Genomic DNA, 224,291 nt, shown 5'->3' with positions numbered 1-224,291 from the left:
CGCGCTCGGTCATCTGACGCTCGACCTCACCAAGCGATACCAAGGCAAACTGCACGACGCAGCCTAAAATGTGTCTCGCATGTATCTAGACACATCTGTGCCACATGTATCTAGACAGCACAGTGGTCCCGCCCTCCGGAAGGACTCACGAGCGGCGAAGCCGCTCTAGGGCTTTGCGGACGATCGCCGGGTCGGAGGTCTCCCAGTACGGCGGCAGCGAGGCCCGCAGGTAACCGCCGTAGCGCGCGGTTGCCAGACGTGGATCGAGGATCGCGACCACGCCGCGGTCGTCGACACTTCGCAGCAACCGACCCGTGCCCTGCGCGAGCAACAGCGCAGCATGATTTGCAGCGACTGCCATAAATCCGTTGCCGCCACGGGACTCGACCGCTCGCTGCCGTGCGACCAGAAGTGGGTCGTCCGGGCGCGGGAACGGGATGCGGTCGAGGATGACCAAACTCAGCGACGGACCAGGGACGTCGACGCCCTGCCACAGGGACAGCGTGCCGAACAGCGACGTCGCCTCGTCGGCTGCGAACTTTGCGACGAGCGCGCCCGTCGAGTCGTCGCCCTGACAGAGGACGGGGGTGTCTATCCGCTCCCGCAGTGCTTCTGCCGCGGCCTTCGCAGCCCGCATCGAGGAGAACAGTCCCAGCGTTCGACCGCCCGCCGCCGTGATCAATTCCTCGATCTCGTCCAGATAGGCCGGCGCCAGTCCGTCGCGGCCCGGTGCGGGCAAATGCTTTGCCACGTACAGGATTCCGGACTTCGCATGATCGAACGGTGACCCGACGTCGAGGGAACTCCACTTGATCTTCGTGTCGTCGGACGGCGGCTCGACGGCCGATGCCATCGCCGTGTCGCTGCGTGCGAGGGTCTGAGCAGGTAGACCCCAGTTGATGGCAAGGCCGTCGAACGATCCGCCGACCTGCAAGGTCGCCGAGGTGAGCACGACGGTCGACTCGGCGAACAGGCGCGAACGCAGCAGACCACCGACCGAGAGGGGTGCCATCCGCACGACCCTTCGCGCGGACTTGCCACGCTGCTCGTCGACGGCGAGCCACACCACGTCGCGACGCTTCGAAGGATCGGGTTCGTCGAACGCCGTCAACGCGCGGACGGCCGAATCGTGAACTTCGTCGATTGCTGACAGCGCGGCGTTGCGTGCTGCCGCGGATTCCGGATCCGCGGCAGCCATGCCACGTGTCGGTGCGAGCGCCGTGCGCACCGACCACGCCGAATCGCGGATCAACGCCAGTGCGGCGTCGACTCCGTTCGGCAAGGAGTCCCAGCGTCCGGCGTTCAGTTCGTCGAGTACGCCACCCCATGCTTCGGCCGCGCCCTCGAGGCGGTCCAAGTCCTGCTCTTCGACGAGTTTGGTGCACCGCCTGGCGGCGATCGCTATTGCCGCTTCGCCGAGTTCGGCAGTCGCGACGGCTGTCACCCGGTCGACGAGTTCGTGAGCTTCGTCGATGACGACGACGTCGTGTTCGGGCAGCACCGCGATCCCCGTGATCGCGTCGATCGCGAGCAGGGCGTGGTTGGTGACGACGACATCGGCCTGCGCCGACTTGATGCGGGCGCGCTCGGCGAAACAGTCTTCGCCATAGGAGCAACGCGATTTGCCGAGGCATTCCCGCGAGGTGACGCTGACCTGACGCCACGACCGATCGGTGACGCCGGGCACGACCTCGTCGCGGTCACCGGTTTCGGTGTCGGACGCCCACTTGTTCAGCCGCTGTACTTCACGTCCGAGCCGAGATACTGCGAATGGGTCGAACAGTTGCTCGTCGGGTGGTTCCTCGACGGCGCTGTTGATCTTGTTGAGGCACAGATAGTTGTTGCGACCCTTGAGTATCGCGAACTCGGGTTTGCGTCCGAGTGCAGGTTCGAGTGCATCTGCCAGGCGCGGGAGGTCGCGATCGACGAGTTGGCGTTGCAACGCGATCGTGGCTGTGGAGACAACGACCGTCCGCCCGGTTTCGACAGCGTGACGGACACTCGGAACCAGGTAGGCGAGCGATTTGCCCGTGCCGGTACCGGCCTGCACCGCGAGGTGCTCGCCCGACTCGATGGCGCCGCCCACGGCGGAGGCCATCGTGAGCTGGCTCGCCCGCTCGGTGCCGCCGAGTCCGCGCACAGCGAGCGACAGCAGCTCGGGGACGGACGGAAGTGCGGGCACCGAAGCAGGTTAGCGCCAGTCACCGTCGCGGGTCGCCAGGCCGGGCCGTCGGGAGGTGATTCGAACACAGCCGATCGAGAAGGAATCGGTTCCGCGGCGTTCTTGTCGGTGGCTCGTGAGACGGTTTGCCGTGCTTGGCGATTGCACGTGATTCACCACGAGAGAGGCGCCGATTCCCCATGGCAGCAACGATATTGTGCTTGGTCCCACGTAGCGGATTCACGCTCCGGCTGGCCGGCGGACTGCGTTGGGAGCTGCGCAACCGCGCGGCGTACGGCGAGGGTTGTGTCGTGAACTCGTGGCCACGCTCACAGGCCGAGGACGCGCTCGAACATTGCTACCGCCTCAACGGTTTCGCAACCCGTGAGGCTGCCGCCGACGCAGAGGCGATCGGCAGCCGGCCGATCAGCCCCGAACCGGCACCTCTCCGGTCAGTACGACGCCAGCCGCGCGCATCTGGTCCAAGGCCGCATCGACCGTCTCCTGTGCGACCCCGGCTGTGAGATCGAGCAGCACCCGCGTGTCGAAACTCGCCGCTGCAGCGTCCAACGCGGTCGCTCTGACGCAGTGATCGGTAGCGATACCCACGACGTCGACAGCGCTGATGTCACGGTCACGCAGCCACGACACCAACGTCTCACCGTCCGATCCCGTGCCTTCGAACCCCGAGTACGCCGCAGAGTAGGCGCCCTTCGAAAAGACGGCTTCGACACGTTCGGTCCGCAGGTTCGGGTGAAAATCCGCTCCCGGTGTCCCGACCCTGCAATGGGGTGGCCAGCTGTCCACATAGTCGGGGTTGTCCGAGAAGTGATCGCCGGGATCGACGTGATAATCCCTGGTGGCGACCACGGCGGCATAGTCGGGATTGCCGCTGAGCAATTCGGTGACACCTTTTGCGACCGCGGTGCCCCCGGCAACTGCGAGGGAACCACCTTCGCAGAAGTCGTTCTGGACGTCGACGATGATCAGCGCTTTTCCAGTCATCTAACGTGCCTTTCCAGCCGGCGGGTTCTAGCTCGAGTAGGTGGTCGGGATGGCAGGTTCGCCGCGCGACAGCTTGAGACCCTCCCAGGGCAGGCTCACCAAGCCGCTTGCGACAAGTTCACGGGATTGCTCCAACGTCGGCAGCTCCGGGACCAGTTCACCGCCGCGGACCAACGGCGTCTGCAGTTCCCTGCTCTGGAATTCCCCGCCATCGGGTTGCGGAGAGGCCGCCGGGAAAATCAGTTCCTCCACGATCGTGCCGGTGTCGCGCGACAACCGCACGGCACGCTTCGTCCCGCCGCGGGATTCCTTGTGGCTGCTGCGCTTGGCAACCGGAACCCCATCGACCTCGACCAGCTTGTAGACCATGTCTGCGGTCGGGGCTCCGGAGCCGGTGACCAGCGACGTTCCGACGCCGTATGCATCGACGGGCTCGGCGCGCAAAGCCGCGATCGCATATTCGTCCAGGTCGCCCGACAGCACGATCTTGGTCTTCGTCGCGCCGAGGTCGTCGAGTTGCTGCCTGACCTGCCTGGCAAGAACGCCGAGGTCACCGGAATCGATTCGCACGCCACCGAGTTCGGGTCCGGCGACCTCGATCGCGGTCTTGACGCCCTCGGTGATGTCGTAGGTGTCGACGAGCAGCGTGGTGCCGACACCCTGTACCTCGACCTGAGTGCGGAACGCTTCCGCCTCGCCTGCACCGTCGGTATCGGAATGCAGCAGTACGAAGGCATGTGCGCTGGTTCCGGTGCCTGGCACGCCGTAGCGCCGCACGGCTTCGAGGTTCGACGTCGCGGTGAACCCGGCGAGGTAGGCCGCACGAGAACTCGCGGGAGCCGCGATCTCGTGGGTCCGGCGAGAGCCCATCTCGATCATCGTCCGACCGTCGGCGGCACTGACCATTCGTGCGGCGGCAGAGGCGATCGCACTGTCGTGATTGAGAATCGACAGCGCCAACGTCTCCAACAGCACGCCTTCGGCAAACGTGGCGCGAACGGTGAGGATCGGCGAACCCGGGAAGTAGAGTTCGCCCTCGCGGTAGCCGTCGATGTCACCGGAGAAGCGGTAGTTGCGCAGCCAGTCGAGGGTGCGCTCGTCGAGGAACTTCCCGACGATCTCGAGTTCGGGCTCGCCGAACCTGAATCGAGCAAGCGCATCCAGAAGTCGTGCCGTACCGGCGACGACGCCGTACCTTCGCCCGTCGGGGAGTCGGCGAGCGAAAACCTCGAAGCTGCACCGACGGCTACCGGAACCGTCGGCCAGCGCAGCGGCAAGCATCGTCAGCTCGTACTGGTCGGTCAGCAGCGCCGTACTGGGCGCGGTATCGATTGGCACCAGACCACCTTACGAGCCCGAGCAGGGACGGGTGGTGTCGTCCACGGAGAAGGTCGTACCCTTGATTTATGGCTCTGTGTATGACTTCAACCCCGACGGCGACGCTATCGGCGACTCCACAGGCCACTCCGGAAACAGCAGAGGTCGAAGATGTGCTGGAATCGGAGGACCGGCCGTGGGTGACCGTCGTATGGGACGATCCGGTCAACCTGATGCATTACGTGACCTACATTTTTCAGAAGCTCTTCGGCTACAGCAAAGCCAAGGCAACCGAACTGATGATGCAGGTACACCAGGAAGGTAAGGCTGTCGTCTCCTCCGGTTCCCGAGACAAGATGGAACACGACGTGCGCAGGTTGCATGCCGCCGGGCTCTGGGCCACGATGCAGCGCGACGACTAGCGAACACGTTCGCCGACACCGAAACGAACGTGCGCAGACACATGCCCCGCTTGCCGGGGTGGTAAGGAACAAAGGGACTTCAGTTGCGGACGTGGAGCCGAAAGAATTCGTTGGGTGGAGTGAAGCTTCGCTCCGAGATGGATGCGCGGGAGGCTGCGGTCCTGCGGTCGCTGGTCTCGTCCGTTCTCGGCTTGTTGCAGGAACGAGCAGACGCGACCCCGCAGGACGACCTCGCAGCGCTCACCGGACTTCGGGTCGGCAGCAGTGTCCCACCCGACGACGCGTCGCTTGCGCGTTTGCTGCCCGATTTCTACCGCAGCGAGGCGGATTCGCCCGAAGCAGACAACGCCGATGTCAACGGCGCGCTGCGCAGTCTGCACGAGCCCGAGATCATCGACGAAAAGTTGACCGCGGGCCACATCATTCTCGACACGCTCCCCGCCGAGGGCGGCCGAGTGCTGCTCACGCCCGAACAAGCCGACGCCTGGCTTGCCGGCCTCAACGACGTACGGCTCGCGTTGGGAACGACGTTGGGAATCGACGCGGACACCCCCGACCATCTCGATCCGTCGGATCCACGCGCACCGCATCTGGACGTCTACCACTGGCTCACGTGGATGCAGGATTCGTTGATCGTCGCACTCTCGCCGTAAGACGTTCCCCATCCGAGCCGAGGACGGCATATGAGACCCGGTCCGCACAACTCGATCACCGACGTCGTCGGAGTGCTCGTCGGCCATCACTACAGACGCGACGCCGATGCCACACTCGGGTCGGGCGCCGCGACCGGTTGCACGGTCGTCCGGGTTCCCGGTGGCGCGACCGCATCGGTCGACGTGCGCGGGGGAGGGCCGGGGACCAGGGAAACCGACCTCCTCGACCCGAGCAATTCGGTCCAGCAGGTCAACGCGATCGTCCTCTCCGCCGGCAGCGCGTACGGCCTTGCGGCAGCGGACGGCGTTATGGCCTGGTGTGAGGAACACCGCGAAGGCATCCCGATGGGCAAACCCGACGAGCTGGTTCCGATCGTTCCCGCTGCGGTGATATTCGATCTGCCAGTAGGTGATTGGCGTATTCGCCCGACCGCGGAATTCGGTTATCGCGCGGCCGATGCCGCAGCCGTCGACTTCGAAACGGGTTCGGTCGGAGCAGGCGTCGGCGCAAGGGCGGGTTCGATCAAGGGTGGCGTCGGGACGGCCAGCATCGTCATCGCCGACGGACCTGCGGCCGGGGTCACAGTCGGAGCGATCGTCGTTGCAAACCCGGTCGGGTCCGTGTTCGATCCCCGGACGGGTCTGCCGTGGGGAGCGGGCAGCGACGGCGCGGATTTCTTCGGACTTGTTGCTCCGTCGGCCGAACAACTCGCTGCCGCAAACGATCTGGGTAAGAAGGACACCAGCCTCAACACGACGATCGGTGTCGTCGCAACCGACGCCCCGCTGAGCGCATCGGCATGTCGACGGTTGGCGGTCGCAGCGCAGGACGGGCTTGCCCGCGCCATCCGTCCAGCGCACTCACCGCTCGACGGGGACACCATGTTCGCTGTCGCGACAGGAACTTTCGAGGTCGCGCCGAGCGCAGTGCCCATACCTGCGGCATTCGCGTCGGAACTGCCGTTGACCGACGCGATCTGCGCAGCGGTTGCCGTTGCCGTCGAGCGGGCCATCGTCGGCGCGATACTGACAGCGACGCCGGTCGCGGGAATACCCGCTTATCGTGAGCTGTTGTCGTCGGCGATCGGGTCCGACGGCCCTGACCGATGATCACCGACCACAAGGGGTGAAGTTTGCTCGTCATCAAGGCTGACCTGGTCGAGGCGATGGTCGCGCATGCGCGCGCCGATCACCCGGACGAGGCATGCGGCATCATTGCAGGTCCAGAGGGCTCGGACCGCCCCGAGCGTTTTGTCGCGATGACAAATGCAGAGCGCTCGCCGACCTTCTACCGCTTCGACTCCGGCGAGCAGTTGAAGCTGTGGCGAGCGATGGACGATGCCGACGAGGTCCCTGTTGTGATCTACCACTCCCACACGGCCACGGAGGCGTACCCGAGCCGAACCGACATCTCCTACGCCTCCGAGCCGGACGCGCACTACGTGCTGGTTTCGACCCGTGATCCCGATGTGCACGAACTGCGCAGCTACCGGATCGCCGACGGAGTCGTGACCGAAGAACCGGTCGAGATCGTGTCCGAATATCCGTCCAAGTAATCAACGCAGCTTTTCTCACAGCCGAACCAGGAGCACACCATGTCTGTCACCGTGTCCATCCCGACGATTCTCCGCACGCACACGGGCGGCGAAAAGCGCGTGGAGGCAACAGGTTCCACACTCGCTGCCATCATCGACGACCTCGACGCCAATCACAGCGGGATCAAGGGACGCCTGATCGCCGACGACAAACTGCACCGCTTCGTGAACGTGTACGTCAACGACGAGGACGTCCGCTTTTCCGGCGGGCTCGCCACCGAGGTTGCCGACGGCGATTCGGTCACCATCCTCCCTGCCGTTGCAGGCGGCTGACGCGTGGCGCGGTACGACTCGCTGATTGCAACGCTCGGCAACACTCCGCTGGTCGGTCTGCAGCGACTGTCACCGCGCTGGAACGACGACGCGGACGGTCCGGCGGTCCGGCTGTGGGCGAAGTTGGAGGACCGTAATCCGACGGGTTCCATCAAGGACCGGCCCGCGCTTCGAATGATCGAGCAGGCGGAAGCCGATGGCACGCTCAGCCCCGGAGCGACGATTCTCGAGCCGACAAGCGGCAACACCGGTATCTCGCTTGCGATGGCGGCGAAGCTGAAGGGCTACCGCCTGATCTGCGTCATGCCGGAGAACACTTCGATCGAGCGTAGGCAGCTGCTGACCATGTACGGCGCCGAGATCATCACCTCGCCTGCGGCAGGCGGCTCGAACCAGGCCGTGGCAATGGCGAAAGGTATCGCCGCCGAGCACCCCGATTGGGTCATGCTCTACCAGTACGGCAACGCCGCGAACGCACTCGCGCACTACGAGGGCACCGGCCCGGAACTGCTCGCAGACCTGCCCGAGATCACCCACTTCGTCGCGGGGCTCGGCACGACGGGAACGTTGATGGGTGCGGGTCGGTACCTGCGCGAGCACAAGCCGGACATTGCGGTCGTTGCTGCGGAGCCGCGTTACGGCGAGCTCGTGTACGGGCTGCGCAACATCGACGAAGGCTTCATCCCCGAGCTCTACGACGCCGATGTGCTGACGTCGCGGTTCTCCGTCGGCCCGTTCGATGCGGTGCGTCGGACTCGTGAGTTGGTCGCCGAGGAAGGCATCTTCGCCGGCATCTCGACCGGCGCCATCCTGCACGCGGCACTCGGTGTCGGGCGCAAAGCTGTCAAGGCCGGTACCAGGGCGGACATTGCCTTCGTCGTGTGCGACGGCGGGTGGAAGTACCTGTCGACCGGGGCATACGACGGTACATTGGAAGAAGCGGAAGACCGGCTCGAAGGTCAGCTCTGGGCCTGAGCGAACGCCGCGATCTGGAATGGACGACGAAGGGGCGCGCACATGACGCAAGGGTCTGGAATAGGCGCGTCGTTCGATCCCGACCGGATCGCTGCACTGCGCGCAGCGCTGGATACACCTGGAACCAGAACGACTTCCGGTCCGGCAAGCCCGCCCCCAGGCGTGAAGAAGGCACCACGTAAGCGGGCGTCGTGGCAGACGGCGGCACTGCTCGTCGGCAGCTTCGCGGTCATGCTCTACGTGCTCGAATTCGTCGACGTCGTCGTCCCGAACCATCCTCTCGACCAACTCGGCATCGAGCCGCGCGAGGCGGACGGGCTGTGGGGAATCGCGTTCGCCCCTGTCCTGCACTTCGGCTGGGAACACTTGATCGCCAACACGATTCCCGTCCTGATACTCGGCTTTCTGACGTTGGTCGCCGGCATCGCACGCGGTATCTACGCGACGGCGATCATCTGGGTGGTCGGCGGCGTCGGGGTGTGGCTGACAGGCGGAGCGGGCACCAACCATGCGGGTGCGTCGGTGTTGATCTTCGGTTGGTTGACCTACCTGCTCGCGCGTGGGTTGTTCACCCGCAGCATCACGCAGATTCTCATCGGACTTGCGGTGCTCGCCGTCTACGGCGGCGTTCTCTGGGGTGTGCTGCCAAGCGATTCCGGCGTCTCGTGGCAGGGCCATCTGTTCGGGGCCATCGGTGGCCTGATCGCCGCATGGGCGGTCTCCTCGGACGATCGCGAGGCACGAAAGCGGCGTGCTGTCGCTGCCTGAGCCAGCTGGGGCGTCGCCGCGTACACCGTGCAAAGGTCACATTTGCGACGCTTTTCCTGATGTGTTGCCGACGAATCTGGTCGAAGCTTTTTGGCAGCGCGCCGAGCATGGCAGCATGACGTTATGCGTCTTACCGTGCTCGGCTGTTCGGGCAGTGTGTCCGGCCCGGATTCCCCTGCGTCGGGTTATTTGCTCACCTCTCCGGGCATGCGATCGGTTGTGCTCGAGTTCGGTCCAGGTGTTCTCGGTGCCCTGCAGCGATATGCCGACCCGGGTGAAGTGTCGATCTTCCTTACCCACCTGCACGCCGATCATTGCCTCGACCTGCCCGGACTGTTGGTGTGGCGTCGATACCACCCGAATCCGCCGAAGGGTCGGGCACTCGTCTACGGACCCTCGGATACGTCACTGCGGATCGGCAACGCGTCGGCCGAATACGGCGGTCAGACCGACGACTGGTCGGACACGATCGACATGCATCCCTGGTCGGAAGGTGTCGAAGTCGACTTCGGCGGCGGCAACGTCGTCACGCCGTATCGGATGGACCACCCGCCGGAGTCCTATGGTCTGCGCTTCACAACCGATACCGGCAAGGTCGTCGCCTACACTGGCGACACCGGGGTCTGCACGATGGTCGATGATCTCGCGAGGGGCGCCGACGTGCTGCTTTCGGAAGCTTCGTGGACCCACGATCCCGGGAATCGTCCTCCCGGCATTCACCTTTCCGGTACCGAGGCCGGTCAGATCGCCGCTCGCGCCGGGGTTGGCGAGTTGTTGCTGACCCACATTCCGCCGTGGACGTCGCGTGAAGACGTCATCGCCGAGGCGAAGGCGGAGTTCTCCGGGCCGGTTCATGCGGTGTCGTGCGGGGAGACGTTCGACTTCTGAGATCACGGCCGATCACCGACCCCAACGGTGGACGGTCTAGGCTCCCGTAGGTGTCTAGAAGAGCCGATGGCCGGGCGGACGACGAACTCCGCGAAATTCGCATAACCCGTGGATTCACAAGTCACCCAGCAGGATCGGTGCTCGTAGAGTTCGGAAACACCAGGGTCATGTGCACTGCGAGCGTCGAGACCGACGTTCCGCGCTGGCGAAAGGGGTCGGGCCTCGGTTGGCTCACCGCCGAGTACGCCATGCTTCCCGCCGCAACGCACACGAGGAACGGGCGCGAATCCGTCAAGGGCAAAGTCGGCGGACGCACCCAGGAGATCAGTCGCCTGATCGGTCGGTCGCTGCGCGCGTGTATCGATCTGGCAGCCATCGGTGAGAACACCATCGCCATCGACTGCGACGTACTTCAGGCGGACGGCGGTACCCGTACAGCGGCGATCACGGGTGCCTACGTGGCGCTCGTCGATGCGGTCGCGTACTTGCGTGCCGCCAACAGGCTCAAAGACCCGCAACCCATCTCGTGCGCGATCGCCGCAGTGAGCGTGGGCGTCGTCGACGGTCGGGTTCGGCTCGATCTCCCGTACGAGGAGGATTCACGCGCGGAGGTCGACATGAACGTCGTCGCGACCGATACCGGAACGCTCGTCGAGATTCAGGGCACGGGCGAAGGCGCGACGTTCCCGCGGTCGACGCTGGACAAGTTGCTCGATTCGGCACTGCTCGGCTGCGAGCGGATCTTCGAAGTGCAGAAAGATGCACTCGCACTTCCGTATCCGGGTGAACTGCCGGAACCGGTCGAGCCGCCGAAGAAGAAGTTCGGTGTCTGAGGCGGCTACGCCGCTCGTGAGTCCTTTCGGAGGGCCCGCCCACCAAAAAGACTCACGAGGCGCGCAGCGCCCCGCGATCCTCGTTGCCAGCCGCAACGCGAAGAAGCTCAACGAGTTGCGGAGGGTGCTGACCGAGAGCGGTATCGAGGGCCTGACCGTCGTCGGTCTGGACGAAGTCCAGGCGTTCGACGAGACGCCCGAAACCGGCGCAACCTTCGAGGCCAATGCACTCGTCAAGGCTGTCGACGGCGCAGCCGCAACTGGTTTGGCTTGTGTCGCAGACGATTCCGGCCTGGAAGTCGACGCGTTGAACGGTATGCCGGGAGTGTTGTCGGCGCGCTGGTCGGGCGTGCATGGCAACGACTCCGCCAATACGCAGCTCTTGCTTGCCCAGCTCGGCGACGTCCCCGACGACCGCCGCGGTGCGAAGTTCGTCTCGGCGTGCGCGTTCGCGATTCCAGGAAGCGAGCCGATCGTCGTTCGCGGCGAATGGCCGGGAACGATCGCCCACGAACCGCGCGGGGACGGTGGCTTCGGCTACGACCCGATCTTTGTGCCCGAGTCCGAAACCAGGTCGGCGGCCGAACTCTCACCGAGCGAAAAGGACGCGGCCTCCCATCGTGGCCGCGCCCTGCGATCGCTGGTTGCCGCCCTGTCCGACTACGCGGCGGGCCGCTAGAAACTCCGCTATTTCACGCCGAAGTCGCGCTTGACCTGTGCCGTGCGCTGGTGTTCGACGACGAACGACAGCAACGGAATCGTGCCCGCAAGCAACGTCCCGATCGTGCGCAGCGCTGGCCATCGCACTTTCACCGCGAGATCGATCGTCACGATGAGATACGCGAAATAAACCCAACCGTGGACGATGCCGACCCAGCCGAAGTTGTCGACGTCGAAGCCGTACTTGGCGATCACTTCGACGGTGAGGACGAGCAGCCACAGGCCGGTCGTCCAAGCGAGTACCCGGTAGCGCAGCAGAGCGCCTGGGATCTTCGAGTCGGCCGGGGTAGCGGTCCGATCGGCCGGATCCTGGGTCGACTGCGCCGATGTGACGTTGTCCGGGCTGGCCATCAAGCCGTACTCCTGTCGGTGTCGCCGGCATGGAGCTCGGCGAGATAGCGGTTGTATTCCGATGTTGCGGGATCGATGTCGTCGCTGACGAGCGCGGCAGGTCGCGGCGGGAGGATGTCTGCGGGTATCTCTCGCGCCTGACTTCGGTCGGCGGTGGCGGCAGCGGACTCGGGTTCGGCGGCAACTTCCTCGAGTTGTACGAAGCGGCGGTAGGCATAGACCGAGAAGGCGGCGAACAGGGGCCACTGCAGCGCGTAGCCGAGATTTTGGCCGGTTCCGCCGGTGGCCTCGTAGCGAGTCCACTGCCACCAGCCGAGAGCGAGACACCCGAGTGCGACGAGAACAACCAGCAGAATCAGTGCTGGTCTCCGCCTTCGGGGCAGTCGTCGGGGCAAGCTCGTCACCCCTAAGACGGTACCTGTGCGCGAGGGGGGACTTGAACCCCCACGTCCTTAGACACCAGAACCTAAATCTGGCGCGTCTGCCAATTCCGCCACTCGCGCGAGCGAATCCAAAGATACGCCATGACGACACCTTCGCCGCTTCCGGCTCCAGTCCTGGTAGGGCGCTTTTCGGTCTACTGGTGAGTACGCGATTTCTATATATAACGAATTGATAACAATCAACATGAGGAATCCCTCAGGTTTTAGTCGGTTGTCCACCGCTGTCGCCTGCGCAAACCCGGCTACTCGTCCGTAAGTTACTGGTTCGTTCGTACCACTTTTGTCACCGTTGGAAACATGCACAGCGAAGAAACCTGAGGGATTCCTCATGATTCTGTGACACCCTTGAAATACCTGATCAAGGCACTCGCAGTCGGCTAGCGCGGTCACCGCAGACCCGTCGGTGGCTCGTTTCATTCCGGCTTGAACACATGTAGTCCACGAGAGGAACCCCCGCGTGACGATAAACGAGAGCGCAGCACCCGGTAACGGACGAGGCTCGCAATCGTCCCCACGCCCAGCCCCCAACGGCTCGAAGCCACAAGCACCGAGCAGGGCACCGCTAATCGACAGATTGCTGGCAGGGGAGCCCTACGCAATCGCATTCGGCGGCCAAGGGTCGTCGTGGCTCGATGCACTGGAAGAGATCACCCGCGACAGCGGCATCGAGCCCGAGATCACAGACCTCGTCAACGAGGCAACCAGACTCGTAGCACCCGTCGCCGACGAACTCCTCGTCGTGCGGCCGCTCGGCTTCGACCCCATCGGCTGGATGTTGGAGCGTGACCTCGCAGAAGAAGGCGAAGGCAACCCCGGTCCGTCCGACACGGTGCTGACGTCTGCGCCAGTGTCGCCTCCCGGAATCTTCCTGTGCCAGCTCGCAGCACTGCGCGCATTGACGCTGCAGGGCATCGACCCGGCTGTCACCCGTCCGGTCGTCTCGGTCGGCCATTCCCAAGGCCTCCTCGGCGTCTACTCGGTAGGTGACGACGCCGCACGTGACGCCGAACTGCTCGCGATTGCACAGCTGTCCGGTGCTGCCGCAGCACTGGTCGGTCGCCGCCGCGGACTGATCGGATCCTCGCCGCGCTCGCCGATGATGTCGGTCGCCAACGTCGACCCCGACGAACTGCGCGCCGTCGTCGCAGAGGTCGCCCATGGCGTCGACCCCAAGATCGCGCCGTTCGTGTCCATCCGCAACGGACGCCGTCGCGTCGTCGTATCCGGCGCACCCGCGCAACTCGAACGACTCCGCGATCGCTGCAAGGAAATCACCGCCGAACAGACGAAGGAACGCGACGCCAAGAAGCGCGGCGGAGCTGTATTCGCGCCCGTCTTCGAGCCGATCGCTGTCGGCCTGGCGTTCCATCACCCCACCATCGAAGAATGTGTCGACATCGCTGGCGACTGGGCAGCCAAGTGCGGCATCGACGTCGAGCGCACCCGCGAAATCGCGTCACGCTGCTTGTTCGAGCCGGTCGACTGGGTCGTCGAGACCGACAAAATCATCGAAAGCGGCGCACGCTGGGTACTCGACCTCGGTCCGGGCGACCTGCTCACCCGTATGACCTCTGCTGCCCTGCGCGGCACCGACATCGGCGTCATCCCCGTCGCGACCCGTGGCGGTCAGCGCAACCTGCTCACCCCGGGCGCGACGCCGGAGGTGCGAGCTGCGTGGTCCACCTTCGCGCCGAAGCCCGTCACCCTTCCCGACGGTCGCGTCGTCGTCGAGACGGCGTTCACCAAGCTCACCGGGCGCTCGCCGATCCTGCTCGCAGGCATGACCCCGACGACAGTCGACGCGAAAATCGTTGCGGCAGCGGCAAACGCAGGCCACTGGGCCGAGCTTGCCGGCGGTGGCCAGGTCACCGAACCGATCTTCCTCGACCGAGTCGCCGAACTCCGCACCCTGCTCGAGCCGGGCCGCGCAGTGCAGTTCAACTCGCTGTTCCTCGATCCCTACCTCTGGAAGCTGCAGCTCGGCGGACGCCGGCTCGTGCAGCGCTCTCGCGCCGCGGGCGCCCCGTTCGACGGCGTCGTCGTCACCGCGGGAATTCCAGAACTCGAAGAAGCAGTCGCACTGATCGAAGAGCTGACCGAGGCCGGCATCGCGCACATCGCGTTCAAGCCAGGCACGGTCGCACAGATTCGGTCCGTCGTCAGGATCGCCAACGAGGTCCCCAACGTCCCCGTGATCATGCACATCGAGGGCGGTCGCGCAGGCGGTCACCACTCGTGGGAAGACCTCGACGATCTGCTCATCGAGACCTACGCAGAGCTGCGGACCCGACCCAACCTCGTGGTCTGCGTCGGCGGCGGCATCGGCACACCGGAACGTGCTGCCGACTACCTCACCGGCCGCTGGTCCACCGCGCACGGCTACCCGGAGATGCCGCTCGACGGCATCCTCGTCGGCACGGCCGCCATGGCAGCGCTGGAAGCCACCACATCGCCTCAGGTCAAGCAGTTGCTCGTCGACACCCCCGGAACGCCGGACTGGGTCGGTGCGGGCACCGCAGAGGGTGGCATGGCATCGGGCCGTAGCCAGCTCGGCGCCGACATCCACGAAATCGACAACGCCGCGTCACGAACCGGCCGTCTCCTCGACGAGGTCGCAGGCGACGCCGAAGCAGTAGCGAAGCGTCGCGACGAGATCATCGCCGCACTCGACGTCACCGCGAAGCCGTACTTCGGCGACATCGCGACGATGACCTACGGCCAGTGGCTGCAGCGCTACGTCGAGTTGGCCGTCGGTCTCGATCCGCACCAGGACTTCGACTGCGGTTCCGACCTCGGCGACGTCCTGAACGCCGCGACGGAATCGCCGTGGCTCGACCGCACCTGGCGCGACCGCTTCGCCGACATGCTGCAGCGCGCCGAGGCCCGCTTGCACCCGGTCGACCGCGGACCCATCCCGACGCTGTTCTCCGATCCCGAAACGCTCGAACGTCCCGTCGCGGCGCTGTGCGCACTGAAGGCGCGCTACCCGGAGACCGACACCGCGATCCTGCACCCCGCCGACGTCTCGTTCTTCGTCTCGCTGTGCAAGACGCCCGGCAAGCCCGTCAACTTCGTTCCCGTCGTCGACGGCGACGTACGCCGCTGGTGGCGATCCGATTCGCTGTGGCAGGCACACGACCCGCGCTACACGGCAGACCAGGTCTGCGTCATCCCCGGCACCGTTGCCGTCGCTGGTATCACCCGCGTCGACGAGCCGGTCGGCGATCTGCTCAATCGCTTCGAGAAGGCAACGACGGACGCGCTCCTCGCTGCCGGTGTCGCCCCGACGAAGGTCGCAAGCCGACGCGACGCCGGCGTTGCCGTCGGACCCGTCGACATCGTGCTCGCGGCACCCGACGTCACGTGGTCCTCGCGCCTCACCCGCAACCCGGTCGGTCGCCTCGGTGACGTTTCCGAGTGGACCGTCGACGCGTCGGGAACCGGTGCAACACATCAGCGCACCGGCGCTTCGCTCGTCGAAATCGACTCGCAGAACGTGCAATTGGAGGTGCCGCTGAACAAGGCCGGCGCCTCGGTGAAGATCCGCATCGCGGTCCCGTCCTCCACCCACGACGGTGGCGCGCCGGTCGTCAGCGACGCCGACGCCGAGTCGTCGATGTCGGCACTGCTCGCCGTCGCAGCCGCAGGCGAGTTGCCGGAGGTGAAGGTCACGGCGGGCAAGCCCGTCGCGCATCTCAACCTCGCCTGGTCGCCCGACCTCGTCGCCGACCACGGTGGTGTGACGTCGTCCGGCCTGCCGGAAAAGCTCGACACGGTAGGCGCAACCGTTCCCGACGTCGTCGTCGGCGCCTGCTGGCCCGCCGTGTTCGCCGTGCTCGGCGCCACGCGAACGGCCGAGGGCACCAGCGTCATCGAAGGCATGCTCGATCTCGTCCACCTCGATCACCAGGTCAACCTCGTTCGCGAATTGCCTTCGGACACATCGATCTTCGCCGTGCGCGCAGAATCGACGTCGGTGCTCGACACCGACCTCGGCCGCGTCGTCGAGGTGCACGTCGAGATCGGCGTGATGCGTGATCACGGCTTGGCAACACCGACCGTCGCGACGCTCGTCGAGCGGTTCGCCATTCGTGGCCGCAGTGGCACAGGCGAATTGACCGATCCGCCGCGCGCCGGTGGCGCACTCGGCGCGGATGCTGCGGATACACCGCGCAAGCGTCGCCGCGACACCACGATCGAAGCGCCGCGCAACATGGCGGCTTTCGCGAAGGTCTCCGGTGACCACAACCCGATTCACACCTCGGGTGCTGCGGCACTGCTCGCCGGGCTCGGCAGCCCGATCGTGCACGGCATGTGGCTCTCGGCCGCTGCGCAGCAAGTCGTCTCGGCCGCCGATGCCGCCGCGGGTGTTCCTGCCCGTCGGCTCACCGCGTGGACCACACGCTTCCTGGGCATGGTTCGCCCCGGCGCCAAGATCGACGTCCGGGTCGACCGGATCGCGATCGATGCAGGTGCAGAGGTCGTCGAGGTGTCGTGCCGTGTCGAGGGTGACCTCGTCATGGTCGCAACCGGCCGCCTCGCCGTACCGAAGACGATCTACGCGTTCCCCGGCCAGGGGATCCAGCGGCCAGGCATGGGCCTCGACGCTCGGACCAGGTCGAAGGCCGCAAAGGCCATCTGGGACCGTGCCGACAAGCACACCCGCAAGGCGCTCGGATTCTCGATCCTGGCTGTCGTTCGCGACAACCCGACCTACATCAAGGCACGTGGAGTCGAACACCGTCACCCCGCCGGCGTGCTGCACCTGACGCAGTTCACCCAGGTCGCGATGGCGACACTCGGCGTCGCACAGATCGCCGAACTGCGTGAGTCGGGTGCCTTCGTCGAAGGCGCACTGCTCGCGGGCCACTCGGTCGGTGAGTACAACGCACTCGCCGCAGCGGCAGGAGTGCTGCCACTCGAGGCAGTCCTCGAGGTCGTCTTCCAGCGTGGCTCGGCCATGCACGCTCTGGTGCCGCGTGACGACAAGGGCAACAGCAACTACCGCATGGCAGCGATCCGCCCGTCCCAGATCGGCCTTGCCGACGCCGACGTGCAGAGCTTCATCGCCGAGATCGCCTCGCGCACCGGTGAATTCCTCGAGGTCGTCAACCTCAACCTCCGCGGTTCGCAGTACGCCATCGCAGGAACGGTCGAAGGCTTGGCGGAACTGGAGACCGAGATCGACGAACGCCGCGCCCAGACCGGCGGCAAGCGGGCATTCATCCTGGTTCCGGGCATCGACGTGCCGTTCCACTCGACCGTCCTTCGTGACGGAGTTCCCGAGTTCCGGCACAAGCTCGAAGCCTTGCTTCCTGCCGACCTGCATCCGGAAATCCTTGTCGGACGCTACATTCCGAACCTGGTACCGAAGCCGTTCTCGCTCGAGCGTGACTTCGTGCAGGAGATCGCCGACCTCGTTCCGTCCGAGCCGCTCGACGAGGTGCTCGCAGACTTCGACGACTGGGCAGCGCGCCCGGCCGACCTCTGCCGCGTCGTGTTGATCGAACTGCTCGCATGGCAGTTCGCCAGCCCGGTCCGGTGGATCGAGACACAGGATCTGCTGTTCACCGACGAGGCGCACGGTGGCCTCGGTGTCGAACGCTTCATCGAGGTCGGCCTCGCGTCGGCTCCGACCGTCGCAGGTCTCGCCACCAACACACTCAAGCTGCCCGGCCGCATCGGCGGTCCTGTCGAGGTGCTCAACATCGAGCGTGACGCCGCAGTCGTCTACGCAACCGACGTCGACGCCGCCCCCGCGGAAGAGGACGATGCGCCAGTCGCAGCGGCCCCCGAAGCAGCGGCAGCCGCCGCACCAGCCGCCCCCGCCGCTGCTCCCGCAGCACCGTCGGGTGGACCGCGTCCGGACGACATCGTCTTCAGCGCAGCCGATGCGACCAAGGTGCTCATCGCACTCTGGACCAAACTGCGTCTCGACCAGATCGGACCGGTCGACACGATCGAGGCACTGTGCGACGGCGTCTCCTCGCGCCGCAACCAGCTGCTCGTCGACCTCGGCTCCGAGCTGTCGCTCGGTGCCATCGACGGTGCTGCCGATGCGGACATGGCAGCCCTTTCGGGAACGGTCGAGAAGCTCGCCCGCACCTACAAGCCGTTCGGCTCCGTGCTGTCGGATTCGATCGGTGACCACCTTCGCAAGGTGTTCGGTCCGTCGGGTCGTCGTCCGGCCGCCATCACCGATCGGGTGAAGAAGGTCTGGGAGCTCGGCGACGGTTGGGCCAATCACGTCATGGCCGAGGTCTCCCTCGGAACCAGAGACGGTGCAAGTGTGCGTGGTGGCAGCCTCGGTGGTCTAGCCGACGGTGCGCTCGCGGACACCGCCGCAGTCGACAAGGTGATCGACGCCGCTGTGGCCGCAGTTGCCTCGCGTCGTGGCATCTCCGTTGCACTGCCCTCCACCGGTGGCGGTGGCGGCGGCACTGTCGACGCAGCCGCGCTCGGTGAGTTCACGGAGAACATCACCGGTCGCAACGGCGTCCTCGCCTCGGCTGCGCGTCTCGTTCTCGAACAGCTCGGCCTCACCGACGAAGTCACCGTCGCGGCACTGTCCACCGAAACCGACCTCGTCGACCTCGTGTCGGCCGAGCTCGGCTCCGACTGGCCACGCCTCGTTGCGCCGTCCTTCGACGGGAAGCGTGCGGTCCTGCTCGATGACCGCTGGGCGACCGCTCGCGAAGATCTTGCACGGCTCTGGATCGGTGACGACTCGATCTCGTCGATCACTGCCGACACCTTCGTCGGCGCAGGCAAAGCCGTTGCAGCGCAGGCACTGTGGTGGCAGCAGCGGGCAACCGCCGCTGACAAGGTTGTGCTCGCCGCGGCCTACGGGCAGATTGCCGACGCCGCCGTACGAACCGAAATCGGGGAGTACAGCAGCGACGTCGCAGTCGTCACCGGCGGCAGCAAGGGCTCGATCGCGGCTGCTGTCGCAGGCAAGTTGCTCGGTGGCGGCGCGACCGTCGTCGTCACGACCTCGCGCCTCGACGACGAACGGCTCGGCTTCTACCGCGAGTTGTACCGCAACAACGCACGGGCAGGCGCAGCACTCTGGGTCGTGCCGGCGAACATGGCGTCCTACGCCGACGTCGACGCACTCATCGACTGGGTCGGCAGCGAACAGGTCGACACCGCAGGTGGTGCGAAGAAGGTCACGAAGAGCGCAATGACGCCGACGCTGCTCTTCCCGTTCGCAGCGCCGCGCGTCGCAGGCGATCTGGCCGACGCCGGAGCCCGCGCCGAAATGGAAATGCGCGTACTGCTCTGGTCGGTCGAGCGACTCATCGGTGGGCTCGGAAAGATCGGCTACGACCACGACGTCGACAGCCGTCTTCACGTGGTCCTGCCAGGTTCCCCGAACCGTGGACTGTTCGGCGGCGACGGTGCCTACGGCGAATCGAAGGCGGCCCTGGATGCCGTCGTCGCTCGCTGGAGTGCCGAACGTAGCTGGGCAGAGCGCGTCACCATCGCGCACGCACTGATCGGTTGGGTCCGAGGCACCGGGCTGATGGGTCACAACGACCCGCTGGTCGACGCCGTGGAAGAAGCCGGAGTGCGGACCTGGTCCACGCTCGACATGGCGAGTGCCCTGCTCGAACTGTGCACGCCGGAAGCGCGTCTGACCGCAGCCGACAAGCCGAACCAGGTCGACCTGACCGGCGGATTGGCCGAGGCGAACCTCGACCTGCCTGCGCTGGCGAAGCGGGCCGCAGAGGCACCGTCCGTCACGCTGACCGAGGAGGACGAAGAAATCCTCGCGACGATCTCCGCACTGGCGGCACCGCCGTCGGTCGCGACCGTGCTGGCTCCGCCGGCCTGGTCGGAGGTCACTGCCGATCCCGCCGATCTCGTTGTGATCGTCGGCGTCGGTGAGGTCGGTCCGTACGGTTCGGCTCGCACCCGCTTCGAGATGGAGGTCGACGAACAGCTCTCCGCCGCAGGCGTTCTGGAGCTGGCGTGGACAACCGGTCTCGTCACGTGGGAGAACGATCCAAAGCCGGGGTGGTACGACGCAGAGTCGGGCGACCTCGTTGCCGAGGCCGACATTGCGGACAAGTACCACGACACCGTCGTCGCACGCTGCGGCATTCGGCGCTACGAAGACGACGGCTCGATGGTCGACAACCACGCGCCGCTGCTCACCTCGGTGTTCCTCGACGACGACCTGAAGTTCGTCGTCACCAACGAGACCGAGGCCCGCTCGTACTACAGCGCGGATCCCGAGCACACCGTCATCGCGCCGGTCGCCGACAGCACCGACTGGCAGGTCACTCGTCGAGCGGGCACCGAGATCAGGGTGCCGCGCAAGATGAAGCTGACCCGCACGGTCGGCGGCCAGATCCCGACCGGATTCGATCCGACCAAGTGGGGCATCTCCGCCGACATGGCGAGCTCCATCGACCGGGTTGCGCTGTGGAACATCGTGTCCACCGTCGACGCGTTCATCGGCTCGGGCTTCACGCCGTCGGAACTGATGCGCTGGGTTCACCCGAGCCTCGTTGCCAACACCCAGGGCAGCGGCATGGGCGGTATGTCGTCCATCAGGTCGATGTACGTCGACACGCTGCTCGGCGAGGCGCACGCGAACGACATCCTGCAGGAAGCGCTCGGCAACGTCGTCGCAGCACACGTCGTGCAGTCCTACGTCGGTAGCTACGGCGCGATGGTTCACCCTGTCGCAGCGTGTGCAACCGCAGCCGTCTCGGTCGAAGAAGGCGTCGACAAGATCAAGCTCGGCAAGGCCGACTTCGTGGTCGCAGGTGGCTTCGACGACCTCAGCACCGAGGCGATCATCGGCTTCGCGGACATGTCCGCGACCGCGGACGCAGATGTCATGCACGCCAAGGGAATCAGCGATCGCCGATTCTCCCGTGCCAACGATCGCAGGCGTGGCGGCTTCGTCGAATCCAACGGTGGCGGCACTGTGCTGCTGGCCCGCGGTGACGTTGCGCTGGAGATGGGCTTGCCCGTTCTCGGTGTCGTCGCGTTCGCCCAGTCGTTCGGCGACGGCGTCCACACGTCCATCCCGGCGCCCGGTCTCGGTGCGCTCGGTGCCGGACGCGGTGGCCGCGAATCGAAGCTGGCGGCAGCGCTGAATGCGCTCGGCGTCACGGCCGACGACATCGCTGTCGTCTCCAAGCACGACACGTCGACCAATGCGAACGACCCGAACGAAGCCGAACTCCACGAACGGCTCGCCGCGGCAATCGGTCGCTCCGAAGGTGCACCGCTGTTCGTGGTGTCGCAGAAGAGCCTCACCGGTCACGCGAAGGGTGGCGCAGCCGCTTTCCAGATCAACGGTCTGTGCCAGGTGCTCAGCCAGGGCGTCGTGCCGCCGAACCGCAGTCTCGACTGTGTCGACGACAAGATGGCCGAGTTCGGTCACCTCGTCTGGGCACGGCAGCCACTGCGCTTCGGTGAAAGCTACGGCCTCAAGGCCGGTCTGGTGACCAGCCTCGGCTTCGGTCACGTGTCGGGTCTCGTCGCGATCGTGCACCCGGAGGCGTTCGTGCAGTCGATCGCGCCGGCACGCCGCGCCGACTACGTGCTGCGCGCCGGTGAGCGTGCGGCCAACGGTAGGCAGAAGCTTGCGCAGTCGATGTGCGGTGGCGACAACCTGTATCAGCGTCCGGCGGATCGCCGCCTCGGTGGCGACGACGTCGCAGCGGGCAAGATCCGTCAGCTCGAAGCGGACATGCTGCTGTCGGAGACCGCACGCCTCGGCAACGACGGTGTCTACAACGCTGGGACGGGTTGCGCGTGAGCATCATCGGAATCGGATTCGACCTGGTGACGGTGTCAGAATTCGGCGAGCAGCTCGAACGCGCAGGTACGACGATGGTTCGGGAAAGTTTCACCCCGGGCGAGCGGCGGTACTGCCAGGGCAAGGGAACGGATCCGGCACGCAGCTACGCGGTGCGGTGGGCGGCGAAGGAGGCGGTGCTCAAAGCGTGGGCGTCGTCGCGGTTCGCCCGCCGTCCGCAGGTCGGTGACAACCCCTATCTGCTGATCGAGGTCGTCAACGACGCATGGGGTCGGCCGAGCATCAGGCTGCACGGTCTGGCGCAGGACTTCTTGCCGCGGGCCAAGATTCATCTGTCGCTGACCCACGACGGCGACACCGCGGGTGCGGTCGTGATCTTGGAAGATCCGGCTCCCGAATAGGGCCTTCGGCCTCGTGAGTCCTTTTGGAGGGCCCAACCTCCGAAAGGACTCACGAGCGGCGAAGCCGCCTACCTCGTCCGGGATTCTTTCTCGGCAACCAGCAGGTAGGCGACCATAAGCCGCTTCAGCTCGGCTACGGCGTCGGCATGGCTCTGGTCGTCCTGAACCGAGAAGTTCAGCATCGAATACACAACGTGGACAAGCACTTCGGCCATCATCTTGCGTCGCTCGCGTGACGTTCGCGGCGTCAGCGGCCGGAGCATCTTCGTGATGACTTCCGCGAATTCCTTCTCGTGAATCGCCCCCGTCGCACGCGTCGACGGGGTCGATTGCATGGCGAGCCATACTTCGCGCCGGGACGGGTCCGAGGTCCACAGTTGCGCAAGGTGATCGACGAAGTTGTTCATGTAGCGCAACCAGTCGAGCGACGGGATCTCACCGTTGAAGTCGTTGAGTTCCTGCGAGACGGCAACCAGGTCTTGACGATTGAGCTCGCACACGATCACGTACTTGTTGGCGAAGAACTGGTACAGCGTCCCGATCGGCACCTCTGCGCGCGCTGCAACTTCCTCGCAGGTGAAGGATTCGAAACCGACATCGGTGAGCAGTTCGCGGGACGACGCGAGCAGTGCGTCGAACTTCTTCTTGCTGCGTTCCTGTGTAGGCCGACGTCTCGGCATCAGCTCTTGAGGGTCGTTCTGCAGCTCGAGAGCGGGGTCCGGACGTCGCACAGGCTTGGTACTGGCTCGCGACTCCACGGTAATAGGCTAGCCGGTTATTCGCTCCGGGCGCGCACCCAGCGCAGGGTCGGGGTGCTCAGCGTGCGGTCTTCTTCCTGAACAGCGCACGTGCCCACAGGTATCCGAGCACCGAAATTCCCACACACCAGGCAACCGCGAGAACCGCGCTGTTGCCTATGGCCGTGCCCATCAGCAGACCGCGGACGGTCTCGATGATCGGCGTGACGGGCTGATTTTCGGCAAACCAGTGCAATGCGTTCGGCATGGATTCCGGTGGCACGAAGGCGCTGCTGACGTAGGGCAGGAACATAATTACGAACGTGAACCCGTTGGCCGCCTCCGGTGTGCCCGCGACAAGTCCGAGCGCGACCGATAGCCACGAAATCGCCAGGATGAACAGAGCGAGCACAGCGATGGCTCCGAGCCAACGCACGGGGTCGGTGGTCGGTCGGAAGCCGAGCAGTACTGCGACGCAGATGACGAGCCCTGTCATCACAAGATTGCGGATCACGCTGCCTGCGACGTGCCCGGTCAGCACCGACGCACGTGATATCGCCAAGGTGCGGAAGCGATCGATGATGCCGTTGGACATGTCGGTCGCGACGCTCACAGCAGTCGATCCAGCACCGAAGCCGGCACACAACAGGATGATGCCGGGAACGACGTAGTCGATGTAAGCGCCGTCGACGTTCATCGCACCGCCGAAGACGTAGACGAACATCAGCAGGATCACGATCGGTAGGGCGATCGTCGTGATCATCGTTTCGGGGCTGCGCAGGGTGTGCCGCAGGCTCCGGCGGAGCATGGTTGCCGAGTCTGTGGCGGCCAGGGTCAGAGTGCTCATCGGGTCGCGGCTTTCTGTGCTGTGGTGTCACCCGTCAACGCGAAGAAGACGTCGTCGAGGTCGGGGGAGTGGATCGAGAGGTCTTCGATTGCAATCGATTCGTCGTCGAAACGCGCAAGCAGCGACTTGAGTGCGCCGACGCTGCCGTCGGATGGCACCTGCAGCGACAACGCGTCGTCATCGCGCTTGCCGATCCCGAGGGTTTGCGTGGCGGCGTCAAGCCCGTCGGTGTCGGCGAACCGCAGCTCGATGTGTCCGCCGGGGACGAGTCGCTTAAGTTCGGCGGAGGTTCCCTCTGCGACGATCCGACCGCCGTCGAGGACGGCGATTCGGTCGGCAAGTTGGTCGGCTTCCTCCAGGTACTGCGTCGTGAGAAAGATGGTGACGCCTGCGTCCGCCAGCTCGCGAATGACGTGCCACATGTTGCGTCGGCTCCGCGGGTCGAGACCCGTGGTCGGTTCGTCGAGGAAGATGATTCGTGGATCGCCGATCAGGCTCATTGCAAGGTCGAGGCGTCTCCGCATCCCGCCGGAGTACGTCGAGACGCGTCGGTCAGCCGCATCGACGAGACCGAATCTGGTGATCAGTTCTGTTGCGCGCCGCCGACATTCGCGCTTGCCCAGATGTGCGAGGTCCCCGAGCAGGGTCAGGTTTTCGGTGCCGGTCAGCACGTCGTCCACCGCTGAATTCTGACCGGTCACGCCGATGGCGGTCCTCACCGCATCCGCGTCGTGTGCCAGGTCGTGGCCAGCCACTCTGCATTCGCCTGCGTCCGCCGCGATGAGCGTCGACAGGATCTGCACGGTCGTCGTCTTGCCTGCGCCGTTCGGCCCGAGCAGTGAAAAGATCGATCCCGCAGCGACATTCAGGTCTATGCCGTCGAGAACTTTGGTGTCGCCGAATGACTTTCGCAGTCCCGTCGCTGAGATGGCGGGTTGGGGAAGTTGGGTGGTCATATCGCCTCGTCTCTAAACTGTGTACTTACTACACTGAATGTATACGGTACACAGTTTTAGACTCGTCGCAAGACCGATGGACAAGAATGGTGAAAATGACAGACAGTGCGGCGCAAGACGGGCCCGGCAGCGACGCGGTCGCGCTACCGATGGCGGTCCAATTGGCATGGGGTCTCGACGAGCCCGGCACGCGCGGACCGCGGAAGGGTCTGAGTCTCGATCAGTTGCTCGACGCGGCGATCGAGGTTGCCGACGCAGAGGGCCTTGCCGCGCTGTCGATGAGTCGGCTGGCAAAGCAACTGGGCTTCACGACGATGTCGATCTACCGATATGTCGACAGTAAGGACACCCTCGTCCAGGTCCTGTCGGACCGCGTGATCGGACCGCCGCCGGCCTTCGACGAAGGTCTGTCGTGGCGAGATGCGTTGAAGGCGTGGGCAGCTGCCGAGTTCGCAGCGATCTTCGCCCATCCGTGGTGGGTCGATATACCGCTGTCGGCCCCACCGACCGGTCCGAACAACATGGCATGGCTGGAAGCCGGGTTGCAGGCTTTGGCTCCAACGGGTCTACCCGATCCGGTCAAGCTGCAGCTCGTGATGAACGTGTCGTTGTACGTATTGGGCAGAGCGCGGCTGATGCGCGGGATGCTGAGCGAAATGCCCCAGGAGGACAACAGCTATCCCGCCATACTTGCCCGAGTGCTCGACCCTGCACGATTCCCAGTGCTGACGAAAGCGCTCGCAGCGCAGATGTTCGAAACCGACGACATCGATTGGGCGGACGCGGACTTCTCGTTCGGCCTCGATCGTCTGCTCGATGGCTTCGAAAGCTACGTCGAGTCCTACGGGAAGTAGGACTCGACGCAGGTTCGTTCAGTGGTGGCAGCTAGGACTAGCCGCGACGACGGCGTGACGCGCCGTCGCGCGAGAATGCCGCGAGCCCACCGGTTGTACCTGCGGCTGCAGCACCGAGAGTGCCGCTGCTGCGTCGAGCGCCCGCAGGCGCCGACCGAGTTGTACTGCTGCCGCCGGAGCGAGTGCCGCCCGCCGAGCTCGCGCCGGCGTGCTGTGGCCGATTGCCGCGCGCGGGATTGCTGCCACGTGCGCCACCGCGGGCACCGCCGCTGCCGCCGCGTGCGCCGCCACCGGTCCGAGGCTGACCGCCGACCTGAGTTTCGATCCGCACCGTCGGCTTGACGTAGGCCGCAACCTCGCCGACCAGCCGAGCGACGGGCGCCGAGTCTGCCGTGACCTGTTGCGGGGTGACCTTGATCGCGGCCTTGCGCATAAGCAGGGCGAGATCCTTGCGCTGTTCGGGCAGTACGACGGTGACGACGTCACCTGCGCTACCCGCGCGGGCCGTACGACCGGAACGGTGCAGGTAAGCCTTGTGCTCGGCTGGCGGATCGACGTGGACGACCAGCTCGACGTCGTCGACGTGGACGCCGCGGGCAGCGACGTCGGTCGCGACGAGGACGCGCGCAGTTCCTGCCGAGAAGGCGGCAAGGTTACGGTCGCGCGCGGGCTGGGAGAGGTTGCCGTGTAGATCGACCGACGGAATGCCCGCTTCGGTGAGCTGCTTGGCCAGCTTGCGAGCCTGGTGCTTGGTCCGCATGAACAGGATTCGGCGACCGGTACCGGACGCGAGCTTGTGCACGAGGACACGCTTCTGCTCGACGCTGCTCACGTCGAAGACATGGTGTGTCATCGCCGCCACGGGGGAGTTGGCCTCGTCGACCGAGTGCATGACGGGATTCTTGAGGAAGCGCTTGACCAGCTTGTCGACGCCGTTGTCCAGCGTTGCGGAGAACAGCAGACGCTGACCGTGCGCGGGAGTGGCGGCGAGGAGGCGGGTGACGACCGGGAGGAAGCCGAGGTCGGCCATGTGGTCGGCCTCGTCCAGCACGGTGACCTCGACGGCGTCGAGGGTGACCAGACGCTGCTTCATGAGGTCTTCGAGGCGGCCTGGGCAGGCGACGACGATGTCGACGCCACCCTTGAGTGCCTGGACCTGGCGTTGCTGGGAGACGCCGCCGAAGATGGTCGTGATCTTGAGGTCGTATGCGCTGGCGAGCGGTTCGAGCGCGGCCGCGATCTGAGTCGCGAGCTCACGGGTCGGGGCGAGTATGAGCCCGACCGGACGATTGGGCCTGCGGTTACCACCGGCGAGGTCGCCCGCGAGACGCGAAACCATGGGGATTGCGAAGGCAAGCGTTTTACCGCTGCCGGTCTTACCGCGGCCGAGGACGTCGCGTCCGGCCAGGGTGTCGGGAAGGGTGTCGACCTGAATGGGGAACGGCGACATGATGCCGGCCGATTCGAGAGCTTTGACGAGAGGTTCGCGTACGCCGAGCGCGGCGAAAGTAGGTGTATTCACAGAGAAGTCGAGGCCTTTCGGGCTTCGGGTTGCGCCCAGGCAAGTGCGAACATCGTCGTTCACGCAAAGCGGGCACAAAGTGGCGAGATTGCCAGTCGGCAATATCGATCGCCGCAAAAGAGCTTGTGCCACTCGGCCGACGGCCGGTGCGAAGGAGAAGCAATCCACGACGGATGGTGCATACGAGCTGCACCGTTGCCGTCAACAGTAACCTAGTCGGCGGCTGTGGCGGTCACGGTGTCGTGCGCATCACGTTGTCGGCTCGCTATTATGGACGGCGTACGAATATCGAGGTGAGAGGCCACGGTGGCGATCGAATACAGCGGATCCGGCGATCCCCGGCGCACGATCGAACTGCTGTGGGGAGTGCAGAGCCGATCCTCGAAAGGCCCGAAGCCGAAGCTGACGGTCCCGCAGGTCACCGCTGCGGCGATAGCTCTTGCCGACGCGGAGGGCCTCGCCGGACTGTCGATGCGGCAGTTGGCCAACCATCTCGGCGTGTCGGCGATGAACCTGTACAGCTACGTGCCGTCGAAGGCCGAGCTCGTCGATCTGATGGTCGACCGTGCGCTGGCAGACGTGGTTGGTCACTACGAGGGTGCGGCCGAGCCAGGGGAGTGGCGCGGCAACCTCGAATTTGTTGCTTGGGCGAATTGGCAACTCTACCAACGGCATCCGTGGCTACTCGGCGTATCAACCGCGCGTGCGCCGCTGGGGCCGAACGTCATGGCGAAGTACGATCGCGAACTCGCCTACATCGACGGCGTCGGGCTGACGGACCTCGAGATGGACTCCGTCCTGAGTCTTGTACTCGGACACACCGAAGCATCCGCGCGCCGCGTCGCCGACGCCGCTGAAGCCGTGCGGCACAGCGGGATCACCGACTCCGAGTGGTGGGCGAAAAGTGCGCCGGTGCTCGAGGAGGTCGTGCCGTTCGACCGGTATCCGATCGCGGGTCGCGTCGGAACTGCATCCGGGCAAGCGCATCAAGCAGCGAGCGACGTCGCCACGGCATTCGAATTCGGGCTCGGTCGAATACTGGACGGCGTCGCGTCGCTGATCGAGGGTCGGAACCAGAACTAGACGGAAATGTCCTTGCGGAGTTTCGCGACGTGCCCCGTTGCGCGGACGTTGTACTGGGCGACCTCGATCTTGCCGTCCTCGTCGACCACGAACGTCGAACGAATGACACCCTTCACCGTCTTGCCGTACATCATCTTCTCGCCGTACGCGCCCCACGCTTCGAGCGTCGTGCGCTCCGGGTCCGACAGCAGCGGGAAGGTGAGCGCCTCGGCGTCGCGGAACTTCGCGAGCTTGGCAGGCTTGTCGGGGGAGATGCCGAGGACCGCGAGCCCGGCACCGTTCAGATCGGCGAGGCTGTCGCGAAAGTCGCACGCCTGCTTGGTGCAGCCGGGTGTCGAAGCCGCTGGGTAGAAGTAGACGATCACTTTCCGGCCGCGGTAGTCGGCAAGCGATACGTCGTTGCCGTCGGCATCGGAAAGGGTGAAGTCGGGCGCGTCGTCGCCCTTGGCAAGTCTGCTGTTCTCGGTCACAGCAAGTCAGGGTAGCGAAGCCGTCAGACACCGTGCTGGCTGTGGGCGCCTGATCTGCTCTACCTTTGGTAGACGGCGCGGTAGGGTCGGGTCGCATCTCAAACGCGGAAGAAAGTTGGAGGGACACGTGTCAAAGGACACCGAGCGCATTGAGCGGGACATCGAGGCCGCTCGTAATCAGCTCGCCAGCACACTCGACGAACTCAGTGTCCGCGCGAACCCCAAGCACATCGCCGCAGGCGCAAAGCAGAAGGCGATTGCAAAGGTCAACGAGCCGAAGATCAAGTACAGCCTGATCGGCGCGGGCGCCCTCGTGGTCGTTCTCGTCGTAGTCAAGATTTTCCGCTAGCAAGACACACACGATCGAGCCCCCGACCCAAAGCTGGGTCGGGGGCTCGATTGCGTGTCGGGTGGTGCGCTGCTGCTGCTCCACTTTCGTCGCTCGTTGGCGGAAACCCGCTCTCCGAAAGCACGAGTGGAGCGTGAGCAGCAGTTCGTCCGCTAGTTCAGGCAGATGCCGTCACGAGGTCGCGATCTCCGGTCGGTTCTTCCTCCGGCGCGATGTCGATCGTGCGGCGCAGTGGCCGGTTCGGGATGGCAACGACCGCGACGAGCGTGACAAGTGCGACCAGTGCCGCGACAAAGAAGATGCGTCCCGTTGCGTCGCCGTACGCGGCACGTACGATCTCCTGGACCGGGCCTGGCAACGCGTTCAGATCGAGGTTCGCACCACTGCCTGCAGCGCTCGTGTCGATGCCGAGCTTCGCGAATCCCGCTGACGAAATGTCTGCGACTCGGGTAGCCAGGATCGATCCGAGGACCGAGACGCCGACCGCGCCGCCGAAGGTTCGGAAGAAGGCGACCGAACTGGACGCTGTGCCGATGTCGTGAACGCCGACCGTGTTCTGCACAGCGAGGACGAGGTTCTGCATCAGCATGCCGGTACCGAGGCCGACGACCGCGGTCATGGCTCCAACGGTCCACAGGTTGGTGGTGTGGTCGATGGTGCCGAGCAGGCCGAAGCCGATGACCAGCAGAATCGAGCCGGTCACGATGAACGGCTTCCACTGACCGAAGCGGGTGATCAGCTGTCCTGACGCCACCGATGCGACGAGCATTCCCGCAACCAATGGGATCGACAGCAGCCCTGCTGTGGTCGGGCTGAAACCGCGTGAGGTCTGGAAGTACTGGCCGAGGAATGTCGTCGCTCCGAAGAGACCGACACCGACTGCGATCGAGGCGATGATCGCGAGACCGGTCGTCCGTTCGGTGACGATCTTCAGCGGGATGATCGGGGCTTTGGCCTTCGACTCGACCCACACGGTCGCCGCCAGCAGAGCAAGACCGACGCCGACGTAGGTCGCGGACTGAGTGGAGAACCAGTCGTAGTAGCCGGCCTTGCCTGCGAAGGAGACCCAGATCAGCAGGATGGAGACACCTGCGGTGAGCAGCAGTGCGCCGAACCAGTCGATAGAGACGTCGTCCTTGCGGTCGGTCTCGATGTGCAATGTGCGCTGCAGTGCGAACAGTGCGATGACGGCAAGCGGCACGCAGACGAAGAAGCACCAGCGCCAGCCGAGCGGACTGTCCACGATGACGCCGCCGAGGATGGGTCCACCAGACATCGATACGGCCATGACCGCGCCCATGTAGCCGGAGTACCGACCGCGGTCACGCGGGGACACGATGCTGCCGATGATGGCGACGACAAGTGCGGTCAGTCCGCCCATGCCGATGCCCTGCACGACGCGTGCGGCGAGCAGTACGGGAACGTTGTGTGCGAAGCCTGCGAGGATCGAGCCGACGACGAAGATGACTATCGCTGATTGGACGAGCACCTTCTTGTTGAACAGATCTGCGAGCTTGCCCCAGATCGGTGTCGATGCCGCGTTTGCAAGCAGCGCCGAAGTGATCACCCAGGCGTACGCCGTTTGCGAGCCCTTGAGATCACCGATGATCGTCGGCAGTGCCGTCGCAACGATCGTGGTGCTCAGCAGCGCTGTGAACAGGGCGGCCAGTAGTCCGATCAGAGCTTCGAGGATTTCCTTGTGGGTCATCGCGGCCTTTGGGCCGACGGCCTTTTCTGGATTCTTGGTCTCCAGTATGTGTGTTTCGGGTCGAGTCATCAGAGCGAGCTCCCACTATGAATTGCTGAATTTGATACTCGAGCTCGGTGTGCGTGCTCGAAAAGAGTGCGCTCGAGTTTGCGGACCGCGTCGAGAGCGACGAGCGCGTCGCCCTCGGTCCAGTGCGACAACGTCGCGCGAAGCAGCGCTGCTTTCGCTTCCTTCGATCGGTGCAGCAATGCGGCGCCCTCGGGTGTGACGCGGATGCGAGAGACACGCCCGTCGGCAGGATCGGAATGTCGGCAGACGTAGCCGGCGTCGACCAACTCCGCGATCTGGCGGCTGAGGACGGACTGGCTGATGCACAGTTCGCCTGCCAGATCACTTTGTCGGCATTCCCCGTAGGTGGCGAGGATCGATAGGACGCCGACCAGCGCCGTCGGGATCGGATCGACACTGCTTGTGATGACAGCCGACCGCAAGGCGCGACCGAACAGGAAGATCTCCTCGACGAGATCCTGCGCTGTACTCGGTGTGACGCTCACGGCTACCTCCGGCTGATGCATGCTTACCGAAGCTAACTATAAATCGTTTGCGTGTACTAAGCAAGTAACATTGGCTCGCTCCGCTCGCGGGCTTCGGGTCTTTTACGCGTGCGCTTCCCTCCTCGTCCAGTCGCTGCGCTCCCTCCCTCGTCAGTCCAGCGCACGCTGACCCTCCGCGGTCGCTACGCTCGCTCCCTCGTCAGTCCACCGAGAGTGGACCCTCGCCGTCACAGTCCCGTGACCGAGAGGCCGTGCTCGATTCGCATGCGTTCGGCGACGAGGGAGCGGTGGCATGCTTCGGGATCGCGCTCGACGCAGAGGAGCGCAGTTACCGAGTTGTGCGGGAGTTCGGCGACCAGTGCGGCGACGTCGAATGGGTTCAGGATTTCGCGCGTGTAGCGCTCGGTGTATTCGTGTGCGAGCGAGATGCGGTTGCGTTTGCCGACGCCCTGGCGGTCGTCTTCGCGGTATTGCAGTTGTCTCAGCTCGGTCGTCGGAGCGAGACCTTTCACGTGGCGGTAGCTGATTTCTGTTGCGCGCAAGGCATTTTGGAGCCGGATCGAGTTGGCCCACGAGTAGTCGGGGCCGCGCACCCCGCGGCGCTGGCGGAGGTCGAGTAGCAACCCCACGCCGGCGCCGGTGAGTTTGTCGAGGAAGGTGTCGGCGGTAAAGCCGTAGACGCCGATTGTGACGACTTCGAGCACCGAAATCACCTGTCCTGTCCGTAGGTTGTCGGTCGGCGGACGCGTCAGGCGACGGCAGTTCCTTCGAGTTCGACCATCAGGACGGGTATTGCGAGCCTGCTGACCCCGAGCATCGTGGTGGTCGGTGCGACCCTGGCGGCGCCCAATCGCGCTGCGAGCACGCCGTAGTGCTGAAACAGCAGGTCGACGTCGGTGGTGTAGACGTTGAGCCGGACCAGGTTCGCCAGCGTCATGTCGGCCTCGTGGAGGACGGCTTCCAAGTTGTCGAGACTCAGTGCCAATTGCGCTGCCATGTCGTCGATGTGTTGTGGCTGGCCGGCGCTGCTCATCGAGGTTTGTCCGGCGCAGAACAGGGTGCGCGCCGGACCGGAGACAATCTCGCCCTGGTTGTATCCCATCTCGAGCGACCAGGTCCACGGGTTGATTGCCGTTCGGCTCACTCGCGCATCGGCTGCGGTCGAGTCGTCGAAGGTGGGTGCGTCGGTGACCATCTTGTTTGTCATGGCTGTGAGCTTTCCAGCGATACACGACATCTTGTGTCGTGTATTGGTGCCATACTTTTCGAATGCGCGCGGACCGGTTGGTGTCACTGGTTCTGCTGCTGCGACAGCGCGGTCGGCTGTCGGCCACCGCGCTGGCCCGCGAGCTGGAAGTGTCCACTCGAACGGTGCTTCGCGATATCGATGCACTGTCTGCTGCGGGCGTCCCGGTATACGCCGAGCGCGGCCGCGACGGTGGCTTCGAGTTGCTCCCTGGTTTCCGGACCGAACTCACCGGACTCAATCACGATGAGGCCCTTGCCTTGTTGGTCGCCGGATCGGTTCGCAGTGCCCAGGCGTTCGGCCTCGGCTCGGCGCTTTCGTCCGCGATGCTCAAGGTGGTCGATGCACTACCCGACAACTTTCGGGACACCGCAACCGATGTGGCCGAGCGCTTGCTCGTGGACCCGCAGACCGACCTGCTCGCTCGACGCGTGGCTACCGAGGAGGTACCCGACGCGGTCGTTGCCGAAGTTCGGCGCGCGGTGTTCGCCGGACACAAATTGCGCATCGACTACGCGGCTCCCGATCAACCACCCGCGTGGCGCACGGTGGACCCGATCGGTCTTGTCTTCGTCCGCGAGCAGGGCTATCTCCTTGCCACGAGGTCCGGCGCCGACCGCACCTACCGACTGTCCCGAATCGTTGCCGCCGAAGAGCTTCTCGAACCCGCAGACCGACCCGACGAGGTCGATCTGGACCAGGCCTGGCAGCAACGCAGCACGCAATTCCGAACCGGCGGCGAGCAGGTCACCGTGTCGGTGCGCATGGATCCGTCGCGGCGCGAAGACCTGGTCGGCACGGCACTGGCGGTCCTTTCGGAAGAGTCCGACGCAGACGGTCGGCTGCGGCTCGACGTGACCTTCCAAGATTCCAGACACGCGATCTGGGCGCTGTGGCAGCTGGCAACGACCGCGGAAGCCATTGCCCCCCAATGGTTACGCGCCGCTCTGCGTGATCGCGCCGCTGCGATCACCACCCTCTATGACCCTTCGTCCTGAGGTCGGTCGGCGAGGAAGCGAAGGTGTGGACGCCGGAGGAACGGCTCCGTACTGGGACGGCCGATCCCGCGGCCTGACTCAGGCGGTCGGACCGCCGCGCGACGGCTCCACGATCCAGGCGTACGCCTCGGCGAGATCGCGGGCCTTACCCGCATCGGCGGGGTAGCTCCCGTCGATCTGCTTGGCCAACTTGACGATCAGGTCGAGTACAGCGTTGCGTGCAGCGGTCGTGCGGTCGTCCTCGTTCATGCGCCCAGCCTAGCCAGTCACGCCTTGCGTCGAGTGCGCACTTACGTCTCTCCCAAGGCCCGGAGGCGACAGAAGGTGCACATTCGTGCCGACCAGAACGCGACTAATGCTGCTCGCGCAGCATCGCAAGCGTGACCGCCCCGCGGCGCAGGGCTTCATTGGCAAGGCGCACGCGTCGGTCCCCTTCCATCGGGATCCCGAACTTGTCGTACATGTTCTGCAGATGTTGCTTGACGGCTGCGTCCGTCACGACCAATTCGAGTGCCATCTGCCGCGTAGACGCGGCTTCGGGAAACGCGTCGGTCGAGACCAGCGGCCGACACAGCGCCAGCAGGACGTCGAGTTCGCGCGGCGTCAGGCGCGGCGGTGCGGCGAGGGGTTCGACAGACCGCGTCGCTTCGTCGTCGGGTGCGCGGTCGAGACGACTGCGACCCCAGAACACCAAGCGTGACTTACCGATTCGAACCTCGTCGCCGGATCGAAGCACGCGCTCGCCTGCAACTTTCTCGCCGTTCACATAGGTACCGTTTCGGCTCCCGATGTCGCGAAGCGACCACGCCGACCCGTGATTCTCGAGCACCGCGTGCAGGCGCGAAACAGTCGCATCGTGGTCGATCGAAACCGCATTGGTGACGGCCTTGCCGATGGTCACAGTCTTGCCGATCGTCGCCGTGTGCTCGGTCAACGAGAACAGCTCCCGTCCAGACGGTCGCCAGATCTCGAGGTGGGAAGCCATGTGCCAATTCTATTTGGCAAGGACGCAAAACTCTGTGGGGAGAAGTACCCCATCTTGCACCGTCCCCACCAGGCCCCCATGTTGCTCCAAGTCCTGACACACGACCACGACTCTGGGGAGCAAGCCGATGACAGCAGGCACCGACGCCGTCGCGACGGACCGGAATTCGATCTTTCGCCGGCCGTGGCGCGACAGCCGTTCCGCGCCGAAAGGACCGGGCAAACTGATCGAGCAGCCGCAGTGGATCGGTGCAGGGCTCGTCGCCCTCGCAGTGCTGCTGTCGGTCGGCGTCGCTGCGGCGAGCACGGTGACCGTCGCCGGCACGGAGGCGTTGCCTGCAGTGACGCAGGGCGACTCGGTCGTGGCGATGCGGTCGGGCGAAGCCGCACCTGAGCTGGGTGCGATCGCCGAGTTTCGTGACTCGTCGGGCAAATCGTGGCCCGCGACGGTCGTCGAGGTGACGACGACGCAGGTTCGTGCCCACCTGACCGGCCCCAGCGCGCTGACGGTCGGCGAACTCGTCGTCCCCGTGGGCCAGGATCGGCTGATCGACATTCTCGTGCCGGGGCTCGGATGATGCCGCGCCGAGGTGCGATTCCGTTCGTCGCGCAAGCCGAGGTCGCCGATTGCGGTGCCGCCGCGTTGGCCATGGCACTCGGCTATCACGGCCGCCACGTGTCGCTGGCAGAGATGCATGAAGCCACCGGGACCGGCCGCGACGGTATCGACGCCCTTCGACTCGCCGAGGCCGCCACCGCCTACGGTATGCGTGCTCGTGGGGTTTCCACCGAGCTCGACGACCTGCGTGTGCTGCCGCGTGGGACTGTCTTGCATTGGAGCTCAGCCCATTTCGTCGTTCTCGTCGCGGCGTCCAAGCGGGGGGTGACCATCGTCGATCCCGCCGTCGGGCGGTGCCGCGTCTCCTGGGACACCGCCAGCGACCTGTACAGCGGTGTCGCGATCATGCTCGAACCGACCGAATCGTTCGTCGCAGGCGGCCGACGGGCGCCCGGCGCACTGCATCACGCGCGCCGGTTGCTGACCCGCTCGAGCGGGATCGGCTCGGTGCTGGCGACGTCGGTCGTCGTGCGGATCATGGCCATGGCCGTGCCGGTGCTGACCGGCGTCGTCGTCGATCGGGTGGTACCCAACGGTGACGGTCACCTGCTGAAAGTGCTCGGCGCCGTGATGGCCGCACTTATCGCGTACTCGATTGTCGCGAGCTACCTGCGGGCCCATCTTCTGCTCCGCCTACGCAGCCGGCTCGACATCACCATGACACTCGATTTCCTCGAGCACCTTGTGGATCTGCCGTACGCGTTCTTCCTGAAGCGGTCGTCCGGTGATCTGATGATGCGGCTGCGCAGCAACGCGACCGTCCGCGAGATCCTGACGACCGGCACCCTCGCGGCGCTGCTCGACGGCGCTCTCGCGACGCTGTATCTGGTTGTGATCGTCATGCTGTCGCCGATGCTCGGAGTGCTGGTGGCAGTGCTCGGAGCAGCCCAGGTATCGGTGTTGCTGGCGGCCCGACGCCGCAACCAACACCTGATGGGTGAGGCGCTGGCGACCGAGGCGCACTCGCAGTCCTACGCGTACGAGATGTTCTCGGCCGTCGAGACACTCAAGGCCGCTGGTGCCGAACGACGAGCCGTGTCGCACTGGACCAACCTGTTCGTCGCCGAACTCAACGTCTCGCTACGCCGGGGCCGCCTCGAAGCCCTCGTCGAGACCGCGATTCACGGTCTGGCGCTGCTGTCGCCGATTGCGGTCCTGCTCGTCGGGGCTCATCTGGTTGCAAGCGGTGCGATGTCGCTCGGCTCCATGCTCGCGCTTGCAGCCCTCGCGTCGGCCTTCTTGGAGCCGCTCGGCGTCCTCGTCGCGACGGCCCTGCAGGTGCAATTGCTCGGCAGCTACCTCGCTCGCCTCGACGACGTATTCGACACACCGACCGAGACCGCTGGGCGCGATCTGCGTCATGCGCCCGAACTTGCCGGTTCCGTGCGGGCAGTCGGGCTCGGCTTCCGCTATCACAAGGACGGTCCTCCGATCGTCGACGATATCGACCTCGCGGTGGAGCCAGGTCAGGTCGTGGCCATCGTCGGACGATCGGGGTCCGGAAAATCGACGCTCGGGCGGTTGCTGCTCGGCCTGTATCCGCCGTCGTCGGGCCGCGTGTTGATCGACGATCTGGACATCTCGACGTTGCATCCGCGCGGCCTGCGCTCCCAGATCGGCGTAGTCACACAGGACCCGTACATCTTCGGATTGTCCATCCGCGACAACCTGCTTATGGCGGACCCGAATCTGCCGATGCACCAACTCGAGGAGGCTGCCGAGGCGGCCGGAATTCTCGACGACATCGACGCGATGCCGATGGGCTGGGAAACCGTGCTCGTCGATGGTGGGGCGTCGCTGTCCGGCGGACAGCGGCAGCGACTCGCCCTGGCGCGAGCGCTGGCACCGCGCCCGCGGATCCTGCTGCTCGACGAGGCCACAAGCAGTCTCGACACCGTCACCGAGGCGAGGGTGCACGCCAATATCGCACGGCTCGGCTGCACCGTCGTCGTCATCGCGCATCGGCTCGCCACCGTGATCGACGCCGACCACATCGTGGTGCTCGACGCGGGCCGCGTGGTCGAGTCCGGTACCCACTTCGAGCTCGTCGACGCGGGTGGCCCATACAGCCACCTCGTTGCCGGGCAACTGGTTTGATTGGGAGTTCTGTAATGCCTGAATCTTTCGCCGCCGACTTCTTCGTGATGCGTGCTCCACTGCTGCCACTCGAAGAACTGGACAAGCTGCGTGCCGACCAGACCTATTGGCGCACAATGGTTTCACGCGCGGACGTGCGGGAGGCGCTGCATCTGGCGTCACCAGCGCTGCTGCGGCGGCTCGACGCTGACGATCCGGACGACCGAGTCGTCGCCTCGGTGACCGCCTACCTCGTGCGGATGTGCACCCGGGCAACGCCTTTCGGACTTTTCGCCGGCTGCGCGCTCGGTACGATCGGAGCCGATACGACCCTGCTGGTCGACGGACCCGACGGCACGACCCGGCGCAGCAGGCCGGACACCGAGGTGCTCACCACACTCGTCGAGCGGCTCGTCGCCGATCCGGCGACGCGACCTTCGATGGTGGTCGAACCCAACTCCAGTCGCTATCACGCGGCGGGCGCGCTGCGGTTGATCGAGAGCCGACTCCAGAAGGGCCGTCGCACACACCATTTGGTTGTCGTCGAGGACGACGCCCCGTTGCGGTGTGCTCTCACTGCGGCGACGGGTGGTGCCGTGGTCGACGATGTCGCCAAGGCTGTCGCGGCCACGGTGGAAGTCGATCTCGACGAGGCACGCGACTACGTCGACGCGCTCGTCGAGGCGAAGGTGCTCACGCCAGTGGCCGAGCCGACGGTGACGGGCCCCGAGCCGCTGGCACACGTCCTGGAGTCCCTGCGTGGGCACGATTCCACGGTGGCTGCGCTGGCTCGGGTATCGAACGACCTTGCCGCACTGGACGCGGCGGGGATCGGCAACCCGCTCTCGTCCTACGAATCCGCCACGGCGACGCTGCGCGAGTTCGCCGATGGCAACGACGCGCACCTGATCCAGGTGGACCTGCATCGCGCGGGGTCAGGCCTGCGGCTCGGCGCCGACATCGTCGAGCTGATCACCATGGGATCGACGCTGCTGCACAAGGTTTCCGCGAATTCCGAGGATCCAGCACTCACGCGTTTCAAGGCAGATTTCGCGGCACGCTACGAGAACCGCGAGGTTCCGCTGATGGAGGCGCTCGACGAGGAACTAGGCATCGGCTTCGACCGGTCGCACCATCCTGCCTCCGACGAATCACCGCTGCTCGCCGGCCTCGACCTCGGTGGTGAAGTACAGCCGTCCGAATTCAGCGAGCGCGACACGGTGCTCCTCGACCTGCTGCTCCGCGCCCGCGAAAGTGGTTCCACCAGTGTCGAACTCGATCCCGACCTGATCAAGCGGCTGGAAATACCCACGCGGTTGCCGTTGCCCGACGCCTTCGCGGTGAGCGCGAACCTGCTCGCCGACGGCGTCGAGATCGAGAGCGTCTGCGGTCCGTCCGGCGCAGAACTGCTCGGGCGGTTCTGTCACGGCGACGCCGCGCTGGAGCAGGCGGTTCGTAAGCACCTGAGCGCCGAAGAAGCCCATGCGCCCGGCGTCGTGTTCGCCGAATTGGTCCATCTGCCCGAGGGGCGCATCGGCAACATCCTGACCCGCCCGGTGCTGCGGGACCACGAGCTGATCCTGCTCGGCCGCTCGGGCGCGCCTGCGGACCGGCAGATCAGCGTCGACGAGCTGACCGTGCGCCTCGACGGCGACCGGATCGTCCTGTTCTGCCCGCGTCTGGGCGCCGAAGTGCGACCCCGCCTGACGACCGCGCACAACGCCGCATGGCGTGGCTTCGGGGTCTACCGGTTCCTTGCGGCACTGCCCGGCGATGGCGTAGCCGATGCCTTCGGCTGGGACTGGGGTGCGTGCAAGTCGGCGCCGTGGCTGCCAAAGGTTACCGCGGGTCGCGTGGTGCTCAGCCGTGCCCGCTGGCGTCTGTCGGCGGCTGAGATCGCCACTGTGACAGGCGGTGACCTGCTCGCCGGTTGGGCCGCTGTGAGCAGCGGCCGCGGCCTGCCGACCGAACTGCTCATCGTCGACGGTGACAACCGGCTGTACGTCGATACCGCCAGCGCTGCGTTGACGGCCATGGCTGCAAAGGTGTTGCGCGGCCGTAAGTCAGCGCTTATCGAGGAGGTTCTGTCGACCGGCGTGGCAGAGGGCCCGCAAGGTCGTTTCGAGCAGGAACTGATCGTCCCGTTCGTGCGCCGCGCCGAGCCCGTGGCGGCCAACGAGGACCGGCCACGCAGCACCGCGCCCGCCGTGCGTCGAACCTTCACACCCGGCAGCGAGTGGCTTTACCTCAAGGTCTACACCGGGACGGCGACAGCGGACCGCGTGCTGACCGGCACTCTCGGACCTGTGCTCGCCGGACTCGCCGATGCGGGCATCGTGGATCGGTGGTTCTTCCTTCGCTACGGCGACCCCGACCACCACCTGCGGATTCGCCTGCACGGCGAACCGTCGGCGCTGCTCGGCACGGCGATGCCCGCCCTGTCCGATGCGCTGGCACCGCGGATCGAGGACGGCACCGTCTGGAAGATCGTGGTCGATACCTACCAACGCGAGGTCGAACGCTACGGCGGCGGGGTCGGCATCGAGCTTGCCGAGCAGATCCATTCGGTCGACAGCGTTGCCGTGGTTGCGGCGCTGGGCATGCTGGACGGCGACGCCGATGCGCGGTGGAAGCTGTGCCTGTATGCGACCGATCGGCTGCTGGCCGACGCCGGGCTCGACATCGCGGCTCGGCGCGCCTGGGTCAGGGACGCCGCCGCCCGATACCGAACCGAATACCCGAACGCTCCTGGGCTCGACCCGGGCATCGGTGCGCGTTGGCGCACCGAGCGGGCGGATCTCACCCGGCTTCTCGACGACACCGTCGATCATCCGTACGAGCCTGTGCGCGAGGTGTTCCGGGGACGATCGGTTGGGTTGACGCCGCTGCTGGCCGAGTTGGCCGCGCGGGGTGAGGAGTTGACGGCGCCGTACCTCGACGTCGTGCACAGCATCAGTCACCTGAACGCTGTGCGGCTGCTCCGCTCGGCTGCGCGTACCCACGAACTTGTCCTGCTGAGCTTCCTCGACCGCTACTACGTCAGCCGGCTCGCGCGAGGTTCGGCGTAGCCTGATGACTCGTCAAAAGCATTGGTTAGCAAAAAGATTCGCGAAAAAATTGTCTCCCCCAGACCGATTCGATGCTCTTACCTATGAGCGAGGCCCACGGGGGCAACGCCGACACAACACCCCAAGGAGAAGAAATGAACACCAACAGTGAGAAGCTTGCCCTTCGTCGCAGCAGCATCCGTTCGCTGACGGTCGACGAGTTGCGGACCGCACACGGCGGCAAGCCCAAGTTCTCCGAGCACGGCACCCAGTGCGCGACGTCCGACAAGTGCAAGACCAAGTAGTGGTTCGCCGGTCTGAATCCTGAGTGAAGTCGACGCACCCCCCACCGCCCCATGGCCCCACGGTCATGGGGCGGTCGTCGTGTGCGCGACGTTACTTGCCGCGCGGATAGGAAAACCTTCCCTGTCAGGGGGTTGATTCTGGTGTTGGGGAGATTCTGCGACCAGCCAAGTTCGGCGACCATTTCTTTTATGACATCGACATCCGGACGGCCCAACGGCGAGTGTCGCAACGACGCCGACCTGGCCATTGCAGCCGCTGCAGGTGACCGCGCCGCGTTCGCAGCGATCTATCAACGCTATTCCGTTCGGCTGCAAAACTATTGCGTGACCGTCGTGCGCGATCACCACCTCGCCGCCGACTGTGTCCACGACGCCTTCTGTGCTGCGGCGGTGGAACTGCCGAAGCTGCGGGACCCGGACAGGCTGGCACCGTGGCTGTATTCGATCGTTCGCCGGAACGCGTTGCGCGCCCTGCGTCATCGCAACCGTGAAGCCGCGTGCGACGAGGTCGCCGACAGTCCGTCGTCCGAGCCGGACCCGTTCGCCGTCGCGTCACGAAACGAGCTGGCGAACTTGCTGACTCAGGCCACAGATGGCTTGTCGGAGCGGGATCGTCGAGTGCTCGAGCTCGCCTACCAGCAGGGCCTTACGGGTCCGGAGCTGGCGAACGCCCTTGGTATAAGCCATGATTCGGCCAAGAAGATGTTGCAGCGGGTGCGCGCTACTGTCGCGCGATCCATCGGCGCGCTGTTGGTTGCGCGCCGGGCCGAGCACAACGGCTGCGCCACGCTTGCCGCGACGCTCGCCGGTTCGGACGGGAAGTTCACCGTCCTGCTCCGCAAACGCGTTGCGCGCCATATCGAATCGTGCTCGCGCTGTGACGACTATCGGCGCAGCGTCTTCAACGCCGACACCATTCTCAGCGATGCGGCCTGAACCGATGTCGCCGTGGCACGGGCTGCTACGCACTGACGAACGCGACCGTGCGTTGCGGGTCGTCGATGACATCGCGCAGCGGTTGCGGTCGCTTCGTCCCGACGCGCTCAATCCGTCACTGTGTGACGGTTCGGCGGGAATCGCACTCGCACTCGCCTACGTCTCGCTTGCGACCGGCGACGACGGGTCGACCGCCGACGATTTCCTCGGCTCCGCCTACGACGCGCTCAGCGCAGACCCTGCTGCCGCGGGTATCAGCCTCGCCGCCGGGGCGTGCGGTGTCGGGTGGGTCGGCGCGCACTTCGACCGGCTCGCGGGCGTGAAACCGACGTCCGGCGACATGGACAACCTGGTGCTCCCACTGCTCGCGGAGTGGGCCGGTCCGTGGGAACTGCTCTACGGGTTGGTCGGCGTCGGGGTCTACACATTGGAGGCCGGCGGGGGCTGCCTGGATACGGTGCTCGCGCGACTGTGCGAGGTCGCTGCCGACGACTGGGTGACCGACACCCTGACGTTGTTCGGCCCCGCCTCGCAACGGCCCCCGCGGTACGTCGACCTCGGTCTGGCGCACGGGGTGCCGGGAGTGCTCGCGCTGACGAGTGCGGCGGCGCGGCCGGGCGACGATCTGGCCCGCGCCCTTGCTGCCTCGGCGGCGCAAAGTCTTCTCGCACACGAGTTTCCGCTCACCTCGTCCGACAGTCGCTACCCTGCGACGATCGAGCCGGGCGTGCAGCCGGCACCGACCCAGGTGGCGTGGTGTTACGGCGACGCCGGTGCGGCACTTGCGCTTGCTGCCGCAACCGACGTGTTGGCGGACCCCACGATCGGGCAGGCCGCGTCCCGTGCCGCCGCGGCCGCGGCCGCGAGGCCCCACGAGACATCGGGTGTGACCGGCCTCGGGCTGTGTCACGGAACTGCAGGCGTCGCGCACGCAATGGGCAGGCTCGCGGGTTTCGACGAGTCCGTCGCACCCGTAGCGCGGGAGTGGGTGCTCCGCCTGCTGCGCGAAGCCGAATCCGGCCCGTTGCCCGACACTCCGGGCATTCTCAACGGACAGGCCGGCGTGGCGCTCGCGCTGCTCGCCGCGGCGACCGACATCGACCCGAGTTGGGATCGTGCGCTGTTGTTGTCGTCTGTCTGACTCGGGGCACCCAGACGATCCCCGCTGCAAAGTATCGAAGCGCGGTGATCGACCGACCATCCGCATTGCCGCAAGCTGGTGTCAGTCGAGCAGAGGCGATCGACTACCAGCTTCCCGGCAGGACTGCGGACCATCCGCCGTCGACGACGAGATTGGCTCCGGTGACGTAGGAGGCATCGTCGGAGGCGAGGAAGAGTGAGCATTTGACCACCTCGTTCGCATCACCGATCTGTCCGAGCGGGATGTGTCGGGCGATGGTGCGCATGGGGTGGTCGGAGGCGAGGAGGTCCGCGGTCGTGGCGGGGGTGCGGATCATGCCCGGGCTGACGCAGTTGACCCGGATACCGTGTGGCGCACCTTCGGCGGCCAGTTGCTTGGTCAGGGCGATGATGCCGCCCTTGGTGACGGAGTGCGCGACGCGATGGTTGGTCATGGATCCGGTGAGACCTGCGGTGGATCCGACGAGCACGACTGCCGGCGCGCTCGATTTCTTCAAGTGTTTCCAGGCGTGCTGGATGGGGAGGAGCGCTACGTCGAGTTCGTGCCGCAACACGAAGTGCCAATCTTCGACAGTGACGGCTTCCAAGGGTGCGAAGCGGGTGGCGGCGGCGCTGGCGTAGAGGATGTCGATCCCGCCGAACCTAGCGGCGGCCCCATCGACCCACTGTCCGACCGCGCGCTCGTCGGTGAGGTTCAACGGTGCGGTCGACTCGAAGCTCCCGCCTGACTGTTCGACCAGTTCGGCGGTCGCCAAGGAGTCCGCCTCGTCGAGATCGCAGCCGACAACGGTCGCGCCTTCGGACGCGAAAAGGAGGGCCGCCGCACGACCTTGGCATCGGGCGGTGCCCGTGATCAGTGCGACTTTGCCCGCTAGGCGTTGCGTCATCGAACGGCGATCGGGTTGACCGGTGAGCCGACCGCCCCGGTGACGGGAAGTGGTGCGGCGGTGAGGAAGAAGTCGTACACGCCGTCTGTTGCGCAAGCGTCGGCCAGGGCGTCAAGGTCCCACATCTCGCCGAGAAAGAGGCCGATGTGCGGGATCGCGACCTGATGCAATGGTTGGAAGGCGACGTCGAATTCGTTGGGTCTTACTTCGAAACCCCAGGTGTCGGTGGCGATCGCTGCGATCTCGGTGCGGTGTAGCCAGTCGGCGGTGGTGAACGACAGGCCTGGTGAATCTCCTCCGGCGTAGTCGCCCCAGCCATCGCGCCGTGCGCGGGCCAGTCGTCCGGTGCGCACGACGACGATGTCGCCGCGACCTACCGTCGATGACGATCCTTGGGCTGCGATGGTGTCCTGCAGGTGGTTCTCGGTGATCGCGAAACCGTCCGGAAGCTCGTCACCCATACCCAGCGAGTTACCGACGACGCGGCCGACGTCGAGGAGGACACCCCGTCCGCTGACCACGTCTGCGATGGTCTCGATCCCGGTGACCGCGTCGCCGAGACTGGTGACCACCTTGTCTGCAGGTCGGCCGTTCCAGGCCACACCGTGGTCGAAGATATGACCCAATCCGTCCCACTGCGTGGAGCACTGCAGAGGCATCGCGATGACGTCGTCGGCGCCGCCGATGCCGTGCGGGAAGCCTTGCGCTCCCGCAACGGCGTCGGTGCCGGTATCGAGCATGGTGTGGATGGGGTTTGTGCGTCGCCGCCACCCTTTCTGCGGTCCGTCCATGTCGAAAGACTGTGACAAAGAATAGGATTCACCGGTCCGGACTAGGTCGGCGGCCGCTCGCCGCTTCGCGGAGTCGAGGAAGTTCATGGTGCCGCGGACGTCGTCGCCACCCCACCGACCCCAGTTGGAGACACGTTTTGCGGCTGCTGCGATCGCCGCCTCCGGATCGGTGCGGTCGAGTTCTTCGGGCGTCATGTCAGCTCCGCGAAGGTATCGGTGATCCAGTCCGCGATGTATGCGCCGACGTGGGGGAGGTGGTCGAGTCCGATGTGTTCGGTGGCGCCTTCCTCTGGTGTGAAGATGCGCAGTTCGCGTTTCGCGCTGTTCACGGCCTGGTCGAAGGAGCGGTGCGCGTATTCGACGGGGATCTGTCGGTCGTTCTGGCCGTGCGCGATGAGGAACGGTGCGGTGATCTTCTCCACGACACTATCGAGGTGCACGGCCTCGGTATTCGCGATGAAGGTGTCCAGGTCGGTCTCGCCCCAGACCCACATGACGTGGTCCCAGTAGTGCGGCACGGGGTTTTCGCCTTCCCGGTCGAGGCGCCGCTTCTGCACCGCGCCCCAGTTGTGGTTCGCCCCCCACGCGACGCACAAAGCGAGTCGCTTCTCGAACGCCGCCGCCCGGGGTGCGTAGTAACCGCCGAGGGACCAGCCGACGATCCCGATGCGGTCGGCGCGGATATCGGTGCGGGTCTCGAGGTAGTCCACGCAGGCGCTCGCCCAATGCTCGGTCTCCACTTGTGCGGTCAGGCCGCGCAGGCGCAGTGCCTCGCCGCTGCCGGGGCAGTCGACCATGAGGGTGGAGATGCCGCGGGCGGCGAGTTCGGCAGCGAATCCGGAGGTGTACATGTGTTCTTTGGTGCTGTCGAGCCCGTTCCACATGATCATCACCGGAACTGGGGACCCGTCGGGAGAGGCGTTGGTGAAATAGGCTGGTAGCGAACTATTTTCGTAGGCAACCTCGACACGTGTGGTGGCGGGGTCGAGGAGCGACCACGTCTTTTCGACCAAGTCGAGGCAATGGCGGTAGACATCGGCGCGGCCGGAATCCTTGGCGCTCAACATGCGTTCGGCTTGGGCGAGGTAATTGGCTGCGCGCAAGTATTTTTGGCCGGCGGTTCGCAGATGTCCGGCCTTCTCGGCCTCCCCGGCCTGCCCTTCGAGCTGACCGGCGACGGCGGCCCAGGAAGCCATGAATTCGCTGGTCCCGACGTCGGAGCCTTGTGCAGCGAGGTCGCGGATCGGTCGACAGGCGCGGTCGACCTCGTCGATGGTGCCGCCGCTGTTGAGTGCGGCGACAACGCCGAGGTTCCATACGTAGTTGCCGGGAAAGTATTCGAACATCGGAGATCCTTCGGGTTGGTCAGACGGGTGAGCGGTAGGTGGGGCGCAGGGCGTCGGAGATGGGTTTGGCCCCGCCGTGTGAGCTGGCGCCACCGTCGACGGGGATTTCGGCGCCGGTCACGAATGACGCTGCGTCGGAGAGGAGGAACGCGACGACCGCGGCGACCTCGTCGACGCGGCCGGCACGACCGAGCGCGGTGGCGTCGATCGACGCCGTACGGAACTCTTCCGGTGCGGAGGCGGTCATCGGGGTGTCGATGAAGCCGGGATGTACTGCGTTGACACGGATTCCACGCGACCCCAGTTCAAGAGCTGCGGCATGGGTGAGTCCGCGCAGCGACCATTTGCTCGCGGTGTAGGCGACGGGGTAGTGCCCTTGGAGTGCGGCCAGCGAGCCGATATTCACGATCGACGCGTCGTGGGGCATCAGCGGAGTCAGCGCCTGGATGCCGAGCAGGGGACCGAGCACGTTGACCGCCTGCACGTCGGCGAACGCTTGCGGGGTCACGTCTGAAAGCCTTGCGCGCCAGGTGATTCCGGCGCTGTTCACCAGACCGTGAACGGCGTCGAGTTCGGACGCGAGCTGGTGCCAAAGTAATTCGCTACTGACGTCGAAGGAGCGAACGCCGGGTGCCTCGCTGCGGTCCAGGCGGATCGTGGTCGCGCCGAGTTGCTCCACCAGGTCGGCGACTGCGGCACCGATGCCGGATGCTGCGCCGGTGACGACGATCGCGCGACCACCCAGGTCGATCATGACGCCACCGACCTGGCGTGCTCGGCCGAGCGCCGACGTACGGGCGGGAGGACGGGGGCGGGTCCGGCGGTGCCGACGCGGTTGGTGAGTGTGCCGATGCCCTCAACGGTGAGCGTGACGACATCCCCGTCCCGCAGTGCGGGTGGGTCTTGGCGTCCGTTGCGCCCCCAGAGTTCGGCCAGGCAGCCACCGTTGCCGGTTGTTCCGGACCCGAGCACGTCACCGGGAACGACGCGGCTGTCTCGGGAGGCGTAGGCGATCATCGTTTCGAACGTCCAACCCATGTTGGACAACAGGTCCCGACCGACCTGCGCGCCATTGACCTCGGCCGAGCACCACAGATCCAGGAAACCGTCGCTGTCGCGGTAGGGATCGAGTTCGTCGGCGGTGACGATCCAGGGGCCGAGCGTGGTGGCGAAGTCTTTGCCCTTGGCCGGTCCGAGGCTGACCTGCATCTCCCGTCGCTGCAGGTCACGAGCCGACCAGTCGTTCATGATGGTGTATCCGAACACATGGTCGCGAGCAGTGCTGACGTCGAGCGATGTCCCGCCGCGGCCCACCACGACGGCGACCTCGAGCTCGAAGTCCCGGTCGACACTGGAGGCCGGAAAACGCACCTGCGCGCCGGTGCCCAGGATCGCGTGCGGGTTGGTGAAATAGAAGGTCGGTGCGTCGAACCACGCGTCGGCGACACCGACGATCCCGTCGATGCTGCGTCGCACACCCTCGACGTGCTCTTGGAATGTGACGAAGTCACGAACGCTGGCAGGTTCCAGAGGTGGCAGCAAGTGCACGGAATCCAGTGGAACCCCCGGCGAACCTAGCGCGTCATTCCCCAGTGACCTGGTGTGGCCGAGGCCCGCGTCGATCAGTCCGCGCATCGTCAACTCGCTTGGGAGCGAATGGATTCGGTCATTCTGCACGACACCGACGCGATCGCGACCGGTGTCGTCGAGGTAGGTTGCGAGCTTCATCGGGCGCGCTCAGACCGGGGGTGCAACGAAGACGCCGCGGTCGGGGTCGTTGAAGGACTTCTTCGCGACGAACTCACTCATCGGGTTCGCCGTGCCCCATTGGTCGGTGACCATCGGGTCGGAGAAGTCGTAGAGGTGGGGGTGCCAGGTGTCCTCGTCGAGTTGCTCGAGTTCGGTGGTGTATTCGATGGTGTTGCCGTGCGGGTCGAGGAAGTAGCTGAAGGTGTTGTTGCCGGCCATGTGTCGGCCGGGACCCCAGACCTTCTCGACGCCGGCGCGGAGTAGACGGCCGGTGCCGCGCATGTATTCGTCGATGCCACGCAGTTCGAACGAAGCGTGGTGCAACGAGACGTGCGGGCCACGGGCGATCGCGAGACTGTGGTGATAGATGTTGGTGCGCATGAACCACATGACCTCGCCCATGTGCGGCGACATCAGCGTGTCCGACAGTGCGAAAGCCAGATGCTGCTGGTAGAAGGCCACTGTCGCTTCGGGATTGGGCGAGTTGATCACCACGTGCGACAGTTTGACCGGAATCGATTCGCCCTCTTCGACTTTGCGGTGTTGGCGGACGGCGACGTCGGAGGAGACCTCGATCGTGCGGCCGTCGTTGTCGAAGAAGCGGAAGCCGTACCCGCCGCCGGGAGTCTGGAGTTTGTCTGGCTCGGAGACCAACTGCACTCCGGCGCTGCCGAGTCGGTCGGCCATGGCGTCGACGTCGCCGGCGGTGGCCGCGCCGAACGAGATCAGGTCGAGCCGTTTCTCGTCGGCTTTGCGGAGCCGAACGGAGTACTGCTCCGGAGATCCCGCAGCCGCGAGAAACGCGATGCCGTCGTCGGTGGTCTCGGGTTCGAGGCCCCACGTGTTGGTGTAGAACTCGAGTTGTTTGTCGTAGTCGGGCACGGCCAGGTCGACGTGCCGCAGGTGGGTGATCAGTCGCTCGTTCATCTCGGGTGCTTTCGTTTGGGTTCGGCGGTCAGCGAACGATTCGGCGGAACTGTTCTTCCACGCGATCGATTTCGGCTATCTGGCTGAGGATTTCGCGCGGGGACGATTCACCGACCGCCTTCTGCAGGAGGGGTGTGTGGTCGAGGATCAGGTCGCGGACGGGTTGTAGTGGACGCGGGGCGCGGTGGAACACCTGCCCGAGGACATAAGCCTGCTGGGACTGGCGGGCGGTGTGCGGTTTGCGCGGTGCCTCGAAGGCGTCGAGGACCGTGCGTACCGCTGCTTGGTCGGAGAGATCCACTCCTGCGAGGCGGCGGCCGAGGAAGTATCCGTCCTCGGTCGCCATGCCGGCGCCGTAGGCGGCGTAGGGGGAGGTCGAGTGTGCTGCGTCGCCGACGAGGGTTGCGCGGCCTTTCGACCACTGTTTGAGAGGCTTGCGGTCGCGTAGCACCCACCGTTGCACGTGTGCTGGATCGGTCGTCGAGATGAGTTGTGGCAGTGGCGCAGTGAAGCCAGCACCCATCCGGGTGGCGGTCGCGTGCAGGTCACCGGTGAACTCGTCTTCGGCGTTGTGCTCGCCTAGGACCCACCACTGGAAACCGTTGCGGCCCTTGTTACGGATCGAGGTCCAGCTGCCCTGGATGGTCCGGTCGTGTGAGACGACGCAGAGTCCGCGCTCGGCGTCTATGTCGTCGTCGAAGGTGTAACCGCCGAAGATGTGCAGGTTGTGCTCACGCTTGGGCGAGTCCCCCCAGAGTGTGCGGCGCACAATCGAGTCGATTCCGTCGGCGCCCACCAGGACATCGGCCTCGAGGACCTCGCCATCGGCCATATGCACGCGGACGCCCGTCTCGTCCTGCTCGAAGCCGTCCACGGCCCGGTTGAGCTGAAGCACGCCAGGGGGCATGGCAGCGAGCAGACGCTGGTAGAGCTCCGGGCGCAGGAGGCCGATGAAGCCACCGCCGTAGTCGCGCACCACCTCGTCGGGCAGATTGACCGCGACTCGACGGCGACCGTCCGCCCGGCGAAACTCCGAATAGCAGGGCGCGCCCAGGTCGTCGATGTCCACGCCGAGCAGGCCGAGTGCTTTGATCGGCGGCGGCCACAGGTTCAGGATGTTGCCCGCCGGGCGCGCTTCCCGGTAGCGCTCGAGCAAGGTCACCTGGTGACCTGCTTGGTGGACCGACAATGCGGTGGCCATGCCGGCGGGTCCGGCACCGATAACGATGACTTTGCCGGGTCGAAAAGCGTTCGTGCTCATGGTGATCTGCCTGCGTTCCGTTGTTGTGGTTCAGCTGGTGTGGGTCTGGATGTCCATGTCGGGTTCGCCGTCGACGACCGTGCCGGCGACGGCGAGGAAGTCGGTCGTGTGTGCGTGTCCCATGTGTTCGTCGAGCGCGGCTTGGTCGCGCCAGACCTCAACGCTCACAATGAGTTCTGGGTCGGTGAGGTTCGCGTAGAAGCCGTAGGACAAGCAGCCGTCGTCAGCCCGTGTCGCGGCGACGATGTCGATGGAAGCGGCCACGAGTTGGTCGCGGCGACCTGGTAGTGCGCGGGCCGAGCCGGTGATGATGATCATGAAAGGTGCTCCTGTGAGTCGCTGTGGGGTCAGGCTGGGGTGGCGAGCAGGTGGGACACGCTGGCCATGAGACCGGGGACGTCGCCTTGTTCGTGATCGAGCAACCATCGGCCGAGCTGCAGTGATGCCTCGACAACCGTGCCGACCCGCTTCGCGCGGCGGTCGGTGAACGTGGCCCACAGGTCGTCGGTGAGTGCGTCGGCGGCGAGGAGCAGCTCTGCCAGGACTGCGGCATCTTCGAGTGCCTGCGCTGCGCCTTGCGCGAGGGTTGGTGGGCAGGTGTGGGCGGCATCACCGATCAGTACGACCCGGCCACGGTTCCATGGCCCGTCGAGAAGGTGCTTTTCGAACCAGGTGTAGTTCACTCTCGACGGGTCGGTGATCGAGTCGCGGATCTCGTCCCACGGTCCGTGATAGGACTCGGCAAGGTCGCGGACCACGTGGAGAGATTGCTCGGGAGTCAGCGAGCTGCGGTCCTGTGCTTCCTCGACCAGGTACGCGTAGAGCGAGTCTTCACCGGTGGGGCAGTAGCCGGCGATGTAGCAGGGCCCGCCGTAGTACAGATCGGTGCGCGTGACCGATGTCGGCCGGGGAGCGAACACCCGCCAGATGCCCATACCGGTGCTCTCGGTGGCCAATTCGATGCCCAGTTGGCGACGAGTGAACGATCGGATGCCGTCTGCACCGACGACAAGGTCATATCGACTGGTCGACCCGTCCGCGAAGGTGACGTCGACGCCGTCAGCGTCTTGCACCAACGCCGTGAAGGTGGTGCCGAAACGCACCGTGGCGCCGGCCTGTGCTGCGCGATCGACGAGGATCGACGCGAGGATCGGCCGATACATTCCGACAGTGGCGGGCAAGTCGGGGCCACCGGTACGTACGTCGTCCAGTTCGGCGAGAAGGGTGCCGTGCGGGTCCGGTGCCCGCAGTCCCAATGTCGTGAAGGGGTAGCCATTCATCTCTATCTCGTTCCAGACCCCGAGTTGCCGCAAGACGCGAAGTGCATTGCCCTGCAGTGTGATTCCGGAGCCGTGCTTAGCGATGTCCGGTTTGACGTCGATCAGGTCGACGGCAACACCACGCTCGGCGAGCAGGATTGCTGTCGCGGTGCCGGCGGCGCCGGCGCCAACGACGAGGACGTTTCGCACGGCGGACATCGAGGCCTCCATCGACCAGAGTGAGCGGTAGGTCACAGTGCTGAAGAATTTGTGACTCTCACCACTGTGGAGGTTCCAGAGCAATCACGGAAGCGCGAGTTGCCGATGAGAGGTATCCACGCCATTTATACTTGCGGGGTGGAGCGCAGCCTGCGAAACCTCGACCTCAACCTGCTGCTGTCCCTCGACGCGTTGCTCGCGGAACGTAACGTGACGAGGGCTGCTGAGCGGCTCGGGCTGAGTCAGCCCGCTGTCTCCGCGGCGCTGGCACGGTTGCGACGGCACTTCGGTGACGAGCTGTTGCGCCGCAACGGAAATCGCTACGAGCGCACACCGCTGGGGGAGCAGCTCGCGTCGCGAACACCCGGCGCCGTGAATGCCGTCAAGCGAGTTTTCGACACGGTGCCCGACTTCGATCCCCGCACGGCTGAGCGCGAGTTCACTCTGGTGGTGTCCGATTACGGTGCCACCGTCCTAGGGGATCACGTCGCGACGGTCATCGGTCAGGATGCGCCCGGTGTCCGGTTGCGATTTCAGCAACAGACCCCCCACGACGTCGACCACGCGATCGAAACCCTGCGAAGCGTGGACGGCATGGTGCTGCCACACGGATTTCTTCGCGATATTCCTGTGGTGGACCTCTACGAAGATTCCTGGGTTTGCATTGTCTCCCATGATAATTCCCGCGTCGGGGACAGCCTGACCATCGACGATGTCGCAACCCTGCCGTGGGTCGTGACCTACTCCCGGCCCACCGCGTTCACGCCCGCCTCACAACAACTCCGCATCATCGGCGTAGAGCCGGACATACAGATCGTCGTAGAAAGCTTCCTCGCTGTCCCGTTTCTGGTCGCGGGCACCTCGCGGGTGGCGCTATTGCAGGCTGAGCTCGCCCATCGTCTCGCAGACGCAGCCGGTGTTCGCATCTTGGCGTGCCCCTGGGACGTCGTGCCATTGAAGGAAGCATTCTGGTGGCATCCCTCTTTTCGAGCGGACCCGGCTCACATCTGGCTCCGGGAGGTCCTGCAGCAGGCAGGTCGCCGGATCACCGCCGATGCCGCGATCCGCGCGAGCGGAGACTGACGTCATGGCACGCGTGGCGACGGGGGAGTCGGTGTTGGCGCGTGCCGTGCGGATCGTTGAGGCGTTTGGCCTCGACGATTCCCTGTTGTCGGTGACGGAGATCGCCCGCCGTTCCGGTCTGCACGTTTCGACGACGTCACGCTGATCGACGAACTGGCGCAGTGTGGTTGGCTGGAACGCGAAAGTCGTCGGGTGGGGATCGGTGTGCGCTTGTGGGAGGTGGCGCACGTTCTGCGGATCGTCACGGACGAGATCGACCACATGAACCCCGCGAAGGCGGATTGGGAGTTGATTTGCTCCGATGGGCGTGCGACGCGCTGACCTGGGCGTTTTCGATCGGCTGCCGCACGTCGTCAACACTGTCGTCGCGCGAAGGGTTGAGGAAAGTGTTCAGTTGGAAGACCAGTGCCGATCTCGAAACGCAAAAAACCCCTGCTGAGCAGGGGTTTTTGGTGCGCCATCAGGGACTTGAACCCCGAACCCGCTGATTAAGAGTCAGCTGCTCTGCCAATTGAGCTAATGGCGCCGGAACTTGTTGTTTTGGTGCGGAAGAGACGATAACAGGGGAGAGGCGCGGAAGTGAAATCGGTAAGTTCACGCGCTGGCAGCAGTGTGAGACGTCACGTTAACGATCACCAGGCAATGTCCGATTTAAGTGATTGAACTCCTATCGCGACGGGCCGTCGTCAGGTTGGATCACGACGGTGCTGACTGGCAGAATGGGTTAGCACACGCTCTCGACGCGGGTAACCCCGGGGATGTTGGGCTCGCCGATTGTCGGCTAGGAACGTGTTCGTTCTATCGAGAACCTGAGGTGGTTTCACATGAAGGTACAACGCGGCAGTAAACGCCGGTCCGGAGCGCGGTCGGGTCGCGCAATGGTCGTTCTTTCATTGGCGGCAGCAGGTGTAGGCGCAATGCTCGTCGGTTGCAGTACGTCCGACAAGAGCGATGCGCCGATGGTTCCGATCGAGTCGAACCCGCTTTCGGAGCTGATCAAGCCCAAGCTCACGACCGTCGTCAAGGATGGTGAGGTCGGTGTTTCGCCGAGCATTCCCGTCACCGCGACCGTTGCGGACGGCAAACTCGGCAAGGTCGAGCTCTTCACACCCGACAACAGCCTGGTCGCAGGGGCGATCACTCCGGACGGCCTGTCGTGGCAGAACACCGAGCCGCTCGGCTACAACCGTGAATACCGCCTGGTTGCGGAGGCATACGGGCTCGGCGGCCGGACTTCCACGGAGCTGAACTTCACCACAAGCGTTCCCGAGAATCTGACGAAACCGTATCTGCTGACCGGCGACGGTGACGTCGTCGGCATCGGCCAGCCTGTCGGCGTGCACTTCGACGAGGTCATTTCCGACCGGAAGGCTGCGGAGAACGCGATCAAGGTCGTCACAGATCCGCCCGTCGAGGGCGCGTTCTACTGGGTGAGTGGCAGCGAGGTCCGCTGGCGGCCCGAAAACTACTGGGCACCGAACACCAAGGTGAGCGTGAAGGTCGAGGTCTACGGCAAGGACCTCGGCGGCGGTCTCTTCGGTTCGGAAGACGTATCCGCAGACTATTCGATCGGCGACGCGGTGATTCTGACTGCCGACGACAACACGAAACAGGTGACGGTCACCCGCAATGGTGAGGTCGTCATGACCATGCCGACCTCGATGGGCAAGGCGGGCGACGAGACGCCGAACGGTACCTACATCGTTGCCGAACGGCACGAGAAGATCATCATGGATTCGGCCACCTACGGCGTGCCGAACACGTCTCCCGACGGCTACAAGACGCCTGTGGACTGGGCCACTCGGATGTCCTACAGCGGCATCTTCTTCCACTCCGCGCCGTGGTCCGTCGGTCAGCAGGGTTACTCGAACGTGAGCCACGGCTGCTTGAACCTCAGCCCCTCGAATGCATTGTGGGTGTTCAACAACACCAAGCGTGGCGACATCGCGATCGTCAAGAACACCTCTGGCGGAACGCTTTCCGGCACCGACGGTCTCGGTGACTGGAACATCCCGTGGTCGACCTGGAAGGCCGGCAACGCAAACCAGCAGTAGGCCCGCCTCGAGCTGGGCACGGACGAATTCACACGTCGCCAATGCATTACCGACCTCACACGCCTGATCAGGCGTGTGAGGTCGGTAATTGGTAGGCGAGGTCGCAGCCGGCATGTGAGGTCGCTGCCGAGCTGTCAGGGTGACGAGTCCACCGAGCGGTCGGGTGCGGTCGGCTGACGCGGTGGGAGACGCGCTTTGCCGCAGAGGAAGACCGCGCTCTCGAGCATCGCTTTGGTGATCCGAACGCCGGTCAGCCGTTCGGCAAGGGCGAAAGCAGCCGGTGTAGTCGGGCCGATGTCGTCGAGGTTTCCGACCATATCGAAGCCGATCTGCTCCATGTCATCGCGGCATGCGTCGGGGTCGCTCCCGGAGCGGTGAAAGGCGAACAGAGGCTCGAAACCAAGTTGCAGTTCGCCATCTTCGAACCAGCGGAACGAGCCAACACCATTTCCACCGTTGTAGCGATGCGATACGAGTGTTGTCCCGGCGGACGCGGCGGTCGCCAGTTCGCGTGTGACACCGAGTTGGCCGTTAAGTTCGACTCCCAGTGTCCAATCGCCAGCATCCCCAGGCACCGTGGTCGCCCCGATGAACTGCATTTTGCCGAAGTCCGGTGCCTCCCACAGGTCATAGGAGCTTTCCGTGAACTGCGGGCCTAAAGGCAGTGCATCGAAAAGGATCTGCGCCCCGATACGGTTCATGAACTCATCCGGCGTGATTCCGCGGACAAGCGTCAAACAGTAAGCATAGAAAAGATCGGGATTCCCGCTTTCGGATTCGACCCACGCGTAGTCGGCAGCAACGGCATTCGAAGGTCCGAAGCGATGCGGCATACCGCACAGCTTAGGTAGCGAAAAGGCCCCTGATCGCGTGATCAGGGGCCTTCTCTATGGGGTGAGTGACGGGACTCGAACCCGCGACATTCAGGATCACAACCTGACGCTCTACCAGCTGAACTACACCCACCATGTGGCGCGAGATGAGCTACTGCCCGCCAAGTGCCGTCGTCGATACTAGCGTGTCCGGTGCGTAACTCGCCAATCGGTTAACCGGCCTCGGCGCTGCGTGCACCGAGTGCGCTGGTGATCGCGGAGATCTCGCTGGTCGACGGACCTGGCTCGGCGACGAATGCGGTGCGGCGGTAGTACTCGAGCTCGCGTATCGACTCTTTGATGTCCGCAAGCGCGCGGTGAGCGAGGCCCTTTTCCGGCTGCCCGAAGTAGATCCTCGGGTACCAGCGGCGGCACAGCTCTTTGATCGAGCTGACGTCGATCATGCGGTAGTGCAGGTAGGCGTCGAGCTCGGGCATGTCCCGCGCGATGAAACCGCGATCGGTGGCGATCGAGTTGCCGCACAGCGGAACGGTTCCCGCGACGGGGACGAACGTGCGGATGTAGTCGAGGATCTGCTTCTCGGCTTCCGCCATGGTCACCGTCGACCTGCGTACCTCTTCGGTGAGGCCGGAATGTTCGTGCATCGCAACGACGACGTCCGGCATGTCCGCGAGTGCCGCGTCGTCGGCGTGAATGACGATGTCGATGCCGTCACCGAGGATATTGAGATCACTGTCTGTTACCAGCGCGGCCACCTCGATGAGCTTGTCGCTCTCGAGTCGCAGACCGGTCATTTCGCAGTCGATCCATACGAGTTTGTCTTGCACGGGGACCACAGTAGTCACTGGCGCGGCGCGTTCGGCGAGTCTGTGGGCGGTGCCTTTTCGAGCCATTCAACACCTTGTCTCAAATATAGTATGAGTGCTACATTTCGCAGTGAACATGAGACAGATTGGGGAATGTCCGTGACTCTTCCAAATGCGACCTTCATCGCGGCGTCGTCGGCATCTCGCGGGGAGCGAGATCTGGTGCTCGACGTCCGTGACCTGCGAATGCGCTACGGCACCACCGACGTGCTGCAGGGGGTTAACTTCACTGCTCGCCGCGGCGAAGTCCTTGTGCTGCTCGGCCCGAACGGCGCAGGCAAGACCACAACCATCGAGGTCCTCGAAGGATTTCGGATGCGGTCGGCCGGCGACGTGTCGGTGCTCGGCGTCGATCCCGCGCGCGGCGACGAGGGGTGGCGCGCGCGGATCGGCGTCGTACTTCAGTCGTGGCGCGATCACGGCAAGTGGCGCGTGCGGGAACTACTGGACCATTTCGGCCGCTTCTACGCCCCCTACGATTCGGGCGAGGTGACCAGGCCGTGGGACACCGATGCGCTGATCGACGCCGTCGGGCTCACCGAACATGCGAACAAGAAGCTCAAGGACCTGTCGGGCGGTCAGCGCCGCAGGATGGACGTCGCGATCGGTATCGTCGGGCGACCCGAGCTGCTCTTCCTCGACGAACCAACTGCCGGTTTCGATCCCGAAGCGCGTCGCGAATTCCACGACCTGATCCACCACCTCTCGGACTCGAGTACAACGATTCTGCTCACGACGCACGACCTCGACGAGGCGGAGAAACTGGCGGATCGGATCCTCGTGCTCGCCGGCGGCCGCATCATCGCCGACGGGTCGGCAGACGAACTCTCGCGTCGGGTATCGACCGAAGCCGAGGTGAAATGGCGGCTCGGACCGGAGCGATTCGTCCATTCGACAACGGACGCAACGAAGTTCGTCCGCGAACTGCTCGCCGAGAATGGCAGCGCCGTGACCGACCTCGAAGTGCGGAGAGCAAGTCTCGAAGATACCTACATGAAGTTGGTGCATGCAGTGGAGACCGGACGAGACGCCGCCGACGACAACGTGATTCAGATATTCGGTAATCCGGTGCAGGAGGATCGGCTGTGAACACGCGCGCCAACGCAGTTCGGGCCGGCTTCAGCAGAGGCTGGATCGAGTTCAAGCAAACCTTCACCAACGGCCAGGACATCTCCAATTACCTGATCTTCCCGATCATCTCGCTGATCGTGATGATCTTGATGCGGAACTCCGACGCACCGGGAACGACGTATTCGCTTGCATTGCTGACACTCCCGAGTGTTCTCGGTATGAACGTGGTCTTCAGTGGGTTGATGGGCGCGGCAGCAACGCTCATCGTCGGGCGCGAGGACGGCACCCTACTGCGGGCGAAAGCGTTGCCACACGGCATTATCGGGTACTTGGTCGGCGTTGTCGTCTACCTGGCCGGCACGACGGTGGTAACGGTCGCCGTCGTCTTCGTACCGGGTCTGCTGATCTTCGACGGACTCGAAATCAACAGCGCAGCAGCGTGGTTCGGCCTCGTTGCGATCATCGCATTGGGCTTCGCGGCAACCCTTCCGCTCGGCGCGATCATCGGGTCGCTCGGGAACAATCCGGCGAACATGGGACTGCTGTTTCTTCCTGTCATGGCAATGGTCGGTGTCTCCGGAATCTTCTATCCGATCACCTCGCTGCCCGGCTGGCTGCAGGTAATCGGTCAGTTGCTGCCGATGTATTGGGTCGGTCTCGGCATGCGGTCTGTTCTGCTGCCGGACGCGATGGCGAGCGTCGAGATCGGTGAATCCTGGCGAACCCTGGAAATGGTTGGGATGCTTGGCCTCTGGGCGGTAGTCGGCTTCGTGCTGGCGCCGGCAGTGATGCGACGGATGGCGCGTCGAGAATCCGGCTCGAACCTGGCGGAACGTCGTCAGCGCATCATGCAGCGGGTCCAGTGATGACAAGCACGCGGACCGCAGCGGTACGGGCGGGCATCGAGGGCGGCTGGGTGGATCTTCGAAACAGTTTCACCAACGCGCAGGACATCACGTACTACCTATTCATCCCGATCGTGTCGATTGCGGCGTTGGTAGTGATGGGCGATGCGACGTTCCGTGACAGTGGCGCAGCACTGCAGACGTTGGCATTGCCGAGCATCCTTGGCATGTCCATTGTGTTCAGTGGTATCAGCACGGCTGCAATGTGGCTGCACCTCGACAGGGACGACGGAACCCTACTGCGAGCAAGAGCCACTCCGAACGGCATTGCCGGCTACTTGGTCGGAAAGTCGCTGTTCATAACGGGATCCGCGGCCGTCACGGCTGTGCTCGTCGTCGTACCCGGCCTGATCTTGTTCGACGGTTTCGAAGCGAGCGCAACCGCGTGGGTAACGCTGGCAGCGGTCTTCGTATTCGGAATGCTCGCAACCCTGCCGATCGGTGCCGTCATCGGCTCACTCGGCGACGACCCCAAGAAGATCGACCTGATCGCATTTCCCATACTCGCGACGATTGCCATCTCGGGGATCTTCTATCCCATAACGGCACTACCAGGCTGGTTGCAGGTCATCGGGCAAATCTTGCCGACGTATTGGATCGGGCTCGGCATGCGGTCGGCACTGTTGCCCGACTCCATGGCAGCTGTCGAAATCGGTGGTAGTTGGCGCCACCTCGAGATGATCGGAGTGCTGGGTGTGTGGACGGTGATCGGGTTGATACTCGCTCCGATACTGTTGCGCCGCATGGCGCGCCGCGAATCAGGCGCAAACCTGGCCGCGCGCCGCCTGAAAGTTCTGCAGAGGGTCCAGTGAGGGTGCGGTGAGGTTTCATGAGTGACTCCATCTACAACCGAATTGCGATGCTGCGAACCGAACGTGGCATCTCGCGGCGGGACCTCGCCGAGGCGCTCGACGTGCACTATCAGACGATCGGCTACCTCGAACGCGGCGAGTATTCGCCAAGCTTGCAACTTGCGCTGCAGATCGCACGCTATTTCGATGTGAGCGTCGAAGTGGTGTTCTCGCTCGACCCGTTCCCTCGAATCGGCGAGCGGACGGGATAGCCGTCACGTCGCTGGCGTGGCCGCTAAGGTACTCCCCATGACGAGTCCGGACGAGAAGTTGGCCGCTGCGCGCAAGGCGGCGGCCGACGCTGCCGCCGCACTGGAGGCGGCCGAGAAAGAAGCTGCCGAGCAACAGCAGGCCCCCGCCGCCGCGCCCGCCGCGGCCGGCGGTTCCGAGAAGGCGAAAGCGATTGCCGCGGGGTACGCGTCGGAAGGCGCTGCGCTCGAACTCGGCACGATTATCGTCGACGGCCAGATCGATCCCGAAGCGCGAGTTCGCATTCCGCTGGCCACAGTCAACCGGCACGGCCTCGTCGCCGGCGCCACCGGAACCGGCAAGACCAAAACACTCCAAGGTATCGCCGAGCAGTTGTCGCGCGCGGGTGTGCCGGTGGTGCTCGCCGACATCAAGGGCGATCTCTCCGGGCTGTCGCGGCCGGGGGAGGACAACGACAAGATCAAGACGCGCGCCACCGAGACCGGCGCGACCGACTGGGCGGCCGCGGGCTTCCCAACCGAGTTCGTCTCCCTCGGCACCGGCGGCACCGGCGTTCCCATCCGCGCGACCATCACGTCGTTCGGTCCGATTCTGCTGAGCAAGGTGTTGGGGCTCAACGAAACTCAGGAATCCACCCTCGGTCTGATCTTTCACTGGGCCGACACCCAGGGGCTTGCGTTGCTCGACCTGAAAGACCTGCGTTCGGTCATCCAGCACCTCACGAGCGACGAAGGCAAAGCGGACCTCAAAGGCATCGGCGGTGTCTCCTCGGCGACCGCGGGCGTCATCCTGCGTGCCCTGGTCAACCTCGAAGCCGACGGTGGCGACACCTTCTTCGGCGAGCCAGAACTCGAAACCGAGGACCTACTGCGGTCGGTCGGCGGCAACGGCATCATCACGCTGTTCGAACTCGGCGCCCAAGCAGCCCGTCCCGCGATGTTCTCGACCTTCCTGATGTGGGTGCTCGCGGACCTGTTCCAGTCGCTACCCGAGGTCGGCGATGTTGACAAGCCGAAGTTGGTCTTCATCTTCGACGAGGCGCACCTGCTGTTCAACGACGCGTCGAAGGCGTTCGTCGACCAGGTCGAGCAGACCGTCAAACTGATCCGCTCGAAGGGCGTCGGCGTCTTCTTCTGCACCCAGTTGCCGACGGACATCCCGAACGAGGTGCTCAGTCAGCTCGGCGCCCGCATTCAGCACGCGTTGCGCGCGTTCACGCCGGACGACCAGAAGGCGCTCAACAAGACTGTCCGCACGTATCCGAAGACCGACGTCTACGACCTCGAAAAGGCGCTGACGTCGCTGGGAATCGGCGAGGCCGTCGTGACCGTGCTGTCCGAGCGCGGAGCGCCGACGCCTGTTGCGTGGACTCGCCTGCGGCCACCGCGTTCGTTGATGGACACCATCGGTGCGGACGCGATCAAGGCCGCGGCGGCATCGAGCCCACTGCAGGGCAAGTACGGCCAGACGATCGACCGAGAGTCGGCCTACGAGAAGCTCAGCGCGAAGATCGCGGCGACGCCCGAACTGCAGGACGCCCCGCCGCCACCCCCCGCACGCGAGGACAACGAACCGACCGCGGCCGAGAAGATCATGAAAAACCCTGCGGTCAAGAGCTTTCTGCGGTCGGCAGCATCGGCGGCAGGTCGAGAGATCAGTCGCAGCATCTTCGGAACCCGTCGCAGGCGGTAGATCAGTCCGCGTCGCGAGCCATCAGGTCGGCGATGGTCTCGCGGCGGACGAGTTGCGTTGTTCGTCCGTGCTGCACTGCAACGATGGGCGGCCGACCTACGGACGTCGTTGTCGCGAAACCGTTTCGAAGATCGCCCGCGCCCGCGACTGCCAGGACCTCGCCGGGGTGCACATCGGCGGGCAACGTGACGACGACGCCCTGCTGCGGTTCGTCGCGACTCCCGACGAGCGTTGCGGTCATGACCGGTCCGGTCGGGTGCCGGTTGGCCAATGCAACGGTGGCGACGGGGCTCGATGGATCGGCGTTCCGTCCGCCCTCCACGGCGACGACTGTGCGGCCATCGCCGACCCCGACGACCGAGACGACCCGGTGCAGAATTACCCCAGCACTCGCGACGATCGCTCTGCCCGGTTCGAGCGTGATCCTCGGTCGCGGGAAGCGGTAGGTGGCACAGGCGCTGTCGAGTGCGTCGTCGATCGTGGCCGCCAGGCCCGGAAGATGCACGGACGTACCATTCGGCGTGGGAGACACGGAGCGGTCACCACCCAGGACAAGTTCGGTGAGAACGGTTCCGTGCTCGCGGCGCACCAGATCGAGCTGTGTGACAAGCTCGTGGATTGTCGACGCGATCCGGTCGGTGTCGGACGAATGGGAGCCCAGGTGGCAATGCAGCCCAACAAGATTGAGGTTGGATTGGCGAACGGCGGCGCGAATGGCGTCGTCCGATTCGTTGCAGTGTCGCGCGTCGGGCTGAACCTGAATCAGCACGTTCTGCGAGTTGCGCGTCGCCGCAGAGACATGGGCGATGCAGGCGAGGGAGTCGACGACTGTTCTTCCGGCGCCGATGGCAGCTGCTGATTGTGCTTCCTCCGCGGTCATCGCATTGCAGTGCAGGATGATTCGCTTCGGATCGACGCCAGCGGACAACGCAATCGCGAGTTCGCTCGTGGATCCGATCCCGATGGACAAGCCCTCCTCGGTTACCCACCGCACGACCGCGCGAATGGGTAAAGCCGCTGCGGCGTAGGCGATATCGGCTTCCGGGAAGATCTTGCGATAGGCACGGCAACGGTGTCGGACGTCGTCTTCGTCGATCACGTGGGTCGGGGTGCCGAATTGATCTGCGATGTCTTGCAGCGCAACTCTTCCCACTGTGATGCGGCCCGACGAATCGTAGTGCGTTTCGCTCGGCCAGAACGCGTGGTCGAGTCGCGCGGACATCGCCGAATGCATCGAGGGGAGCAGATCGAGCAGGGTCACCGGGTCTCCTTGGGCGGGTCCGCTCGCATAATGCGGGCAGGTGCGCTTACAGGACTACGCCCGGATCTAACCTCCGAACCAGATCTTGACGACGTCTTGACGCCGGACCGGCCGCGTTTGACGCAGTTTTGACGCTGCTCAGCCGCCGAGCTTCTTGTAGAAATTGCCCACGATCGGCGCAACGATGGCACGCGGACTGTACTGGCCCGCGACGGACATACTCTTGCTGAGGATGCCCGGTACAACACGCATCTTGTTGCGCGCCAACGCATCCAGTGACACACGGGCCGCCGATTCGCTGGACGTCCAGAGGAATCCGGGAACAACCTTGTCGACGATGGACGCTTCCGCAGGATCGGGAATCTCGGTGCGAACGGGTCCGGGTGCGAGCAGCGTGACGTTGACACCGGTGCCTTTGAGTTCGCTGCGCAGCGATTCGGTGAAGGTGTTGGCGAAGGCTTTCGTCGCCGCGTAGGTCGCGTTGTTCGGGATCGGCATGTTGCCTGCGGCCGAGCCGCTCGTCAGAATTCCGCCCGATCCGCGACTCAACATTCCAGGAAGCACCGCCAGCGTGAGATCGTGCACGGCAACGGCATTCAGTTCGACCTGGGCACGCTCGTAGGTGGGGTCGAGGCTGGCGACGGGACCGAAGGTCGCAATGCCTGCGTTGTTGCAGAGGATCGAGATGTCACGCTCGGCGAGCTCAGCCGACAGCGCTGAACGGGCGTCACGATCGGACAGGTCGATCGCCCGGACCTCGACTTCGACGTTGTGCGCGGCGCGTAGTTCGGCAGCTAGCGCTTCGAGCAGCTCACCACGTCGCGCAACGACGATGAGGGAGTAGCCGCGGGCGGCCAGTTCACGGGCGAGGGCGTCGCCGATGCCCGACGATGCGCCGGTGACAACAGCCCGGCTGTCCGATGTTGGGGTAGGCAAACTCATCCGCGCAGCGTATCGGTCGTGCGTCCTTTTGGAGGGCGGGCCCTCCAAAAGGACGCACGAGGGCCGGAGGCCCCTACAGTTTTGCGGCCAGGCGCGTGCCCTGATCGATCGCACGCTTGGCATCGAGCTCGGCGGCCAGGTCGGCTCCGCCGATGATGTGCGTGCTGACCTGGGCATTCTGTAGATCGTCGAGCAGATCGCGGACCGACTCCTGACCTGCGCAGATGACCACGTTGTCGACCTCGATGATGCGACGCCGTTCCCGCTTTTCACCGAAGCTGATGTGCAGGCCCTTGTCGTCGATCAGTTCGTAGTTGACGCCGCCGATCTGCTCGACGCCCTTCGCCTTGATCGCCGCGCGGTGGACCCAGCCGGATGTCTTGCCGAGGCCCTTGCCGAGCTGACCGTTCTTGCGCTGCAGCAACGTCACCGCACGTGGCGACGGCGACGGCTTCGGAGTCGTGAGCGCACCAGCGAAATCTTCTGGATTGCCGACACCCCATTCTTCCTTCCAGTCGTCGAGCTTGAGGCTGGGGGAGCCCTCGACCGTCAGGAATTCGCTGACGTCGAACCCGATGCCACCTGCACCGATCACGGCGACCTTCTTGCCGACCGGCTTTTCCTCGCGGACCAGTTCGGCGTAGGACAGGACCATCGGATGGTCGATGCCCGGGATCTTCGGGATGCGCGGCTTCACGCCCGTGGCGAGGACAACCTCGTCGTACTTGGCGTCGATCAGTTGCTGCGCGGTGACGCGGGTGTTGAGGTGCACGGTCACCCCGGTGACCTCGAGGCGACGTGTGAAGTAGCGAATCGTCTCGGCGAACTCTTCCTTGCCTGGGATGCGGCGTGCGATGTCGAACTGGCCGCCGATCTTGTCGTCCGCCTCGTAGAGGTGCACGACGTGGCCGCGGTCCGCGAGATTCACAGCAGCGGACAGTCCGGCGGGCCCGGCCCCGACGACCGCTACCTTCTTGGTCCGTCGCGTCGGCAGCAACTTCAGTTCGGTCTCGTGGCCGGCCTGCGGATTGAGCAGGCAGGAGACGGTCTTGTGGACGAAGGCGTGATCGAGGCAGGCCTGGTTGCAGGCGATGCAGGTGTTGATCTCGTCGGCGCGATCGGCTGCGGCCTTGTTGACCCAATGGGGGTCAGCGAGCAGTGGACGGGCCATCGAGATGAGGTCCGAATCACCGCGCGTCAGAATCTCTTCCGCTGTCTCGGGCATGTTGATGCGGTTGGACGCGCATACCGGAATCGAGACGTGCTTCTTCAGCTTCGCGGTGATGTCGACGAACGCTGCGCGGGGGACCGAGGTGACGATGGTCGGCACCCGGGCCTCGTGCCAGCCGATGTCGGTGTTGATGATCGTGACGCCGGCCTTCTCGATTTCCTTTGCCAGCGTGGTGATTTCGTCCCAGGTCTGGCCGCCTTCGACGAGATCGGCCATGGATAGGCGGAAGACGATGATGAAGTCGGGGCCGACGGCCTTGCGCATGCGGCGCACGATCTCGACAGCGATGCGACGCCGATTCTCCGACGAGCCACCCCACTTGTCCTTGCGCTTGTTGACCCGTTCGGCGAGGAACTGGTTGATGAAATAGCCTTCACCACCCATGATCTCGACGCCGTCGTAACCTGCGATCTGGGCTAGCTTGGCGCAGTTCGCGTAGTCGTCGATGGTGGACTCGACGCCCTTGCTGGACAGCGCGCGCGGCTTGAACGGATTGATCGGCGCTTTGATGGCCGACGACGACACACTCAGCGGGTGGTAGGCGTAGCGACCCGCATGCAGGATCTGGAGTGCGATCTTGCCGCCGGCGTCGTGGACGGCTTTGGTGATGACGCGGTGCCGGTAGGCGTCGTTTTTGTTCGTCATCTTCGCCCCGAGGGGCAATAGCCAGCCAGCACGGTTGGGGGCGTAGCCGCCGGTGATGATGAGCCCGACACCGCCGCGAGCGCGCTCGGCGAAGTACTCGGCCAGTCGCTTGGTGTCCCACGCGCGGTCTTCGAGACCGGTGTGGATCGAGCCCATCACGACGCGGTTTTTCAGCGACGTGAATCCGAGGTCGAGAGGTTCGAGGAGATTGGGGTACGTGGTCATCGTTGGGTCGGCCTTCCTTGGCTGTTGCCGAGTGCATTCAGTACTTCGTCGCACCACTGGGTGAATCCCTCTTCGACGCGAATGCCTCCGCGTAGCACGAGGTATTGGTGCAATTCGGTACCGGAGAGCTGCTCCGGTGCCGAAAAATCGTGTTTCTCCATCAGGCGGTAGAGGTCGAGTCGCTCGGCGTGGGTGTCGCGATGGCGGGCGACTTCGGTGCAGAGTGCTTCGATGTCGCCGTGGGCTGCGCCGCGGATCTTCACGGCAAGCTCGCCTCGTAGGACCCCGATCTCGGCGGGTTCCGCGATCCAGCGCGACAGTTCGGCGCGGCCCGATTCGCTCACGCGGTAGACCTTCTTGTCGGGGCGACCGTCCTGTGCGACTGCCTCACCGTCGACCCAGCCTGCCTCGTCCATTCGCTTGAGGACGCGGTAGATCTGCTGGTGGGTTGCGCTCCAGAAATAGCCGATCGACTTGTCGAATCGGCGCGCGAGTTCGTAGCCGGAGCCAGAATGCTCCGTCAACGCCACCAGAATCGCGTGCTCGAGGGCCATGGCGAGAAATTTATATGCAACTAGGTGCCTATGCAACTAAGTGCACACTAAGTGCTGCGAGCGCGTCGTACCTTAGTACGACGCTCGCAAGCGTCCAGTCCAACTACGCTCCCGTGGCATGAGCACATTGCCCGCGGGCATCGGCGCAGCCGCAACCCGGCGCCAGATCGTGTCGTGGGGCATCTGGGATTGGGGCTCGTCGGCCTTCAACGCCGTCATCCTGACGTTCGTCTTCTCCGTTTATCTCACCGATGCGGTCGGCGACAATCTCGGCGGTTCGATCTCGGCGAGTACGTGGCTCGGCTGGTCGCTCGGTATCGCGGGATTCTTCGTCGCCGTGCTCGCACCGGTCAGCGGGCAACGATTCGACGCGACCGCGAAACGTAAACGCGCGCTCGGTCTGCTCACCGCTGCCACCGTCGTCGCGATGGCGGCCATGTACTTCGTCGTCGATTCCCCCGGCTACCTATGGCTCGGATTGGCGCTGCTAGGCATCGGTACGGTGCTCTTTGCAGTCGCCGAAGTGCCGTACAACGCGATGATGCGTCAGGTCTCGACGCCGGAAACGATCGGACGAGTCTCTGGATTCGGTTGGGCGATGGGCTATTTCGGCGGCATCGTGCTGTTGCTGATCTGCTACTTCGGCTTCATAGCCGGCGACGGCGACACCCGCGGACTGTTCGGCATCAGCACCGACGGCGGCCTCAACATCCGAGTCGTCGCGCTGCTCGCGGCCGCGTGGTTCGCGATCTCGGCGATCCCGGTGCTGATCGCCGTTCCGGAAGTACCGCAGACCGACGCCGACCCCGACGCCGCGAAGGTCGGCTTCATCGGGTCCTACAAAGTGCTGTGGCGCGACGTCCGCGAACTGTGGTCGGTCGACCGCCGGACCGTCGAGTTCCTGATCGCGAGCGCGCTCTTCCGCGACGGACTCGCGGGGGTGTTCACCTTCGGTGCGGTGCTTGCCGTGAACGTGTACGGCATCGCCAGTGCGGACGTGCTGCTGTTCGGCGTTGCCGCGAATGTGGTCGCTGCACTCGGCGCTCTCGTTGCGGGTCGATTCGACGATCGGATCGGACCCAAGCGCGTCATCACCGTCTCGTTGATCTCGATGTTGGTCGTCGGCGCTGCACTGATTCTCGTCTCCGGTCCACTGCTGTTCTGGGTGTTCGGCCTGTTGCTGTGCCTGTTCGTCGGGCCAGCACAGTCGTCGTCGCGAACGTTCCTCGCGCGGATCACACCGCCGGGACGGGAGGGTCAGCTGTTCGGTCTGTATGCGACGACCGGTCGGGCTGCGTCGTTCCTTGCACCCGCGCTGTTCGGTCTGTTCGCGTTCCTCTTCAGCAACGACCGTGCCGGGATCCTCGGCATACTCGTCGTTCTCGGAGTCGGTCTCGCGGCGTTGTGGCGAGTCCGTCCTCCTGAGCAATCGCTCGAGACGAAGTAGGTCAGTCCGACTTCGGACGCCAGGCGGCGATACCGAGAACGATCAGCCGCAGTTGCTTCTCCGTACGTGAGATGATCTCGCTCTCGGAACGGTTCCCAGGCTTGCGAGCGTCGACGAATGCGCCCATCGCCTGCATCGTGGAGTTGACGAGAAGGTCCGACACCATTTCCAGGTCGTCGGTCCGCCACTCGGTCATGCCGGGTGTGCGAGCCAGGTCGACGGTGAGTTCGCGGCCGATCAGCCCGAGTTCCGCCTCGATCGCGTGTCCGACGACCGTCGAGCCGCCGAAGCGTTCGCGGTAGAGAAATCCGAAAAGATTGCGATTGGCGTCGACATGTCTTGCCAGAATCTCGAGGGACAGCCGCGCGTTCGCCATTGCGGACAGATGTCTGGTTTCCCGTAGCGCTACCCGCAGCGCACGCATGCCGTCGTCGACGAGTGCGAGTCCGAGTTCGTCCATCGACGTGAAATGGCGGTAGAAGGCGGTCGGAACGATGCCGGCAGAACGGGCGATTTCACGCAAGCTGACGTTCGCGAAACCGCGGTCGCCTGCCACTTCGAGCGTGCCGTCCAGCAGCGCGCGGCGCGTCTGCTCTTTACGTTCGGCCCGGGATTGCACCTCAGTCATGGCATAGAGCGTACAACCGTGCACATTCGTCTTTGGAAAGTATGTGTAACTCGGATCACGAAAGTTCCTGTTGACAGCCCTACCTATCGGGGTGCGACACTAGTTCAGTGCACGGACGTGCACTGAAAACTCGAGGAGCCAGCCCATGACTTCTACCTTGCCGAGAAAGCGCCTTCGTAACCGAATCCTGACCGGAAAGCGTTTGCTTTCCCTCGTCGAGACGATGGCGACACCGCACGAACTGGACCGCTACCTGGAGCTCGTCAATCCGATGGCTTCGGTGCGTGACTTGCGTGCGGAAGTGACCGACGTAGTCCGACAGACCAACGACACCGTGACGCTGACCCTCCGCCCGACCTGGCAGTGGGAAGGATTCGCAGCAGGTCAGTTCGTCCAGATCGGCGTCGTCATCGACGGAGTCCGGCACACCAGGTGCTACTCGCCCGCGTGCTCGGAGTACCGAACCGACGGCCACATCGAACTGACCATCAAGGCTCACCCCGAAGGCCTGGTGTCGCAGTACCTGCACGCCAACGCCAAGCCCGGCCTCGTGGTCAGCCTGTCGCAGGCCGGCGGAGTCTTCCGACTGCCTGCCGACCGACCGAAGAACGTCCTTCTCGTCAGCGGCGGCAGCGGCATCACTCCAGTGCTGTCGATGCTGCGGACCTTGGTCGACGAGGGTTACCCCGGCGCCATCACCTTCCTGCACTACGCGGACAAGCAAGCCGACGTTCCCTACCACGCGGAATTGGCCACGATCGCGGCCGCGAACGACAACGTTTCGCTCGTTCTGGCCTATACCGCGGATGAGCAGGGCGCCGATCTGGTCGGTTTCTTCGGAACCGAGCATCTCGAAGCGGCGGCACCGTGGCATCGCGACGCACACACCTACCTGTGCGGTCCGCCCGGGCTGATGAAGGGTGTGCAGACGGTCTACGCCGAACTCGGACTCGCAGAACAGTTGTTCACTGAGGAGTTCGCCGCTCCGATCGCTGTCGGTGACGCGGACGCCACCGGCACCATCGCCTTCGCCGCTAGCGGGGTCACCGCGGACAACAAGGGCAACAGCCTGCTGGAGCAAGCCGAAGCCGCCGGCCTCACCCCCGAATTCGGCTGCCGGATGGGGATCTGCTTCTCCTGCACCGCAGTCAAGACATCAGGGTGCACCAAGAATTTGAAGACAGGCGAGACCGACAGCGACCCGGATCAACCGATTCAGCTGTGCATCTCCGCCGCAGTCGGCGACGTCACGCTCGACATCTGATTCCCCGAACCAGCCAGCCACCCAAAACTCAGGAGGACACGCAATGTCCGTAATCAGCCTGCCGCGCCGCGGTAGCAAGCCCGACAAAGCCGACGGACCGGTCGTACTGACCGTCGATCAGGTCGACGAGATCGGCCGCGAACTCGACGCACTCCGTGCCCGCATCGTCGCCGATCTCGGTGAAGAAGATCGCGAATACATCTACAAGATCATCAAGGCGCAGCGTGGTTTCGAGATCGCAGGCCGCGGCCTGATGTACCTCGGCTTCCTGCCGCCGTTCTGGCTCGCCGGTGTCGGCGCGCTCGGCATCTCCAAGATTCTCGACAACATGGAGATCGGCCACAACGTCATGCACGGCCAGTACGACTGGATGCGTGAGCCCGGTCTGAACTCGCGGGTATTCGAATGGGACACGGTCTGCCCTGCGGATCAGTGGAAGCATTCACACAACTACATGCACCACACGTACACCAACATTCGCGGCATGGACCGCGACATCGGCTACGGCATCCTGCGTATGGACAAAGAGCAGAAGTGGAATCCGTACTACCTCGGTAACCCGGTGTGGGCGTTCCTGCTGATGGTGTTCTTCGAATGGGGCGTCATGCTGCACGACCTCGAAGCCGAGAACGTCGTCCAAGGCAAGCGCAAGTGGAAAGACATAAAGCCGCTGCTCAAGGGCATGGGTCGCAAGTCGGGACGGCAGATCCTCAAGGACTACGTCGTCTTCCCAGCGCTCACCGGCCCACTGTTCATCAGCACGCTGCTCGGCAATGCCGCAGCCAACCTCGTCCGCAACCTCTGGACCTACTCGATCATCTTCTGTGGTCACTTCCCGTCGGGCGTGCAGACGTTCTCCGAGGAGGAGACCGCGAACGAGAGCCAAGGCGAGTGGTACGTGCGTCAGATGCTGGGTTCGGCGAACATCGAGGGCGGCAAGCTCTTTCACATCATGTCGGGCAACCTCTCGCACCAGATCGAGCACCACCTGTTCCCGGACGTACCTGCGCACCGGTACCCGCAGATGGCCCCCGAGGTCGAGGCGCTGTGCAACAAGTACGGCCTGCCGTACAACAAGGGTGGCTTCTTCAAGCAGATCGGATCGGTCTGGGCGAAGATCTTCAAGCTGGCACTGCCGCCTTCGCTCGTTCGGTCGGATTCAGCGCCCAGTGTTATCGTGCAACGTCAACAAGCTGCAGCCTGAGGGGTTAAGCGATCATGGTTGGAAAATTCGAAAGCAACAAAGACTTGGTGCAGGATCTGACCGAGACGACCGCAACCCGAGTCGGCAACATCGCCAGCATCATCACCGACGCGGTGAAGGGTGTGGCGCGTGAGGTCGGCGATCTGATCTCCGACGGTCTCGAAATGCGCGAGGCAACGAAGAAGGCACAGGACGACGACACCGTCGACTGACTTTCGGCTACGCCGCCCGTGCGCGGTTGAAGGGTCTATGGACCCCTCGACCGCGCTCGAGCGTGAAACGCCCAACTGGCCGTTCCGAGACATCGGAGCGGCCAGTTTCGTCAGCTTGTCCCGCCCTGACCTTGTTTCGCAACGACACACAGCGAACGTCCGCTGCCGAGGTCGGCAATCTTGACGTCCTCGACGACAAAGCCGCTATCTCTCATCGACGTCGACAGTCGATCTACAACAGCGGGTGTTGTCGCAGGTTCGAGCGGTTGGTAGCTCAGGTGCAGGCGTCCATCCGGAACCAGATGCTTGCGAAGGACCGCGAACTCGCGTTGCGGCTCACCCCGGGCGAACACGGGAACGTGGATGCCGAAGACGACCTCGAACGCCGTGTCGCCGAAGTTCGTATCCGCGAGCTCGCTGCAGTGCAAACGCACGATGCCTTCCTGTATCGCCGCCGCATTCCGATTCCGTGTTGCCGCAATCATTTTCGCGGAGCGGTCGACGGCGTCGATGGTGCCGCCGGTCAGCTTCGCCGCCACCAGCGATACTGCGACGCCGTGTCCACAGCCGATCTCGAGAACCCGATCGGTCGGCCGGATCGCGAGAGTGTCGACCGTCCAGACGATCCGCTCCGCTGCGGACGGCGGCACTACTTGCTTCCGCCGATTCGTGCGCCGAAGTCCTCGGGCATTCCGAACGGTAGTTCGCGTTCGAACTGCAATGCTTCCGCTCGGCTTGTGGTCGCATGGTGTGCGAACAACGACTTGTAGATCCTGTTCGTGCCCGCCGAGTTCGAGATGATCTGCGCGGCAAGTTCTTCGACCGCGTCGTCGAGTCGATCATCCGCCGCACAATGGTCTGCAAGACCCATGTCCGCCGCAGATCGACCGTCGATCCGGCGACTCGTGAAACTGATTTCCTTCGCCTTCGAGCGGCCGACTCGTTCCGGGAGACGTACCGACATTCCCCAGACCGGCGCGAGCCCCCACTTACCGTGTGTGTCCGCAAACTGCGCAGACTGACCGGCGACGATGAGGTCGCATCCCAAGGCGAGCTCGAGCCCGCCCGTCATGCAGTGACCGCGGATCTTGCCGATGGTGGGCTGAGGGAAGGCCTCCAACTGATCGACGATTTCCGCCGCACGCTTCAGATGGCCCGGGTCGTCGGTATCGGACAGTGCGCTCAGGTCGTGGCCTGCGCAGAATGATCTGCCTGCTCCGGTGAGTACGAGACATCGAACGGCAGAGTCCTGCGCCAACGCCGTCAAATGTTCGGCGAGTTCCTCGAACACCGCAGGCGTCAGTGCGTTCAACTTCTCTGGTCGGTTCAAGGTCAACGTGGCGAGACCGCCGGTGACGTCACACAGAACGAGGGGATCGGTCATGGCAGAAGAGCCTCCAGTCGTCGTGATCGCGTCCCGCCAATATTGCCCCGCCAGCGGATATGACCGTCAAGGGGTCCTGTGACCGACTTCTCCTGCGACGACGGTCAGCAGCACAGGGGCATCGGCGAGTTCGTCGGGTGGGGCTGTCAGCGGGTCGACGGCGAAGGCGGTCAGGTCGGCCCGCATCCCCACAGCGATCCGGCCGGCGACAGCGGATTGGCCTGCGGCAGCAGCCGAGTGAGTTGTGTAGCCTTCCAACGCCATTCGGGCCGTCAGCGATTGGGCAGATCCGATCGGGTCGACATCGGGTGCGCCCGCGGGTCGCCGCAGCTGCGCATCGGCCATGATCGAGCGCGCGTCGTACGGGGCAATCGGCCAGTCGGACCCGAGCGCAAGCGTTCCGCCCGAATCCCGAATATCACGGGTGCGAAAGCCGCGCGAGGCGCGGTCGTGCCCGAGTCGGCTCGACCAGTTGTCCGGCTGATCGGCTTTCGTGTAGTGAGTGCAGTGGGTCGGCTGCATACTCGCCGCTCGATCCAGCGACGAAAAGTCGAAAGGGAAACCCTGACGGTTGGAGTCGCCGCGGCGGACGATTGCGGGCACGTGGCCGTCGAGTCTTTTTTCTATCACGAAAAGGTTACGAAACGGTCTCGGGTCCCGTATTGTCAGTTTCATCAACCGAACGCCTCGCTTCGCGAGGCCGGACGAAGGTCAAGAACATGGGCCGTCACAGCATCGAGGCAAGCCCGGCCGTCGGGCGCCATTCCCTCGCATTGCCCACATTGGTTCCCTCGGGTCTCGTACCCGCGGGGGTCGGCACCGCCATGCCCTTCATGGTCACCCACCACGCCGTGGTCCGCGGCCGCCAAACCTGGAGCAGGGGACACATTTTCGCGGCCGCAGCCGTTGCCGCGATCGGCGCCGGCGCTGTCGGGACGGTGTTGACAGGCGCGTTCGTCGACGATGCGACGCTCGCCTCGGCAACCCAAGCCGCCGGACCTGCCGTTGTGCCGCCGCTGGACCTACCGTCGATAGCAGCACTGGTACCGCAGATTCCCGCCGCTGCCGCATTGCCGCCGGTAGAAGTTCCTGTGGCCGAGGCTGCCGCGGCACCGGTCGTGCCCGGTCCAGTCGTCGCACCCGTCGTTGCTCCGCTGGTCGTTGCACCTGTGGTGGCACCACGGCCGGAGGTTCAGGCCGCAGCGCCGCCAGCTGTGGAGGCACCGGCTGCACCCGTTCCCGCTGCGGCCGAACCGACCAAGGTCGGGCAGCCGGAGAGCGGCACACTGTTGTTCCCGGGGGAGACCCCGCCACCTCCGCTGCTGTCGGAGCCCGCAGAGTTCCAGCAGTGGCTCGGCAACCACATGGACATGAAAGTTCGCTGGCTGGAAGGCAAGTAGTCCTACGCGATGGAGCTGGGATGCCCCGTCAACGGCAGTACTTCCATCGTCATGTAGGCGAACAGCGGTAGGTTCCAGAGGATCTCGTGCAACTCGTCAGGTGACTCGACGTCGAAGATGCTGATGTTCGAGTACTGACCCACAACTCGCCAGATGTGTACCCATTTGCCGGCGCGTTGCAGCTCCTGTGAGTATTCCTTTTCGCGCGCAAGGGTTTCCGTGCGAACGGTCGGGTCGAGATCGAGCGGAATGTCGACGTCCATACGGACATAGAACAGTGCCATGGTGTGTCGTCGCCTTCGCTAGTTTCTTGTCCAGGTCTTGACTGCGTCGAGGTTGAGTTCGACGCCGAGACCGGGCCCGTCGGGCAGATGAAGTTGTCCCTCGGAGTAACGAAGTGGCTCTTGCAGCAATTCCTCGTCGAACAGCAGCGGACCGAAAAGTTCGGATCCGAAGTCGATTCCGGGTTCAGCGCAGGCGAAGTGCAGTGAGGCTGCTGTGCCGATCGGACCCTCGATCGAGGTAGCCCCGTGGCACGAGATACCCGCCGCCTTCGCCACTGCTACGACGTCGCGGCTGCGTTTGAGGCCACCGCACTTCGTCGTCTTGATCGCGATGACATCGGCAGCCCGACGACGGACGACCTCGAGTGCGTCGTGCGGCGTCAGGACGCTCTCGTCGGCCATCACCGGAATCGGCAGCAGCGCATTGATTTCGGCGAGAACCTCGAGCTGTTCGCCTGGGGTCGGTTGTTCGACGAGTTCGACGCCCGCTGTCGCAAGGCGAGGCAGGTACTTGAACGCGGTCAGCCGATCCCACCGAGCGTTGATATCGACTCGGACGCCCGCCTTGCCCTGCAGTGCCTGCGCGATTTCGATGATTCGTCGGGTATCGGTCTCCGGATCCAGGGCGCCCATCTTGAGTTTGAAACTGAAGTTCATCCGAGCGACCAGCTTCGCTTGTGCTTCCTCGACGATCTCGGCCGCAGGCGCGGCGCCGAGTGCCCACGTGACGTCGATGCTGTGCCGAAATGCGCCGCCGAGCAATGTGTGTACGGGCACTCCGAGGCTGCGTGCCCAGGCATCGTGCATGGCGACATCGATTGCAGCCTTTGCGAATTGCGCTTTGGCAACAACCCGGTCGATGTCGGCAAGCACGCCCGTGATCTCGTCGACCCTGCGGCCGAGCAGTATCGGCACCATGTAACGCTCGATGAGGACCTGCATCGTTTCGACCGACTCGCCACCCCACCAGGGTCCGCCGGGCACGACACCTTCGCCGTAGCCGATGGCTCCACCTGACGTCCTGATCGCGACGAGCAGCAGCGGTTGCGCCGACATGGACGTGGTCGCGAACTTGTGCGGCCGGATGAGTGGGACGTCGAGAATCGTCGTCTCGACGGAGGCGATGGTCAGGTCGTTCATTTACCGATCCTTTTGTGTGACGGGCGGTTTCGTTCAGGCAGGATCGAGCACGAAGTTGTACGTGACGTGGTTCTTGCCGTCGTCGCCCGTGGTGGGATCGAGGATCAATTCGGGCTTGGTCGCCGATGCGACATCGCTGTCGAGCCATTCGCCGCCTGCGAAGTAGAGCTGGGTGGTCACCGATTCCTTGCCCGGCGCCGAGACGATGAGGTGCAGGTGGGCAGGACGCCATGGATGCCCGTTCTGCGCCTCGATGAACTGACCGGTCGGGCCGTCGGTCGGAATCTGGTAGGGCGCAGGCTGAATCGTCGTGATCTCGTAGCGACCGTCTTCGTCGGTGATGATCGTGCCGCGCAGATTCCAGTCCGGGAGGTGCGGGGCGAAGTGGGAGTAGTAGCCATCGTTGTCGGCATGCCAGAGTTCGAGGCTTGCGCCGGCGAGTCCGTTGCCGTCGAGGTCGGTGACTTGGCCTGCAAAGACCAACGGCGTGATCTCGCGGTCTTCCGCACGCATCGGCAGCGTCGAGACCGAAGGAAGGATCGGTGCGTTCGCCACGTAGTACGGACCCTCGATGCTGCCCTTCGTGCCCTTACGACTACGAGCGAGGACCTCTTCGACGGCATGCTCGATGAACACGTCGAGGAACAACGGCCACTCGCCACCTTCGCCGACATCGATGAGCCACTGCTTGAACACGCGGTACTCGGGATAGGTGACGCCGTGCTCGAGGATGACGTTGTGTAGTGCGCTCAGTGCGTCCTTCGCGATTGCGGCCAGGCGCTCGGGAGAGGTGTCGGCGGTTGCGCGTTCGTTTTTGAACTTGTCGGTCGCGGCACTGCCGGATCCTGCAGCGGTCGGGCTCGGCAGTGCAGTGTCGGTGTGGGTTTCGATGGTGGTCATCGGGGTCTCCTTGGGCTGGAGGTCGGCGGTGCCGGTGAGGATTGTGATGTAAGGTCTTGTGATGTACGCTATGCGTACTTGTAAACCGCAGTGCGTACACCTCTACTGTGCGCGCTGTCACAACGGATTGTCAACCGTGTGGAGGGGTGAATGACGTCGGAGAAGTTGCCCGAGAACGACCGCGACTACATCCAGAGCATCGAACGTGGATTCGCTGTCCTGCTCGCCTTCGACGCGGATCGCCCGAATCCGACGCTCGCTGAGTTGGCGTCGGCAACGGACCTGTCCAGGCCTGCCGTGCGTCGCATACTGCTGACCCTGCAACGTCTGGGATACGTGACGGGTGCGGGAACCCGGTGGTCGCTGACGCCACGTGTGCTGAGCATCGGCCAGCACTATTCGGCGACCAACACACTGCTGGAGTCCGCAATGCCGCGACTGCTCGAAGTTGCCGAAAAGACCGAAGAGTCAGCATCTCTCGGAGTGTTGGACGGGGTCGACGTCGTGTACGCCGCTCGGGTTCCTGTGCGCCGAATCATGAGCATCAACGTCTCGGTCGGCACCAGGGTGCCTGCCTACGCCACATCGATGGGCCGCGCCCTGCTCGCATGGGCGTCGGCGGAGACGGTCGACGATGTGGTCGCGAATTCCCGTTTCGAGAAACTTGTCGAAGGCACCATCACCTCGCCCGAGGCGCTGCGAATCGAGTTGGCTCGGGTCCGCGAACAGGGTTACGCGCTGACGTCGGAGGAACTGGAGAAGGGCCTGATCTCCGTGGCGGCGCCCGTGCGAGATGCGCGCGGCACGGTCGTCGGCGTCATCGCGTGCTCGACCTCGACGGCCCGCAACACACCGGAGCAGTTCCGCGAACACGCTGTGCCGATCGTGCTGCGTGCGGCGGCCGATTTGAGCGCCGATTTAGGCTTCGCCTCGTGAGTCTTTCAGGAGGTCAGGCCCTCCGGAAGGACTCACGAGGCGCGTAGCGCCCTGAAAACCGCGGCGAGGCCCTGGCCACCGCCGATGCACATGGTCTCCAGCCCATAGTTGGCGTCGCGACGTTCCATCTCACGCAGCAGGGTCGCCAGAATTCTGCCGCCGGTCGCTCCGACCGGATGCCCGAGCGAGATACCCGATCCGTTCGGATTCAACCGGGCATCGTCCGGCGCCAGGTCCCACGTCCGCAGCACCGCAAGCGTTTGCGCCGCGAACGCCTCGTTCAATTCGATCACGTCCATGTCGGCGAGCGTCAAGTCCAAGCGCGCCAACGCCTTTGCAGTCGCAGGCACCGGACCGATCCCCATCGTCCGCGGCGGAACACCCGCCACCGCCCAACTTGCCAGCGTCGCCAGCGGCCGCAGACCGAGCTGCCGAGCACGCTCCGGCGTCGTCACGATGCAGATCGCCGCGCCGTCGTTCTGTCCGCTTGCGTTACCCGCGGTCACCGTCGAGTCGGGATCGATCTTGGCCCGTATCGCTCGCAGGCCGCCGAGGGTTTCGACTGTTGTATCGGCTCGCGGGTGTTCGTCGGTCTCGACGAGCACGGTGCCGGATTTACGCTGGGGGACATGTACTCCCACGATCTCGTCGGCAAAACGGCCAGAAGTCTGCGCGGCCACCGCGCGCTGATGCGACTGGACTGCGTACGTATCCTGGTCGGCGCGGGAGATCGAAAACTCGGCGCGCAGATTCTCTGCGGTCTCGATCATGCCGCCAGGCACCGGATAGTGCTTCCCGCCGGCTGTGACGCGGGCTCGCGCCAGTCGATCGGACAGCGCAACTCCGTCACCTTTGATGCCCCACCGCATACCGGTCGCGTAGAACTCGGCTTGACTCATCGACTCGACGCCACCGGCGAGAACGAGGTCGCTCGCGCCGGTCGCGACCTGCATGCAAGCGTGAATCACTGCCTGCAGACCTGACCCGCAACGCCGATCGATCTGCATGCCGGGCACGTCGATGCCGAGGCCCGCGTCCAGCGCGGCGACCCGACCGATCGCGGGCGCCTCGCCGTTGGGTGAGGATTGGCCGAGGATGACGTCGTCGATATCGGCTCCGGAGATACCCGTCCGTGTCACGATCTCTGTGATGAGTGTCGACGCAAGAACCTGCGGCGCAATGTCTTTGAACACTCCGCCGAAGCGTCCGACCGGGGTTCGTACTGGCTCGCAGATGACGGCGTCGGGCATGATCTGTCCTAAATCTTGATGTGGGTGGTTCTTGATGTGGGTTAATTCACGAGTCGGGTGAGGTCGACGTGTATTGCGTCGGCGGTGGCGAGGAGAGCGGGTAGCAGGTTCTTGCGTACCTCGGTCGCCGTGTAGCGCGACGACTGTGTCGAAATATTCACGGCCGCAACAACGGTGCCGTGGTGATCGCGTATCGGCGCGGCCAGCGAGCGCAGACCCTGTTCCAGTTCCGAGTCGACGACGCAGAACCCTGCACCGCGAACTCGCGAGATCTCCTTGCGTAGAACATCTTTGGACGAGATCGTACGAACGGTCAGCGGTCGGAGGTCGGCATCCGCAAGGTAGGCATCGAGATCATCGCGCGAGAGTCCCGCGAGTAGGACGCGTCCCATCGAGGTGGCATACGCGGGGAATCGGGTTCCGATGGTGATGGACACGGTCATGATTCGGCTGACCGGAACTCGCGCGACGTAGACGACATCGGTGCCGTCGAGGATCGATACCGACGCGGATTCGTTGACACGCTTGGCAAGTGCCTCCAGATGCGGGCGCGCGACCTCGGGCAGCGTGAGGCTCGACAGATAGCTGTAGCCGAGCTCGAGTACCCGCGGCGTCAGCGAGAACAGCGAACCGTCGGATCGCACGTAGCCGAGTTCGGTCAGGGTCAACAGGAAGCGCCGCGCAGTGGCCCGGGTGAGGTCGGTGGCTTTGGCGACGTCGCTCAGCGTCTGATGCGGATGTTCAGCGTCGAAAGCTCGAATGACGGCGAGGCCACGGGCGAGGGACTGGACGTAATCGGTCGTCGGTTCCGTCATGTTCGCGCTGCCGTCGTGATGTGGTCGGTGACCAATGCGTTCACGCGATCGGCCTGCTCGACGCTGGCCAGGTGCGCGGCCGGATCCAACACGTGGAGAACGGAATTCGGGATCACTTCGGAGATGATCCGAAGGTCGGCAGGAGTTGTCGCTGGATCTTGTTCGCCCGCGATCACGAGAGTGGGAGCGGAGATACGAGCGAGATCGTCACGACCGTCCCAGCCGGCGATGGCCTCGCAGCAGGATGCGTAACCTTCGTCGTCGGTGTTCTCGATCATCGAGACCGATCGCGCGATCAGGTCGGGATGTTGTGCGGCGTAATCCGTTGTGTACCAACGGCTGACGACAGTAGCGGCAATCGACCCGGTTCCGTTGGAACGTACCGCCGCGGCGCGATCGATCCACCCCTGCGGTACGCCGAAGCGTGCGGCCGTGCAAATCAGCGTCAGAGTGCGAACCCTGTCGGAATGGTCGACGGCAATCGACTGTGCGATCGCTCCGCCGAGAGACAACCCGACGAGGTCGACCGACGTCAGCTCCAGTTTGTCGAGCAACGCGACGACGTCGCCGGCGAGGGACCGGATCGAATACGGCCCGGTCGGAGTTGGTGATTCGCCATGACCGCGCAGGTCGACCGTCAGCACTGCGTGCGTTGCGGACAGAGCTGTCACCTGCGGATTCCACATCGACCGGTCGGACCCGAGTGAGCCGAGCAGCACGATCGTCGGATTGTCGACCGAGTTGCCGGTGAGTTGGTAGGCGAGTTCGACGGACACTCTCGGGACCTCATGTTCGGTATCTGGACGGGTATGCGCTATGTGAACAAGATTAGCTGCCGAGAGAGGTCGCACGCAATCGCGTGTTCACTATACGAACGCTAGTTCACAATACGCACCGACCTGGGTATGCTCGATTTTATGATGGACAAGGTTGTTACCACCGCGGCGGAAGCCGTCGCAGATATTGCGGACGGCGCATCTCTCGCGGTCGGCGGATTTGGTCTGGTCGGCGTACCGGAGGTGCTGATCAACGCGCTTCTCGAACAGGGTGCGACGGACCTCGAAACTGTCAGCAACAACTGCGGCACTTCAGGATTCGGTCTCGGGGTGCTGCTGGCCGAGTACCGTATTCGGCGCACGATCAGCTCGTACGTCGGCGACAACAAGGAGTTCGCCAGGCAGTATCTCTCCGGTGAACTCGAGGTCGAACTGACGCCGCAGGGCACGCTCGCCGAACGGATGCGTGCGGGTGGTGCCGGCATTCCGGCGTTCTTCACGCCCGCAGGCGTCGGCACGCAGGTGGCAGACGGTGGACTGCCACTGCGCTACGACGGCAGCGGCGGGATCGCAGTTGCGTCCTCGCCGAAGGAGACACGCGAATTCGACGGAACGACCTACGTCATGGAACGAGGCATCGTCACCGATTACGCACTCGTTCATGCCTGGAAAGGCGATAGGCACGGCAATCTCGTCTACCGACGGAGCGCGCGGAACTTCAATCCGCCTGCGGCGGCCGCGGGCAGAATCACTATCGCGCAGGTCGAGCATCTGGTCGAGCCAGGAGAGATCGATCCCGACGAGGTACACACGCCGGGCATTCATGTGCAGCGAGTCGTCCACGTCGGCAAAGTGACCGTGGGAATCGAGAAGAGGACGGTGCGGTCGTGAAACTGACTCGTGAGCAGATGGCGGCAAGAGTCGCACAGGAACTCGAAGACGGGCAGTACGTCAATCTGGGCATCGGCATGCCGACCCTCGTTCCCGGCTTTCTCTCGCCGCACATCACGGTCGTGCTGCATTCCGAGAACGGCGTCCTCGGCGTCGGTCCGTATCCGACCGAAGACGAACTCGACCCCGAGCTGATCAACGCGGGCAAGGAGACGATCACCGTGTTGCCTGGTGCGTCGTACTTCGACTCGTCGGCGTCGTTCGGAATGATCCGCGGCGGTCAGGTCGACGTCGCCGTGCTCGGTGCGATGCAGGTCAGCGCGAAGGGCGATCTAGCGAACTGGATGATTCCCGGCCACATGGTCAAAGGGATGGGTGGCGCGATGGATCTGGTCCACGGCGCGCGCAAAGTCATCGTCATGATGGAACACGTCTCGAAGAGCGGTGCCCACAAGATCCTCGACGAGTGCACCTTGCCGCTGACCGGATTGGGTTGTGTACAAAGGATTGTCACCGATATGGCGGTACTCGACGTCACTCCCGACGGTCTCGTTCTGCTGGAGACGGCGCCGGGAGTGACTGTGGACGAGGTCCGAGCCGCGACGGGAGCTCGGATCCTCGATCACGTTCACGCGAGCTGAGCGAACTACTTCTTGAGGAAGTTCTTCGGCAGCAGTCGGCCGCCGATCTCGGCGAATGCACGCTGGTAGGACGAACCGCTGAGTCGAATGAGCAGATCGAGTGCATGTGCGTCGTAGCCGACGAGAATCTTCGCGTCGCCGCGCTCGACGCCCTTGAGGATGGTCTTGGCGGCGGAATCTGCACTGGTGGTGGCGATTTTGTCGAAGAGTTGATTGAACGCCTCGAGCCCGTCGCCATCGGCGGTCGTACTGTTCTTCGCGATGTCGGTCTTGATGCCGCCGGGGTGGACACACGTCACCTTGATCGGCTGCTTGGTGAACAGCATCTCCTGGCGGAACGACTCGGTGAAGCCGCGCACCGCGAACTTGGCGGCGTTGTAGGCACTCTGGGTCGGCATGGAAAACAGGCCGAAGACGCTCGATGTGTTGACGACATGTCCGTCACCGGTTGCCAACAGGTGGGGAAGGAAGGCCTTCGTGCCGTTGACGACGCCCCAGAAGTCGACGTCCATGACGCGTTCGAAGTCTTTGAATTCGGTCTTCTCTACGGTTCCGCTGAATGCGATGCCTGCGTTGTTGAACACGTAGTGCACCGCACCGAAGTGCTCGGCCACGGCATCAGCCCAGCTCAGCACGTTTTCGCGTTCTGCGACGTTGATGAGGTCGACCTTCACCTCCGCGCCGAGGGCCCGACACTGCCGAGCTGTTTCTTCGAGACCTGCGGCGTTCAGGTCGCAGATGGCGAGTTTCGCCCCGCGGCGAGCGAGTTCGACCGCCAAGCTTCGGCCCATGCCTGCCGATGCTCCGGTGATGACGGCGACTTTGCCCTCGAACTTGCCCATGCGGTGGTTCCTTACGTCGTTGAAAAGGCTTACTGAACAGTGCTCAATAGACTAGCGGGTGGTCGCTACCGTGCGCTAGTGGTCCACGCGACGAGTGCATAGTTTTGCAGGCTGCGGCACCGCCCCGCACCTGCAAAACTATGCACTCGATGTGGGTCAGCGATTCTTGAAGTACGAGACGTCGTCGTTGCCGATCAGGTCGGGCACGGTCCAGCCGTCGAGGTCGTACTCGGCGAGGAACTTGTCGGCAAGACCCTTCATCGCTGTGGTTCCGCCACGAGCCTCTGCGGCGAACAACAGCTCCGCCTTCACGTTCTCGTGGTTACCGGAGTAGTTGCGCTCGTAGAGTTCGTGCCTGCCGCCGAACTCGGATCCGATCGAATCCCACAGTGCCTTCATGACTTTCACCCGGTCGACCGCGGTGATGCCGTCGCTACCGCGGACGTACTTGTCGAGGTAGGGGCGAACCACAGGGCTCTTGAAATCGGCTGCGCTGGATGGCAAGTAGATCAACCCGGAGGCGACGTCCTGCTCGATGATCTCCTTGATCCGCGGGTAGCCGTGGATCATGAACATCCGGTAGGTGAGGCCGTATTCGAGCTTCGGAATGACGGCCCCGTTGAGCCACGGCTCGGGATCGCGTGCCATCGATTCCGTGAGCGACCACATCAGGTTCCGCCAGCCGATCACTTCGCCGACTCGCGTCTGGACACCGCGGAAGCCGCCCGACCCGGTGATCTCCAGCGCCTTCAGCAGCAGGCCGGCAATGAAGTCGAGCTTGACGGCGAGACGCGTGCAACCCTGGAAAGTGAAGCGCGGCAGGAAACCCGACTGCGGGAAGAACGCATTGATCTTCTCGACGTCGCCGTACATAAAGACGTTCTCCCACGGCACCAGCACCTTGTCGAAGACGAAGATGGTGTCGTTCTCGTCCATCCGTGACGACAGCGGGTAGTCGAACGGGGTGCCCATGACTGCTGCGGTCTGGGTGAACGACGTGCGGCAGATCAGCTTGACGCCTGGCGAGTCCATCGGCACCGTGCAGATCAGCGCGAACTCCTTCTTCTTGATCGGCAAGCCGTAATGCGCGATGAAGTTGTAGTTCGTGATCGCCGAGCCGGTCGCGACGACCTTCGCGCCACTGACGATCAGCCCGGCGTCGGTTTCCTTCTCCACCTTCATAAATACGTCGCCGACCTCGTCGGGAGACCGTTGGCGATCGACCGGTGGGTTGATGATCGCGTGGTTCCAGTACAGGACCTTCTCCTGCGATTCGCGGTACCAGCGTTCGGCGTTGGCTTGGAACGGTGAATACAGCTCCTTGTTGGCGTGCAGCGTGCCGAGGAAGCTGGCCTTGTAGTCGGGGGAGCGGCCCATCCAGCCGTAGGTCATCCGCGCCCATTCCGCGATAGCGTCGCGTTCCTTCAGTAGGTCCGCAGACGACGTCGGCGTCTTGAAGAACGGCATGGTGACGCCACCGTTGCCGGTATCCGTTGGGGCAGTGACCTTGTCGACGTGTTCGCCGGTGTGCATCGAGTCGTACAGGCGAGCGGTCATGCGGATCGGATTGCGGAACGCCGGATGTGTCGTCACGTCTTCGACGCGTTCGCCGTGGATGTAGATCTCGCGGTCGTCACGCAGCGATTCGATGTACTCGTCTCCGGTCATGGGACGGGTTGCGTAGTTCTGTTGCTGATTCGCGGGAGAGTTCTCCGCAGGATTGACCTTGCTTGTATCGACTGCGACGTCCTCGACGGGTCGCGATTCTGTTGTGGTCATGGCTGAGTTCCTTTGGTGAGGTGGGGATTTCGGACTGTCAAACGGCAGCGGTGTGAAGGTGGAACGGGGTGAAGCTGGTACTTGCTCCGAACCAGCCGATTTCGGGGTCATCCATCGAGCCCTGCCACGTCGCTGTTGCGCTGGTCGGGCCGAGGTCGTGAAAAGTGCTGCGATAGAACAACAACGGGTTCTTCAGTGTCGTGGTTGCTTCGACGATCTCGCCGATGAAGATGATGTGATCGCCGCCGTCGTACTCGGCCCAGGGCACACACGACAACGTCGCCGATGCGCCACAGATGACGGGCGCAGTCGGCCCGTCCGCCCATACCGGCTCGGGTGATTGCGGGCGGCCCGCGAAGTGCATTGCCGTGTCGACCTGGTCCGCGGCGAGAATGTTGACCGCGAACGGTGCGCCGCTGAGGTAGGCGCACGCCTTGGACTTTTTCGTCAACGTCACCTGGCACAGTCGCGGTTCCATCGATACGGCCGTGAAGGCTGTAACCGTCGCACCGTGCGCGTCGCCCTCGGAGTTCTTGCAGGTGATGACGGTGACTCCGCTGGCGAATTGGCCGAAGATGTTGCGAAGTTCGCGTTGTTCCATCGCTGGCCTCCTTCCGGATTTCGGTTCGATGTGACGTAGAACATAAAGTGGCGGGTCGGTGTCGGCGATCCGCAAAGCGCGGCCACGATCCTCTTTGCGCGGGCATCTGGATCGAGGCTTGAACGAAGCCGTAGTTGCCATGAATAGTGGCGAGCGCCACACTCGAAAGAACGCGCCCGACTACGGACAAGGAGGTTCGCCGATGACGTCGCTTCCGGAAGCGAACCCGCCGCAGGACTGGGACGAGGCCTGCCACGCCGTCAGCGACGCCTACTTTCCGCACACGTTGACGCCGCTGTCGAAGGACGACGCGACCCACACTTTCGTCAACGCCGTCGAACTCGGACCGGTGGTTCTCGCCAAGATCGGGTGGGGCGCAGACGTCGCCGTCGCCTCCGATCACCCCGGCGCGTACGCGGTGAACATTCCGATGTCGGGACACATCGAGTCGGTATCGGGCGGGGAACCCGTCTACTCGTCGAACGGCATGGCCACGATCTGCCCGCCCGATACGTCGACGCGGATCATCGAATGGACGAAGTCGTGCGCGATCCTCGGCGTCAAGCTCGATCGCGACTATCTGAGTGGTGAAATGACGCGCGTGTTCGCACGGCCAGGTATGCAATTACCGCCGCAGGTCGATCTACGAAACGAACGTGGCGCGAGCTGGCTCGAATTCGTCAGATTTGTTGCAACGCAAGCACAAGGCGATCAGAGCGTGCTGCGGAACAAACTCGTCTCCGATCAGCTCGCGGGAGCGATCACCAGTGCATTCCTGCTTGCTGCTGTGCACGACGACGAGGTCGCGGGTGCGGTTGTTCGGCCACGCATCGTCAAGCGTGTGATCGATCGCATGCAAGCCGATCCAGCGCGGGCCTGGACCGCCGCGGACATGGCCGAGGTGGCCGGCATCAGCGTGCGGCGGCTGCAGGAAGGCTTCCGCGAGTACGTCGGCATGAGCCCGATGGAGTACTTGCGTGAACTCCGCTTGGAACGCGTCTACGCCGACCTGTCCGAGGGCGGCCCGGGCCTCTCGGTGACCGACGTCGCGATGCGGTGGGGGCTGATGCACACCGGCCGATTCGCGGCCGCGTTCCGTCGCAAGTACGGAATCTCGCCATCCGAGGCGTTGCGCGGGCCGTAACTCGGGTGAAGGTTCGGCGACCAGGGACTGCCAAACCGACCCTTTCGCGCTGTTCCCGGTACGTACACTATTGCGGGGCGAGACGTCTGTGAGGTGTTGTTCTGATGGTCGGATACACCCTGCGGCCGGGAGATGTGTTCGTTGGCTACACCATCGAACGAGTGTTGGGCGCGGGGGGAATGGGCGCGGTCTACCTTGCCAAGGATCCGCGCCTACCCAGACGAACGGCCTTGAAGTTGCTCGACCGCAATCTGACTGCGGGGGACGAGATCCGGGTGCGATTCGAACAAGAAGCTGATCATGCCTCGCGACTGGAGCATCCGAATATCGTCGCGATCTTCGACCGCGGGCGCGACAGCGACCAAGACTGGATCGCGATGCAGTACGTTCCCGGAACGGATGCGAGCGAAGCTGTCCGCGACCGTCCGATGGATCCCGAACGTGCTGTTCACATCATTACCGAGACGGCGAAGGCTTTGGACTACGCGCACGAAAACGGCGTTATCCACCGCGATGTCAAGCCCGCCAACATTCTGCTCGGAAACGCGGGATCCGGTCAGCCCGAACGTGTGGTCCTCACCGATTTCGGGATTGCCAAGGCGCTGAACGACACTCAGCAGTTGACGAAGTCCGGTTCGCTGGTCGCCACGCTGCTGTACGCGGCACCGGAGGTGTTCGAGGGAATACGGCTCGACGGCCGGTCGGATGTCTACTCGTTGGGGTGCACTCTCTTTCGACTACTCACCGGTCGCGTGCCGTATCCAGGTCCGGACCTTCTTGCTATCGTCCGCGGGCATCTGGAGGCACCCATTCCAAGTCCGTCGGCACTGCGTCCAGAACTGCCGCAGGAGTTCGACGAGGTCATCCGGCGGGCGCTCGGTGAGAATCGCGACCTCCGCACACCGAATTGTTTGGCACTTGCAGAAGCCGCGCGACGCGCGCTCGCTGTGCCCAGCGTGCCGATCCCAGAGGCCAGGTACTCACGAACGCAGCCGACAGCAATCCGGCGCGAGGTCCCGTATCAACCACCACCACCACAACAACAACAACCACCGACACGATCACCGCTGACGAATTCCCCAGCGCCCAACAGTCGACCGCGGCGCTTACGCATCGCATTCGCCGGCGCAGTGCTGGCGAGCATCGGACTTGTTGCGGTCGTTGCGTTCGTGTTCTGGCCGGATTCGAAAGCCGTACCGGCGCAGTCGGTTTTGGCGTTCAGCGGGCTCGACTATCCGGTCGGTCTGGCGGTGTCGTCCACCGGGGATGTTTTGGTGGCCGACAACAACAACAATCGGATCGTGAAACTAGCGGTCGGCGCCGATACCCAGACTGTGCTGCCGTTCACCGGCCTCGATCACCCGACCGGCGTGGCGATCTCCTCTGCAGGCGATGTCTTCGTCACCGACACGAAGAACAACCGTGTCTTGAAACTAGCTGTAGGACAATCCGATCCGACCGAGTTGCCGTTCACCGACCTGGCCGGTCCGGTGGGACTCGTAGTGACCGCACGCGGCGATGTATTCGTTGCAGACAACAACAACGACCGAGTCGTCGCACTCCCTGCCGGGTCCAACCGGCAAACCCAACTACCGTTCACCGGTCTCGCTGGTCCGACCGGCATCACCGCAAATTCGGCCGGTGACTTGATCGTCGCCGACACCGACAACAACCGGGTTCTTCTTCTTCGATCCGGTTCCACGAGCCAGATAACTCTTCCGTTCACAGGGCTGGCCAGCCCCACCGGCGTCGCCGTGGATATCGCGACCGGCGACATCGTCGTCACAGACAACAAGAACGGTCGCGTCGTCTCACTGCCGCGCGGTAGTGAACCGCCGACCGCGGTGCCGTTCACCGATCTCGCCCGGCCGATCGGAGTTGCCGTCAGCGAGCTCGGCGACCTGTTCGTGACCGACAGCAGCAGAGTGCTGAAACTGCCTGATGCGCTGACCAATTCGCGGTAGCCGGAGGCTTCAGAAGCTGCACATTTTCACCACACCGTTTTCGTATACGACGGAATGGCCGTCGGTGTGAAAGTCGCCGAAAGTCCCGTTGATCGATGTCTTGATGTCGTACCTGATTTCGCGATTCGGCCCGCCCGGGGTCGATTTGTCGAACCGGTAGTCGGCGAACCGAAAGTCGTTGCCCTGGCCTGCGCGTATCCCCCGGATGCGGTTGCGCCACTCCTCGAAAAAGTACGAGGGCGTCGAACAGAACACGGCCGCAAGTGCTGCTTCGTCGCGAGCGTTCACGGCGGCGTAGAACGCCTCGATTACCCGCCGACCATCCGCCTCGGACGGAGCAGAGTTGTCGTCCGTTGTCGTGGCTGTCGTGCGTGGAATTGTCCGCGTCGTCGTCACATCCGCAGTCGACGGTCGTGCCGCCGTTGTCGTCGTCCGTTCCGCAGTGCCGGTAGGCGACGGTGATCCGCCGATTTGGATCACCAACGGACCACCGATGACCACGTTGATCACTGTGATCTCCGTTATCGGCGCGGGAGCCGCTTGGACGACGACAATCACATTCGGGTCGAACCCCGGCCAAGGCTGACCGGCGTACTTCGGTTTCGTACTGGAAAGCACGGGCGGTAACAATGGGTTGCCGCACTGGCAGCGCACCCGCGGCACCCCACGATCGTCGAGAAGAACCGCGGTGCCGGCCTGCAGAACGGACTGGAGCGAGAACGCGGCACCGTTCTTGAATCCGTGATTGGTGACCCGAGTGTCAGCTGCCAGTAGGACTTCGGTGAGGGAATCGATGTAGCCGTCGACGTCGGAAATACCGAGCACACCTGCCCACGCTCTTCGCTGCGCATCATTCCTGGCAAGGAATGATTTCAGCTTCGCCTTGTCGCATACCGTCAGTTCGTCCGAGCCACCGAAGATTCCGGTTCTGTCGCCAGGAACAGCAACCAACGGCGCCTTACCAGCCTCCGTCGCAGCGGGCACGGCAACCGGCGCGGTGGTCGGCACAGTGGACGGAGCGCCCGTCGGGACTGCCGACTCGGTCCAGGGAAACTCGCCTTCCGACGCCGCAGCCTCGAGCAGAACTTCCCCACCTTCTTCGTCGCCACCTCGCACGAAGATCAGATAGGCGCCGACGAGCAAGGCGATGATCGCAACTGCCAAAGCGAGTAGCGGCCACGCCATCGTCCTCTTGCGTTCGGGTGGTGGTGGCGGTCCTTGCCACGGGGCGCCGTGATGCTGCCACGACGGAGGTTCAGGCGGCCCGGAATAGTAGCTCATCGGTCGTTCTCCGATGCATGTTGCGAAACCGGCGTGATGGGGCCCGACCCAACCAATGTTGCGTGAATGACGATACGCGCATCGCGACCTCGAATGGTCTGGTTGAAGCCATATTTACGCGGCCGATTGCGGTGTTCGTCCCCATCGGTCAGGCATATCCTGAGTTGAGCTCGACATCCCCGGGAGCCTCGCATCGTGCGCGTCCGTTCCGCTACGGATACCGGAGAGAACACATGACCGACGAACCGTCGCGCAGAAGTCCGATCATGCTCGGGCTCATAGCTTTTGTGGCCGCGTGCGCAATTCTCGTCGTTGCATTCTCGATCGGTTTTGCGGTGCTGTTCGCACGTTCGAGTTCGGGGCCCTCGATTCACGACGCGCAGGCAAGCGCGACCATCGAAGTGGGGGAGGCGCCATGGGGCGTCGCTGTCGACACTGCGACCCACACCGTGTACGTCACGAACAAAGATTCGGACACGGTGTCGGTACTCGACGGCGTCACCCGCACAGTCATTGCCACCATTGGTGTCGGCGACAATCCGAGGGGCGTGGCGATCGACGCGGCAACACATTCGGTCTATGTCGCCAACTCGCAGAGCAACTCTGTCTCCGTGATCGACGGCGCAAGCTTGACGGTAGTCGCCACTGTTCCGGTCGGTGATCGGCCCCTTGGCGTAGCGGTCGATTCCGCGGAGCAGTCGGCCTATGTTACGAACTACCGCAGCAACAGCGTGTCGGTGATCGACACGCTGCGCGTTGCCGTCGCGGCAACAATTCCAGTCGGCACGAATCCTTCAGAGGTCGCCATCGACACCACCACCCACACGGCCTACGTCACGAACGTGGACGATAGAACGGTTTCGGTGATCGATACCACCAATAACACTGCGGCCGAACACATTTACATCGGGGGATCGCCTTATGGCATCGCGGTCGACCCGGCTACTCAGACGATCTACGTCGGCGTTCGGAAAGTCGACTTCGAAGAAGAACACACCTTCGTCTCGATCATCGATGCGAGGAGCCGAACCAGCACAGGTGTCGTTTCTCTGGATGGCGACCCCGTTCGGACCGCGGTGGACACTGACAGTCAAGTGCTCTATGTAACGGTTTCCGACCCCGACGGTCTCGTCGTGATCGACCTCCGAGGTCGTAGAGTGACCGACATATTCAGGGTCGGGCACTTTCCCGGCGGGATCGCGATCGATCCGGATACTCGCACCGCCTATGTGGCGAGTTTCGCCGACGGAACGATCACTGTCGTCACCCGCTGAAGCACACCGTCCTCGAATGCGAGTCAGTCCGATCGCTCTGCACCGAAGACCCGGCCAACCTTCATGGCCGACGCAACAACAAGGGACGCAACAGGATCGGGTGACCCACGCAGCAGCAGCCGCGTCACAACATACCTACCCGGGACCGCATACTTCTTCTGTTCCACGGTGGTCGTGACACTTGCTATCTTCTTTCCGGATTCATCGACGACGGAGAAGTCCGACCAACGGGACTTCTCGCGGTGAATCGAGCCGACTCGTCGACCGCCCGCGCGCAACGACAGCTTTGCCGCTCCAAGCACGTTGTCTTGGATGATCTCGCCGACCGGTCCAGCCCAAGGTCGTTCGACGACGAAACGGTATGTACCGAAAGACTCGTCAATGACGCGCAGGATCGGCCGGCCACTCGTATCTACGACATGAAGTTCGTTCGCCAGCCAGGTCGTCGACGCACCGTTGCGTTGCTCGACGAGGGACCCGATCCGCCGGTCGTTCTGGTCGAGGATCGTCGTGTCGCCCTGTGCAAGGAGACCGGCTTTGGTGACGAATTGCAGAATCGGTTCCGCCAACACGGTGCTGACTTTCGAAGGCTGCGTGTGCGATGTCCATGCCGAACCGTCCCACCACCGGAACCCACTATCGTGCGGATACCAGCCAGCAGGGGGCGGCGAAGTCGCCATCCCCGTAGGATACGTCCGCTCGGCGTCAGAGTGCCCCCGGCAGGATTCGAACCTGCGACCAGCGGATTAGAAGGCCGCTGCTCTATCCCCTGAGCTACGGAGGCGCGGATGAATCCTATCGTCTCGGCGTCTACTGGTGTTCGCGTGTATCGACAGCCCGCCTTTCCCCGCTCCAGGATTGCCCAACGAATTCGCTATCTTCGCTGGTAGAACGACAGCAACCCGGCGGCCGGGACGCACTGTCGCAACGGCGTGAACCGACCTCTGACCATGTTGAGCGACGTGAGCGAGGCCCTGACTCCGGCAATATGTCCGGAAGCTATAACCACCGGCCGGGTGACCGCTGACACGGCTCTACTCTGAACGTATGGCACAGCCCGACACCGACTCAGCGTCGGCACAGCTCGACACCGCGAAGTCACCACAGCTCGAGCGTTCGAGTTCGGCTGCGGTGTTCGTCGTTGCAGGCCTGATAGCCGGCGCGGTCGCTGCCGTCGTCGTCGGATTCTCGGCATCGGATGCGTTGGTTCTGCTCGGCATCCCCGACCCCGGACCGCTGACGACCTACGGCCTGCCTGCTCTGCGCGCGATCGGCGAACTCGGTGCCGTCGTCGCAGTCGGCTCGCTGTTGCTTGCAGCTTTCCTTGTGCCTCCACAGAGCAACGGTGTTCTGGACGTCGACGGTTATCGCTCGGTGCGGATCGCGTTCTACGGGGCGCTCGTCTGGGCGCTGTGTGCAGCGATGTTGGTTCCGTTGACGCTGTCGGACACGTCCGGTCTCCCGCTTGCCGAAGCGCTGAAGCCCGAGAACCTGTGGAGTGCGATCGGGCAGGTCGAGATGGCCAGCGCATGGCGGTGGACCGCGATTCTTGCGGCGCTCTTGGCCGTCGGGTGTCGACTGGTACTGCGCTGGTCGTGGACGCCGTTGCTGCTCGGTCTGGCCTTGCTGACGCTGATGCCCCTCGGGGTGAACGGACACTCGTCGTCGGGTGGTTCGCACGATCTGGCGACCAACAGCCTGATCCTGCACCTGGTTGCCGCAGCGTTGTGGGCAGGCGGCTTGTTCGCACTCTTCGCCCATGCTCGACGCGGCGGCGCGCACACCGACGTTGCGGCTCGACGGTTCTCGACCGTCGCCGGTGTTGCGTTCGTTGTGATGGCTGCGAGCGGCGTGATCAATGCGTTTGTGCGACTCCCGCTGTCCGACTTGTTCACCAGCGACTACGGCCGCCTGATACTCGCCAAAACCGCTGCACTCGTCGCGTTGGGCGCGTTGGGTTTCGCGCAACGCCGACGTGCATTGCCTGCCCTCGCCGCCGACCCGACCTCACGTTTCGCGTTGGTCAAGTTCGCCGGCATCGAGACGATCATCTTTGCGACGACCATCGGCATCGCCGTCGGTCTCGGCCGCACGCCGCCACCGGCGGATGCCAACCTGAACCCGTCGGTCACCGAGGTCGAGCTCGGCTACGACCTGGACGGTCGGCTCACGGTCGCCAGGATCTTCTTCGATTGGCGCTTCGACCTGATCTTCGGCACGGCGGCGATCGTTGCCGCAGTCCTGTACGTGGTCGGCGTGCGACGGTTGCGCCAACGCGGCGACTCGTGGCCGGTCGGTCGTACCATCGCGTGGGTACTCGGTTGCGTTGTCTTTCTGATCGCAACGTCGTCGGGCATCGGTCGCTATTCGCCCGCCCAGTTCAGCGTTCACATGATGTCGCACATGTTGCTATCGATGCTTGCGCCGGTCCTGCTGGCCCTCGGTGGACCGATCACCCTTGCATTGCGAGTACTCAAACCCGCAGGCAAAGACGGTGTTCCAGGTGTGCGCGAATGGCTGCTCATCGGCCTGCACAGTCCGGTGTCGCGCTTTCTCACACAGCCACTCGTTGCAGCGACGCTGTTCGTCGGCGGGTTCTACGGCCTGTATCTGGGTGGCATCTTCGACTCGACCGTCGATTCCCACCCCGCGCACCTGTTGATGAACCTGCACTTCCTGGTGAGCGGCTACCTGTTCTACTGGGTGGTGATCGGGGTCGATCCAGCGCCACGGCACGTCGAGCCGATCACCAAACTCGCAATGGTGTTCGGGTCGCTGCCTTTCCACGCGTTCTTCGGCATTGCGCTGATGAGTATGGACACGGTGATGGGCGGCTGGTTCTACCGCAGCCTGGGCCTCGACTGGAACTCCGACCTGATCGCCGATCAGCGCCTCGGTGGTGGAATCGCCTGGGCGACAGGTGAAATACCGCTCGTACTGGTGATGCTTGCACTGCTGATCCAGTGGTCGCGCGCCGACGGTCGCGCCGCGAAACGGTACGACCGCGCGGCAGAACGCGACGACGACGCCGAATTGGCCGCCCACAACGCGATGTTCGCCGAACTTGCTCGCAGGGAGCGGGAAGCGGGCAAGTGATCGATCGCTCCGTTATCGACCGCTCCGATGTCGAAGCAGCGCGCGCAAGGATCGGTGATCGTCTGCGACTGACGCCGGTGCTCGACGCCGTCGTCGACACCGTGCACGGTCCGGTGCCGGTCTCGTTCAAACTCGAGTATCTGCAATTCGGCGGTTCGTTCAAAACGCGCGGGAGCCTGAATGCACTGCTGCACAGTGCTGTCGATGCATCCGGTGTGGTCATCGCATCGGGCGGTAACGCAGGCATCGCAGCGGCGACCGCGGCCGCGATGCAAGGCGTCGACTGTGCCGTCGTCGTACCGGAGAACGCACCTGCGGCCAAAGTCGCTGCGCTGCATACACTCGGCGCCGACGTCGTCCAGCACGGCACGAGCTACGCCGAAGCATTCGAGTGCGCAACAGCTTTGGCGATCGAACGTGGTTCGGTCCAGTTGCACGCCTACGATCTGCCCGACATCGTCGCGGGCGCCGGAACCACCGGACTCGAGCTCGACGAGCAGGTGCCAGGGTCGAATTCTGTCTTGGTCGCGGTCGGTGGCGGCGGTCTGATCGCAGGCATCGCGACTGGTATCTCGTCGGATCGCTCGGTCGTCGGCGTCGAGCCGCAGGGCATCCCGACATTGCACTCCGCTCTGGGTAACGGCTCTCCCGTCGATGTGGCTGTCGACAGCATCGCGGCTGATTCGCTCGGCGCCAAGCGAATCGGCGACATCGCGATGAGCGTTGCTGCAGCACATGGCATTACGTCGATTCTGGTGACGGACGCTGCGATCGTTGCCGCGCGCGACTATCTCTGGCGACACTTCCGGATCGCCGTCGAATACGGCGGCGCCACGGCGTTGGCCGCGGTGCTGAGTGGTGCATACGTCCCTGAGGAGGGCGAGCGGCCTGTTGTCGTGCTGTGCGGCGCGAACACCGACCCCGCAACGTTGTAGTCGTTACCTGGCGACGGGGATATCGGTTTTGCTGACGAGCCACCGACCGTCGATCTTCGTCATCGTTGCGACCAGCGTTATCGAGTTGGTCGCGGGTATCGGACTGACCAGGCTCGTAACGGACTGCATCTGGGACAGCACGATCTTGGCCTCCGTGCCCGATGCAGATTGCACACCGCAGATCGGCTTGCCCTCGGCGCGCGAACGCACCTGACTCCCGACGATCGCCTGCTTCAATTGGTCACGGGTGGAGGAGAATTCACGCGCGAAGTCGCCTGTTGCCCGATCGAGCACATCGTCGAAGTAGTCGTCGATCGTTGCGTAGTCGTACGTTATGAAGGTCGGCGCCCAGTCGCACAGCTCGGCCATGGCCTCGGCGCCGGGGATCGAGTTGTTCGAGTCGTCGTCCGCGCGCGCAAGTAGCAACCAACCGATGGCGACCGCTGCGGCCACGAGCAACACACCGAGTACGACGACGACCGGTACGGCCCAGGATCGCCGTTGGACGACGGGTGGATAGTCGACGGGTGGATAGCCACCGAATTGGTTGCCACCGTGCGGAAATTGTGGGTTGTCAGTCATCAGTTCCCCGGGCCATGGCCGAATTCTAGGTGCCTGGCGTTTCGACCGTGACCCCTACTCCGACCCACCGACAGGATCCATCGAAAAACGCGGCCGATCCGCGAGTTGTTCACATGCGCCGAATCCATCCACAGATTTCCTTTCGCGCGCTTATCGGCCCATTCGTCGACCACTCTTGATGCAACGGCGCGAGCACGTGTCGAACTACGAAGGGGGCGGAGCATGTACGAGGTAAATACGGCAGTGGTCGGAACTGTGATCACGAATCCGGTCAAGCGCAGTGCCAACGGCGAGGAGGTCATCAGCTTCCGCATGGCGAGTAACGCACGCCGACAGGACCGCGGAACAGGGGAGTGGGTCGACAGCGGGACGCTGTACCTGAGCGTGAGTTGCTGGCGCCGCCTCGTTGCTGGTGTCGGAGCATCGATCATGGTCGGCGATCCGATCGTCGCCTACGGGCAGCTGCGAACCAACGAATACACGAGCAAGGACGGGGTCGCGCGTTCCGACCTCGAAATGCGAGCCAGTGCAATAGGTCCTGACCTGGCGCGTTGCATCGTCAAGATCGAGCGCCCCAAACTGCCTGCGAGTCAGGATCCTGCTGCGACGGCGTCTACCACCGACCGTGAGATCGAACAGTCGACGCCGAGGCCCGAGCGTCATCTCGAACCCGTAGGTACCTGACCGGGTGACGCTGACCGCCTACTAGGCGAGTGTCGGGACGGGATTCGGTACCGAAACGCAACGAATGGGTCAGGAGCGTCACGGGTACGTCCGATTCACGCAACAACCGCGACGAATCGCCAATCGAGGACAGCGTGCGGTCCGTCGGATCCGTCCACGGAGACAAGCGAGCGCAGATCGACCAAGCCGCCGCCCGACTGCAGCGGGCGTAGGCGCTCGATCGCGATCTCGCTGCGCACGGTGTCGCCCTCGTAGACGGGCCGGGTGTGATCGCAGGAATACCACGCCGGGATGGTGACGACAGACGGGAGGCAACGAGACACCTGAGCGAGAGCGAGCGCGATCGTGTGCCCGCCGAAGACCAATCGCCGACCGCCGCCGGCGCGGGAATCATGATGCACCTCAGCGATATTGAGGGTCAGCCGGGCCAGTTCGGGTGCATTGGTGACGACGTCCGCGCCGGCCGATCCGAACCGCATCCCCTCCTGAAGATCTCCGAAGGCGAGGCCGCTGCTTGCGGCTTCGAATTCGGCGAGACGCCAACCACTGATCGACGTGGTGAGGTCTTGATCGGCGACCAACCCGATTGCTGCGCTGTCGTCGTCGAATCCGGTTTGTGCGCGGCTGTCGCGTAGGGAGATCATCGCGCATCGGTGGAAGTCGAGCACTCGACGATCCTGCTGATCGACGGTGACGATTCGCAGCACGGCGAGGCCCGTCGGGGCGCGACCTGCTTTGCCTCGGTTCTGGCGAAGGGCGACGACCGTGGTGGTCGTTCGGAGCGTGTCGCCGATCATCGGGGCGTGGTGAAACATCAAGCCGCGGTAGAACAGGTTGGCTTTCACCTTCCTTGTCACAACCGTCGACTGACCGATCGCCACGTTCCAGACCAAAGCGGGATGCGCGAGCCGTCCACCCGCGACGCGTTCGCTGAGATGGGCGTCCAACGGGAGCCGTAGGCGGTCGCCGACTATGGCCTGGTGCGCAGCCGCGTGACCGTCGGTGAGTGTCATTGCTGGGGCGTCGTCGAAACTCTGGCCGACCCGGAGATCCTCGAAATACGGACCGTCGATCAGGGTCATCGTGTCAGTCCGCCGCGGCTGACGAGTTGTGCGGCAATGACATTGCGCTGTATCTCGTTGGTGCCTTCGCCGACGATCATGAGCGGAGCATCGCGAAAGTATCGCTCGACGTCGTAGTCGGTCGAGTAGCCGTACCCGCCATGGATGCGCACAGCGTTCAGCGCGATCTCCATGGCGACCTCGGATGCGAACAGCTTGGCCATACCTGCCTCCATGTCGCACCGCTCGCCCGATTCGAACCGCTCGGCGGCATGCAACACAAGCTGTCGCGCTGCCGTGAGTTTCGTTGCCATGTCTGCCAGATAGTTACCGACCGATTGGTGCTTCCACAATGGTTTGCCAAAACTCTCCCGCTCCTGCGCGTACCGAAGCGAGTCGTCGAACGCGGCCTGTGCGACACCGAGAGCCCTGGCCGCGACCTGAATACGCCCGGTCTCGAGGCCCTTCATCATCTGGGTGAAGCCCTTGCCGACGACCCCACCGAGAACGGCCGACTCCGGAACTCGACAGCCGTCGAAGGCGAGTTCGCACGCCTCGACGCCCCTGTAGCCGAGCTTGGGCAGATCCCGGGAGATCGTCAATCCCGGAACCTGCTCGACCAGCAGGATGCTCATTCCAGTGTGAGGAGGTGAAGCCTCAGGATCGGTCTTGCACAGCAGCGCAACGACTTGCGACCGGCGAGCGTTGCTGATCCACGTCTTGGAACCAGTGATCACGTACTCGTCGCCGTCTCGCAAGGCGGTCGTCGTCATCGCCTGCAGGTCGGAGCCGCCGCCTGGCTCGGTCAGAGCCATCGTCGCGCGGACGGCACCGGTTGCCAGCAGCGGCAGATAGTGATTTTTCTGCTCGTCTGTGCCGAAGCTGTCGATGAGTTTTGCAACGACGGTGTGCCCGCCCATCGCGCCGGCGAGGCTCATCCAGCCACGCGAAAGCTCCTCGGTGACAGCGACATAGCAGGGCATCGACACCGGAGCCGAACCGTACCGCTCCGGAACGGCAAGGCCGAAGATGCCGAGCGCCTTCATCTTTTCGATGAGCGCTTCGGGGTAGGTGTCGGTTCGCTCCAGCTCACGCACGACCGGGCGGACGTCGCGATCGACGAAGGCGCGCACGGTCGCTACGATGCCCTGCTCGTCCGGCGACAGTCGTAACACGACTATCCGAGCGGATTCTTGCCCAGTGTCGCACCAGTGAGATCGGTTATCTCGCTCCATTTTTCGGCAACGCCGTCGATCGTGGGCGGTTCGGAGAAGTACACGCCGGCCGATTCGAACTGCGCGACTCGCTTGACCGAGCCGCCACCGACGACGAGAACGGTTGCGGTATCGGTGCATTCGTCGCTGACGAGGTAACCGATCACCGGGGCGACCTGAGCCGGCGGGAGCTTCTCCAGGAACTCGGGTGGCGCGATGTCTTCGGTCATCCGCGTCGCGGCAAGGGGTGCAACCGCATTGGCGAGGATGTTGTACTTGGCACCTTCCACGGCGAGGGTGTTGACGAGCCCTACCAAGCCGAGTTTCGCTGCACCGTAGTTGGCTTGGCCGAAGTTACCGTAGAGGCCACTCGTCGAGGTTGCGACCACAACTCGACCGTGGCGCTGCTCGCGGAAGTGCGGCCACGCGGCGCGAGTGACGTGGTAGCCGCCCCAGAGATGAACGCGCTGAACGGATTCCCAGTTGTCGGTCGACATCTTGTGGAACGCACCGTCGCGCAGAATGCCCGCATTGTTCACGACACCGTGAACCGCGCCGAACTCGTCGATGGCTGTCTTGATCAGTGCGGCGGCACCTTCTTCGGTGGCGACGCTGTCGTAGTTGGCCACTGCGGTGCCACCTGCTTCGCGAATCTCGGCGACCACACTGTCCGCCATGGTCGAGCCGGCGCCGGAACCGTCGCGGGCGCCACCCAGATCGTTGACGACCACCAACGCGCCTTCTCGGGCAAGAAGCATCGCGTATTCACGCCCGAGGCCGCCTCCCGCTCCGGTGACGACGACTACGCGGTCTGTTACTCCGGGCATGTGCTTACGTTCCTTTCGAGGTGGGGGAGTCGGAACCGTTCAGGCCATGAACCTGGCAATCGATTCGGCGACGCATGCGGGCTTCTCGGAGTTCTCGAGTTCGATGGTGACGACGACCTTCGCCTGCACGCCGCCGGGGATCGGGGTCACCGACGCGATCACTGCGCTGGCGCGCAGTCGCGAGCCGACCCGCACGGGGGAGATGAACCGGACCTTGTCGAAGCCGTAGTTGATGCCCATCGTGATGCCGTCGACGGTGTAGAGCTGGTGCGTGAGCAGGGGTAGTAGCGAAAGTGTCAGCAGCCCGTGCGCGATGGTCGTGCCGAACGGTCCGGCGGCGGCCTTGTCGGGGTCGACGTGGATCCACTGATGGTCACCTGTGGCCTCGGCAAATGTGTCGATTCGGCCCTGGTCGATCGTGATCCAGTCGGTCGTACCGAGGGATTCGCCCTCGGCGCTCACAAATTCGTCGATGCTGGCGAAGACCTTCACTTGCACTCCCATCGTCGGTGCGGCAGGTGCCCAGGTGGAATGTAGCCGAGGGACCGGGCGCAGTGCATCCGCCGAGTTCCGGGCAGGTGCGCCGCACCGATAGGGTGGTCGGCATGGCTGAGTTCATTTACCAGATGCTGAAGGTGCGTAAGGCGCACGGCGACAAGGTCATCCTTGACAACGTCACTTTGAACTTCCTCCCGGGCGCGAAGATCGGCGTCGTCGGCCCCAACGGCGCTGGTAAATCCAGCGTCCTCAAGATCATGGCCGGACTTGACCAGCCGAACAACGGCGAAGCTTTCCTCGCCAACGGCGCGACCGTCGGCATCCTCATGCAGGAACCGAAGCTCAACGAGGAAAAGACGGTTCGCGGCAACGTCGAAGAAGGCCTCGGCGAGATCAAGGTCAAGCTGGATCGGTTCAACGAGATCGCCGAGCTGATGGCGACCGACTACTCCGACGAGCTGATGGAAGAGATGGGTCAGCTCCAGGAGGCGCTCGATCATGCCGACGCCTGGGACGTCGATTCGCAGCTCGAGCAGGCAATGGACGCGCTACGCTGCCCGCCGCCCGAGGAGCCGGTCACCCACCTGTCCGGTGGTGAACGCCGCCGCGTCGCGCTGTGCAAGCTGCTGCTGAGCAAGCCTGATCTGTTGCTGCTCGACGAACCGACCAACCACCTCGATGCGGAGAGCGTCCTCTGGTTGGAGCAGCACCTCGCGGATTACGCAGGCGCCGTCCTCGCCGTCACCCACGACCGGTACTTCCTCGACAACGTCGCCGAGTGGATTCTCGAACTCGACCGTGGCCGCGCGTTCCCGTACGAGGGCAACTACTCGACCTACCTCGAGAAGAAGGCCGAACGCCTCTCGGTGCAGGGCAAGAAGGATCAGAAGCTGCAGAAGCGGCTCAAGGACGAACTCGCCTGGGTGCGCTCGGGAGCCAAGGCGCGTCAGGCGAAGAGCAAGGCCCGCCTCGACCGCTACGAGGAGATGGCGACCGAAGCGGAGAAGACGCGCAAACTCGACTTCGAGGAAATCCAGATTCCCGCCGGTCCCCGGCTGGGCAGCGTCGTCGTCGATGTCAGTCACCTCGACAAGGGCTACGGCGGCCGGACGCTCATCAAGGATCTGTCGTTCACCCTTCCGCGCAACGGCATCGTCGGCGTGATCGGACCCAACGGTGTCGGTAAGACGACGCTGTTCAAGACGATCGTCGGACTCGAAAGTCCGGACAGCGGCGAGGTGAAAGTCGGCGAGACGGTCAAGCTCAGCTACGTCGACCAGAACCGGGCGGGCATCGATCCGAAGAAGAACGTCTGGCAGGTCGTGTCCGACGGCCTCGATTTCATCCACGTCGGCCAGCAGGAAATGCCGTCGCGTGCCTACGTCAGTGCGTTCGGTTTCAAGGGTCCCGATCAGCAGAAGCCCGCGGGTGTGCTGTCGGGTGGTGAGCGGAACCGCCTGAACCTGGCCATGACGCTCAAGCAGGGTGGCAACCTGATCCTGCTCGACGAACCGACCAACGACCTCGACGTCGAGACCCTCGGCTCGCTGGAAAACGCCCTCGAGCAGTTCCCCGGTTGCGCCGTGGTGATCTCGCACGATCGCTGGTTCCTCGACCGCACCTGCACCCACATCCTGGCGTGGGAAGGCGACAGCGACAACGACGCGAAGTGGTTCTGGTTCGAAGGCAACTTCGAGGGCTACGAGAAGAACAAGATCGAGCGGCTCGGTCTCGAAGCGGCACGCCCGCATCGAGTTACGCACCGCAAGCTGACGCGTGACTGAGCCCTACACGTGCCGGGTCGAGGTCCGCTGGGCGGACCTCGACCTGCTCGGTCATGTGAACAACACGAAGTACTTCGAATACGGCATGGAAGCTCGCGTCAAGTTCTACGAGCATTGCGTGCTGCATCCGGACGGAGTCCGGCGCCCCGCGCTTGTCCTCCGCAAGGCCGACATGGACTACCTGAGGCCGATTCTGCTCAGCTCGGGACCACTGACCATCGAGACCTGGGTGACCCACATCGGCACGACCTCGTACTCGATCCGGCACCGTATGCGCGACAAGCACGGCGAACTCTGTGCCGAGGGCAGCGCGGTGATGGTCGGCTTCGATCTGAAGCAGCAGAAGCCGCGCCCGCTGAGCGACGAGGAACGCACAGCCCTCGGCTCGTATCTGATGTCGAACGTCTGACTCGGCCAACCGGTCGTGGCGGCGGGGTAACCGGTCGGTGTTTCCACACTGTTACGAGGCCCTCCCGGCTAGGCTCGTTTCGGCAACGCTAGTACGCAAAAAGAGACCAGAGGGTGGGCTCCGATGACCGCTTCGCCAGGCACGTTGGATACCGAGTGGGCAGCCGAGCTGCCCGATGGGCTTCGGGCCGACATCGCGAATCTCGAAAGCGCGTACTTCAGGCATGTCGACGCAGGTGATGCCGACTGCGCAATCGCAGGTTCGTCGGAGAACGTCTTCCAGCGACACGTCGACCTGGCAATGGTTCGTCAACCGGGGCAATCGATTTCGAAGTTGTACCGAGTGACGACCGACGGTGTCGATGATCGATTCGGTGCCGCATTGCAGATCGTCAACGACGATATGCCGTTGCTGGTCGAGTCGATAACGTCGATGCTGAGTCGCATCGGAGTGAGCCTGAGTGAGGTCATCCACCCGATTTTCGACGTCGAACGAGACAGCGACGGACGTCTTCTGCGTGCCGTCCCGCACGACCCCGAAACGTCGCACGAAGGGTGGCAGCGCGAGTCGTGGATGCACGTCCAACTGCACCCGTCGACCGATCCGACTCTGCTCGACCGAGTCGAGACCGCGACCCGTGACGTGCTGGACGACGTACGCCAGGTTGTCAACGACACCGACGCCATGCGCGCCGTCCACCGCGAACTCGCGGACGAGATGGACCGGGCGGCCGCGGCAGGGATCGGTCCGTACACAAAGGCAGACCTCACCGATTGCGCAAACATGTTGCGCTGGTTGGCCGAAGGGCACTACACCGTGCTCGGCTACACGCGCTACGAGCGCGAGGGCGCAGGCGAACACCGCGTGCCTGGCAGCGCGCTCGGTGTTCTTCGCAGCGATACCCGATCGGCCGCCGGCGCGGACATCGCAGTCCCGGTGTCGGGCGGCGACCGACCCCTGCTCGTCCTGACTCAGGGTTCGGTGCCCGCGACCGTGCATCGCTCCGTGTACCCGTACTTCGTCGGGGTCGCGTCGTTCGATGCCGACGGCAACGTCACCGGTGAGCACCTTTTCGTCGGGGTCTTCACCGTGACGGCCTTGCACGAGAACGTGCTCGATATTCCCGTGATCGAACGTCGCGTCCGAGCTGTGATCGATCGTGCAGGCTTCGACATCAACTCGTTCTCCGGGCAGGCGATGCTCGAAGTCATTCAGTCCTTCCCCCGTACCGAGTTGTTCTCCTCCGATGCCGAGCGGCTGTTCCGCACAACGTCGTCGGTGCTCAATGTCGGTCTGCGGCGCCAGGTTCGGCTGTTCCTGCGGGACGATCAGTACGGGCATTTCGTGTCCTGCCTCGTGTACCTGCCGCGTGATCGCTACACGACGAGGGTCCGGCTCGCGATGCAGGACATTCTGACCCGCGAGCTCGGCGGCAGTTCGATCGAGTACTCGGCGCGCGTCACCGAATCCGATCTCGCGAACGTGCATTTCACGGTGCGACGCGACGACGCGCACGCGCAGGTGGGTGTCGACACCTCCGACGAGAACAGGCTGCGGATCCAGGAACTGCTTGCGAACGCAACGAGGTCGTGGGACGACCACCTCGGCGACGCTGTCGGAGCCGGCGAGGTATCGGTCCCGCCCGCGTTGGCGCAGCAATACGCCGACGCCCTACCTGAGGCGTACAAACAAGACTTCACCGCGCAGCGCGCACTTGCGGACATCGCGCGCCTCGATGGCCTCGAAGAAGGTTCCATCGACCTGCATCTGTACCGAAACGAGAAGGCGGACAAAGGGTATTGGCGCTTCACGCTCTACATCGGCGGTAGCGGTGTCTCGCTGAGCCAGGTGCTGCCCGTACTGCAAAGTCTCGGCGTCGAGGTGCTCGACGAGCGGCCGTATCAGGTGAATCTGCTTGGCAGTACCGAACGTTGGATCTACGACTTCGGTCTCGTCGCGAGGCCGGAACTGCTTCGCGGCTCGCTCGACCAGAACATGGACTCGACCTTGGCGGAAGCCAACGGTGCGGGTGCCACGCTCGATCTGCAGGAACGTTTCACGGACGCGTTCAGGGCGGCGTGGTACGGCCTGGCCGAGTCCGACAGCTTCAACGAACTCGTGTTGCGGGCGGCGCTGCACTGGCGCGAGGTAGCAATATTGCGCGCGTACGCAAAGTACTTGCGGCAGGCAGGTTTTCCGTACAGCCACTCGAACATCGGGCGCGTACTGCTCGCCTACCCGGAGACCGCGCGGCTACTTGTGGACCTGTTCAAGGCGTACTTCGATCCGGACTCCGCGTCGGTCGATCGTGCTGCCGACATCGACGCACAGTTGCGCGAGAAGATAGATGCCGTCGTCAGCATGGATGCCGACCGAATCCTGCGTGCGATCCTCGGGCTGATCCGAGCGACGTTGCGCACCAACTACTTCGTCCTCGACCCCGACGGGGAGCAGCGCAGCTACCTCTCCTTCAAGGTCGAACCACGCGAGATCGCCGAATTGCCCAAGCCACGGCCACGTTTCGAGGTGTTCGTCTATTCGCCGCGCGTCGAAGGTGTGCATCTGAGGTTCGGCACCGTCGCCCGCGGCGGTCTGCGATGGTCGGACCGACAGGAAGATTTCCGTACCGAGATTCTCGGGTTGGTCAAAGCGCAGGCCGTCAAGAATGCCGTCATCGTGCCGGTCGGTGCGAAAGGTGGCTTCGTGGTGAAGAATCCGCCTGCACCGACCGACGATGCCACCGCAGATCGGCAGGCCTTCCGTGACGAAGGCATCGCCTGCTACACCCTCTTCATTTCCGGCCTGCTCGATGTGACCGACAACGTCGACCGAGCGACCGGCGCGGTTGTCCCACCGGAACGGGTCGTGCGGCGTGACGGTGACGACACCTACCTCGTCGTCGCGGCCGACAAGGGAACGGCGACGTTCTCCGATATCGCGAACGGCGTCGCCATGAAGTACGGCTTCTGGCTCGGCGATGCCTTCGCCTCCGGCGGTTCGGCGGGCTACGACCACAAAGCGATGGGCATCACCGCCAAGGGTGCATGGGAGAGCGTCAAGCGGCACTTCCGCGAGATGAACATCGATACCCAGACCGAAGAGTTCACGGTGGTCGGCATCGGAGACATGAGCGGGGACGTTTTCGGCAACGGAATGCTGTTGAGCGAGAAGATCCGGCTCGTTGCAGCCTTCGATCACCGCCATATCTTCCTCGACCCGAATCCTGTTGCCGCACCGTCGTTTGCCGAACGTGAGCGGCTATTCGCGTTGCCGAGATCGTCGTGGGCTGACTACGATACGTCGCTGATCAGCGAAGGTGGCGGCGTCTTCGACAAGACGGTCAAGTCGGTACCGATCAGCCCGCAGGCGCGAGAAGCGTTGGGCCTCGACGAATCCGTCACCTCGCTGTCGCCGCCGGAACTTGTCAAGGCCATCATCCTCGCGCCGGTCGATCTGCTCTGGAACGGCGGCATCGGCACCTACATCAAGGCGAGCACCGAGTCCAACGGCGACGTCGGTGACAAGGCGAACGATTCGGTCCGGGTGAACGGTAGCGACCTTCGGGTCAAGGTCGTCGGAGAAGGTGGCAACCTCGGCGCAACTGCGTTGGGCCGCATCGAGTTCTGCCAGAACGGCGGCAAGATGAACACCGACGCCCTCGACAACTCCGCTGGCGTCGATTGCTCCGACCACGAGGTCAATATCAAGATCATGCTCGATCGACTGGTCAGCAGTGGCGAACTTGCCGAGCAGGACCGAAATCCGTTGCTGGCGTCGATGACCGATGAGGTCAGCCGACTGGTGTTGGAAGACAACATCTCTCAGAACTTCCTGATGGGACTGTCCCGCTCCGATGCCGGGCCGATGCTCAGTGTGCATCGCAGGGTGATCGGCGAACTCGAATCGCATCACGGTCTCGATCGCGAACTCGAAGCCCTGCCGTCCGAAGCGGAGATCACTCGCAGGCGCCAGGACGGTACCGGACTCACGTCGCCCGAGCTATCGAATCTGATGGCGCACGTGAAGCTTTCGCTGAAGGACGATCTGCTCAAGAGCGATCTGCCCGACCTGGAGGTGTTCGCGCGCAGGCTGCCGTCGTACTTTCCCACGCCGCTGCAGGAGCGGTTCGGCAAGGCGATCAAGTCGCATCCACTACGTCGCGAAATCGTCACGACGATGATTGCCAACGAGACGATCGACTACGGCGGCATCACCTACGCCTATCGGTTGTCGGAGGAAGCGGGGGCGACGAGTACCGACTCCGTGCGCGCCTACAACGCCTCCGTCGAGATTTTCGACCTGCGGAACCTATGGCAGGAAATCCGCAATTCCGACAAGGGTGTGCACGTACTCGACGACCTCGAACGTGAATCCAAGCGGACCCTCGATCGTGCGTCACGCTGGCTCCTGATCAACCGGCCACAGCCGATCGCAGTCGGTGCCGAGATCAACAGATTCAGCAGGGGAGTGCGCGAACTCGCGCCGATCGTGCCGAGCCTGCTGCAGGGCCACCGTGCGACCAGCTTCCACGAGCGGACGGCCGCGAGCGTGAAACTCGGTGCACCGCAAGAACTTGCCGAGCGCGTGTACGGGTTGCTCGACCTGTTCGCACTACTCGACATTCTGAACATCTCCGACATCACCGAGCGAGAGGGCGACGAGGTCGCGACGCTGTACTTCGCGCTCGACGCACACCTTTCGATCGACTGGTTGCTCACACAGGTCGACCATCTGGCGCGCGGCGATCGTTGGCACGCTCTTGCTCGACTCGCACTGCGCGACGACCTGTACGCATCGTTGCGGTCGTTGACTATGGACGTACTCGCCTCGGGCGAACCGGACGAGTCGCCGCAGGAGAAGATCGAATACTGGGAGTCGACCAACCAGTCGCGGTTGGGCCGCGCCCGCAACGCGCTGTCCGAGATCTTCGAGTCCGGCACCCACGACCTTGCCACCCTGTCGGTGGCCGCACGGCAGGTCCGTAGCATGGTCAGCGGTGTCGGATCGCAATCGGAGGCAAATCGTTGACAGAGCCAGTCGGCTTGAACGGCTCGGAGGCAGTTGGTTTTCACACGAAGGTCGAGGTCCGCTGGTCGGATATGGACGCCTTCCAGCACATCAACCATGCACGCATGGTGACGTTGCTCGAAGAGGCCCGAATCCCGTGGTTGTTCTACGACGACCGACCGACGAAAACGCTGCGTGACGGCGCTGTCATCGTCGATCTGCATGTGCGGTACCGCGGTCAGTTGCGCCACGACGACACCCCGCTCGACATCGTCATGTGGGTCGACAAACTGCGAGCCGTCGACTTCACCGTCGGTTACGAGGTCCGCGCGGTCGGTGCCGCGCAGGATTCGCCTGCCTCCGTCACCGCGACAACGCAGATCGCAGCGTTCGACATCGAGGCACAACGCCTTCGCCGGTTCACCCCGGAAGAGAAGGCCTACCTGGAGAGCTGGCGACGGGTGTGACCCGTGCATGAACGGTATTTCGACGTTCCCGATCCGATCGAGCGTGCGAACCTGGCCACTTTCGTCGGCAGAGCGATCAGGCTCGACGACGCTGCGGTAGTGCGGTTTCGGCAACGTCCCGACAATCGCGTCGGAGCCTGGACCACAACGGGTTTCGATACATTAGCCGTGCGAGTTATCGAAGGCGTCGTGCGACCGAACGACACCACCGCCGCTGCCGATGCACTGCAGCGAAATCTGAGCGAGTTGCAATCGGGGTCACGTATCGACCTCGGTTACTCGATGGATTCGTCTTGGCGCGGAGCGTTGCCGCCGGACAAAGGGTTCGCACACGTCGACGACGTCCCGGCCCGCGTGCTGGTCGACCTCGCCCAGCGCGGCGCCGCATTGGCGAAAGAACACGGCAGTAACCAGGGCCCGCCAGTCTCGTTACTCGACCAGGAGGTCCTCGAGGTCGAGGGCGGCGGCGAGCAGTTCGGTGTGTCGATGCGCATCGTATTCGCGCTCACCGCAATGGGTTTCATCCCACACACGGGCCAGGAGCAGATGACGGCGGGTCTCGATCTGGACCGTATCGACGCCGACGAACTGGTCCGCGTGCGAGCAAGCAAGTCGTGGATACGCCTCGATGCGCGCTACGGATCCGTCCTCAAGCACCGCGGAACCGGATTGCAGTTCGCCTAGACCGTGCTTTCCAACTCCGCGCTGATTACACCAGCCAGGCTGCGGCGTCGGCGGGTAGGCGACCACCCTCGATCGGCACGCTCGACAGCAGGACCTCGCCGGGCGGCAGCGGTATCGGCGCTGTCGTGGTGTTGAGTGCACAGATCAGCCCGCCGCGCCTGCGGAAGGCGAGGCAGCCGGAAGGGCTTCCGTACCAGTCGATGTCGTCGCCGGAGAACTCCGGACGTACGGCGCGCAGTTCGATCGCGTGTCGATAGAGCGACAACGTCGACGCGACGTCCTCGATCTGTGCCTCGACGGAGCAGTCGGCCCACTCGGCCGGCATCGGCAACCACGACCTGTCGGCAGTTGTGAAACCGAACGGCGGAGCGGAACCCTCCCACGGGAGTGGAACCCGGCAGCCGTCGCGGCCCCGCTCGGTGTGCCCAGAGCGCTCCCACACCGGATCCTGCAACACCTCGTCGGGTAGGTCGACGTTGGGCAGTCCGAGTTCGGACCCGTTGTAGACGAATATCGTTCCGGGAAGCGCGAGTTCGACCAGAGCCATGGCACGGGCGCGGGCGAGTCCGATCTCACCGTCACCGTAGCGGGTGACTTCGCGCTCGACGTCGTGGTTGGACAGCGTCCAGGTCGGTGCGCCACCGACGCCGGCGACCGCTGCCATCGAATTCTCGATCGCGGCGCGAACGGCGGCAGCGTCGAACGCGACCTCGGCAAGGCGGAAGTTGAAGGCGAGATGGAGTTCGTCCGGACGAACGTAGGCACCGAAACGATCGTTGTCTTCGACCCACACCTCGCCGACGGTTACCGCGTCCGGGTACTCGTCGATGATGCTGCGGATACGGCGATGGATGTCGTGCACCCCATCGTTGTCGAAACGGAGGTCGTTGTCGGAGTTGGCGAGAAGTTTGTTTTCGGAGATGTCCATGTCAGGCATGCCGGCAGGCTTCGCCATCCCGTGTGCCACATCGATGCGAAAGCCGTCGATGCCGCGATCGAGCCAGAAGCGCAGCGTCTTCTCGAGGTCGTCGAAGACCTCGGGGTTTTCCCAATCGAGGTCGGGCTGCTCCGGCGCGAAAATATGCAGGTACCACTGGCCGGGTGTGCCGTCTGCTTCGGTGATCCGGGTCCACGCGGGGCCGCCGAAAATGCTCGGCCAGTTGTTGGGCGGTTCGGAGCCGTCGATGCCACGACCGTCGCGGAAGATGTAGCGGTCACGTTCCGCGCTCCCGGGTGCTGAAGCAATAGCGGCTTGGAACCACGGATGTTCGATGCTCGTGTGATTGGGCACCAGGTCCATCGTCACGCGAATCTTGCGGGAATGTGCTTCGGCGAGCAGCGCGTCCATGGTCTCCAGGCCGCCGAACATCGGGTCTATGTCGCGCGGATCCGAGACGTCGTAGCCGCCGTCGGCCATGGGGGAGCGCATGACGGGGGAGAGCCAGAGCGCGTCCACTCCGAGCAGTTCGAGATAGCCGAGCTTGTCTCTGACACCACCGAGGTCGCCGATACCGTCACCGTTCGAGTCAGCGAACGACTTCGGATACACCTGATAGAAAACGGCACTGCGCCACCACGGATCGGTGGGCCGCGGTGCAGCCGCCGGTGTCGCCCCCGAGTTGTTTAGTTCCTCCACAAGTGGTCATAGTGCCAAACAACGGCGACATCGACGACATTGCAGTGCTGTAGGTCCACCGTGCCGCTCGCGCCAAGCCTGGCAAATGCCAAGCAAATTCACGGTCGGCGGACTCAGAGCGGCGAGTTGACCATCGATTGCGCGGCCATCTCCATGTAGTCGGTCAATGCCTTGCGATGCTGGTCGTCGAGGGTTTCCGGCTCGATCGACGCGATCGCGACGTACATGCACCGCAACCAGGCGTCACGTTCGATCGGCCCGATTCGGAAAGGATTGTGTCGCATCCGCAAACGTGGATGCCCACGCTCGTCGGAGTACGTCCGCGGGCCGCCCCAATACTGCTCGAGGAACATGCGGAACCGACGCTCCGCCGGGCCCAGATCTTCCTCGGGATACAGCGGGCGCAGAATTTCGTCCACCGCGACCTCGCGGTAGAAGCGGTTGATCAGTCGGCGAAAGGTCTCGGCCCCGCCGACTGCTTCGTAGAAGGTCTCTGCGCTAGTCACCGTGTTGGATCGCCCCGTCGGATTGTCTTGTTCGGTCAGGTCCCATTGTGCCCGTTGGACAAGTCCGCGCGATCGTCGAGGCACGTCACCATCTGTTCACCGGACAGCCTGCGACTTTGTTGGAAATCAGCGTGCATCTGTCGGATATCCGTGTTCCACTGGTGGCAATCTCCGAGAGGCTCACCTCTAGTGCTCGATCGAGGCGGGTCGGCTCACTCTGCACCACCGGGAGGTCGTATGAAGCACCGGCATGATGCTCGGACGCATCGACAACTCGAGCCCACCGGCGCCCACAGCGCAGCGTCGGGGGCTGCTGTTCTTCACGTCATCCCTGAAAGTCCATCGTCGGGTCCCGCTTCCGCGACCCTGACCGACGACGCCGTACCTGCCTGGGTCAAGCGCCGGGTGTTGCTTCTGAATGCCACCTACGAGCCGCTGACCGCACTTCCCGTTCGTCGCGCCGTCGTACTTCTCGTCTGCGAGAAGGCACTCGCCGTGCACGAGGATCCGGCAGGCCCGGTGATTCATTCCGCTGGCTGTTCGATCCAGGTTCCGTCCGTGATTCGCCTTCGCACCTATGTCCGTGTGCCGTATCGCGCGCGAATTCCCATGACCCGCGCGGCCCTCATGCATCGAGATCGCTTCCGTTGCGCCTACTGCGGTGGCAAAGCCGAGACGATCGATCACGTCATCCCGCGCAGCCGCGGCGGCGAGCACACCTGGGAAAATTGCGTCGCAAGTTGTGCGCCGTGCAATCACCGCAAGGCCGACAAACTGCTCAGCGAGCTCGGCTGGCCGATGCGCGCACAGCTTGTCCCGCCCAAGGGGCCGCATTGGCGCCTGCTTGCCACGACCAAGGAACTCGACCCGATGTGGCTGCGCTACCTGGGTGAGGGTGCGGCGTAGCAGGTTTGGGCACGTTTCGACACGTTTCGATAGGAATCAGCGGATCTCTCGACTAGGTTTGGTGCGTGAGCATTCTCGAGACAACGCTGATTTTCGGAGGGATACCCCTCCTGGTCATAGCGGTCGTAGGTGGGCTTTCCTACCTCAGCAACCCGATACCGGGTAAGCATCCGGAGCACTACGACCTCGGCAAGTCGTGGACACACGCACCGGTGTTGTGGAGCGCGACCGACGAGGTCACCTCGCACGGCCACCATGGCGGGCATGCTGCGATCGCGGCCGCCCCCGCAGACTTGATCGGAGGTAAGGGAAGTGGCAAGTGGTAGCCAGCATTACCCCGCGGTCGTCGAATCGGAGCTGCCGCTCGGCTCGGTCGTGACAGCGAGCGGACGCGTATCCGCAGTTCATCGCGCAGGCGAGGAGTTCCCGGAACTGCCGTTCACGGATATGGAAATGGTCAGGCTCGACAACGCGCTCACCGATGCGACGCGGTCGACCAAGGTCCGATTCAACGTCTACCTCGGCGATCTCGGCAACAACCCTGCCGCGGGCGCAGACGAGCTGTTTCCGACGACGCCGGAGTTCGAACGCTCGGCTCTGATCGCGGTATCGCCCAATCAGAGAGTGGTCGAGATTCGGTCCGGCAAAGCTGTCGCGGCTCGCGTCAACGATCGTGTTGCGCAGCTCGGCGTCACCGCAGCCGTCGCGTCGTTCGGGGCCGGTGATCTCATCGACGGGATCGTCGCTGCCGTCCGCGTGATGAGCGCAGCAATCAAGGCTCCATAGGCGCTTCGCGTTCGAGCGCGGTCGAGGGGTGCGTAGGCCCATCGACCGCGCTCGAGCAGTCAGCTGCTTATGGGCAGCTTGCGCGACTTCGGACCCTTGAACAACCGGCGCAGCGAGAACCTGCCGAGGTCGGGGTCGTACGGACGATGTGTCAGGTAGACGAAGACGTGGTACTTCCTGTGTTGCCGTAGCGCCTTCTCGATCAGCGGCGTCATCATGCCGTGCAATTCGAAGGTCTTCGTACCGGAATCTATGTAGCTCGTGAACTCGCGTGGCGGTGTGTAGGCCCGGCGCGGGGAAATGTCCACACGCATGTCCGACAGCTGCAGGATCAAGATGTCCTTTGCGCGGATGCACAGTGCGAGGTCGAGGTCTTCGTGGATCTCTCTGTCGGTGCTCGTCGCATCGCGAACTTCGATCCACGTCGACTTTCGAATGGCCATGTTCGCGCCGTGCAGATTCCTGATCTCTCGATCACCGCCCATGGCACCGAGGCGGACCTGGCGATCGACGAACCAGCCCTTGAGCTTTCGGTACGGCGAGTCGTAGGAGTTGTTCAAACCGCTTATACCGCCGACGGATTCGATGCCATCGCGTTGGAAGAACTCGAGGACCGTCGAGGTCCAGTTGGGGTAGACCCGGGAGTCCGCGTCGATGCGGCCGAGGATTTCGCCTGTGGCAGTGTCGAACCCGAGATTGCGTGCGAAGGCGACGCCTTGCCGCTCCTCGTTGAGGTAGGTCAATTTCGGATGATCAGCTAGATAGCGGCGAACGACCTCCGCGGTCGCATCGGTCGAATTGTTGTCGACGACGATGATTTCGTGGAGGTCGTCCTCCTGGGTGAGGAGGGCATCGAGGCACGGTCCGATGTAGTGCTCTTCGTTGTATGCGGGTATGACAACCGAAAGTGTTGGTACGGGCATTACATCGACGCTATCGGACGCGTCGCGACGCGGTCAACGACGCTACTGGGCTGTCGGGGTCCAGCCGGGTCCACGGAAGACGTAGCCGAAGCGGGCCCGCCAGTCGGTCGCGGTGCGTACGTCGCGAACGATGTTGCGGTATTCGCCGAACGCAACTGTCACCGGATTGTGGGTCTCGATGTTCTTCGTCAATCCGTACCGAACCCGCGCACCCTCCGGTTCGAAGGTACCGAAAAGCCGGTCCCAGACGATCAGAATTCCGCCGTAGTTCGTGTCGAGGTATTCGGGGTTCGAACCGTGATGGACGCGATGATGCGACGGCGTGTTGAGGACGAACTCCAACGGCCGCGGCAGCTTCTGAACTCGCTCGGTGTGCAGGAAGAACTGGTAGACGAGGCTGATGGCCTGCTGGGTCAGGATCATCCACGGCGAGAATCCGAGGAATGCGAGAGGCAGCCAGAACGGTAGTGCCGTCATCGGTGTCCAGGTTTGGCGTAGCGCGGTGCTGAGGTTGTAGAACTGGCTCGAATGATGGACGACGTGCGAGCCCCACAGCACGCGGACCTCGTGGTGCAGTCGGTGATACCAGTAGTAGGCGAAGTCGTCAGCGAAAAAGAGCGCGACCCAGACGAGTGGGTTGTCGGCCGGTAGGTGAAACGGTGCCACCGAGTAGGCGGCGGCGAAGACGGCAAGGACGACGAGTTTCCAGCCGATGTTGATGAACACCTGGCCGAGGCCCATCGACAGGCTCGTCGTCGCGTCGCGAAGTTCGTAACCCTTTTCGTCGTCGTCCGGCAGGAAGTGGAACGAAACAGCTTCCAGCGCAAGGCAGATGGCGAAGACGGGAATGGCGTGCAGGATCAGGTCGAACATCGTTCATCCTTCTGTGTGGAGTACTCGGTCGCTAGTTGTCCAGGGCGACGACGACGCGCCCCAATAGTTGTTCTGCGAGATCGCGAGCGGCCAGGCCATCCCGCGCGACGATGCGGTCGGCCAAGGCGATGTGCGCGTCACGGTCGGCGAGTTCGGCGGGAAATCCGGTCAGGTGGTGTGCACCGATTTCGTCGATCGCACCGACGATCGTGTTGAGACCGAGGCGATAGGCCAGATTGTCCGAACCGTCGATGACGGCGGTCCAGAAGGTCCGGTCGATAGCGCTGAGTTCGGCGAACGTGCAGGTGCCGACGGGGTAGCGATCGGCGCTGGTGGCAACGAGGGCGAGTTGGGAATCCGTCGCGCGCTCGGCGCACAGTCGCGCCCCATCGGTACCGACCGATCGGCGCATCTCGGCCATGTCGCGCAGTAGTCGAATCGGTGGCACGACACCCGAGTGGGTCAATGCGACAAGAACATCGAGTCCGGCGTTCGATCGCCAATCCAGTACTCGGGTCTTGCCGCCCTGCGTGATCCGGATCAAGCCGGTCTGCTGAACCCGCTTGAGTGCCTCCCGGACTGCGTGGCGATTGACCTCGAATGTCTCGGCGAGATCGCGCTCGGCAGGCAATGCGTCATCGGGCAGCAACCGGCCGGACAGGATTTCGTCGACCAGTCTGCCGAATACGGCGTCGGACAGGGCGGCGCGAGGGATCGGGCTGATCGACATGAACAGAGGATGACGGCTAGAGGTCAACTTGTCAACTGATTGTACCAGTTTGTTCAGTGTACGGGTGTACCGTTTGTGAGCGGCGCTGTTAGCATCGAAGGACTGACACCTGTGTCAGCCGCACGATTCCCGACGCACGCCTTCGGAGCTGCACTTGCATGCCGAGGACACGGACCGACCGAAGAGAGCCTGCATTGAGCGTCCGAGTTGATGTGAACTCCGGGTGGACACCCGAACCGACACTGCCGAAGCCGACGGGTCGGCCGCGCCTGCCTGCACACGATCCCTTCTACGATCCGCCGAGCGGTTTCGCCACTCTGCCCGAAGGCACGTTGCTGCGCAGTCGCGAGGTGGAGTTGGCCTTTCTCGGCGTCATCCGTCAGCAGATCACCGCCTGGCAGCTGCTCTACCGCACGTCCGATCTCAACGGCGTTGCCGAAGCAGGCATCACGACCGTGCTGCTGCCGTCCGGCGTGGAACCCGGCGACGATCGGCCGCTCCTCGCCTACCAGTGCGCGATCGACGCTGTCGCGGACAGCGCGTTTCCGTCGTATGCGCTCCGCCGCGGCGCCTGGGCGCCCGGGGCCGTGCCGCAGCTGGAACTGCTGGTCATCGCCAGTGCGCTCGACCGTGGTTGGGTTGTCTCCATCGCGGACCACGAGGGGCAGAACGGGTACTTCGGCGCGGCACGCGAGCCGGGCTACCGGGTCCTCGACGGCATCCGTGCCGCACTCGGATTCGGCCCGCTCGGCCTTCGCGACGACACCCCGGTGGGTGTGTGGGGCTATTCCGGCGGCGGTATGGCCAGTTCGTGGGTCGTCGAGATGGCACCCGACTACGCACCGGAGCTCGACATCGTCGGCGCTGCCCTCGGCGCACCGGTCGGTGATCCGGGCCAGACGTTCATTCGGCTCAACGGCACGTTCCATGCGGGGCTTCCGGCTCTCGTCGTCGCGGGCCTGCGGCACATCTACCCGGGGCTCGACAAGGTGATAGAGCAGCACGTCGACAACGACGGTCTCCGCAAGCTCGATCTGATCGAGAAACTCGGTACCGTCGCCGCGATCGTCCGTTTCGCCCGCGACGATTTCGACGATTACACAGATATTCCGCTCGCTGACCTGCTCGCCACGCCCGAGGTGCTCGAGGTCTTCGAAGATATCCGCCTCGGGGAACGCACCCCGACCTGCCCGCTGTTCGTCGTCCAGCCGATCCACGACCAGATCATCCATATCGAGGATGTCGACGGTCAGGTGAATCGCTACGTCGACGGTGGCGCACACGTCACCTACCGCCGCGACCGGTGCAGCGAACACCTGTCGTTGATGGTCCTAGCCGCGCCGACCGTTCTCGACTGGTTGTCGGATCGGTTCGCGGGACGTGCGCTGCCGGACGCAGGCACCAAGACAGTGCTCTCGATGGCATTGAATCCAAGCGCCATTCGAGGCTTTGTGGCTCTCGCACGGGCCGCGGGCAAGGTAGTGCTCGGCCGCAAGCTCGGACGCAATTCGGAACCGACGACGATTCGCGAACGCGTCCGAGCTCGTAATGCCAGAAGGCTCAGCGCCTGAGCGCGTTATCCCTTACTCGCTGTCGAAGGCCCGCGCCTTCAGTGAACGAACCGTTCCGGCGCGGCCTTCGACGACGAGACGACGCAGCGCCGGCGGATGGTCACCAGCGAGGAATTCGTCTGCAGCAGCGACTGCTTCGTCGCTCACCGCCCACGACGGGTACAGCCCGATGACGACGGTCTGAGCGACTTCGCTCGACCGACGCGCCCAGACGTCGGTGATGTCGTCGAAGTACTTCGCGAGGTACGGCGCCAACAGCTCACCCTGGCCGTGCGGTGCGAAGCCGCCGATGATGGCCCGAGCGGTGATGTTCGGGATCGTGTCGTCGGAGACGACGCGCGACCACACATCTGCCTTGACGTCGGCCTGCGGTCGTGCGGCAGCGGCCATGCCACCTTGCCGCTTGCCTGCCGCGGTCGGATCACGCTGCACCTCGGCATCGATGAACGGCGTTGCGACACCGTCGGAATCGATTTCGCCCGCCGCAGCGAGCGCATAGACGAGTTTCCAGCGCAGGTCGGTGTCGATGACGAGTCCGGGTAGGCCAAGCGTCGCGGGATCGGCATCCAGAAGTTCCTGGATGACCTCGACATGCCAATCCGACAGCAGCGACGACGTCAGTGCATTCACGAATGCGAGCTGATGATCCGAACCGGCCTCTGCCTCACGGGCAAGCTCCAGCAGACGATTGGCGAAATTCGGCCAACCCTGCGTCGCTGCCCATTCAGGATCGGCATACGCGCCGATCGCGGTCTGGGCTTGGAGCAGAATCCGCTGCACCACACCGACTTCGGTCTCGGTTCCGATGCCACGCTGGACGAGCGAGACGAAATCGCGCGCCTTCATCTCCGCCTGGCGCGTCATCTCCCATGCCGCCGACCAGGCGAGGGTCCGGGGGAGGGGTTCGCCGATGTCGCCGATGCGGTCGATCAGAACGGCAAGCGAATCGGGGTCGAGCCGCACCGAGCAATAGGTGAGGTCGTCGTCGTTGACGAGAACGAACTTGCCGCGTGGCGTGCCGATCAGCTCGGGGACCTCGGTGCGTTCGACTGCTTCGACATCGAGTTCGACGCGATTGGTGCGCAACAGTTTCCCGTCTGTGTCGTCGTAGACACCAACGGCGAGGCGATGCACACGACGCTCGCCGGCGCCGGGCGCGGCACCGTCCTGCACGACAGCGAAAGACGTGAAGTTGCCGTCGGCGTCGGTCTCGAACTCCGGGCGCAGTGTGTTGAGGCCCGTGGTCCGCAGCCACTGCGAACCCCAGTCGGAAAGATCACGGCCGGAGGACTTTTCGAGCGCGGACAGCAGATCGCTGAAGGTGGCGTTGCCGAAGGCATGCTCGGTGAAGTAATCGCGCAGCCCCGCAAGGAATGGCTCGAGCCCGACGTATGCGACCAACTGCTTGAGGACGCTTGCGCCCTTCGCGTAGGTGATGCCGTCGAAGTTCACTTCCACCGCAGCAAGATCGGGAATGTCGGCGGCGATCGGATGGGTCGACGGCAATTGGTCCTGCCGGTATGCCCACGCCTTCTCGACGTTGGCGAACGTCGTCCACGCATTGACGTATTCGGTCGCCTCCGCCTGGCACAGCACCGAGGCGAACGTCGCAAACGACTCGTTGAGCCAGAGGTCGTCCCACCACGTCATGGTCACGAGGTCGCCGAACCACATGTGCGCCATCTCGTGCAGCACGGTCTCGGCGCGGCGTTCGTAGGAGTAGCGCGTGACCTTGGACCTGAAGACGTAGTCCTCGAGGAACGTCACTGCGCCTGCGTTTTCCATTGCGCCGGCATTGAATTCGGGCACGAAGAGTTGGTCGTACTTGCCGAATGCGTACGGTGTGCCGAAGTTGCGGTGGTAGAACTCGAAGCCCTGCTTGGTCTCGGTGAACAGTCGCTCCGCGTCCATGTGCTCGGCGAGTGAAGCTCTGCAGAAGATCCGCAACGGAATCGTGCCGTGTTCGTCGGTGTAGCTGTCACTCCAGTGCGCGTACGGTCCGGCGATCAATGCGACGAGGTAGGTGCTCATCTTCGGTGTCGTCGCGAAGTGATGCTTGTCGGCTGCGCCGCCGTCGTTGCCGAGCGTCGCCGAATTCGAGATCACCTTCCAGCCGTTGGGAGCCGCAACGGTCAGATCGAAGGTGGCCTTGAGGTCGGGCTGGTCGAAGCAGGCGAACATCCGCTTCGCGTCCGCGGTCTCGAACTGTGAATACAGGTACACGCTGTCGTCGGTCGTATCGACGAACCGGTGCAGGCCCTCGCCGGTATGGGAGTACTCGCAATCCGCTTCGACGACGAGTTCGTTGCGCTGAGCCAGATCTCGCAGCTCGATGCCTGTCGACTCGTTGTAGTCGCTCACGTCGATCGACTTTCCGTTCAGCGTCGCCGAACGAACGCCCGCAGCGACGATGTCGACGAACGTGTAGCCGCCAGGCATAGCGTCGAAGGTCACCGTTGTCCGGGAGAAGAAGGTCTTCTCACCTGGTCCGCCTGCGCCGTCGGTGAGATCGAGTTCGATCCGGTAGTTGTCGACGGCCAGGAGCGTGGATCGCTCCGCTGCTTGGTCGCGCGTCAAATTCGGTGGCGCCACAAGGGTTCCCTTCACGTCGTATGTTCGGTTGTGCTGGATCGAGTATGGCCGTCAAAGCCGAGCCTGCGTCGCTGCCTGCTCGGCGTCAAGATTTTCCAACGCTTCGCGCATCACATCGTCGTCGAGCTTTCGTTCGTCCCGCGCGGCGATGAGAGCGCGCCGCTGTTCCGTCTGTACCCGGTGCCGCAGCTGATTCAGCGCTGCTCCGAACTTGGCGTTGCGAGCGGAACGTTCCTGCGCCTCTTCTGCTTGTTCTGCTTCTTCGGTGGCGGCACGCGCCGACGTCCAGCGTTTCATGATCTGAGTCATCGCCTCGGTTTGGGCCTTGGTGAGTTTCGCCGGTGGGTGCTGCCTCAGCTCCTCGAGCGTTGCTATGGCCGCGTCCGAACTGATCTTGCGCGCTAGGTGACGCTGGTCGGCGAGCCACGCGGCATCGGCCGCACCGTCGACGCCGAGGCGACGGATGAGGACCGGCAGCGTGAGGCCCTGGATCAACAAGGTGCCGACCGCCACGACGAACGCGACCGCCAAGATCACGCCGCGGCCAGGAAACTCCTCCGACCCCGCGGCAAGTGGCACACCACCCGCGGCCGCAAGTGTGACGACGCCACGCATACCGGTCCACGAGACGATGACGTCGCGGCGCCAATCGAGCGGCCGCGGTGGTCGCCCGAGGGTTTTCGACACCGCCCACTGCACACCCCGGACGGCCACGATCGTGAGCGGTCGGATTGCAATGACGATCACCAGGATGACAAGCGCCCACGCGAAGACGTGGTGGGTCGGCAATCCCTCGCGCTGCACGTCGTCGATGACGAACTTCAGCTGCAGGCCCATGTAGGCGAACACGAAGGTCTCGAGCAGCAGACTGACGGTATTCCAGACCTGGCGTTCCGAGATACGGGTGCCGACCGAAGCGTCGGTCGCGTTGTGGCCCATGGCGAAACCCGCCATGACGACGGCGAGCACACCCGAGCCGTTGATCTCCTCGGCAGCCAAGTAGGCAGCAAACGGGAGGACAAGTCCGAGCACGGTTTCCAGCGACGGATCGTCGATTCGGGACCGAGCGAACCGGACGAGCGTCGACAGTACGAAACCGACCGCGAGGCCGATCGCCGAGCTGTAGACGAAGAACAAGCCCGGTGCGGCCGCCAGTCCTTTCGTACCGGTGACGATCGCGACGAAAACGGTGAACAACGTCAGCGCCGCGGCGTCGTTCACGAGGCTTTCGCCGGTCAGCACCGTCATCGTCCGACGAGGCAACCCGAGCTTCTGCCCGACCGCCGCAGCGGTGACCGCATCGGGCGGTGCGACAACCGCGCCGAGTACAAGCGCGGCGCCGAGCGTGAGCTCGGGGATGAGCCAGGCCGCCGAATAGCCGACCGCAAGCGCCGTGATCACAACCATGCCGATGCCGAGCGAAAGTATCGACCGCACGTTGCGCAGGAAACTGAAGAGTGAGAACTTCAACGCCGTCGAGTACAGCAGCGGCGGCAGCACGACACCGAGAATGACCTCGGGCGCCAACTCCAGCCGATGCAGGCCCGGTATGAACGACGCCGCGGAGCCGACGGCAACAAGAACCAACGGCGCCTGCAGGTTTCGGCGTTCGGCAAGACCGGCGACGATCACCGCGACGACGATGACGATCAGTAGTTCGGCTCCACGCATCTGACGATTATCGAATGCGCCTAGGCCGTGTCTCTCATTCTTCGAGACTCGGCCAGACTTTTTTTATGGTCGCTCCGCAAGCTACGCGCCTAGGCGTAGACGGAGTCCAATCCGACCTCCGGATTCGCAAGGAGTTCCGGATCGACCGGACGACCCGAGGCGACGAGCGCCTTCACCGCGTCCGTCACGTCCCAGATGTTGACGTTCATGCCCGCCTTGACGGTGTTGTTCGCACCGAGCCAGAAGGCGACGAACTCCCGCTTCGCCGTGTCGCCGCGGACCACCACCTGCGCGTAATCGGTTGCGTGGCCGACGTATTCCATACCGAGGTCGTACTGGTCGGTGTAGAAGTAGGGGAGCTTCTCGTAGGTCGCCGACTTGCTGAGCATGGTCGCTGCCGCAACGGCGGGTTGGTTGAGTGCGTTCGCCCAGTGTTCGACGCGGATGCGGTGGTGTAGCACCGGATGGTCCTGTTCGGCGATGTCGCCGACGGCAACGATGTCGGGGTCGCTCGTGGTCAACGAAGCGTCGACGAGTACACCGCTGTCGGTGGCCAACCCGGCAGCGTCGGCGATCTCGATATTGGGCGCTGCGCCGACCGCGACGAGGACGGCGTCGGCGTCGATCGTGGTTCCGTCGCCCAGTCGCAGACCCGTCGCTGTGCCGTCGGAGACGGTGATCGCTTCGACCTTTGCGCCGAAGCGGAAGTCGACGCCATGCTCGCGGTGCAGGTCTGCGAACACCGCTCCCATCTCGGAGCCGAGTGCCGCGAGCAGCGGTAGCTCGGCGGCTTCGACGATGGTGACGTCAACGCCCTTCTCGCGGGCATTGGCTGCAATCTCGAGTCCGATCCAGCCTGCGCCGACGATGGCGAGACGTCCGCCACGTGCGAGCACGTCGACGAGCGCATCGGACTCGTCGACGGTCCGCAGGTAGTGGACGCCGTCCGCATCGGAGCCGGGAATCGGTGGTCGGCGTGAGCGTGATCCGGTCGCGAGTGCAAGTTTGTCGTAGGAGATCGTCGAACCGTCAGGTAGCGAGACCGTCTTGGCGGATCGGTCGATCGCAGTCACTTCGGTACCGAGCCGCAGATCGATGTGGTGATCGCGATACCACTGCCGCGTGAGGACCGTGAAACCGTCGAGCGATTTCTTGCCCGCCAGATGTTCCTTCGACAGGGGCGGCCGATCGTAGGGGAGGTGTTCCTCCTGGCTGAGCAGGATCACTGTTCCTGCAAAGTCTTTGTCTCGCAAAGCTTCCGCAAGTTTCGCTCCGGCGAGTCCGCCGCCGACGATGACGAAGGTTGGCTGTGTGCTCATCGGTACCTCCAAGGTAGGGCGCTGCGCGCCTCGTGAGTCTTTTCGGCGGGCCGGCCCACCGAAAAGACTCACGAGCGGCTTGCCGCCTCAACGCTACGCGGGAAGAGATTCGTTGGGTGTGGTGTTGCGTCGTGTGGGTAGACCTAATTGCCGACCCAGAAAATCGATACGACGCACAAGGGAGCCACGCGTGAGCGAGGACGTCAAGACGAACGGAAAAGACACAGCCGACTTCTGGTTCGACCCGCTGTGTCCATGGTGCTGGATCACCTCGCGCTGGATCCTCGAGGTCGAGAAGGTCCGCGACATCGAGGCGAACTTCCACGTCATGAGTCTGGCCGTGCTCAACGAAGGTCGGGACCTACCCGACAACTACCGCGAGATGATGGATCAGGGTTGGGGTCCGGTCCGGGTTGCGATCGCCGCCGCGGAAGCCCACGGCGACGAGGTGCTGCTCCCGCTGTACACGGCGATGGGTGAGCGGATCCATCAGCGTAAAGACGAATACGAGCGCGACACCCGAGCCGAGTCGCTTGCGGCAGTGGTCGCGGATTCGCTCGCCGAGGTCGGGCTGCCTGCCGAACTCGCCGACGCAGCGACGTCGACCGACTACGACGACGCGCTTCGCAAGAGTCACCACGCAGGCATGGATGCCGTCGGCGACGACGTCGGCACACCGACGATCCACGTCAACGGAGTCGCGTTCTTCGGACCGGTCCTATCGAGGATCCCGCGCGGGGAAGACGCCGGGCGCGTCTGGGACGGCGCTGTTGCCCTCGCGTCGTACCCGCACTTCTTCGAGCTGAAGCGCACGCGGCACGAGGATCCTGTATTCGATTGAGTTGGTTCGGTTGGGCTACAACGTCTTCGGTGGCGCTGTCGGATACTGCGTAGGCGGGGGCAGCGCCGCCGTAGGGGTCGGGAGTCGGTCCGCGGTCGGCCGGAAGAACAACTTTCCGTGCCGGCTGCGATCGCGAAGCGCTGCGGCCCGCCACGTCAGGACCGGGTGGCTCGCGAGAATGTTGACCAGCCACACGAAGAATCCGCGTTCGGTCATCGATCGGTCGGCAAGTTCGTCGAATCCGACTCGGCCGACCAGATATTTGCCTGCGCCGAGCACCCCCATCACGCCGGGCGCTCCTTGCGGGCGTACGCAGAAGCCGTGGTTGTCGGCCGTGTATTCCATCGATCGCGAGAGTGACGACCCGACGACCGGGATGTAGTTCGAGGCGAACATTCCGAGTTGCCGCCAATAGGACGCGTGCCCGGCTGCGATGTGGCCGACTTCGTGTCCGATGATGAAGGCGAGCGCATCGGGTTGCCTTGCCTCACCGCCAACTTCGAACAGGTCGCTGTAGACGACGACGAATCGTCGGAAGCCGTGGCCGGACGCGAAAGCGTTGATCTGGCCGTTGCCGAGCACCACGTAGGCATCGGGTGCAGTTTTCATACCCAGCCTGGCCGCGGCGTCGGCAACCAGCGCATACCCCTCGGGGAACTGGGTCGGTGTCATCCGAATCCCGTTGACGCGCTGGGTCGCATAGTTCTGTCCACGTAGGACGTAGAGCAGGATCGGCGCGACAAGCAGCACCGCCGCAATGTCGGACACCTGACCGGAAATCAGCATCACGCCCGAGACGGCGTACGCGACAACGGTAATTACGATCGCGAGCACCAGCAGCGGGATCTCCCAGTTGTGCCTGATCGGCCGCCCGTGCGGTGACAGGCCTCGCGGAGGTAGTTCGACGGGCGGTGGCCCCCACGTCTGCTGCGGAGCGAGTTGCTCGGGTGGATACATGGCGAAAACTGTATTGATCGACCGCGTCGCCGACATCTTGAAACGCCGGATCCGCTACCTACGTCGGTCGGGCGCGGATCACGCCTGACACAATCTCCAGTCATGCGCGTATACCTGGGTGCCGACCACGCCGGCTTCGAATTCAAGAACACGATCGCGGCTCATCTCACCGCCGCTGGACACGAGGTCGTCGACTGCGGCGCCTACACCTACGACGCGGTCGACGACTATCCGCCGTTCTGCATCGACGCCGCGCGTCGCACGGTTGCAGACGAAGGCAGCCTCGGCATCGTCCTCGGCGGCAGCGGCAACGGTGAGCAGATCGCAGCCAACAAGGTGCTCGGCGCCAGGTGCGCGCTCGCGTGGAGCGTCGAAACCGCGAAACTTGCTCGCCAGCACAACAAAGCGCAACTGATCGGCATCGGCGGTCGTATGCACACCGAGGAAGAGATGCTGGCGATCGTCGACGCCTTCATCGCCGAGCCCTGGTCGGGCGAGGAGCGCCATCAGCGTCGCATCGATCAGTTGCTCGACTGGGAGAAGACCGGCGTGCTTCCCGCGAAGCCGGAACACTGATCGCGATCTTTACGCCGGGGACGACGGTGCGCGGTGCCTGAAGGGCATACGCTGCACCGTCTTGCCCGGTTGCATCAACGTCGGTTCGCGCGCTCGGAGATCAGGGTGTCGAGCCCGCAGGGCAAGTTCGCCGAAGGCGCGGCACTCGTCGACGGACGAACCTTCGTCAAAGCCGAGGCCTGGGGCAAACACCTTCTGCACCATTACGATTCGGGCCTCGTCGTCCACATACATCTCGGTCTCTACGGCAAATTCACCGAGGTTGCGCTGCCGATGGGACCTCCCGTCGGTCAGGTCCGGATGCGTATGGTTGGCGCCGATTTCGGCACGGATCTACGTGGCCCGACGGCATGCGAAGTGCTCCAGAAGGCCGAGTTGAAAACGATCGCAGATCGGCTCGGTCCGGATCCGCTGCGTCGTGGTGAAGATCCCGATCGGGCTTGGGTACGGCTACATCGCTCGCGACGTCCGATCGGCGCACTGCTGATGGATCAATCGGTCGTCGCGGGGATAGGCAACGTCTATCGCGCGGAACTGCTTTTCCGACACAACCTTTCACCCATGCTGCCCGGCGAATTGATCTCGCGCGAGGTATGGGACGACATGTGGACCGACCTCGTCGCGCTGATGAAGGTCGGTGTCAGGCGGGGCAAAATCATCACCATCCGACCCGAGGACGACCACGGCGAAACGTATGCAAAGGGTCGGCCGCGGTCCTACGTGTACCGGCGCGCGGGTCTGCCGTGCCGCATCTGTTCGACGCCGATCGCGCACTCGGTACTGGAAGGTCGCAACCTCTTCTGGTGCCCGACCTGCCAGCCGGGGTAGGTCTGTTCGGCTGGCGGCATCAATCGCCGCCGCCGCCGCCACCGCCGCACCCGCCGCCGCCCGAATCGCTGTCGCCGCCGAACCAGGACTCGCCGTCGCTGGAACCGCCGCCGCGCGAGCGACCGCTACCGCCCGAGCGACCGCTGCCGCCCGAGCGACCGCCGCCGCGCGAACCACGCCGGAAGTAGCTGTACGACGCTCCAGCGACGATCAACACGATGAAAAATACCCAGATGCTCATAGCCGATTCCTCCCGAATCCGCAGGGCGCTCCGCGCATCGTGAGTCTTTTCGGAGGTCGGACCCTCCGAAAAGACTCACGATTCGAAGCCTTGATCATGCCCGATTTCGGTAATAATTCGCACAGTTGGCTGGACAGCAACGCGCGGCAGGAAGTAACCGACGAGTGGTCCCATCAGCAGGGCGACGACGACAGTGCCGATGCCGGGGGTCCCGCCGAACAGCGGATGCCACACCGGTCGTGAGTCTTTTCGGAGGTCGGGCCCTCCTAAAGGACGCACGAGGCGCGGAGCGCCGCTGGTGATTTGCGTCACTCGATGGAGTCATTGGTGCGTCGCGAGGAAGAAGACCGACCCGAAACGACAAACGCTCGCCTCCGAGTTGGGAGGCGAGCGTTTGTGCTGGTGGAGCCGGTGACGAGAATCGAACTCGCGTAGCCTGTTTGGAAGACAGGGGCTCTACCATTGAGCTACACCGGCCTAGCAGAGCAGCTTAATAGCTTCAGAGAAAATCTGAGGCCTACCATTGAGCTGCGTCCGCAGGCATACGACATCGGATGGGATCGCCACCGGAGATGTCGTGTGCGTTGAGACTGTACCGAACACCGCTTTGGAATCGGTAATCGGGTAACCGTAGGATTACGTCCTGGCTCTCCAAAGAGTCTGGTTCGACGGGCGCTCTGCTCGCTGAATCAGGTGAGGTGTGGAGTTGAACGGGGTGTAGCGCAGCTTGGTAGCGCATCCGCTTTGGGAGCGGAGGGCCGCAGGTTCAAATCCTGTCACCCCGACCAGCAAGACCGCGTGCTGTTCTGCAGCCGCACGATCGACTCGCCCGACCGGGCGGCACAAGAGCGAACGTATCCAGAAGACGATTGCTAGGAAACGATTTAAGGAGTTATTTCGGTGAAGAGCACCGTCGAGCAGCTGAGCCCGACGCGAGTACGGATCAACGTTGAGGTGCCCTTCGAGGAACTCAAGGGCGATTTCGACCGCGCATACAAGTCGCTCGCACAGCAGATCCGGATTCCGGGTTTCCGTCCTGGCAAGGCTCCGGCCAAGCTCATCGAGGCACGCGTCGGTCGCGGCGCGATCCTCGAGCAGGTCGTCAACGACGCGCTGCCCGGTAAGTACAGCGAAGCTGTCACCACCGCAGCGGTGAAGGTGATCGGCCAGCCCGACATCGAAATCACCAAGATCGACGACGGCCAGCAGCTGGAGTTCACGGCCGAGGTCGACATTCGTCCGGAGATCGCATTGCCCGACTACTCGGCAATCAGCGTCACCGTCGATCCGATCGAAATCAAAGACGAAGACATCGACGAGCAGCTGCAGTCGCTGCGCGCGCGCTTCGGCACGCTCACGGGTGCCAACCGCCCCGCGCAGAACGGCGATTTCGTCTCCATCGACCTGTCGGCAACCGTCGACGGCAAGAACGTCGAAGAGGCCAGCGCGACCGGGCTCTCGCACGAAGTTGGCTCCGGCGAACTGATCGAGGGCCTCGACGAAGCGATCATCGGCCTGTCGGTCGGCGAGTCGAAGGAATTCACCTCGACCCTCGTCGCAGGCGACTTCGCCAACCAGGAGGCCGTCGTCACGGTCACGGTCGGCACCGTCAAGGAGCGCGAGCTGCCCGAGGCCGACGACGAGTTCGCCCAACTGGCGAGCGAGTTCGACACCCTCGACGAGCTGAAGGCAGACCTGCGTGAGCGCGTCGGTCGCGTCCGCAAGGTCGAGCAGGCCGGCGCGATCCGCGACAAGGTCCTCGAAAGCCTGTTGGAGTCCATCGAGATTCCGGTGCCGGACGCGGTTGTGAAGGCCGAGGTCGACGCCGCCATCCACGACGCAGTGCACGGACTCGACCACGACGAGGAGAAGTTCGCGGAGCTGCTGGAGTCGCAGGGCAGCAGCCGCGAAGAGTTCGAAGCCGATGCTCAGAAGTCGGCCGAGCGCTCGGTGAAGATCCAGCTCCTGCTCGACGCAATTGCCGAGGCCGAGAACACGCAGGTCGGCCAGGAAGAGCTGACCGAGCGGATCATCTTCCAGGCGCAGCGCTACGGAATTGCTCCCGAGCAGTTCATCCAGCAGATCCAGGAAGCGAACCAGCTCGGAGCGATCTTCGCCGACATCCGTCGCGGCAAGGCTCTCGCGAGCATCGTCGACCGTGTCAGCGTGAGCGACACCGAAGGCAACTCGATCAATACCGCGGAGCTGTTCGGCAGCGAGTCGGGCGAAACGATCGAGGTCGACGACGAGGACGACGACATCGAGGTCATCGAAGCCGCCGACGTCAACGCACTCGAAGAAGCAGCTTCGGACGACGAGAAGTAAGTAGCGGAGTTTTCCGCTTATAGCGAAGAAGGGCGGCGCCGGGACTCCGGCGTCGCCCTCCTTCGTTAGTGTTTGTGTCAGCGAAGTCAATGCAAGGGAGAAAGCAGGTAACCGTGACACCGCATAACGAGTTTGCACGCATCGATGGGGCCAGTGGTAGCGCGTCGAATGGGGGTGCATTGATCGGTGCACCGACGATGCGGTCGGCAACGTCAGGCCTGAATCTGAGCGACTCGGTCTTCGAGCGGCTGTTGCACGAGCGCATCATCTTCCTTGGCACTCAGGTCGACGACGATATCGCCAACAAGATCTGCGCGCAGATCCTGCTGCTGACCGCCGAAGACCCGACCAGGGACATCTCGCTTTACATCAACTCACCCGGTGGCTCGGTCACTGCGGGTATGGCGATCTTCGACACCATGCAGTTCGCCGAGTGCGACGTTGCGACCTACGGCATGGGCTTGGCAGCGTCGATGGGGCAGTTCCTGCTGACCGCCGGTGCGAAGGGCAAGCGCTACGCGCTGCCGCACGCGCGGATCATGATGCATCAGCCGTCCGCGGGTATCGGTGGCACCGCTGCCGACATCGCGATCATGGCCGAGCAGTTCGTGCAGACCAAGCGTGAGATGAACGAACTCAACGCGCTGCACACCGGCAAGTCCGTCGAGCAGGTCACCGCCGACGCCGATCGCGACCGCTGGTTCACAGCCGCCGAGGCCCTCGAATACGGCTTCGTCGACCACGTCGTATCCCGCGCCCAGCAGGCCGGCGGCACGGGCAAGTAGCCCGCCCTTTCGCCGTTCACCCACAGACCTTTTTGGAGAGAAGATGGCCGAATTGTTCATCCCGCGCCTGCCAGGCTCCGCGGCACCCCAGGGTCCGCAGTCGCGCTACATCCTGCCCCAGTTCACCGAGCAGACCACCTACGGCGTCAAGACGTCCGACCCGTACAACAAGCTGTTCGAGGAGCGCATCATCTTCCTCGGATCGCAGGTCGACGATGTGTCCGCCAACGACCTGATGGCTCAGTTGCTCGTGCTCGAGTCGCAGGATCCCGATCGCGACATCACGATGTACATCAACTCGCCCGGTGGTTCGTTCACCGCGCTGATGGCGATCTACGACACGATGCAGTACGTCCGTGCCGACGTCGTGACCGTGTGCCTCGGTCAGGCGGCCTCGGCTGCCGCCGTGCTCCTTGCTGCGGGAACGCCGGGCAAGCGCGCTGCGCTGCCGAACGCTCGCGTGCTGATCCACCAGCCGTCCGTCGAGGGTGGCATCCAGGGTCAGGTTTCCGATCTGGAGATTCAGGCAGCGGAGATCGAACGTATGCGTCGTCTGATGGAAACCACGCTTGCTCGCCACACCGGTAAGGATGCGGACGTCATCCGCAAGGACACCGATCGCGACAAGATTCTGACGGCCGAAGGTGCAAAGGAATACGGCATCATCGATACCGTGTTCGATTACCGGAAGCTCAGCGCGCAAAAGTAATTGGTGAATCGCTCATCGGCGACACGCCGGTGTGATCGATTTGCGGGAGAACCGCGCATTCGCAAGCAACGCTTGGGCACCGATCAGGTGCCGCTCGGCACCGAGAGATCGAATCGAAAGTTCGGGTCGTGCGGTATCGGAACGAAATGCGGGAGGTGAGCGACGAAATGCGCGGTTCTCTGTGTGAATCACCCGTAAGAAGTCGACCACATTCCCGAATCGCGGGTACGGTCACATCATGGCCCACCGCTCCTAGATTGTCGGACCGATTCGATCGTCCACAATCGGGAGCGACGGTCGCACGCGGAGAAGGAAGTAGGGACCTGAAAGATGGCGCGCATCGGTGACGGCGGCGATCTGCTGAAGTGCTCGTTCTGTGGAAAGAGCCAGAAGCAGGTCAAGAAGCTCATTGCGGGTCCTGGTGTGTACATCTGCGATGAGTGCATCGACCTCTGCAACGAGATCATCGAAGAGGAACTGGCCGAGTCGAGCGAGGTCAAGCTCGACGAGCTGCCGAAGCCGATGGAGATCCGGGACTTCCTGGAGAACTACGTCATCGGTCAGGACACCGCCAAGCGGACCCTCGCAGTTGCGGTCTACAACCACTACAAGCGAATCCAGGCCGGCGACAAAGCCCGTGACGCACGCGGCGAGGTTGTCGAGCTCGCGAAGTCCAACATTCTGATGCTCGGCCCGACAGGTTGCGGCAAGACCTACCTCGCGCAGACGCTGGCGAAGATGCTCAACGTCCCGTTCGCGATTGCCGATGCCACCGCGCTGACCGAAGCCGGCTACGTCGGCGAAGACGTCGAGAACATTCTCCTCAAGCTGATCCAGGCCGCGGATTACGACGTCAAGCGCGCCGAAACCGGAATCATCTATATCGACGAGGTCGACAAGATCGCTCGCAAGAGCGAAAACCCGTCGATCACGCGTGACGTGTCCGGCGAAGGTGTGCAGCAGGCATTGCTGAAGATCCTCGAAGGCACGCAGGCAAGCGTTCCGCCGCAGGGTGGTCGCAAGCATCCGCATCAGGAGTTCATCCAGATCGACACGACCAACGTGTTGTTCATCGTGGCTGGTGCCTTCGCAGGCCTCGAGAAGATCGTCTCCGATCGGGTCGGCAAGCGTGGTATCGGTTTCGGTGCCGAGGTGCACTCGAAGGCCGACATCGACACCCAGGATCATTTCGCCGACGTCATGCCTGAAGACCTGATCAAGTTCGGCCTGATTCCCGAGTTCATCGGCCGTCTTCCGGTCGTCGCTTCGGTGACGAACCTGGACAAGGCTTCGCTGGTCAAGATCCTCTCCGAACCGAAGAACGCGCTGGTGAAGCAGTACACCCGCCTGTTCGAGATGGACGGTGTCGAACTGGAATTCACCGACGATGCGTTGGAAGCCATCGCAGATCAGGGCATTCTGCGCGGCACGGGCGCTCGTGGTCTCCGCGCGATCATGGAAGAAGTTCTGCTTCCGGTGATGTACGACATTCCGAGTCGCGACGACGTCGCGAAAGTGGTCGTGACCGGCGAGACCGTCGTCGACAACGTCCTTCCGACCATCGTGCCGCGCAAGCGTGAGCGGCCGGAGCGTCGCGACAAGAGCGCATAACGCAAGGCGCGCAACGCAATTCATCGAAGCGCGGTCGAAGGTCAGATGACCTTCGACCGCGCTTTGTTATGTCGGGCATTGCTTGCCGTGCTTCTGCTTACCGGTCGGTAGTACTGTCCGATGGTGGCAAAGGACACGACGGACAGTCGCTCCCGGTTGCTCGACGCGGCGATGAGCGAGTTCGCCTCGTGTGGTGTCGCCGGCGCTCGCATCGATCGAATCGCGGCTCAGGCGGGTTGCAGCAAGGGTCTGATCTATACCTACTGGGGCAGCAAGGAAGCCCTGTTCGACGCAGTTCTCGAACAGTTCGTCGATGCCACCTTCACCGACATCACGTTGGATCCGAGCGACCTCGGCGAATACGCGGGCCGCCTGTACGACTCGGGCGCGGCGAATCCGAACCTCGTCCGACTCGTTACCTGGTACCGGTTGGAGCGCGCGAACAGCGACGTTGCTCCTCCCGAGGCAGTCGCTGCGCTGGAATCACACATCGCAACAGTGCGCGACGCCCAACTAGCGGGCCACGTGACCGACCGATTGGACCCGTTGCAACTCGTGCTGCTGGCACGCCACATCGCCGCTGTCTGGTCGGTGCAGGGGCCGGAGGTTCTGAACTTCACCGAGTCGGTGTTCCGGCGGCGAACAGTCGTCGACGCGGTTCGTCGGCTCGCCGCACCCTGACAGCTGCGAGGCTCGTAACGCACAATTCACGACCGCGCCGGTAGAAGTCACATTTGTCGGGTTCACTCTCGGATGACGGTGATTCACCGCATCAAACGGCACGCGCATGCGCGCCCTCGTCCGCGAAGGTGAACAAATATGGATCCATTAGCTGCAGCCAATACCGCTTGGATGTTGGCCGCCACCGCTGCTGTTGCCCTGATGATTCCGGGCCTCGCGCTGTTCTACGGCGGCATGGTAAGCGTCCGCAACACCCTCAACATGGCAATGATGACGTTCGGCGCATTCGCCGTCGTCGGCGTCCTGTGGGTGCTGTTCGGATACTCCGTCGGCTTCGGTGATTCGGTCGGCGGAGCCGGTCTGATCGGTGACCCGTTCGAGTACCTCGGGTTGGGCAAGTTGCTGACCGCCTCGGACCCGGCTGCGTTGCCACCTGCGTTGTTCGCGGTGTTCCAGCTGTTGTTCGCGGCCATCACGGTCGCGCTCATCTCGGGAGCTTTCGCTGACAGGATGAAGTTCGCAGGTTGGATGGTCTTCGCGGGAATCTGGGCAACACTCGTCTACTTCCCGGTCGCGCACTGGGTGTTCGCATTCAACTCTGCCGACGGATCCGTCACGGGCGGCTGGATCGCCAACAAGCTCAAGGCGATCGACTTCGCCGGTGGCACCGCGGTCCACATCAACGCGGGCATCGCGGCGTTGGCCGTGCTGTTCGTCCTCGGTAAGCGTCACGCGTTCCCGCATCCGCATCGCCCGCACAATCTTCCGCTGACGATGCTCGGTGCCGGCCTGCTGTACTTCGGCTGGTTCGGCTTCAACGGTGGTTCGGCATTGGCTGCGTCCAACAGCGCATCCGTCGTCGTCCTCAACACGGTTGCCGCGACGTGCGCGGGTGTCTGTGGCTGGCTGGTCATGGAACGCATCAAGGCCGGTCACGCTACGTCGCTCGGTGCAGCATCAGGCATGATCGCCGCACTCGTCGCGATCACACCCGCCTGTGGTGCGGTATCGCCGATCGGTGCTCTGATCATCGGTGCCGCAGCCGGTGTCGTCTGCTGTGCAGCGGTGTCGCTCAAGTACAAGCTGGGATACGACGACGCACTCGATGTTGTCGGCATCCACCTCGTCGGCGGTGTCCTCGGCACGCTCCTGATCGGCCTGCTGGCGACCGACGAAGCTCCCAACGCCGTTGCCGGATTGTTCTACGGCGGTGGGTTCGGTCAGCTCGGTAGGCAGACGGTCGCGGTGCTTGCCGTGCTCGCCTACACCTTCATCGTCACCTTCATCATCGCGAAGGTGCTCGACATGACGATGGGTCTGCGAGTCGATGCAGAAACCGAGTCCGGCGGCTTGGACTCGGCGATCCACGGTGAGACCGCCTACGTTCTCGAGGCGCTGGAACTTGCCAGCGTGAGCGGTTCCGAAGCCGAGGTCAGTGCTGCTGCGGAAGCACTCGCTGCGGATGCGGTCGAGTCCAAGGCCTGACAACCGATCGAGAACACGTGACGCCGGGACCGCAAGGTTCCGGCGTCACGTGTGTTCGTCATTCCTCGTGCAGGTCCGGATACGCGCTAACCGCAAGGAAGCGGAGCGGCAGACGCACGAGTTCGCTCGGTCCGGGTCCTTCGGTAGTTGAACCCCGGTCGGATTGTCGTGACGCGCGTCTATTCGCGCCCCGACGACACCCAGGACGCCACGGCGGACCGCTCTCCGCTCACCAGCCCTGCTATCGAATCCAGCTCGGCAACCTGCGCTGCCGAAAGGTCGACGTCCAGCGAGGAAACGTTCTCGTCGATCCGATGCTGTTTGCGCGTCCCAGGTATCGACACAACGGGCAAACCGAAGTCGCTGCCCTTGTGCCGCAGCCACGCCAGGCTGACCTGCGCGGCCGTGGCGCCGACCGCGTCCGCGACCGTCTGAATGGCCGCGACAGCCGCACGATTGGTGTCGATGCTGCCGTCGTCGAATCTCGGAAAGTGGTTGCGGATGTCGTTGCTGCTGATCGTGTCCGCGGTGACCGTTCCGGTGAGAAATCCCCGCCCGAGGGGCGCATACGGAACGAAGCCGACGCCGAGTTCGGCAGCTGCGGGAACGACGTTCGATTCGACGTCTCGACTCCAAATGCTCCATTCCGATTGCACGGCGGCAATCGGATGGACCGCCACCGCGCGGCGCAATTCGGCCGCGGTGACCTCGGACAGGCCGAGATGGCGGACCTTCCCCTCGGTCACGAGCTCGGCCATGGCCGCGACTGTGTCTTCGATCGGTGTGTTCGGATCGAGTCGGTGCAGGTAGTACAGGTCGACCGTGTCGGTACCGAGACGCTGCAGACTTTCGTCGATGCATTGCCGAACATAATCTCGGTCGCCGCGTACTCCGCGATCGCCGGCCGCAGGATTGCCGGTGATGCCGAACTTGGTTGCGAGTTGCACCTCGGCACGACGATCGCGGAGAACAGCGGCGATGAGTTGCTCGTTCGAACCGCCGCCGTACACGTTGGCCGTGTCGATGAATGTCACGCCGACATCGATCGCGTGGTGCAGCGTCGCCAGCGCGTCGGCGGGTTCGACGGCACCGTAGACGGGCGTCAATGCCATGCCACCGAATCCGAGTTGGCTTGTCGTCAGATTGTCGCCGAGAGTGATGGGGGAAGCAGTCATGACTCCAAAGTAGGCCGCCCGACCGAAGTCTGTTTGAGTCGATCGCTTCGGCAGTAGACGTTCATCGTCTCGCCACGGAGAAACCCGACGAGTGTCAGTCCGTTGTCCGCCGCGAGATCCACTGCGAGCGACGACGGCGCCGACACTGCGCCGAGCATCGGTATGCCTGCCATCACGGCCTTCTGTACGAGTTCGAAGGAAGCTCTGCCGCTGACGATCAATACGCAGTCGCTCATGGGCACGCGGCCTTCGGCGATGCCCCAGCCGATCACCTTGTCGACGGCGTTGTGGCGGCCGACGTCCTCGCGGACGACGAGCAGGGCGCCGTCGGCGCTGAACAAACCAGCCGCATGCAGGCCGCCCGTCGCGTCGAACGTTCGCTGGTTCTTACGAAGTGTCTGCGTCATCGACGCCAGAATCCCGGCCTCGACGGCAAGTTCCGTCTGCGCGATATCGAATCGCGACGTCGCCGCGACGTCGGCGAGCGATTCCTTACCGCACACTCCGCACGCGCTCGATGTCATGACGTGCCTGTGCCCCAATGCATCCGGCCGTGCGGTCGCGGCGAGTGTCACGTCGAGAACGTTGTAGGTATTGACACCGTCTTCGTCCGCACCGGCGCAGTAGCGAACAGCGACCACATCGCCCGCGTCAGCGATCACACCCTCGCTGAGGAGAAATCCGTGCACCAGGTCGATGTCGTTGCCCGGGGTCCGCATCGTCACGTTGACCGGCGTGCCCGCAATCCGCAGCTCGAGCGGCTCCTCGACAGCGAGTGTGTCCGGTCGGCGGACGGACCCTGTTGCGGTGATCCGCAGAACCTGGCGACGTGAGGTGATGCGGCCCATCAGTCCGCCCGTTCGAGCCGGACTGTAATCGCCTTGGATACCGGCGTATTCGATTTGTCCGCAACATGATCCAGTGGGATCAGCGGATTCGTCTCGGGATAGTAGGCCGCGGCGTTGCCGCGCGGAGTGCTGTAGGCGACGATTCGGAAACCGTCGACGCGACGTTCCTCGACGCGGCCCTCGGTCGGCCATTCGGAGACGATGTTCACCAGATCGCCGTCGCTGAACCCGAGTTCTGCGATGTCGGCTGCGTTGACGAAGACGACCTGCCTGCCGTTCTTCACGCCGCGGTATCTGTCGTCGAGACCGTAGATCGTCGTGTTGTACTGATCGTGGCTGCGCATCGTCTGCAGTACGAGGCGTCCCGGCGGGGTAGGCACCCAGACCAGTTCGTTGACTGCAAAATTGGCTTTGCCTGTGGCTGTGACGAATTCACGTGAATCGCGGGGCGGGTGCGGTAGCTGGAAGCCGTTGCGCTCGCGGACACGTGTGTTGTAGTCGGCGCAGCCGGGGATCACTCTGGAGATCGCGTCGCGAATCAGGTCGTAGTCTTTTTCGAACTCCGACCACCGAACCTGGTGGTCGGGTCCGAACAGTTCGGTCGCCAGTTGGCACACGATCGCGACCTCGCTGCGAAGGTCCGAGCTGACCGGTGCCAACCTGCCGGTGGACAGGTGGACCATCGACATCGAATCCTCTACGGAGACATGCTGTTTGGTGCCGTCCTGCAGATCGAGGTCGGAACGGCCGAGCGTGGGCAGGATCAATGCGACTTCGCCGGGGACTACGTGACTTCGGTTGAGCTTCGTCGAGACCTGCACGGTCAGAGCACAATTGCGCAACGCTGCCTCGGTCACGTCGGTATCCGGCGTTGCGGAGACGAAATTGCCGCCCATGGCCATGAATATCTTCGCCGTCCCGTCGCGCATCGCGCGGATCGAATCGACTGTGTCCAAACCGTGTTCGCGCGGACTGGACATCGCGAATTCGGCATCGAGTGCGTCGAGGAAGGAGTCCGGCATCCGCTCGAAGATGCCCATCGTGCGGTCGCCCTGCACGTTCGAGTGTCCTCGTACCGGGCACACGCCTGCGCCGGGTTTGCCCATCATGCCGCGAAGCAGCAGCAGGTTGGTCGCCTCTTCGATGGTCGCGACAGCGTGCCGCTGCTGCGTCAATCCCATTGCCCAACAGGTGATGGTGCGCTCCGAGGCGATGAGTGCTGCAGCGGTCTCGTCGAGCTGAGTCCGGGTCAAACCGGTTGCCTCGAGCACGGCGTCGAGGTCGACCGCACGCATGTGCGCTTCGTATTCGGCGAAACCGGCGCAGTGTGCGTCGACGAAGGCCCTGTCGACCACGGTCCCCGGCGCGCGATCCTCGGCCTCGAAGAGCAACCTGCCGAGCCCTTGGAACAGGGCCATGTCGCCACCGATGCGGATCTGCAGGAACTCGTCCGCGATCTCGGTGCCGCCACGCAGTAGGCCACTGAGGCGCTGGGGGTCCTTGAAGCCCTTCAGGCCCGCCTCGGGAAGCGGATTGATGGCAATTATTTTGGCGCCGTTGCGCTTTGCCGTTTCCAAGGTCGACAGCATGCGCGGGTGGTTGGTACCCGGATTCTGGCCGGCGATGAGGATCAGGTCCGCCTTGGTCAAGTCGTCGATGGACACCGACCCCTTGCCGATGCCGATCGCTGCGGTCAGGGCGGTGCCGGACGATTCGTGACACATGTTGGAGCAGTCGGGCAGATTGTTGGTACCGAAACTGCGGACCAGCAACTGATAGAGGAACGCGGTTTCGTTGCTTGTTCGTCCCGAGGTGTAGAAGATCGCTTCGTCGGGGGAGGACAGCGCGCGCAATCCGTCGGCGATCAGCCGGTAGGCATCGCGCCACGAAATCGGTTGATAGTGCGTGGCATTCGGGGTGAGAACCATCGGATGGGTCAGGCGCCCCTGCTGGCCGAGCCAGAAGCCGGACTTGGTCGCCAGTTCCGCGACCGAGTGCTCGGCAAAGAACTCCGGTGTGACGGTCCGTAGCGTCGCTTCCTCTGCTACCGCCTTGGCGCCGTTCTCGCAGAATTCGGCGGGACGCCGATGGCCGAGCGGCTCGGGCCATGCGCAGCCTGGGCAATCGAAGCCGTCGTGATGGTTCAGGCGAGCGAGCGACCTCGATGTGCGCAGCAGACCCATCTGTTCGAGGCTGCGTCGCATCGAGACGGCGACGGCGGTGAGCCCGGCCGCCTTGTTCTTCGGCGACGTGACCGCAAGCGCGGACTCGTCGATGTCGCTTGTCGGTCCCGTGCGGGTCATTGCTCCATAGTGCCTCGTTGCTCGGACGCCTCCAACCCAGGGCTCGGCCGAATCTAGAACAAGTTCTAGTTTGTCCCGTATGATCTGCGGCAAGGACGTGGAGAGGAAGAAAAGTATGACTGTGGCGGTGACGGGTGCGAGCGGATATCTCGGCGTCAATCTGGTCAGACAGCTGGTGGCCGATGGCGAAACGGTCCGCGCATTGGATGTAGCCCGCTCGCCGCACTTTCCGTCCGGTGTGGAGTTCCGAAAGGCGAACGTGCTCGACCCGGAGTCGATCCGGGCCGCGTTGACCGGTGTCGACACCGTCTACCACCTCGTCGCGAAGATCACCCTGTCAGAACAAGACGAGATCGCTTGGCGGCTCAACGTCGACGGTGCGCGAAACACCGCCGAAGCGGCATTGGCGGCAGGCGTCCGACGCTACGTGCACTGCAGTTCCATACATGCCTTCGACCAGTATCGATGCCAGGAAATCGACGAGACGAGCCCGCGGTCCGAGGATGGGAAGATTCCCGTCTACGACCGCTCGAAGTGGGCGGGGGAGCAGCAGGTTCAGGAGGTCGTCAAAGCCGGCCTCGACGCCGTGATCTGCAATCCGACGGGCGTCTACGGCCCGACCGATTTCGGCATGGCCGGCCTGTCGAGGATCAACGGCTTGATTGCGATGGCCACCCGCGGCCGGATGCCGGTCACGCTGGAGGGCGGCTTCGATCTGGTCGACGTCCGCGATGTCGCAACGGGCCTCGTCGCCGCTGCCGACCGGGGACGAACCGGCGAGAACTACCTGCTTGCGGGCGAATTCTGCGTCATGGCCGACGTGTTTCGGCGGGCCGCCAAGAAGGCAGGACGAAGCGGACGTATCGCCGCCGTTCCACTGCGCGCGGTGCTACCGATGATCCCGATCGCGGAACGAATCGGTAAGCGCTTCGGGTCGGATCTGATCAGCGCAGGCTCGTTGGCGGCACTTGTGGCGAGCCCACGGATCGACAATGCCAAAGCAGTCACCGAACTCGGCTACCGGGCGCGTACGTCGGCGCAGACGGTCGACGATCTGGTCGAGTTCCTGCAGTTCTCACGCACGCAGAGTCAGCGCGCGTGACCGTGGCGGTGACCCCCGACGACCTACTCGAGTTCGTCGAGCGTTCGCCGCTCGCCGTCGCCGCGCACGACAAGGCCGCGTGGCTCGCGCTCTTCGCTCGCCACCACGTCGTCGAGGATCCGGTAGGCGGGCGCCCGGTCGTCGGCGGTCTGTACGACCGACGTGGCGGCAGTCGTGGCCCGCACGCGCTATCGCGATTTTGGGACACCTACATCGCGCCGCGGTCCATCCGATTCCACTACGACGGTCCCGATATCGTCCGCGGCCTCGATGTCGTTCGAAACGTCACGATCGAGATCACCGACACCGCGGGTGTCGTACTTCAGACGCCGGCCTATCTGCTGTACGAACTGACGAACGACGGTGGTGTGCTGCGTATCGGACGACTCGCCGCGCACTGGGAGGTCGGGCCTGTTGTTGCGCAGCTTGCCGGGTTCGATCGTGCGCACGCCCGATCGATCGCGCAGACCAATATTCGCCTACTGAAGTACCAGGGCCTCGGCGGGGCTTTCGCGTTCGGGCGAGCTGTGCGCAGCGTCGGAAATCCCGGTAAAGCCGCTGTAGCCGACCTTGTTTCGAAGGCACAGGCGGGGTCCGACCACGCGGTGCAACTGCTCGGCGGGACTGTCGTCGGGAACCTCAGGAAGGTGATTGCTTCGGGCGATGTCGTCGTCTCGACATGTGTTGCGGGCGAAGGGCCCGCGGTGTTGTTCTGCTATCTGGATCGACGCAGCGGAACCGTGGTCGGAACCGACCTTTTCATCGCACCGGAGGGTGTCGGACCGCCTCGGTAGCCTGTTCCCATGACCATCGTGCGCCCGACACAGAAGTCGGACATCGCAGAAGCTTCCCGAACCCTCGCGCGGGCGTTCTTCGACGACCCGGTTATGACCTTTATGCTGCCCGACGACGCCAAGCGTGAGAAGGGGCTCACGAGGTTGTTCGGCGCGATCGCGCGCTACCAGTACCTGTCTCAGGGTGGCTGTGAAGTGGCAACCGGTGCCGACGGTGCAATTGGGGGAGCGACCCTGTGGGCGCCGCCCGGCGGCTGGAAGTCGTCCGGTTGGACGGAACTGCGTTCGATGCCCGCGATGATCATGGCTTTCGGAAGTCGGATGCAACTCGGCGGCGAGGTCAACGAGACGATGAAAGCAAACCATCCAGAAGAGCCGCATTGGTATCTGTCGGTTATCGGCACCGATCCGTCTGTACGCGGTGGCGGCTTCGGGCACAGCCTGATGACGTCACGTCTGAGTCGATGCGACGCCGAGCACGCACCGGCCTATCTGGAATCGAGCAAGCCCGACAACGTGCCGTATTACGAGCGATTCGGGTTCGAGGTCACCCGCGAGGTCGTGCTACCCAAAGGTGGTCCCACCCTCTGGGCGATGTGGCGTAATCCGCGCTAGCGCCGCAGCTCACATGCTTGCGGTCCGGATCGTATCGGCCGCGTCGTGTAGGTCGGCCGCTTCGTGCACCGCTGCTTCATGCACCGCTTATGAAGCGACCGACCGATCACGAGGCAGTCAGAGAATTCCGCCGAGCAGGCCGAGGAGTCCTCCGAGAAGGCCGCCGCCGCCACTTTCACCGCCACCACCGCTGCCCGAGCTACCGGTTCCGAACAATCCGCTGAGCAGTTCCGTTGATCCCATGACATCTCCTCCGTATTCGGTTGAACCTGAGTAGGCGACCAAGGTATCGGTGTCTCAGGTGTCACGATTTTATTACGAAGAGGTCTCGACGCGCGTGATTATTGCGAAATCTTTATCTGAAATGTCTTGCGAATGTGCTCACGATGAGGTTCTACGTCGAATAGGCGGCGACGAAGTGGACCCAGAGTCGTAGTCGATCGGCGATGCTCAACGCTTGCTGGGTGTTCAGCGGCGTAGCCGCGGGGTCGCAGCCGGGTCGGCGCGAAGCGGCTGACTCGCGGTTCGAGAAAAGTCTGCCCGTCGTGCAGATTTAACGTGGCAGGCGGTCTACTATTGCGGAGGAAGGGCGGGGGATTCAGTGACCCTCATCCATTGAATCCTCCACCCTTCTGCCAAATCTCCCGGTCCTGGTTCGTTTGCGCATCGTTTGCGCGGCCACTCACGCAGCGACCAGAGCGACCGAACCACCTGCGCGAGAAGCGCTTTCGTCGACGACAAGCCATGCGATCGAATCCGGCAGCGAGGCGAGCTGCGCCCGAGTCGTCAAGCCGATGCAGACACGCCGACCTGACACCACGATCCCGGCCATCGTGGCCGATTCCGCTGGATCGATCGACGCGAGACCGGCTCCCGTCTTCGCGACCGCCCACATCGCAACCACGGACTCGATCGAAGGCGGCAATGCCATGACGACGTGGTTGTCGGATCCTGCGCCCATATCGACCAGCAGCTGGGAAAGAGTGGTCGACCACGCGTCGACCTCGGCAAAAGTGAGGCTGCGATCGCCGGAGGAGACGGCGACACCGTGCGGATCGAGTTCCGCGGTCTCGGTGAAATGCTCGGGGCGGTTGCGGATGAACGACGTTCCCACCGGTGAATCGACCAGTACGTACATTGTGACCTCCGTTTGTCCGACTCTGCGGGAGTCGGTGTGCGTGTTTCTCTTGACGGCAAATCTGGTCTATTCCGGAGGTCGGCGACAGCAGCCCGAGTGGTGGTGCTCGCGACCCAAGGGTTATCGATGTTGCACCCGAGGGTGGTCGGCTCGTGGCTACGACGACGATGCGAACGGTTGCCACCAGCTAGCGCCGATGAATCGCGTCGTCCGTCGCCGACTAGAATCGCCGAGTGACCAGCGCAGCCCCCGATAGTTCCGACAGTCGAGCCGATTCGCTACCGAAGAGCTGGGATCCCAGCGCAGTCGAGGAAGACCTGTATCAGGGCTGGGTAGCTGCAGGATATTTCGCGGCGGACCCGACCAGCGACAAGCCGCCGTACTCGATCGTGCTGCCGCCACCGAACGTCACGGGCAGCCTGCACATGGGCCATGCGCTCAACCACACGCTGATGGATGCGCTCACTCGCCGTAAGCGGATGCAGGGGTTCGACGTCCTGTGGCAGCCGGGGATGGACCATGCAGGTATCGCGACGCAGAACGTCGTCGAGAAGCAGCTCGCCGTGGATGGCAAGACGAAAGAGGACTTCGGCCGGGAGCTGTTCATCGACAAGGTGTGGGACTGGAAGCACGCTTCCGGCGGCACGATTCAGGGCCAGATGCGCCGGATCGGTGACGGTGTCGACTGGAGCCGCGACCGGTTCACGATGGACGACGGCCTTTCCAATGCTGTGCAGACGATCTTCAAGCGGATGTTCGACGCCGGCCTGATCTATCGCGCCGAACGGCTCGTGAACTGGTCGCCCGAGCTGCGTACTGCCATATCCGACATAGAAGTTCGATACGAGGACGTCGAGGGCGAGCTGGTTTCGTTGCGATACGGCTCGCTTCGCGACGACGAGCCGCACGTGATCGTCGCGACCACGCGGGTGGAGACGATGCTCGGTGACACAGCGGTCGCCGTGCACCCCGACGATGCTCGCTACCAGTCGATGATCGGCACCACCGTCGAGCACCCGATCACGGGTCGGGCGATACCGATCATCGCCGACGACTACGTCGACCCCGAGTTCGGTACCGGCGCAGTGAAGATCACCCCTGCGCACGATCCCAACGACTTCGAGATGGGGCTACGACACAGCCTGCCGATGCCGTCCATCATGGACGAAACGGCTCGGATCGTCGGGACCGGAACCGAATTCGACGGCATGGATCGTTTCGAGGCACGTGTCAAGGTTCGCGAGCGTCTGGCCGCGGAAGGGCGTGTCGTCGCCGAAAAGCGTCCGTACCTGCATAGTGTCGGTCACTCCGAGCGCAGCGGTGAAGCCATCGAGCCGCGCCTTTCGTTGCAGTGGTGGGTGAAGGTAGATACTCTCGCCGCCGCCGCAGGCGACGCAATTCGTAACGGCGACACAGTGATTCATCCGAAGAGCCTGGAACCGCGGTGGTTCGCGTGGGTCGACAACATGCACGATTGGTGCATCTCGCGTCAGCTCTGGTGGGGTCACCGCATCCCGATCTGGTACGGGCCCGACGGCGAAACCGTGTGCGTCGGTCCTGACGAGACGCCGCCCGCCGGCTGGACCCAGGATCCCGACGTGCTCGACACCTGGTTCTCGTCGGGGTTGTGGCCGTTCTCGACACTCGGTTGGCCCGAGAAGACGCCTGAACTCCAAAAGTATTACCCGACAAGCGTTCTCTTCACCGGCTACGACATCATCTTCTTCTGGGTCGCCCGCATGATGATGTTCGGCATGTTCATCGCCGAGGACGAGCAGATCGCAGGACCGGGCAAGTCCGGCCTACAGGTGCCGTTCAAGGACGTCTTCCTGCACGGCCTCATCCGAGATCAGTTCGGCAAGAAGATGTCCAAGTCGCGTGGCAACGGTATCGATCCACTCGATTGGGTCGAGTTGTACGGAGCTGACGCGTTGCGTTTCACACTCGCTCGCGGTGCCCAGCCCGGTAGTGACCTCTCGATCGGCGAGTCGCACGCCTCGGCGTCGCGCAACTTCGTCACCAAGCTGTTCAACGCAGTCAAGTTTGCTTTGATGAACGGTGCAGTGTCGACCGAGTTGCCCGCTCGCGACGCGCTGACCGATGCCGACCGCTGGATCCTCGATCGGCTCGAAGAGGTTCGCGCCGAAGTGGATTCGGCATTCGACAGCTACGAGTTCGGTAAAGCGTGCGAAGGTCTCTACCACTTCGCGTGGGACGAGGTGTGCGACTGGTATCTCGAACTGGCGAAGGTGCAGTTGGCCGATCCGGAGCGTGTTGCCGCTACCCGTGCCGTGCTCGGTGTCGTCCTCGATTCGCTTCTGCGCCTGCTGCATCCGGTGATCCCGTTCGTCACGGAGACGCTGTGGAAGGCGCTGACGGGTGGTGTGTCAGTGGTCGTCGCGCAGTGGCCGACGGCATCGGGAACTGCGGCGGATACTGCGTCAGCGCAACGTATCTCGGATATGCAGCGCTTGATCACCGAGGTGCGCCGCTTCCGCAGCGATCAGGGTCTCAAGGACAAGCAGAAGGTCGCAGCCCGTCTGGTCGGTGTGGAGTCGGCCGATCTGGTTGCCCAACTCGACTCGATCAGCTCACTTGCCAGGCTGACCACTCCCGCAGACGATTTCGCCGTAACCGCATCGTTGGAGGTGCGCCTCAGCAACGCGACGGTCACCGTCGAACTCGATACGTCGGGCACCGTCGACCTGGAGGCCGAGCGACGCAGGCTGGAGAAGGAACTCGCGGCTGCCGAGAAGGAACTGGTGGCGACGGCCGCGAAACTGTCGAACGAGGCGTTCCTCGCCAAGGCACCCGATCAGGTGGTCGACAAGATTCGGGCGCGGCGCAGCCTTGCCGAAGAAGAGGTCGCCAGAGTCGGTGCGCGCCTGCGCGACATGGGGTCCAAGTGAGCACCGAGGGTGATCCAGTCGCGCTCGAGGCGCCGTCTGCGGTCGATCTCGCAGAGCTGACCCTCGTCGAGGCCGAACTCGACAAGCGTTGGCCCGAAACGAAAATCGAGCCGTCGACTGCTCGGATCTCGGCACTGATGGATCTGCTCGGCGCGCCTCAGCACGGCTATCCGGCAATCCACGTTGCCGGCACGAACGGCAAGACGTCGGTCACCCGAATGGTCGACGCGCTCCTGCGGAGTCTGCATCGCCGTACCGGCCGAACGACGAGCCCGCATCTGCAATCGCCGACCGAACGGATCAGCGTCGACGGCCTACCGATTTCGCCTCGTCTATACGTCGATACCTATCGAGAGATCCTGCCGTACGTCGAAATGGTCGACGCGTCCTCGGAAAGCGCAGGCGGACCTGCGATGAGCAAGTTCGAGGTCGTCACAGCGATGGCCTTCGCCGCGTTCGCGGAAGCGCCGGTCGACGTGGCTGTCGTCGAGGTCGGTCTCGGCGGTCGGTGGGACGCGACCAACGTGATCGACGGGCAGGTAGCTGTGATCACGCCGATCGGACTCGACCACGTCGACTACCTCGGTCCGGATCTGACGAGTATCGCCGGTGAGAAGGCCGGAATCATCAAACGCGCACGCGAGCAACTCGTTCCGATCGATACCGTCGCCGTCATCGCGCAACAGGAACCCGAAGTGATGGACGTCCTGCTGCGCCGCGCCGTCGAGGTCGATGCTGCCGTTGCTCGGGAGGGGTCAGAGTTCAAGGTGCTCGGTCGCCGCATCGCGGTCGGCGGACAGGAACTGCAACTACAGGGGCTCGGCGGGGTCTACGACGAGATCTTCCTGCCACTGCACGGCGAGCACCAGGCGCACAACGCAGTACTCGCACTCGCGGCTGTCGAAGCGTTCTTCGGCGCCGGAGCCGATCGTAGGCTCGACGTCGATGCGATACGCGAGGGTTTCGCGTCGGTCACGTCGCCGGGTCGCCTCGAACGTGTTCGGAGTGCCCCGACCATATTTCTAGACGCGGCACACAATCCGGCTGGCGCCAAGGCGCTGGCGGCGGCCCTTGCCGCCGAGTTCGATTTCCGCAAACTTGTCGGCGTCGTCGCCGTGATGCGGGACAAGGACGTTGCGGGCATTCTCGAAGCGCTCGAGCCGGCATTCGACGAGATCGTCGTCACGACCAACGGATCGCCGCGCTCGATGGAAGCCGAAGAACTCGCCAATCTCGCGGTCCAACGCTTCGGCGACGAGCGCGTCGTCGTTGCGGCAACGTTGCCGGATGCGCTGGAGACGGCGATAGGGCTCGCAGAGGATGTCGTCGAACCGGGGGAGGCGGTCTCGGGTGCCGGGGTCGTCGTGACCGGGTCCGTGGTGACTGCCGGTGCTGCGCGTGCATTGTTCGGAAAGGATCCCGCGTGAGTTCCGACAGCCCCGCAGACGGGGAGACGACCCAGTTCGGCGAGCCGACCAAGGATCCGTGGAAAGCCTTCCGCGGCGTGCTGGCCGGGGTACTGATACTCGAGGCGATCGTCGTGTTGCTCGGTCTGCCGATCGTGGCGAAGCTCAGCGGTGGCGTCACGTGGGTGTCGGGCGGCTACCTCGTCGGTCTCGCGCTGCTGATGATTGCCGGTGGCGGATTGCAACGGCGGCCGTGGGCGATGTCGTACAACCTTGCGCTGCAGGTGGCGTTCGTTGTCGGCTGGTTCGCGCATCCCTCGATCGGCGTCATCGGTCTCATCTTCGCGGGAGTGTGGGGCTACCTGCTCTGGCTTCGGCGTGACGTCCAGTCGCGGATGAAGAGGGGGCTGCTCCCGGGGCAGCGAGACTAGACCTCTAGGCTGTCGGCCGTGACTGAGCGCACCCTTATCCTTATCAAGCCCGATGCCGTTTCTCGCGGATACATCGGCGAAGTCCTCGGTCGGATCGAACGCAAAGGTCTGACCATCGCCGCGCTGGAGCTGAAGAACGTCTCCAACGAACTAGCAAGCAGCCACTACGCCGAGCACGCCGAACGGCCGTTCTTCGGTTCACTGCTCGAATTCATCACCTCCGGACCGGTCGTCGCGGCCGTCGTCGAGGGTCCGCGCGCGATCGCCGCATTCCGGCAGCTCGCCGGTGGCACCGATCCCGTCGAGAAGGCAACACCCGGCACGATTCGTGGCGATCTCGCCCTGGAGACCCAGGAAAACCTCGTGCACGGATCGGATTCCGCCGAGTCCGCAGCACGCGAGATTGCCCTGTGGTTCCCAGAACTGTCCAACGCCTGAGACAACACGACACGTTCGCTCCGGACGCCGATGGCGAGCGCCGGAGCGAGCGTGTGGGATACTGGTGACGGTTACACCACATAAGCTCCACTTGTTCGTCATGTTGATGTAACCGGGATGACTCCACAGTTCGATGCCGTCATCGCTGCCACGGACAACGCAAGAAGATGTTGGTTGCCCGCGTCGGCACGCTCGATGATCAGCGCGCGAACCACGGCACAGCCATCCAAGCCAGGCACCGCGTGCCCAGCAAGCCCACACAGACCAGATTCATCGGACATTACCGAGTACGCGGAGCGAGACCACACAATCTCGCGCCCTCAGGCGCGGGTACACATGTAACCCCTGAGTGGCCGCGTCACCTCCCGATTGCTGGGCGGACGCGCCCGGGGGTCCGAGGGAGACCACGTGGCCGATCAAGTGCCGCCCGAGACATCCGAAGAGCTGAACGAAGTTGATTCAGCCGAGACACCCAAGTCCGCGAGCGGTGATTCGCAGGACTCGGGATCGTCGATCGCAACCACCGAACCGACGCCGGATCTTCCGGATCGCATCCGGGTGCATGCGCTTGCCAAGTTGCTCGGCGTCAAGAGCAAACAGGTCCTCGCTGCGCTGACCGAGGTCGGCGCCGAAGCGAAGAGCCCGCAGTCGAGCCTGAATCGCGACATCGCGGAATCTGTGCGCGACCTGCTTACCGGCGTCACCGATCCCGTCGCGGCTCCCGCTGGCACAACTACTGACGACGCAGCCGTCGCGTCGGTGGTAGCCGAAGCGCCGGTCGACACGGAGACTCCGGTCGCCGTCGAATCCGCCGTCGAGACCCCCGTTGTTGCCGAGGCCGTCGACACGCCAACCCCGGTGTCCAACGACATGAACCTGTTCTCCGGTCCGGTCCGGTCCGACGCAGATGCTGAACTTCCGCCGATCTTCGTAACGCCGGCGGTTGTGCACGCGCCGTTGTTCCTGCAGCCCGACACCGCGGCCGTCGAAGAGACCCGCCGACGCCGCCGGACCCGAGTTGCCGCGACGGACAAGTCCGACGATCAGCAATCAGACGGTGCCGATGCCGAGTCCTCGACGGCTGGATCCGGGAGAGCTGCTAGCAAGTCGACAGCCGGCAACGCCCAAGCCGACACCCCCCAAGCCGACACGGCCGGATCCGACTCGGCCGATTCCCGCAAGGGTGACCGGACGGTCGTCGACGACAGTGCCGACCAGGCAGCCGAGGCAACGTCGGACGACAGCACCGATGCGGCCGACGACGACAAGAACGACGGTGCCCAACCGAAACGACGCCGCCGCGGACGCCGTGGTCGTGGCCGTGGCCGCGGTGAGCAGGCAGGTGGCGACGCCGACTCCGAGGACGATTCCGACGACTCGACGGATGCCGACGAGCAGGCCGGTTCTTCGGACGCAGCAGACTCGGCGGATGCAGCTGGTTCTTCGGCCGACACCGACTCCACCGACGCCGACTCCACGTCGGGTGCGGACGCCGACGATTCCGACGATTCGGACAGTGACGACGACTCCGACGACAGCGGCACCGGCGATGGACCCAACCGCCGCAGGCGTCGTCGTCGGCGTCGCAAGGTCACCGGAGACGCTGCAACGGGTGACGCCGCAGCATCGGAGGACGATCCGCCGAACACGGTCGTTCACGAGCGCGAGCCGCGCAACAAGCCCCGTGTCGTCAAGGACGAAGTTCAAGGCATCACCGGCTCGACCAGACTGGAGGCCAAGCGTCAGCGTCGCCGGGACGGCCGCGATGCCGGTCGTCGTCGCCCGCCGATCCTGACCGAAAGCGAATTCCTGGCCCGCCGGGAGGCTGTCGACCGCGTCATGGTCGTGCGCGAGAAGGCTTTCGGCGATCACCCGTCCGCAACGCAGGTCGCTGTGCTCGAAGACGACATCCTCGTCGAGCATTTCGTCACCAACACCAGTTCCGGCTCGATGGTCGGCAACGTCTACGTCGGTCGCGTCCAGAACGTGCTCCCGAGTATGGAAGCGGCGTTCGTCGATATCGGCCGCGGCCGCAACGGCGTGCTTTACGCGGGTGAAGTCAACTGGGAAGCAGCAGGTCTCGGCGGTAACTCGCGCAAGATCGAGCAGGCACTCAAGCCTGGCGACCAGGTGCTCGTCCAGGTCAGCAAGGACCCGGTCGGCCACAAGGGCGCACGTCTGACGACTCAGATCAGCCTTGCCGGGCGATTCCTCGTCTACGTTCCCGGCGGTTCGTCGACCGGTATCTCGCGCAAGCTGCCGGACACGGAACGCAAGCGGCTCAAGGAGATTCTGCGCGACATCGTGCCCAACGATGCCGGCGTCATCATCAGGACCGCGTCCGAAGGTGTCAGCGAAGAAGAACTCGCTCGCGATGTCGAGCGCCTGCAGAACCAGTGGCGCCAGATCGAAGAACAGGCCGCCAACGCAGGCAAGGGCAACACACAAACGTTGTACGAAGAGCCCGACCTGCTGGTCAAGGTCATTCGCGATCTCTTCAACGAGGACTTCGCCAAGATCGTGATCGAGGGCGAGAAGGCCTGGAGCACGGTCGAGACCTACATCGGCACGGTGGCACCCGACCTGTTGCCACGGGTGCATCGGCACGACACCAACGGCGGACCCGACGTCTTCGAGACGTACCGGATCGACGAACAACTCGCGAAGGCACTCGATCGCAAGGTCTGGTTGCCGTCGGGCGGAACGCTCGTCATCGACCGGACCGAAGCGATGACCGTCGTCGACGTCAACACCGGCAAGTTCACCGGTGCAGGCGGCAACCTCGAAGAGACGGTTACCCGTAACAACCTCGAAGCTGCCGAGGAAATCGTTCGGCAGATGCGTCTGCGTGATATCGGCGGCATGATCGTCGTCGACTTCATCGACATGGTGCTCGAATCGAACCGCGACCTGGTGTTGCGCCGGTTGACCGAGGCGCTCGGGCGCGACCGGACCCGCCACCAGGTGTCGGAGGTGACGTCGCTCGGCTTGGTGCAGATGACGAGGAAGAAGCTCGGCACCGGATTGGTCGAGGCGTTCTCGACGACGTGCGAGCACTGCCATGGCCGCGGCATCCTCGTGCACTCCTACCCCGTGGAGATGTCGACGTCGTCCGACGACAACGGTGCACGGTCGGCGGCTCGTGGCGATTCGACGCCACGGAAGCGGCGTGGTCGCGAACGTCCGACGGCCGAAACCCCTGCTGATGGTGCGTCCAACGGACAGTCGACGGTCGAGGTCGATCCGTCGGTCAAGCGCGCTCATCCGGTCGCACTCGCGATGGCCGCCCACCACGGTGAACATCCGGCAGACGGCGCCCAGGCAGCAGAAGGCGCACCGGCGGACACAACTGCTGTCGAGGTAGCGGACGGCCGAGACGGTACGGTTGCCGCCGCGATCGACACCACGGAAGCGGCTGTTGTCGACGACGTGGTCGCAGGCGGTGCAACGACCGACGAGCCGACCGCGGCCGTTGTCGTCGAGGAGCAGGCTGCGAACGCCGTCGAGCCGGAGCCCGTCGACGTGCCCGAACCGGTGTCGGAGCAGGCGCCTGCGGCAGCTGGTGACGAGCCGAAGAAGAAGTCGTGGCTGCGCAGACGGGTTTCTCGCCCAGCGGCAGCACCGTCGGGTGAGTCCACTGCCGGAACGGTTTTCGTTCTTCCAGCAGCAGGCTCCGAGCCGCAGGCTCGGGTTGTGACGAGCGAACCGGAACCGCCGCCACCACCGCGTGAACCGCGGCGACGCAGGGCGGCGGGACGCCCTGCCGGTCCGCCGGTGGATGTGGACGCCTGACCGGTCCTTGTTACCTCGCTCGCAGTGGCTCCGGCCGGCGGTGGTCAGTTTGACCCTCGCACCTGCGTTCCCGTAACCTTGACCAGTCGCTGCCAGGCGGCATCGCTTCGCCACGTCCGCTGAGTTCACCGAAGGTGATTTCATGCGGGGGATCGAGTTTCGAGCTCGAGGCGGGTGCGCCACAGGCAGCAAGCACACCAGACCAGTCGCACGACGTTTGTCGCGCGAGCAAAGTTCGACAGCACGACTTTTGGGAAAGAAGGTAGCCGTCCGATGGCAACGTACGCGATCGTCAAGACCGGCGGGAAGCAGTACAAGGTCGCAGTCGGCGACCTCGTCAAGGTCGAGAAGATCGAGGGTGAGCCCGGAACGGCCGTCTCGCTCGACCCGGTCCTCGTCGTCGAAGACTCACAGCTGACCACCGATGCCGACAAGCTGGCCAAGGTTTCGGTCACCGGCGAGGTCGTCGAGCAGGTCAAAGGTCCGAAGATCCGGATCCACAAGTTCAAGAACAAGACCGGCTACCACAAGCGCCAGGGCCACCGTCAGAAGCTGACGGTCCTCAAGGTCACCGGTATCAAGTAACTCGAGCTCTACTGATCCTGGAGGGTCGAAGACATGGCACATAAGAAGGGTGCATCCAGTTCGCGCAACGGTCGCGACTCGAATTCACAGCGCCTCGGAGTCAAGCGGTTCGGTGGCCAGGCTGTCAGCGCGGGCGAGATCCTCGTTCGTCAGCGCGGCACGCACTTCCACCCCGGCGTGAACGTCGGCCGTGGCGGCGACGACACGCTGTTCGCACTCGCCGCTGGTGCGGTCGAGTTCGGCGCCAAGCGTGGCCGCAAGACCGTGAATATCGTTCCGGCACAGGCCCAGGCCTGACACCGAAGCTTCACCAAGCTCCACAGGGGCGGGCCAGGGTCGCAAAACCCCGGCCCGCCTTTTGTCTTTTTTATCGCCGTGTCGCCGACAGCGCACCAAACACACGAGGAGGATCGGTTCCTATGTCCCGATTCATCGACCGCGTGGTGCTGCACGTCAGCGCCGGTAAGGGCGGCAACGGCTGCTCGTCCGTCCATCGCGAGAAGTTCAAACCACTCGGCGGTCCCGACGGCGGCAACGGTGGCCGCGGCGGCAACGTGATCCTCGAAGTCGACGAGAACGTGCACACGTTGCTCGACTTCCACTTTCACGGCAACGCCAAGGCCAGCAACGGCACCCAGGGCATGGGCAGCAATCGCGACGGTTCCACCGGCGACGACCTGATCCTGCGCGTCCCTGACGGCACGATGGTCCTCGACAAGGACGGTCGCATTCTCGCCGACCTCGTCGGACCCGGCACCAAGTTCGAAGCTGCACTCGGCGGCCGCGGCGGCCTCGGCAACGCCGCGTTGTCATCCCGTGCACGTAAGGCGCCCGGCTTCGCGTTGCTCGGCGAAGACGGCGTCGAGCGTGAACTCGTTCTCGAACTCAAGTCCGTCGCAGACGTCGGTCTCGTCGGGTTCCCGTCGGCTGGCAAGTCGTCGCTGGTGTCGGTCTTGTCGGCCGCCAAGCCGAAGATTGCCGACTACCCGTTCACGACCCTCGTTCCGAACCTCGGTGTCGTGTCCAGCGGCGACACCACCTTCACCGTCGCCGACGTCCCCGGTCTGATTCCGGGTGCGAGCGAAGGACGCGGACTCGGACTCGACTTCCTCCGCCACCTCGAGCGCTGCGCCGTGCTTGCTCACGTCGTCGACTGCGCGACCCTCGATCCGGGTCGTGATCCGATTTCCGACATCGATGCGCTGGAAGCCGAACTCGCCGCATACAAGCCGGCGTTGTCCGCGGACTCGACGCTCGGCGATCTGGCCGACCGTCCTCGTGTCGTCGTGTTGAACAAGGCCGACGTTCCGGAAGCAGCCGAACTTGCCGAGATGGTCACCGCCGACATCGAGGCTCGCGGCTGGCCGGTCTTCACGATCTCCGCAGTGAGCCGTACGGGCCTGCGGCAGTTGACGTTCGCGCTGGCGAAGATGGTCGAGGACTATCGCGCAGCGCACCCGAAGGCCGTCGCGCGCCGACCGATCATTCGGCCGATCGCCGTCGACGAAACCGGTTTCACCGTGATTGCAGATCCGGAGACGCCGGGCGGGTTCATCGTCAAGGGCACCAGGCCGGAGCGGTGGGTCAAGCAGACACAGTTCGACAACGACGAAGCAGTCGGCTACCTCGCGGACCGGCTTGCCCGTCTAGGAGTCGAGGATGCGCTCGTCAAGAAGGGTGCCGAGCCTGGCGCCTCGGTGACGATCGGCACCGTGACGTTCGACTGGGAGCCGCAGACCCCGGCAGGTGTGGACATGGTCCGGACCGGACGCGGTACCGACGCGCGTATCGATCAGGTCGAGCGGATCGGCGCGACCGAACGTAAGCACGCGCACCGCATCCGTCGTGGCTTGGAAGGTCTGGAACCGGAGGACCAGTGACAGCGGAGTTGGGTGGGACGGAAAGTCCTGCGCGGCAAGCTATTTCGTCGGCACGCCGAGTTGTCGTGAAGATCGGGTCGTCAGCATTGACGAGTTTGGCTGGTGGCATCGACCTGCAGCGACTCGACCTGTTGGCCGATGCTGTCGAGGCGCGCATGCAGGCGGGCTCCGACGTTGTCGTCGTCTCGTCCGGTGCCATCGGCGCGGGTATGGCTCCGCTCGGATTGACAAGGCGACCAAAGGATTTGGCGACCAAGCAGGCTGCGGCAAGTGTCGGCCAACTTGCGCTGGCGCACGCATGGGGCACCTCGTTCACGCGGTACGGACGCACGGTCGGTCAGGTACTGCTCAGTGCAGACGACTTCGGTCGCCGTGAACACCATCGCAACGCGCAGCGCACGCTCGATCGCCTCCGCTCGCTCGGTGCCGTCGCGGTGGTGAACGAAAACGACACCGTCGCAACGGAAGAGATCAGGTTCGGCGACAACGACCGCCTCGCCGCCCTCGTCGCGCATCTTGTGGGAGCCGACGCACTGTTTCTGCTGTCGGATGTCGACGGCCTCTATGACGGCGATCCTCGAAAAGGTGCGGCGACGATGATTCCGGAGGTTCGCAGCAGCGCGGATCTCGACGGCGTGATCGCAGGATCGGGCGGTGCTCTGGGAACGGGCGGTATGGCGTCGAAGCTGTCGGCCGCCCGCCTCGCCGCCGACGCGGGCGTGCCGGTGCTGCTTGCCGCTGCGTCGGATGCTGCGGCAGCGCTCGGCGGCGGGCAGGTCGGCACTGCGTTCACCGCACGAGGAGTTCGGTTGTCCGCGCGCAAGTTCTGGGTGCGGCATGCGGCAGACGCACGCGGCGTTCTGGTTCTGGATGCGGGTGCGGTGCGGGCGGTGTCGCGCCGGCGCAGCTCGCTGTTGGCCGCAGGCATCACGTCGGTTCGTGGCAGGTTCTACGGCGGTGACGTTGTCGCTCTCGTCGGTCCGGACGATGTTGTCGTCGCCCGCGGTGTCGTTGCCTACGACAGCACCGAGCTCGCGAACATGCTCGGTTCGTCGACTGCAGATCTGCCGTCCGAACTGCAACGGCCCGTTGTACATGCCGACGATCTGGTGGCAGTGGAACCGGCCTGAGGGCCACCCATTTCGGGCGCTCAGCCTGCGGCGAGGCTTTCGAGTACATCGGAGCAGCCTGCGTGCAGTTTCAACGTTGCGACATCGTCGCCGCGGGTGTAGCCACGGTTGACGATCGCGATCGGCAAGCCGAGCTTGGTTGCTCGTTTGACGAATCGCAGGCCGGACATGACGGTCAGCGAGGATCCCGCTACCAGCAACGCCTCGGAGTTGTCGACCATCTCGTACGCCGCGGCGACACGTTCGCGTGGGACGCTTTCGCCGAAGTAGACGATATCCGGTTTGAGCAGGCCGCCGCAGCGTTCGCAGTCGGCCATCCGGAAGTGCGCTGTGTGCTCGATCACCGCGTCGGCATCAGGTGCGATCTCCACACCTGTTGCGGCGGTGACAGATTCGGCGAATCCGGGATTGAGCTCGTCGAGTCGGTCGGACAGGGAATGGCGAGAAACCCTGTGGTTGCACGTCAGGCAGCGCACCTGAGCATAGGTGCCGTGCAGATCGATGACGTTGCGTGAGCCCGCTTTGGTGTGCAGCAGATCCACATTCTGCGTGATGATGCCGGTGACCTTGCCGTCGCGTTCGAGGCGCGCAAGTGCACGATGACCAGCGTTGGGTGCGGACCCATCCATGAACCGCCAGCCGATGTGATTGCGCGCCCAATAGTGCTTGCGAAACTCCGGGTCGCCGAGGAACTGCTGAATCGTCATCGGGTTTCTCGGCGGCGAGTCGGGACCGCGGTAGTCGGGAATACCGGAGTCGGTCGACAGTCCTGCGCCGGTGAGCACAACCGTCCGCTTGCCGTCCAACAGGTCGCGCAAGCCATCGACGCTGCGCTCGAGTGTGTCGCGAATGTTCAATCCAGGGCTACTTGTCGCCGTCGAGAATTGGTCTATGACAACAGTGAACCCCATCCCAGCCGGTTACCGCACCTTGACCCCGTTCCTCGCGGTCGCAGACGGTCCAGCGGCGCTCGACTTCTACGTTCGTGGCTTCGGCGCCGAAGTTGTCGACCGTATGGACGCACCCGACGGCAGCCTTATGCACGCGGAACTGCGTATCGGCGATTCGATGCTGCAGATGTCCAACGACATGCCCGATTACGGAATCAAAGCCCCGGAAGCGGGGTGGGTGCATTCGTCGGTAGTCGTGTACGTCGAGGACACCGACGCTTTCGTCGACCGGGCCGTTGCGGCAGGCGCCACCCTGGTCGTGCCCGTTTCGAACGTGTTCTCGGGTGATCGGCACGGCGTCGTCATCGATCCTTTCGGTCACCGCTGGGCTGTGTGCACCAAGATCGAAGATGTCCCAGCCGACGAGGTTGCCCGGCGGGCGCGCGACATGTTCTTCCCTGATGCTGCGTCGGCTCAATAGCCGGAGTTCCGGTCGACCTTGGCGATGAGATCCTGTCCGCTCGAGAATCTGGCGACGTTCGCGGCTACGTGATCCGCGAACGCCGCCACTCGGCGCTGCGGCGGATTCGAATCATGGGGCGTCACGATGGCGTTGGGTAGGGCCCAGAGTGGGTGGCCGTCCGGGAGTGGTTCCGGATCGGTGACGTCGAGGCCTGCGCCGCCGATCGAGTTGCTCGCGAGCGCATCGACAAGAGCATCGGTGTCGATGAGGCTGCCACGTGCAATGTTGATCACCCACGACGTCGAGCGCAGGGCAGCGAGTTCCTCAGCGCCGATCAGGTGCTTCGTCGCCGGTGTCGCGGGCGCAGCCACCACGACATGGTCGGTGCGCGACCAGATTTCACCGAGCCTGTTGACGGGCAACGTCTCGACCGCGCCGGGCACGGGTCGGCCCGATCGTGACACCGCGATGACGTGCGCACCGAGCGCGGCAAGCATCGGGATCAACGCTCGACCGATACCTCCCGCGCCGATGATCGTGACCGTCGAGCCGCGCAGGGTGCCGATGTGGGGGAGAAATTCCTGCTGACGCCAGCTGTCGGCGAGGATCTGCTCGGGCAGATAACGTACACCGGCAAGAAGTAGTGCCAGTGCGTGTTCGGCAACCGTCGGCGCGAATATCGCAGCAGCAGAAGTGAATTGAACATCGGGGTGGTGGTCGATCACGCCGGCGGCGAAGAACTCCTCGATCCCCGCCGACGACAGCTGCACCCATTCGATCGACTCGGGCAACTGCGGGAAGTCGGCGGGTCCTGCGGCCCACACCAACCCCCGAGCCTTGTCGAGGTCGCCGACCGTGGCGTTCCCTCGCTCGATGGCATCGACGAGCACCGGTTCGTGTTTCGGTCCGAGCGCAATCACAGTCGAGGGCACGTGAGCAACTCTATTCGTTCGATCAGGTCGAGCGCAGGGGAGTGAAGTCGTGTTTGGCCAGAAACTCCGGACGCGGCGCCGGTGCCGAAAAGGGTTGGGCCAGCGTGTTTTCGACGCTGTTGAACACGAGGAAGATGTTCGAACGCGGGTACGGAGTGATGTTTCCGTTCGAGCCATGCATGCAGTTGGAGTCGAACACGGTTGCCGAGCCCGCAGGCCCGGTGATCTGCTCGATGCCGAACTCGTTCGCCAACTCCGTCAGTGTCGCGTGATCGGGCGATCCGGTCACCGGGATGTGCTCGACCAGCGAGCGCTGAAAATAGTCCGCAGGGGTCTCGCCGGCGCACGACACGAAACGTTGATGCGAACCAGCGATGATCATCAGGCTGCCGTTGACTTCGTAGTTCGGCGTCAACGCGATCGACATACTCATCGCGCGTGGCCGGGGCATGCCGTCCTCGGCGTGCCAGGTCTCGAAATCGGAGTGCCAGTAGAACGGTCCGCCCGTGAAGCCAGGCTTGAAGTTGAGTCGGCTCTGATGGATGTAGACGTCGCTGCCGAGGATCTGTTGCGCAACTCCGAGAACGTTGGGCCGTCGAGCCACCTCGGCGACCATCGGACTCAGCAGGTGCACGTCGAAGATCGACCGCACGTCGCCGGTGCCCTGCTCGCGGATGACGCGTGGATCTGCGGCGAGGTCGGGCGACGTGGCTAGCCGCCCGATCTCGGAGTAGCAGGCCGCAACCTCACCCGACGAGAGAACGGACGGCAGGACGTGAAAACCCTTGTCCTCGTAGCGCGCAAGTTCAGCGGCGTGCAGCGACCCGTCCGTCAGACCCGACCAGACCACAGGATCCGGCCGGTCGACGACCGTGCAGACCGGACCCTTGCGGGTCGGGTAGAGATCGGTCGAAATGGTGTGCGGTGTAGATATCGTCATTCACTTCACGCTCCGGCAGGCTCGACTTCGACCAGTGGGTAGACACCGTTCTCGTCGTGCACCTCTCGCCCTGTGACGGGCGGATTGAATACACACAACATGCGCATCTCGGTGCGTGGCTCGAGACGATGCCGTTCGTGGCCGTTCAATAGGTACATAGACCCCGGGCCGAGTTCGTAAACCTGCTCGTTGTCGAGGTCGGTCAATGTCCCTTCACCCTCGACCAGCCAGACAGCTTCGACGTGGTTCGCGTAGTGGAAGTTGTTGACCGTCCCGGCTTTGATCGTCGTCTCGTGAAACGAGAAGCCGACGCGATCGCCGCCGAGCACGATCCGCTTGCTGCGCCAGTTGCCGTCGTCGCTGGTGATGTCGCGGTCGGTGCCGGTGATATCGGCAGTTGTTCGAACAATCATGGATTGCCTCCTCAGCTGCAGACCTTGGCCGTTGCGTCGGCGATGATGCGCAGACCGTGGTCGAGTTCGTCGTCGGTGATCGTCAATGGCGGAAGCAGTTTCACAACCTCGTCGGACGGACCCGATGTTTCCGTCAGCAGGCCTGCCTCGAAGGAGTGCTGGCACACCTTGCCAGCGAGGTCGGCATTCTCGAAGACGAGACCCTGGACCAGCCCGCGTCCACGCGTCGACACGCCGTCGAAAGCTGCTGCGAGACCGGCGAAGGATTCGTGAATTTTCTCGCCTTTCGCCATGGTCGACAGATGCAGGGCGTCGTCGGACCAGTAGTGATCGAGCGCGGCCTTGGACGTCACGAACCCTGGATTGAAGCCGCGGAACGTGCCGTTGTGCTCGCCAGGGCCCCAGATGTCGAGTTCGGGCTTCATCAGTGTCAGCGCCATCGGCATGCCGTACCCGCTGATCGACTTGGACAGCGTGACGATGTCCGGCGTGATGCCTGCGATCTCGAAGGAGAAGAACGGTCCGGTGCGACCGCAGCCCATTTGCACGTCGTCGACGATCAGCAAGATGTCGCGACGTGAGCACAGTTCGGCGAGCGCGCGAAGCCATTCGGCACGCGCGACGTTGACGCCACCCTCGCCCTGCACCGTTTCGACGATCACGGCTGCGGGATGGTTCAGGCCGGAACCCGAATCGTCGAGCAACCGCTCGAACCAATGGAAGTCCTCCATCGTGCCGTCGAAGTAGTTGTCGAACGGCATCGGAGTGGCGTGCACCAGCGGGATGCCTGCGCCGGCGCGCTTCATCGAGTTGCCGGTGACCGACAACGCGCCGAGCGTCATGCCGTGGAACGCGTTGGTGAAGTTGATGATGGATTCGCGGCCGGTGACCTTACGAGCCAGCTTCAGTGCTGCTTCGACCGTGTTGGAACCGGTCGGACCGGGGAACTGGACCTTGTAGTCGAGCCCGCGCGGATCGAGAATCCTCTGCTTGAACGTCTCGAGGAATTCGCGCTTGGCCACGGTCGACATGTCGAGTCCGTGTGTGATGCCGTCGCTGACGATGTAGTCGACGAGGGCCTGCTTGAGGACCGGGTTGTTGTGCCCGTAGTTCAAGGCACCGGCACCTGCGAAGAAGTCGAGGTATTCGTTTCCGTTCTCGTCGCGAATCCACGAGCCCTGCGCTGTCGAGAAGACTGTTGGCCAGTCTCGGCAGTAACTGCGGACCTCGGATTCGAGCGATTCGAAAATGGTGGGTTCTGAGATGGCGTTCATGATGTGCCGAGTTCCTTTCGGTTTTCAAACGGACCGACTGTGTAGAGCTCTTCTGCCTCATGAGCGTCGGGAAATACTCCTGCATCGAACAGGTCTTGCTTGTGGATCGACGTATTGCGCCGTTTGGCAAGCGCAGTGAACAACGCGATCGACGCCGGGTTGTCCGGGCTGATCGTTGTTTCCAGCCGCGTAATCGCTTGCGGCGCAGCTGCTTGCGCGGCGTTGTCGATGAGGCGATCCAACATTCGTACCGCTAGGCCTTTGCCTCGCTGGCTGGAATCGACAGCCACCTGCCAGACGAAAAGCGTATCCGGGGCGTGTGGCCGGATGTATCCGGTGACAAATCCGACGACGTCGCCCGCGACTTCGGCGACGATCGATGTGGTGTCGAAATCCCTGCACCACAACAGGTAGGAATAACTCGAGTTGACGTCGAGAACCTTGGACGCTTTCGCGATCTGCCAGAGCCGGACTCCGTCTGAGATCTGTGGACTACGTAACGCCGTGTCCGGCACGGCGGCTGAGGTCGTTCTATCTGAGGTCTGGGTCATCGGTCGATACGAACGTAACAAGTGGGTGAGACGAATTCATGTCTCGTTCGACTTGGTTACCCGTTAACTCGGATTTAATGCAGGTGGAGCATCGATTGTGATGTTCATCACGATTCGGTGGCGACTTCGTGGCTACTTCGGAGTGGCCAAGGCCAGCGGAAGGACGGCGTCCGCACCCGCAGCACGCAGCTCCCGCGCGGCGACAGTGAACGTCCACCCGGTGTCCGTCAGGGCGTCTACCAGCAGAATCGGCCCGTCGACCCCGGAGAAGTCGGGAACATCCCACGCCCCGACCAATCCGGCGACTCGATACGCGGAGTTCGCGGCCGAGACCGGCGGATGATCGGGGCGCTCTCGCAGCACGCCCAGATCGTTCAGCCTGCCGATCTCGGCAAGCTTGGCTGCCAAGCTTGCGACAAGGATCGGATGCGTCGGCGATTCGAGCGCGAGGACCGAGGTCGGCCGCTGCGCCCAGTCCCACGCCTTGAGGACCTGAATGCACGCGGCGACGACGGGATCGGGGACGGGCGCGTCCGGAGCATCCAGCAGACTGCGCAGACGTTGCCCCCACCCGAGGTCGGCGAGTCGTCCGAGCACCCGACCGGTCTCGGGTCCGTCGGTGATCTTTCCCGACAGTTGCACGCCGAGTTTTGCCATCCCGGTCGGCCATTGCTTCCGCGGCGGTAGATCGATGCCAGGCCGGTCCAGCCGTTGTTTTGTCGCATCCAGTTCCGCGGTGTCGACGGTGGGGTCCAGCCGTGTGCCGGTGCAGTTGTCGCAGCGTCCGCATGGCGCAGGTGCGTCAGTCAAGCCTGGATCGTCGAGCTGCCGCCGCAGAAACTCCATGCGGCACACAGTGGTTCGCTGATACTCGAGCATCGCCTGCTGCTCGGACTCGCGTGCCTGATCGAGCCGTGCGTAGCGTTCCTCGTCGTAGGTCCACGGCTCGCCTGTCGCAATCCACCCGCCGCGCACACGTTTGACGGCACCGTCGACATCGAGCACCTTCAGAACCATTTCGAGCCTGGTCCGATTCAGCTCGACAAGCGGTTCCAACGCTTGGGTCGACAGCGGCTTCGCGGTGTCGAGTACGTCGATCACCTTCCGAACGAGGTGCTCGCGTGGGAACGCGACCGATGCGAAGTAGCTCCAGATGCGCTGATCCTCGGCACCGGGAAGCAGCACGACCTCGGCTCGGTCGGTCGAGCGGCCGGCGCGTCCGACCTGCTGGTAGTAGGCGATCGGCGACGACGGCGCTCCCACGTGGACGACGAAGCCGAGGTCCGGTTTGTCGAACCCCATACCGAGCGCCGATGTCGCGACCAAGGCTTTGACGTCGTTGTTCAACAGCGCGATCTCGAGCATTTCGCGCTCTGCCGGATCGGTCTGTCCCGTGTAGGCGGAGACCTTGTGGCCCTGGTCGGAGAGGAGGTCGGCAAGATCGCGCGCCGCCGAGACGGTCAAGACGTAGATGATGCCCGAACCCGGCAGGTCGGCGAGGTGCTTGGCCAGCCAGGCCGCGCGTTCGAGTGCGTCGTCGAGGCGAAGTACCGACAGATGCAGCGACTCCCGCTCCAAGGTGCCACGCAGCACCAGCGTGTCCGCACCGCCGACACCGACCTGCGCAGCGACGTCTGCGACGACCCGATCGTTCGCGGTCGCGGTGGTCGCAAGGACGGGAATGCCGTTGCCAAGATCGGAGACGAGGGTCCGTATGCGGCGGTAGTCGGGTCGAAAGTCGTGGCCCCAATCGGACACGCAGTGCGCTTCGTCGACGACGACTAGGCCCGCGTCGGCGGCGAGCGAGGGGAGTACCTGGTCCCGGAAGTCCGGGTTGTTCAGCCGTTCCGGACTGACGAGCAGCACGTCGATCTCACCGGCAGCAACCTTGGCGTGGATCTCGTCCCACTCGGTCATGTTGCCGGAGTTGATGGTTGCCGCACGGACCCCCGCGCGTTCTGCGGCGACGACCTGGTTGCGCATCAACGCCAGCAGGGGCGAGACGATGACCGTTGGTCCCATGCCGCGCGCTCGCAGCAACTTGGCCGAGATGAAGTAGACAGCCGACTTGCCCCAACCGGTCCGCTGCACAACCAGCGCACGCTTACGTTGCACGACCAAAGCCTCGATAGCGGTCCACTGATCGTCACGGAGCGTGGCCTTCGGACCCGCAAGCTCGCGAAGCAGTTGCTCGGCATCGGCGCGGAGGTCGGTGGTCGGCTGCTCGGCGTGCAGGTCGGGGGAGGTCATTGCCCCAACGTTAGGCGGCCCCGCCGACACAAGGGCCTTCGGCCTCGTGAGTCTTTTCGGCGGTTCCGCCCTCCGAAAGTGCTCACGAGGCGTCAGCCCTTTACGCAGACCACCTGGCGCAGCGTAGCGACGACGTCGACGAGGTCGGACTGCGCAGCAATCACCGCATCGATGTCCTTGTACGCAGCCGGAATCTCGTCGATGACGCCTGCGTCCTTGCGGGACTCGACGCCTTCGGTCTGGCTGACGAGGTCGGCGACGGAGAACTGCCGCTTCGCCGCGTTTCGGCTCATCCGCCGACCCGCGCCGTGCGACGCGGACTGGAACGAATCCGGATTTCCCTTGCCACACACGACGTAGGACCGCGTACCCATCGATCCAGGAATCAGCGCGAGTTGACCCTCGCCTGCGCGCACCGCACCCTTACGCGTCACCAGCATCGGCTCGCCGTCGATGATCTCCTCGGACACGTAGTTGTGATGGCACGAAATCGGCTCGTCGAAACGAACATTCGGGAACTCGTCGCGCACTGCCGAACAAATCAGCCCGAGCATGACAGCACGGTTGCGCGCGGCGTACTCCTGAGCCCATTCGAGGTCGCGACGGTACGCGGCCATTTCACTTGTGCCCGAGACGAAGACGGCCAGATCGCGATCCGGGAGGCCGGTGTTGTGCGGCAGCTGCCGAGCGATGTGCATGTGCCGCTCCGCCAGCTCCTTGCCGATGTTCCGGCTACCCGAGTGCAGCAGAATCCACACCGCATCGTTCTCGTCGAGGCAGACTTCGATGAAGTGGTTGCCACCACCGAGGGACCCGATCTGCTTGTGCGCCTTGCCTTCCAGCTTCTGGACATCGCCGTGCAGCGAGCCGAAGCTACCCCAGAACCGATCCCAACCCGTACGCAGTCCCGGCACCGAGAAGCTCAGCTTGCGCACGTCGACCGCGCTCTTGTGCGAGTTGAAGCCCACCGGGACGGCAGCTTCGATCCGCGACCGTAGCCGCTTCAGGTCGTCGGGCAGGTCGGACGCGGTGAGGTCGGTCTTGACGCTCTCCATGCCACACCCGATATCGACGCCGACCGCAGCGGGCGCGACCGCGTCCTTCATGGCGATCACAGATCCGACGGTCGCGCCCTTGCCAAGGTGGACGTCGGGCATGACGCGGACGCCGTGCACCCACTCGAGGTTCGCGATGTTGCGCAGCTGCTGTAGTGCTGCCTGCTCGATTTCGTGCTCGGGCGCCCACATGAGCGTCTTCGCACGCGTACCGCGCAGCTCTACGGGAAACATTGGTTCGGTCCTTTCATCTGTCGAATTCGATCAACAGTAGGGACCGAAAAGCGTTGGCGCATCTGAATTTCGCGCGCAACGGCATCAGGGTGCACCGAGTCGGGTCGGGGTGCACTCGACTGGAGGCACCCCGACCCGAATGGATGCACCCTGATGGACTACGAATGGGCGGTGAGCGTGAGTGCTGCCTGTATCTGCTCCTCGGTCGGCAGTGAGGTGCTGGCTCCCGCGCGCGTGGTGGCGATGGCACCGGCCGCGCAGGCCCAGGTGAGCGCTCGTTCGGGTCCCTGCTCCCAGGCCACCGCGAGTGCACCGGCAAAGGCATCGCCCGCGCCTGTCGTGTCGATGGCCTCGACAGGCAGCGACCGCACGACCACTTCTTCACCGTTGGGTCCGCGGTAGGTTGCGCCGTCCGCACCCAACGTTGTGACCACATGCGGGACCGCGGCGAGTACGGCCGGACCGAGTTGCGCCGATTCGATGCTGTTGAGGATCAGGACGTCGATGACTTCGAGGAGTTCCGGCGGAAGTGGTTGCACCGGTGAGGGATTGAGCATCACGGTGGTGCCGTTCGCTCGGGCGTGGGTTGCTGCCGCTGTCACTGTCTCCAGCGGAACTTCCAGCTGACACAGCAGCAGGTCGGCCTGACCGACAGCCGAGAGTTCGTCCGCGGACAGGTCGGTGACGGTCGCGTTGGCTCCTGCGACGACGATGATGCTGTTCTCGCCTGTGCGGTCGACGGTGATCACCGCGACGCCACTCGGACCTTCGACCTCGCGGAGGTACTGCGTGCCGACGTCGTTGAGGACGAGGGTTTCGCGAAGTTCGAGTGCGAAGGTGTCGTCGCCGACCGCTCCGATGAACTCGACTTCGGCTCCCGCTCTGGCCGCAGCGATAGCTTGATTGGCGCCCTTGCCGCCGGGCGTAAGCGCGAACGTCGCGCCGAGAATCGTTTCACCAGGCGCCGGCAGAGTGTCGGTCGTGGTGACCAGATCCATGTTGACGCTTCCGAGGACCGTGATCGTACGAGCCGGCCCGTCCACATTGGTCATACTTCCCCAGGTTACGGGCGTATCGGGCATTCCGTCGGAGGCGCGACGGGGTCGCGTGTGCCACGGTGGCTACGCTGTACCCATGACGGCTGCGACCGATTCCAAGTCCGCCTCCGAAGCCGGTGCAGACACCGCGTCTTCGCAGGTGAGCGCCACTTCCGAGGGCGTCCGCGAGGTTGTTCACGATGCTGCGCGAAAAGCGCGAGTCGCGTCGCGAATCCTTGCTTTGCTCACGACCGCCGAGAAGAACGCCGCGCTGCACGCGGCGGCCGACGCGGTGCTTGCCAACGCAGAAGCGGTGCTGGCGGCCAACGCGGCGGATATCGACACCGCTCGTGACGGCGGAACCGGCGAATCTCTGCTCGATCGACTTCGGCTGACCAGCGCGCGCATCGACGGTATTGCTGCCGGATTGCGCCAGGTAGCGACCCTGCCCGACCCTGTAGGCGACGTCGTTCGCGGTTCGACGCTTCCGAATGGACTGGAAATTCGTCAGGTCAGGGTCCCGCTCGGAGTGATCGGCATGGTCTACGAAGCGCGCCCGAACGTGACTGTCGATGCCTTCGGACTCGCCTTGAAGTCAGGAAATGCTGCGCTGCTGCGTGGGTCCTCGTCGGCCGCGCAATCGAACCTTGCGTTGGTGACGATCTTGCGCGAGTCGTTGACCGCGAGTGGCCTGCCCGCAGATGCGGTCCAGCTGCTGCCGATCGCCAACCGCTCCAGTGTCACTCACCTCATCCAGGCGCGTGGCCTGGTCGATGTCGTCATCCCACGCGGTGGCGCCGGCCTGATCAACGCCGTCGTTCGCGATGCGACCGTGCCGACGATCGAGACCGGAACCGGAAACTGCCACGTGTACGTCCATTCCGCTGCCGACCTGGATATGGCCGAGAAGATCCTGATCAACTCCAAGACCCGGCGAACGAGCGTGTGCAACGCCGCCGAGACCGTCCTCATCGACGACGCGATCGCCACGACAGCCGTTCCGCGGCTGATCGAGGCGCTCGAGCGCAACGGCGTCACGATCCACGGCGACCTGCCCGGTCTCGTGCCTGCCAACGACGACGACTGGTCGAACGAATATCTCTCGCTCGACGTTGCGCTGAAGGTGGTGGCAGACCTGGACGAAGCAGTCGCGCACATCGACCGCTACGGGACCGGACACACCGACGCGATCGTGACCGGCGACTTCGCTGCGGCGCGCGAATTCACGGCACGCGTCGACTCCGCGGCGGTGATGGTCAACGCATCGACGGCCTTCACAGACGGCGAGCAGTTCGGCTTCGGTGCCGAGATCGGCATTTCGACGCAGAAGCTGCACGCGCGCGGGCCGATGGGGCTACCCGAGCTCACCTCGACGAAATGGATCGTCTGGGGCGACGGACAGACCAGGCCCGTCTGATGGAGACCACAGTGCCGGAAGCACCGGCGATGTTCGCCTCTGTCGACGACGTCATCGAGCGGTTGGCGCAGACCGGTTATCTGGCCGACAAGGGCACTGCGACAGCTGTTTTCCTTGCCGACCGGCTTGGCAAACCACTCCTGATCGAGGGGCCTGCAGGCGTCGGAAAAACCGAACTCGCCAGGGCGGTCGCGCAGACTACCGGTGCCGAGTTGGTCCGGCTGCAGTGTTACGAAGGCGTCGACGAGAGCCGCGCGCTGTACGAGTGGAATCACGCGAAGCAGATCCTTCGGATCCAGGCCTCCAGTGAAAACCACTGGGAGGAAACGAAACAGGACGTCTTCTCCGAAGAGTTCCTGCTTTCGCGGCCGCTGCTCACCGCGATCCGCCGCACCGAGCCGACCGTGTTGCTCATCGACGAGACCGACAAGGCCGACGTCGAGATCGAGGGTCTGCTGCTGGAGGTGCTCAGCGACTTCGCGGTCACCGTACCGGAATTGGGCACCATCGTCGCGACCCGCAAACCCTTTGTCGTGCTTACCTCCAACGCGACCCGCGAACTGTCGGAAGCGCTCAAACGGCGCTGCCTGTTCCTGCATCTCGACTTCCCTGACGAAGATCTGGAACGACGGATTCTCGCCAGTCGCGTACCGGAACTCCCCGAAGCTGTTGCACAGCAAATGGTCCGGACCATACGGGTGCTTCGTGGAATGCAATTGAAGAAGTCGCCGTCGGTCGCCGAGACCATCGACTGGGGTCGGACGTTGCTCGCGCTCGGAATGACAGCACTCGACGACAAGGCCGTTCACGCCACACTCGGGGTCGTCCTCAAACACCATTCCGACCATCAGCGTGCGATCTCGGAGCTGAAACTGAATTGACCACTCCGCTTGCGCCGCAGGGACTTCCAGCGCACCTCGTCGGATTCGTCGGGGCGCTGCGCAAGCGCGGAATTCCGGTCGGTCCGTCTGAGACGGTCGATGCGGGACAAGTTGTCGCGGTGCTCGACCTGCTCGATCGCGACGTTCTGCGCGCAGGCCTGGCCGCCGCGTTGTTGCGTCGGCCTACGCACCGCCCGACCTTCGACGGCTTGTTCGATCTGTGGTTCCCGGCGGCGATCGGAGCCAGGTCGGTCGATTCCGACGAACTCGAGCTACCCCGGGACGCGAAGGGTGAACTCGACCTCGAAGCGATAAGGGAGATGCTCGCGAACCTGCTGATCGACGACTCGGCGGAGGCCGCGCTGCTCGCGAGTCAGCTGGTCGAGCAACTCGGGCAGTACCAGTCGGCGAACGGTCCGTCGTTCTCCGCCTACCAAACCCTGCGCGACCTGAAGCCGGAGGAGTTGCTGCAGAAGATCCTCCAGGGCCTGCTACAACGCAGCGGTGCAGGCAAAGACGACCCGGACGGCGATGTCGCCTCCGAGGTTGCGAGAAGGACTGCAGCGCAACGTATTGCGGACTTCAGAACAATGGTGGAGGTGGAGACCAGGCGACGGTCGGCCGAACGCCTCGGCAAAGAACGTGTCGCCAAGTACGGCGTTCCGAAGCAGGCCGACGAGGTCGACTTCCTGCGCGCTTCCGATGCCGAACTCGCGTTGCTGCGTCGCAGCGTCACCACCCTTGCGCGGCTACTCGCGACCCGCTTGGCTGCGCGACGCCGGCGCGCCCGCCACGGCGAGATCGACTTACGCAAGACGCTGCGCAAATCGATGTCAACCGGGGGAGTCCCCATCGATCTGGTTACTCGCAAGCCACGTCCCGGTCGTCCCGAGCTGGTGATCCTGTGCGACGTGTCCGGGTCGGTCGCGGGCTTCAGCCACTTCACACTGTTGCTCGTGAATGCGCTGCGTGAACAGTTTTCGCGCGTGCGGATCTTCGCGTTCATCGACAGCGCCGACGAGGTGACCCGGTTCTTCGATCCGAACGCGGACTTCGCGAAAGCGATGTGGCGAATCATGAACGAGGCGGATGTGATCCGCTACGACGGCCATTCCGACTACGGCAGCGCGTTCGGCGTCTTTCTCGACAAGTTCGTCGGCACCGTCACCGGACGGACCTCGGTGCTCGTCCTCGGCGACGCCCGCAACAACTACAGGGACCCGAACTTGGCGGCCGTCCGAGCACTCGTTTCGGTCAGCAAACATGCGCACTGGCTCAATCCCGAACCGCGCAACCAGTGGGGTTCGGGGGACTCGGCGGCCGACGAGTACGCCGAGGTTATCGATATGCACGAGTGCCGCTCGGCGAAGCAATTGACAGCTGTGGTCGCCGGTCTGCTGCCTGTCTAGGTAGGCGGGTTCATCGCCGCTGGGTAAGCTCGACAATCGTGCAGAAGGCCGGTAACCGCAAAGTGGGCGTGATGGGTGGAACGTTCGACCCCATTCACCATGGACACCTCGTGGCGGCAAGCGAAGTTGCAGACCGATTCGACCTCGACGAAGTGATCTTCGTGCCGACGGGAACGCCGTCGCAGAAGGAATCGAGCAAGGTCAGTCCCGCCGAGGATCGTTACCTCATGACCGTGATCGCGACTGCGTCCAATCCCCGCTTCTCGGTGAGCCGCGTGGACGTCGACCGCAAGAAGATCACCTACACGGTCGACACGCTGCGCGATATTCGTGCGCAGCATCCCGGCGCCGACCTGTACTTCATCACCGGCGCCGACGCTCTTGCCAGCATTCTGTCCTGGCAGCACTGGGAAGAGTTGTTCGATCTTGCCAACTTCGTCGGCGTCAGCCGTCCAGGCTACGAGTTGGGGGACGAGCATCTTGCCGACTACCTCGACAAGTACCCACCGGGTGCGTTGACGCTGATCGAGATACCGGCTCTGGCCATATCGTCGACGGACTGCAGAAAACGCGCCGTCGAAAATCGGCCCGTCTGGTATCTCGTCCCCGACGGCGTCGTCCAGTACATCTCCAAACGTCAGCTCTACGGCACCCGCGCCCAGCCGTCGTCGGAAGGCGCGGCACCGATGTCGTCGCCCGTGGCAGCAGCGGTGCCCGACCAACCGGTGGACGACGAACCGGTGCACCAGAAACCAACGATCGAAAACAATACGAAAGGCACCAAGTGAGCGCATCGAACGAGGCCATCGAGATAGCCCGGATTGCCGCCTTGGCCGCCGACGACAAGCTCGCCGCCGACGTCGTCGTCCTCGATGTCTCCGAGCAGTTGGTGATCACCGACTGCTTCGTGATCGCGTCCGCGCCGAACGAACGCCAGGTCAACGCGATCGTCGACAACATCGAAGAGAAGTTGAAGGAAGCTGGGCACAAGCCTGTCCGGCGCGAGGGCACCCGCGAAGGTCGATGGACTCTGCTCGACTACATCGACGTCGTCGTCCACGTGCAGCACAACGACGAGCGCAACTTCTACGCGCTGGAGCGGCTGTGGAAGGACTGCCCGACCGTCCCCGTCGAGGGTCTCGGATCGGGCGCGACCCGCGCTGCAGCGGCAGCCGCCAGTGCGAGCGAGGATGAGTAGCCCCCGCATCCGCCGGTTGATATTGCTGCGCCACGGTCAGACCGAATGGAATGCCGGTGATCGGATGCAGGGTCAGTTCGACACCGACCTGTCCGCGCTCGGGCGCACGCAGGCGAAGGAGGCAGCGCGCGAGTTGTCGACGCGTAAGCCACGGATCGTCATCTCCTCCGACCTTCGTCGTGCGTCCGACACGGCCGCTGAACTGGCGACCGCCGCGGGCGTCGGCGTGAGGTTCGACGAGCGACTTCGCGAGACCCATCTCGGTGATTGGCAGGGTCTTACCCACACCGATGTCGACGACGGTTACCCCGGTGTCCGCGTCGCGTGGCGTCGCGACGCTACGATGGCGCCGCCGAACGGCGAGAGCCGTATCGACGTTGCGAAACGGTCCCGACCTGTGGTCGACGAGTTGCTGGAGCAGGATCCGGCGGAGTGGTCGCAAGCGCCGATCGTCCTCGTCGCGCACGGTGGTCTGATTGCCGCGTTGACGGCGTCGCTGCTGGAACTGCCTGTCGATCGGTGGTCGATACTCGGTGGCCTGGCGAACACGAGTTGGGTGCAGCTGGGAGCGCACGGTGACGGCACGGTCGTCGACTGGCGTCTCGACGTGTGGAACGCCTCGGCGAGGGTGGCATCGGATGTCCTCTGAACGTCCGGTGCTGCTGATCATCGCCGATTCGCTGTCCTACTACGGACCCAAGGGCGGGCTCCCCGTCGATCACCCGCAGATCTGGCCGACGCTGGTCGCGAAAGAACTCGGCTGGGATGTCGAACTCATCGCGCGAATCGGCTGGACCTGCCGCGACGCCTACTGGGCGCTGACGCAGGATCCGCGGGTGTGGGCGACCGTCCCGAAGGCAGGCGCGATCGTGTTCGCGGTGGGTGGGATGGACTCGCTGCCGTCGCCGCTACCGACCGCCCTGCGAGAACAGATTCGCTACATTCGACCGCCGACGTTGCGCCGCTACGTGCGCGCCGGCTATCAGTGGCTGCAACCACGTTTGTCGAAACTCGGTAGGCCTGTCGCGCTGCCGCCGCGGTTGAGCGTCGAATATCTCGAAAAGTCCAGGGCCGCTTTGGCGTATCTGCGGCCCGAACTGCCGGTCATCGCGACGTTGCCCGCGGTACACCGCTGCGATGCGTACGGCCGCGTGCATGCAGGCCGCGAGCCGGCCGTCCGTGCGCTGACCGCCTGGTCGAGCGAGACCGGAGTCCCGCTCGTCGATCTCGGCGACGCCGTGCGCAGCAACATCTTTTCCGACGACGCCAATCCGGACGGCATTCACTGGGGTTGGGATGCGCACGTCGCCGTTGCTGCCGCGATGGTCGACGAGATCCGTAGAGCCCGAACGGCGCCCAACGATTCGACCAACGAAAGAGTCCGGTAGCGCTGTGCCAGTAGTGGTTGTCACCGATTCCTCGGCGTGTCTGCCGGTCGAACTGGCCGAAGACTACGGAATCATCGTCGTGCCCCTGCACGTGCTGGTCGGCGACGACGCAGTGCTCGAAGGTGTCGACGAGATGCCCGGCGAACTCTACGACGGCGCCGCCACCACGTCGGCGGCCTCGCCGGGTGAGCTGAAAGTGGCCTACACCAGGGCGATGCGAGCGAGCAAGGGCGACGGCGTCGTCGCGGTGCACCTGTCACGGCATCTGTCCGGCACGTGGGAAGCAGGCAGACAGGCAGAGCTTGCTCTCGACGACAACGTCCGCGTCGTCGATTCCAGAGGCGCAGGCATGGGGACGGGGTTCGCCGCTCTCGCTGCCGCACGCAAGGCGGCGGCCGGGGCATCGCGAGACGAGGTTTTTCAAGCTGCGGTCGACGTCGCCAAGCGGTCGAAGTGCTACATCGTCGTAGACCGTCTCGACCAGTTGCGACGCGGTGGCCGGATCAGCACCGCCGCTGCCGTGCTTGGAACCGCGTTGGCAATGCAGCCGGTATTTCAGGTGGTCGACGGCAAACTCGCGCTCAAAGAGAAGACCCGAACGTCGTCGAAGGCGTTGGCAAAGCTGGTCGAGGCTGCGGTCAAGGCGAGTGGCGACACCCCGACGGCACTCGCCGTGCAGCATCTCGATGCGGCCGATCGTGCGGAGCAGATTGCCGACGAACTCAGGTCGCGCATTCCCGATGTCGACGAGGTCGTCATCTGCGAATTCGGACCGACGCTCGGCGTCCATCTCGGTAGGGGTGCGGTCGGTGTGGTCGTCGTACCTGGTGGAGCCTCGTTCGACAGCGCTTCGACAGTCGATGGTGAACCGTAAACCGTTGTACAGCACTTGATTTCGGAGTTATCCACAGCCGATCACTTATCCACAGGGCAATTCGTAACGCCAGGTCGGCACGATCGGCGCGCCGGGTCCCCGATCTAACGTCGCGTGCATGCGCAGCAACAACGACGCCCGCGACCGAATTCGCGGTCGCCTCGACGCCGTCATCGGTGGCGAGCAACCGACGACGGTGGACGTAGCAACGTCCGACGACCAGGTGTCCGACCTCGACACCGACCGACCACGTTGGCTCGACGACGCGGAGTCTGCTCCTGCCGAATCCGGCTGGGTCCCGGACAGATTCCGCGGCGCTCGGTTCGATCCAGGGCGCCGCGGGATGATCGCGCTCGCTGTGGTCGGTGTAGTCGTTGCTCTCGTCGGCGGCGGGGTTGTCTTGCGCGATCGCGACCGACCGCACTCGGTTCCCGCTCTTCCGGCGGTCGCGGCATCGGAGGTGGCATCGGGAGAGGTGCCGTCGGGTGCGGTGCCGTCCGATCCCGCTGTCGAAACGCCGGCCCACGTCCCCGCCACCGAGGAGCTTGTGGTGAGCGTCGTCGGTTTGGTGCACAAGAACGGCCTGGTCCGGCTGCCACCCGGGTCACGCATCGCCGATGCGATCGCGGCCGCCGGGGGAGCCAAGGACGGTGCCGACCTGTTCAGTCTGAACATGGCGCAGCGGGTCGCCGACGGCGATCAGATCCTGGTCGGGGTAGCTGCGACGGACGGTGGTCCTCCCGTACTTGGGAGCGGTGTTGCGCCCGCCGGCGGGCGATCCGCACCGCCTGCCGGTGCGCCGGTAGCTGCAGGCAAGGTGAACATCAACGACGCATCCGAAACCGAACTCGACGGGTTGCCCGGCGTTGGTCCTGTGACAGCCGCCGCAATCATCGCGTGGCGCAACGCAAACGGCAGGTTCACCGAGATCGAGCAACTCGGCGAGGTCGACGGCATCGGACCGACGCGGTTGGCGAAACTGCGCGACTCGGTGACGTTGTGAGCATGGCAGCCGTCGATGTCGACACCCCGCCGCTCGACGTCAGGTTGCTGCCTGCCGCCGCATTGTGTTGGCTGGCAACGCTGTTCGGCATCCTGCTCGGTTGGCACTTCGCGCTCGGCACGTCTATCGCGCTGACGGGCAGCGCGGCTGTCGTATTCGTGGCGTTCCGTCGTCGGTCCGCGTTGGCACTGCGTGTCGGTGCCGGTGCAATCGCCGCCCTGCTACTTGCCGCAGGCTTCTCCCTCGCAGTCTGCATGCGAACCCACGCGTCGGCGACTCATTCACTCGCCGAACTCGGTGAGGGTGCGTACGTGACCGCAACCGTTGTGCTGTCCGACGATCCGAAGCCGATGCGGTCACCAGGCGGACCGGCCTGGGTAACCGTGACAGCGCAGTTGCGTGAGATCCGCGTCGCCGCCGGTGCCAGCGCGATCGGTGGTGCGGTTGTGGTCATGGCACCCGCCGACTCCTGGCGCATGCTGCTGCCTGGTCAGGAAGTGGAAGTGCGTGGCTCGGTTCGTCCGCCACGCCACAGCGACCTGACGGTCGCGATGATCCGAGCTACGGGTCCGCCGCGTCGTGTCGAGGCGCCGTCTCGGCTGCAGCGGTTCGCCGGCGATGTGCGTACCCGGTTCGCGGCGGCAGCGGGCGAGGCCCTTCCAGGGGCGGAAGGTGGTTTGCTCCCCGGCTTGGTCGTGGGGGACACCTCGGGTCTCCCCGACGGAGTTCGGGAGGAATTCAGGGCCGCCGGGCTGTCCCACCTGACGGCCGTCTCCGGCGCGAATGTGGCGATTCTGCTTGGCGCAGTGCTGCTTTCGGTGCGAGGAATGACACTCGGTCCGCGCACGGGTGTGGTGCTGGCTGCACTCGCGCTCGCCATGTTCGTCGTCATCGCCCGGCCGTCACCCAGTGTGCTGCGGGCCGCGGTGATGGGTGCGGTCGGGTTGCTCGCGCTTGTGACCGGTCGGCGTAAACAGGCGATCCCGGCACTTGCGACCGCAGTCATCGTCCTCCTCGCGGTGTACCCGGCGCTGGCCGTCGATTTCGGTTTCGCGCTGTCGGTGTTGGCGACGGCCGGTTTGATCTTGCTCGCTCCGACGTGGGCGGACTGGTTGCGAGCGCGTGGGGTGCCGCGTGCTGCTGCGGAAATGCTCGCCGTGGCGACTGCTGCGTTCGCGGTGACGACACCCGTGGTCGCAGCGATGTCGGGGACGGTAAGCACGGTATCGATTGTCGCGAATCTGCTTGTCGGCATTGTCATTGCGCCGATCACGGTCGTCGGCGCAATCGCGGCGGTGCTCGCCTCTGTCTGGTTTCCCGCCGCGGTGGTCGTGGCACGGTGTCTCGGCCCGCCGCTGTCCTGGCTCATCTGGGTTGCCGAGCAGGCTGCCGCGCTTCCCGGTGCATCGATCACCGTTCCCAGTGGCATGCCGGGGGCGGTGTTGGCGCTCTCAGGTGTGGTTGCGGTCGGTTTCGGGATCCGGTTCGCCCTCGGGCGGACGCGGTGACACCGACCGCCCAACGTCGCTGTCGGATGTTCGTGCAACGATCGTCGGCGTGAGCGAATCGGAGCAGCTCGACCAATTGCATCTAGTACTCGGCGAGGAGGAACTGCTGATCGAGCGGGCGGTCGCCGATGTGATCGCGACCGTGCGTAAGGCGGGCGGTGGCGACAACCTTCCCGTGACTCGGCTTCGCGCGGGTGATGTGACGGTGTCGGAGCTCGCCGAGATGCTGAGCCCGTCACTGTTCGCCGAGGATCGTGTGATCGTGCTGGAAGCCGCGGCCGAGGCAGGCAAAGATGCCGTTGCGCTGGTGCTCGATGCGGCGACCGACCCGCCGGACGGCGTTGTGCTGGTTGTACTACACACCGGCGGTGGGCGTGCGAAGGCACTGGCGCCCGCGCTGCAAAAGGCGGGAGCGGTGGTCCACGAGGCCGCCAAGATCACCAAGCCCGCCGAGCGGGTCGATTTCGTCCGCGGCGAATTCCGGGCACTCGGCGTCAGGGTGTCGGTAGACGTCGTCCAGAGCGTGCTCGAGTCCGTGAAGAACGACCTCCGCGAGTTGGCCGCTGCTTGTTCTCAGCTGGCGGCGGACACAGGCGGCAAGATCGACGTCGCGGCGGTTCGGCGGTACTACTCGGGCAGGGCTGAGGTCACAGGCTTCGAGGTTGCGGACCTCGCCGTCGCCGGTGATCGGGCAGGCGCCATGGAAGCGCTGCGCTGGGCGATGCTGCGCGGTGTGCATCCGGTTCTACTCGCCGACGCTCTCGCCGATTCGGTGCACACGATCGCTCGGGTCGGGTCCGCAGGCGGCGGAGATCCGTTCCGACTGGCAGGTCCGCTCGGGATGCCGCCATGGAAGGTCAAGAAAGCGCAGGCGCAAGCCCGCGGCTGGAATCCGGACACCATCACCTCGGCTTTGAAGGCAGTTGCCGAACTCAACGCCGACGTGAAAGGTGCGTCCGCCAACACCGACTACGCGGTGGAACGAGCGGTCGAGACGGTCGTTGCGCTTCGAGCGCGGAAGTAACGGGGAAATCGGATGCTGTTGGTCGCGAACCGTGGTGAGATTGCGCTCCGAATCATCGATACCGCCCGCGATCTAGGGATCGACACCGTCGCGGTCTACGCCATCGACGATGCGGACAGTCCGCATGTCCATGCCGCAACGACCGCCGTGGCCCTTGCCGAGTCCGGTCCCTCCGCCTACCTCGATCACGCTGCGATCGTCTCCGCAGCGACGCAGGCCGGCGCCGAACTGGTCCACCCCGGCTACGGGTTCCTCAGCGAGAGTGCTGAATTCGCAGAGGCCTGCGCAACGGCAGGGTTGACGTTCGTCGGTCCGAGCCCAAGCGTGCTGCGCTTGTTCGGCGACAAAGCCGCGGCACGCGAGGCAGCCGTCGCTGCCGACGTCCCGGTCCTCGCCGCGACGACTGCGGACGCATCGCTCGAACAGGTTCGTGAGTTCTTCGACGAGCACACTGCGGGCATCATGATCAAGGCGCTTGCGGGTGGCGGCGGCAGGGGTATGCGGGTCGTGCGCGATCGGGCCGACCTCGATGCGGCTTACAGCGCATGTGCAGGCGAAGCTCTGCACGGCTTCGGACGCTCCGAGTTGTTTGCAGAAGCGTTGTGCGACAACGCTCGTCATATCGAAGTGCAGATCGTATCGGCGGCGTCCGGCGCCACGACGACCGCCCTCGCGATCGGCGACCGCGATTGCAGCGTGCAGCGCCGACAGCAGAAGCTGATCGAAATCGCACCGGCACAGGGGATTTCCGACGCCTTGCGCAGGGAGTTGCACAGCAGCGCAGCACGGCTGTGCGCGTCGGTGGGCTACGTCGGGATCGGCACGGTCGAATTCCTGCTCACGGCAGAGGGATTCGTGTTCCTCGAGGTGAACCCGCGGATTCAAGTCGAGCATACGATCACCGAGGAAGTGACCGGTATCGATCTGGTTGCCGTCCAGCTCGCACTCGCGCGCGGCACAGAGTTCGCGGGACTTGCTCTCCCACAGGGCGTTCACGCAACCAGCACCGACAATGCTGCGCCGGTCGTCACCGGAACCTGTGCAGCTTCGGTCGGCATTGCAGTGCAAACCCGCGTCAACACGGAGACGATGACACCCGACGGCGATGCACTACCGTCGACCGGCACACTCGCCACGTTCAGTCCGCCGACCGGCCCTGGAGTGCGCGTCGACACCTACGGCCGACCCAACCTCGTGCTGAGTGCTCGCTACGACTCACTGCTCGCGAAGGTGATCACACACAATCGCGAGCCGCACCTGACGGCCGCAATTCGCAAGGCCCACAACGCACTTGGGAACTTCGCCATCGGTGGCGTGGCCACCAACGTCGCGTCTCTGCGAGCGATACTGTCCGACAACGAGTTCGGTGCAGGACCGGTCTCCACGACCTGGCTCGGCGAGCGTATCGCCGACTTCGCGGTCCCGGTGTCGACCCGACCAGTCGCGGGTCGTGCAGTCGAATTGCACGCGGGGGAGGAGATGCTCCGCGCACACCTCGTCGGAACGGTCGTCGAGACGGCGCGTGAAGGCGACGACGTCCCCGCGGGCGCACCCGTTGTGGTACTCGAGTCGATGAAGATGCAGCATGTCGTTCTGGCCCAAGGGGATTCGCGCGTGGTCAGGATCCTGACGGCGCCGGGGTCGACGGTCGGGCCGGGAGACGCCCTCGCGGTGGTTCGTGGCGTCGATACGTTGGCATCCGATGCCGAAGCTGCCTTCGATATCGACCACGTGCGCGACGACCTCGCCGAGATTCTCGACCGCCACGAGCGGACCCTCGATGCGGCTCGTCCCGCAGCTGTGGCGAAGGTACACGGCCGCGGTCGACGTACCGCTCGGGAGAATGTCGCCGACCTCGTCGACGACGGAACCTTCGTCGAATACGGCGCGCTCGTGCTGGCTGCGCAGCGCAGTCGACGCAGCGAAGACGACTTGATCGCCAATACGGCCGCGGACGGTTTGGTCGGCGGAATCGCGCGAATCGGCGGTGCCGAAGCCGTCGTGATGTCCTACGACTACATGGTGCTCGCAGGCACCCAGGGTGCGCGCAATCACGCGAAGACCGATCGACTGCTCGACCTGACGGCTCGCAGGCGGGTCCCGCTCGTGCTGTTCGCCGAAGGTGGTGGCGGGCGGCCGGGCGACACGGATGCCGGTGCCGCTTTCGGTCTCGACCTCGACACGTTCAGGTCGCTCGCTGCGCTGAACGGCACAGTACCGACCGTCGCCGTCGTGTCCGGCCGGTGTTTTGCGGGCAACGCCGCACTCGCCGGTGTGTGTGACGTACTCATCGCCACCCCGGACGCGAACATCGGAATGGGCGGGCCCGCGATGATCGACGGCGGTGGGCTCGGTTCATTCCGACCCGAAGACATCGGCCCGATCGACGTCCAACGAGCAAACGGTGTCGTCCATCTGGCGGCCCGCGACGACGAGCACGCCGTTGATCTGGCCAAGCGCTACCTCTCCTATTTTCAGCCGAGCGCGACCGAATGGAGCGCACCCGACGAGCGGACCGCGCGCCACGTCGTTCCCGAGAATCGGTTGCGCGCCTACGACGTCCGCACCGCCGTCGAATCGATCGCCGACATCGGGTCGGTGCTGGAACTGCGATGCGACTACGGCGTCGGCGTCGTCACCGCGCTGATCCGCGTCGAGGGTCTGCCGTACGCCGTGCTGGCAAACAGCAGTCATCACCTCGGTGGCGCGATCGATGCCGAGGCCGCAGACAAGGCCGCAGATTTCCTCACGATGTGCGAGGCGCACCGATTGCCGGTCGTTTCGCTGTGCGACACGCCCGGGTTCATGGTCGGACCCGATTCGGAAGAGGACGCGACAGTTCGTCGGTTCGGACGGTTTTTCGTCGCAGGCGCTCGACTGACGGTGCCCTTCGGAATGATCATTCTGCGCAAGGCTTACGGGCTCGGCGCCATGGCGATGGCGGCGGGATCATTTCACGCACCCGACTTCACGATCGCGTGGCCGACCGGTGAGATCGGGCCGATGGGGTTGGAAGGCGCCGTGCGTCTCGGCTTCCGCAAAGAGTTGGACGCGGCGGCCGACCCGGCGGCTCGCGAGAAGTTGTTCGAGCAATTGGTGGCGATGGCCTACCAGCACGGGAAGGCGCTGACTGCGGCGACGACGTTCGAACTCGACGACGTCATCGATCCTGGTGCGTCGCGACAGTGGATTCGCCGACTCGGAAGGCGCTGAGGTCGAACCGGGTCTGCCAGGATGCTCTGGACACACCAAAAGCCGCCGCGGTCATGTGACCACGGCGGCGCAGCGTCGAGTGTTCTAGATCAGAGCTTGTTGAACGCGAGCGAGAGTGCGGACTTCTTGTTCGCAGCCTGGTTGGCGTGGATAACGCCCTTGCTCGCGGCCTTGTCCAGCTTGCGGCTTGCCGAGAGCAGCGCGACGCCGGCCTTGTCCTTGTCGCCCGCTGCAGCAGCCTCGCGGAACGTGCGGATCGACGTACGCAGCGCCGACTTCACGGACTGGTTGCGCAAACGGCCCGCCTCGTTGGTGCGGATCCGCTTCACCTGGGACTTGATGTTTGCCACGCGTGTGTTCCTTCGTTTGTTCGGGGGAGCTCGCTCTTGGTGCTCGAGAAAGCGATACTTTTCCAAGACGTTGGGCGCGGTGACGCGCCGACAGTCGAGAATACCAGCATCGGCACGGCCATCCCAATCCGGCGCCGACCGCTGTGGACTCGGAGTCCAGGATTCCAGAATTTAACACCTCCCTGCCCACGCCCACTGGCCATCTGTAGCACCATGACCGAATGACCACCCGATCGACGACGAAGCAGTCCAGGTCGCAGCTGTCCCGAATCCGATCATCGGACAAGCCGTCGCAGGTATTCGACGACTACGACTCCGCCGGACGGTACGGCCGCGCTTTCGACGAGATGTTCGATGCAGACGGCAAAGTCCGAACGCCGTACAGAGGTATCTACGACGGACTTGCCCCGTCCGACGTCGACGATCTCGCAGCCCGCGCCGAAGCTTTGGGTCGCGCGTTCATCGACCAAGGCATCACCTTCTCGCTCTCCGGCCAGGAGCGGCCCTTCCCACTCGACCTCGTTCCGCGTGTCATCGCGGCCGCGGAGTGGGCTCGGCTGGAACGTGGCATCAAACAGCGCGTCAAGGCACTCGAAATGTTCCTCGCCGATATCTACGGTGAGCAGTCGATTCTGCGTGATCTCGTCATTCCGAAACGCCTGGTTACCTCCTGCGAGCACTTCCACCGCGAAGCTGCAGGCTTCGTTCCGCCGAACGGTGTCCGGATCCACGTCGCAGGCATCGACCTGGTCCGAGACGAGAAGGGCACCTTCCGGGTGCTCGAAGACAACCTCCGGTCACCGTCCGGAGTGTCGTACGTGATGGAGAACCGCCGAACGATGGCGCGGGTTTTCCCCGATCTGTTCTCGTCGCATCGGGTTCGCGCGGTCGGTGACTACGCGACCCATCTGCTGCGCGCCCTGCGTGCGTCGGCTGCGATCAACGAGGCCGACCCGACGGTCGTCGTGCTGACCCCCGGTGTCGCGAACTCCGCCTACTTCGAGCATTCGTTGCTCGCGCGGCAGATGGGCGTCGAGTTGGTCGAGGGCCGCGACCTCTTCTGCCGAGACAATCTCGTCTACATGCGTACGACGGAAGGCGAACGTCAGGTCGATGTGATCTATCGGCGTATCGACGACGACTATCTCGATCCGATGCAGTTCCGACCCGATTCGGTGCTCGGCGTCGCGGGCCTGCTGAATGCGGCGCGGGCCGGCAACGTCGTCATCTCCAGTGCGGTCGGCAACGGCGTCGGCGACGACAAACTCGTCTACACCTACGTGCCGACGATCATCGAGTACTACCTCAACGAGAAGCCGCTGATCGCCAACGTCGACACTTTCCGATGCTGGTTGAGCGACGAACGTGAAGAAGTGCTCGACCGTGTCGACGAACTGGTCATCAAGCCGGTCGAAGGGTCTGGTGGGTACGGCATCGTCTTCGGACCCGACGCGACTCCCAAGGAACTCGACGTCATCTCCCGCAAGATCAGGGCGGATCCGCGCGGCTGGATCGCGCAGCCGGTCGTGCAGTTGTCGACCGTCCCGACGAAGGTCGGCGACAAGTTGGCACCACGGCACGTCGATCTGCGCCCTTTCGCGGTCAACGACGGCGACAATGTCTGGGTGCTGCCCGGCGGTCTGACCCGAGTAGCGCTGCCGGAGGGATCGTTGATCGTGAACTCGAGCCAGGGCGGCGGTTCCAAGGACACCTGGGTACTTGCGAGCCGAGCCTCTGTGGCCGAGCGTGAACTTGCCGGTGACGAGCTGGTCGCGGAACCGTCGGCGCAGAACCTTGCCGAGAACGGTCCGGAGCTGAGTCCGTCGCAGATCCAGCAGCAGCAGCAACAACAGCAACAGCAGCTCGCCGTGCCGAGCGACGGGAAGGTGTGACGCCATGCTGGCCCGCAACGCAGAATCACTCTTCTGGATCGGCAGGTACGTCGAACGTGCCGACGACACCGCACGCATCCTCGACGTGGCAGTCCATCAACTGCTCGAAGATGCGACCGTCGACCCCGACCGGACGTCCCGACTGCTACTCCGCGTCCTCGGTATCGACCCGCCCGACGGTCCGCTCGACGTGTGGTCGGTGACCGACCTGGTTGCGTTCAGCCGAGATCACGGCGGCTCGATCGTCGACTCGATTTCGAGTGCCCGCGAAAATGCTCGCGGCGCTCGTGAGGTGACGTCGAGTGAAATGTGGGAGTGCCTCAACACCACGTTCAACGGTCTGGCCGAACGTGAACGCGCTGCTCGGCGCCTCGGCCCGCACGAGTTCTTCCAGTACATCAAGGCACGTGCAGCAATGTTCGCCGGCTTGGCCGACTCGACGCTGAGCCGCGACGACGGGTATCGCTTCCTGCTGCTCGGGAGGTCGGTCGAACGAGTCGACATGACGGTTCGAATGTTGCTCTCGCGAGCAGGCGACCGAACGTCGTCACCGGCCTGGGTGACGGTGCTGCGGTCCGCGGGCGCGCACGACACCTACCTACGGACCTACCGAGGCGCGCTCGACGCTCACCTGGTCGCCGAATTCATCCTCCTCGATCGCTTGTTCCCGAGGTCGGTGTTCCATTCGATCAGCGTCGCCGAAAGCTGCCTCGACGAACTCGATCAGCGACCCAACAGTCGCGTCGGCGCACGTGACGAGGCCCAACGTCTGCTCGGCCGGGCCCGTAGTGAGCTCGAGTTTCTGCCGCCCGGTGTGTTGTTGGAGGATCTGCAAGCACGCTTGCTGTCATTGCAGAAAACGTGTCGAGATGTCGGAGAGGCGATCGCGTTGCAGTACTTCCACGCGGCGCCGTGGGTCGCGTGGACCGACGCAGGCATTCCCATCGAAGACATGGCAGAAGTGGAGGGTGAACTGTGAGCTGGCGGATGCGAGTCGTCCACACGACGGGTTACGCGTACAACGCGCCCGTGACGTCGTCCTACAACGAAGCGCGCCTGACGCCGCGTGCCGACTACCGGCAGAACGTCATTCTCAACCGCGTCGAAACCGATCCGGCTACGCGCTCGTACCGGTACCGCGACTACTGGGGTACCGCCGTCACGGCGTTCGACCTGCACGCGCCGCATACCGAGCTCGAGGTCACCGGTTCGTCGGTCGTCGAGACGGAACCCTTTGTCCCACCGACGGAAACGTGGTCGTGGGACGACTTGAAGAGCGACATGCTGCTCGACCGGTTCGACGAACTGTTGACGCCGACGAAGTATGTGCCGCGCGACCGCAAACTCAACGGTGTCGCAAAGCAACTCGCCAAGGGTGCCGAGCCTGCCGAAGCCGTCGTGAAGGCCGCCGAGTGGGTGCACTCCGAAATGTCTTACGTTGCAGGTACAACGGGCGTTCACACGTCCGCGGTGCAGGCGTGGGACGAACGTAAGGGTGTCTGCCAGGACTACGCACACCTGACGCTGCTACTACTGCGCAGTATGGGCATTCCGAGCCGCTACGTCTCCGGATACCTCCATCCCAAGCGTGAAGCCGACCTCGGCGAGACCGTTGCCGGTGAGAGCCACGCGTGGATCGAGGCGTGGACGGGTACGTGGTGGGCTTACGACCCGACGAACGCTGTCGCCATCAGCGAACAGCACGTGTCGGTCGGTCTCGGCCGTGACTATGCCGATGTTCCACCGCTGAAAGGCATTTACTCCGGCGGTGGCTCGACTGCACTCGATGTTGTTGTGGAGATCACCCGGCTGGCATAACGTTTCGAGCGGAATGCGGGGTCGCAGCAACAAACGAGCGAGCAAAGGTGGGCAATGTCTCCGACTGCACAGGAATTCGTGGAGAAGGAACAGATATCGGAGTTCAAGAAGTACGTTGCGGAAGCGATCGGTACGTTCGTATTGCTCTTCGGTGGCGTCGGTACCGCGGTCCTCGCGGGCAACAACGTGACCTGGCTCGGTATCGCGCTGGCTTTCGGGTTGACCCTGTTGTTCCTCATGTATGCGATCGGCCCGATCTCGGGTTGCCATCTGAACCCGGCGGTCACGCTCGGCAATCTGTTGCTCGGGCGAATCAGTCCGCTCGTCGCGGGTCTCTACGTCGTGGCGCAACTTGTGGGCGGGTTCATCGCCGGCGTCGTGCTGTACGCGGTCGCGCAGAACAATCCGGGATACGACCGCGCGACGAAGGGGCTTGGTGCGAACGGGTGGGGCGATCACAGTCCGTCGGCGTTCTCGGTCGGTGACGGGTTGATCCAACCTGGTTACAGCGTGGCGGCGACGATCATCATCGAGGTCGTACTGACCGGCTTGCTCGTCTTCGTGTTCCTCGCTTCGACCGACCAGATCTCGGATGTGCCGATGGCAGGCATTTCGATCGGTCTCACGTTGACCGTCGTCCATCTCGTCGCGATTCCCGTCGACGGTGGCTCGTTCAATCCGGTCCGCAGCCTCGCTGTGGCGCCCTATCAGGACGGTGCGCTCGCGCAGGTGTGGGTGTTCGTCGTGTTCCCGCTGATCGGCGGTGCGTTGGGCGCTCTCGTCTACGGGGTGCTCTACGGACGATCACGCGAGATGCGTAGCTGACTTTCCCGTAGCTGACTAACGAGGGTGGCCTCGACGACGCCAGGCGACGTCGAGACCACCCTCGCCTTGTATCCGAGCGTCTAGTGCCAGCTGTACTCGTGGCACAGGCGCGCGGCGACCTCGTCGAACACCTTGCGCTCCAAAATTGCGCCTTCACGCCGGATGCCCTGCTCGGGGACGTCCAGCACGCGGTCGAGTCGTACCCAACTCGGCCGTCCCTCGTGATCCCAGCCGCCCTTACCGATGCTGATCCAGTTTCGGTCGGCGGCGTGCGATGCATTCGACGACAGCATCAACCCGAGCAGCGTGTCGCGATCACGTCCGACCACAAGCACCGGGCGATCCTTGCCGTTGTGCGGATCTTCTTCGTAGGTCACCCAGGTCCACACGACTTCGCCCGGATCGGCGCGGCCGTCCAGTCGCGGTGCGTAGACGATGCGACGGGCACGCTCGGAGGTAGGCACAGCGTTCGAGGCGACCGGACGGACGTCGATGGCGGTCCTCGACCTGGCAGGTGCGCCGTTTGCAACATTCGGGAGCACGCCCGACTTTTGCAGCCGTTCGACCAGCTTGGGCGCCTGACTGCGCACCAATTTGGGGGCTTGTTCCTTGGCAATACTGGTGAGCTGCTTGCCGATTGCGTTCCACGGTCGGGCCATAGGAATCGAGTTTAGTAGCGTCCGCGCACGTTCTCATCCCCGCTCCGGCCAGTGCAGGTCACAGCCCGGAATGTCAGGACGCGGCGCAATGGCGGATACGCTGTTATCCGGCGGTGACCACCGTCGACTTCCGAAGGAGACGAGTGCCAAGCTTCGCCGATAAGACGTTCACCGATCCAGCGCGGATCCGGAACTTCTGCATCATCGCGCACATCGACCACGGAAAGAGCACGCTCGCAGACCGGATGCTGCAGCTGACCGGCGTCGTCGAAGATCGCCAGATGCGTGCCCAGTACCTCGATCGGATGGATATCGAGCGCGAGCGCGGCATCACGATCAAGGCGCAGAACGTCCGTCTGCCGTGGGTCGTCGACGGCGACGAGTTCGTCATGCACCTCATCGACACCCCAGGTCACGTCGACTTCACCTACGAGGTCTCCCGCGCGCTCGAAGCCTGCGAAGGCGCCGTGCTGCTCGTCGACGCCGCCCAGGGGATCGAGGCGCAGACCCTCGCCAACCTCTACCTCGCGCTCGACAAAGAGTTGACGATCATCCCCGTCCTCAACAAGATCGATCTTCCCGCTGCCGATCCGGATCGCTACGCCGAGGAGATCGCGCACATCATCGGCTGCGAGCCGGGCGACGTGCTGCGTGTGTCGGGCAAGACCGGCGAAGGCGTCCGCGAGTTGCTCGACCATGTCGTCAAGATGGTCCCGGCTCCGGTCGGCAACGCTGACGGTCCTGCCCGCGCGATGATCTTCGACTCGGTCTACGACACGTACCGCGGCGTTGTCACCTACGTTCGTGTGGTCGACGGCCGGATCGTTCCGCGCGAGAAGATCAAGATGATGTCCACCGGCGCGACACACGAACTGCTCGAGGTCGGCATCGTTTCGCCGGACCCGAAAGCGTCGGTCGGGCTCGGTGTCGGCGAGGTGGGCTACCTCATCACCGGAGTGAAGGACGTCCGTCAGTCGAAGGTAGGAGACACCGTCACCGCCGCGCGCAACGGTGCAACCGAAGCGTTGACGGGATACCGCGAGCCGCGACCGATGGTCTATTCGGGCCTCTACCCGGTCGATGGGTCGGACTACCCGGATCTGCGGGACGCACTCGACAAGCTACAACTCAACGACGCGGCACTGACCTACGAGCCCGAGACGTCGGTGGCACTCGGCTTCGGGTTCCGCTGCGGATTCCTCGGACTGCTGCACATGGAGATCACCCGCGAACGCCTGCAGCGCGAATTCGACCTCGAACTGATCTCGACCGCGCCGAACGTCGTCTACCGCGTCGAGTTGGAGGACGGCAGCGAACACGTCGTCACCAACCCCTCGTACTGGCCGGAAGGCAAGGCACGCACCATCTTCGAGCCGGTCGTCAAGTGCACGATCATCTCGCCGAGCGAGTTCATCGGCACGATCATGGAACTGTGCCAGCAGCGTCGCGGTGAGCTCGGCGGCATGGACTACCTCTCCGAGACTCGCGTCGAGCTGCGCTACACGCTCCCGATGGCCGAGATCATCTTCGACTTCTTCGATCTGCTGAAGTCGCGCACCCGTGGCTACGCCAGCCTCGATTACGAGGAGTCGGGCGAGCAGGCGTCGCAGCTGGTCAAGGTCGACATCCTGCTGCAGGGTGAAGCGGTCGACGCGTTCAGCGCGATCGTGCACAAGGACGCGGCTGCCGCCTACGGCAACAAGATGACGTCCAAGCTGCGCGAACTGATTCCCCGCCAGCAGTTCGAGGTGCCGATCCAGGCGGCAATCGGTTCGCGAATCATCTCTCGCGAGAACATCCGAGCGATCCGCAAGGACGTTCTTGCCAAGTGCTACGGCGGCGACATCAGCCGTAAGCGCAAGCTGCTCGAGAAGCAGAAGGAGGGCAAGAAGCGGATGAAGACGATCGGCCGCGTCGAGGTCCCTCAGGAAGCTTTCGTCGCTGCATTGTCGTCGGACTCGGACAAGCCCAAGAAATAGCTGGGGGTGCGGTGATGCTCGAAACGTGGCTTACCAAAAGTCTTGGTATCGAGCTGCCGATCATCGGTGCACCCATGGGCGGTCGTGCAGGTGGCCGACTCGCGGGTGAGGTGTCGAGGGCAGGCGGCCTCGGGATGCTCGGTGCCGCGCGCTACGCAACACCGGAGTGGATCGCCGACGAGGTTGCCATTGCACGTGCGGGCGGGGGAGACGTCGGCATCGGCCTGATGACGTGGTCGCTCGACGACGACGCGACGCTTCTCGACGCAGCGCTCGAGTACACGCCGAAGCTGATCTCGCTGTCCTTCGGCGATCCCGCGCCCTATGTTGCGCGGATCCACGATGCCGGGATTCCTGTTCTCGCACAGGTCAATACGATCGACGACCTGCGAATTGCCGAACGCGCCGGCGTCGACATCATCGTCGCGCAGGGCGGCGAGGCGGGCGGTCACACAGGACGGGTTGCGACACTACCGCTGCTGCAAGAGATTCTGGAGTCGACGTCGCTGCCTGTGCTCGCGGCCGGTGGGGTGTCGACGGGACGAGGTCTGGCAGCAGTGCTCGCGGCAGGCGGCGAAGGTGTACTCGTCGGAACCATCCTGCTCGCGAGCCCGGAGACCATCGGACCCGACTATGCACGTACGCGGGTCCTGGCGGCGGGCAGCGCCGACACCGTCTACACGCCGGTCTTCGACCGGGCCCGCCACCAGCCATGGCCGGAACGCTGGTTCGGCCGAGCGCTGACCAACGACTTCACCGACAAGTTCCACGGCGGTGGCGTGGACGACGACGTCATCGTCGATGCCTACGACCCTGCCGACCCGAACGTCGGCGTCGTCTATGCAGGTCAGGCAGCCGGGATGGTGACGTCCGAACGTGCAGCCGGGGACGTCATCCGGGCAATGGCGGCGCAAGCGGAGCAACTGTTGAGTGCAGCCGGTGCGAAGGTGCGAAACAACGGTCGGTAGGTGGCATCGATTTCGATGGAACCGATCGGGGTGACTGAACGTCGAAGTAGTCGAGGGGGACAAATGACGGTGACCACGCGGGCAGTTGCGGCGCTGGTCGCCGTCGTTTGGTCGTTGAGTGCCGTGGGATGTGGATCGACGACGGATGGGAAGCCGGTCGAAGCGACGAGCACGCCGACGGCCGATCCCGACGAGCCGGCGGGGTTGTTCGATCCATGTACGGAGATCTCCGACGACCTACTCCGGCAAATGGGGGTGGATCCGGCGACTGAGGAAGCCGACCTCGCTGGTGTGGAATACCCGGGTTGGAAAGTCTGCTCGTGGAGCGGACCGTGGTATTTCCTCACTGTGTTCGTCGGTGATAAGTCTCTAGATCAGATGCGTGAAAACAAGAGCTTCACAAAGTTTCGCGATATCAAGATCGGCACACGCGATGCTCTGCAGTATCAGTCGACCTCCTCAATGCAAGACGAAGACTGCTTTATTGGATACGCAGTAAATGGCGGCGTCGTAATGATTGAAGTCGCGACGATGTTTTCCGAGGAAAAGGCGGAAGATCCCTGTGATGTGGTCATTCGCGACGCAATCGCACTGAACTCTGTGCTCCCGAACTAGTTCGCTTCACCTTGAATTTCGGAGGAACCGAATGCCCGACGAAGAGCCCGGTGTGGCACTCTGGCGAGATCTGTCTAATGAGGCCGCTACTGGCCAGTTGAATCTGGACCCGATCGTCGCGAAAAGTGTGCATGATGCCTGCGAGGCATTCATCGAGGAGCTATCTCGTTTGCGTCAGACCGCGACGAATCAGCATGTACTAACCGGCTATGGCGACCTACCGTCCGCGGCGGCTTTGGCTGGAAAGTTCGAGCGCAAGGCCGTCGGTGGGGTCGACGCCCTCGTTACTCGGTTCGAGCAGAACATCACCGTGGTGAAGCTCATCCAAGAGACTGTCTCGCATTCGGTGTCGCGACTTGTCGAAGAGGACCGCGACCTCGCCGGCGCGCTGCCGAGTGTCGAGGGTCCCCGATGACGTACGACGATCTGCAGGACCCCATTCATCGCAAATTCATCGACGGACTCGTCCAGAGTGATATCGACGTGTTGTCCGGTGAATGGGGCTCGATTGCGCCGCGATTCACCGGAGCTTTCGACAGCGAACTCGCAATAAAAGCGGAAGAACCGTTCGAAGGTATGTCGCACGCCGAGATCTACAGCCAGGTGCGGGGAATTCAGTCGAACGAGGTCAATGCCATAGCCGATGTGTGGCGTGCGTTGGCGGGCCGTTCGGCTGAAGCAGCAACAACATTTGCGGCCGTTGCCCAAGCTGCAATCGGCGAGAAGTGGCAGGGCGCATCGGCGACGAAGGCCGCGCGGGGGATAGCGGCTTTCTCGAGCGGTTTCGCCGATCTGCCGCTGGCTATGCAGATGACGGCCAACGGTCTGGACCTACTCGAAGCACGGCTTGCCGAGGCGAAGGCGAACGTGCCACCACCGCAGCAGTCGGCTGCCGCCGATCCAGGCTCGTTCAACCCGTTCGAGCGCGATTCCGGATGGAAGACGCAGTACGACAGGGAGACCGAGCTAGAAGAACAGGTCCGAACGGCGATGATCACGCAATATCGGCCAGGTGTGCGTGTCATCGATTCGCAGACACCCGTCTTGCCGGTGCCGGAGAACCCCATCGCCGGCTACGCGATCAGCCACAGCAGCGATCGATCGAGCACGACCAACTCCGGACTGTCCTCGGGTGGGCCGAACCTGCCGACCGCCCCGAACAACGGCCAGATAGGCACGCCGAGCGAGCAGCCCGACCCGACAGGCACGCAGACCGGTCCAGCGTCGACCAGCCCGGCAGCCGCTGTGCCCTCAGTTATCCCTAGTTCGGCAGTTCCGGCCGGACCAGCCTCCGACGACCCCAGCCGTACACGTCCGACCACTCTCGACGACCCACTCGCGACAACGCGCACCGATTCGCCCACCGACCGAAATCGCCGATCGACCGGCAATCCGACGACGCCCGGACCTGCCCGCGACAGCGATCGCAATGGCGTGCCGCTCGCAGCCGCACCGATCGCAGGATTGCCGACCTCGGCAGGCGGACCGGACACCAGAAGCAGCACGCCGAGCGGCGTTCCCGCTGGCCGCCACGGTATGCCGGGTATGGGCGGCATGGCGCCGGGCGCAACGAGAGGGAAGGGCGACGACGACGAGCACAAGATTCCGTCGTATCTGATCGATGTCGACAACGGCAACAAGTTGATCGGCAAGATCGAAAAAGTGTCTCCGCCTGTGCTCGGCGCATGATCGTCGCGGATGGTTGGCAGCTCAGCGCACTGGAGTTCTCGGTCGCTCTGCATGCTTTGGGACGAGACCGGATGCCGTATCCATTCACCTTTCGCGCGCCGGGCAGCAGCGCCGAGGAGGTCCGCGCCCTGCGATTGGATGCAGGTAAACAGCTCGCGGTCCAGGCAGACGGCCTGTTTCGCACCACACTGACACTGCTGCTCGAACCACAGATCCGCGTCGAGGTCCACGGCTTTACCGGCCCCGAACTGCGTACACCGATCAGGATCCACGCGGGCATCAGCGGTCGGACCGCTGTGCTTGCGGTTCAGCGCCCGGATTCACAAACGGCTAGCGGCGAGGTGACCATTCGCCGGTGCAGCGTAGACACCATCGCCCAGTGCGTCGTCGCCGAGTTGCCGCCCGCTGCGGCGGGCGACCGCAGGGCCTTCATCGCGGAAAGATCGGCAGGAGCAGCAGCCGAGGAGAGCTATGTGCGACCGGCAAACGAGGTGACCTCGCGCGAACAGCTCGACCGCTTCTTCCGCAGACCGCGCACGTGTGTCGGCGAGATCGGTGTCTTCGACGGTGTCGCCGTCGATGCCAGAGCAACCTCAGGCCGAAGGGCGCATTGGTTCGATTTCGTCGACGACGGTCGGTATGTGGTCAAGGGTGACAAGGCCAAACGTGTGGTTCCTGCTTCGGCAGAAACGTTCGCTGCCGAAATCGACACGCTCGTCGCTCCGCGTGTCGCGTCGGGCGCTGTACTGGGACGACGCGCCGAAGTGAAATGAATCACTCCGAAATACTACGATCGGTGTCCGAGGCGCGTTATGTTGTCTCGGCATACCATCCGGGCGGAACCAGTGCCCGGGTTGTATATGCCGGTCACGCAGCAGGTTTCGGCCCATGCAGCGGTCGGCTGCAGCGGTTGATCCATCGCTGAGCATTGACCTGGCAAATGATCGCTTTCAAGCATGGGTGAGGAGCTGTTCCCACGTGGTGACAGATACCGGAACGCCTGGTCGGCTACGTCGACTGACGAAGGCAGCAATCCACGCAGACTCGGCGATCATGCAGGCCGATGGTCTTGCGACAACCGCGACCCAGATTCTCGACGACATCGCCGATATCGTCGACCGTCTCGACGTCACCCCCGATCGTCTCGACCAGCTGATCGTCGATTGCCGTCGTGAGGTTGCCGGTATCGGCAACACGCGGCGTGAAGTTCACGCTGTCGTCGAGTCGGTGCAGCGGATGGTCGACCTTGTCGAGTGGATGTTGACGCCGGCGTTCGTTGCGCGTGAGCAACTCGACCGCGCGGTCGGCGTGCTCACCGAGTTCCGCCACTCGCTCCGTATGAAGATCATCGGTTCGCCGCTGCCACCAGCGCCGCAGGTCGAACTCGCAGAGGTCCACCTCCTCGCAGGCTGACCGGTTCAACCCGACTTCCACAAACGAAGAACAGTGGCGGCGCCCGATGGGCGCCGCCACTGCTTGTTTCGAACGCCTACGTCGAGTGCGCAGGCTTGAACTGGCCACTCCGGTCGGCTTCCTCGGCCCGAATCACGTGCACAACAGCGTTGATGAGCGCCAGGTGTGTGAAGGCCTGCGGGAAGTTGCCGAGATGACGGCCTGTCTTGGTGTCGATCTCTTCCGCGTAGAGCTTGAGCGGACTTGCGTAACCGAGCAATCGCTCGCAGAGTCGTCTCGCTCTGTCGAGTTCACCGATCTCGACCAGTGCGGATACCAGCCAGAACGAGCAGATCGTGAACGTGCCCTCTTCGCCGGATAGTCCGTCGTCTGTCGTCTCGACTCGGTAGCGCAGAACGAGTCCGTCCTCGGTCAGTTCGTCGGCGATTGCGATAACCGTCGCTCTGACTCGTTTGTCGGTCGCGGGCAGGAATCGAAGCAGCGGTACGAGCAGCAACGATGCGTCGAGGGATTCGCTGCCGTAGGACTGGGTGAAGACTCCGCGGGAGTCGACGCCGTTTTCGAGGATGTCGGCTTTGATCTCCTCGGCCAGTTCCGCCCATTGCTCGGCGTACTTCTTCTCACCATGGAGTACGGCCAACTTGGCGCCACGATCCAGTGCTACCCAGCACATGACTTTCGACGACGTGAAGTGCTGCGGTTCGCCGCGGACCTCCCAGATACCGCGGTCGGGTTCGCGCCAATGCTTGACAGCTTCTTCGACCTGACGCTTGAGCAATGGCCACAGGGTCTCCGGCACCTGTTCCTTCGACCGCACGTGCAGGTACACCGAGTCGAGCATGGTTCCCCAGATGTCGTGCTGTTCCTGGTCGAAGGCACCGTTTCCTATCCGGACGGGCTTGGCGCCGTCGTATCCGGACAGATGACCTAGCTCCTCTTCGTGGAGCGTCCGTTCGCCGCCGACGCCGTACATGACCTGCAGCGGGTTGAGGTCGCCGTTGCTGCCCTGGCTGACGTCGGAGATGAAGGCGAAGAAGTCGTTGGCCTCGCGGTCGAGGCCGAGGGTGTAGAGACCCCACAGAGCGAAGGTCGAATCGCGGACCCACGCGTATCTGTAGTCCCAGTTACGTTCGCCGCCCGGGGTTTCGGGCAACGAGGTCGTCGAAGCGGCGAGCAGGGCGCCGGTTGGGGCGTAGGTGAGGCCCTTGAGGGTGAGAGCGCTGCGTTGCAGATAACCGCGCCACGGGTGATCGGGGAACCGGCCGATGGTGATCCACTGTCGCCAACACTCGGCCGTCTGCCACATCTTCTTTTCTGCTTCCGCGAAAGACTGCGGCGCAGGCAGGTCGGACCACGACAATGCGACGTAGACGTTATCGCCTTCCACCATGCGGGTGCGGGCGCGGGCTTCGCGGCCTTCCAGACCGATGCGAAGGTCCGTCGTCAAACGCAACGTCGGGTGATCGCCTTCCGCGCTCACTTCGCAGGTTGCAGTCGCTTCTTCGTAGACCTTGCCGGTGTACTCCCAGTTGGCGGGCAGTCGGTGGTAGTCGAAAGCAGGCTCGCAGCTCATCTCGAGTTCGACGACACCGCTCACGCACTTCACCGTGCGCAGCAGGATGTGTTCGGCATCCCAGTCCATCGGTGTGCGCTTGTGCGTCTTCGATCGTTCGTCGGTGTTGTGCCAGGGACCGAGGACGAGCGCGTCACGAACGATCAGCCAGCCGGTCTCGGTCTGCCACGTCGTCTCGACGATCAGACCGCCGGGCAGATACCGGCGGGCCGCAGGCACGTTCTGCCCGTACGGCCCGATCCGGAAATGTCCTGCGCTGCGGTCGAGCACGGCACCGAAGACGCTGGGGGAGTCCGGGCGTGGCACACACATCCACTCGACAGCGCCGTTGCGCGCGATCAAGCAGGTGACTTCGCAGTCGGACAGGAACGCGTAGTCGTCGATCGGCGGGAATGTACTGCGGTGCGGCGGAATGAGAGCAAGTGCCTTGCCCTCGGATTCCAGGCCGCTGGCCGCAGCACCGTTGCTACCTACGGAAAGGGACAAATCACCCGGATGAGCCAGGGATTCGGTCTCGGAGGGCTCGTCTGTTGGCGCCATTCGCACATCATCGCCGACGGATGTCCGTCGCCTGGCGCGAAACGCGTTTACACGTCGTTAAAAGTCGGTGCGGTCGGTGCCGGGTGCGGTGAACGATAGGCTGACGGCGTGGATCGTATTGCTGGTTGGTGGGACGAATTCGAACTGTGGATTGCGGGGTTGCCCTTCATCCCGCAGTTCATCTTGGTGATGGTGTTGACTGTTCCGCTGGCCTTGGCAATCGCAACCGGACTGGATCGTGGGCTCGACGCTCTGCTCCGTGTCCTCGGCCGTGGCTCGGATCAGTGATGCCGCGCTCACGTGTGACCTTGGCCCTGATGGCCCTTTTGCTTCTGGTGATAGTCGCCTGGCTGTTGACGCGATAGCTCAGTTGTCGTCGTTACGATCCCGATTGACGCGCCAGTCGGCTAGCTTGCTCGAGATGTTCGACACGACGTCGTTGATACCGTCGCCGACCGTCTGAGCTGCTGTGCCGAAATCGCGACCGACGTCGCGGACCGTGCGGATCAGCGGGTCTTCCGACTGATCGAACGACTCCTTGTAGCTGCGCGCCGCACCACGAATCTCGTCGCCGATCGAGGCTGACTTGTCGTCGGCTCGCAGTGGGTAGTCGCCCTCGAGAATGCGGCGGTATTCGCCGCTCTTCACCCACTTCCGCAATTCAGCTGCCCGCAACACCGAGAACGGGTGGGTCTGCAGCTCGAGATTGAGCAGTTTGAGGACGCCGTCGCGCAGATCGCCGGACGCCTCGTATTCGGCGGCCTGTTCCAGGAATGCGACTGTGTTCATCGATGCGAGCCGTGGTCCGCCCGCAAGTTTCATCTGGACACGGATAGCAGCGTCGGGATCCTGGCTGCAGAGCAGACCGGCGCGGTCGCCTGACAGCTCGGACTTGCGACTCCACTCCATCAGCGCTGCCACGATGGCGCGTAAAGCCCAGCCGCCCACCGGCATCCACCCGATACTGCCTGCAAGGCGCATCAGGTGAAGCAGGACGGTCCGGTAAACGGCATGCCCCGAAAGGGCATGGCCCAGTTCGTGACCGACGACGAACCGAAGCTCCTCGTAGTCCATCAGGTCGATCATCCCGGTCGTGAGCACGACGAACGGCGTGTCCATCCCGATGGTGAACGCATTCGGCTGCGGGTCTTGCAGTACGAAAAATTCCGGTGTCGTGCTCGCGTCCAGTATCGAGACACAGTCTTCACGCAGGTCGTGGATGCTTCTGAATTGCCGAGCATCGACTCGAACCGACGTCGCCAGATACATCAGGCGATGCTGACGCTCCCTGAACAACCCGGACAGGGTTTTGAGGACGGTGTCGAAACCCGAAAGCGACCTCAGCGTCACCAACGCGGTCCGATCCGCGGGATGCTCCCACGCGCGCGAGCTGATTCCCGGCAACCGCGTCCGCGTCCGATCAGGACTCTCAGCCATGTTTCCCCCGTCGTTGTGACCCCCGACATACCCCGGCATGCACCGAATCCCAGCCTAGCTCGTCGATTCGAGGCGTCGACCGTGCTCTGCTAAAGTCTGCCGCGTGTCTGCTGACGTCGTAGGTAAGGTCCGCCATCGTTTGGCGTTGATCGCTATCGGCATGCTTGCAGTCGCTGACGTCGACTGTCGCTGACCCTTCCGCGTCGCGCGCCTCGGCCGGTGAATCCATTCCCGCGCCTGCTCTGACTTCGCCCAGTTTTGCGTGCGCACATGTGCGGCAACCTGCGCCGTGCCCGTTCGGGGCACTTCGCACACCAGTCCTTTTTGAATCAGCTCCAATGAATTCGGCTCCAACGAAACGGCTATGAAAGGCTCAATTTCCATGAGACGCAGTTCTCGTTACTTCGCTACCGCTCTGGCAACGATCGGTGCGGTCGCCCTCACTGCGTGCAGCGGCGGTGCCAGTGACACGGTCGGCGCCGACGGTGGTTCGGGCGACGGCAGCGGTGGCACCATCAACCTCTTCGCCTACGCGGTGCCGAAGGTTGGCTTCGACAAGGTCATCCCGGCCTTCAACGCCACCGAAGAGGGCAAGAACGTGACGTTCCAGCAGTCCTACGGTGCCTCCGGGGACCAGTCCCGCAAGGTGAAGGACGGCGCCGAGGCGGACGTCGTGAACTTCTCGGTCGAACCCGACGTCACCAGGCTCGTCGACGCAGGGCTCGTCGAGGCGAATTGGAACGAAGACGCCAACAAGGGTGTTCCGTTCGGATCGGTTGTGACGATCGTCGTTCGCAAGGGCAACCCGAAGAACATCAAGACGTGGGACGACCTGCTGCAGCCCGGCCTCGAGGTGGTCACCCCGAACCCGTTCAGCTCGGGCTCGGCCAAGTGGAACCTGCTCGCCCCGTACGCGGACAAGAGCGAAGGTGGCAAGAACCCGCAGGCAGGCCTGGACTACCTGTCCAAGCTGGTCGGCGAGCACGTCAAGGTGCAGCCGAAGTCGGGTCGTGAAGCGACCGAGACGTTCCTGCAGGGGACGGGCGACGTGCTGCTCAGCTACGAGAACGAAGCACTTTTCGCCGAGCGCAACGGCGATCCCGTCGAGCACGTGACGCCGGCAACGACCTTCAAGATCGAGAATCCGGTCGCTGTCATCAAGACCAGCAAGAACCTCGAAAAGGCCAAGGCGTTCAAGGACTTCCTCTACACCAAGGAAGGCCAGCAGGCGTGGGCACAGGCAGGATTCCGCCCGGTCGATCCGGCCGTCGCGGAAGAATTCGCCGCAGACTTCCCGACCCCGGAGAAGCTCTGGACGATCGCCGATCTCGGTGGCTGGAAGACGGTCGACACGGAGCTGTTCGCCAAGGACACCGGTTCGATCGCCGTGATCTACGACGCGGCGACGAAGTAGTCGGTCGGCTGTAGCACGGGATCAGCTGTGACAAACATCGATCGAACGGCGACGGAGTCCGGCGCGAACGCGCCGGGCTCCGGCCCCGCCGTCATCAAATCTCCCGGGTCACCCGGCGGCGGGAAACCGCGCCGCGTCTTGTTCAAGGTGACCGGCACCGTCGGACCCCTCGGCATCGCGGTCGCGATGTTGTGGCTCAGCGTCATCGTCCTGTTGCCGCTCGCGGCGTTGACGGTGACGTCGTTCGAAGAGGGCATCGGCGGATTCTGGGACGCGGTCACCGCTCCCGTCGCTCTTGCTGCGCTGCGGGTCACGATCGGTGTCTCGATCGTCGTGGCGCTGATCAACGTCGTGATGGGCACACTCATCGCTTGGGTGCTGGTGCGCGACGAGTTCCCGGGTAAGCGAATTGTCAACGCGCTCATCGACTTACCGTTCGCGCTGCCGACGATCGTGGCGAGCATCGTGCTGCTTTCGCTCTACGGTCCGGAAAGTCCGATCGACATTCATCTGAATGCGACCAAGCCCGGTCTTGTCGTCGCATTGACCTTCGTGACGCTGCCCTTCGTCGTTCGGTCCGTCCAGCCCGTGCTGATCGAAGCCGACCGGGAAGTCGAAGAGGCGGCGGCGTCGCTCGGCGCCGACAACTGGACGACCTTCCGCAAGGTGCTGTTGCCGACCTTGGCGCCTGCCATCATCAGCGGCGCCGGTCTCGCGTTTGCGCGCGCTATCGGCGAGTACGGATCGGTTGTCCTGATCGGTGGCAACATCCCGCGACTGACCCAGGTGACGTCGCAGCACATTCAGCAGCAGATCGAGATCGACCGACCGTTGAACGCCGCTGCTGAATCGGTCGCGTTGCTCGCGGTCGCATTCGTCACACTGTTGCTGCTGCGGGTGTTCGCCGAGCGGAGCCTTCGGAAAGAACAGGCGGCACCGTGAACATCTCCACGAAATCTCGCATCACGATGCGCGTCATCGCGCTCGGATATCTGTTCATCCTGCTGCTGTTGCCGATCGGCCTGATCCTGTTTCGGACGTTCGAGCGCGGTATCGGTGCGTTCATCGACTCGATCAGCACGCCTGCCGCCATTTCCGCGTTCAACCTGTCGCTGCTGATCGTGGCGATCGTCGTTCCGATCAACGTCGTCTTCGGGATCGTGACGGCGTTGGCGCTCGTCCGCGGTCGATTCCCAGGGCGAGGAATCGTGCAGGGGATCGTCGACCTGCCGTTCGCAGTGTCGCCCATCGTCGTCGGCGTATCGCTGATCCTGCTGTGGGGTGTGAACGGCTGGTTCGGAGGCATCGAAAGCCTCGGGTTCAAGGTGATCTTCGGCTTGCCAGGAATGGTGATCGCGACGATCTTCGTCACGTTGCCGTTCGTCGTTCGCGAGGTCGAACCGGTCCTGCACGAGATCGGCGACGATCAGGAGCAGGCAGCGGCAACGCTCGGTGCCAATACCTGGCAGACCTTCTGGCGTATCACCCTGCCCGCCATTCGGTGGGGCCTGACCTACGGCGTCGTGCTGACCGTCGCACGCTCGCTGGGTGAGTTCGGCGCTGTCATCATGGTGTCGTCGGGCTTCCCCGGCGTCTCGCAAACGTTGACGTTGCTCGTGCACTCGCGCTACATCGACGACCACAACACCTTCGGCGCCTACTCGGCGGCGACGTTGCTGATGGGAATCGCGTTGATAGTGCTGTTGGCGATGACCGCCTTGGACCGCAAGAGGAGTACCAAATGATCACCGTTACCGGTGCGAACAAGCACTACGGGAGCTTTGCGGCACTCGACGACGTGACGTTGGATATCCCGTCCGGCTCGCTGACCGCCCTGCTCGGACCGTCCGGTTCCGGCAAGTCGACGCTGTTGCGCTCGATCGCCGGTCTCGAGTCGCTCGACAGCGGTGTCGTGATCATCGCCGACAAGGACGTCACTCGGGTGCCGCCGCAGAAGCGCGACATCGGCTTCGTCTTCCAGCACTACGCGGCGTTCAAGCACATGACGGTGCGCGACAACGTGGCCTTCGGCCTCAAGATTCGCAAGCGCCCGAAGAACGAGGTCAACAAGCGGGTCGACGAACTGCTGAAGATCGTCGGCCTGGCCGGATTTCAGCACCGCTATCCAGCGCAGCTTTCAGGCGGACAGCGGCAGCGGATGGCGCTGGCCCGTGCGCTCGCCGTCGATCCGCAGGTCCTGCTGCTCGACGAGCCGTTCGGTGCGCTCGACGCGAAAGTCCGAGCCGACCTGAGGACATGGCTGCGCCGACTGCACGAGGAAGTGCACGTCACCACGGTGCTGGTTACACACGATCAACAGGAGGCGCTCGACGTCGCCGACCGGATCGCCGTGCTGAACAAAGGGCGGATCGAACAGGTCGGCACACCGGAGGACCTCTACGACCGTCCCGCCAACGAGTTCGTCATGTCGTTCCTCGGCGAGGTCGCGAAGCTCAATGGGCACCTGGTCCGTCCGCACGACATTCGTCTCGGCCGGGATCCGAGCATGGCACTGGTCGAGCACGAAGGTACGCAACATTCGGCAGGTGTCACCCGTGCGACGGTCGAGCGAGTCGTCTATCTGGGATTCGAAGTCCGTGTCGAGCTACGTAACGAAGCGACGGGCGATCTGTTCTCCGCGCAGGTGACGCGCGGCGACAGCGAGGCCTTGGGTCTGCGCGACGGCGAGACGGTCTACGCACGGGCGACTCGTATTCCGAAGTTGCCAGAGCGGGTAGCCGACGCCGCCGGCGATTCGGCGCCCGACGAAACGTTGTCGCTGTCGAAGTGACAACTCCTGACTGAGTAGACAATCGGGCCTGCAGTCGAATTACTCGACCACAGGCCCGATTTCGCAGGTCAGCTCGAAAGCTGACGCGGTATCAGACCACGACTCGCTGCGCGGCAACGGCAGCTGTCAAGGCGTCGGCAAGGACCGGGCCTAGTACTTCGAGCGCGGCCGGTGTCATCATTTCGCCGTGCCGCACGGGAACGTCGATGTTGGTGATGCGGCCTGCGACGTACGGCTGCCAGGTGGCAGCGGCGTCGGCAGCGGTCGGGTGATCGCGGGCAGCGCTGAAGAAGGTGACATCGCCGTCGAAACGGGCGGGCCTGTGATGGGCCATCGCCACGGCGGAGTCGAGCGCGCAACTCAGTAGCCGTCGAACCTGACCGGACTCGAGACCGCCGAGTTCCTCGACGTCGGTCCCTGCCTGCTCGATGGTGACGCCGAACTGTCGTGCCGTGGCAGCGACGTCGGCGCGGACGACCTCGGGATCGGTCTCCCGCACCGAGTCGACCAACGTCAACGATGCGACCTCGGCACCTGCGGCCTGCAGCTTGGCTGCGATCGCGTGTGCGATGACACCACCGAGCGACCAGCCCATCAGCTGATAGGGCCCACGCGGTTGGATGCGTCGAATCTCGGTGACGTAGCGAGCCGCGAGCGCGTCGATCGAGGTGGTCGACGCACTGGCCTCGAGGATCGCGGGGGATTGCAGACCGTAGACCTGGTGGGTTCGCCCCACGTAGGGAACGAGGCCCGCGTATGCCCACGCGAGTCCGCTGATCGGGTGGATGCAGAACAGCGGTGGCCGGTTCGACGGCTGTCCCAACGGGACGACGATCCGAAGCATGGCGGCATCGTCGTCGGCACCCTGCCAGTCGCAGACGCGCGCAGCAAGATCGCCGACCGTGCGGTGGCTGAAGAACCACTGCAACGCGACTTCGGTCCCGAGGGCGCGGCTGAGCCGCCGGCGCGCCTGAGCGGCCAACAGCGAGTGCCCGCCGAGTTCGAAGAAGTCGTCGTCGAGACCGACCTGCTCGCGACCGAGCAGTTCGGCGAAAACCGCTGCGACGGTTTGCTCTACGAGGGTCTGCGGCGCGCGATACGGCGTCGTCTGCACACCCGGCGCCGGTAGTGCGTTGCGATCGAGTTTGCCGTGTGCGGTCAACGGGAGTTCGTCGAGAATGACCGATGCGGACGGCACCATGTGCGGCGGGAGTTCACGTGCGAGCCGCGACCGCAGGCCTGACGCCTCGATGCTCGAGCCCGCTGTCGGCACGACGTACCCGACGAGCTGATCGCCCGAACGCTCCGTGTGGTGGGTGACGACGGCGACCTGCGCCACGTCTGTCAAGCGCAGCAACGTCTGTTCGATCTCGCCGAGCTCGATGCGGAATCCGTGCACCTTCACCTGGCAGTCCGAGCGACCGACGTATTCCAGTTCGCCTGCGCTCGACCACGATACGACGTCGCCGGTCCGATACAGGCGACTGCCTGCAGGTCCGTAGGGGTTTGCGACGTACCGTTCCGCGGTCAGGAACGGGCGGCCGTAGTAGCCGCGCGCGAGCTGGCTACCGCCGAGGTAGAGCTCGCCCGCGACGCCTGCCGGAACGGGATTGAGCCGCGAGTCGAGGACGAACACCTGGGTGTTCCACTCGGGAGCGCCGATCGGAACGGCGGTGTCGTCGGTGTCCGACACGATGTGCGAAGTGACCGACACCGCGGCTTCGGTCGGTCCGTACAGGTTGACGAGGGTTCCGTCGTTGCGCGCCCGGAAGCGTTGCGCGAGAGCGGCAGGCATCGTTTCGCCGATGACGAGGACGTTGCGCAGCGACGAGGAGAGCAGGCCGTCGGAGTCGATCAGCAATGCGTCGAGCATGGTGGGTACGGCATGCAGCACGGTGATGTGGTGACGATCGATCACCGCGTTGAGGTAGGACGGATCCCGTTGCATCCCTTGGGCTGCGAGCACCATCCGGCCACCCGAGGTGATCGCGGACCAGTATTCCCACACCGAAAGATCGAAGGTGGCAGCGGTTTTGACGAGAACCGCATCGGAGGAGTCGAGTTCGTACTCCGCGCGCTTCCACTGCAACTGGTTGACGATTGCTCCGTGGGAGATCGCGACGCCCTTGGGTCGACCTGTCGACCCCGACGTGAACACCACGTAGGCAAGGGATTCCGGTCCGAGCGTGCCGATGCGGTCGACGTCGAGGACGGGGCTGTCGGCGTAGGCCGAGGTGTCGAGTAGATCGAGGAGGACCGTACGAATCCCGCTCGGGGGAGCGAAGTCGTCGGCCGAGGTGGTGAGCACGCAGACCGGTTCGACGGTTGCGAGCTGGTAGTCGATTCGTTGGCGCGGCTGGTCGGTGGCGAGTGGGACGTACGCGCCACCTGCTTTGGTCACGGCGTACATGGCGACGACGAGTTCCTCGCCGCGGCCGAGCGCGAGGCCGACGGTCGACTCCGGGCCGACGCCGATCTCGATGAGATATCTGGCGAGTGAATTGACCTTGCGATCGAGTTCGGAGTAGGTGAGCGTTCGCGGTTCTGCATCGACGGTATCCGCCACCACCGCAACAGCATTCGGTGTTGCCGCAACCTGATCGTCCAACAGTGTGACCAGCGTCGCCGAGCGATCGGTCGCACGTTCGGTGCTGTTCCATTCGACCAGCGAGCGGTGGCGTTCGGTGTCGTCCATGAGGTCGATGTGCCCGACCGGTGCGCCGGCGTCGGCCACTACCGCTGCGAGAATACGTCGGTAGCGTTCGCCGAACTCGACGACTGTGCTCTCGTCGAACAGGTCTGTGGCGTAGGAGAATTCGAGTTCGATGGAACTGGGTTCGCCGGCCGCGTCGTGCAGGTCGGCGACGGTGAGTTGCAGGTCCGTCTTCGCGAGATGTGCATCGAGGTCGATCGGCGCGACCGCAAGACCGGGGAGTTCGACGCTCTTCACAGCGAAGTTCTGGAACGAGAAGCCGATCTGATACAGCGGATTGCGGTTGGTGCTTCGAGCCGGCTTGAGTGCCTCGACGAGTCGCTCGAACGGAACGTCGGCGTGGGCATATGCCTGGAGATCGGTTTCTCGAACCCGTGCGAGGAGATCGTCGAAACTCTCACCCCCGTCGACGACGGTCCGCAGAACCAGGGTGTTGACGAACATGCCGATCAGCTCGTCGAGCGCTTCTTCGCCACGACCTGCGATGGGTGTGCCTACCGCAACGTCGTCGACGCCGGACATCCGCGCAAGCAGAACGGCGAAGGCCGAATGCATAACCATGAAGAGGGTTGCGCCCGAACCCTTTGCGAGCGTGAGTAGTTGCCGGTGTAGCTCGTCGTCCAACGAGAACCGAACGGCTGCTCCGCGGAACGATTGCCTGGTCCCGCGCGGTCGATCGGACGGCAGGTCGAGCTGTTGCGGCAGGTCCGCGAGCGCGGACTTCCAGTACTCGATCTGCCGGGTGGTCAGCGAATCGGGATCGTCGTCTGCTCCGAGAGCTTCTCGTTGCCAGAGTGCGTAGTCCGCGTACTGAATGCTCAGCGGCGTCCACTGCGGGGCCGTGTTCTGCGCCCGGAAGGCGTATGCGACCGCGAGGTCGTTCGCGAACGGGGCGATCGACGAGCCGTCGGCGGCGATGTGATGCACGACGAATGCGGCGACATGATCTGCACCGACGCGAAACACGTTGACCTGCAGCGGTATGTGCATCGACACGTCGAAGCTGTGCCCTGCGACCGTGAGCAACCGGGCTGTCAGGTCGGCTTCCGGAACATCTTCGACCTCGATCGTCGGAACAGCTTCTGCCGCAGGCACTATGACCTGGTAGGGACCGGAGTCGTCACCGGGATAGTAGGTGCGGAGCGATTCGTGGCGCGCGACCACGTCGGCAACGGCAGCCCGGAATGCCTCGATGTCCAGTTGGCCGGTGATGCGCAACGCGATCGGGATGTTGTCGACCGCCGATGCTGTGTCGAACTGGTTCAGGAACCAATACCGTTGCTGCGCATAGGAAAGTGGCAGGCGGTCGGGCCTCGTGCGGGCGGTCAGCTGTGGTGTCCCGCCGGACTTCAGCGGTGCGACCGCTGCTGCCATCGCCGTCACGGTCGGTGCTTCGAACAGCACACGTGCGGGAATGGAGGTGCCGAGCGCAGACCCCAGCCTGGTCGCAACCTGTGTTGCGTTGAGGGAGTTGCCGCCGAGTTCGAAGAAGTCGTCGTCGCGCCCGACCCGGTCGCTGCCGAGTACCTGGCCGAAGATCGTCGCGACAAGTTCCTCGAGCGGTGACTGCGGGGCGTGGTACCTGCGCTGCTCGAATGCCGGTCGGGGCAAGGCAGTTCGATCGAGTTTCCCGACCGGCGTCAGCGGAATGCTGTCGAGGACCAAGATCGCTGCGGGGACCATATGGGCAGGAAGCGTGCGAGCGACGAAATCTGCCAACTTGGCCGGGTCGACTTCGGCGCCATCGGAGGCAAGTACGTACGACGCGAGAATTGTTGCGCCGACCGCACTGTCGGCACGGTCCTGCTGTGCCCACGCGCGTGTGACGGCGAATTGCACACTGGGATGGGCGGTGAGTGCGGTATCGATCTCGCCGAGTTCGATCCGGAAGCCGCGCACCTTGACCTGATGGTCGTTGCGTCCGAGGTATTCGAGTTCGCCCGATTCGGTCTGCCGCACGATGTCGCCGGTGCGGTACAGACGGTCACCGGGGTTGCCGAACGGATTGGCGACGAACCGCTGCGCGGTGAGTCCCGGTCGTGCGTGGTAACCGCGAGCGAGCTGAACCCCCGACAGGTACAGCTCGCCCGCGACGCCGACCGGCACCGGATGCAGGCGAGCATCGAGAACGCTCGCTCGCATCTCCCTGATGGCGGATCCGATCGTGATCGCCTCGCCGGGGCGCAGCGGACTGCTGATGTTGCTCATGATCGTGGTCTCGGTGGGTCCGTAGCCGTTGTGGAAGGCCCTTGGTTTGTTGTCCGCCGGCGTCGCCTGCGCGCCGATCGGGACCGACCAGCGTGCGACGAGTTCCGGTGGGCACGCTTCGCCGCCCGCGATGACGACTCGGAGGTCGTCCAGGCCGGTCGGGTCCACCGACGCCAGTGCCGCAGGTGTGATGAATGCGTGGGTCACTCGTTCCCGACGTAGCAGGTCGGCGAGTTCGGTGCCGCCGTAGACGTCGGTCCCGACGATGATCATCGTCGCGCCGGCGCCGACCGCGAGGAGGAGTTCCAACATCGAGGCGTCGAAGGACGGTGACGCGAAGTGCAGGGTTCGGTCGGCAGCCGTGACGCCGTAGCGTTCGCGCTGCTCGTCGCAGAACGTCGCAAGACCCGCGTGCGTGACGGTGACGCCTTTCGGCTTACCGGTCGAACCCGAGGTGTAGATGACGTACGCGGGATGCTCGGCACGAAGCGGCGCGAGTCGGTCGCTGTAGGAGACGGCTTCGGCCGACATGGTTGCCAGTTCTGCTTCCAACGCCGGGTCGTCGAGAACCAGCCAGCCGACACCGGCAGGCAGTGAGTCGAGGCTCGCCTCGACGGTCACACCGACGCGGACGCGGGAATCTTCGACCATGTGCGCGACCCGCTCGGCCGGGTAGTTCGGGTCGACCGGTACAAATCCGGCGCCCGACTTGGCCACGGCCCACACCGCGACGACGGATTCGATCGACCGCGGGATGCCGATCGCAACGAGGTTCTCGGGCCCGACCCCACGCTCGATGAGGACACGAGCGAGACGCGAAGACCAGCGATCGAGTTCGGCGTAGGAGACGTTGCGCCCCGCCATAGAGAGCGCGATTGCTGCTGGATCTGTTTCGACAGCGGATGCAAGCAGTTGCGGCAGGGTGACGGTACGGGTGCGACCGCGACGGACAGGCCTCGGGCGGCGTCCGCCTGCGTTTTCACGTCGACGTGGCCCCTCCATGGGAGGGGTTGGCGTGTGGTGCGCTGAAGCGGCCCCGGGTTCGAGCGTCATAGATGTCACTCCTGTTGCTGGCAAATGTGTCGACCTATGTGTCGGGCATCGATCGACTACGTCATCGTTGAACGTCGAGTGGCTTTGTCTGAATATGGGCACAGATCTGGTCGTTGGGGAATTTACCTCATTTATGCCGTCGCTAAACATCGCTCGTTTTTGTGGGTCCGGTAATTGAATAACGAAGGTTGTCTTACCAGCACTGGGTAGTATTCGAAGTAGGTTCTCGACCTACCGTCTCGGCACGTGTAGGAGGCTAAACAGATTGCTATGCAACAGTTCTCGATTCTGGACGGAGAAACGGCATGCGGATCGAAAGTCGGTTGGTTAGTCGATTGCCGAGGTTTGCCCGCTTGATTATGGCAGGAAAAATTATCGGAGTTTCTATTATTGCGTGTGTGCCGACTGCGCCGTAATGCAATTTCGTACATTGAAGTACTGGCGTGCGGTAAAGGACGCCAACACGTACCTGTGGTTTGTTTCTCTTGCTAATTGCGCATAGGCGTGAGTCGGAGGTGGTCCAAAACCGAATCGTTTCCGCATCGATAGGTCGGATGTCCAACAATCACGCAGAGAGCGAAAATTTCCTGTTCAACCGCGCGGCAGCGTGCTCGTAGCGGTCGACGACAACCTCGATCAGTTTCGAATGCGAGCCGATCGGCTCGGTCATCGGCGTGCCACGCAAGGCCGACTCCACGCGGTCGGTGAGCAGGCCGTGAGCCAGGAACCACGGCGCGACGACGATATGGCGTGCCCCTCGAGTCCGCAGCCGGTGCGCTGCTGCTGCCACGGACCGGTCATCGGAGGAGGTGGCGAAACCGGTCTCGGCGGCCCACCGTGTGCCCGTCACGAGGTCACGGGCGAGCGCTTCGGTTCGACGATTCGCTGCAGCCGAGGACGACCCAACGGCAGCGACAACGACCCCGAGCTTGTCGTCGTCCTCGGTGAGGCCGGTGTCGAGAACACGCGCGCGCAGCGCCGACACCAAGCGCGGGTCGGCACCGAGCACGTCCGCCTGCGCCAACCGAAGTTGCGGATGCCGCGAATGTGCCGCGGCAACGAGCGCGGGGAGATCGACTCGGGCATGAAAAGCACTGCCGAGCAGCAGGGGCACTACGACCGCGCCGGTGTGCCCGTCGGCGGCGACTGCATCGATAGATCGGTCGACGGACGGCGCATTCAGATCGAGGAAGCACAGCCTGGCGTCGAGGTCCGGTCGCGTGGTCCGAAGCTGCGCGACGACCGCGGACATCGTCGCCGCGGACCGAGGATCGCGGCTCCCATGAGCAACCGCAATGAGCGGGACCGTCGCGTCAGACATCGTGGCTCAAACTTTGTCGCCGACCTCGACGGCGCTGAGCACATCACCGACGAGGCCCGCAGCGAGGGTGTTTCCTCCTGCCGGGTCGATCAGCAGGAAGCTGCCGGTGTGCCGGTTGACGCCGTAGTCGTCGGCAACGAGAGGCTCGGCGACGCGTATCGAGATCCGGCCGATGTCGTTGAGCTCCAAAGTCTCCGGGCTCGGCGCAGCGACGAGCTTCTGCTCGTCGAAGCGTTCGACCAGAGTGCCGACAATGGCCTGCGTCGTGCGCGTTCCGTGCTTGAGTAACAGACGAGCGCCGGGACGAAGCGGCTTCTCGGCGAGCCAGCACACGGTCGCGTCGAAATCGGCGAGCGGTTCCGGTGCGTCGACGGGGGAGGCGATGGTGTCGCCACGTGAGATGTCGACGTCGTCGGCGAGGACGAGGGTCACGCTGCGACCCGCCTGCGCGAGCGGCAGCTCGCCGTCTGCGGTATCGATCCGCTCGACCGTCGTCCTAATGCCCGATGGCAGTACGACGACCTCGTCGCCGGGAGCAACTGTTCCTGCCGCAACCTGGCCTGCGTAGCCGCGGTAGTCGGGGTAGTCGGCGGTCCGCGGCCGGATCACGTACTGCACGGGAAAGCGCAGGCCGATCGAGTGGCGCCCAGCGCTGTCGGCATCGACGGGGACCGATTCGAGATGCTCGATCAACGAGGGACCGTCGTAGTACGGGGTGTTGCTAGAGCGCGACGCGATGTTGTCACCGTGCAGCGCCGATACCGGAATCTCCGTGACGTCTTCGGTCGCCCAACCCAAGGTCGAGGTCAGCGAATTGAACTCCGACGAGATCTCGGCGAACACTGCAGCCGGATCGTCGACCAGATCGATTTTGTTGACTGCGAGAACAAGTTTCGGAACACCGAGCAGAGCAAGAACAGCGGCGTGGCGACGGGTTTGTTCGATGACGCCCTTACGCGCGTCGACGAGCAGGATCACGAGCTGCGCTGTCGAGGCGCCGGACACCGTGTTGCGGGTGTACTGCACGTGACCCGGCGTATCCGCGAGGACGAACGATCGGGTCGGTGTTGCGAAGTAGCGGTAGGCAACGTCGATGGTGATGCCCTGCTCGCGCTCGGCGCGGAGGCCGTCGACGAGCAGTGACAGGTCCGGCGTCGCGAGACCCTTGTCGACGGACGCGCGGGTCACCGCATCGATCTGGTCTGCGAGAACCGATTTCGTGTCGTACAGCAGCCGACCGACGAGGGTGGATTTACCGTCGTCGACGCTGCCTGCGGTCGCAAGTCTCAAAAGGTCGCTCATGATCAGAAATAGCCCTCACGTTTGCGGTCTTCCATGGCGGCTTCCGACACTCGGTCGTCGCCGCGAGTAGCACCGCGCTCTGTCAAACGCGACGCCGCCACTTCGGCAAGAATCGCTTGGTTGTCGGTCGCGTCGGACAGGATTGCGCCGGTCGACGATCCATCCCCGACGGTGCGGTAACGCACCGAAAGCGTTTCCAGCAGTTCGTTGTCGGCTGGACCGCCCCACGATCCTGGTGTCATCCACATGCCGTCGCGCTGGTACACCGGACGCTGATGGGCGTAGTAGATGCTTGCGAGCGCGATGTCGTCGCGAGCGATGTAGCGCCAGATGTCGAGTTCGGTCCAGTTGCTCAACGGGAACACCCGCACGTGCTCACCGGGTGCATGCTTGCCGTTGTAGAGGTTCCACAGCTCGGGACGCTGACGCTTGGGGTCCCACTGCCCGAAACCGTTGCGCAGCGAGAAGATTCGCTCCTTCGCGCGTGAGCGCTCCTCGTCGCGGCGGCCGCCTCCGAAGACGGCGTCGAAGCGGTGCTCGGCGATCGCATCGAGGAGGGGCACCGTCTGCAACGGGTTGCGGATCCCGTCGGGACGCTCGGTCAGGCGGCCGTCGGCGAGGTAGTCCTCGACCTTCGCGACGTGCAGACGCAAGCCGTACCGCTCGACGATCTCGTCGCGGAAGTCGAGCACCTCGGGCAGGTTGTGCCCGGTGTCGACGTGCAGCAGCGAGAACGGCAGCGGTGCAGGCCAGAACGCCTTCAGTGCAAGGTGCAGCAGAACGGTGGAGTCCTTGCCGCCCGAGAACAGGATGACGGGACGCTCGAATTCGCCTGCGACCTCACGAAAAATGTGGATCGACTCGGACTCGAGTGCCGTCAAGGTGTCGTACTCGGGATTTGCGAGGGTACGAATTTGTGCGGTCATGATGCGTGAAGCCCACATTCGGTCTTGGCGAGGCCGGCCCAACGGCCGCTTCGCGGATCGGCGCCCGGGGCGGGCTTAGCGGTGCACGGAGCGCATCCGATGGACGGATACCCTTCTTCGACAAGCGGATTGACGAGAATCCCATGTGTCTCGATGTAGGTCTGCATCTCGTCGTCGTCCCACGCCGCGATCGGGTTGATCTTGACCAGACCGAAGGCGTCGTCGAAAGAAATCAAAGGGGCGTTGGCTCGCGTCGGTGCTTCGACACGACGGATACCGGTAACCCACGCGCTGTAGTTCTTCAGCGTGTTCTGCAGTGGAACGACCTTGCGCAACCGGCAGCATTCACCGGGCTCGCGTGCGAACAAGTCCTTGCCGAGCAGACGATCCTGTTCGGCCACACTGTCTTTCGCCTGCGCGTTGATGACGTTCACGCCGTAGACGGCCTCGACCGCATCGCGGGTCCCGATGGTTTCCGCGAAGTGGTAGCCGGTCTCTAGGAACAGGACGTCGACGCCGGGGTGCACCTGCGTTGCCAGGTGCACGAGGACGCCGTCCTGCATGTTGGACGCGACGATGAAGTCGTCACCGAAATTGTCTTCGGTCCACTGCAGCAGCTCGAGTGCCGAGGCACCGTCGAGTTCGGCAGCGCCCTTGTCGACCAGTGCGCGCAGGTCTTTTTCCGCAAGCTTTGTACTCATCGGAGATCAGCCTCTTCAGCTCGTACGGCCCACTCCGCGAACCGCTCGCCTTCGTTGCGATGTTTGATGAAGTTTCGAACCACACGATCGATGAAGTCGCCCATTTCGAGTGAAGTCACCTTGTGCTGCCGTAGCTTTCGACCGAAGGCGCTGTCGAAGCCGAGGCTGCCCCCTAGATGAACCTGGAAGCCCTCGACATGATTCCCGGTGCCGTCGTCCACGAGTTGACCCTTGAAGCCGATGTCCGCGATCTGGCTGCGGGCGCACGAGTTCGGGCAACCGTTGATGTTGATCGTCACCGGCACGTCGAGTTCGGTGTTCAGGTCGGCGAGGCGCTGCTCGAGTTCGGGCACCAAAACCTGTGAGCGCTTCCGGGTTTCGGCGAACGACAGCTTGCAGAACTCGATTCCGCTGCACGCCATCAGGTTCTGGCGCCACCGCGACGGCCGAGCAGGCAGGTCGATGGCATCGAGGTCGGTGAGCAACTGTTCGAGCTTGTCGTCTGCGACGTCGAGGATGATCAGCTTCTGATACGGCGTGAACCGGATTCGGTCCGATCCAGCGCGCTCGGCTGCGTCTGCGACGGCGAGCAATCGAGTGCCGGACACCCGGCCTGCGATCGGCGCAACGCCGACCGAGTTGAGCCCGTTCTTGAGGCGCTGGATACCGACGTGATCGATCGGCTGCTTCGGTGCCTCCGGCGCCGGACCGTCGATGAGCTTGCGGTTCAAATATTCGGTCTCGAGCACTTCCCGGAACTTCTCGATGCCCCAGTCCTTGATCAGGAACTTCAAGCGGGCTTTCGCGCGGAGGCGGCGGTAGCCGTAGTCGCGGAACAGGCGAACGACCGCTTCCCAGACATCGGGCACTTCGTCGAGCGGGATCCACGCACCGACACGCTGGGCCATCATCGGGTTGACCGACAGTCCACCGCCGACCCACATGTCGAGTCCGGGTCCGTGCTCGGGGTGCACGACACCGATGAACGCGACGTCGTTGATCTCGTGTACGACGTCCTGCTGTCCGGAGATCGCCGTCTTGAACTTGCGTGGCAGGTTCGACAGTTCCTTCCTGCCGATGAACCGGCGCACGATCTCGTCGATCGCCGGAGTCGGGTCGAGCACCTCGGTGAGCGATTCGCCCGCGAGCGGGGAGCCGAGGACGACGCGGGGGCAGTCACCGCACGCCTGTGTGGTCTGCAGACCGACACTTTCTATCCGGCGCCAGATCTCGGGGACGTTCTCGATCTCGATCCAGTGGTACTGCACGTTTTCGCGATCGGACAGATCAGCGGTGTCGCGACCGAAGTCGACCGAAATCTGGCCGAGCGTGCGCAACTGCTCGACGTTCAGCGCGCCTGCGTCGCAGCGGATCCGCATCATGAAGTACTTGGCTTCGAGCAGGTCGATGTTCTCGTCGCCGGTCCAGGTGCCGTCGTACCCCTGCTCCCGCTGGGTGTAGAGGCCCCACCAGCGCATGCGGCCGCGCAGGTCGGCTTTGTCGATGCTGTCGAACCCGTTCTTCGAATAGATGTTCTCGATGCGGGCGCGCACGTTGAGCGGGTGATCGTCCTTCTTGGCCTGCTCGTTGGCATTCTGCGGCTCGCGGTAGCCGAGCGCCCACTGCGCTTCGGCTTTGCGGCGGACCGGTCGGGCCGAACGCTCACGGGGACTGGCAGGTGCTGCCGCGGCGCGAGGGCGGTCTGCCCTGACGCGGCGCTCGGACGCAGGCTTGTCCGGTCGGGTGTGATGCGCTGGTGCCGGCTTTTGGGTGTCGTCCGTCTCCGGGGCACTCGACGTCATAGATCGCTCCTGCAAATTCGAGGTCGCGTGGTGCGGTAGGAACGCGAGGGCTGGTCGCGCCTGTCAGAGAACCGCAGCCAGCGGAAAGTCTTGGATGAAACGAGTTTCTCGGGCTGGTCTAACGAGTGGTCGAGGCCAGACAACACGAGCTGCAGACACGCTTGAGGTCGACGTGGCGACGCGCCACAAGTCGCACTCCGGGTCCGGTCATACGGCCATTCTGCCATGTCAGAACCTCGAAACCGACCATCAGCGGCACATTCCCCTCGAATTCGGGGGAAATGCCACGTCAATACCCTGCGCGCGGTGGATGCGGTGCCCGCACTGTGCCCAGGAGAGTCAGCAGCACGGCACACGGCGTCCGGTCGGTCGAACTGCGGCGACAATAGGGGAGTGACTACTACATCGACCTTCGGCCTCGAGCTGCCAGCGGCCGCAATCGCGGGTGTCGGCTCACGCCCGTTCGGCGTGTATGTCCACGTGCCGTTCTGCGCGACGCGCTGCGGCTACTGCGACTTCAACACTTACACCGCAGGCGAACTCGGCACCTCGGCCTCGCCCGCGAGTTGGCTCGAAGGGTTGCGGCGCGAACTCGACCTCGCAGCCGAAACGCTCGGGTCTGCGCCTGCTGCCGACACGGTTTTCGTCGGCGGCGGCACCCCGTCGCTGTTGGGTGCCGCTGGATTGGCCGACGTCCTCGACGCGGTTCGCGGTGCGTTCGGGCTCGCTGCCGACGCGGAAGTGACGACGGAATCCAATCCCGAGTCGACGTCGCAAGAGTTCTTCGCTGGCATACGTGATGTTGGTTACACCCGGCTTTCCCTCGGCATGCAGTCCGCCGCGCAACATGTGCTCGCCGTGCTCGATCGCACCCACACCCCGGGCCGTGCAGTCGCCGCGGTCGGTGAAGCGAAGGCCGCCGGGTTCGACCACGTCAACCTCGACCTCATCTACGGGACACCAGGCGAACGACCGGAAGATTTGGACGCATCCCTCGACGCGGTCCTGTCCGCGGGCGTCGACCACGTCTCCGCCTACGCGTTGATCGTCGAAGACGGCACCGCTCTGGCGCGCAAGGTTCGTCGCGGCGAGCTGCCGATGCCCGACGACGACGTCTTCGCGCAGCGTTACGAGCGCATCGATGCCGTGCTCTCGGCGGCGGGTCTCGAGTGGTACGAGGTGTCGAACTGGGCCGCGAACGACGCAGCCCGCTGCCGGCACAACCTCGGCTACTGGGACGGTGGCGATTGGTGGGGAGCCGGACCCGGCGCGCACAGCCACGTCGGCGGCGTGCGGTGGTGGAACGTGAAGCACCCGGCCCGCTACGCCGATTCGCTTGCGACAGGGACCCTTCCGGTCGGCGGCGTCGAGCAACTGACCCCCGACGAGAGCCACATGGAACGGGTGATGCTCACGACGCGGCTGCGTTCGGGTTTGCCACTCGATGTGCTCGATGCCGACGAGCGTCGTGCGGCGGAGGTCGTCGTCGCAGACGGACTGCTGACCCAGGTGGACGACACCTTCGTCCTCACCGACCGCGGTCGGCTGCTCGCGGACGGCGTGATCAGGTCGATTTTGCGCTGATGGCGCTCCGCGCCTCGTGAGTCTTTTCGGTGGTCCCGCCAGCCGAAAGTGCGCACGACCCCGAAGGCCCTAAGCTGGGACGACATACGTGTGGAGGTGGAATCGATGTCAGGAACAGAGGACAGGCGCTTCGAAGTCCTTCGCGCGATCGTCGCCGACTACGTCGCAACGAAGGAGCCCGTCGGGTCGAAGGTGCTCGTCGAACGACACAACCTCGGCGTCTCGAGCGCGACCGTCCGCAACGACATGGCTGTGCTGGAAGCCGAGGGCTACATCACGCAGCCGCACACCAGTTCCGGCCGCGTGCCGACCGACAAGGGCTATCGCCAGTTCGTCGACCGGATTTCCGAGATCAAGCCGCTGTCCTCGGTCGAGCGTCGAGCGATACTCGAATTCCTGGAGTCCGGCGTCGACCTCGACGATGTCCTTCGGCGCGGCGTTCGCCTGCTCGCCCAGCTGACCAGGCAGGTCGCGGTCGTGCAGTACCCGTCGCTGTCGGCGTCGTCGGTCCGCCACCTCGAGGTCGTCGCCCTGACGCCCGCAAAGCTGCTGCTGGTCCTGATCACCGACAGCGGTCGCGTCGATCAGCGCATCGTCGAACTCGGCGACGTGATCAACGACGTCGAACTGTCCGAACTGCGTGCGCTGCTCGGTGCTGCACTCGAAGGCAAGCGACTCGCCGCGGCGTCCAGTGCGGTCGCCGAACTCGCCGAAAACGCGCCACCGAACCTTCGCAACGTCGTCGTGCGCGCCGCGACCGTCCTTGTCGAAACCCTCGTCGAGCACCAGGACGAGCGGCTGGTTCTCGGCGGTACCGCCAACCTGACCCGCAACGCTGCCGACTTCAGCGGCGTCAACGGGTTCCCCGGCTCGTTGCGAGCTGTCCTCGAGGCTCTCGAAGAGCAGGTCGTCGTGTTGAAGATCATTGCGGCGACCCATCAGCCGGGAACGATCACCGTCCAGATCGGCGAAGAAACCCAGGTCGAGCAGATGCGCGGCACGTCGGTGGTATCCACCGGGTACGGCGCGCAAGGTACGGTTCTCGGCGGTATGGGGGTACTCGGACCCACACGCATGGACTATCCGGGAACAATCGCAAAGGTTTCCGCCGTTGCCAGGTACATCGGAGAGGTACTGGCAGAGCGTTAGGTCCAGGCGGGGCGCACATTTCGAAACATTTGACAGGACGAGAGATTTATCGTGGCACGCGACTACTACGGAACACTCGGCGTCGGTAAGGACGCAAGCGATCAGGAGCTCAAGCGGGCCTACCGCAAGCTCGCGCGCGAGTTGCACCCCGACGTCAACCCCGACGAGTCGGCGCAGGCCAGGTTCCGCGAGATTTCGACCGCGTACGAGGTGCTGACCGATCCGGAGAAGCGTCGCGTCGTCGACCTCGGTGGGGATCCGATGGAATCCGGCGGCGGCGGTGGCGGCTTCGGGAACGCAGGCTTCGGCGGCGGTCTCGGCGACGTGTTCGAGGCATTCTTCGGCGGCGGCGCCCAGGGCGGCGGCCAACGCCGACCCCGTGGTCGCGTCCAGCCGGGTGCCGCGTCTCTGCTCCGCACTCGACTCACCCTCGAAGAGTGCGCAACCGGCGTCACCAAGCACATCACCGTCGAAACGGCGATCCTGTGCGACGTGTGTACCGGGTCGGGCACAAACGGAAATTCGAAGCCGGTCCGCTGCGATACCTGTGGTGGCGCAGGCGAGGTCCAGAGCATTCAGCGGTCGTTCCTCGGCCAGGTCATGACCTCACGCCAGTGCCCGACGTGCCGTGGTGCAGGCGAAGTCATCCCCGATCCCTGCCGCAAGTGCGGCGGCGACGGACGGGTTCGCGCCCGCCGCGAAATCACCGCACGCATCCCGGCCGGAGTCGCGAACGGCATGCGCGTTCGGCTCGCGTCGCAGGGTGAGGTCGGTCCGGGCGGTGGTCCGGCCGGTGACCTGCACGTCGAGGTCGTCGAGCAGCAGCACGACGTGTTCGTCCGAGACGGCGACGATCTGCACTGCTCGATCCGGATACCGATGGTCGACGCTGCGCTTGGCACGTCCGTGTCGGTCGATACCATTCTCGGCGGTCCTACCGAGATCACGATCGACGCGGGAACCCAGCCTGGCTCGGTCAAGACTTTGCGTGGTCACGGCATGCCGAAACTGCGGTCGGGCGTTCGCGGTGATCTGCACGCGCACCTCGAGGTCGTCGTGCCGACGAAGCTCGATGCGAAGCAGACCGACCTACTGCGCGACTACAAGGGCTTGCGTGATCGCGAGCGCGCCGAGGTCGTCTCGTCGCAGACGGCGGCGCCGGGTGGCTTGTTCTCCAGGTTGCGGTCCACCTTCAGCGGTCGCTGATCGAGAAGACGCTGTGGCCGCCACAGTCTTCTACCTCGATCCGCTACCCGACGTCGGCGGCATCGCCGTGCTCGACGGCGACGAGGGACACCACGCCGCGACTGTCCGCCGGATCAGAGTCGGCGAACGGCTGACGCTCTCCGATGGGCGCGGTGGCATTGCCGAGACGGAAGTTGTTGCGGCTCAGCGTGATCGGCTGGAATTGGCGGTACACACGCGTTCGGAAGCGCAACGACCGCGACCGTACGTGACGCTGGTGCAGGCGTTACCGAAGTCCGAGCGTTCCGAACTTGCCGTCGAGCTTGCGACCGAAGCCGGCATCGACGCGATCGTGCCGTGGCAGGCGTCGCGATGTGTCGCGCGCTGGGAGGGAATGAAGGCGGGCAAAGGTGTCGCGAAGTGGCGAGCGACCGCACTGTCCGCGGCCAGGCAGTCCCGGCGTGTGTTTGTCCCGCCGGTCAGCGAGTTGTCGAACACTGCCGCTGTCGAAAAGCTGATCGACGACGTTGTCCGCCGGGGCGGAGTGGCCGTGCTGCTGCACGAATCGGCCGCTGCACCGTTTGCGTCGCTCAGCCTTGCGGTCGACGACGTGGTGCTGGTCGTCGGTCCCGAAGGTGGACTGGACGATCGCGAGTTGGATCGGTTCACCGCCGCAGGTGCGGTGACAGCGTTGCTCGGCCCGACAGTGCTGCGGACCTCGACCGCCGCCGCCGTCGCGTTGGGTGCGCTCGGCGCGTTGACGTCGCGGTGGGATTCAGCGCCGCCGCAATAGGGTCTGCGGTCGGGTCAGTTCAGGTTGCCGTGCAGGGACGGCTCGATCGTCAGGCCGAAGCCGGGAACGTCCACAACGACGGGTTGCAGCGCGGTGCTGTCGGAATTCGGCTGCTCGAAGTTGGCGCCCTCGAATAGGCAATGACCGTTCGGGTTCACGGTGATGGTTCCGCCGGTAGCCGGGTTGGGCAGCGTCACACGGGCCGCGCCGCTGATCTCGACCGCGCTGTTCGGGTCGATCGGAACGGCGTTGTGCACCCAGGGCGCGAGAAACGGATACGCCGTGATCTGCGTCGAACCTTCGGTTGTCGTCACTCGTGGCGCCGGAACCTGCACCGGTGAGACAACGCCCGTGAGCAGCGGGTCTGTCGGGTAGGCCGGAGCCGAAAGGCCGTTGGGCGGTTGATCGGGGTCGGGTTGCACCGGATCCGCCTGTGCTGCACCCGCACCGAGGACGGCGAGTGCAAGACTTGCGACGACAGGGAGCAGTTTCCGCGAGATCATCCGGCGATAGTGCGCCGAACTCGGCAGGAGCAACAGATTTGCGCTCACCACGTTTCGAAGGTTATGTCGACTGCAGCACCCGTCCACATCAACGCCGAGGACCCATATGACGTCGCTACCGTCCGTCGCAGTCACAGGTTCGACAGGATTCGTCGGCAACGCGGTTGCTCGTAGCGTTGCCGATGCCGGTGTCGCTCAACGATTGTTGGTCCGTTCGGTTGCGAAGGCACCGCAGCTGCGGAATGCAACCGTGCTGCCGTTCACCTACGCCGACCGCGCCGCTGCGACGAGCGCGCTCGACGGAGTGCAGACGTTGTTCATGATCTCGGCGTCGGAAAGTGCCGACCGGATCGACGAACACCGCACATTTGTCGACTCCGCCGTCGCGGCGGGCGTCCAACACGTCGTCTACACCTCGTTCGTCGGCGCGGCGCCCGACGCGACCTTCACACTCGCTCGCGATCACTACGCGACCGAGACCTACATCAAGGAGAAGGGACTCGGGTTCACGTTCCTGCGTGACAACTTCTACCTCGACTTCATGAGTGCAATGGTCGGCGACGACGGAATCATTCGCGGACCTGCGGCGGACGGTAGGGCGGCGATCGTGGCGCGGGCCGACGTCGCGCGGGTCGCCGCGGCAGTCGTTCTCGCACCCGAGCGGCACAAAGACGTGACCTACAACCTGACCGGACCCGAGGCGTTGACGATGACCGAGATCGCAGCGGTGCTCGCGGCCGCGCGCCGGTCGCCCGTCACCTTCCACAACGAATCGATTCCCGAGGCCTACGAGTCCCGCAAGCGGTGGCCTGCCCCGGATTGGCAGTACGACGCCTGGGTGTCGACCTATACGTCGATCGCGTCCGGCGCGATGGCCGCGATCAGCACCGACGTCGAGACCGTCACGGGCAGGCCTCCGATGTCGTTGGAACAGTTCCTCGCTGCGACCCGTTCGCCTGGCGAATAACTCACGGGATCATCTCCTTCGATTGGCCTAGACTCGAGGTAGATGCCATGAACCCGAAAGAAGGCTTCACCCTTTGACCGCACAAAACGATATCGGCGGGTCCTCGTCGAGCCGAACCTCGGCTGGTCCCGCTGCGCGGACGGTTCGCTCCGGAATCGAACTCGCACCCGAATCGGTCTTCGGTTTCCTCGGATCTGCCGACGCCAACTTGCGGCAACTCGAAAAGCTGCTCACCGCCGACATCCACGTGCGTGGCAACGCGGTCACGCTCACAGGTACTGCACCGGACGTCGCGTTGGCCGAGCGGGTGATCGAGCAGCTCGTGTCGATGGTCGGGCGCGGCCAGTCGATCTCGCCGGAGACCGTGCGGCACACGTATTCGATGCTTACACAAGGTGTTTCGGAGTCGCCCGCCGAGGTGCTCAGCCTCGACATTCTGTCCAGGCGCGGCAAGACGATCCGACCGAAGACGCTCAACCAGAAGCGCTACGTCGATGCGATCGACGCGAACACCGTGGTGTTCGGTATCGGCCCCGCTGGTACGGGCAAGACGTACCTCGCGATGGCGAAGGCCGTCCAGGCGCTGCAGACCAAACAGGTGACGCGAATCATCCTGACCCGGCCAGCCGTCGAGGCGGGGGAGCGGCTCGGCTTTCTGCCTGGCACGTTGAACGAGAAGATCGACCCGTATCTGCGTCCGCTCTACGACGCGTTGCACGACATGATGGATCCCGAGGCAATCCCCAAACTGATGGCCGCCGGTGTCATCGAAGTCGCGCCGCTGGCCTACATGCGTGGCCGCACGCTCAACGATGCCTTCATCATCTTGGACGAGGCACAGAACACCACTGCCGAGCAGATGAAAATGTTCCTGACCAGGCTCGGGTTCGGTTCGAAGATCGTTGTGACCGGCGACGTGACGCAGGTCGACCTGCCCGGTGGCAATCGGTCCGGTCTGCGTGCCGCGGCCGAGATTCTTACCGAGATCGACGACATTCATTTCGCCGAGCTCAACAGCAGCGACGTCGTGCGGCATCGTCTTGTCGCCGACATCGTCGACGCGTACGAGCGGTTCGAAGCAGACGGCGAGCGAGCGGCGCTCGGCAATCGTGCGCAGCGGCGCTCGGCGCAACCGCGCTCTGCTCGGCGTTGATGCGTCGAACTCCTCCCGCCTGGCCCGTTAGGGTTGTCGGATGAGCATCGAGGTCGCCAACGAGTCGGGAATGGACGTTTCCGAAGAAGACTTGATCGCGGTCGCGCGTTTCGCGATCGCACGGATGGACGTCCATCCAGCGGCCGAGCTGTCGATGGTCCTCGTCGACCTGGACACGATGGCCGACCTGCACATGCGCTGGATGGACCTGCCCGGTCCGACGGACGTCATGTCCTTCCCGATGGACGAACTCGAGCCGGGTGGTCGGCCGGACAGCCCGATGCCGGGTCCGTCGATGTTGGGCGACATCGTGTTGTGTCCGGCCTTCGCCGCCACGCAGGCGAAGAAGGCGGGACATTCGCTGGCACACGAGCTCGCGTTGTTGACCGTGCACGGCGTCCTGCATCTCCTCGGCTTCGATCATGCGGAACCCGAAGAGGAGAAGGAGATGTTCGGCCTGCAGAACAACCTCCTCGCAGAGTGGTACGAGAGCATCCGCAAGGCCGAACGGGAGGCCGCTCTCGCCGAACGCGATCGGCGTCTGCTCGGCAAGGCGGGCTTCTTCGATGCCTAGGCATGGACGCGGCCTGTGACCGGGCCGATAGGCCTGCTGGTACTGGCAATCGTTCTGGTTCCTGCGGGTGGACTTTTCGCTGCTGTCGATTCGGCGTTGAACACCATCTCGCCCGCACGTGTCGACGACATCGCACGGGCGGGCAGGCCGGGTGCGACGATGCTGATCCGGATCGTCTCCGATCGCCCGCGCTACATCAACCTGATGGTGCTGCTTCGCATTCTGTGCGAGATCACGTCGACGGTCGTACTGGCGGGCGCGCTGATCGAAATCATCGGTCCGGGATGGGCGTTGGTTGTGAGCGCTGTCGTCATGGTGCTCGTTTCCTATGTCGTCATCGGTGTCGGTCCACGTACTCTCGGCCGCCAGCACGCGTACACGATCTCGCTCGCGGCGGCTATTCCGTTGCACGCCATCGGTTTTCTACTAGGTCCGCTCAGCAGGTTGCTGATCCTGATCGGTAACGCGATCACGCCGGGTAAGGGTTTTCGCAACGGCCCGTTCGCATCCGAGATCGAATTGCGCGAAATCGTCGACATGGCGCAGGAACGCGGTGTGGTGGCAGACGACGAACGACGGATGATCCAGTCGGTCTTCGAACTCGGCGACACCGCCGCCCGCGCGGTTATGGTGCCGCGAACCGAGATGGTCTGGATCGAATCGGACAAGACACTGGGGCAGGCGATCTCGCTCGCGGTCAAGAGTGGTCACTCGAGGATTCCGGTCATCGGCGAGAACGTGGACGACGTGATCGGCGTCGTCTATCTCAAAGATCTTGTACAACGCACGAATACGTCGTCCGGCCGCGATCGCGACCTTCCCGTCGTCGACGTGATGCGCCCCGCGGTCTTCGTCCCGGACTCCAAACCTCTCGACACGATGCTCTCCGAGATGCAGCGCGACCGCAATCACATGGCTCTCCTTGTCGACGAATACGGCGGCATCGCCGGACTCGTGACCATCGAGGACGTCCTGGAGGAGATCGTCGGCGAGATCGCGGACGAGTACGACACCGACGAGACCGCACCGATCGAGGACCTCGGCAACGGGAAGTACCGGGTGTCTGCACGGTTGTCGATCGAAGACCTCGGCGACCTGTTCGGTCTCGAACTCGAAGACGACGACGTCGATACGGTCGGTGGTCTGATGGGCCACGAGCTCGGCCGCGTACCGTTGCCTGGATCCAAGGTCGTCAGCAACGGATTGGTGCTTCGCGGCGAAGGTGGTGTCGATCAGCGCGGTCGCGTCCGCGTCCACACGATCCTGGTTCGGCGCGCACCGACGAAGAAGTCCAAAGAAGCAAAGGGCACAACCGATAACGCGGAATCCGCGGAGTCGACGGACTCGACGGAGTCGCAGGACTCGGTGGATTATGGGCAGGACGAGGGACGAGATGACTGACGAAGGCCGAACGGAACTGTCGCAAGAGGACGCGAAGCTTGTTGTGCTCGCTCGCGGGGCGATGGCGCGCACAGGACGCGGCCACGGTGCCGCAGTTCGCGACACCGACGGGCGGACCTACGCGGCGGGGGACGTGACGCTCACGGCGCTCACGTTGTCGGCGTTGCAATCCGCTGTCGCCGCGGCCATTTCGAGTGCTGCCGAAGGCTTCGAGGCCGCGGTCGTCGTCGGTGCCGATACGTCGGATCCCGGTGTCGACGCGGTACGCGAGCTGTCACCGAGCGCGGTTGTCATCGTCGCCTCCTCGAGCGGATCGGTTCTGGAGGTGTCCGGTGTCTGAATTCCATTCCGGCTTCGTCTGTTTCGTCGGTCGGCCGAATACCGGCAAGTCGACGCTCACCAACGCGCTCGTGGGTCAGAAGATTGCGATCACGTCGTCACGTCCGCAGACCACGCGACACACCATTCGTGGCATCGTCCATCGCGAGCACGCCCAGTTGATTCTCGTCGACACCCCTGGCCTGCATCGGCCACGTACCCTGCTTGGTCAGCGACTGAACGACCTTGTGCGCGATACCTATTCCGAGGTCGACGTGATCGCGCTGTGTATCCCGGCGGACGAGAAGGTCGGGCCTGGCGACCGTTGGATCCTCGAGCAGATCCGGCACATGGCGCCGAAGACGACGGTTGTCGGCGTCGTCACCAAAATCGACAAGGTCGGCAAGCAGCAGATTACGGAACAACTTCTCGCGGTCTCGAAATTGCTCGGCCCGACGTGCGAAATTGTGCCCGTTTCGGCGACGAAGGGTGAGCAGGTCGAGGTCCTCGTCGACGTGCTTGCTTCGGTGATGCCCGAAGGTCCGGCGTTCTACCCGGACGGCGAACTGACGGACGAGCCCGAAGAGACTCTGATGGCGGAGTTGATTCGTGAGGCGGCGCTGGAAGGTCTCGGCGACGAACTGCCGCACTCGCTTGCGGTTGTCATCGAAGAGGTCGTCGAACGCGAAGGCCGCACCGACATGCTCGATGTGCATGCTCTGCTGTACGTGGAGCGATCGAGCCAGAAGGGCATCGTCATCGGAAAAGGTGGAGCGAGGCTCCGCGATGTGGGCACGGCTGCCCGTGCCCAGATCGAGAAACTACTTGGTACGAAGGTCTTTCTGGAGCTGCATGTCAAGGTCGCGAAGGATTGGCAACGCGACCCGAAACAGCTTGGCAGACTCGGCTTTTAGCTGAAACTGCCCGGGCGGGTTCAGCGTCGGCGCAGTGCCGAAACGCAACTTGGGCAGAGGTCACGATCGGAGACGATCCAACCCTTGGATTGTGCGCTCCGGATGGCGGAGGCGGCTGCCGAACGTGCCGGCGAATAGGTCCAACGTTCGCATCTGTCACACCGAATTCCCCAGCTGAGGGACCCTGTGCTACTGCGCGCCGACTGCATTCCCATGTGCTTTCTCCGTTGTTCGTAGCCCAGTCGACGGGCTGGTCAAATAGGAATGATGTGGTTCACACCACGCAAGAAGTGTGACACATTCGTGACCATTCCGATACCGCATCGAAGTAACAAAGTTTCGAGTTCGTTATGTGGGTATCCGGACAACGGGAAGGCAAACGAGCCGTCGAACGCAGCCTGGTTGCGGCGTTCGAACGGCTCGTCGGTGCAGAGAATTCAGGATTCGCGGGCGAGGTCGCTGTCGTTGCGAAACACGAGTGAACCCGTGTCGAGCGCAACTGCCCAGCGCTTCGAGATAGCCCAGGTGCGACCGTAGTCGTCCTGAGGCGGCAGGCCCGGGTTGAAGTCGTCGACGATGACGCCGGAGACGTTCGGCCACAGGTCTTCCGGCATAGCGGAGTCGGAGGAGTGGCGGGTGACGACGCGGTTCCCGACCGCGAAGCCAGTTGTCGCCGGCTGAGCAGACTTCGGAAGGGGATTGGCGTCGCGTTTTTTAGCCATGGCGCGATCCTGCGTTCCGCGATCGTGTGTTCTCTGTCTTTGACGCACTAGGTTTCGTCACGCGTCGATGATCCTCTCTGGCCGGGCGATCGCAGTATCGCCACGCCGGAAATGGACGTGCCGACGGATCGGGTGCAGGTCTGCAACAGGGTTTCGTTGCAGGTCAGGTGGTGGATTGCAGTTTTGTGGGCGATTTGCGACACAGTGAGCCGCGAGAGCGCCTCACCGACGTTGTCGGTGTCGCATGAAACAATGACCTTCGACCGAAACGGGAGTTGGGCAGTTTATGCGGCTGTATCGGGACAACGCCGTCGTCTTACGTCAGCACAAGCTTGGCGAAGCCGACCGTATTGTCACGCTGCTCACACGCCAGCACGGGTTGGTGCGTGCGGTTGCCAAGGGTGTTCGACGGACCCGGTCCAAGTTCGGCGCCCGGCTCGAACCGTTCGCACACATAGATGTGCAGCTCTATCCGGGGCGCAACCTCGACATCGTGACGCAGGTCCATACGGTCGACGCCTTCTCCGGTGACATCGTCGACGACTACGGCCGCTACACCACCGCGTGCGCTGTTCTCGAGACGGCGGAGCGGCTCGCAGGCGAGGAACGCGCGCCGGCGCTGCAGTTGCATCAGCTCACCGTCGGCGCGCTCCGTGCGGTCGCAGGGCAGACCCGAGCGCCGGAGCTGATTCTCGATGCTTTTCTGCTCCGCGCAATGGGATTCGCGGGCTGGGCGCCCGCGCTCGACGAGTGCGCGCGCTGCGCGACCCCGGGTCCGCATCGGGCGTTCCATGTCTCGGCAGGTGGCGCGGTGTGTGTGCATTGCCGACCGCCCGGAGCCGCAACTCCGTCGCCCGGTGTCCTCGATCTGATGGACTCGCTGTGTCGGGGAGCGTGGGCCGACACCGACGCGGCGACGGATGCGGTGCGTCGACAGGCGAGCGGTTTGATCGCCGCACATCTGCAGTGGCACCTGGAACGCCAGTTGCGCACGCTTCCGTTGATCGAGCGCGCTCAGCCGCACAGTGTGGGCGTCGGGCAGGATGGACACCGTGATTCGTCGTATGGACTCCCCGCCGAGACCTGGCGCGCGCCGCTCGCTCCGACGCGGACCGGCACAGCCTGAGCGTGTAATACGTCCACCGGACCCACACCCGTCCGGCGCGCGGCCGCCGATACTGCAGCCGGAGTTGATCCCGAAACACGTCGCGTTGGTGATGGACGGCAACGGTCGCTGGGCGCAGGACCGTGGGCTGCCACGCACCGCAGGGCACGAACGTGGCGAGGCCGTGTTGATGGACACCGTCTGCGGCTGTATCGAAATGGGCGTCACCTGGCTGTCGGCGTACGCGTTCTCGACGGAGAACTGGCGACGCAGTCCCGAAGAGGTCCGGTTTCTTATGGGCTTCAACCGTGACGTCATCCGTCGCCGCCGCGACGAGATGAACGAGATGGGCGTACGTGTGCGCTGGGCCGGTCGCCGACCCCGGTTGTGGCGCAGCGTGATCAAGGAACTCGAGGTCGCCGAAGAGCTGACCAAGGACAACTCGGTGATGACGCTGACAATGTGCGTCAACTACGGCGGCAGAGCCGAAATCGCCGATGCCGTAAAGGAAATCGCGAAGCTCGCCGCATCCGGACAGTTGGATCCGGAGCGCATCACCGAGGCGACGGTCGCGCGCTACCTCGACGAGCCGGACATGCCGGACGTCGACCTCTTCCTGCGCCCGTCCGGTGAGTTCCGGACGTCGAACTTCTTGCTGTGGCAGTCGGCATATGCCGAATTGGTCTTCCAGGACAAGCTTTTCCCGGATTTCGATCGTCGCGACCTGTGGGCAGCGTGTGTCGAATATGCGTCACGTGATCGTCGATTCGGGGGAGTGAAGTGATGACCGAAGCCCAGGAGTCGAACGGGGTCGGATCTGCGGATGCGTTGCAGCAGAGGGCACTCGATGTGCTCGCGCCGTTTGTGACGTTGCGCACCAACGACGATGGCTCACTCGGGTTCGAATACGCGGGCGCACTGTGTTCGATGCGTGCTGTGAATCTGTCGCCCGGTCTCGACGTCCTGTCACTCACGTGTGTGCTGGCATGGGACCGACCCTTGCGGGCGCCGCTCACCAAACGGGTTGCCGATCGCAACAATGCTCTGCAATTCGGGTCGATCACGATCATCGGCAACGGCAAACTGGCGGACGTGATCATGCGTTATACGTTCCCCGCCGCCGGCCTCACCGACGAAGCTTTGATGACGATGCTGCTGCTCGTACTCTCCGGCGCCGACCGTAGTCGGCAGGGGTTGGTTCCCTAGTCGCCGTAGGTATCTCGGCTCAGCGGGTTCCCGCACAGGTCTGACAGGTCCCGAAGATCTCGACCGTGTGGCTGACGTCGGTGAAGCCATGGGTGTCCGCGGTCGACTTCGCCCACTGCTCGACCGTCGGACCTTCGACCTCGACGGTGTAGCCGCAATGTCTGCAGACCAGGTGGTGGTGATGGCCAGACGAGCAGCGACGGTAGACGGATTCGCCTGTGTCCGTGCGTAATACGTCGACTGTTCCGGAATCGGCGAGGGTCTGCAGCGTTCGGTAGACGGTCGTCAGGCCGATGCCTTCGCCACGCTTTCGTAGCTCGTCGTGCAGTTCCTGCGCGGACCGGAACTCGTCGATGTCGTCGAGCAATGCCGAGATCGCGCTGCGCTGCCGCGTGCTTCGAACACCGACCGCGACTCGTCCAGACGTTCCGGTCAAGGCCGTCATCCTTCCTCCGCGTGTGCAACCGCGTCCACGACGATGTGGGCGAGGTGATCGTCTACGAGTTCGTAGAGAACCTCGCGTCCGTTACGTTCGCCACGGACGACACCTGCCGCTTTGAGCACACGAAGGTGCTGACTGATCAGCGGTTGCGTGACGCCGAGCGCCTCGACCAATTCGTGGACGCATCTGCCCGACTCGCGCAGTTGCAGGACGATTGCGATACGAACCGGCGCTGCGAGCGCACGCAGGATTTCACCCGCGGCATCGAGGGTCGCCTTCGGTGGAACGGGCGCCGGTGGCGTCGTCGTGAATGGGTCGTGATTGTGCTCGGTGAACTCGAGATCACCGGTGTCGGCTGTGGACACCTGGACCCTCCCTCTTATTGCAAATCACTTCCATTTTGATTTGGAAGGTTGCGCATGTCAAACGTCCTCGAGGCGCCAGATATTCTGACCTAGACAAAGCACCCGTAACCCGGCAGCTATTCGCCAGATGGAGAGCTCGAATCGTGGCCCCCAAGTCCAAGGTCGACACCGTAGCCAACCTCGCCAAGCGCAGAGGACTCGTGTATCAGTGCGGCGAGATCTACGGCGGTACCAAGTCGGCGTGGGACTACGGACCTCTCGGCGTCGAGCTCAAGGAGAACATCAAGAAGCAGTGGTGGCGCAGCATGGTCACCAGCCGCGAGGACGTCGTCGGCCTGGATTCTGCTGTGATCCTGCCGCGTCAGGTCTGGGTCGCGTCCGGTCACGTCGGTGTGTTCAACGACCCGCTCGTCGAGTCGCTGATCACCCACAAGCGATACCGTGCAGACCACCTGCTGGAGGCGTACGAGGAGAAGCACGGGCATCCGCCTGCGAACGGAATGGCCGACATCCGCGATCCCGAGACGGGCGATCCGGGCCAGTGGACCGAGCCGCGCGACTTCAACATGATGCTCAAGACCTACCTCGGACCGATCGAATCCGAGGATGGCCTGCACTATCTGCGTCCCGAGACCGCGCAGGGCATCTTCGTCAACTTCGCCAACGTCCTCACCACGTCGCGCAAGAAGCCGCCGTTCGGTATCGCTCAGATCGGCAAGAGCTTCCGCAACGAGATCACGCCGGGCAACTTCATCTTCCGCACACGTGAGTTCGAACAGATGGAGATGGAGTTCTTCGTCAAGCCCGGGGAGGACGAGGAGTGGCATCAGTACTGGATCGACACTCGCCACGCCTGGTACACCGACCTCGGTATCGATCCGGAGAACCTGCGGCTCTACGAACACCCGAAGGACAAGCTGTCGCACTACTCGACGCGGACCGTCGACATCGAGTACCGCTTCCGGTTCCAGGGCAGCGAATGGGGTGAGCTCGAAGGCGTCGCGAACCGTACCGACTTCGACCTCAAGACACACTCGGAGCATTCGGGTCAGGACCTGTCGTACTTCGACCAGGCGACCAACGAGCGGTTCACGCCGTACGTCATCGAGCCCGCGGCCGGTCTGACGCGGTCGCTGATGGCGTTCCTCGTCGATGCATACGCGGAGGACGAGGCCCCCAATGCCAAGGGTGGCGTCGACAAGCGGACGGTCCTTCGTCTGGACCGCAGGCTCGCGCCGGTGAAAGCAGCGGTGCTGCCGTTGTCGCGCAATGCCGATCTGACTCCGAAGGCGAAGGATCTCGCAGCTGCGTTGCGTCAGCACTGGAACGTCGAATTCGACGACGCAGGCGCGATCGGTCGGCGCTACCGCCGTCAGGACGAGATCGGCACACCGTTCTGCATCACGGTCGACTTCGAAACCCTCGACGATCACGCAGTGACTGTGCGAGAGCGAGATTCGATGGCGCAGGAGCGAGTAGCGCTCGATCAGGTCGAGGGCTATCTGGCCCAGCGCCTCATCGGGAGCTAGGCCGCTCCGCGGCTCGTGAGTCCTTTTGGTGGTCGGGCCCGCTGTGCTGTCTAGATACATGTGGCACAGATGTGTCTAGATACATGCGAGACACATTTTAGGCTGCGTCGTGCAGTTTGCCTTGGTATCGCTTGGTGAGGTCGAGCGTCAGATGAC

207 protein-coding genes, 6 tRNA genes and 2 pseudogenes are annotated in these 224,291 nt (G+C 64.1%); 120 read left to right on the top strand and 95 right to left on the bottom strand.

Going from position 1 to position 224,291, the window contains the following annotated elements:
- Window positions 1-145: 145 nt before the first annotated feature.
- The 3 genes from JGU71_RS26675 to JGU71_RS26665 form a co-directional block, all read right to left on the bottom strand.
- Window positions 146-2,182: an ATP-dependent DNA helicase gene (locus JGU71_RS26675; RefSeq protein ID WP_199707959.1), complete on the bottom strand. Its 2,037-nt coding sequence runs from the start codon at window positions 2,180-2,182 to the stop codon at window positions 146-148.
- Between the two features lie 405 nt (window positions 2,183-2,587).
- Window positions 2,588-3,166, bottom strand: coding sequence for an isochorismatase family protein (locus tag JGU71_RS26670; protein ID WP_199707956.1), 579 nt, complete (start codon window positions 3,164-3,166; stop codon window positions 2,588-2,590).
- A gap of 27 nt (window positions 3,167-3,193) precedes the next feature.
- On the bottom strand, window positions 3,194-4,504 hold the full coding sequence (locus tag JGU71_RS26665; protein WP_307829902.1) for a nicotinate phosphoribosyltransferase: 1,311 nt from the start codon (window positions 4,502-4,504) through the stop codon (window positions 3,194-3,196).
- Window positions 4,505-4,572: 68 nt separating this feature from the next.
- Between JGU71_RS26665 and clpS the strand changes: the two genes are divergently transcribed.
- The 10 genes from clpS to rdgB all read left to right on the top strand — a co-directional run bounded on the left by clpS (window position 4,573) and on the right by rdgB (window position 11,569).
- Window positions 4,573-4,905, top strand: a complete 333-nt coding sequence (clpS, locus tag JGU71_RS26660; protein WP_199707953.1) for an ATP-dependent Clp protease adapter ClpS — start codon at window positions 4,573-4,575, stop codon at window positions 4,903-4,905.
- Window positions 4,906-4,988: 83 nt separating this feature from the next.
- Window positions 4,989-5,558 (top strand): oxidative stress transcriptional regulator AosR, encoded by a 570-nt coding sequence (aosR, locus tag JGU71_RS26655; protein ID WP_199707951.1) that lies wholly within the window; start codon window positions 4,989-4,991, stop codon window positions 5,556-5,558.
- A gap of 30 nt (window positions 5,559-5,588) precedes the next feature.
- Entirely contained in the window at window positions 5,589-6,668 is a 1,080-nt protein-coding gene (locus tag JGU71_RS26650; RefSeq protein WP_199707949.1) for a P1 family peptidase, read from the top strand.
- Window positions 6,669-6,691: 23 nt separating this feature from the next.
- On the top strand, window positions 6,692-7,114 hold the full coding sequence (locus JGU71_RS26645) for a M67 family metallopeptidase (RefSeq protein WP_199707947.1): 423 nt from the start codon (window positions 6,692-6,694) through the stop codon (window positions 7,112-7,114).
- A 39-nt stretch (window positions 7,115-7,153) separates the two neighbouring features.
- The gene (locus JGU71_RS26640) at window positions 7,154-7,426 is read left to right on the top strand and encodes a MoaD/ThiS family protein (protein WP_199707946.1); all 273 of its coding nucleotides are present in this window, start codon (window positions 7,154-7,156) and stop codon (window positions 7,424-7,426) included.
- Between the two features lie 3 nt (window positions 7,427-7,429).
- On the top strand, window positions 7,430-8,401 hold the full coding sequence (locus JGU71_RS26635; RefSeq protein ID WP_199707945.1) for a PLP-dependent cysteine synthase family protein: 972 nt from the start codon (window positions 7,430-7,432) through the stop codon (window positions 8,399-8,401).
- A 42-nt stretch (window positions 8,402-8,443) separates the two neighbouring features.
- Window positions 8,444-9,169: a rhomboid family protein gene (locus JGU71_RS26630; protein WP_199707944.1), complete on the top strand. Its 726-nt coding sequence runs from the start codon at window positions 8,444-8,446 to the stop codon at window positions 9,167-9,169.
- A gap of 123 nt (window positions 9,170-9,292) precedes the next feature.
- Window positions 9,293-10,057, top strand: coding sequence for a cyclic nucleotide-degrading phosphodiesterase (locus JGU71_RS26625; RefSeq protein WP_199707942.1), 765 nt, complete (start codon window positions 9,293-9,295; stop codon window positions 10,055-10,057).
- A gap of 50 nt (window positions 10,058-10,107) precedes the next feature.
- A complete protein-coding gene (gene rph, locus JGU71_RS26620; RefSeq protein WP_199707940.1) occupies window positions 10,108-10,890 on the top strand; it encodes a ribonuclease PH in 783 nt (260 codons plus the stop codon).
- Window positions 10,891-10,966: 76 nt separating this feature from the next.
- Window positions 10,967-11,569, top strand: coding sequence for an RdgB/HAM1 family non-canonical purine NTP pyrophosphatase (rdgB, locus tag JGU71_RS26615; RefSeq protein ID WP_307829905.1), 603 nt, complete (start codon window positions 10,967-10,969; stop codon window positions 11,567-11,569).
- Between the two features lie 8 nt (window positions 11,570-11,577).
- Here rdgB and JGU71_RS26610 read toward each other — a convergent pair whose 3' ends face one another.
- The 3 genes from JGU71_RS26610 to JGU71_RS26600 form a co-directional block, all read right to left on the bottom strand.
- On the bottom strand, window positions 11,578-11,961 hold the full coding sequence (locus JGU71_RS26610; protein ID WP_199707937.1) for a DUF3817 domain-containing protein: 384 nt from the start codon (window positions 11,959-11,961) through the stop codon (window positions 11,578-11,580).
- A complete protein-coding gene (locus JGU71_RS26605; RefSeq protein WP_372433234.1) occupies window positions 11,961-12,365 on the bottom strand; it encodes a transcriptional regulator in 405 nt (134 codons plus the stop codon). The genes JGU71_RS26610 and JGU71_RS26605 overlap by 1 nt, the downstream gene beginning before the upstream one ends.
- A gap of 17 nt (window positions 12,366-12,382) precedes the next feature.
- A tRNA-Leu gene (locus JGU71_RS26600) sits at window positions 12,383-12,464 on the bottom strand.
- 397 nt (window positions 12,465-12,861) lie between these two features.
- On the opposite strand from JGU71_RS26600, the gene JGU71_RS26595 reads away from it, so the two are divergent.
- Window positions 12,862-22,185, top strand: a complete 9,324-nt coding sequence (locus JGU71_RS26595; RefSeq protein ID WP_199707936.1) for a type I polyketide synthase — start codon at window positions 12,862-12,864, stop codon at window positions 22,183-22,185.
- Window positions 22,182-22,586: a holo-ACP synthase AcpS gene (acpS, locus tag JGU71_RS26590; RefSeq protein ID WP_199707935.1), complete on the top strand. Its 405-nt coding sequence runs from the start codon at window positions 22,182-22,184 to the stop codon at window positions 22,584-22,586. Before JGU71_RS26595 ends, acpS begins: the two co-directional genes overlap by 4 nt.
- 68 nt (window positions 22,587-22,654) lie before the next feature.
- Here the strand turns inward: acpS and JGU71_RS26585 are convergent, their stop codons facing one another.
- The 3 genes from JGU71_RS26585 to JGU71_RS26575 form a co-directional block, all read right to left on the bottom strand.
- Window positions 22,655-23,266, bottom strand: coding sequence for a TetR/AcrR family transcriptional regulator (locus JGU71_RS26585; RefSeq protein ID WP_199708022.1), 612 nt, complete (start codon window positions 23,264-23,266; stop codon window positions 22,655-22,657).
- Window positions 23,267-23,402: 136 nt separating this feature from the next.
- A complete protein-coding gene (locus tag JGU71_RS26580) occupies window positions 23,403-24,170 on the bottom strand; it encodes an ABC transporter permease (RefSeq protein ID WP_233530120.1) in 768 nt (255 codons plus the stop codon).
- The gene (locus JGU71_RS26575; protein WP_199707934.1) at window positions 24,167-25,126 is read right to left on the bottom strand and encodes an ATP-binding cassette domain-containing protein; all 960 of its coding nucleotides are present in this window, start codon (window positions 25,124-25,126) and stop codon (window positions 24,167-24,169) included. The genes JGU71_RS26580 and JGU71_RS26575 overlap by 4 nt, the downstream gene beginning before the upstream one ends.
- Window positions 25,127-25,221: 95 nt before the next feature.
- Between JGU71_RS26575 and JGU71_RS26570 the strand changes: the two genes are divergently transcribed.
- Entirely contained in the window at window positions 25,222-25,980 is a 759-nt protein-coding gene (locus tag JGU71_RS26570; RefSeq protein ID WP_199707933.1) for a TetR/AcrR family transcriptional regulator, read from the top strand.
- 37 nt (window positions 25,981-26,017) lie between these two features.
- Here JGU71_RS26570 and JGU71_RS26565 read toward each other — a convergent pair whose 3' ends face one another.
- Complete coding sequence (locus tag JGU71_RS26565) at window positions 26,018-27,430, bottom strand: DEAD/DEAH box helicase (RefSeq protein ID WP_233530154.1); 1,413 nt, start codon at window positions 27,428-27,430, stop codon at window positions 26,018-26,020.
- A gap of 378 nt (window positions 27,431-27,808) precedes the next feature.
- Here JGU71_RS26565 and JGU71_RS26560 point away from each other — a divergent pair, with 378 nt between their 5' ends.
- Complete coding sequence (locus JGU71_RS26560; protein ID WP_307829901.1) at window positions 27,809-28,585, top strand: TetR/AcrR family transcriptional regulator; 777 nt, start codon at window positions 27,809-27,811, stop codon at window positions 28,583-28,585.
- On the opposite strand, the gene bcp is transcribed toward JGU71_RS26560, so the two are convergent.
- Window positions 28,582-29,055: a thioredoxin-dependent thiol peroxidase gene (gene bcp / locus JGU71_RS26555; protein ID WP_199707932.1), complete on the bottom strand. Its 474-nt coding sequence runs from the start codon at window positions 29,053-29,055 to the stop codon at window positions 28,582-28,584. The genes JGU71_RS26560 and bcp overlap by 4 nt on opposite strands.
- A gap of 127 nt (window positions 29,056-29,182) precedes the next feature.
- On the opposite strand from bcp, the gene JGU71_RS26550 reads away from it, so the two are divergent.
- Window positions 29,183-29,404 (top strand): DUF3618 domain-containing protein, encoded by a 222-nt coding sequence (locus JGU71_RS26550; RefSeq protein ID WP_199707931.1) that lies wholly within the window; start codon window positions 29,183-29,185, stop codon window positions 29,402-29,404.
- A 157-nt stretch (window positions 29,405-29,561) separates the two neighbouring features.
- On the opposite strand, the gene JGU71_RS26545 is transcribed toward JGU71_RS26550, so the two are convergent.
- The 4 genes from JGU71_RS26545 to JGU71_RS26530 all read right to left on the bottom strand — a co-directional run bounded on the left by JGU71_RS26545 (window position 29,562) and on the right by JGU71_RS26530 (window position 32,810).
- Window positions 29,562-31,112 (bottom strand): MDR family MFS transporter, encoded by a 1,551-nt coding sequence (locus tag JGU71_RS26545; RefSeq protein ID WP_199708011.1) that lies wholly within the window; start codon window positions 31,110-31,112, stop codon window positions 29,562-29,564.
- A gap of 68 nt (window positions 31,113-31,180) precedes the next feature.
- Window positions 31,181-31,687, bottom strand: coding sequence for a MarR family winged helix-turn-helix transcriptional regulator (locus tag JGU71_RS26540; protein ID WP_233530118.1), 507 nt, complete (start codon window positions 31,685-31,687; stop codon window positions 31,181-31,183).
- 206 nt (window positions 31,688-31,893) lie between these two features.
- Window positions 31,894-32,370: a DUF488 domain-containing protein gene (locus JGU71_RS26535; protein ID WP_199707929.1), complete on the bottom strand. Its 477-nt coding sequence runs from the start codon at window positions 32,368-32,370 to the stop codon at window positions 31,894-31,896.
- A 44-nt stretch (window positions 32,371-32,414) separates the two neighbouring features.
- On the bottom strand, window positions 32,415-32,810 hold the full coding sequence (locus JGU71_RS26530; protein ID WP_199708005.1) for a RidA family protein: 396 nt from the start codon (window positions 32,808-32,810) through the stop codon (window positions 32,415-32,417).
- 125 nt (window positions 32,811-32,935) lie between these two features.
- Here JGU71_RS26530 and JGU71_RS26525 point away from each other — a divergent pair, with 125 nt between their 5' ends.
- Window positions 32,936-33,910 (top strand): helix-turn-helix transcriptional regulator, encoded by a 975-nt coding sequence (locus JGU71_RS26525; RefSeq protein ID WP_199707927.1) that lies wholly within the window; start codon window positions 32,936-32,938, stop codon window positions 33,908-33,910.
- Between the two features lie 78 nt (window positions 33,911-33,988).
- On the opposite strand, the gene JGU71_RS26520 is transcribed toward JGU71_RS26525, so the two are convergent.
- Together JGU71_RS26520 and JGU71_RS26515 are read right to left on the bottom strand one after the other, a co-directional pair.
- Complete coding sequence (locus tag JGU71_RS26520; protein ID WP_199707926.1) at window positions 33,989-34,159, bottom strand: hypothetical protein; 171 nt, start codon at window positions 34,157-34,159, stop codon at window positions 33,989-33,991.
- Window positions 34,160-34,262: 103 nt separating this feature from the next.
- On the bottom strand, window positions 34,263-34,895 hold the full coding sequence (locus JGU71_RS26515) for an FHA domain-containing protein (RefSeq protein WP_199707924.1): 633 nt from the start codon (window positions 34,893-34,895) through the stop codon (window positions 34,263-34,265).
- 127 nt (window positions 34,896-35,022) lie between these two features.
- Here JGU71_RS26515 and JGU71_RS26510 point away from each other — a divergent pair, with 127 nt between their 5' ends.
- The 6 genes from JGU71_RS26510 to JGU71_RS26485 all read left to right on the top strand — a co-directional run bounded on the left by JGU71_RS26510 (window position 35,023) and on the right by JGU71_RS26485 (window position 43,018).
- Window positions 35,023-35,472, top strand: a complete 450-nt coding sequence (locus tag JGU71_RS26510; protein WP_199707922.1) for a hypothetical protein — start codon at window positions 35,023-35,025, stop codon at window positions 35,470-35,472.
- Window positions 35,469-37,610: a peptidase domain-containing ABC transporter gene (locus JGU71_RS26505; RefSeq protein WP_199707920.1), complete on the top strand. Its 2,142-nt coding sequence runs from the start codon at window positions 35,469-35,471 to the stop codon at window positions 37,608-37,610. Before JGU71_RS26510 ends, JGU71_RS26505 begins: the two co-directional genes overlap by 4 nt.
- A 14-nt stretch (window positions 37,611-37,624) precedes the next feature.
- A complete protein-coding gene (locus JGU71_RS26500) occupies window positions 37,625-40,657 on the top strand; it encodes a lantibiotic dehydratase (RefSeq protein WP_199707919.1) in 3,033 nt (1,010 codons plus the stop codon).
- A gap of 134 nt (window positions 40,658-40,791) precedes the next feature.
- Window positions 40,792-40,941, top strand: coding sequence for a hypothetical protein (locus JGU71_RS26495; protein ID WP_199707918.1), 150 nt, complete (start codon window positions 40,792-40,794; stop codon window positions 40,939-40,941).
- A 189-nt stretch (window positions 40,942-41,130) separates the two neighbouring features.
- Window positions 41,131-41,877 carry an RNA polymerase sigma factor gene (locus JGU71_RS26490; protein ID WP_199707917.1) on the top strand — a complete coding sequence of 249 codons (747 nt, stop codon included), beginning with the start codon at window positions 41,131-41,133 and terminating at the stop codon, window positions 41,875-41,877.
- Window positions 41,867-43,018 (top strand): lanthionine synthetase LanC family protein, encoded by a 1,152-nt coding sequence (locus JGU71_RS26485; RefSeq protein WP_199707916.1) that lies wholly within the window; start codon window positions 41,867-41,869, stop codon window positions 43,016-43,018. The genes JGU71_RS26490 and JGU71_RS26485 overlap by 11 nt, the downstream gene beginning before the upstream one ends.
- 103 nt (window positions 43,019-43,121) lie before the next feature.
- Here JGU71_RS26485 and JGU71_RS26480 read toward each other — a convergent pair whose 3' ends face one another.
- The 9 genes from JGU71_RS26480 to JGU71_RS26440 are packed head-to-tail and all read right to left on the bottom strand — an operon-like array spanning window position 43,122 to window position 51,456.
- On the bottom strand, window positions 43,122-43,904 hold the full coding sequence (locus JGU71_RS26480; RefSeq protein ID WP_199707915.1) for an SDR family NAD(P)-dependent oxidoreductase: 783 nt from the start codon (window positions 43,902-43,904) through the stop codon (window positions 43,122-43,124).
- Window positions 43,901-44,890, bottom strand: coding sequence for a cyclase family protein (locus JGU71_RS26475; RefSeq protein ID WP_199707914.1), 990 nt, complete (start codon window positions 44,888-44,890; stop codon window positions 43,901-43,903). The genes JGU71_RS26480 and JGU71_RS26475 overlap by 4 nt, the downstream gene beginning before the upstream one ends.
- Window positions 44,887-46,041 carry an alpha/beta hydrolase family protein gene (locus tag JGU71_RS26470; protein ID WP_199707913.1) on the bottom strand — a complete coding sequence of 385 codons (1,155 nt, stop codon included), beginning with the start codon at window positions 46,039-46,041 and terminating at the stop codon, window positions 44,887-44,889. Before JGU71_RS26470 ends, JGU71_RS26475 begins: the two co-directional genes overlap by 4 nt.
- Before the next feature lie 19 nt (window positions 46,042-46,060).
- Window positions 46,061-46,795: an SDR family NAD(P)-dependent oxidoreductase gene (locus tag JGU71_RS26465; protein WP_199707911.1), complete on the bottom strand. Its 735-nt coding sequence runs from the start codon at window positions 46,793-46,795 to the stop codon at window positions 46,061-46,063.
- Window positions 46,792-47,769: a fumarylacetoacetate hydrolase family protein gene (locus JGU71_RS26460; RefSeq protein ID WP_199707909.1), complete on the bottom strand. Its 978-nt coding sequence runs from the start codon at window positions 47,767-47,769 to the stop codon at window positions 46,792-46,794. Before JGU71_RS26460 ends, JGU71_RS26465 begins: the two co-directional genes overlap by 4 nt.
- Window positions 47,770-47,778: 9 nt before the next feature.
- Window positions 47,779-48,717 (bottom strand): VOC family protein, encoded by a 939-nt coding sequence (locus JGU71_RS26455; RefSeq protein ID WP_199707907.1) that lies wholly within the window; start codon window positions 48,715-48,717, stop codon window positions 47,779-47,781.
- 28 nt (window positions 48,718-48,745) lie between these two features.
- The gene (locus JGU71_RS26450) at window positions 48,746-49,978 is read right to left on the bottom strand and encodes an FAD-dependent oxidoreductase (protein ID WP_199707905.1); all 1,233 of its coding nucleotides are present in this window, start codon (window positions 49,976-49,978) and stop codon (window positions 48,746-48,748) included.
- Between the two features lie 30 nt (window positions 49,979-50,008).
- Window positions 50,009-50,296 carry a putative quinol monooxygenase gene (locus JGU71_RS26445; protein ID WP_199707903.1) on the bottom strand — a complete coding sequence of 96 codons (288 nt, stop codon included), beginning with the start codon at window positions 50,294-50,296 and terminating at the stop codon, window positions 50,009-50,011.
- Window positions 50,297-50,325: 29 nt separating this feature from the next.
- Window positions 50,326-51,456, bottom strand: a complete 1,131-nt coding sequence (locus tag JGU71_RS26440) for an FAD-dependent monooxygenase (protein WP_233530117.1) — start codon at window positions 51,454-51,456, stop codon at window positions 50,326-50,328.
- 138 nt (window positions 51,457-51,594) lie between these two features.
- Between JGU71_RS26440 and JGU71_RS26435 the strand changes: the two genes are divergently transcribed.
- Together JGU71_RS26435 and JGU71_RS26430 are read left to right on the top strand one after the other, a co-directional pair.
- Window positions 51,595-52,539: a LysR family transcriptional regulator gene (locus JGU71_RS26435; protein ID WP_307829896.1), complete on the top strand. Its 945-nt coding sequence runs from the start codon at window positions 51,595-51,597 to the stop codon at window positions 52,537-52,539.
- A 4-nt stretch (window positions 52,540-52,543) separates the two neighbouring features.
- Window positions 52,544-52,764, top strand: a pseudogene (locus JGU71_RS26430) (helix-turn-helix domain-containing protein); the annotation flags it as partial.
- A 225-nt stretch (window positions 52,765-52,989) separates the two neighbouring features.
- Here the strand turns inward: JGU71_RS26430 and JGU71_RS26425 are convergent.
- A tRNA-Lys gene (locus JGU71_RS26425) sits at window positions 52,990-53,065 on the bottom strand.
- A 298-nt stretch (window positions 53,066-53,363) separates the two neighbouring features.
- On the opposite strand from JGU71_RS26425, the gene JGU71_RS26420 reads away from it, so the two are divergent.
- On the top strand, window positions 53,364-54,593 hold the full coding sequence (locus JGU71_RS26420; protein ID WP_199707899.1) for a L,D-transpeptidase: 1,230 nt from the start codon (window positions 53,364-53,366) through the stop codon (window positions 54,591-54,593).
- Window positions 54,594-54,727: 134 nt separating this feature from the next.
- On the opposite strand, the gene JGU71_RS26415 is transcribed toward JGU71_RS26420, so the two are convergent.
- The 3 genes from JGU71_RS26415 to orn all read right to left on the bottom strand — a co-directional run bounded on the left by JGU71_RS26415 (window position 54,728) and on the right by orn (window position 56,253).
- Window positions 54,728-55,426, bottom strand: coding sequence for a DUF6461 domain-containing protein (locus JGU71_RS26415; protein WP_233530116.1), 699 nt, complete (start codon window positions 55,424-55,426; stop codon window positions 54,728-54,730).
- 57 nt (window positions 55,427-55,483) lie between these two features.
- Window positions 55,484-55,559: transfer RNA gene (locus tag JGU71_RS26410), tRNA-His, on the bottom strand.
- Window positions 55,560-55,638: 79 nt separating this feature from the next.
- Window positions 55,639-56,253, bottom strand: a complete 615-nt coding sequence (gene orn / locus JGU71_RS26405; RefSeq protein ID WP_199707895.1) for an oligoribonuclease — start codon at window positions 56,251-56,253, stop codon at window positions 55,639-55,641.
- A gap of 138 nt (window positions 56,254-56,391) precedes the next feature.
- On the opposite strand from orn, the gene JGU71_RS26400 reads away from it, so the two are divergent.
- Genes JGU71_RS26400 through JGU71_RS26380 form a run of 5 tightly spaced genes read left to right on the top strand, consistent with a single transcriptional unit; the run spans window position 56,392 to window position 61,021 of the window.
- A complete protein-coding gene (locus JGU71_RS26400; RefSeq protein WP_443624203.1) occupies window positions 56,392-57,381 on the top strand; it encodes an ABC transporter ATP-binding protein in 990 nt (329 codons plus the stop codon).
- Window positions 57,378-58,229, top strand: a complete 852-nt coding sequence (locus JGU71_RS26395; protein WP_199707892.1) for an ABC transporter permease — start codon at window positions 57,378-57,380, stop codon at window positions 58,227-58,229. The genes JGU71_RS26400 and JGU71_RS26395 overlap by 4 nt, the downstream gene beginning before the upstream one ends.
- Window positions 58,229-59,080 (top strand): ABC transporter permease, encoded by an 852-nt coding sequence (locus JGU71_RS26390; RefSeq protein WP_199707890.1) that lies wholly within the window; start codon window positions 58,229-58,231, stop codon window positions 59,078-59,080. Before JGU71_RS26395 ends, JGU71_RS26390 begins: the two co-directional genes overlap by 1 nt.
- Window positions 59,081-59,097: 17 nt before the next feature.
- Window positions 59,098-59,331, top strand: a complete 234-nt coding sequence (locus tag JGU71_RS26385) for a helix-turn-helix transcriptional regulator (protein ID WP_199707888.1) — start codon at window positions 59,098-59,100, stop codon at window positions 59,329-59,331.
- Between the two features lie 37 nt (window positions 59,332-59,368).
- Window positions 59,369-61,021 (top strand): helicase HerA-like domain-containing protein, encoded by a 1,653-nt coding sequence (locus JGU71_RS26380; RefSeq protein WP_199707886.1) that lies wholly within the window; start codon window positions 59,369-59,371, stop codon window positions 61,019-61,021.
- 1 nt (window position 61,022) lies between these two features.
- Here the strand turns inward: JGU71_RS26380 and JGU71_RS26375 are convergent, their stop codons facing one another.
- From JGU71_RS26375 to JGU71_RS26360, 4 genes are all read right to left on the bottom strand, one after another.
- Window positions 61,023-62,282 carry a diaminopimelate decarboxylase family protein gene (locus JGU71_RS26375; protein WP_199707884.1) on the bottom strand — a complete coding sequence of 420 codons (1,260 nt, stop codon included), beginning with the start codon at window positions 62,280-62,282 and terminating at the stop codon, window positions 61,023-61,025.
- 138 nt (window positions 62,283-62,420) lie between these two features.
- The gene (gene cmrA, locus JGU71_RS26370; protein ID WP_199707882.1) at window positions 62,421-63,224 is read right to left on the bottom strand and encodes a mycolate reductase; all 804 of its coding nucleotides are present in this window, start codon (window positions 63,222-63,224) and stop codon (window positions 62,421-62,423) included.
- 73 nt (window positions 63,225-63,297) lie between these two features.
- Window positions 63,298-65,325: an NADPH-dependent 2,4-dienoyl-CoA reductase gene (locus JGU71_RS26365; protein ID WP_199707880.1), complete on the bottom strand. Its 2,028-nt coding sequence runs from the start codon at window positions 65,323-65,325 to the stop codon at window positions 63,298-63,300.
- Window positions 65,322-65,879, bottom strand: a complete 558-nt coding sequence (locus JGU71_RS26360; protein WP_199707878.1) for a PadR family transcriptional regulator — start codon at window positions 65,877-65,879, stop codon at window positions 65,322-65,324. The genes JGU71_RS26365 and JGU71_RS26360 overlap by 4 nt, the downstream gene beginning before the upstream one ends.
- A 118-nt stretch (window positions 65,880-65,997) precedes the next feature.
- On the opposite strand from JGU71_RS26360, the gene JGU71_RS26355 reads away from it, so the two are divergent.
- On the top strand, window positions 65,998-67,326 hold the full coding sequence (locus tag JGU71_RS26355) for an MFS transporter (protein ID WP_199707877.1): 1,329 nt from the start codon (window positions 65,998-66,000) through the stop codon (window positions 67,324-67,326).
- A 1-nt stretch (window position 67,327) separates the two neighbouring features.
- Here the strand turns inward: JGU71_RS26355 and JGU71_RS26350 are convergent, their stop codons facing one another.
- Window positions 67,328-67,954: a TetR family transcriptional regulator gene (locus JGU71_RS26350; RefSeq protein WP_199707876.1), complete on the bottom strand. Its 627-nt coding sequence runs from the start codon at window positions 67,952-67,954 to the stop codon at window positions 67,328-67,330.
- A gap of 145 nt (window positions 67,955-68,099) precedes the next feature.
- Between JGU71_RS26350 and JGU71_RS26345 the strand changes: the two genes are divergently transcribed.
- The 3 genes from JGU71_RS26345 to JGU71_RS26335 are packed head-to-tail and all read left to right on the top strand — an operon-like array spanning window position 68,100 to window position 70,634.
- Window positions 68,100-69,218: a ferredoxin reductase gene (locus JGU71_RS26345; protein WP_199707875.1), complete on the top strand. Its 1,119-nt coding sequence runs from the start codon at window positions 68,100-68,102 to the stop codon at window positions 69,216-69,218.
- A gap of 43 nt (window positions 69,219-69,261) precedes the next feature.
- Entirely contained in the window at window positions 69,262-70,422 is a 1,161-nt protein-coding gene (locus JGU71_RS26340; protein ID WP_199707874.1) for a fatty acid desaturase family protein, read from the top strand.
- Between the two features lie 14 nt (window positions 70,423-70,436).
- Window positions 70,437-70,634 carry a hypothetical protein gene (locus tag JGU71_RS26335; RefSeq protein ID WP_199707873.1) on the top strand — a complete coding sequence of 66 codons (198 nt, stop codon included), beginning with the start codon at window positions 70,437-70,439 and terminating at the stop codon, window positions 70,632-70,634.
- A gap of 110 nt (window positions 70,635-70,744) precedes the next feature.
- Here JGU71_RS26335 and JGU71_RS26330 read toward each other — a convergent pair whose 3' ends face one another.
- From JGU71_RS26330 to JGU71_RS26320, 3 genes are all read right to left on the bottom strand, one after another.
- Window positions 70,745-71,284: an SAM-dependent methyltransferase gene (locus JGU71_RS26330; protein WP_199707872.1), complete on the bottom strand. Its 540-nt coding sequence runs from the start codon at window positions 71,282-71,284 to the stop codon at window positions 70,745-70,747.
- Window positions 71,284-72,018, bottom strand: coding sequence for an enoyl-CoA hydratase/isomerase family protein (locus JGU71_RS26325; protein ID WP_199707871.1), 735 nt, complete (start codon window positions 72,016-72,018; stop codon window positions 71,284-71,286). Before JGU71_RS26325 ends, JGU71_RS26330 begins: the two co-directional genes overlap by 1 nt.
- A gap of 66 nt (window positions 72,019-72,084) precedes the next feature.
- A complete protein-coding gene (locus tag JGU71_RS26320) occupies window positions 72,085-72,648 on the bottom strand; it encodes an amidohydrolase family protein (protein ID WP_307829895.1) in 564 nt (187 codons plus the stop codon).
- Between the two features lie 89 nt (window positions 72,649-72,737).
- Between JGU71_RS26320 and JGU71_RS26315 the strand changes: the two genes are divergently transcribed.
- The gene (locus JGU71_RS26315; RefSeq protein WP_199707869.1) at window positions 72,738-73,418 is read left to right on the top strand and encodes a hypothetical protein; all 681 of its coding nucleotides are present in this window, start codon (window positions 72,738-72,740) and stop codon (window positions 73,416-73,418) included.
- Window positions 73,419-73,420: 2 nt separating this feature from the next.
- On the opposite strand, the gene catC is transcribed toward JGU71_RS26315, so the two are convergent.
- From catC to catA, 3 genes are read right to left on the bottom strand one after another with little or no spacing between them, the layout of a single operon-like run.
- The gene (catC, locus tag JGU71_RS26310) at window positions 73,421-73,702 is read right to left on the bottom strand and encodes a muconolactone Delta-isomerase (protein WP_199707868.1); all 282 of its coding nucleotides are present in this window, start codon (window positions 73,700-73,702) and stop codon (window positions 73,421-73,423) included.
- A gap of 18 nt (window positions 73,703-73,720) precedes the next feature.
- On the bottom strand, window positions 73,721-74,842 hold the full coding sequence (locus JGU71_RS26305; protein WP_199707866.1) for a muconate/chloromuconate family cycloisomerase: 1,122 nt from the start codon (window positions 74,840-74,842) through the stop codon (window positions 73,721-73,723).
- Between the two features lie 33 nt (window positions 74,843-74,875).
- Complete coding sequence (gene catA / locus JGU71_RS26300; protein ID WP_199707864.1) at window positions 74,876-75,742, bottom strand: catechol 1,2-dioxygenase; 867 nt, start codon at window positions 75,740-75,742, stop codon at window positions 74,876-74,878.
- A gap of 165 nt (window positions 75,743-75,907) precedes the next feature.
- On the opposite strand from catA, the gene JGU71_RS26295 reads away from it, so the two are divergent.
- A complete protein-coding gene (locus JGU71_RS26295; RefSeq protein ID WP_199708001.1) occupies window positions 75,908-76,678 on the top strand; it encodes an IclR family transcriptional regulator domain-containing protein in 771 nt (256 codons plus the stop codon).
- Between the two features lie 32 nt (window positions 76,679-76,710).
- Here JGU71_RS26295 and JGU71_RS26290 read toward each other — a convergent pair whose 3' ends face one another.
- Genes JGU71_RS26290 through pcaD form a run of 3 tightly spaced genes read right to left on the bottom strand, consistent with a single transcriptional unit; the run spans window position 76,711 to window position 79,519 of the window.
- Complete coding sequence (locus tag JGU71_RS26290; RefSeq protein WP_199707862.1) at window positions 76,711-77,928, bottom strand: acetyl-CoA C-acetyltransferase; 1,218 nt, start codon at window positions 77,926-77,928, stop codon at window positions 76,711-76,713.
- A gap of 41 nt (window positions 77,929-77,969) precedes the next feature.
- Window positions 77,970-78,743: an IclR family transcriptional regulator domain-containing protein gene (locus JGU71_RS26285; RefSeq protein ID WP_199707860.1), complete on the bottom strand. Its 774-nt coding sequence runs from the start codon at window positions 78,741-78,743 to the stop codon at window positions 77,970-77,972.
- Entirely contained in the window at window positions 78,740-79,519 is a 780-nt protein-coding gene (gene pcaD / locus JGU71_RS26280; RefSeq protein ID WP_199707858.1) for a 3-oxoadipate enol-lactonase, read from the bottom strand. The genes JGU71_RS26285 and pcaD overlap by 4 nt, the downstream gene beginning before the upstream one ends.
- A gap of 144 nt (window positions 79,520-79,663) precedes the next feature.
- Between pcaD and JGU71_RS26275 the strand changes: the two genes are divergently transcribed.
- Entirely contained in the window at window positions 79,664-80,410 is a 747-nt protein-coding gene (locus tag JGU71_RS26275) for a CoA transferase subunit A (protein WP_199707998.1), read from the top strand.
- A gap of 17 nt (window positions 80,411-80,427) precedes the next feature.
- A complete protein-coding gene (locus tag JGU71_RS26270; protein ID WP_199707995.1) occupies window positions 80,428-81,051 on the top strand; it encodes a CoA transferase subunit B in 624 nt (207 codons plus the stop codon).
- A 5-nt stretch (window positions 81,052-81,056) separates the two neighbouring features.
- Here the strand turns inward: JGU71_RS26270 and JGU71_RS26265 are convergent, their stop codons facing one another.
- The 3 genes from JGU71_RS26265 to JGU71_RS26255 all read right to left on the bottom strand — a co-directional run bounded on the left by JGU71_RS26265 (window position 81,057) and on the right by JGU71_RS26255 (window position 84,273).
- Entirely contained in the window at window positions 81,057-81,893 is an 837-nt protein-coding gene (locus JGU71_RS26265) for an SDR family NAD(P)-dependent oxidoreductase (RefSeq protein WP_199707856.1), read from the bottom strand.
- A 156-nt stretch (window positions 81,894-82,049) separates the two neighbouring features.
- Window positions 82,050-83,672 (bottom strand): 4-hydroxyphenylacetate 3-hydroxylase family protein, encoded by a 1,623-nt coding sequence (locus tag JGU71_RS26260; protein WP_199707854.1) that lies wholly within the window; start codon window positions 83,670-83,672, stop codon window positions 82,050-82,052.
- 37 nt (window positions 83,673-83,709) lie between these two features.
- Complete coding sequence (locus tag JGU71_RS26255; RefSeq protein ID WP_199707852.1) at window positions 83,710-84,273, bottom strand: flavin reductase family protein; 564 nt, start codon at window positions 84,271-84,273, stop codon at window positions 83,710-83,712.
- Between the two features lie 202 nt (window positions 84,274-84,475).
- Here JGU71_RS26255 and JGU71_RS26250 point away from each other — a divergent pair, with 202 nt between their 5' ends.
- Together JGU71_RS26250 and JGU71_RS26245 are read left to right on the top strand one after the other, a co-directional pair.
- Window positions 84,476-85,417 (top strand): AraC family transcriptional regulator, encoded by a 942-nt coding sequence (locus JGU71_RS26250; RefSeq protein ID WP_199707850.1) that lies wholly within the window; start codon window positions 84,476-84,478, stop codon window positions 85,415-85,417.
- A gap of 104 nt (window positions 85,418-85,521) precedes the next feature.
- The gene (locus JGU71_RS26245; protein ID WP_199707848.1) at window positions 85,522-87,381 is read left to right on the top strand and encodes a serine/threonine-protein kinase PknD; all 1,860 of its coding nucleotides are present in this window, start codon (window positions 85,522-85,524) and stop codon (window positions 87,379-87,381) included.
- A gap of 9 nt (window positions 87,382-87,390) precedes the next feature.
- Here JGU71_RS26245 and JGU71_RS26240 read toward each other — a convergent pair whose 3' ends face one another.
- Window positions 87,391-88,662: a DUF6777 domain-containing protein gene (locus tag JGU71_RS26240; RefSeq protein WP_199707846.1), complete on the bottom strand. Its 1,272-nt coding sequence runs from the start codon at window positions 88,660-88,662 to the stop codon at window positions 87,391-87,393.
- Between the two features lie 233 nt (window positions 88,663-88,895).
- Between JGU71_RS26240 and JGU71_RS26235 the strand changes: the two genes are divergently transcribed.
- Window positions 88,896-89,936 carry a YncE family protein gene (locus JGU71_RS26235; RefSeq protein WP_199707844.1) on the top strand — a complete coding sequence of 347 codons (1,041 nt, stop codon included), beginning with the start codon at window positions 88,896-88,898 and terminating at the stop codon, window positions 89,934-89,936.
- A 23-nt stretch (window positions 89,937-89,959) separates the two neighbouring features.
- On the opposite strand, the gene JGU71_RS26230 is transcribed toward JGU71_RS26235, so the two are convergent.
- From JGU71_RS26230 to JGU71_RS26225, 3 genes and pseudogenes are all read right to left on the bottom strand, one after another.
- On the bottom strand, window positions 89,960-90,508 hold the full coding sequence (locus tag JGU71_RS26230) for a hypothetical protein (RefSeq protein WP_233530115.1): 549 nt from the start codon (window positions 90,506-90,508) through the stop codon (window positions 89,960-89,962).
- 21 nt (window positions 90,509-90,529) lie between these two features.
- Window positions 90,530-90,616: pseudogene (locus JGU71_RS30630) on the bottom strand (DUF2510 domain-containing protein); the annotation flags it as partial.
- A 31-nt stretch (window positions 90,617-90,647) separates the two neighbouring features.
- Window positions 90,648-90,720 (bottom strand) — tRNA-Arg (locus JGU71_RS26225).
- Window positions 90,721-90,983: 263 nt separating this feature from the next.
- Between JGU71_RS26225 and JGU71_RS26220 the strand changes: the two genes are divergently transcribed.
- Window positions 90,984-93,032, top strand: coding sequence for a bifunctional copper resistance protein CopD/cytochrome c oxidase assembly protein (locus tag JGU71_RS26220; RefSeq protein WP_199707841.1), 2,049 nt, complete (start codon window positions 90,984-90,986; stop codon window positions 93,030-93,032).
- Complete coding sequence (locus tag JGU71_RS26215; RefSeq protein WP_307829893.1) at window positions 93,029-93,967, top strand: threonine/serine dehydratase; 939 nt, start codon at window positions 93,029-93,031, stop codon at window positions 93,965-93,967. The genes JGU71_RS26220 and JGU71_RS26215 overlap by 4 nt, the downstream gene beginning before the upstream one ends.
- Window positions 93,968-93,970: 3 nt before the next feature.
- On the opposite strand, the gene JGU71_RS26210 is transcribed toward JGU71_RS26215, so the two are convergent.
- Window positions 93,971-94,549, bottom strand: a complete 579-nt coding sequence (locus tag JGU71_RS26210) for a hypothetical protein (RefSeq protein ID WP_199707840.1) — start codon at window positions 94,547-94,549, stop codon at window positions 93,971-93,973.
- A gap of 222 nt (window positions 94,550-94,771) precedes the next feature.
- Between JGU71_RS26210 and JGU71_RS26205 the strand changes: the two genes are divergently transcribed.
- Window positions 94,772-95,233 carry a single-stranded DNA-binding protein gene (locus JGU71_RS26205; protein WP_199707839.1) on the top strand — a complete coding sequence of 154 codons (462 nt, stop codon included), beginning with the start codon at window positions 94,772-94,774 and terminating at the stop codon, window positions 95,231-95,233.
- Between the two features lie 95 nt (window positions 95,234-95,328).
- On the opposite strand, the gene JGU71_RS26200 is transcribed toward JGU71_RS26205, so the two are convergent.
- From JGU71_RS26200 to JGU71_RS26185, 4 genes are read right to left on the bottom strand one after another with little or no spacing between them, the layout of a single operon-like run.
- Window positions 95,329-96,315, bottom strand: coding sequence for a MaoC family dehydratase (locus JGU71_RS26200; RefSeq protein WP_199707838.1), 987 nt, complete (start codon window positions 96,313-96,315; stop codon window positions 95,329-95,331).
- Window positions 96,312-97,529 carry an acyl-CoA dehydrogenase family protein gene (locus JGU71_RS26195; protein ID WP_199707837.1) on the bottom strand — a complete coding sequence of 406 codons (1,218 nt, stop codon included), beginning with the start codon at window positions 97,527-97,529 and terminating at the stop codon, window positions 96,312-96,314. The genes JGU71_RS26200 and JGU71_RS26195 overlap by 4 nt, the downstream gene beginning before the upstream one ends.
- Window positions 97,472-98,335 carry an SDR family NAD(P)-dependent oxidoreductase gene (locus JGU71_RS26190; RefSeq protein ID WP_199707836.1) on the bottom strand — a complete coding sequence of 288 codons (864 nt, stop codon included), beginning with the start codon at window positions 98,333-98,335 and terminating at the stop codon, window positions 97,472-97,474. Before JGU71_RS26190 ends, JGU71_RS26195 begins: the two co-directional genes overlap by 58 nt.
- Window positions 98,336-98,374: 39 nt before the next feature.
- Window positions 98,375-98,827, bottom strand: a complete 453-nt coding sequence (locus JGU71_RS26185; RefSeq protein ID WP_307829892.1) for a MaoC family dehydratase — start codon at window positions 98,825-98,827, stop codon at window positions 98,375-98,377.
- Between the two features lie 113 nt (window positions 98,828-98,940).
- Here JGU71_RS26185 and ettA point away from each other — a divergent pair, with 113 nt between their 5' ends.
- The 5 genes from ettA to JGU71_RS26160 all read left to right on the top strand — a co-directional run bounded on the left by ettA (window position 98,941) and on the right by JGU71_RS26160 (window position 107,184).
- Window positions 98,941-100,617: an energy-dependent translational throttle protein EttA gene (gene ettA, locus JGU71_RS26180; RefSeq protein ID WP_199707833.1), complete on the top strand. Its 1,677-nt coding sequence runs from the start codon at window positions 98,941-98,943 to the stop codon at window positions 100,615-100,617.
- Complete coding sequence (locus tag JGU71_RS26175) at window positions 100,610-101,026, top strand: acyl-CoA thioesterase (protein ID WP_199707831.1); 417 nt, start codon at window positions 100,610-100,612, stop codon at window positions 101,024-101,026. Before ettA ends, JGU71_RS26175 begins: the two co-directional genes overlap by 8 nt.
- Before the next feature lie 123 nt (window positions 101,027-101,149).
- The gene (locus tag JGU71_RS26170) at window positions 101,150-106,054 is read left to right on the top strand and encodes an NAD-glutamate dehydrogenase (protein WP_199707829.1); all 4,905 of its coding nucleotides are present in this window, start codon (window positions 101,150-101,152) and stop codon (window positions 106,052-106,054) included.
- A complete protein-coding gene (locus tag JGU71_RS26165) occupies window positions 106,051-106,500 on the top strand; it encodes an acyl-CoA thioesterase (RefSeq protein WP_372433233.1) in 450 nt (149 codons plus the stop codon). Before JGU71_RS26170 ends, JGU71_RS26165 begins: the two co-directional genes overlap by 4 nt.
- 3 nt (window positions 106,501-106,503) lie before the next feature.
- Window positions 106,504-107,184, top strand: coding sequence for a DUF8185 domain-containing protein (locus tag JGU71_RS26160; protein ID WP_199707827.1), 681 nt, complete (start codon window positions 106,504-106,506; stop codon window positions 107,182-107,184).
- 25 nt (window positions 107,185-107,209) lie between these two features.
- Here the strand turns inward: JGU71_RS26160 and JGU71_RS26155 are convergent, their stop codons facing one another.
- Window positions 107,210-108,820 (bottom strand): glycoside hydrolase family 13 protein, encoded by a 1,611-nt coding sequence (locus JGU71_RS26155; protein WP_199707826.1) that lies wholly within the window; start codon window positions 108,818-108,820, stop codon window positions 107,210-107,212.
- A 113-nt stretch (window positions 108,821-108,933) separates the two neighbouring features.
- Window positions 108,934-109,326 (bottom strand): globin, encoded by a 393-nt coding sequence (locus JGU71_RS26150; RefSeq protein ID WP_199707825.1) that lies wholly within the window; start codon window positions 109,324-109,326, stop codon window positions 108,934-108,936.
- A gap of 237 nt (window positions 109,327-109,563) precedes the next feature.
- On the opposite strand from JGU71_RS26150, the gene JGU71_RS26145 reads away from it, so the two are divergent.
- The 3 genes from JGU71_RS26145 (at window position 109,564) to JGU71_RS26135 (ending at window position 111,018) form a co-directional block, all read left to right on the top strand.
- A complete protein-coding gene (locus JGU71_RS26145; RefSeq protein ID WP_199707824.1) occupies window positions 109,564-110,232 on the top strand; it encodes an HNH endonuclease in 669 nt (222 codons plus the stop codon).
- Window positions 110,233-110,297: 65 nt separating this feature from the next.
- Entirely contained in the window at window positions 110,298-110,558 is a 261-nt protein-coding gene (gene ctaJ / locus JGU71_RS26140; protein ID WP_199707823.1) for an aa3-type cytochrome oxidase subunit CtaJ, read from the top strand.
- Complete coding sequence (locus JGU71_RS26135) at window positions 110,545-111,018, top strand: DUF5130 domain-containing protein (RefSeq protein WP_199707822.1); 474 nt, start codon at window positions 110,545-110,547, stop codon at window positions 111,016-111,018. The genes ctaJ and JGU71_RS26135 overlap by 14 nt, the downstream gene beginning before the upstream one ends.
- Window positions 111,019-111,077: 59 nt before the next feature.
- On the opposite strand, the gene JGU71_RS26130 is transcribed toward JGU71_RS26135, so the two are convergent.
- From JGU71_RS26130 to JGU71_RS26120, 3 genes are read right to left on the bottom strand one after another with little or no spacing between them, the layout of a single operon-like run.
- Window positions 111,078-111,941: a glycosyltransferase family 2 protein gene (locus tag JGU71_RS26130; RefSeq protein WP_199707821.1), complete on the bottom strand. Its 864-nt coding sequence runs from the start codon at window positions 111,939-111,941 to the stop codon at window positions 111,078-111,080.
- A 42-nt stretch (window positions 111,942-111,983) separates the two neighbouring features.
- Window positions 111,984-112,814 carry a sterol desaturase family protein gene (locus JGU71_RS26125; protein ID WP_199707819.1) on the bottom strand — a complete coding sequence of 277 codons (831 nt, stop codon included), beginning with the start codon at window positions 112,812-112,814 and terminating at the stop codon, window positions 111,984-111,986.
- A 31-nt stretch (window positions 112,815-112,845) separates the two neighbouring features.
- The gene (locus JGU71_RS26120; protein ID WP_199707818.1) at window positions 112,846-113,544 is read right to left on the bottom strand and encodes a FadR/GntR family transcriptional regulator; all 699 of its coding nucleotides are present in this window, start codon (window positions 113,542-113,544) and stop codon (window positions 112,846-112,848) included.
- Between the two features lie 158 nt (window positions 113,545-113,702).
- On the opposite strand from JGU71_RS26120, the gene JGU71_RS26115 reads away from it, so the two are divergent.
- Window positions 113,703-115,115 (top strand): lipase family protein, encoded by a 1,413-nt coding sequence (locus JGU71_RS26115; RefSeq protein WP_372433231.1) that lies wholly within the window; start codon window positions 113,703-113,705, stop codon window positions 115,113-115,115.
- 12 nt (window positions 115,116-115,127) lie between these two features.
- Here JGU71_RS26115 and pepN read toward each other — a convergent pair whose 3' ends face one another.
- The 3 genes from pepN to JGU71_RS26100 form a co-directional block, all read right to left on the bottom strand.
- Window positions 115,128-117,707: an aminopeptidase N gene (gene pepN, locus JGU71_RS26110; RefSeq protein ID WP_199707816.1), complete on the bottom strand. Its 2,580-nt coding sequence runs from the start codon at window positions 117,705-117,707 to the stop codon at window positions 115,128-115,130.
- A 51-nt stretch (window positions 117,708-117,758) separates the two neighbouring features.
- On the bottom strand, window positions 117,759-119,378 hold the full coding sequence (locus tag JGU71_RS26105; RefSeq protein WP_199707815.1) for a Na+/H+ antiporter: 1,620 nt from the start codon (window positions 119,376-119,378) through the stop codon (window positions 117,759-117,761).
- An 89-nt stretch (window positions 119,379-119,467) separates the two neighbouring features.
- A complete protein-coding gene (locus JGU71_RS26100; protein WP_199707814.1) occupies window positions 119,468-120,697 on the bottom strand; it encodes an NAD(P)/FAD-dependent oxidoreductase in 1,230 nt (409 codons plus the stop codon).
- A gap of 190 nt (window positions 120,698-120,887) precedes the next feature.
- Between JGU71_RS26100 and JGU71_RS26095 the strand changes: the two genes are divergently transcribed.
- The gene (locus JGU71_RS26095) at window positions 120,888-121,538 is read left to right on the top strand and encodes a mycothiol-dependent nitroreductase Rv2466c family protein (protein WP_199707813.1); all 651 of its coding nucleotides are present in this window, start codon (window positions 120,888-120,890) and stop codon (window positions 121,536-121,538) included.
- A 15-nt stretch (window positions 121,539-121,553) separates the two neighbouring features.
- On the opposite strand, the gene JGU71_RS26090 is transcribed toward JGU71_RS26095, so the two are convergent.
- A complete protein-coding gene (locus tag JGU71_RS26090) occupies window positions 121,554-122,495 on the bottom strand; it encodes a M48 family metallopeptidase (protein ID WP_233530114.1) in 942 nt (313 codons plus the stop codon).
- A 102-nt stretch (window positions 122,496-122,597) separates the two neighbouring features.
- On the opposite strand from JGU71_RS26090, the gene JGU71_RS26085 reads away from it, so the two are divergent.
- Both JGU71_RS26085 and JGU71_RS26080 read left to right on the top strand, forming a co-directional pair.
- Complete coding sequence (locus JGU71_RS26085) at window positions 122,598-123,071, top strand: ribose-5-phosphate isomerase (protein WP_199707810.1); 474 nt, start codon at window positions 122,598-122,600, stop codon at window positions 123,069-123,071.
- A 33-nt stretch (window positions 123,072-123,104) separates the two neighbouring features.
- Entirely contained in the window at window positions 123,105-123,899 is a 795-nt protein-coding gene (locus JGU71_RS26080) for an Fpg/Nei family DNA glycosylase (protein WP_199707809.1), read from the top strand.
- A gap of 19 nt (window positions 123,900-123,918) precedes the next feature.
- On the opposite strand, the gene JGU71_RS26075 is transcribed toward JGU71_RS26080, so the two are convergent.
- A complete protein-coding gene (locus JGU71_RS26075) occupies window positions 123,919-124,140 on the bottom strand; it encodes a hypothetical protein (protein WP_199707808.1) in 222 nt (73 codons plus the stop codon).
- Window positions 124,141-124,179: 39 nt separating this feature from the next.
- On the opposite strand from JGU71_RS26075, the gene JGU71_RS26070 reads away from it, so the two are divergent.
- The gene (locus JGU71_RS26070; RefSeq protein ID WP_199707807.1) at window positions 124,180-124,383 is read left to right on the top strand and encodes a hypothetical protein; all 204 of its coding nucleotides are present in this window, start codon (window positions 124,180-124,182) and stop codon (window positions 124,381-124,383) included.
- Between the two features lie 160 nt (window positions 124,384-124,543).
- Here the strand turns inward: JGU71_RS26070 and JGU71_RS26065 are convergent.
- Window positions 124,544-124,617 (bottom strand) — tRNA-Gly (locus JGU71_RS26065).
- Window positions 124,618-124,851: 234 nt separating this feature from the next.
- On the opposite strand from JGU71_RS26065, the gene JGU71_RS26060 reads away from it, so the two are divergent.
- From JGU71_RS26060 to JGU71_RS26030, 7 genes are all read left to right on the top strand, one after another.
- Window positions 124,852-124,928 (top strand) — tRNA-Pro (locus JGU71_RS26060).
- Between the two features lie 112 nt (window positions 124,929-125,040).
- Window positions 125,041-126,465, top strand: coding sequence for a trigger factor (tig, locus tag JGU71_RS26055; protein WP_199707806.1), 1,425 nt, complete (start codon window positions 125,041-125,043; stop codon window positions 126,463-126,465).
- A 197-nt stretch (window positions 126,466-126,662) separates the two neighbouring features.
- Window positions 126,663-127,250: an ATP-dependent Clp protease proteolytic subunit gene (locus JGU71_RS26050; RefSeq protein WP_199707986.1), complete on the top strand. Its 588-nt coding sequence runs from the start codon at window positions 126,663-126,665 to the stop codon at window positions 127,248-127,250.
- Window positions 127,251-127,293: 43 nt separating this feature from the next.
- Window positions 127,294-127,959 carry an ATP-dependent Clp protease proteolytic subunit gene (locus JGU71_RS26045; protein WP_199707805.1) on the top strand — a complete coding sequence of 222 codons (666 nt, stop codon included), beginning with the start codon at window positions 127,294-127,296 and terminating at the stop codon, window positions 127,957-127,959.
- A gap of 330 nt (window positions 127,960-128,289) precedes the next feature.
- Window positions 128,290-129,570: an ATP-dependent Clp protease ATP-binding subunit ClpX gene (clpX, locus tag JGU71_RS26040; protein WP_199707804.1), complete on the top strand. Its 1,281-nt coding sequence runs from the start codon at window positions 128,290-128,292 to the stop codon at window positions 129,568-129,570.
- Window positions 129,571-129,693: 123 nt separating this feature from the next.
- Window positions 129,694-130,251 (top strand): TetR/AcrR family transcriptional regulator, encoded by a 558-nt coding sequence (locus JGU71_RS26035; protein WP_199707802.1) that lies wholly within the window; start codon window positions 129,694-129,696, stop codon window positions 130,249-130,251.
- A 138-nt stretch (window positions 130,252-130,389) separates the two neighbouring features.
- Entirely contained in the window at window positions 130,390-131,736 is a 1,347-nt protein-coding gene (locus JGU71_RS26030; RefSeq protein WP_199707800.1) for an ammonium transporter, read from the top strand.
- 179 nt (window positions 131,737-131,915) lie between these two features.
- Here JGU71_RS26030 and JGU71_RS26025 read toward each other — a convergent pair whose 3' ends face one another.
- The 3 genes from JGU71_RS26025 to JGU71_RS26015 are packed head-to-tail and all read right to left on the bottom strand — an operon-like array spanning window position 131,916 to window position 136,062.
- Window positions 131,916-132,911: an aldo/keto reductase gene (locus JGU71_RS26025; RefSeq protein ID WP_199707798.1), complete on the bottom strand. Its 996-nt coding sequence runs from the start codon at window positions 132,909-132,911 to the stop codon at window positions 131,916-131,918.
- A complete protein-coding gene (gene fdhD / locus JGU71_RS26020) occupies window positions 132,908-133,759 on the bottom strand; it encodes a formate dehydrogenase accessory sulfurtransferase FdhD (protein ID WP_199707797.1) in 852 nt (283 codons plus the stop codon). Before fdhD ends, JGU71_RS26025 begins: the two co-directional genes overlap by 4 nt.
- On the bottom strand, window positions 133,759-136,062 hold the full coding sequence (locus JGU71_RS26015; RefSeq protein WP_199707795.1) for an FdhF/YdeP family oxidoreductase: 2,304 nt from the start codon (window positions 136,060-136,062) through the stop codon (window positions 133,759-133,761). The genes fdhD and JGU71_RS26015 overlap by 1 nt, the downstream gene beginning before the upstream one ends.
- A gap of 115 nt (window positions 136,063-136,177) precedes the next feature.
- Between JGU71_RS26015 and JGU71_RS26010 the strand changes: the two genes are divergently transcribed.
- From JGU71_RS26010 to JGU71_RS26000, 3 genes are read left to right on the top strand one after another with little or no spacing between them, the layout of a single operon-like run.
- Window positions 136,178-137,164 (top strand): NAD-dependent epimerase/dehydratase family protein, encoded by a 987-nt coding sequence (locus JGU71_RS26010; protein WP_199707793.1) that lies wholly within the window; start codon window positions 136,178-136,180, stop codon window positions 137,162-137,164.
- Window positions 137,161-137,958: a nuclear transport factor 2 family protein gene (locus JGU71_RS26005; RefSeq protein ID WP_233530113.1), complete on the top strand. Its 798-nt coding sequence runs from the start codon at window positions 137,161-137,163 to the stop codon at window positions 137,956-137,958. The genes JGU71_RS26010 and JGU71_RS26005 overlap by 4 nt, the downstream gene beginning before the upstream one ends.
- A gap of 9 nt (window positions 137,959-137,967) precedes the next feature.
- Window positions 137,968-138,573 (top strand): GNAT family N-acetyltransferase, encoded by a 606-nt coding sequence (locus JGU71_RS26000; protein WP_199707791.1) that lies wholly within the window; start codon window positions 137,968-137,970, stop codon window positions 138,571-138,573.
- A gap of 117 nt (window positions 138,574-138,690) precedes the next feature.
- Here the strand turns inward: JGU71_RS26000 and JGU71_RS30270 are convergent, their stop codons facing one another.
- Together JGU71_RS30270 and JGU71_RS25995 are read right to left on the bottom strand one after the other, a co-directional pair.
- On the bottom strand, window positions 138,691-138,816 hold the full coding sequence (locus tag JGU71_RS30270) for a hypothetical protein (RefSeq protein ID WP_267908475.1): 126 nt from the start codon (window positions 138,814-138,816) through the stop codon (window positions 138,691-138,693).
- A 439-nt stretch (window positions 138,817-139,255) separates the two neighbouring features.
- Complete coding sequence (locus tag JGU71_RS25995) at window positions 139,256-139,711, bottom strand: AMP-binding protein (RefSeq protein ID WP_199707789.1); 456 nt, start codon at window positions 139,709-139,711, stop codon at window positions 139,256-139,258.
- A gap of 233 nt (window positions 139,712-139,944) precedes the next feature.
- Between JGU71_RS25995 and JGU71_RS25990 the strand changes: the two genes are divergently transcribed.
- The 9 genes from JGU71_RS25990 (at window position 139,945) to proB (ending at window position 152,282) form a co-directional block, all read left to right on the top strand.
- Window positions 139,945-142,620 (top strand): valine--tRNA ligase, encoded by a 2,676-nt coding sequence (locus JGU71_RS25990; protein WP_199707787.1) that lies wholly within the window; start codon window positions 139,945-139,947, stop codon window positions 142,618-142,620.
- Window positions 142,617-144,047, top strand: a complete 1,431-nt coding sequence (folC, locus tag JGU71_RS25985) for a bifunctional tetrahydrofolate synthase/dihydrofolate synthase (protein ID WP_199707785.1) — start codon at window positions 142,617-142,619, stop codon at window positions 144,045-144,047. The genes JGU71_RS25990 and folC overlap by 4 nt, the downstream gene beginning before the upstream one ends.
- Window positions 144,044-144,457 (top strand): DUF4233 domain-containing protein, encoded by a 414-nt coding sequence (locus JGU71_RS25980; protein WP_199707783.1) that lies wholly within the window; start codon window positions 144,044-144,046, stop codon window positions 144,455-144,457. Before folC ends, JGU71_RS25980 begins: the two co-directional genes overlap by 4 nt.
- A gap of 18 nt (window positions 144,458-144,475) precedes the next feature.
- A complete protein-coding gene (ndk, locus tag JGU71_RS25975; RefSeq protein WP_199707781.1) occupies window positions 144,476-144,895 on the top strand; it encodes a nucleoside-diphosphate kinase in 420 nt (139 codons plus the stop codon).
- Between the two features lie 408 nt (window positions 144,896-145,303).
- Entirely contained in the window at window positions 145,304-148,687 is a 3,384-nt protein-coding gene (locus JGU71_RS25970) for a translation initiation factor IF-2 N-terminal domain-containing protein (RefSeq protein WP_199707779.1), read from the top strand.
- Window positions 148,688-148,960: 273 nt separating this feature from the next.
- On the top strand, window positions 148,961-149,272 hold the full coding sequence (gene rplU / locus JGU71_RS25965) for a 50S ribosomal protein L21 (RefSeq protein ID WP_199707778.1): 312 nt from the start codon (window positions 148,961-148,963) through the stop codon (window positions 149,270-149,272).
- Window positions 149,273-149,305: 33 nt separating this feature from the next.
- The gene (gene rpmA / locus JGU71_RS25960) at window positions 149,306-149,569 is read left to right on the top strand and encodes a 50S ribosomal protein L27 (protein ID WP_199707776.1); all 264 of its coding nucleotides are present in this window, start codon (window positions 149,306-149,308) and stop codon (window positions 149,567-149,569) included.
- A 122-nt stretch (window positions 149,570-149,691) separates the two neighbouring features.
- Window positions 149,692-151,152, top strand: a complete 1,461-nt coding sequence (gene obgE, locus JGU71_RS25955) for a GTPase ObgE (RefSeq protein WP_199707774.1) — start codon at window positions 149,692-149,694, stop codon at window positions 151,150-151,152.
- Entirely contained in the window at window positions 151,149-152,282 is a 1,134-nt protein-coding gene (gene proB / locus JGU71_RS25950; RefSeq protein ID WP_307829887.1) for a glutamate 5-kinase, read from the top strand. The genes obgE and proB overlap by 4 nt, the downstream gene beginning before the upstream one ends.
- A gap of 20 nt (window positions 152,283-152,302) precedes the next feature.
- Here proB and JGU71_RS25945 read toward each other — a convergent pair whose 3' ends face one another.
- On the bottom strand, window positions 152,303-153,139 hold the full coding sequence (locus JGU71_RS25945) for an NAD-dependent protein deacetylase (RefSeq protein WP_233530112.1): 837 nt from the start codon (window positions 153,137-153,139) through the stop codon (window positions 152,303-152,305).
- 34 nt (window positions 153,140-153,173) lie between these two features.
- Between JGU71_RS25945 and JGU71_RS25940 the strand changes: the two genes are divergently transcribed.
- Window positions 153,174-153,653, top strand: a complete 480-nt coding sequence (locus tag JGU71_RS25940; protein ID WP_199707770.1) for a VOC family protein — start codon at window positions 153,174-153,176, stop codon at window positions 153,651-153,653.
- On the opposite strand, the gene JGU71_RS25935 is transcribed toward JGU71_RS25940, so the two are convergent.
- From JGU71_RS25935 to JGU71_RS25900, 8 genes are all read right to left on the bottom strand, one after another.
- Complete coding sequence (locus JGU71_RS25935; protein WP_307829886.1) at window positions 153,647-154,567, bottom strand: D-isomer specific 2-hydroxyacid dehydrogenase family protein; 921 nt, start codon at window positions 154,565-154,567, stop codon at window positions 153,647-153,649. The genes JGU71_RS25940 and JGU71_RS25935 overlap by 7 nt on opposite strands.
- Window positions 154,568-154,589: 22 nt before the next feature.
- Window positions 154,590-155,507 carry an ectoine hydroxylase gene (thpD, locus tag JGU71_RS25930; protein WP_199707768.1) on the bottom strand — a complete coding sequence of 306 codons (918 nt, stop codon included), beginning with the start codon at window positions 155,505-155,507 and terminating at the stop codon, window positions 154,590-154,592.
- Window positions 155,508-155,512: 5 nt separating this feature from the next.
- On the bottom strand, window positions 155,513-155,920 hold the full coding sequence (locus tag JGU71_RS25925; protein ID WP_199707766.1) for an ectoine synthase: 408 nt from the start codon (window positions 155,918-155,920) through the stop codon (window positions 155,513-155,515).
- 11 nt (window positions 155,921-155,931) lie between these two features.
- Complete coding sequence (gene ectB, locus JGU71_RS25920) at window positions 155,932-157,194, bottom strand: diaminobutyrate--2-oxoglutarate transaminase (RefSeq protein ID WP_199707765.1); 1,263 nt, start codon at window positions 157,192-157,194, stop codon at window positions 155,932-155,934.
- Window positions 157,191-157,745, bottom strand: a complete 555-nt coding sequence (gene ectA / locus JGU71_RS25915; protein ID WP_199707764.1) for a diaminobutyrate acetyltransferase — start codon at window positions 157,743-157,745, stop codon at window positions 157,191-157,193. Before ectA ends, ectB begins: the two co-directional genes overlap by 4 nt.
- Before the next feature lie 132 nt (window positions 157,746-157,877).
- On the bottom strand, window positions 157,878-159,995 hold the full coding sequence (locus tag JGU71_RS25910; protein ID WP_199707763.1) for a RecQ family ATP-dependent DNA helicase: 2,118 nt from the start codon (window positions 159,993-159,995) through the stop codon (window positions 157,878-157,880).
- A 92-nt stretch (window positions 159,996-160,087) separates the two neighbouring features.
- The gene (locus JGU71_RS25905) at window positions 160,088-161,284 is read right to left on the bottom strand and encodes an RtcB family protein (protein ID WP_199707762.1); all 1,197 of its coding nucleotides are present in this window, start codon (window positions 161,282-161,284) and stop codon (window positions 160,088-160,090) included.
- A 158-nt stretch (window positions 161,285-161,442) separates the two neighbouring features.
- Window positions 161,443-162,336 (bottom strand): ribokinase, encoded by an 894-nt coding sequence (locus tag JGU71_RS25900; protein ID WP_199707761.1) that lies wholly within the window; start codon window positions 162,334-162,336, stop codon window positions 161,443-161,445.
- Between the two features lie 82 nt (window positions 162,337-162,418).
- Between JGU71_RS25900 and JGU71_RS25895 the strand changes: the two genes are divergently transcribed.
- The 12 genes from JGU71_RS25895 (at window position 162,419) to JGU71_RS25840 (ending at window position 176,236) form a co-directional block, all read left to right on the top strand.
- The gene (locus JGU71_RS25895; protein ID WP_199707760.1) at window positions 162,419-163,738 is read left to right on the top strand and encodes a glutamate-5-semialdehyde dehydrogenase; all 1,320 of its coding nucleotides are present in this window, start codon (window positions 162,419-162,421) and stop codon (window positions 163,736-163,738) included.
- Window positions 163,738-164,619 carry an AAA family ATPase gene (locus JGU71_RS25890; protein ID WP_199707758.1) on the top strand — a complete coding sequence of 294 codons (882 nt, stop codon included), beginning with the start codon at window positions 163,738-163,740 and terminating at the stop codon, window positions 164,617-164,619. Before JGU71_RS25895 ends, JGU71_RS25890 begins: the two co-directional genes overlap by 1 nt.
- The gene (locus JGU71_RS25885) at window positions 164,616-166,028 is read left to right on the top strand and encodes a vWA domain-containing protein (RefSeq protein WP_199707756.1); all 1,413 of its coding nucleotides are present in this window, start codon (window positions 164,616-164,618) and stop codon (window positions 166,026-166,028) included. Before JGU71_RS25890 ends, JGU71_RS25885 begins: the two co-directional genes overlap by 4 nt.
- Window positions 166,029-166,066: 38 nt before the next feature.
- Window positions 166,067-166,816 (top strand): nicotinate-nucleotide adenylyltransferase, encoded by a 750-nt coding sequence (gene nadD, locus JGU71_RS25880; protein WP_307829885.1) that lies wholly within the window; start codon window positions 166,067-166,069, stop codon window positions 166,814-166,816.
- Complete coding sequence (gene rsfS / locus JGU71_RS25875; protein ID WP_199707754.1) at window positions 166,813-167,226, top strand: ribosome silencing factor; 414 nt, start codon at window positions 166,813-166,815, stop codon at window positions 167,224-167,226. The genes nadD and rsfS overlap by 4 nt, the downstream gene beginning before the upstream one ends.
- On the top strand, window positions 167,219-167,875 hold the full coding sequence (locus JGU71_RS25870) for a histidine phosphatase family protein (RefSeq protein ID WP_199707753.1): 657 nt from the start codon (window positions 167,219-167,221) through the stop codon (window positions 167,873-167,875). Before rsfS ends, JGU71_RS25870 begins: the two co-directional genes overlap by 8 nt.
- Window positions 167,865-168,614, top strand: coding sequence for a diglucosylglycerate octanoyltransferase (gene octT, locus JGU71_RS25865; protein WP_199707752.1), 750 nt, complete (start codon window positions 167,865-167,867; stop codon window positions 168,612-168,614). Before JGU71_RS25870 ends, octT begins: the two co-directional genes overlap by 11 nt.
- Window positions 168,615-168,618: 4 nt before the next feature.
- Window positions 168,619-169,488, top strand: coding sequence for a DegV family protein (locus tag JGU71_RS25860; RefSeq protein WP_199707751.1), 870 nt, complete (start codon window positions 168,619-168,621; stop codon window positions 169,486-169,488).
- 118 nt (window positions 169,489-169,606) lie between these two features.
- Window positions 169,607-170,491 (top strand): ComEA family DNA-binding protein, encoded by an 885-nt coding sequence (locus tag JGU71_RS25855; RefSeq protein WP_199707750.1) that lies wholly within the window; start codon window positions 169,607-169,609, stop codon window positions 170,489-170,491.
- A gap of 2 nt (window positions 170,492-170,493) precedes the next feature.
- Entirely contained in the window at window positions 170,494-171,999 is a 1,506-nt protein-coding gene (locus tag JGU71_RS25850) for a ComEC/Rec2 family competence protein (protein WP_199707749.1), read from the top strand.
- 49 nt (window positions 172,000-172,048) lie between these two features.
- Window positions 172,049-173,023 (top strand): DNA polymerase III subunit delta, encoded by a 975-nt coding sequence (gene holA, locus JGU71_RS25845; RefSeq protein WP_199707748.1) that lies wholly within the window; start codon window positions 172,049-172,051, stop codon window positions 173,021-173,023.
- Between the two features lie 12 nt (window positions 173,024-173,035).
- Window positions 173,036-176,236 (top strand): acetyl-CoA carboxylase family protein, encoded by a 3,201-nt coding sequence (locus tag JGU71_RS25840; RefSeq protein WP_199707746.1) that lies wholly within the window; start codon window positions 173,036-173,038, stop codon window positions 176,234-176,236.
- 89 nt (window positions 176,237-176,325) lie between these two features.
- Here JGU71_RS25840 and rpsT read toward each other — a convergent pair whose 3' ends face one another.
- Window positions 176,326-176,586, bottom strand: a complete 261-nt coding sequence (rpsT, locus tag JGU71_RS25835; protein ID WP_199707744.1) for a 30S ribosomal protein S20 — start codon at window positions 176,584-176,586, stop codon at window positions 176,326-176,328.
- Window positions 176,587-176,933: 347 nt separating this feature from the next.
- On the opposite strand from rpsT, the gene JGU71_RS25830 reads away from it, so the two are divergent.
- From JGU71_RS25830 to JGU71_RS25815, 4 genes are read left to right on the top strand one after another with little or no spacing between them, the layout of a single operon-like run.
- A complete protein-coding gene (locus tag JGU71_RS25830) occupies window positions 176,934-178,478 on the top strand; it encodes a circularly permuted type 2 ATP-grasp protein (RefSeq protein WP_372433237.1) in 1,545 nt (514 codons plus the stop codon).
- Window positions 178,479-178,482: 4 nt separating this feature from the next.
- On the top strand, window positions 178,483-179,457 hold the full coding sequence (locus tag JGU71_RS25825) for an alpha-E domain-containing protein (protein ID WP_199707741.1): 975 nt from the start codon (window positions 178,483-178,485) through the stop codon (window positions 179,455-179,457).
- 8 nt (window positions 179,458-179,465) lie between these two features.
- Entirely contained in the window at window positions 179,466-180,296 is an 831-nt protein-coding gene (locus tag JGU71_RS25820; RefSeq protein WP_199707972.1) for a transglutaminase family protein, read from the top strand.
- Between the two features lie 54 nt (window positions 180,297-180,350).
- Window positions 180,351-181,121: an aquaporin gene (locus JGU71_RS25815; protein WP_199707739.1), complete on the top strand. Its 771-nt coding sequence runs from the start codon at window positions 180,351-180,353 to the stop codon at window positions 181,119-181,121.
- Window positions 181,122-181,201: 80 nt separating this feature from the next.
- Here JGU71_RS25815 and JGU71_RS25810 read toward each other — a convergent pair whose 3' ends face one another.
- Window positions 181,202-181,780 carry a type II toxin-antitoxin system PemK/MazF family toxin gene (locus tag JGU71_RS25810; RefSeq protein WP_199707737.1) on the bottom strand — a complete coding sequence of 193 codons (579 nt, stop codon included), beginning with the start codon at window positions 181,778-181,780 and terminating at the stop codon, window positions 181,202-181,204.
- Window positions 181,781-181,923: 143 nt separating this feature from the next.
- Between JGU71_RS25810 and lepA the strand changes: the two genes are divergently transcribed.
- From lepA to JGU71_RS25775, 7 genes are all read left to right on the top strand, one after another.
- A complete protein-coding gene (lepA, locus tag JGU71_RS25805; RefSeq protein WP_199707735.1) occupies window positions 181,924-183,759 on the top strand; it encodes a translation elongation factor 4 in 1,836 nt (611 codons plus the stop codon).
- A 14-nt stretch (window positions 183,760-183,773) separates the two neighbouring features.
- Window positions 183,774-184,727: an NAD(P)H-dependent flavin oxidoreductase gene (locus tag JGU71_RS25800; protein ID WP_233530111.1), complete on the top strand. Its 954-nt coding sequence runs from the start codon at window positions 183,774-183,776 to the stop codon at window positions 184,725-184,727.
- Between the two features lie 63 nt (window positions 184,728-184,790).
- Window positions 184,791-185,342: a DUF3558 domain-containing protein gene (locus JGU71_RS25795; RefSeq protein ID WP_199707731.1), complete on the top strand. Its 552-nt coding sequence runs from the start codon at window positions 184,791-184,793 to the stop codon at window positions 185,340-185,342.
- A 31-nt stretch (window positions 185,343-185,373) separates the two neighbouring features.
- A complete protein-coding gene (locus JGU71_RS25790) occupies window positions 185,374-185,757 on the top strand; it encodes a hypothetical protein (protein WP_199707729.1) in 384 nt (127 codons plus the stop codon).
- Window positions 185,754-187,031 carry a hypothetical protein gene (locus JGU71_RS25785; RefSeq protein ID WP_199707728.1) on the top strand — a complete coding sequence of 426 codons (1,278 nt, stop codon included), beginning with the start codon at window positions 185,754-185,756 and terminating at the stop codon, window positions 187,029-187,031. Before JGU71_RS25790 ends, JGU71_RS25785 begins: the two co-directional genes overlap by 4 nt.
- Window positions 187,028-187,804 (top strand): ESX secretion-associated protein EspG, encoded by a 777-nt coding sequence (locus JGU71_RS25780; RefSeq protein WP_199707726.1) that lies wholly within the window; start codon window positions 187,028-187,030, stop codon window positions 187,802-187,804. The genes JGU71_RS25785 and JGU71_RS25780 overlap by 4 nt, the downstream gene beginning before the upstream one ends.
- Window positions 187,805-188,009: 205 nt before the next feature.
- Entirely contained in the window at window positions 188,010-188,444 is a 435-nt protein-coding gene (locus JGU71_RS25775; protein ID WP_199707725.1) for a hypothetical protein, read from the top strand.
- A gap of 76 nt (window positions 188,445-188,520) precedes the next feature.
- Here JGU71_RS25775 and JGU71_RS25770 read toward each other — a convergent pair whose 3' ends face one another.
- Complete coding sequence (locus tag JGU71_RS25770) at window positions 188,521-190,557, bottom strand: glycoside hydrolase family 15 protein (protein ID WP_199707724.1); 2,037 nt, start codon at window positions 190,555-190,557, stop codon at window positions 188,521-188,523.
- A 108-nt stretch (window positions 190,558-190,665) separates the two neighbouring features.
- On the opposite strand from JGU71_RS25770, the gene JGU71_RS25765 reads away from it, so the two are divergent.
- Window positions 190,666-190,845, top strand: a complete 180-nt coding sequence (locus JGU71_RS25765) for a hypothetical protein (RefSeq protein WP_199707723.1) — start codon at window positions 190,666-190,668, stop codon at window positions 190,843-190,845.
- A gap of 78 nt (window positions 190,846-190,923) precedes the next feature.
- Here JGU71_RS25765 and JGU71_RS25760 read toward each other — a convergent pair whose 3' ends face one another.
- Window positions 190,924-191,994: a M48 family metallopeptidase gene (locus JGU71_RS25760; protein WP_199707722.1), complete on the bottom strand. Its 1,071-nt coding sequence runs from the start codon at window positions 191,992-191,994 to the stop codon at window positions 190,924-190,926.
- A 103-nt stretch (window positions 191,995-192,097) separates the two neighbouring features.
- Here JGU71_RS25760 and JGU71_RS30625 point away from each other — a divergent pair, with 103 nt between their 5' ends.
- From JGU71_RS30625 to JGU71_RS25740, 5 genes are all read left to right on the top strand, one after another.
- Window positions 192,098-192,187 (top strand): Ms4533A family Cys-rich leader peptide, encoded by a 90-nt coding sequence (locus tag JGU71_RS30625; RefSeq protein ID WP_372433229.1) that lies wholly within the window; start codon window positions 192,098-192,100, stop codon window positions 192,185-192,187.
- A 189-nt stretch (window positions 192,188-192,376) separates the two neighbouring features.
- A complete protein-coding gene (locus JGU71_RS25755; RefSeq protein WP_199707721.1) occupies window positions 192,377-193,408 on the top strand; it encodes a sulfate ABC transporter substrate-binding protein in 1,032 nt (343 codons plus the stop codon).
- Between the two features lie 36 nt (window positions 193,409-193,444).
- Window positions 193,445-194,350 carry a sulfate ABC transporter permease subunit CysT gene (gene cysT / locus JGU71_RS25750; protein ID WP_372433236.1) on the top strand — a complete coding sequence of 302 codons (906 nt, stop codon included), beginning with the start codon at window positions 193,445-193,447 and terminating at the stop codon, window positions 194,348-194,350.
- Window positions 194,347-195,153, top strand: a complete 807-nt coding sequence (gene cysW, locus JGU71_RS25745) for a sulfate ABC transporter permease subunit CysW (protein WP_199707720.1) — start codon at window positions 194,347-194,349, stop codon at window positions 195,151-195,153. The genes cysT and cysW overlap by 4 nt, the downstream gene beginning before the upstream one ends.
- On the top strand, window positions 195,150-196,199 hold the full coding sequence (locus JGU71_RS25740) for a sulfate/molybdate ABC transporter ATP-binding protein (RefSeq protein WP_199707718.1): 1,050 nt from the start codon (window positions 195,150-195,152) through the stop codon (window positions 196,197-196,199). Before cysW ends, JGU71_RS25740 begins: the two co-directional genes overlap by 4 nt.
- Before the next feature lie 91 nt (window positions 196,200-196,290).
- Here the strand turns inward: JGU71_RS25740 and JGU71_RS25735 are convergent, their stop codons facing one another.
- The 6 genes from JGU71_RS25735 to JGU71_RS25710 all read right to left on the bottom strand — a co-directional run bounded on the left by JGU71_RS25735 (window position 196,291) and on the right by JGU71_RS25710 (window position 208,225).
- Window positions 196,291-202,173, bottom strand: a complete 5,883-nt coding sequence (locus JGU71_RS25735) for a non-ribosomal peptide synthetase (protein WP_233530110.1) — start codon at window positions 202,171-202,173, stop codon at window positions 196,291-196,293.
- 565 nt (window positions 202,174-202,738) lie between these two features.
- Window positions 202,739-203,494 carry a sirohydrochlorin chelatase gene (locus JGU71_RS25730; protein ID WP_199707717.1) on the bottom strand — a complete coding sequence of 252 codons (756 nt, stop codon included), beginning with the start codon at window positions 203,492-203,494 and terminating at the stop codon, window positions 202,739-202,741.
- Window positions 203,495-203,500: 6 nt separating this feature from the next.
- Window positions 203,501-204,796, bottom strand: coding sequence for a sulfate adenylyltransferase subunit 1 (locus JGU71_RS25725; protein ID WP_199707716.1), 1,296 nt, complete (start codon window positions 204,794-204,796; stop codon window positions 203,501-203,503).
- A gap of 2 nt (window positions 204,797-204,798) precedes the next feature.
- The gene (gene cysD / locus JGU71_RS25720) at window positions 204,799-205,740 is read right to left on the bottom strand and encodes a sulfate adenylyltransferase subunit CysD (protein WP_199707715.1); all 942 of its coding nucleotides are present in this window, start codon (window positions 205,738-205,740) and stop codon (window positions 204,799-204,801) included.
- Window positions 205,719-206,423 (bottom strand): phosphoadenylyl-sulfate reductase, encoded by a 705-nt coding sequence (locus JGU71_RS25715; RefSeq protein WP_199707714.1) that lies wholly within the window; start codon window positions 206,421-206,423, stop codon window positions 205,719-205,721. The genes cysD and JGU71_RS25715 overlap by 22 nt, the downstream gene beginning before the upstream one ends.
- Window positions 206,420-208,225 (bottom strand): nitrite/sulfite reductase, encoded by a 1,806-nt coding sequence (locus tag JGU71_RS25710; RefSeq protein ID WP_199707713.1) that lies wholly within the window; start codon window positions 208,223-208,225, stop codon window positions 206,420-206,422. The genes JGU71_RS25715 and JGU71_RS25710 overlap by 4 nt, the downstream gene beginning before the upstream one ends.
- 393 nt (window positions 208,226-208,618) lie before the next feature.
- Between JGU71_RS25710 and hemW the strand changes: the two genes are divergently transcribed.
- The 4 genes from hemW to JGU71_RS25690 all read left to right on the top strand — a co-directional run bounded on the left by hemW (window position 208,619) and on the right by JGU71_RS25690 (window position 212,936).
- Complete coding sequence (hemW, locus tag JGU71_RS25705) at window positions 208,619-209,809, top strand: radical SAM family heme chaperone HemW (RefSeq protein WP_199707712.1); 1,191 nt, start codon at window positions 208,619-208,621, stop codon at window positions 209,807-209,809.
- Window positions 209,810-209,914: 105 nt separating this feature from the next.
- Window positions 209,915-210,958, top strand: a complete 1,044-nt coding sequence (gene hrcA, locus JGU71_RS25700) for a heat-inducible transcriptional repressor HrcA (protein WP_199707711.1) — start codon at window positions 209,915-209,917, stop codon at window positions 210,956-210,958.
- Between the two features lie 51 nt (window positions 210,959-211,009).
- Window positions 211,010-212,164 carry a molecular chaperone DnaJ gene (gene dnaJ / locus JGU71_RS25695; RefSeq protein ID WP_199707710.1) on the top strand — a complete coding sequence of 385 codons (1,155 nt, stop codon included), beginning with the start codon at window positions 211,010-211,012 and terminating at the stop codon, window positions 212,162-212,164.
- A 13-nt stretch (window positions 212,165-212,177) separates the two neighbouring features.
- Window positions 212,178-212,936 carry a 16S rRNA (uracil(1498)-N(3))-methyltransferase gene (locus JGU71_RS25690; protein ID WP_199707708.1) on the top strand — a complete coding sequence of 253 codons (759 nt, stop codon included), beginning with the start codon at window positions 212,178-212,180 and terminating at the stop codon, window positions 212,934-212,936.
- A 14-nt stretch (window positions 212,937-212,950) separates the two neighbouring features.
- Here JGU71_RS25690 and JGU71_RS25685 read toward each other — a convergent pair whose 3' ends face one another.
- The gene (locus tag JGU71_RS25685; protein WP_199707707.1) at window positions 212,951-213,490 is read right to left on the bottom strand and encodes a hypothetical protein; all 540 of its coding nucleotides are present in this window, start codon (window positions 213,488-213,490) and stop codon (window positions 212,951-212,953) included.
- Between the two features lie 55 nt (window positions 213,491-213,545).
- On the opposite strand from JGU71_RS25685, the gene JGU71_RS25680 reads away from it, so the two are divergent.
- The 6 genes from JGU71_RS25680 (at window position 213,546) to era (ending at window position 218,766) form a co-directional block, all read left to right on the top strand.
- Window positions 213,546-214,406: an NmrA family NAD(P)-binding protein gene (locus tag JGU71_RS25680; protein WP_199707705.1), complete on the top strand. Its 861-nt coding sequence runs from the start codon at window positions 213,546-213,548 to the stop codon at window positions 214,404-214,406.
- A 91-nt stretch (window positions 214,407-214,497) separates the two neighbouring features.
- On the top strand, window positions 214,498-215,559 hold the full coding sequence (locus JGU71_RS25675; protein WP_372433235.1) for a PhoH family protein: 1,062 nt from the start codon (window positions 214,498-214,500) through the stop codon (window positions 215,557-215,559).
- 40 nt (window positions 215,560-215,599) lie between these two features.
- Window positions 215,600-216,133, top strand: coding sequence for an rRNA maturation RNase YbeY (gene ybeY, locus JGU71_RS25670; protein WP_199707701.1), 534 nt, complete (start codon window positions 215,600-215,602; stop codon window positions 216,131-216,133).
- A gap of 15 nt (window positions 216,134-216,148) precedes the next feature.
- Entirely contained in the window at window positions 216,149-217,534 is a 1,386-nt protein-coding gene (locus JGU71_RS25665; RefSeq protein ID WP_199707699.1) for a hemolysin family protein, read from the top strand.
- Complete coding sequence (locus JGU71_RS25660; RefSeq protein ID WP_199707698.1) at window positions 217,527-217,874, top strand: cytidine deaminase-like protein; 348 nt, start codon at window positions 217,527-217,529, stop codon at window positions 217,872-217,874. Before JGU71_RS25665 ends, JGU71_RS25660 begins: the two co-directional genes overlap by 8 nt.
- On the top strand, window positions 217,867-218,766 hold the full coding sequence (gene era, locus JGU71_RS25655; protein ID WP_199707696.1) for a GTPase Era: 900 nt from the start codon (window positions 217,867-217,869) through the stop codon (window positions 218,764-218,766). The genes JGU71_RS25660 and era overlap by 8 nt, the downstream gene beginning before the upstream one ends.
- Window positions 218,767-219,203: 437 nt before the next feature.
- On the opposite strand, the gene JGU71_RS25650 is transcribed toward era, so the two are convergent.
- A complete protein-coding gene (locus JGU71_RS25650; RefSeq protein WP_199707694.1) occupies window positions 219,204-219,488 on the bottom strand; it encodes a hypothetical protein in 285 nt (94 codons plus the stop codon).
- Between the two features lie 286 nt (window positions 219,489-219,774).
- On the opposite strand from JGU71_RS25650, the gene recO reads away from it, so the two are divergent.
- The 3 genes from recO to JGU71_RS25635 are packed head-to-tail and all read left to right on the top strand — an operon-like array spanning window position 219,775 to window position 221,799.
- Window positions 219,775-220,614 (top strand): DNA repair protein RecO, encoded by an 840-nt coding sequence (gene recO / locus JGU71_RS25645; RefSeq protein WP_199707693.1) that lies wholly within the window; start codon window positions 219,775-219,777, stop codon window positions 220,612-220,614.
- Window positions 220,553-221,377, top strand: coding sequence for an isoprenyl transferase (locus JGU71_RS25640; protein ID WP_199707964.1), 825 nt, complete (start codon window positions 220,553-220,555; stop codon window positions 221,375-221,377). Before recO ends, JGU71_RS25640 begins: the two co-directional genes overlap by 62 nt.
- The gene (locus tag JGU71_RS25635; protein WP_199707692.1) at window positions 221,377-221,799 is read left to right on the top strand and encodes a YbjN domain-containing protein; all 423 of its coding nucleotides are present in this window, start codon (window positions 221,377-221,379) and stop codon (window positions 221,797-221,799) included. The genes JGU71_RS25640 and JGU71_RS25635 overlap by 1 nt, the downstream gene beginning before the upstream one ends.
- 19 nt (window positions 221,800-221,818) lie before the next feature.
- On the opposite strand, the gene JGU71_RS25630 is transcribed toward JGU71_RS25635, so the two are convergent.
- Together JGU71_RS25630 and JGU71_RS25625 are read right to left on the bottom strand one after the other, a co-directional pair.
- Window positions 221,819-222,244, bottom strand: a complete 426-nt coding sequence (locus JGU71_RS25630) for a Fur family transcriptional regulator (protein WP_199707691.1) — start codon at window positions 222,242-222,244, stop codon at window positions 221,819-221,821.
- The gene (locus JGU71_RS25625) at window positions 222,241-222,606 is read right to left on the bottom strand and encodes an ArsR/SmtB family transcription factor (RefSeq protein WP_307829879.1); all 366 of its coding nucleotides are present in this window, start codon (window positions 222,604-222,606) and stop codon (window positions 222,241-222,243) included. The genes JGU71_RS25630 and JGU71_RS25625 overlap by 4 nt, the downstream gene beginning before the upstream one ends.
- 143 nt (window positions 222,607-222,749) lie before the next feature.
- Between JGU71_RS25625 and JGU71_RS25620 the strand changes: the two genes are divergently transcribed.
- Window positions 222,750-224,135 (top strand): glycine--tRNA ligase, encoded by a 1,386-nt coding sequence (locus JGU71_RS25620; protein WP_199707690.1) that lies wholly within the window; start codon window positions 222,750-222,752, stop codon window positions 224,133-224,135.
- Window positions 224,136-224,291: the final 156 nt, after the last annotated feature.

The organism is Antrihabitans stalagmiti, from assembly GCF_016482825.1.
GTDB lineage: Bacteria > Actinomycetota > Actinomycetes > Mycobacteriales > Mycobacteriaceae > Antrihabitans > Antrihabitans stalagmiti.
Note: the sequence above shows the minus strand (reverse complement) of the source record. Positions and strands in the feature narration are given on the sequence as shown.

Excerpts from the sequence above, each read along its gene's own strand:
- JGU71_RS25725 (WP_199707716.1), bottom strand. The coding sequence starts at position 204,796 with ATGAGCGACCTTTTGAGACTTGCGACCGCAGGCAGCGTCGACGACGGT.
- JGU71_RS26455 (WP_199707907.1), bottom strand. The coding sequence starts at position 48,717 with ATGAACGAGCGACTGATCACCCACCTGCGGCACGTCGACCTGGCCGTG.
- JGU71_RS26085 (WP_199707810.1), top strand. The coding sequence starts at position 122,598 with ATGCGCGTATACCTGGGTGCCGACCACGCCGGCTTCGAATTCAAGAAC.
- JGU71_RS25790 (WP_199707729.1), top strand. The coding sequence starts at position 185,374 with ATGCCCGACGAAGAGCCCGGTGTGGCACTCTGGCGAGATCTGTCTAAT.
- catC (WP_199707868.1), bottom strand. The coding sequence starts at position 73,702 with ATGGCACTGTTCTATGTCCGTATGGACGTCGACATTCCGCTCGATCTC.
- JGU71_RS26575 (WP_199707934.1), bottom strand. The coding sequence starts at position 25,126 with ATGACCACCCAACTTCCCCAACCCGCCATCTCAGCGACGGGACTGCGA.
- JGU71_RS26470 (WP_199707913.1), bottom strand. The coding sequence starts at position 46,041 with ATGTTCGAATACTTTCCCGGCAACTACGTATGGAACCTCGGCGTTGTC.
- cmrA (WP_199707882.1), bottom strand. The coding sequence starts at position 63,224 with ATGAGTTTGCCTACCCCAACATCGGACAGCCGGGCTGTTGTCACCGGC.
- JGU71_RS26255 (WP_199707852.1), bottom strand. The coding sequence starts at position 84,273 with ATGGAACAACGCGAACTTCGCAACATCTTCGGCCAATTCGCCAGCGGA.
- JGU71_RS25825 (WP_199707741.1), top strand. The coding sequence starts at position 178,483 with ATGCTGGCCCGCAACGCAGAATCACTCTTCTGGATCGGCAGGTACGTC.
- JGU71_RS26190 (WP_199707836.1), bottom strand. The coding sequence starts at position 98,335 with ATGCCCGGAGTAACAGACCGCGTAGTCGTCGTCACCGGAGCGGGAGGC.
- JGU71_RS26480 (WP_199707915.1), bottom strand. The coding sequence starts at position 43,904 with ATGACGCAACGCCTAGCGGGCAAAGTCGCACTGATCACGGGCACCGCC.
- JGU71_RS26205 (WP_199707839.1), top strand. The coding sequence starts at position 94,772 with ATGTACGAGGTAAATACGGCAGTGGTCGGAACTGTGATCACGAATCCG.
- JGU71_RS25870 (WP_199707753.1), top strand. The coding sequence starts at position 167,219 with ATGAGTAGCCCCCGCATCCGCCGGTTGATATTGCTGCGCCACGGTCAG.
- JGU71_RS26275 (WP_199707998.1), top strand. The coding sequence starts at position 79,664 with ATGGACAAGGTTGTTACCACCGCGGCGGAAGCCGTCGCAGATATTGCG.
- JGU71_RS25830 (WP_372433237.1), top strand. The coding sequence starts at position 176,934 with ATGTTCGATGCAGACGGCAAAGTCCGAACGCCGTACAGAGGTATCTAC.
- JGU71_RS25650 (WP_199707694.1), bottom strand. The coding sequence starts at position 219,488 with ATGGCTAAAAAACGCGACGCCAATCCCCTTCCGAAGTCTGCTCAGCCG.
- JGU71_RS26340 (WP_199707874.1), top strand. The coding sequence starts at position 69,262 with ATGTCCGTAATCAGCCTGCCGCGCCGCGGTAGCAAGCCCGACAAAGCC.
- JGU71_RS26475 (WP_199707914.1), bottom strand. The coding sequence starts at position 44,890 with ATGACGCCCGAAGAACTCGACCGCACCGATCCGGAGGCGGCGATCGCA.
- JGU71_RS26585 (WP_199708022.1), bottom strand. The coding sequence starts at position 23,266 with ATGCCGAGACGTCGGCCTACACAGGAACGCAGCAAGAAGAAGTTCGAC.
- JGU71_RS26445 (WP_199707903.1), bottom strand. The coding sequence starts at position 50,296 with ATGATCATCATCACCGGCTCGGCCCGCGCACTACCAGGTCGCCGCGAC.
- JGU71_RS26200 (WP_199707838.1), bottom strand. The coding sequence starts at position 96,315 with ATGACCCTGATCGACGGTCCGTATTTCGAGGATCTCCGGGTCGGCCAG.
- JGU71_RS26540 (WP_233530118.1), bottom strand. The coding sequence starts at position 31,687 with ATGCATCAGCCGGAGGTAGCCGTGAGCGTCACACCGAGTACAGCGCAG.
- JGU71_RS26420 (WP_199707899.1), top strand. The coding sequence starts at position 53,364 with ATGAAGGTACAACGCGGCAGTAAACGCCGGTCCGGAGCGCGGTCGGGT.
- JGU71_RS26125 (WP_199707819.1), bottom strand. The coding sequence starts at position 112,814 with ATGTTCGACCTGATCCTGCACGCCATTCCCGTCTTCGCCATCTGCCTT.
- JGU71_RS26130 (WP_199707821.1), bottom strand. The coding sequence starts at position 111,941 with ATGCCCGTACCAACACTTTCGGTTGTCATACCCGCATACAACGAAGAG.
- JGU71_RS25905 (WP_199707762.1), bottom strand. The coding sequence starts at position 161,284 with ATGTTTCCCGTAGAGCTGCGCGGTACGCGTGCGAAGACGCTCATGTGG.
- JGU71_RS25890 (WP_199707758.1), top strand. The coding sequence starts at position 163,738 with ATGGAGACCACAGTGCCGGAAGCACCGGCGATGTTCGCCTCTGTCGAC.
- JGU71_RS26030 (WP_199707800.1), top strand. The coding sequence starts at position 130,390 with ATGGATCCATTAGCTGCAGCCAATACCGCTTGGATGTTGGCCGCCACC.
- JGU71_RS25710 (WP_199707713.1), bottom strand. The coding sequence starts at position 208,225 with ATGACGTCGAGTGCCCCGGAGACGGACGACACCCAAAAGCCGGCACCA.
- JGU71_RS25680 (WP_199707705.1), top strand. The coding sequence starts at position 213,546 with ATGACGTCGCTACCGTCCGTCGCAGTCACAGGTTCGACAGGATTCGTC.
- JGU71_RS26015 (WP_199707795.1), bottom strand. The coding sequence starts at position 136,062 with ATGACCCGCACGGGACCGACAAGCGACATCGACGAGTCCGCGCTTGCG.
- JGU71_RS25900 (WP_199707761.1), bottom strand. The coding sequence starts at position 162,336 with ATGACCAATGTGGACGGGCCGGCTCGTACGATCACGGTCCTCGGAAGC.
- JGU71_RS26485 (WP_199707916.1), top strand. The coding sequence starts at position 41,867 with ATGCGGCCTGAACCGATGTCGCCGTGGCACGGGCTGCTACGCACTGAC.
- JGU71_RS25995 (WP_199707789.1), bottom strand. The coding sequence starts at position 139,711 with ATGTACGTACTGGTCGATTCACCGGTGGGAACGTCGTTCATCCGCAAC.
- rplU (WP_199707778.1), top strand. The coding sequence starts at position 148,961 with ATGGCAACGTACGCGATCGTCAAGACCGGCGGGAAGCAGTACAAGGTC.
- JGU71_RS25855 (WP_199707750.1), top strand. The coding sequence starts at position 169,607 with ATGCGCAGCAACAACGACGCCCGCGACCGAATTCGCGGTCGCCTCGAC.
- JGU71_RS26145 (WP_199707824.1), top strand. The coding sequence starts at position 109,564 with ATGAAGCACCGGCATGATGCTCGGACGCATCGACAACTCGAGCCCACC.
- JGU71_RS25925 (WP_199707766.1), bottom strand. The coding sequence starts at position 155,920 with ATGATTGTTCGAACAACTGCCGATATCACCGGCACCGACCGCGACATC.
- JGU71_RS25660 (WP_199707698.1), top strand. The coding sequence starts at position 217,527 with ATGACTGACGAAGGCCGAACGGAACTGTCGCAAGAGGACGCGAAGCTT.
- cysD (WP_199707715.1), bottom strand. The coding sequence starts at position 205,740 with ATGTGGGCTTCACGCATCATGACCGCACAAATTCGTACCCTCGCAAAT.
- JGU71_RS25730 (WP_199707717.1), bottom strand. The coding sequence starts at position 203,494 with ATGTCTGACGCGACGGTCCCGCTCATTGCGGTTGCTCATGGGAGCCGC.
- JGU71_RS26520 (WP_199707926.1), bottom strand. The coding sequence starts at position 34,159 with ATGAACGAGGACGACCGCACGACCGCTGCACGCAACGCTGTACTCGAC.
- JGU71_RS25715 (WP_199707714.1), bottom strand. The coding sequence starts at position 206,423 with ATGAGTACAAAGCTTGCGGAAAAAGACCTGCGCGCACTGGTCGACAAG.
- JGU71_RS26510 (WP_199707922.1), top strand. The coding sequence starts at position 35,023 with ATGACAGCAGGCACCGACGCCGTCGCGACGGACCGGAATTCGATCTTT.
- JGU71_RS26360 (WP_199707878.1), bottom strand. The coding sequence starts at position 65,879 with ATGGCCCTCGAGCACGCGATTCTGGTGGCGTTGACGGAGCATTCTGGC.
- JGU71_RS26670 (WP_199707956.1), bottom strand. The coding sequence starts at position 3,166 with ATGACTGGAAAAGCGCTGATCATCGTCGACGTCCAGAACGACTTCTGC.
- JGU71_RS26075 (WP_199707808.1), bottom strand. The coding sequence starts at position 124,140 with ATGAGCATCTGGGTATTTTTCATCGTGTTGATCGTCGCTGGAGCGTCG.
- JGU71_RS26390 (WP_199707890.1), top strand. The coding sequence starts at position 58,229 with ATGACAAGCACGCGGACCGCAGCGGTACGGGCGGGCATCGAGGGCGGC.
- JGU71_RS26335 (WP_199707873.1), top strand. The coding sequence starts at position 70,437 with ATGGTTGGAAAATTCGAAAGCAACAAAGACTTGGTGCAGGATCTGACC.
- JGU71_RS26350 (WP_199707876.1), bottom strand. The coding sequence starts at position 67,954 with ATGACTGAGGTGCAATCCCGGGCCGAACGTAAAGAGCAGACGCGCCGC.
- JGU71_RS26440 (WP_233530117.1), bottom strand. The coding sequence starts at position 51,456 with ATGTCCGCCGTGCGAAACGTCCTCGTCGTTGGCGCCGGCGCCGCCGGC.
- JGU71_RS25820 (WP_199707972.1), top strand. The coding sequence starts at position 179,466 with ATGCGAGTCGTCCACACGACGGGTTACGCGTACAACGCGCCCGTGACG.
- JGU71_RS25910 (WP_199707763.1), bottom strand. The coding sequence starts at position 159,995 with ATGACCTCCCCCGACCTGCACGCCGAGCAGCCGACCACCGACCTCCGC.
- JGU71_RS25735 (WP_233530110.1), bottom strand. The coding sequence starts at position 202,173 with ATGACGCTCGAACCCGGGGCCGCTTCAGCGCACCACACGCCAACCCCT.
- JGU71_RS26525 (WP_199707927.1), top strand. The coding sequence starts at position 32,936 with ATGCGCGCGGACCGGTTGGTGTCACTGGTTCTGCTGCTGCGACAGCGC.
- JGU71_RS26050 (WP_199707986.1), top strand. The coding sequence starts at position 126,663 with ATGCGGTCGGCAACGTCAGGCCTGAATCTGAGCGACTCGGTCTTCGAG.
- JGU71_RS25840 (WP_199707746.1), top strand. The coding sequence starts at position 173,036 with ATGCTGTTGGTCGCGAACCGTGGTGAGATTGCGCTCCGAATCATCGAT.
- JGU71_RS25770 (WP_199707724.1), bottom strand. The coding sequence starts at position 190,557 with ATGGCGCCAACAGACGAGCCCTCCGAGACCGAATCCCTGGCTCATCCG.
- obgE (WP_199707774.1), top strand. The coding sequence starts at position 149,692 with ATGTCCCGATTCATCGACCGCGTGGTGCTGCACGTCAGCGCCGGTAAG.
- ettA (WP_199707833.1), top strand. The coding sequence starts at position 98,941 with ATGGCTGAGTTCATTTACCAGATGCTGAAGGTGCGTAAGGCGCACGGC.
- recO (WP_199707693.1), top strand. The coding sequence starts at position 219,775 with ATGCGGCTGTATCGGGACAACGCCGTCGTCTTACGTCAGCACAAGCTT.
- JGU71_RS26240 (WP_199707846.1), bottom strand. The coding sequence starts at position 88,662 with ATGAGCTACTATTCCGGGCCGCCTGAACCTCCGTCGTGGCAGCATCAC.
- JGU71_RS26610 (WP_199707937.1), bottom strand. The coding sequence starts at position 11,961 with ATGGCCAGCCCGGACAACGTCACATCGGCGCAGTCGACCCAGGATCCG.
- JGU71_RS26450 (WP_199707905.1), bottom strand. The coding sequence starts at position 49,978 with ATGAGCACGAACGCTTTTCGACCCGGCAAAGTCATCGTTATCGGTGCC.
- JGU71_RS26415 (WP_233530116.1), bottom strand. The coding sequence starts at position 55,426 with ATGCCGCATCGCTTCGGACCTTCGAATGCCGTTGCTGCCGACTACGCG.
- thpD (WP_199707768.1), bottom strand. The coding sequence starts at position 155,507 with ATGACGATATCTACACCGCACACCATTTCGACCGATCTCTACCCGACC.
- ectB (WP_199707765.1), bottom strand. The coding sequence starts at position 157,194 with ATGAACGCCATCTCAGAACCCACCATTTTCGAATCGCTCGAATCCGAG.
- JGU71_RS26650 (WP_199707949.1), top strand. The coding sequence starts at position 5,589 with ATGAGACCCGGTCCGCACAACTCGATCACCGACGTCGTCGGAGTGCTC.
- JGU71_RS26105 (WP_199707815.1), bottom strand. The coding sequence starts at position 119,378 with ATGCGTGGAGCCGAACTACTGATCGTCATCGTCGTCGCGGTGATCGTC.
- JGU71_RS26195 (WP_199707837.1), bottom strand. The coding sequence starts at position 97,529 with ATGGAGCGAGATAACCGATCTCACTGGTGCGACACTGGGCAAGAATCC.
- JGU71_RS26565 (WP_233530154.1), bottom strand. The coding sequence starts at position 27,430 with ATGTCGCCGTTCCCCATTCAGGTCGACACCCTTCCCGACACCCTGGCC.
- catA (WP_199707864.1), bottom strand. The coding sequence starts at position 75,742 with ATGACCACCATCGAAACCCACACCGACACTGCACTGCCGAGCCCGACC.
- JGU71_RS26500 (WP_199707919.1), top strand. The coding sequence starts at position 37,625 with ATGCCTGAATCTTTCGCCGCCGACTTCTTCGTGATGCGTGCTCCACTG.
- JGU71_RS26490 (WP_199707917.1), top strand. The coding sequence starts at position 41,131 with ATGACATCGACATCCGGACGGCCCAACGGCGAGTGTCGCAACGACGCC.
- JGU71_RS30270 (WP_267908475.1), bottom strand. The coding sequence starts at position 138,816 with ATGGGATCAACGGAACTGCTCAGCGGATTGTTCGGAACCGGTAGCTCG.
- JGU71_RS26365 (WP_199707880.1), bottom strand. The coding sequence starts at position 65,325 with ATGACCACGTACCCCAATCTCCTCGAACCTCTCGACCTCGGATTCACG.
- JGU71_RS26010 (WP_199707793.1), top strand. The coding sequence starts at position 136,178 with ATGACTGTGGCGGTGACGGGTGCGAGCGGATATCTCGGCGTCAATCTG.
- JGU71_RS26025 (WP_199707798.1), bottom strand. The coding sequence starts at position 132,911 with ATGACTGCTTCCCCCATCACTCTCGGCGACAATCTGACGACAAGCCAA.
- JGU71_RS26220 (WP_199707841.1), top strand. The coding sequence starts at position 90,984 with ATGGCACAGCCCGACACCGACTCAGCGTCGGCACAGCTCGACACCGCG.
- JGU71_RS26625 (WP_199707942.1), top strand. The coding sequence starts at position 9,293 with ATGCGTCTTACCGTGCTCGGCTGTTCGGGCAGTGTGTCCGGCCCGGAT.
- JGU71_RS25795 (WP_199707731.1), top strand. The coding sequence starts at position 184,791 with ATGACGGTGACCACGCGGGCAGTTGCGGCGCTGGTCGCCGTCGTTTGG.
- JGU71_RS26505 (WP_199707920.1), top strand. The coding sequence starts at position 35,469 with ATGATGCCGCGCCGAGGTGCGATTCCGTTCGTCGCGCAAGCCGAGGTC.
- JGU71_RS25635 (WP_199707692.1), top strand. The coding sequence starts at position 221,377 with ATGACCGAAGCCCAGGAGTCGAACGGGGTCGGATCTGCGGATGCGTTG.
- JGU71_RS26250 (WP_199707850.1), top strand. The coding sequence starts at position 84,476 with ATGACGTCGCTTCCGGAAGCGAACCCGCCGCAGGACTGGGACGAGGCC.
- JGU71_RS26465 (WP_199707911.1), bottom strand. The coding sequence starts at position 46,795 with ATGATCGACCTGGGTGGTCGCGCGATCGTCGTCACCGGCGCAGCATCC.
- clpX (WP_199707804.1), top strand. The coding sequence starts at position 128,290 with ATGGCGCGCATCGGTGACGGCGGCGATCTGCTGAAGTGCTCGTTCTGT.
- rpmA (WP_199707776.1), top strand. The coding sequence starts at position 149,306 with ATGGCACATAAGAAGGGTGCATCCAGTTCGCGCAACGGTCGCGACTCG.
- JGU71_RS26210 (WP_199707840.1), bottom strand. The coding sequence starts at position 94,549 with ATGACTGACAACCCACAATTTCCGCACGGTGGCAACCAATTCGGTGGC.
- JGU71_RS26170 (WP_199707829.1), top strand. The coding sequence starts at position 101,150 with ATGACCGCTTCGCCAGGCACGTTGGATACCGAGTGGGCAGCCGAGCTG.
- JGU71_RS26120 (WP_199707818.1), bottom strand. The coding sequence starts at position 113,544 with ATGTCGATCAGCCCGATCCCTCGCGCCGCCCTGTCCGACGCCGTATTC.
- JGU71_RS26580 (WP_233530120.1), bottom strand. The coding sequence starts at position 24,170 with ATGAGCACTCTGACCCTGGCCGCCACAGACTCGGCAACCATGCTCCGC.
- JGU71_RS25640 (WP_199707964.1), top strand. The coding sequence starts at position 220,553 with ATGGACTCCCCGCCGAGACCTGGCGCGCGCCGCTCGCTCCGACGCGGA.
- JGU71_RS26630 (WP_199707944.1), top strand. The coding sequence starts at position 8,444 with ATGACGCAAGGGTCTGGAATAGGCGCGTCGTTCGATCCCGACCGGATC.
- JGU71_RS25630 (WP_199707691.1), bottom strand. The coding sequence starts at position 222,244 with ATGACGGCCTTGACCGGAACGTCTGGACGAGTCGCGGTCGGTGTTCGA.
- JGU71_RS25850 (WP_199707749.1), top strand. The coding sequence starts at position 170,494 with ATGGCAGCCGTCGATGTCGACACCCCGCCGCTCGACGTCAGGTTGCTG.
- JGU71_RS26570 (WP_199707933.1), top strand. The coding sequence starts at position 25,222 with ATGACAGACAGTGCGGCGCAAGACGGGCCCGGCAGCGACGCGGTCGCG.
- JGU71_RS26515 (WP_199707924.1), bottom strand. The coding sequence starts at position 34,895 with ATGGCTTCCCACCTCGAGATCTGGCGACCGTCTGGACGGGAGCTGTTC.
- fdhD (WP_199707797.1), bottom strand. The coding sequence starts at position 133,759 with ATGGGCCGCATCACCTCACGTCGCCAGGTTCTGCGGATCACCGCAACA.
- JGU71_RS25760 (WP_199707722.1), bottom strand. The coding sequence starts at position 191,994 with ATGGCTGAGAGTCCTGATCGGACGCGGACGCGGTTGCCGGGAATCAGC.
- JGU71_RS26460 (WP_199707909.1), bottom strand. The coding sequence starts at position 47,769 with ATGAAGCTCGCAACCTACCTCGACGACACCGGTCGCGATCGCGTCGGT.
- JGU71_RS26285 (WP_199707860.1), bottom strand. The coding sequence starts at position 78,743 with ATGACGGAACCGACGACCGATTACGTCCAGTCCCTCGCCCGTGGCCTC.
- JGU71_RS26640 (WP_199707946.1), top strand. The coding sequence starts at position 7,154 with ATGTCTGTCACCGTGTCCATCCCGACGATTCTCCGCACGCACACGGGC.
- octT (WP_199707752.1), top strand. The coding sequence starts at position 167,865 with ATGTCCTCTGAACGTCCGGTGCTGCTGATCATCGCCGATTCGCTGTCC.
- JGU71_RS25810 (WP_199707737.1), bottom strand. The coding sequence starts at position 181,780 with ATGGCCCGACCGTGGAACGCAATCGGCAAGCAGCTCACCAGTATTGCC.
- JGU71_RS26260 (WP_199707854.1), bottom strand. The coding sequence starts at position 83,672 with ATGACCACAACAGAATCGCGACCCGTCGAGGACGTCGCAGTCGATACA.
- JGU71_RS26305 (WP_199707866.1), bottom strand. The coding sequence starts at position 74,842 with ATGAACGACCTGACCATCGCCTCCGTCGAGACGACGATTCTCGACGTC.
- JGU71_RS26090 (WP_233530114.1), bottom strand. The coding sequence starts at position 122,495 with ATGTATCCACCCGAGCAACTCGCTCCGCAGCAGACGTGGGGGCCACCG.
- clpS (WP_199707953.1), top strand. The coding sequence starts at position 4,573 with ATGGCTCTGTGTATGACTTCAACCCCGACGGCGACGCTATCGGCGACT.
- JGU71_RS26290 (WP_199707862.1), bottom strand. The coding sequence starts at position 77,928 with ATGCCCGACGCCGTCATCTGCGAGCCAGTACGAACCCCGGTCGGACGC.
- JGU71_RS26270 (WP_199707995.1), top strand. The coding sequence starts at position 80,428 with ATGGCGGCAAGAGTCGCACAGGAACTCGAAGACGGGCAGTACGTCAAT.
- hrcA (WP_199707711.1), top strand. The coding sequence starts at position 209,915 with ATGTCAGGAACAGAGGACAGGCGCTTCGAAGTCCTTCGCGCGATCGTC.
- JGU71_RS26545 (WP_199708011.1), bottom strand. The coding sequence starts at position 31,112 with ATGACCCACAAGGAAATCCTCGAAGCTCTGATCGGACTACTGGCCGCC.
- ectA (WP_199707764.1), bottom strand. The coding sequence starts at position 157,745 with ATGACCCAGACCTCAGATAGAACGACCTCAGCCGCCGTGCCGGACACG.
- JGU71_RS25780 (WP_199707726.1), top strand. The coding sequence starts at position 187,028 with ATGATCGTCGCGGATGGTTGGCAGCTCAGCGCACTGGAGTTCTCGGTC.
- JGU71_RS26495 (WP_199707918.1), top strand. The coding sequence starts at position 40,792 with ATGAACACCAACAGTGAGAAGCTTGCCCTTCGTCGCAGCAGCATCCGT.
- JGU71_RS26115 (WP_372433231.1), top strand. The coding sequence starts at position 113,703 with ATGCCGAGGACACGGACCGACCGAAGAGAGCCTGCATTGAGCGTCCGA.
- JGU71_RS26245 (WP_199707848.1), top strand. The coding sequence starts at position 85,522 with ATGGTCGGATACACCCTGCGGCCGGGAGATGTGTTCGTTGGCTACACC.
- JGU71_RS26385 (WP_199707888.1), top strand. The coding sequence starts at position 59,098 with ATGAGTGACTCCATCTACAACCGAATTGCGATGCTGCGAACCGAACGT.
- JGU71_RS25800 (WP_233530111.1), top strand. The coding sequence starts at position 183,774 with ATGCTCGAAACGTGGCTTACCAAAAGTCTTGGTATCGAGCTGCCGATC.
- JGU71_RS26315 (WP_199707869.1), top strand. The coding sequence starts at position 72,738 with ATGGGCCGTCACAGCATCGAGGCAAGCCCGGCCGTCGGGCGCCATTCC.
- JGU71_RS26045 (WP_199707805.1), top strand. The coding sequence starts at position 127,294 with ATGGCCGAATTGTTCATCCCGCGCCTGCCAGGCTCCGCGGCACCCCAG.
- JGU71_RS26325 (WP_199707871.1), bottom strand. The coding sequence starts at position 72,018 with ATGACCGATCCCCTCGTTCTGTGTGACGTCACCGGCGGTCTCGCCACG.
- JGU71_RS26380 (WP_199707886.1), top strand. The coding sequence starts at position 59,369 with ATGACGAGTCCGGACGAGAAGTTGGCCGCTGCGCGCAAGGCGGCGGCC.
- JGU71_RS25895 (WP_199707760.1), top strand. The coding sequence starts at position 162,419 with ATGACGGCTGCGACCGATTCCAAGTCCGCCTCCGAAGCCGGTGCAGAC.
- JGU71_RS25785 (WP_199707728.1), top strand. The coding sequence starts at position 185,754 with ATGACGTACGACGATCTGCAGGACCCCATTCATCGCAAATTCATCGAC.
- JGU71_RS26355 (WP_199707877.1), top strand. The coding sequence starts at position 65,998 with ATGAGCACATTGCCCGCGGGCATCGGCGCAGCCGCAACCCGGCGCCAG.
- JGU71_RS25740 (WP_199707718.1), top strand. The coding sequence starts at position 195,150 with ATGATCACCGTTACCGGTGCGAACAAGCACTACGGGAGCTTTGCGGCA.
- JGU71_RS25940 (WP_199707770.1), top strand. The coding sequence starts at position 153,174 with ATGACAACAGTGAACCCCATCCCAGCCGGTTACCGCACCTTGACCCCG.
- JGU71_RS26265 (WP_199707856.1), bottom strand. The coding sequence starts at position 81,893 with ATGGGCAAGTTCGAGGGCAAAGTCGCCGTCATCACCGGAGCATCGGCA.
- JGU71_RS26345 (WP_199707875.1), top strand. The coding sequence starts at position 68,100 with ATGACTTCTACCTTGCCGAGAAAGCGCCTTCGTAACCGAATCCTGACC.
- JGU71_RS26000 (WP_199707791.1), top strand. The coding sequence starts at position 137,968 with ATGACCATCGTGCGCCCGACACAGAAGTCGGACATCGCAGAAGCTTCC.
- JGU71_RS26235 (WP_199707844.1), top strand. The coding sequence starts at position 88,896 with ATGACCGACGAACCGTCGCGCAGAAGTCCGATCATGCTCGGGCTCATA.
- JGU71_RS25815 (WP_199707739.1), top strand. The coding sequence starts at position 180,351 with ATGTCTCCGACTGCACAGGAATTCGTGGAGAAGGAACAGATATCGGAG.
- ybeY (WP_199707701.1), top strand. The coding sequence starts at position 215,600 with ATGAGCATCGAGGTCGCCAACGAGTCGGGAATGGACGTTTCCGAAGAA.
- JGU71_RS26100 (WP_199707814.1), bottom strand. The coding sequence starts at position 120,697 with ATGAGCACACAGCCAACCTTCGTCATCGTCGGCGGCGGACTCGCCGGA.
- JGU71_RS25755 (WP_199707721.1), top strand. The coding sequence starts at position 192,377 with ATGAGACGCAGTTCTCGTTACTTCGCTACCGCTCTGGCAACGATCGGT.